The sequence below is a fragment of the Streptomyces sp. NPDC002580 genome (assembly GCF_042889485.1).
GTDB lineage: Bacteria > Actinomycetota > Actinomycetes > Streptomycetales > Streptomycetaceae > Streptomyces.
In genome coordinates this window covers 363,823-547,454 of sequence record NZ_JBIAQZ010000003.1, presented here as the reverse complement: position 1 = coordinate 547,454, position 183,632 = coordinate 363,823, and the positions used below count along the sequence as shown (strand labels likewise).

General features: G+C 71.9%; 160 protein-coding genes, 2 tRNA genes and 6 pseudogenes. 88 read left to right on the top strand and 80 right to left on the bottom strand.

Going from position 1 to position 183,632, the window contains the following annotated elements; genetic code table 11:
* Positions 1 to 464 precede the first annotated feature (464 nt).
* From nhaA to ACFYW7_RS13410, 4 genes are all read left to right on the top strand, one after another.
* Positions 465 to 1,859, top strand: a complete 1,395-nt coding sequence (nhaA, locus tag ACFYW7_RS13425; protein WP_389501344.1) for a Na+/H+ antiporter NhaA — start codon at positions 465 to 467, stop codon at positions 1,857 to 1,859.
* Between the two features lie 43 nt (positions 1,860 to 1,902).
* Positions 1,903 to 2,379, top strand: coding sequence for a phage holin family protein (locus tag ACFYW7_RS13420; protein ID WP_389501659.1), 477 nt, complete (start codon positions 1,903 to 1,905; stop codon positions 2,377 to 2,379).
* Positions 2,376 to 3,326 carry an alpha/beta fold hydrolase gene (locus ACFYW7_RS13415; protein ID WP_389501342.1) on the top strand — a complete coding sequence of 317 codons (951 nt, stop codon included), beginning with the start codon at positions 2,376 to 2,378 and terminating at the stop codon, positions 3,324 to 3,326. Before ACFYW7_RS13420 ends, ACFYW7_RS13415 begins: the two co-directional genes overlap by 4 nt.
* Before the next feature lie 162 nt (positions 3,327 to 3,488).
* Entirely contained in the window at positions 3,489 to 3,668 is a 180-nt protein-coding gene (locus tag ACFYW7_RS13410) for a hypothetical protein (RefSeq protein ID WP_389501340.1), read from the top strand.
* Between the two features lie 15 nt (positions 3,669 to 3,683).
* Here the strand turns inward: ACFYW7_RS13410 and ACFYW7_RS13405 are convergent, their stop codons facing one another.
* The 3 genes from ACFYW7_RS13405 to nth are packed head-to-tail and all read right to left on the bottom strand — an operon-like array spanning position 3,684 to position 6,709.
* Positions 3,684 to 4,883 carry a MarP family serine protease gene (locus ACFYW7_RS13405; RefSeq protein WP_389501338.1) on the bottom strand — a complete coding sequence of 400 codons (1,200 nt, stop codon included), beginning with the start codon at positions 4,881 to 4,883 and terminating at the stop codon, positions 3,684 to 3,686.
* Positions 4,884 to 4,896: 13 nt separating this feature from the next.
* Entirely contained in the window at positions 4,897 to 5,610 is a 714-nt protein-coding gene (locus ACFYW7_RS13400; RefSeq protein WP_389501336.1) for an NUDIX hydrolase, read from the bottom strand.
* 52 nt (positions 5,611 to 5,662) lie between these two features.
* Positions 5,663 to 6,709 (bottom strand): endonuclease III, encoded by a 1,047-nt coding sequence (nth, locus tag ACFYW7_RS13395; RefSeq protein WP_389501334.1) that lies wholly within the window; start codon positions 6,707 to 6,709, stop codon positions 5,663 to 5,665.
* Between the two features lie 398 nt (positions 6,710 to 7,107).
* On the opposite strand from nth, the gene ACFYW7_RS13390 reads away from it, so the two are divergent.
* On the top strand, positions 7,108 to 7,782 hold the full coding sequence (locus ACFYW7_RS13390; RefSeq protein WP_006382668.1) for a Crp/Fnr family transcriptional regulator: 675 nt from the start codon (positions 7,108 to 7,110) through the stop codon (positions 7,780 to 7,782).
* A 276-nt stretch (positions 7,783 to 8,058) separates the two neighbouring features.
* On the opposite strand, the gene ACFYW7_RS13385 is transcribed toward ACFYW7_RS13390, so the two are convergent.
* The 4 genes from ACFYW7_RS13385 to ACFYW7_RS13370 all read right to left on the bottom strand — a co-directional run bounded on the left by ACFYW7_RS13385 (position 8,059) and on the right by ACFYW7_RS13370 (position 10,701).
* Positions 8,059 to 8,889, bottom strand: coding sequence for an MBL fold metallo-hydrolase (locus ACFYW7_RS13385; RefSeq protein ID WP_389501332.1), 831 nt, complete (start codon positions 8,887 to 8,889; stop codon positions 8,059 to 8,061).
* Positions 8,886 to 9,755, bottom strand: coding sequence for an NUDIX hydrolase (locus ACFYW7_RS13380; protein ID WP_389501330.1), 870 nt, complete (start codon positions 9,753 to 9,755; stop codon positions 8,886 to 8,888). The genes ACFYW7_RS13385 and ACFYW7_RS13380 overlap by 4 nt, the downstream gene beginning before the upstream one ends.
* A gap of 317 nt (positions 9,756 to 10,072) precedes the next feature.
* The gene (locus tag ACFYW7_RS13375; protein WP_389501328.1) at positions 10,073 to 10,543 is read right to left on the bottom strand and encodes a RidA family protein; all 471 of its coding nucleotides are present in this window, start codon (positions 10,541 to 10,543) and stop codon (positions 10,073 to 10,075) included.
* Positions 10,540 to 10,701 (bottom strand): DUF4177 domain-containing protein, encoded by a 162-nt coding sequence (locus ACFYW7_RS13370; protein ID WP_143608830.1) that lies wholly within the window; start codon positions 10,699 to 10,701, stop codon positions 10,540 to 10,542. Before ACFYW7_RS13370 ends, ACFYW7_RS13375 begins: the two co-directional genes overlap by 4 nt.
* Before the next feature lie 209 nt (positions 10,702 to 10,910).
* Between ACFYW7_RS13370 and ACFYW7_RS13365 the strand changes: the two genes are divergently transcribed.
* Together ACFYW7_RS13365 and ACFYW7_RS13360 are read left to right on the top strand one after the other, a co-directional pair.
* Positions 10,911 to 11,888: an ArsA family ATPase gene (locus ACFYW7_RS13365; RefSeq protein ID WP_389501326.1), complete on the top strand. Its 978-nt coding sequence runs from the start codon at positions 10,911 to 10,913 to the stop codon at positions 11,886 to 11,888.
* On the top strand, positions 11,885 to 13,273 hold the full coding sequence (locus ACFYW7_RS13360) for an ArsA family ATPase (RefSeq protein WP_389501324.1): 1,389 nt from the start codon (positions 11,885 to 11,887) through the stop codon (positions 13,271 to 13,273). Before ACFYW7_RS13365 ends, ACFYW7_RS13360 begins: the two co-directional genes overlap by 4 nt.
* A 133-nt stretch (positions 13,274 to 13,406) precedes the next feature.
* Here ACFYW7_RS13360 and wblA read toward each other — a convergent pair whose 3' ends face one another.
* Complete coding sequence (gene wblA, locus ACFYW7_RS13355; protein ID WP_028799159.1) at positions 13,407 to 13,745, bottom strand: transcriptional regulator WblA; 339 nt, start codon at positions 13,743 to 13,745, stop codon at positions 13,407 to 13,409.
* A gap of 405 nt (positions 13,746 to 14,150) precedes the next feature.
* Between wblA and ACFYW7_RS13350 the strand changes: the two genes are divergently transcribed.
* Positions 14,151 to 16,442, top strand: a complete 2,292-nt coding sequence (locus ACFYW7_RS13350; RefSeq protein ID WP_389501322.1) for a transglycosylase domain-containing protein — start codon at positions 14,151 to 14,153, stop codon at positions 16,440 to 16,442.
* A gap of 260 nt (positions 16,443 to 16,702) precedes the next feature.
* On the opposite strand, the gene ACFYW7_RS13345 is transcribed toward ACFYW7_RS13350, so the two are convergent.
* The gene (locus ACFYW7_RS13345) at positions 16,703 to 17,167 is read right to left on the bottom strand and encodes a GatB/YqeY domain-containing protein (protein WP_389501320.1); all 465 of its coding nucleotides are present in this window, start codon (positions 17,165 to 17,167) and stop codon (positions 16,703 to 16,705) included.
* A 377-nt stretch (positions 17,168 to 17,544) separates the two neighbouring features.
* Here ACFYW7_RS13345 and ACFYW7_RS13340 point away from each other — a divergent pair, with 377 nt between their 5' ends.
* From ACFYW7_RS13340 to ACFYW7_RS13330, 3 genes are all read left to right on the top strand, one after another.
* On the top strand, positions 17,545 to 18,471 hold the full coding sequence (locus tag ACFYW7_RS13340; protein ID WP_389501318.1) for a metallophosphoesterase: 927 nt from the start codon (positions 17,545 to 17,547) through the stop codon (positions 18,469 to 18,471).
* 419 nt (positions 18,472 to 18,890) lie between these two features.
* The gene (locus tag ACFYW7_RS13335) at positions 18,891 to 19,691 is read left to right on the top strand and encodes a Pr6Pr family membrane protein (RefSeq protein ID WP_389501316.1); all 801 of its coding nucleotides are present in this window, start codon (positions 18,891 to 18,893) and stop codon (positions 19,689 to 19,691) included.
* Between the two features lie 29 nt (positions 19,692 to 19,720).
* A tRNA-Pro gene (locus tag ACFYW7_RS13330) sits at positions 19,721 to 19,794 on the top strand.
* A gap of 457 nt (positions 19,795 to 20,251) precedes the next feature.
* Here ACFYW7_RS13330 and ACFYW7_RS13325 read toward each other — a convergent pair.
* The gene (locus tag ACFYW7_RS13325) at positions 20,252 to 22,528 is read right to left on the bottom strand and encodes an Ig-like domain repeat protein (RefSeq protein ID WP_389501314.1); all 2,277 of its coding nucleotides are present in this window, start codon (positions 22,526 to 22,528) and stop codon (positions 20,252 to 20,254) included.
* 415 nt (positions 22,529 to 22,943) lie between these two features.
* Here ACFYW7_RS13325 and ACFYW7_RS13320 point away from each other — a divergent pair, with 415 nt between their 5' ends.
* The 3 genes from ACFYW7_RS13320 to ACFYW7_RS13310 all read left to right on the top strand — a co-directional run bounded on the left by ACFYW7_RS13320 (position 22,944) and on the right by ACFYW7_RS13310 (position 27,108).
* Complete coding sequence (locus ACFYW7_RS13320) at positions 22,944 to 23,609, top strand: HAD family hydrolase (RefSeq protein WP_389501312.1); 666 nt, start codon at positions 22,944 to 22,946, stop codon at positions 23,607 to 23,609.
* 543 nt (positions 23,610 to 24,152) lie between these two features.
* Complete coding sequence (locus ACFYW7_RS13315; protein WP_389501310.1) at positions 24,153 to 24,692, top strand: hypothetical protein; 540 nt, start codon at positions 24,153 to 24,155, stop codon at positions 24,690 to 24,692.
* 331 nt (positions 24,693 to 25,023) lie between these two features.
* A complete protein-coding gene (locus ACFYW7_RS13310) occupies positions 25,024 to 27,108 on the top strand; it encodes an NAD-binding protein (RefSeq protein WP_389501657.1) in 2,085 nt (694 codons plus the stop codon).
* A gap of 162 nt (positions 27,109 to 27,270) precedes the next feature.
* Here ACFYW7_RS13310 and ACFYW7_RS13305 read toward each other — a convergent pair whose 3' ends face one another.
* Complete coding sequence (locus tag ACFYW7_RS13305; RefSeq protein WP_389501308.1) at positions 27,271 to 29,100, bottom strand: prolyl oligopeptidase family serine peptidase; 1,830 nt, start codon at positions 29,098 to 29,100, stop codon at positions 27,271 to 27,273.
* 207 nt (positions 29,101 to 29,307) lie between these two features.
* On the opposite strand from ACFYW7_RS13305, the gene ACFYW7_RS13300 reads away from it, so the two are divergent.
* On the top strand, positions 29,308 to 29,682 hold the full coding sequence (locus tag ACFYW7_RS13300) for a nuclear transport factor 2 family protein (RefSeq protein ID WP_389501306.1): 375 nt from the start codon (positions 29,308 to 29,310) through the stop codon (positions 29,680 to 29,682).
* A gap of 94 nt (positions 29,683 to 29,776) precedes the next feature.
* Complete coding sequence (locus ACFYW7_RS13295; RefSeq protein WP_389501304.1) at positions 29,777 to 30,598, top strand: SURF1 family protein; 822 nt, start codon at positions 29,777 to 29,779, stop codon at positions 30,596 to 30,598.
* Positions 30,599 to 30,728: 130 nt separating this feature from the next.
* Here ACFYW7_RS13295 and ACFYW7_RS13290 read toward each other — a convergent pair whose 3' ends face one another.
* From ACFYW7_RS13290 to ACFYW7_RS13260, 7 genes are all read right to left on the bottom strand, one after another.
* A complete protein-coding gene (locus ACFYW7_RS13290; RefSeq protein WP_389501302.1) occupies positions 30,729 to 31,937 on the bottom strand; it encodes a hypothetical protein in 1,209 nt (402 codons plus the stop codon).
* Positions 31,938 to 32,023: 86 nt separating this feature from the next.
* Entirely contained in the window at positions 32,024 to 32,599 is a 576-nt protein-coding gene (locus tag ACFYW7_RS13285) for a SigE family RNA polymerase sigma factor (RefSeq protein ID WP_389501300.1), read from the bottom strand.
* Positions 32,600 to 33,151: 552 nt separating this feature from the next.
* Positions 33,152 to 34,213 carry an aspartate-semialdehyde dehydrogenase gene (locus tag ACFYW7_RS13280; protein WP_389501298.1) on the bottom strand — a complete coding sequence of 354 codons (1,062 nt, stop codon included), beginning with the start codon at positions 34,211 to 34,213 and terminating at the stop codon, positions 33,152 to 33,154.
* Positions 34,210 to 35,502, bottom strand: coding sequence for an aspartate kinase (locus ACFYW7_RS13275; RefSeq protein ID WP_389501296.1), 1,293 nt, complete (start codon positions 35,500 to 35,502; stop codon positions 34,210 to 34,212). Before ACFYW7_RS13275 ends, ACFYW7_RS13280 begins: the two co-directional genes overlap by 4 nt.
* A 292-nt stretch (positions 35,503 to 35,794) precedes the next feature.
* Positions 35,795 to 36,454, bottom strand: a complete 660-nt coding sequence (locus tag ACFYW7_RS13270; protein ID WP_389501293.1) for a DUF5063 domain-containing protein — start codon at positions 36,452 to 36,454, stop codon at positions 35,795 to 35,797.
* Positions 36,447 to 37,046, bottom strand: a complete 600-nt coding sequence (recR, locus tag ACFYW7_RS13265; protein WP_389501291.1) for a recombination mediator RecR — start codon at positions 37,044 to 37,046, stop codon at positions 36,447 to 36,449. Before recR ends, ACFYW7_RS13270 begins: the two co-directional genes overlap by 8 nt.
* Positions 37,047 to 37,132: 86 nt before the next feature.
* Positions 37,133 to 37,477 (bottom strand): YbaB/EbfC family nucleoid-associated protein, encoded by a 345-nt coding sequence (locus tag ACFYW7_RS13260; RefSeq protein ID WP_389501655.1) that lies wholly within the window; start codon positions 37,475 to 37,477, stop codon positions 37,133 to 37,135.
* A 299-nt stretch (positions 37,478 to 37,776) separates the two neighbouring features.
* Between ACFYW7_RS13260 and ACFYW7_RS13255 the strand changes: the two genes are divergently transcribed.
* Positions 37,777 to 38,520 (top strand): SLATT domain-containing protein, encoded by a 744-nt coding sequence (locus ACFYW7_RS13255; protein WP_389501289.1) that lies wholly within the window; start codon positions 37,777 to 37,779, stop codon positions 38,518 to 38,520.
* 720 nt (positions 38,521 to 39,240) lie between these two features.
* Here ACFYW7_RS13255 and ACFYW7_RS13250 read toward each other — a convergent pair.
* Positions 39,241 to 41,319 carry a protein kinase gene (locus ACFYW7_RS13250; RefSeq protein ID WP_389501287.1) on the bottom strand — a complete coding sequence of 693 codons (2,079 nt, stop codon included), beginning with the start codon at positions 41,317 to 41,319 and terminating at the stop codon, positions 39,241 to 39,243.
* Between the two features lie 364 nt (positions 41,320 to 41,683).
* Between ACFYW7_RS13250 and ACFYW7_RS13245 the strand changes: the two genes are divergently transcribed.
* The 3 genes from ACFYW7_RS13245 (at position 41,684) to ACFYW7_RS13235 (ending at position 44,846) form a co-directional block, all read left to right on the top strand.
* Entirely contained in the window at positions 41,684 to 43,039 is a 1,356-nt protein-coding gene (locus ACFYW7_RS13245; RefSeq protein ID WP_389501285.1) for an aspartate aminotransferase family protein, read from the top strand.
* A gap of 254 nt (positions 43,040 to 43,293) precedes the next feature.
* Positions 43,294 to 43,989, top strand: coding sequence for a GntR family transcriptional regulator (locus tag ACFYW7_RS13240; protein ID WP_389501283.1), 696 nt, complete (start codon positions 43,294 to 43,296; stop codon positions 43,987 to 43,989).
* A 206-nt stretch (positions 43,990 to 44,195) separates the two neighbouring features.
* A complete protein-coding gene (locus ACFYW7_RS13235; RefSeq protein WP_389501280.1) occupies positions 44,196 to 44,846 on the top strand; it encodes a hypothetical protein in 651 nt (216 codons plus the stop codon).
* Positions 44,847 to 44,897: 51 nt separating this feature from the next.
* Here ACFYW7_RS13235 and ACFYW7_RS13230 read toward each other — a convergent pair whose 3' ends face one another.
* Positions 44,898 to 45,188 carry a hypothetical protein gene (locus tag ACFYW7_RS13230; protein ID WP_389501653.1) on the bottom strand — a complete coding sequence of 97 codons (291 nt, stop codon included), beginning with the start codon at positions 45,186 to 45,188 and terminating at the stop codon, positions 44,898 to 44,900.
* Positions 45,189 to 45,452: 264 nt separating this feature from the next.
* Entirely contained in the window at positions 45,453 to 46,493 is a 1,041-nt protein-coding gene (locus ACFYW7_RS13225) for a LacI family DNA-binding transcriptional regulator (RefSeq protein ID WP_389501278.1), read from the bottom strand.
* Positions 46,494 to 46,856: 363 nt separating this feature from the next.
* Between ACFYW7_RS13225 and ACFYW7_RS13220 the strand changes: the two genes are divergently transcribed.
* The 5 genes from ACFYW7_RS13220 (at position 46,857) to ACFYW7_RS13200 (ending at position 54,002) form a co-directional block, all read left to right on the top strand.
* Positions 46,857 to 48,803: a glycoside hydrolase family 127 protein gene (locus tag ACFYW7_RS13220; protein ID WP_389501276.1), complete on the top strand. Its 1,947-nt coding sequence runs from the start codon at positions 46,857 to 46,859 to the stop codon at positions 48,801 to 48,803.
* Between the two features lie 111 nt (positions 48,804 to 48,914).
* A complete protein-coding gene (locus ACFYW7_RS13215; protein ID WP_389501274.1) occupies positions 48,915 to 50,153 on the top strand; it encodes an extracellular solute-binding protein in 1,239 nt (412 codons plus the stop codon).
* A 175-nt stretch (positions 50,154 to 50,328) separates the two neighbouring features.
* A complete protein-coding gene (locus tag ACFYW7_RS13210) occupies positions 50,329 to 51,357 on the top strand; it encodes a carbohydrate ABC transporter permease (protein WP_389501651.1) in 1,029 nt (342 codons plus the stop codon).
* The gene (locus ACFYW7_RS13205) at positions 51,354 to 52,175 is read left to right on the top strand and encodes a carbohydrate ABC transporter permease (protein WP_389501272.1); all 822 of its coding nucleotides are present in this window, start codon (positions 51,354 to 51,356) and stop codon (positions 52,173 to 52,175) included. Before ACFYW7_RS13210 ends, ACFYW7_RS13205 begins: the two co-directional genes overlap by 4 nt.
* A 42-nt stretch (positions 52,176 to 52,217) precedes the next feature.
* Positions 52,218 to 54,002 carry an RICIN domain-containing protein gene (locus ACFYW7_RS13200; RefSeq protein WP_389501270.1) on the top strand — a complete coding sequence of 595 codons (1,785 nt, stop codon included), beginning with the start codon at positions 52,218 to 52,220 and terminating at the stop codon, positions 54,000 to 54,002.
* A gap of 175 nt (positions 54,003 to 54,177) precedes the next feature.
* On the opposite strand, the gene ACFYW7_RS13195 is transcribed toward ACFYW7_RS13200, so the two are convergent.
* Positions 54,178 to 55,461, bottom strand: a complete 1,284-nt coding sequence (locus tag ACFYW7_RS13195; RefSeq protein WP_389501268.1) for an adenylosuccinate synthase — start codon at positions 55,459 to 55,461, stop codon at positions 54,178 to 54,180.
* A 200-nt stretch (positions 55,462 to 55,661) separates the two neighbouring features.
* On the opposite strand from ACFYW7_RS13195, the gene ACFYW7_RS13190 reads away from it, so the two are divergent.
* Positions 55,662 to 56,516 (top strand): diacylglycerol kinase family protein, encoded by an 855-nt coding sequence (locus ACFYW7_RS13190; protein WP_389501266.1) that lies wholly within the window; start codon positions 55,662 to 55,664, stop codon positions 56,514 to 56,516.
* A 307-nt stretch (positions 56,517 to 56,823) separates the two neighbouring features.
* On the opposite strand, the gene ACFYW7_RS13185 is transcribed toward ACFYW7_RS13190, so the two are convergent.
* Positions 56,824 to 57,321: a GbsR/MarR family transcriptional regulator gene (locus ACFYW7_RS13185; protein WP_389501264.1), complete on the bottom strand. Its 498-nt coding sequence runs from the start codon at positions 57,319 to 57,321 to the stop codon at positions 56,824 to 56,826.
* 102 nt (positions 57,322 to 57,423) lie between these two features.
* Here ACFYW7_RS13185 and ACFYW7_RS13180 point away from each other — a divergent pair, with 102 nt between their 5' ends.
* Positions 57,424 to 58,428, top strand: a complete 1,005-nt coding sequence (locus tag ACFYW7_RS13180) for an ATP-binding cassette domain-containing protein (RefSeq protein ID WP_389501262.1) — start codon at positions 57,424 to 57,426, stop codon at positions 58,426 to 58,428.
* Positions 58,425 to 60,038: an ABC transporter permease gene (locus tag ACFYW7_RS13175; RefSeq protein ID WP_389501261.1), complete on the top strand. Its 1,614-nt coding sequence runs from the start codon at positions 58,425 to 58,427 to the stop codon at positions 60,036 to 60,038. Before ACFYW7_RS13180 ends, ACFYW7_RS13175 begins: the two co-directional genes overlap by 4 nt.
* A 98-nt stretch (positions 60,039 to 60,136) precedes the next feature.
* Here the strand turns inward: ACFYW7_RS13175 and ACFYW7_RS13170 are convergent, their stop codons facing one another.
* The 14 genes from ACFYW7_RS13170 to ACFYW7_RS13105 all read right to left on the bottom strand — a co-directional run bounded on the left by ACFYW7_RS13170 (position 60,137) and on the right by ACFYW7_RS13105 (position 76,151).
* Positions 60,137 to 61,357 (bottom strand): cytochrome P450, encoded by a 1,221-nt coding sequence (locus ACFYW7_RS13170; RefSeq protein ID WP_389501260.1) that lies wholly within the window; start codon positions 61,355 to 61,357, stop codon positions 60,137 to 60,139.
* 157 nt (positions 61,358 to 61,514) lie between these two features.
* Positions 61,515 to 62,198: a response regulator gene (locus tag ACFYW7_RS13165; RefSeq protein WP_389501258.1), complete on the bottom strand. Its 684-nt coding sequence runs from the start codon at positions 62,196 to 62,198 to the stop codon at positions 61,515 to 61,517.
* The gene (locus ACFYW7_RS13160; RefSeq protein WP_389501256.1) at positions 62,195 to 63,556 is read right to left on the bottom strand and encodes a sensor histidine kinase; all 1,362 of its coding nucleotides are present in this window, start codon (positions 63,554 to 63,556) and stop codon (positions 62,195 to 62,197) included. Before ACFYW7_RS13160 ends, ACFYW7_RS13165 begins: the two co-directional genes overlap by 4 nt.
* A 154-nt stretch (positions 63,557 to 63,710) precedes the next feature.
* Complete coding sequence (locus ACFYW7_RS13155) at positions 63,711 to 64,730, bottom strand: alpha/beta hydrolase family protein (RefSeq protein ID WP_389501254.1); 1,020 nt, start codon at positions 64,728 to 64,730, stop codon at positions 63,711 to 63,713.
* Between the two features lie 487 nt (positions 64,731 to 65,217).
* Positions 65,218 to 66,447, bottom strand: a complete 1,230-nt coding sequence (gene kynU / locus ACFYW7_RS13150) for a kynureninase (RefSeq protein ID WP_389501252.1) — start codon at positions 66,445 to 66,447, stop codon at positions 65,218 to 65,220.
* Entirely contained in the window at positions 66,440 to 67,285 is an 846-nt protein-coding gene (locus tag ACFYW7_RS13145) for a tryptophan 2,3-dioxygenase family protein (RefSeq protein ID WP_389501250.1), read from the bottom strand. The genes kynU and ACFYW7_RS13145 overlap by 8 nt, the downstream gene beginning before the upstream one ends.
* 184 nt (positions 67,286 to 67,469) lie before the next feature.
* Positions 67,470 to 67,883 carry a DUF3151 domain-containing protein gene (locus tag ACFYW7_RS13140; RefSeq protein ID WP_389501248.1) on the bottom strand — a complete coding sequence of 138 codons (414 nt, stop codon included), beginning with the start codon at positions 67,881 to 67,883 and terminating at the stop codon, positions 67,470 to 67,472.
* 207 nt (positions 67,884 to 68,090) lie between these two features.
* Positions 68,091 to 69,686: an MFS transporter gene (locus tag ACFYW7_RS13135; protein ID WP_389501246.1), complete on the bottom strand. Its 1,596-nt coding sequence runs from the start codon at positions 69,684 to 69,686 to the stop codon at positions 68,091 to 68,093.
* A gap of 96 nt (positions 69,687 to 69,782) precedes the next feature.
* On the bottom strand, positions 69,783 to 70,805 hold the full coding sequence (gene fbaA, locus ACFYW7_RS13130; protein WP_389501244.1) for a class II fructose-bisphosphate aldolase: 1,023 nt from the start codon (positions 70,803 to 70,805) through the stop codon (positions 69,783 to 69,785).
* A gap of 186 nt (positions 70,806 to 70,991) precedes the next feature.
* The gene (pyrE, locus tag ACFYW7_RS13125; protein ID WP_389501242.1) at positions 70,992 to 71,540 is read right to left on the bottom strand and encodes an orotate phosphoribosyltransferase; all 549 of its coding nucleotides are present in this window, start codon (positions 71,538 to 71,540) and stop codon (positions 70,992 to 70,994) included.
* 10 nt (positions 71,541 to 71,550) lie between these two features.
* Positions 71,551 to 72,345, bottom strand: coding sequence for an aldose 1-epimerase (locus ACFYW7_RS13120; protein WP_389501240.1), 795 nt, complete (start codon positions 72,343 to 72,345; stop codon positions 71,551 to 71,553).
* A 45-nt stretch (positions 72,346 to 72,390) separates the two neighbouring features.
* Positions 72,391 to 73,761, bottom strand: coding sequence for a carbon monoxide dehydrogenase (locus ACFYW7_RS13115; RefSeq protein WP_389501238.1), 1,371 nt, complete (start codon positions 73,759 to 73,761; stop codon positions 72,391 to 72,393).
* Positions 73,762 to 73,828: 67 nt separating this feature from the next.
* Positions 73,829 to 75,478 (bottom strand): polyamine aminopropyltransferase, encoded by a 1,650-nt coding sequence (locus ACFYW7_RS13110; RefSeq protein WP_389501236.1) that lies wholly within the window; start codon positions 75,476 to 75,478, stop codon positions 73,829 to 73,831.
* Between the two features lie 142 nt (positions 75,479 to 75,620).
* Positions 75,621 to 76,151 carry a DUF2617 family protein gene (locus ACFYW7_RS13105; RefSeq protein WP_389501234.1) on the bottom strand — a complete coding sequence of 177 codons (531 nt, stop codon included), beginning with the start codon at positions 76,149 to 76,151 and terminating at the stop codon, positions 75,621 to 75,623.
* 945 nt (positions 76,152 to 77,096) lie between these two features.
* On the opposite strand from ACFYW7_RS13105, the gene ACFYW7_RS13100 reads away from it, so the two are divergent.
* Both ACFYW7_RS13100 and ACFYW7_RS13095 read left to right on the top strand, forming a co-directional pair.
* A complete protein-coding gene (locus ACFYW7_RS13100; RefSeq protein ID WP_389501232.1) occupies positions 77,097 to 77,405 on the top strand; it encodes a YceI family protein in 309 nt (102 codons plus the stop codon).
* A complete protein-coding gene (locus ACFYW7_RS13095) occupies positions 77,366 to 77,455 on the top strand; it encodes a hypothetical protein (protein WP_389501649.1) in 90 nt (29 codons plus the stop codon). Before ACFYW7_RS13100 ends, ACFYW7_RS13095 begins: the two co-directional genes overlap by 40 nt.
* 33 nt (positions 77,456 to 77,488) lie before the next feature.
* Here ACFYW7_RS13095 and ACFYW7_RS13090 read toward each other — a convergent pair whose 3' ends face one another.
* Positions 77,489 to 77,998 (bottom strand): hypothetical protein, encoded by a 510-nt coding sequence (locus ACFYW7_RS13090; protein ID WP_389501230.1) that lies wholly within the window; start codon positions 77,996 to 77,998, stop codon positions 77,489 to 77,491.
* 230 nt (positions 77,999 to 78,228) lie between these two features.
* A complete protein-coding gene (locus ACFYW7_RS13085) occupies positions 78,229 to 78,678 on the bottom strand; it encodes a hypothetical protein (RefSeq protein WP_389501228.1) in 450 nt (149 codons plus the stop codon).
* A gap of 236 nt (positions 78,679 to 78,914) precedes the next feature.
* Here ACFYW7_RS13085 and ACFYW7_RS13080 point away from each other — a divergent pair, with 236 nt between their 5' ends.
* Positions 78,915 to 80,141 (top strand): pyridoxal phosphate-dependent aminotransferase, encoded by a 1,227-nt coding sequence (locus ACFYW7_RS13080; RefSeq protein ID WP_389501226.1) that lies wholly within the window; start codon positions 78,915 to 78,917, stop codon positions 80,139 to 80,141.
* Between the two features lie 272 nt (positions 80,142 to 80,413).
* Here the strand turns inward: ACFYW7_RS13080 and ACFYW7_RS13075 are convergent, their stop codons facing one another.
* The 4 genes from ACFYW7_RS13075 to ACFYW7_RS13060 form a co-directional block, all read right to left on the bottom strand.
* Positions 80,414 to 81,592: a cytochrome P450 gene (locus ACFYW7_RS13075; RefSeq protein WP_389501224.1), complete on the bottom strand. Its 1,179-nt coding sequence runs from the start codon at positions 81,590 to 81,592 to the stop codon at positions 80,414 to 80,416.
* On the bottom strand, positions 81,589 to 82,812 hold the full coding sequence (locus ACFYW7_RS13070) for an MAB_1171c family putative transporter (RefSeq protein WP_389501222.1): 1,224 nt from the start codon (positions 82,810 to 82,812) through the stop codon (positions 81,589 to 81,591). The genes ACFYW7_RS13075 and ACFYW7_RS13070 overlap by 4 nt, the downstream gene beginning before the upstream one ends.
* The gene (locus tag ACFYW7_RS13065; protein ID WP_389501220.1) at positions 82,809 to 83,243 is read right to left on the bottom strand and encodes a regulator component; all 435 of its coding nucleotides are present in this window, start codon (positions 83,241 to 83,243) and stop codon (positions 82,809 to 82,811) included. Before ACFYW7_RS13065 ends, ACFYW7_RS13070 begins: the two co-directional genes overlap by 4 nt.
* A gap of 260 nt (positions 83,244 to 83,503) precedes the next feature.
* Positions 83,504 to 83,959, bottom strand: a complete 456-nt coding sequence (locus ACFYW7_RS13060) for a helix-turn-helix domain-containing protein (protein WP_389501217.1) — start codon at positions 83,957 to 83,959, stop codon at positions 83,504 to 83,506.
* Positions 83,960 to 84,293: 334 nt separating this feature from the next.
* Here ACFYW7_RS13060 and ACFYW7_RS13055 point away from each other — a divergent pair, with 334 nt between their 5' ends.
* Complete coding sequence (locus tag ACFYW7_RS13055) at positions 84,294 to 84,557, top strand: response regulator transcription factor (protein WP_389501213.1); 264 nt, start codon at positions 84,294 to 84,296, stop codon at positions 84,555 to 84,557.
* 55 nt (positions 84,558 to 84,612) lie between these two features.
* Here ACFYW7_RS13055 and ACFYW7_RS13050 read toward each other — a convergent pair whose 3' ends face one another.
* Positions 84,613 to 85,131: a hypothetical protein gene (locus ACFYW7_RS13050; protein ID WP_389501211.1), complete on the bottom strand. Its 519-nt coding sequence runs from the start codon at positions 85,129 to 85,131 to the stop codon at positions 84,613 to 84,615.
* Between the two features lie 21 nt (positions 85,132 to 85,152).
* Positions 85,153 to 86,916, bottom strand: a complete 1,764-nt coding sequence (locus ACFYW7_RS13045; protein ID WP_389501209.1) for an ABC transporter ATP-binding protein — start codon at positions 86,914 to 86,916, stop codon at positions 85,153 to 85,155.
* 262 nt (positions 86,917 to 87,178) lie between these two features.
* Here ACFYW7_RS13045 and lxmA point away from each other — a divergent pair, with 262 nt between their 5' ends.
* The 9 genes from lxmA to lxmJ all read left to right on the top strand — a co-directional run bounded on the left by lxmA (position 87,179) and on the right by lxmJ (position 95,734).
* A complete protein-coding gene (gene lxmA, locus ACFYW7_RS13040) occupies positions 87,179 to 87,394 on the top strand; it encodes a lexapeptide family class V lantibiotic (RefSeq protein ID WP_386592620.1) in 216 nt (71 codons plus the stop codon).
* Positions 87,395 to 87,525: 131 nt separating this feature from the next.
* On the top strand, positions 87,526 to 88,113 hold the full coding sequence (gene lxmD, locus ACFYW7_RS13035) for a peptide terminal cysteine decarboxylase LxmD (RefSeq protein ID WP_389501205.1): 588 nt from the start codon (positions 87,526 to 87,528) through the stop codon (positions 88,111 to 88,113).
* Complete coding sequence (locus ACFYW7_RS13030) at positions 88,110 to 89,078, top strand: hypothetical protein (RefSeq protein WP_389501202.1); 969 nt, start codon at positions 88,110 to 88,112, stop codon at positions 89,076 to 89,078. Before lxmD ends, ACFYW7_RS13030 begins: the two co-directional genes overlap by 4 nt.
* Positions 89,075 to 90,217 (top strand): class V lanthionine synthetase subunit LxmK, encoded by a 1,143-nt coding sequence (lxmK, locus tag ACFYW7_RS13025; RefSeq protein ID WP_389501200.1) that lies wholly within the window; start codon positions 89,075 to 89,077, stop codon positions 90,215 to 90,217. The genes ACFYW7_RS13030 and lxmK overlap by 4 nt, the downstream gene beginning before the upstream one ends.
* A complete protein-coding gene (locus ACFYW7_RS13020; RefSeq protein WP_389501198.1) occupies positions 90,214 to 91,236 on the top strand; it encodes a T3SS effector HopA1 family protein in 1,023 nt (340 codons plus the stop codon). The genes lxmK and ACFYW7_RS13020 overlap by 4 nt, the downstream gene beginning before the upstream one ends.
* A 1-nt stretch (position 91,237) precedes the next feature.
* A complete protein-coding gene (locus ACFYW7_RS13015) occupies positions 91,238 to 92,053 on the top strand; it encodes a class I SAM-dependent methyltransferase (protein ID WP_389501196.1) in 816 nt (271 codons plus the stop codon).
* Positions 92,050 to 93,390, top strand: a complete 1,341-nt coding sequence (locus ACFYW7_RS13010; protein WP_389501194.1) for a M16 family metallopeptidase — start codon at positions 92,050 to 92,052, stop codon at positions 93,388 to 93,390. The genes ACFYW7_RS13015 and ACFYW7_RS13010 overlap by 4 nt, the downstream gene beginning before the upstream one ends.
* Complete coding sequence (locus ACFYW7_RS13005; protein WP_389501192.1) at positions 93,384 to 94,703, top strand: M16 family metallopeptidase; 1,320 nt, start codon at positions 93,384 to 93,386, stop codon at positions 94,701 to 94,703. Before ACFYW7_RS13010 ends, ACFYW7_RS13005 begins: the two co-directional genes overlap by 7 nt.
* Complete coding sequence (gene lxmJ, locus ACFYW7_RS13000; RefSeq protein ID WP_389501647.1) at positions 94,700 to 95,734, top strand: F420-dependent peptide dehydroalanine reductase LxmJ; 1,035 nt, start codon at positions 94,700 to 94,702, stop codon at positions 95,732 to 95,734. Before ACFYW7_RS13005 ends, lxmJ begins: the two co-directional genes overlap by 4 nt.
* Positions 95,735 to 95,937: 203 nt before the next feature.
* Here the strand turns inward: lxmJ and ACFYW7_RS12995 are convergent, their stop codons facing one another.
* The 3 genes from ACFYW7_RS12995 to ACFYW7_RS12985 all read right to left on the bottom strand — a co-directional run bounded on the left by ACFYW7_RS12995 (position 95,938) and on the right by ACFYW7_RS12985 (position 98,121).
* Positions 95,938 to 96,834 (bottom strand): hypothetical protein, encoded by an 897-nt coding sequence (locus ACFYW7_RS12995; protein ID WP_389501190.1) that lies wholly within the window; start codon positions 96,832 to 96,834, stop codon positions 95,938 to 95,940.
* Between the two features lie 278 nt (positions 96,835 to 97,112).
* Positions 97,113 to 97,244, bottom strand: a complete 132-nt coding sequence (locus ACFYW7_RS12990; RefSeq protein WP_389501646.1) for a DUF397 domain-containing protein — start codon at positions 97,242 to 97,244, stop codon at positions 97,113 to 97,115.
* Positions 97,207 to 98,121 (bottom strand): Scr1 family TA system antitoxin-like transcriptional regulator, encoded by a 915-nt coding sequence (locus ACFYW7_RS12985; protein ID WP_389501644.1) that lies wholly within the window; start codon positions 98,119 to 98,121, stop codon positions 97,207 to 97,209. Before ACFYW7_RS12985 ends, ACFYW7_RS12990 begins: the two co-directional genes overlap by 38 nt.
* A gap of 178 nt (positions 98,122 to 98,299) precedes the next feature.
* Between ACFYW7_RS12985 and ACFYW7_RS12980 the strand changes: the two genes are divergently transcribed.
* A complete protein-coding gene (locus tag ACFYW7_RS12980; protein ID WP_389501188.1) occupies positions 98,300 to 98,818 on the top strand; it encodes an ATP-binding protein in 519 nt (172 codons plus the stop codon).
* Positions 98,819 to 99,169: 351 nt separating this feature from the next.
* On the opposite strand, the gene ACFYW7_RS12975 is transcribed toward ACFYW7_RS12980, so the two are convergent.
* Positions 99,170 to 99,706, bottom strand: a complete 537-nt coding sequence (locus ACFYW7_RS12975; RefSeq protein ID WP_389501186.1) for a YbjN domain-containing protein — start codon at positions 99,704 to 99,706, stop codon at positions 99,170 to 99,172.
* 279 nt (positions 99,707 to 99,985) lie between these two features.
* The gene (gene clpB, locus ACFYW7_RS12970) at positions 99,986 to 102,598 is read right to left on the bottom strand and encodes an ATP-dependent chaperone ClpB (protein ID WP_389501184.1); all 2,613 of its coding nucleotides are present in this window, start codon (positions 102,596 to 102,598) and stop codon (positions 99,986 to 99,988) included.
* A 127-nt stretch (positions 102,599 to 102,725) separates the two neighbouring features.
* On the opposite strand from clpB, the gene ACFYW7_RS12965 reads away from it, so the two are divergent.
* On the top strand, positions 102,726 to 103,139 hold the full coding sequence (locus ACFYW7_RS12965; protein ID WP_389501182.1) for a pyridoxamine 5'-phosphate oxidase family protein: 414 nt from the start codon (positions 102,726 to 102,728) through the stop codon (positions 103,137 to 103,139).
* A gap of 257 nt (positions 103,140 to 103,396) precedes the next feature.
* On the opposite strand, the gene ACFYW7_RS12960 is transcribed toward ACFYW7_RS12965, so the two are convergent.
* Both ACFYW7_RS12960 and ACFYW7_RS12955 read right to left on the bottom strand, forming a co-directional pair.
* Positions 103,397 to 103,732 carry a hypothetical protein gene (locus ACFYW7_RS12960; RefSeq protein WP_389501180.1) on the bottom strand — a complete coding sequence of 112 codons (336 nt, stop codon included), beginning with the start codon at positions 103,730 to 103,732 and terminating at the stop codon, positions 103,397 to 103,399.
* A complete protein-coding gene (locus ACFYW7_RS12955) occupies positions 103,729 to 103,941 on the bottom strand; it encodes a hypothetical protein (RefSeq protein ID WP_389501178.1) in 213 nt (70 codons plus the stop codon). Before ACFYW7_RS12955 ends, ACFYW7_RS12960 begins: the two co-directional genes overlap by 4 nt.
* Before the next feature lie 182 nt (positions 103,942 to 104,123).
* Here ACFYW7_RS12955 and ACFYW7_RS12950 point away from each other — a divergent pair, with 182 nt between their 5' ends.
* A complete protein-coding gene (locus tag ACFYW7_RS12950; protein WP_389501176.1) occupies positions 104,124 to 105,116 on the top strand; it encodes a helix-turn-helix transcriptional regulator in 993 nt (330 codons plus the stop codon).
* Positions 105,117 to 105,248: 132 nt separating this feature from the next.
* On the opposite strand, the gene ACFYW7_RS12945 is transcribed toward ACFYW7_RS12950, so the two are convergent.
* The 7 genes from ACFYW7_RS12945 to ACFYW7_RS12915 all read right to left on the bottom strand — a co-directional run bounded on the left by ACFYW7_RS12945 (position 105,249) and on the right by ACFYW7_RS12915 (position 115,110).
* Entirely contained in the window at positions 105,249 to 106,316 is a 1,068-nt protein-coding gene (locus ACFYW7_RS12945; protein WP_389501174.1) for a LuxR C-terminal-related transcriptional regulator, read from the bottom strand.
* Positions 106,317 to 107,199: 883 nt separating this feature from the next.
* Entirely contained in the window at positions 107,200 to 108,321 is a 1,122-nt protein-coding gene (locus ACFYW7_RS12940) for a sugar ABC transporter substrate-binding protein (protein ID WP_389501172.1), read from the bottom strand.
* A 1,344-nt stretch (positions 108,322 to 109,665) separates the two neighbouring features.
* Positions 109,666 to 110,118 carry a heat shock protein transcriptional repressor HspR gene (locus ACFYW7_RS12935; protein WP_389501170.1) on the bottom strand — a complete coding sequence of 151 codons (453 nt, stop codon included), beginning with the start codon at positions 110,116 to 110,118 and terminating at the stop codon, positions 109,666 to 109,668.
* A 7-nt stretch (positions 110,119 to 110,125) separates the two neighbouring features.
* Positions 110,126 to 111,313 (bottom strand): molecular chaperone DnaJ, encoded by a 1,188-nt coding sequence (gene dnaJ, locus ACFYW7_RS12930; protein ID WP_389501168.1) that lies wholly within the window; start codon positions 111,311 to 111,313, stop codon positions 110,126 to 110,128.
* Between the two features lie 33 nt (positions 111,314 to 111,346).
* Positions 111,347 to 112,006 (bottom strand): nucleotide exchange factor GrpE, encoded by a 660-nt coding sequence (grpE, locus tag ACFYW7_RS12925; protein ID WP_389501166.1) that lies wholly within the window; start codon positions 112,004 to 112,006, stop codon positions 111,347 to 111,349.
* Positions 112,003 to 113,847 carry a molecular chaperone DnaK gene (gene dnaK, locus ACFYW7_RS12920; RefSeq protein ID WP_389501164.1) on the bottom strand — a complete coding sequence of 615 codons (1,845 nt, stop codon included), beginning with the start codon at positions 113,845 to 113,847 and terminating at the stop codon, positions 112,003 to 112,005. Before dnaK ends, grpE begins: the two co-directional genes overlap by 4 nt.
* A gap of 147 nt (positions 113,848 to 113,994) precedes the next feature.
* On the bottom strand, positions 113,995 to 115,110 hold the full coding sequence (locus ACFYW7_RS12915) for an MraY family glycosyltransferase (RefSeq protein WP_389501161.1): 1,116 nt from the start codon (positions 115,108 to 115,110) through the stop codon (positions 113,995 to 113,997).
* A gap of 265 nt (positions 115,111 to 115,375) precedes the next feature.
* On the opposite strand from ACFYW7_RS12915, the gene ACFYW7_RS12910 reads away from it, so the two are divergent.
* The 6 genes from ACFYW7_RS12910 to ACFYW7_RS12885 all read left to right on the top strand — a co-directional run bounded on the left by ACFYW7_RS12910 (position 115,376) and on the right by ACFYW7_RS12885 (position 125,351).
* Positions 115,376 to 117,652: a (Fe-S)-binding protein gene (locus ACFYW7_RS12910; RefSeq protein WP_389501159.1), complete on the top strand. Its 2,277-nt coding sequence runs from the start codon at positions 115,376 to 115,378 to the stop codon at positions 117,650 to 117,652.
* 151 nt (positions 117,653 to 117,803) lie between these two features.
* Positions 117,804 to 119,099: an FG-GAP repeat domain-containing protein gene (locus tag ACFYW7_RS12905; RefSeq protein WP_389501157.1), complete on the top strand. Its 1,296-nt coding sequence runs from the start codon at positions 117,804 to 117,806 to the stop codon at positions 119,097 to 119,099.
* A gap of 83 nt (positions 119,100 to 119,182) precedes the next feature.
* Positions 119,183 to 120,655, top strand: coding sequence for an FG-GAP and VCBS repeat-containing protein (locus ACFYW7_RS12900; protein WP_389501155.1), 1,473 nt, complete (start codon positions 119,183 to 119,185; stop codon positions 120,653 to 120,655).
* Between the two features lie 258 nt (positions 120,656 to 120,913).
* The gene (locus ACFYW7_RS12895) at positions 120,914 to 122,407 is read left to right on the top strand and encodes an FG-GAP and VCBS repeat-containing protein (protein ID WP_389501153.1); all 1,494 of its coding nucleotides are present in this window, start codon (positions 120,914 to 120,916) and stop codon (positions 122,405 to 122,407) included.
* Between the two features lie 341 nt (positions 122,408 to 122,748).
* Positions 122,749 to 124,191, top strand: coding sequence for a VCBS repeat-containing protein (locus tag ACFYW7_RS12890; RefSeq protein WP_389501151.1), 1,443 nt, complete (start codon positions 122,749 to 122,751; stop codon positions 124,189 to 124,191).
* 101 nt (positions 124,192 to 124,292) lie between these two features.
* Entirely contained in the window at positions 124,293 to 125,351 is a 1,059-nt protein-coding gene (locus tag ACFYW7_RS12885; protein ID WP_389501149.1) for a YIP1 family protein, read from the top strand.
* Here the strand turns inward: ACFYW7_RS12885 and ACFYW7_RS12880 are convergent.
* From ACFYW7_RS12880 to dcd, 3 genes are all read right to left on the bottom strand, one after another.
* Positions 125,298 to 126,170: a DUF4328 domain-containing protein gene (locus ACFYW7_RS12880; RefSeq protein ID WP_389501147.1), complete on the bottom strand. Its 873-nt coding sequence runs from the start codon at positions 126,168 to 126,170 to the stop codon at positions 125,298 to 125,300. The genes ACFYW7_RS12885 and ACFYW7_RS12880 overlap by 54 nt on opposite strands.
* A gap of 366 nt (positions 126,171 to 126,536) precedes the next feature.
* Positions 126,537 to 127,052: a phosphoribosyltransferase gene (locus ACFYW7_RS12875; RefSeq protein WP_389501145.1), complete on the bottom strand. Its 516-nt coding sequence runs from the start codon at positions 127,050 to 127,052 to the stop codon at positions 126,537 to 126,539.
* A gap of 4 nt (positions 127,053 to 127,056) precedes the next feature.
* Entirely contained in the window at positions 127,057 to 127,632 is a 576-nt protein-coding gene (dcd, locus tag ACFYW7_RS12870; protein WP_362393391.1) for a dCTP deaminase, read from the bottom strand.
* Positions 127,633 to 128,239: 607 nt separating this feature from the next.
* Between dcd and ACFYW7_RS12865 the strand changes: the two genes are divergently transcribed.
* Positions 128,240 to 128,313 (top strand) — tRNA-Gly (locus tag ACFYW7_RS12865).
* 49 nt (positions 128,314 to 128,362) lie between these two features.
* On the opposite strand, the pseudogene ACFYW7_RS12860 reads toward ACFYW7_RS12865, so the two are convergent.
* Positions 128,363 to 129,031 (bottom strand): annotated as a pseudogene (locus tag ACFYW7_RS12860) (site-specific integrase); the annotation flags it as partial.
* A gap of 644 nt (positions 129,032 to 129,675) precedes the next feature.
* Here ACFYW7_RS12860 and ACFYW7_RS12855 point away from each other — a divergent pair.
* Positions 129,676 to 130,440: a hypothetical protein gene (locus tag ACFYW7_RS12855; protein ID WP_389501143.1), complete on the top strand. Its 765-nt coding sequence runs from the start codon at positions 129,676 to 129,678 to the stop codon at positions 130,438 to 130,440.
* Between the two features lie 621 nt (positions 130,441 to 131,061).
* Here the strand turns inward: ACFYW7_RS12855 and ACFYW7_RS12850 are convergent.
* Positions 131,062 to 132,351, bottom strand: coding sequence for a beta-propeller fold lactonase family protein (locus ACFYW7_RS12850; protein WP_389501141.1), 1,290 nt, complete (start codon positions 132,349 to 132,351; stop codon positions 131,062 to 131,064).
* A gap of 372 nt (positions 132,352 to 132,723) precedes the next feature.
* Here ACFYW7_RS12850 and ACFYW7_RS12845 point away from each other — a divergent pair.
* The 4 genes and pseudogenes from ACFYW7_RS12845 to ACFYW7_RS12830 form a co-directional block, all read left to right on the top strand.
* A pseudogene (locus tag ACFYW7_RS12845) lies at positions 132,724 to 132,915 on the top strand (hypothetical protein); the annotation flags it as partial.
* A gap of 131 nt (positions 132,916 to 133,046) precedes the next feature.
* Positions 133,047 to 134,471 (top strand): FG-GAP-like repeat-containing protein, encoded by a 1,425-nt coding sequence (locus ACFYW7_RS12840; RefSeq protein ID WP_389501139.1) that lies wholly within the window; start codon positions 133,047 to 133,049, stop codon positions 134,469 to 134,471.
* A 170-nt stretch (positions 134,472 to 134,641) separates the two neighbouring features.
* Positions 134,642 to 135,112, top strand: a complete 471-nt coding sequence (locus ACFYW7_RS12835) for a hypothetical protein (protein WP_389501137.1) — start codon at positions 134,642 to 134,644, stop codon at positions 135,110 to 135,112.
* Between the two features lie 236 nt (positions 135,113 to 135,348).
* Entirely contained in the window at positions 135,349 to 135,855 is a 507-nt protein-coding gene (locus ACFYW7_RS12830) for a hypothetical protein (RefSeq protein ID WP_389501134.1), read from the top strand.
* Positions 135,856 to 136,191: 336 nt separating this feature from the next.
* Here ACFYW7_RS12830 and ACFYW7_RS12825 read toward each other — a convergent pair whose 3' ends face one another.
* Positions 136,192 to 136,644, bottom strand: a complete 453-nt coding sequence (locus ACFYW7_RS12825) for an SHOCT domain-containing protein (protein WP_389501131.1) — start codon at positions 136,642 to 136,644, stop codon at positions 136,192 to 136,194.
* 197 nt (positions 136,645 to 136,841) lie between these two features.
* Positions 136,842 to 137,492 carry a hypothetical protein gene (locus ACFYW7_RS12820; protein WP_389501129.1) on the bottom strand — a complete coding sequence of 217 codons (651 nt, stop codon included), beginning with the start codon at positions 137,490 to 137,492 and terminating at the stop codon, positions 136,842 to 136,844.
* Between the two features lie 799 nt (positions 137,493 to 138,291).
* Here ACFYW7_RS12820 and ACFYW7_RS12815 point away from each other — a divergent pair.
* The 3 genes from ACFYW7_RS12815 (at position 138,292) to ACFYW7_RS12805 (ending at position 141,014) form a co-directional block, all read left to right on the top strand.
* Positions 138,292 to 138,495, top strand: a complete 204-nt coding sequence (locus tag ACFYW7_RS12815; RefSeq protein WP_362403354.1) for a cold-shock protein — start codon at positions 138,292 to 138,294, stop codon at positions 138,493 to 138,495.
* Between the two features lie 623 nt (positions 138,496 to 139,118).
* Positions 139,119 to 140,612 carry a DEAD/DEAH box helicase gene (locus ACFYW7_RS12810; protein ID WP_389501126.1) on the top strand — a complete coding sequence of 498 codons (1,494 nt, stop codon included), beginning with the start codon at positions 139,119 to 139,121 and terminating at the stop codon, positions 140,610 to 140,612.
* Between the two features lie 87 nt (positions 140,613 to 140,699).
* Positions 140,700 to 141,014, top strand: a complete 315-nt coding sequence (locus ACFYW7_RS12805; protein ID WP_389501124.1) for an SCO5918 family protein — start codon at positions 140,700 to 140,702, stop codon at positions 141,012 to 141,014.
* A 102-nt stretch (positions 141,015 to 141,116) separates the two neighbouring features.
* Here ACFYW7_RS12805 and ACFYW7_RS12800 read toward each other — a convergent pair whose 3' ends face one another.
* Entirely contained in the window at positions 141,117 to 141,494 is a 378-nt protein-coding gene (locus ACFYW7_RS12800) for a hypothetical protein (protein WP_389501122.1), read from the bottom strand.
* Between the two features lie 446 nt (positions 141,495 to 141,940).
* Here ACFYW7_RS12800 and ACFYW7_RS12795 point away from each other — a divergent pair, with 446 nt between their 5' ends.
* The 3 genes from ACFYW7_RS12795 (at position 141,941) to ACFYW7_RS12785 (ending at position 144,371) form a co-directional block, all read left to right on the top strand.
* A complete protein-coding gene (locus ACFYW7_RS12795) occupies positions 141,941 to 142,285 on the top strand; it encodes a MerR family transcriptional regulator (protein ID WP_389501120.1) in 345 nt (114 codons plus the stop codon).
* A gap of 544 nt (positions 142,286 to 142,829) precedes the next feature.
* Positions 142,830 to 143,177, top strand: a complete 348-nt coding sequence (locus ACFYW7_RS12790; RefSeq protein ID WP_389501118.1) for a hypothetical protein — start codon at positions 142,830 to 142,832, stop codon at positions 143,175 to 143,177.
* 150 nt (positions 143,178 to 143,327) lie between these two features.
* On the top strand, positions 143,328 to 144,371 hold the full coding sequence (locus tag ACFYW7_RS12785; RefSeq protein ID WP_389501116.1) for an NAD-dependent epimerase/dehydratase family protein: 1,044 nt from the start codon (positions 143,328 to 143,330) through the stop codon (positions 144,369 to 144,371).
* Between the two features lie 134 nt (positions 144,372 to 144,505).
* Here the strand turns inward: ACFYW7_RS12785 and ACFYW7_RS12780 are convergent, their stop codons facing one another.
* Together ACFYW7_RS12780 and ACFYW7_RS12775 are read right to left on the bottom strand one after the other, a co-directional pair.
* Positions 144,506 to 145,600, bottom strand: coding sequence for a sensor histidine kinase (locus ACFYW7_RS12780; protein WP_389501642.1), 1,095 nt, complete (start codon positions 145,598 to 145,600; stop codon positions 144,506 to 144,508).
* A 14-nt stretch (positions 145,601 to 145,614) separates the two neighbouring features.
* Positions 145,615 to 146,523, bottom strand: coding sequence for a response regulator transcription factor (locus ACFYW7_RS12775; RefSeq protein WP_389501114.1), 909 nt, complete (start codon positions 146,521 to 146,523; stop codon positions 145,615 to 145,617).
* A gap of 103 nt (positions 146,524 to 146,626) precedes the next feature.
* Here ACFYW7_RS12775 and ACFYW7_RS12770 point away from each other — a divergent pair.
* From ACFYW7_RS12770 to ACFYW7_RS12760, 3 genes and pseudogenes are all read left to right on the top strand, one after another.
* A pseudogene (locus ACFYW7_RS12770) lies at positions 146,627 to 147,313 on the top strand (glycosyltransferase family 2 protein); the annotation flags it as partial.
* Between the two features lie 254 nt (positions 147,314 to 147,567).
* Positions 147,568 to 148,173, top strand: a pseudogene (locus ACFYW7_RS12765) (DUF2064 domain-containing protein); the annotation flags it as partial.
* 167 nt (positions 148,174 to 148,340) lie between these two features.
* On the top strand, positions 148,341 to 149,375 hold the full coding sequence (locus ACFYW7_RS12760; protein ID WP_389501112.1) for a class I SAM-dependent methyltransferase: 1,035 nt from the start codon (positions 148,341 to 148,343) through the stop codon (positions 149,373 to 149,375).
* Positions 149,376 to 149,889: 514 nt separating this feature from the next.
* Here the strand turns inward: ACFYW7_RS12760 and ACFYW7_RS12755 are convergent.
* A complete protein-coding gene (locus tag ACFYW7_RS12755; RefSeq protein ID WP_389501110.1) occupies positions 149,890 to 151,251 on the bottom strand; it encodes a molybdopterin-dependent oxidoreductase in 1,362 nt (453 codons plus the stop codon).
* Positions 151,252 to 151,572: 321 nt separating this feature from the next.
* Here ACFYW7_RS12755 and ACFYW7_RS12750 point away from each other — a divergent pair, with 321 nt between their 5' ends.
* Entirely contained in the window at positions 151,573 to 152,922 is a 1,350-nt protein-coding gene (locus ACFYW7_RS12750; protein ID WP_389501108.1) for a hypothetical protein, read from the top strand.
* An 81-nt stretch (positions 152,923 to 153,003) separates the two neighbouring features.
* Here ACFYW7_RS12750 and ACFYW7_RS12745 read toward each other — a convergent pair whose 3' ends face one another.
* A complete protein-coding gene (locus tag ACFYW7_RS12745; RefSeq protein WP_389501106.1) occupies positions 153,004 to 153,819 on the bottom strand; it encodes a hypothetical protein in 816 nt (271 codons plus the stop codon).
* A 275-nt stretch (positions 153,820 to 154,094) separates the two neighbouring features.
* Between ACFYW7_RS12745 and ACFYW7_RS12740 the strand changes: the two genes are divergently transcribed.
* The 5 genes from ACFYW7_RS12740 (at position 154,095) to ACFYW7_RS12720 (ending at position 158,517) form a co-directional block, all read left to right on the top strand.
* Positions 154,095 to 155,567, top strand: coding sequence for an APC family permease (locus ACFYW7_RS12740; protein ID WP_389501103.1), 1,473 nt, complete (start codon positions 154,095 to 154,097; stop codon positions 155,565 to 155,567).
* Positions 155,564 to 156,001: a hypothetical protein gene (locus ACFYW7_RS12735; RefSeq protein ID WP_389501101.1), complete on the top strand. Its 438-nt coding sequence runs from the start codon at positions 155,564 to 155,566 to the stop codon at positions 155,999 to 156,001. The genes ACFYW7_RS12740 and ACFYW7_RS12735 overlap by 4 nt, the downstream gene beginning before the upstream one ends.
* Positions 155,998 to 157,362: a dipeptidase gene (locus ACFYW7_RS12730; protein ID WP_389501099.1), complete on the top strand. Its 1,365-nt coding sequence runs from the start codon at positions 155,998 to 156,000 to the stop codon at positions 157,360 to 157,362. The genes ACFYW7_RS12735 and ACFYW7_RS12730 overlap by 4 nt, the downstream gene beginning before the upstream one ends.
* 58 nt (positions 157,363 to 157,420) lie before the next feature.
* The gene (locus tag ACFYW7_RS12725) at positions 157,421 to 158,011 is read left to right on the top strand and encodes a hypothetical protein (protein WP_389501097.1); all 591 of its coding nucleotides are present in this window, start codon (positions 157,421 to 157,423) and stop codon (positions 158,009 to 158,011) included.
* A 110-nt stretch (positions 158,012 to 158,121) separates the two neighbouring features.
* A complete protein-coding gene (locus ACFYW7_RS12720) occupies positions 158,122 to 158,517 on the top strand; it encodes a molybdopterin-binding protein (protein ID WP_389501095.1) in 396 nt (131 codons plus the stop codon).
* A gap of 116 nt (positions 158,518 to 158,633) precedes the next feature.
* Here the strand turns inward: ACFYW7_RS12720 and ACFYW7_RS12715 are convergent.
* A pseudogene (locus ACFYW7_RS12715) lies at positions 158,634 to 159,109 on the bottom strand (hypothetical protein); the annotation flags it as partial.
* A gap of 219 nt (positions 159,110 to 159,328) precedes the next feature.
* Between ACFYW7_RS12715 and modA the strand changes: the two are divergent.
* From modA to ACFYW7_RS12690, 5 genes are all read left to right on the top strand, one after another.
* On the top strand, positions 159,329 to 160,159 hold the full coding sequence (gene modA, locus ACFYW7_RS12710; protein WP_389501093.1) for a molybdate ABC transporter substrate-binding protein: 831 nt from the start codon (positions 159,329 to 159,331) through the stop codon (positions 160,157 to 160,159).
* A gap of 175 nt (positions 160,160 to 160,334) precedes the next feature.
* Positions 160,335 to 161,216 carry a molybdate ABC transporter permease subunit gene (gene modB, locus ACFYW7_RS12705; protein ID WP_389501091.1) on the top strand — a complete coding sequence of 294 codons (882 nt, stop codon included), beginning with the start codon at positions 160,335 to 160,337 and terminating at the stop codon, positions 161,214 to 161,216.
* 93 nt (positions 161,217 to 161,309) lie between these two features.
* Complete coding sequence (locus tag ACFYW7_RS12700; RefSeq protein ID WP_389501089.1) at positions 161,310 to 162,392, top strand: ABC transporter ATP-binding protein; 1,083 nt, start codon at positions 161,310 to 161,312, stop codon at positions 162,390 to 162,392.
* Positions 162,393 to 162,595: 203 nt separating this feature from the next.
* Positions 162,596 to 163,054, top strand: coding sequence for a cupin domain-containing protein (locus tag ACFYW7_RS12695; protein ID WP_389501087.1), 459 nt, complete (start codon positions 162,596 to 162,598; stop codon positions 163,052 to 163,054).
* Positions 163,055 to 163,236: 182 nt separating this feature from the next.
* Positions 163,237 to 163,656 carry an ATP-binding protein gene (locus ACFYW7_RS12690; RefSeq protein WP_389501085.1) on the top strand — a complete coding sequence of 140 codons (420 nt, stop codon included), beginning with the start codon at positions 163,237 to 163,239 and terminating at the stop codon, positions 163,654 to 163,656.
* A 266-nt stretch (positions 163,657 to 163,922) separates the two neighbouring features.
* On the opposite strand, the gene ACFYW7_RS12685 is transcribed toward ACFYW7_RS12690, so the two are convergent.
* Both ACFYW7_RS12685 and ACFYW7_RS12680 read right to left on the bottom strand, forming a co-directional pair.
* Positions 163,923 to 164,126 carry a cold-shock protein gene (locus ACFYW7_RS12685; RefSeq protein ID WP_020871138.1) on the bottom strand — a complete coding sequence of 68 codons (204 nt, stop codon included), beginning with the start codon at positions 164,124 to 164,126 and terminating at the stop codon, positions 163,923 to 163,925.
* Between the two features lie 281 nt (positions 164,127 to 164,407).
* The gene (locus ACFYW7_RS12680; RefSeq protein WP_389501083.1) at positions 164,408 to 164,722 is read right to left on the bottom strand and encodes a helix-turn-helix domain-containing protein; all 315 of its coding nucleotides are present in this window, start codon (positions 164,720 to 164,722) and stop codon (positions 164,408 to 164,410) included.
* A 197-nt stretch (positions 164,723 to 164,919) separates the two neighbouring features.
* On the opposite strand from ACFYW7_RS12680, the gene ACFYW7_RS12675 reads away from it, so the two are divergent.
* Positions 164,920 to 165,756: a hypothetical protein gene (locus tag ACFYW7_RS12675; protein ID WP_389501081.1), complete on the top strand. Its 837-nt coding sequence runs from the start codon at positions 164,920 to 164,922 to the stop codon at positions 165,754 to 165,756.
* A 220-nt stretch (positions 165,757 to 165,976) separates the two neighbouring features.
* Positions 165,977 to 168,013 (top strand): TerD family protein, encoded by a 2,037-nt coding sequence (locus ACFYW7_RS12670; protein WP_389501079.1) that lies wholly within the window; start codon positions 165,977 to 165,979, stop codon positions 168,011 to 168,013.
* Positions 168,014 to 168,052: 39 nt separating this feature from the next.
* Here the strand turns inward: ACFYW7_RS12670 and ACFYW7_RS12665 are convergent, their stop codons facing one another.
* Both ACFYW7_RS12665 and ACFYW7_RS12660 read right to left on the bottom strand, forming a co-directional pair.
* A complete protein-coding gene (locus tag ACFYW7_RS12665) occupies positions 168,053 to 168,274 on the bottom strand; it encodes a hypothetical protein (RefSeq protein WP_037614735.1) in 222 nt (73 codons plus the stop codon).
* A 550-nt stretch (positions 168,275 to 168,824) separates the two neighbouring features.
* On the bottom strand, positions 168,825 to 169,778 hold the full coding sequence (locus tag ACFYW7_RS12660; RefSeq protein ID WP_389501077.1) for a L,D-transpeptidase: 954 nt from the start codon (positions 169,776 to 169,778) through the stop codon (positions 168,825 to 168,827).
* A gap of 111 nt (positions 169,779 to 169,889) precedes the next feature.
* Between ACFYW7_RS12660 and ACFYW7_RS12655 the strand changes: the two genes are divergently transcribed.
* The 3 genes from ACFYW7_RS12655 to ACFYW7_RS12645 all read left to right on the top strand — a co-directional run bounded on the left by ACFYW7_RS12655 (position 169,890) and on the right by ACFYW7_RS12645 (position 171,543).
* Entirely contained in the window at positions 169,890 to 170,447 is a 558-nt protein-coding gene (locus tag ACFYW7_RS12655; protein ID WP_389501075.1) for a SigE family RNA polymerase sigma factor, read from the top strand.
* Positions 170,437 to 171,144, top strand: coding sequence for a L,D-transpeptidase (locus tag ACFYW7_RS12650; RefSeq protein WP_389501073.1), 708 nt, complete (start codon positions 170,437 to 170,439; stop codon positions 171,142 to 171,144). The genes ACFYW7_RS12655 and ACFYW7_RS12650 overlap by 11 nt, the downstream gene beginning before the upstream one ends.
* A 120-nt stretch (positions 171,145 to 171,264) precedes the next feature.
* On the top strand, positions 171,265 to 171,543 hold the full coding sequence (locus tag ACFYW7_RS12645) for a ribosomal protein L7/L12 (RefSeq protein WP_389501071.1): 279 nt from the start codon (positions 171,265 to 171,267) through the stop codon (positions 171,541 to 171,543).
* Positions 171,544 to 171,736: 193 nt separating this feature from the next.
* Here the strand turns inward: ACFYW7_RS12645 and ACFYW7_RS12640 are convergent, their stop codons facing one another.
* Complete coding sequence (locus ACFYW7_RS12640; RefSeq protein ID WP_389501069.1) at positions 171,737 to 173,080, bottom strand: helix-turn-helix domain-containing protein; 1,344 nt, start codon at positions 173,078 to 173,080, stop codon at positions 171,737 to 171,739.
* 152 nt (positions 173,081 to 173,232) lie between these two features.
* Between ACFYW7_RS12640 and ACFYW7_RS12635 the strand changes: the two genes are divergently transcribed.
* Both ACFYW7_RS12635 and ACFYW7_RS12630 read left to right on the top strand, forming a co-directional pair.
* A complete protein-coding gene (locus ACFYW7_RS12635) occupies positions 173,233 to 173,406 on the top strand; it encodes a hypothetical protein (RefSeq protein WP_389501067.1) in 174 nt (57 codons plus the stop codon).
* A 151-nt stretch (positions 173,407 to 173,557) separates the two neighbouring features.
* Positions 173,558 to 174,805 carry an amidohydrolase gene (locus ACFYW7_RS12630; protein WP_389501066.1) on the top strand — a complete coding sequence of 416 codons (1,248 nt, stop codon included), beginning with the start codon at positions 173,558 to 173,560 and terminating at the stop codon, positions 174,803 to 174,805.
* A gap of 17 nt (positions 174,806 to 174,822) precedes the next feature.
* Here ACFYW7_RS12630 and ACFYW7_RS12625 read toward each other — a convergent pair whose 3' ends face one another.
* Together ACFYW7_RS12625 and ACFYW7_RS12620 are read right to left on the bottom strand one after the other, a co-directional pair.
* On the bottom strand, positions 174,823 to 176,199 hold the full coding sequence (locus ACFYW7_RS12625) for a hypothetical protein (RefSeq protein ID WP_389501063.1): 1,377 nt from the start codon (positions 176,197 to 176,199) through the stop codon (positions 174,823 to 174,825).
* 317 nt (positions 176,200 to 176,516) lie between these two features.
* Complete coding sequence (locus ACFYW7_RS12620) at positions 176,517 to 177,155, bottom strand: NAD(P)-dependent oxidoreductase (RefSeq protein ID WP_389501060.1); 639 nt, start codon at positions 177,153 to 177,155, stop codon at positions 176,517 to 176,519.
* Positions 177,156 to 177,401: 246 nt separating this feature from the next.
* Between ACFYW7_RS12620 and ACFYW7_RS12615 the strand changes: the two genes are divergently transcribed.
* A complete protein-coding gene (locus tag ACFYW7_RS12615) occupies positions 177,402 to 177,836 on the top strand; it encodes a hypothetical protein (RefSeq protein WP_389501058.1) in 435 nt (144 codons plus the stop codon).
* 110 nt (positions 177,837 to 177,946) lie between these two features.
* On the opposite strand, the gene ACFYW7_RS12610 is transcribed toward ACFYW7_RS12615, so the two are convergent.
* Complete coding sequence (locus tag ACFYW7_RS12610) at positions 177,947 to 178,504, bottom strand: SH3 domain-containing protein (RefSeq protein WP_389501055.1); 558 nt, start codon at positions 178,502 to 178,504, stop codon at positions 177,947 to 177,949.
* A 267-nt stretch (positions 178,505 to 178,771) separates the two neighbouring features.
* On the opposite strand from ACFYW7_RS12610, the gene ACFYW7_RS12605 reads away from it, so the two are divergent.
* From ACFYW7_RS12605 to ACFYW7_RS12590, 4 genes and pseudogenes are all read left to right on the top strand, one after another.
* Complete coding sequence (locus ACFYW7_RS12605; RefSeq protein WP_389501052.1) at positions 178,772 to 179,668, top strand: hypothetical protein; 897 nt, start codon at positions 178,772 to 178,774, stop codon at positions 179,666 to 179,668.
* A 143-nt stretch (positions 179,669 to 179,811) separates the two neighbouring features.
* On the top strand, positions 179,812 to 180,822 hold the full coding sequence (locus tag ACFYW7_RS12600) for an endonuclease/exonuclease/phosphatase family protein (RefSeq protein WP_389501049.1): 1,011 nt from the start codon (positions 179,812 to 179,814) through the stop codon (positions 180,820 to 180,822).
* A 37-nt stretch (positions 180,823 to 180,859) separates the two neighbouring features.
* Positions 180,860 to 182,794 (top strand): FUSC family protein, encoded by a 1,935-nt coding sequence (locus ACFYW7_RS12595; protein WP_389501047.1) that lies wholly within the window; start codon positions 180,860 to 180,862, stop codon positions 182,792 to 182,794.
* 289 nt (positions 182,795 to 183,083) lie between these two features.
* Positions 183,084 to 183,632 (top strand): annotated as a pseudogene (locus ACFYW7_RS12590) (Toxic cation resistance protein); the annotation flags it as partial.

Sequence of the window (183,632 nt, the reverse complement as noted above, 5' to 3'; positions counted from 1 at the left end):
CCTGCCCGCCCCCCCCCCCCCCCCCCGGGGGGGGGGGGGGCCCCCCCCCCGCCCCGGGGGGGGGGGGGGGGCCCCCCCCCCCCCGGCCCCCCCCCCCCCCCCCGCCGCTCGCAGAGCCCGCACCGCTCGTACCGCCCGTACCGCTCGTACCGCTCGCGTCTTCCGTACCGCCCCCGCCCCCGGCCCGGCAGAGGCGCACCCTCGCCCTCCGGCACTCCGGTGAAGGCCCGCCCCGTCTCCCCGGAGCCCCCTCCCCCGCATCGCGGCGAACGGTGGGCCGCGCCAAGCTCCCGCCGGAACACCCGATGCCCGTTTTCACCGTAATGTGGAGATCCCGAACCGTCCCGGTCGAAGGTTAGGTACTGTAAGAAAAGCGTCAATGGCGCGACAGGATCGTTCATGGTGTGCCGGGAAGTCTGGTCGGCGAGTGCTTTGCCCTGCCTGCTCGACCGGAGGTCTTCCCCGTGGCCGCGCCCCCTTCCAGCACCCGTAAGTTCTTCGGCCGGATGTCCTTGCCCGAGCGGAACTTCGTCGTGGACGCGCTGCGCGCCGAGACCGTGGGCGGGGTGCTGCTGCTGATCGCGGCGGTCGCGGCACTGATCTGGGCGAACACCCTGCCGGGCAGCTACGAGGCCGTCTCGCACCACCACTTCGGGCCGGCCGCGCTCGGACTCGACCTGTCCGTGGAGCACTGGGCGGCCGACGGGCTGCTCGCCATCTTCTTCTTCGTCGCCGGGATCGAGCTGAAGCGCGAGCTGGTGGCCGGGGATCTGCGGGACCCGAAGGCCGCGATGCTGCCCGTGGTCGCCGCGCTCTGCGGCATGGTCGTTCCCGCCGTCGTCTATGTACTGACCAGCGTGTCCGGCGGCGGCTCACTCGAAGGATGGGCCGTCCCCACGGCCACCGACATCGCCTTCGCCCTCGCCGTACTCGCCGTCATCGGCACATCGTTGCCGTCCGCCCTCCGCGCCTTCCTGCTCACCCTCGCCGTCGTCGACGACCTGTTCGCGATCCTGATCATCGCGGTCTTCTTCACCGACACCATCGACTTCGCCGCGCTCGGCGCGGCCGTCGTGGGCCTCGGCGTCTTCTGGCTGCTGCTGCGCAAGGGCGTGCACGGCTGGTACGTGTACGTCCCGCTCGCGCTGGTCATCTGGGGCCTGATGTACAACAGCGGCATCCACGCCACCATCGCGGGTGTCGCGATGGGCCTGATGCTGCGCTGCCACCCGCACGAAGGCGAGGAACATTCCCCCGGCGAGCACATCGAGCATCTGGTGCGCCCGGTGTCGGCTGGGCTGGCGGTGCCGTTGTTCGCCCTGTTCAGTGCGGGCGTCGCGATCTCCGGCGGTGTGGTCGGCGAGGTGTTCACCCGGCCAGAGACGCTCGGCGTGGTGCTCGGGCTCGTCGTCGGCAAGGCGGTCGGCATCTTCGGCGGTACGTGGCTGACGGCCCGCTTCACCAGGGCCTCGCTCAGTGACGAACTGGAATGGGCCGACGTCGCCGCCGTCGCCACCCTCGCCGGGATCGGCTTCACCGTCTCCCTGCTCATCGGCGAACTCGCCTTCGAGGGCAATCCGAACCTCACCGACGAGATCAAGGCAGCCGTGCTGATCGGCTCGCTCGTCGCGGCCGTGCTCGCCACGGCGTTGCTGAAGATGCGCAACGCCAAGTACCGCGCGCTGTGCGAGGCCGAGGAACTCGACGAGGACCTCGACGGCGTCCCCGACATCTACGAGCAGGACAACCCGGCGTACCACCTGCGCATGGCAGCGATCCACGAACGGAAGGCCGCGGAACACCGCAGGCTTGCCGAACTGGCGGGTGGGGCAAGCGAGGAGAACGACGGTCCGGCATGATCTGACAGGACCGTACAAACACATGCAGAAGACGGAGACCGCGATGAGCGCACCCGACGGCAGCCCGGTCGGCGCCGAACGCAGCATCGGCCAGTTGGTCGCCTCGGCGACGACCGAGATGTCCGCCCTGGTGCACGACGAGATCGCACTCGCCAAGGCGCAGCTCAAGCAGGACGTCAAGCGCGGAGCCGTCAGCGGCGGCGCGTTCTCGGCAGCCGGCGCGGTGCTGATCTTCTCCCTGCCGATGCTCAGCTTCGCCCTCGCGTACGGCATCCGGACCTGGAGCGACTGGAATCTCGCCATCTGCTTCGTGCTGTCGTTCGCGGCGAACGTGCTGGTCGCGGCCGTGCTCGCGCTGATCGGCGTGATCTTCGCGAAGAAGGCCAAGAACAGCAAGGGTCCGCAGAAGGTGGCCGCCTCGGTGAAGGAGACGGCGGGCGTCCTGCAGAACGCCAAGCCGCACCCCCGGCCCGAACCGGTCGAGGACGCCGTCAAGGCTGTGGCACGCTCATCCTCATGACGGACCCCGCCACACCTTCGGCGCAACTCACCTCGGCCGTACGGATCGACCTTCCCGGCGGCCGCAAAGTGCTCCATCGGGACGTGGCCGCGAACGGCGCGCGCTTCCACATCGCCGAGCTCGGCGACGGACCGCTCGTGCTGATGCTGCACGGCTTCCCGCAGTTCTGGTGGACCTGGCGGCACCAGCTCGTCGCCCTCGCCGACGCCGGCTTCCGGGCCGTGGCCATGGACCTGCGCGGCGTCGGGGGCAGCGACCGCACCCCGCGCGGCTACGACCCCGCCAACCTCGCGCTCGACATCACCGGCGTCGTCCGGTCCCTGGGCGAGCCCGACGCGGCGCTGGTCGGGCACGACCTCGGCGGCTACCTGGCGTGGACGGCGGCCGCCATGCGGCCCAAGCTCGTGCGTCGGCTCGCGGTGTCGTCCATGCCGCATCCGCGGCGCTGGCGCTCCGCCATGCTCTCCGACGTCAAGCAGACGGCCGCGGGCTCCTACATCTGGGGATTCCAGCGCCCCTGGATCCCCGAGCGCCAGCTCGTCGCCGACGACGGCGCCCTGGTGGGCCGTCTGGTGCGGGACTGGTCGGGACCCCGGCAGCCGGACGACGACGCCGTGGAGACGTACCGCCGTGCCATGTGCATCCCGTCGACCGCGCACTGCTCCATCGAGCCCTACCGGTGGATGGTGCGGTCCATGGCGCGCCCGGACGGCATCCAGTTCAACCGCCGCATGAAGCGGCCGGTGCGCGTGCCGACGCTGCATCTGCACGGCTCGCTCGATCCGGTGATGCGGACGAGAAGCGCGGCGGGCTCCGGGGAGTACGTCGAAGCGCCGTACCGCTGGCGGCTGTTCGACGGTCTCGGACACTTCCCGCACGAAGAGGATCCGGTCGCTTTCTCCACCGAACTGATCAACTGGCTGAAGGATCCGGAACCCGACCGGTGACACTCCGGTCACCCATGCGTGACCGCCCGAACGCGCCCGGTCGCACACCAGGAACGCGGGCGGTGAACACCCGTTCTTCGAACAGCCAATTGCCTGGCGCATAAGCCAATTGAGGGACCAGGGCGAGGTTATCGACCTTCGGGCAGGGGCAGACGTCGGTGTATGGGCTGGACGCACGACTACAGTGACGTAGCACGCAATCGCCGCTCGGCCACGGGTCTGAGCTCCCATCAGAGGGGCACCCCGCAGCTGACGGGCACGGATCCCCGTGTGGGGATTCCACACATTCTGCGGCGCCGGGCCCGCTGGGTCTCCGTGCGGCTGCGCCATCCACGAGGCTGAGGCCCCGCCCGCCGGTCAGAGCGCGCAGCTGTCGCTGTCCACCTGCTGGTTGGCCGTACGCCCCTTGACGATGTCCTCCCGGACCTCGTCCGCGGTGAGCGCGTAGCCGGTGTCGGGGTCGTCCAGCGACTTCGCGAAGACGACGCCGTACACCTTGCCGTCGGGCGTCAGCAGCGGGCCGCCGGAGTTGCCCTGACGGACCGTCGCGTACAGCGAGTAGACGTCGCGGCGGACCGTCTTGCGGCGGTAGATGTCCGGGCCGCTGGCCGTGATGCGGCCCCTGACGCGCGCGGGCTGGACGTCGTACGAGCCGTTCTGCGGGAACCCCGCGACGATCGCGCTGTCGCTGCTGCTCGCGTCCTTCGTGCTGAACCGCAGCGCGGGTGCCCTCAGGTCCGGTACGTCGAGTACGGCGATGTCGCGCTCCCAGTCGTACAGGACGACCGTGGCGTCGTACTTCTTGCCTTCGCCGCCTATCTGGACGGTGGGCTCGTCGACGCCGCCGACCACGTGCGCGTTGGTCATGACGCGGCGGTCGCTGAAGACGAAGCCGGATCCTTCGAGGACCTTGCCGCAGCTCTGCGCGGTGCCCATGACCTTGACGATGGAGTCCTGCGAGCGGGTGGCGACGGGGCTGCCGGCGAGCGCCGGGTCGGGCGGCTGGACCTCCGTGATGGGCTCGTTGGCGAACGGGCTGAAGACCTGCGGGAAGCCGTTCTGCGCGAGGACCGAGGAGAAGTCGGCGAACCAGGTGTTGGCCTGCGAGGGCAGCGCGCGGGAGACCCCGAGCAGCACCTTGGAGCTGCGGACCTCCTTGCCGAGCGTCGGCAGCGTCGTGCCGGCGAGGGCCGAGCCGATCAGCCAGGCGACGAGCAGCATCGCCAGGACGTTCACCAGGGCGCCGCCGGTCGCGTCCAGGGCTCTGGCCGGTGACCACGTGATGTACCGGCGCAGCTTGTTGCCGAGGTGGGTGGTGAGGGCCTGGCCGACGGAGGCGCAGACGATCACGACGACGACCGCGACGACGGCGGCGGTCGTGCTCACCTTGCTGTCGTCGGTCGCCCAGCCCCAGATGACGGGGAGCAGGTAGACGGCGACGAGCCCACCGCCCAGGAAGCCGGTCACCGACAGGATGCCGACGACGAAGCCCTGGCGATAGCCCACGATCGCGAACCACACAGCGGCGACCAGCAACAAAATGTCCAGCACATTCACGGAGGTCACCTTGTCATGCGCGCCAGTCGAGCGGGACCTGCTTGTCCCGGTCCCACGGGCGCTCCCAGCCGGCGTAGTGAACGATCTTGTCGATGACCCCGGCGGTGAATCCCCAGACCAGGGTCGATTCGACCAGGAATGCCGGGCCTCGGTGACCGCTGGGGTGCACGGTGGTCACGCGGTTGGCGGGGTCCGTGAGATCCGCCACGGGGACGGTGAAGACCCGGGCCGTCTCCCCCGGGTCGACGACGCCGACCGGGGTCGGCCGGCGCCACCATCCGAGGACCGGGGTGACCACGAAGCCGCTCACCGGGATGTACAGCTTGGGGAGCACGCCGAAGATCTGGACGCCGCCCGGATCGAGGCCGGTCTCCTCCTCGGCCTCACGCAGGGCGGCCCGCAGCGGCCCGTCGGTCTTCGGGTCGCCGTCCTCCGGGTCGAGCGCGCCACCGGGGAAGGACGGCTGTCCGGCGTGTGATCTGAGCGTGCCGGCGCGCTCCATGAGCAGCAGCTCGGGGCCGCGTCCGCCCTCGCCGAAGAGGATGAGCACCGCGGACTGACGGCCCGTGCCGTTCTTCGGCGGCAGGAAGCGGCTCAGCTGGAGCGGTTCCACCGTCTCCGCGGCGTGCGCGACCGGGTCCAGCCAGTCGGGCAGACCGTCCTTGCTGATCACCGCCTGTCCGCCCTGCGTGTTGCTCGCGTCCTGTGTGTTGCCTGCGCGCGTCATCGCCGCCCCCGTTCTGCTGTTCCCAACGCCCGCCGGTGCCGTGTTCGTTCCGTCATCCGGTGCCCAGTGGGGGTGCGGGGATGCCGCCCGCGTCGAGATAGGCCTGCGGGGGGTCGAGCCGCTGGCCGGGGAACCCGCCCTTCTCGTACTTCAGGAGCTTCGCCGCCTTCTCGGGGTCGGTCTCGCCCTCCCCGTACGCCGGACAGAGCGGGGCGATGGGGCAGGCGCCGCAGGCGGGCTTGCGGGCGTGGCAGATCCGCCGGCCGTGGAAGATCACGTGGTGCGACAGCATGGTCCAGTCGCTCTTCGGGAAGAGCCCGCCGACGGCCGCCTCGATCTTGTCGGGGTCGGTCTCGCCGGTCCACCGCCAGCGCCGCACGAGCCGCTGGAAATGGGTGTCCACGGTGATTCCGGGCCGCCCGAAGGCATTGCCGAGCACGACGAAGGCGGTCTTGCGGCCCACTCCGGGCAGCTTCACGAGGTCTTCGAGGCGGCCGGGCACCTCGCCCCCGAAGTCGTCCCGGAGCGACCTGGAGAGCCCTATGACCGACTTGGTCTTGGCCCGGAAGAAGCCGGTCGGGCGCAGGATCTCCTCGACCTCCTCCGGGTTGGCCTCCGCGAGGTCTTCGGGGGTGGGGTACTTGGCGAAGAGGGCCGGTGTCGTCTGGTTCACCCGCAGGTCGGTCGTCTGGGCCGACAGGACCGTGGCGACGACCAGCTGGAACGGGTTCCGGAAGTCGAGTTCCGGGTGGGCGTACGGGTACACCTCGGCGAGCTCGCGGTTGATGCGGCGCGCCCGGCGGACGAGGGCGGTGTGCGACTCGTTCCGCGGCGGCTCGGGCGCGGCCTTCCCAGCGACGGCTCCCGCGGGCACGGCCTTCCCGGAGACCCCCTTCGCCGCAACGGCTTTCTTCGCAACGGCCTTCTTGGAGACCGTCTTCTTCGCGACCGTCTTCTTCGCGACCGGCTTCGTCGGTGTCACCTTCTCGGCGTTCTCGGAGCTCATGGCGTTCTTGGCGTTGGTGGCTTTCGCCGCGGCCGTCTTCGCGGGCGTCGCCGCTTCGGCGCTCTGGCGGGCGGTGTTCTTCGCGCTCTTCACGGCAGCCGTCTTCCGTGCCTCTTCGGTTCCGTCTTCGACGAGGTCTTCGCTGCGGTCCTCACCGGCGTCGACCCTGCCGCTTTTGTCGGTTCTTTGGTCCTGCCAGGGGCCTGTTCGCCCACAGCGGAATCACGACGTGCAATCACCTGCCCAGCCCCCTTGGCCTGTGCTCTCACCGGCGTTTTGGACACCCGGCCAGCCTAAAGCCCGGCACCGACATCCGCCCCGGACCCTGAAGATCGGCCCCCAATTGGCCCCCTGCCGCACTCGTTGGGACGCCAGTGCGGCAGACTTGTGACTGATCACACTGTTTGGACCGTCCGGCAAAATGGGGAACACGGTCCCCTGGTACCGAGGGGGAGCAAGATCCCCTGAGCAGGTCGACAAGGAGAGAACTCGTGGACGACGTTCTGCGGCGCGCCCCGCTCTTCGCGGCGCTCGATGACGAGCAGGCCGCGGAGCTCCGCGCCTCCATGAGTGAGGTGACCCTCGCGCGAGGCGACGCCCTCTTCCATGAGGGCGACCCCGGCGACCGCCTCTATGTGGTCACCGAGGGCAAGGTGAAGCTCCACCGCACCTCCCCCGACGGGCGGGAGAACATGCTGGCCGTCCTCGGCCCCGGTGAGCTGATCGGCGAGCTGTCGCTGTTCGACCCGGGTCCGCGCACGGCGACCGCCACCGCGCTCACCGAGGTCAAGCTGCTCGGCCTCGGCCACGGCGACCTCCAGCCGTGGCTGAACGCCCGGCCCGAGGTGGCCGCCGCGCTGCTGCGCGCCGTCGCCCGGCGCCTGCGCAAGACCAACGACCAGATGTCCGACCTGGTCTTCTCCGACGTGCCCGGCCGTGTCGCGCGCGCCCTGCTCGACCTGTCGCGCCGCTTCGGCGTGCAGTCCGAAGAGGGCATCCACGTCGTGCACGACCTGACGCAGGAGGAATTGGCCCAGCTGGTCGGCGCCTCCCGCGAGACCGTCAACAAGGCGCTCGCCGACTTCGCGGGCCGCGGCTGGCTCCGGCTGGAGGCCCGCGCGGTGATCCTCCTGGACGTGGAACGGCTCGCCAAGCGCTCGCGCTGACACTTCCGCGCTACGTCGACGGGGTCCCGCCTTCTCAGGAAGGCGGGACCCCGTCGGCGTAGCGGTCGACGTTGCCGTCGCCGTCCCGATTCCACGGCCGAACCATCCATCCGGCCGTACGGTCCCCGTCCGGTGGGGACGGCCCCCGATGTACCCCGCCGGGGCACCGTGAGCGCCTGGCCACCTGACCGCCTCGGGGAGACCTCACCGGTAGGCCTCCCAGGACCCGGACGTCTCCGGGCACCGGCCCGAAAGCCGTCGCGGCAACGGCCCTTCCTAGATGAGCCCGTGCTCGCTCAGATAGTCCATCTGCGCCCGCACGGACAACTCGGCGGCGGGCCACAGCGACCGGTCCACGTCCGCGTAGACGCGGCTGACGACCTCGTCCGGGGAACTCAGTCCGCTCTCGACGGCCGTCTCGACCTGGGCGAGCCGGTGGGCGCGATGGGCGAGATAGAACTCGACCGCGCCCTGGGCGTCTTCCAGGACGGGCCCGTGCCCGGGCAGGACGGTGTGGACGCCGTCATCGACCGTCAGGGAGCGGAGCCTGCGCAGGGAGTCGAGATAGTCGCCCAGCCTGCCGTCCGGATGGGCCACCACGCTCGTACCGCGCCCCAGGACGGTGTCCCCGGTCAGCACGGCCCGATCGGCCGGGAGATGGAAGCACAGCGAGTCGGCGGTGTGTCCCGGGGTCGGCACGACGCGCAGCTCCAGACCGCCGAGGCCGATCACGTCTCCCGGGGCCAACCCCTCGTCCCCCAGCCGCAGCGCCGGGTCCAGGGCCCGCACCTTGGTCCGCGTCAGTTCGGCGAACCGGGCCGCGCCCTCCGCGTGATCGGGATGGCCGTGCGTGAGCAGGGTCAGCGCGACGCGCTTGCCCGCCTTCTCGGCGGTGGCCAGAACGTTCCGCAGATGTCCGTCGTCCAGGGGTCCCGGGTCGATGACGACCGCGAGCTCCGAGTCCGGCTCGGACACGATCCAGGTGTTCGTGCCGTCCAGGGTCATCGCGGAGGCGTTGGGGGCGAGGACGTTCACCGCGCGCGTGGTGGCCGGGCCGGAGACGACCGCGCCCCTGGGGTGGCCCGGGAGGGCCGCTGCGTCGGTCATGCGGAGGCTCCACCGGCCGGGATGTGCTTGGTGAACTCGTCGTGCCCCGGCCAGGTGAGGACGACCTCGCCGTCCTCGAGACGGGCCTCCGCCAGAACGGGGGCCAGTTCACGCGCGGGCGCGGCGGCGAGGGCGTCGGCGGCCCTCTCGTACGCCACGATCCCGCGCAGGGTCGCGATGGTGGGCGGCATCATCAGCAGCTCGCCCTTGTCGTAGCCGGCCGCCGCGTCGGCGGGGCGGATCCACACCGTGCGGTCGGCCTCCGTGGAGGCGTTGCGCGTGCGCTGGCCCTCCGGGAGGACGGCCACGAAGAACCACGTGTCGTACCGGCGGGACTCGAACTCCGGGGTGATCCAGCGGGCCCAGGCGCCGAGCAGGTCCGAACGGAGGACGAGTCCCCTGCGGTCGAGGAACTCCGCGAACGAGAGGTCCTTGGCGACCAGGGCCGCCCGGTCGGCCTCCCAGTCCTCCCCGGTCGTGTCCCCGACCACGGTGTCCGGACCGGGGCCGGCGAGCAGGACGCCCGCCTCCTCGTACGTCTCCCGTACGGCCGCGCAGACGATGGCCTGGGCGGAGGCCTCGTCCACGCCGAGCCGCTCCGCCCACCACGCGCGCGTGGGCCCCGCCCAGCGGATCTGGTGCTCGTCGTCGCGCGGGTCCACTCCGCCGCCCGGGTACGCGTACGCGCCCCCGGCGAAGGCCATGGAGGCGCGTCTGCGCAGCATGTGCACCACGGGGCCGGTCTCGGTGTCCCTGACCAGCATCACGGTGGCCGCGCGCCGGGGCGTGACCGGCGTCAGCGTGCCCTCGGCGAGTGCCCGAATCCGCTCCGGCCACTCCGCCGGAAACCATTGCCCATTCCCCATGGCCGGAGGCTATCCCGAGCCGGGCGGATGTTCGAGGCCCCGCCACCCGCACAGGCGCCGCTCACCTCCGCCGCCCCACCCCGGACCCCGCTCCTCAAACGCCGGAGGGGCCGGATCCCGCCCCCGGCCGAAGGCTGAGAGGCCGAATCACACCCGCAGCCGGCACCGCACGGAAGGGGCCGTGCCGGTACACCGCAAGCCCGTCGCCACCCACGCCCACACCTCACCCGACGGCGACGGGCGGACGTACCGACACGGCCCCGACCCACAACCCACCGGACCGGCACCAAGCCCCGAACAGCGGACCGCCCGGAGGGCTACGGGTGGGTGAGTTCCACCTGGATCTCGACCTCGACCGGCGCGTCCAGCGGCAGTACGGCCACGCCGACCGCGCTGCGGGCGTGGACGCCCTTGTCGCCCAGCACCGCGCCGAGCAGCTCGCTCGCGCCGTTCAGCACACCCGGCTGCCCGGTGAAGTCGGAGGCCGAGGCCACGAAGCCCACGACCTTCACGACACGCGCGATGCGGTCGAGGTCGCCCACGACCGACTTCACCGCCGCGAGCGCGTTCAGCGCGCACGTACGGGCGAGCGCCTTGGCCTCCTCGGCCGTGACCTCGGCCCCGACCTTCCCGGTGACCGGAAGCTTCCCGTCCACCATCGGAAGCTGCCCGGCGGTGTACACGTACACGCCCGACTGCACGGCGGGCTGGTACGCGGCCAGTGGCGGAACCACGCCCGGAAGCGTCAGTCCGAGTTCGGCGAGCTTCGCCTCGACCGTCCCGCTCATGCGGACCTCTCGCGCTTCAGGTAGGCCACCAGCTGCTCGGGGTTGTTCGGCCCGGGCACGACCTGGACGAGCTCCCAGCCGTCCTCGCCCCAGGTGTCCAGGATCTGCTTCGTGGCGTGGACGAGCAGTGGCACAGTCGCGTATTCCCATTTGGTCATATGGCCGACTGTAGCCGCTGGCGACCACCACTTCCCGCGCCGCTTCCCCCATCGCCGCGCACCCGTGCGCGCGCCCCCTCGCACCGCTCCGGCGACCCGCCCAGGCGCCCCGGGCCGGCCACCGCGGCCGACCCCGTGGCCCCGCCCCGTGCGCACGTTGTCCACAGCCTCCTGCTTACTCCGGCGGCGGACTGGTTAGGCTCGAATACGTGAGCAGGCTCCAGGTCGTCAGTGGCAAGGGTGGTACCGGCAAGACCACGGTGGCCGCCGCCCTCGCGCTCGCCCTCGCGACCGAGGGCAAGCGTGCCCTCCTCGTCGAGGTCGAGGGCAGACAGGGCATCGCGCAGCTCTTCGAGACAGAAGTGCTGCCCTACGAGGAGCGGAAGATCGCCGTCGCTCCGGGCGGCGGGGAGGTGTACGCCCTCGCCATCGATCCCGAACTGGCGCTGCTGGACTACCTCCAGATGTTCTACAAGCTGGGCGGCGCCGGCCGCGCCCTGAAGAAACTCGGCGCGATCGACTTCGCGACCACCATCGCGCCCGGCCTGCGCGACGTGCTCCTCACCGGCAAGGCCTGCGAGGCGGTGCGGCGCAAGGAGAAGAACGGGCGCTTCACGTACGACCACGTGGTGATGGACGCGCCCCCCACGGGCCGGATCACCCGCTTCCTGAACGTCAACGACGAGGTCGCCGGCCTCGCGAAGATCGGCCCGATACACAATCAGGCCCAGGCCGTCATGCGTGTCCTCAAGTCCCCGGAGACGGCGGTGCACCTGGTGACGCTCCTGGAGGAGATGCCCGTGCAGGAGACCGCGGACGGGATCGCGGAGCTGCGGGCCGCGAAGCTTCCCGTGGGCCGGATCATCGTGAACATGGTCCGGCCGGCACTCCTGGACGCCACCGACCTGGCGCTCGTGGAGACGGCTCCCCGTACGGCGATCGCCAAGTCGCTCTCGGCGGCCGGTCTCGGCGGGGCTCGGCGCGGCGGACGCGCCGAGCGGCTGGTGGAGCCGCTCCTCCAGCAGGCCGAGGAGTACGCCGAGCGGCACACCCTGGAGACCGAGCAGCGGAGCGCGCTGGCCGAGCAGGGCCTGCCGCTGCACGAACTGCCGCTGCTCGCCGAGGGCATGGATCTGGCGGGCTTGTACGAACTGGCCGCACAGCTGCGTAAGCAAGGGATGTCATGAGTCTGGACCCCGCTCGCGTCCTCGACCTCGACCCGCTGCTCGACGACCCGAAGACCCGCATCGTCGTGTGCTGCGGCTCGGGCGGCGTCGGCAAGACGACCACGGCCGCGGCCCTGGGGCTGCGTGCCGCGGAGCGCGGCCGCAAGGTGGTCGTGCTCACCATCGACCCCGCGCGCAGGCTGGCGCAGTCCATGGGCATCGACTCCCTCGACAACACTCCGCGCCGGGTGAAGGGCGTCGAGGGGAGCGGCGAACTGCACGCCATGATGCTCGACATGAAGCGCACGTTCGACGAGATCGTCGAAGCGCACGCGGACAGCGAGCGGGCGGCCGTCATCCTCGCCAACCCCTTCTACCAATCGCTCTCGGCGGGCTTCGCGGGCACGCAGGAGTACATGGCGATGGAGAAGCTGGGCCAGTTGCGGGCGCGCGACGAGTGGGACCTGATCGTGGTCGACACACCACCGTCGCGGTCGGCGCTGGACTTCCTGGACGCCCCGAAGCGGCTCGGTTCCTTCCTCGACGGGCGGCTGATCCGGCTGCTGACGGCACCGGCGAAGCTGGGCGGCCGGGCGGGCATGAAGTTCCTGAACGTCGGGATGTCGATCATGACCGGCACCCTCGGCAAACTGCTCGGGGGCCAGCTCCTGAAGGACGTCCAGACGTTCGTCGCGGCCATGGACACCACCTTCGGGGGCTTCCGCACCCGGGCCGACGCCACGTACAAGCTGCTCCAGGCACCGGGCACGGCGTTCCTCGTGGTGGCGGCGCCGGAGCGGGACGCGCTGCGCGAGGCCGCGTACTTCGTGGAGCGGCTCGCCGCGGAGGACATGCCGTTCGCCGGGCTGGTGCTCAACCGGGTGCACGGCAGCGGGGCCGCCGGGCTGTCCGCCGAGCGGGCACTCGCCGCGGCTGAGGATCTCGATTCCGCCGCCGCGGAACCCGCCGGATCAGCGGCCGCAGAAAATCTTGACGACTCCGGCATTGTGGATCAGGGGGGCGGGAAAGCTGGACTTCGTAACTCTCCCGACACGTACGGCAGTTCAGAATCACCGGCTTCCGAGACATCAGCTCCTGACGACGGCTCCCCCGCCGCCACGGACAGGACGGCCGCCCCTGACAGCACGACCGCTACGGACCGGACCGCCGCCACGGACTCCGAGCGGTCCATCGACCAGCTCACCGCAGGACTTCTGAGGCTCCACGCCGAGCGCATGCAGCTGCTCTCCCGCGAGCAGCGCACGCGCGACCGCTTCGCCGCGCGTCACCCCGAGGTGGCGGTGGCCGAAGTGGCCGCGCTGCCCGGTGACGTGCACGATCTGGTAGGTCTGCGGGACATCGGGAACCGACTCGCGGCCCACCGGCCGGAGCTGCCCGAAAGCTGAGTCCGCGGGAGACGCGCCGAGAGGCTCTCACGCCCCCGCCGACCCCTGCCGGCACCGGACGGGCCCGGAGAGGGCCCGGACGAGCCTGAGGGGCCCGGGGGCGACGTCCTCTGCCCCTCGAGGGGCGCACCCCTCACCCCACGGCCGCGTAGCGCTCGTACACCTCTTCCTCGTCGAGAGGCAGCAGGCCCGCGCCGCGTTCGTACTCCGTACGCGCGGTCTCGAGCAGCCGACGCCACGAGGTGACGGTCGGTCGCCGGCGCAGCAACGCACGGCGCTCACGCTCGGTCATGCCACCCCACACGCCGAATTCGACGCGGTTGTCGAGCGCGTCGGCGAGGCACTCCGTGCGGACCGGACATCCGGTACACACCGCCTTCGCCCTGTTCTGCGCTGCTCCTTGAACGAACAGTTCATCCGGATCGGTAGTGCGGCAGGCCGCCTGCGCACTCCAGTCGGTTACCCAGCCCATACCGGCGCCGTCCTCTCCCGAATCGAGGCTCCCCCACGGCGGCAGCGGCATATTCACCGCCGCCAGTTGAGGACGTTACGGAAGGTGGGCACAGCGCAACACCCCCTTCGGGCCCAATCTTGAATGGCCCGAACGGACTATGCGTAAGCGGCAGATCACCCGGGGGAGTGAGCCGAGGACATGCGCGACCATCCCGGCAAACCGGGACAGTTGGGTCGAGTCACAACGGGCACCAGGTGACACACAAGGTTGATTCGGACACACGCTCCACAGGAACGCGGAACCTCCGGAACGATTCGGGGTCGCCGGACGTCTTGATACGTGGCCGCACTGCTGTGACAGTTGAGAGCAGCTTAGGCCAAGGCATATACGCGTGTCCGGCGAATGAGAACGTAGGCTGCCCTCATGCCAAAGAAGCGCTCGGGCGGTGGCCTGTCCCCTACGCAGCAGGCCGCCAAGTTCCTCGGTGTCAGCGTGCTCGCGGGCGCCGTCATGGCCGGACTCGCCCTGCCCGCCGCCGGCGCGCTCGGCCTCGCGGCCAAGGGTTCCGTCCAGGGGTTCGACGACATTCCGGACAATTTGAAGAGTCCGGCACTGAGTCAGCGGACCACGATCCTGGACAGCAAGGGCAGTCAGATCGCGACGGTCTACTCACGTGACCGCACCGTGGTCGACCTCAAGGACATCTCGCCCTTCATGCAGAAGGCGATCGTCGCGATCGAGGACTCGCGCTACTACCAGCACGGCGCGGTCGACCTGAAGGGCATCCTGCGCGCGGTCAACCAGAACGCGCAGAACGGCGGGGTCTCCCAGGGCGCCTCCACGCTGACCCAGCAGCTGGTGAAGAACTACTTCGTGGAAGAGGCCGGCGACGACCCGACGAAGGTCGCGCAGGCCACCCAGCAGACCATCGGCCGCAAGATCCGCGAGCTCAAGTACGCGATCCAGCTGGAAGAGAAGCTGGGCAAGAAGAAGATCCTCGAGAACTACCTGAACATCACGTTCTTCGGGGAGCAGGCCTACGGCGTCGAGGCCGCCGCCCAGCGCTACTTCTCCAAGTCCGCCAAGAAGCTGAACCTCCAGGAGTCGGCGCTGCTCGCCGGCATCGTCCAGTCGCCCAGCCGGTACGACCCGGTCAACGACGAGGAGGAGGCCACCAAGCGCCGCAACACCGTGCTGCAGCGCATGGCCGAGGTGCACGACATCTCCCAGGAGGAAGCGGACGCCGCCAAGGAGACGAAGCTCGGACTGCACGTCCGCAAGCCGAACAACGGCTGCATCACGGCGGCCAAGGGCTCGAGCTTCTTCTGCAAGTACGTGGAGAACGTCTTCCTGACCGACCCGGCGTTCGGCCGGACCAAGGAAGCCCGGGCGAAGATCTGGAACCAGGGCGGCCTGACGATCCGCACGACGCTCGACCCGCAGTCCCAGGCGTCGATCCAGGCCTCGATAAAGGATCACGTCAACAAGTCGGACAAGGTCGCGGCGGCGGCCACCCTGGTCGAACCCGGCACCGGGAAGATCCTCGGGATGGGCCAGTCGAAGCCGTACGGCTACGACAAGAACGAGACCGAGATCAACTACTCGGTCAACCACGGCATGGGCGGCTCGAACTTCGGCTTCCCGACCGGTTCGACGTTCAAGCCGTTCGTGGCCGCGGCCGCGCTGGAGCAGGGCCGGCCGGCGACGCAGGAGTACTCCTCGCCGTACAAGATGCCGTACCCCAGCCCCGTGCAGACCTGCGGCAGCAAGCCCTGGATGAACCGGGCCAACGATCAGGTCCCGAACGAGAGCGAGTCCGAGGTCGGTCCGTACCAGCTGAAGGAGGCGATGGCCAAGTCGGTCAACACCTACTTCGTGCAGATGATCTCCGACATCGGCCTCTGCCCGGTGAAGAACCAGATCGACAAGCTCGGCGTCGTCGAGGGCAGCGGCCAGAAGCTCCCCGAGGTGCCCGCCATCGCCCTGGGCTCCAGGGGCATCTCGCCGCTCACCATGGCCACGGCCTACGCCGCCTTCGCCTCCCGCGGCATGTACTGCACCCCGGTCGCCATCGAGTCGGTCAGCCAGAAGCTCGGCGACCGCGAGAAGTCGCTGGACGTGCCCAAGTCGACCTGCTCGCGGGCCATGTCCGAGACGACCGCCGACACGGTCAACTCCCTGCTGAGCGGCGTGATCGACTCCGGTACGGGCCAGCAGGCCGGTCTCACCGACCGCGCCAACGCCGGTAAGACGGGTACCACCGACGAGCGCAAGAACGCCTGGTTCGTCGGCTACACGCCGAACCTGGCCGGTGCGGTCTGGGTCGGCAGCGCCACCCAGCAGGTCCACATGACCAACATCAACATCGGCGGCGTCTACTACGACAAGGTGTACGGCGGTCAGGTCCCCGGTCCGATCTGGCGGGACGTGATGACGGGCGCCCTCGTGGGCAAGGACTCCCCCTCCTTCAACCTGGTCAACATCCCCGACCCCGTGAAGGAGAAGGACAAGGACAAGGACCGGGACCGAGGCCACGACGACGGGAACAACGGCCGTCACGGTGGCAACGGGAACGGCAACCTGACCAACGGGAACACCATCAGCGGTCTCACCGACGGCGGAGTGGTGGTGCCGACGCCTTCCTTCTCTCTCCCCGGGGGATTCATCCAGGGCAACGACAACAGCGGCGGCGACAACGGCGGCCGGCGCAACTGACCCCCGTCCACGCCCGTACCCGTACACCGGACATCGGCGTGTGAACGCCTGAACGCCCCGTGGACCAGGATCGACTCCTGGTCCACGGGGCGTTCTCCGTAAGGGGGTTCCGCACGACGGTACGTCCCGCGTACGACGGCTCGGCACGGCGCTGCGGCCCCTGCGGGGCCGCGCACAGCATGGCGACCCTGTACGGCCGAAGGTCCGTCGGGCCGGTCCGGCAGAGGGCCTCGGCCCGCTGCCGGTCCGGGCAAGGGGCCTCAGCCCGCGAGCTGCTGCTTCACGGCGGCGGCGACGCGGCCGCCCTCGGCCAGACCGGCCACCTTCGGGTTCACGATCTTCATGACCTGCCCCATGGCGCGCGGCCCCTCGGCACCCGCCGCCTTCGCCTCCTCGACGGCCTGGGCGACGATCCCCTGAAGCTCCTCGTCGGACAGCTGCTTGGGCAGGTACGTGGCGAGCACCTCGCCCTCCGCCCGCTCCCGATCGGCCGACTCGGGGCGCCCGCCCTGCGCGAAGGCCTCGGCGGCCTCACGGCGCTTCTTCGCCTCGCGGGCGATCACCTTCTGCACTTCCTCGTCGGAGAGTTCGCGCTTGGTCTTGCCCGCGACCTCCTCATTGGTGATCGCGGAGAGAGTCAGCCGGAGCGTCGAGGAGCGGAGCTCGTCGCGCCCCTTGATCGCGGCGTTGAGGTCTTCCTTCAACTTCGACTTGAGCGTGGTCATGTCGCCAAGTGTCGCAGGTGCGGTGACACGGACGCCTGTTGATTTCGCCGCGTGCCCCCAGGGCGGCCGGGAAGCGACGCGGTGTCCCCGGGTCCTGGCCGGGTTCGACCGCCACCGCCCCGTCCCGCCTAGGTGTCCAGTACCGGCGGGGGGTGCCCCGGTCGAGCCGCACCTGGACGCGGCCGTGCGTCCCGGCCCTCCCACCGGCAGCACCGGGAGGCCATCGGGCACGACGCACCGGTACGACGCCACCGGGCCGTGGCCGCCACCGGACGCACCCAGTGACGCCGCGGTCCGGGACGCTCGGCCGGGCACCGGTTCTGCCGACCGGGCCCACTCCCTCTCGGTCTCCGGGAACGGTCTGACACGATGGGCGTATGCGCGCGCGATACGGAGTACCCCTGGGAATCACGGCGGTGGGCGCCGCCGGTCTGCTGTACTCGGCGGGGTTCGAGGCCCGTTCCTTCCGCCTCCGGCGGGTGACGGTCCCCGTTCTGCCTCCCGGGATGCGGCCGTTGCGCGTCCTGCAGGTCTCCGACATCCACATGGTGGGCGGACAGCGGAAGAAGCAGCGCTGGCTGCGCTCCCTGGCCGGTCTGCGCCCCGACTTCGTGATCAACACCGGGGACAACCTCTCGGACCCCGAGGGCGTGCCCGAGGTGCTGGACGCGCTCGGCCCCCTGATGGAGTTCCCCGGCGCGTACGTCTTCGGGTCGAACGACTACTACGGCCCCAAACTCCGCAACCCCGCACGGTACTTGTTCGAGAAGGCGCAGGGCCGGCACGGGCTGAACGGCAACAAGCCGGCCGTGGGCGTCATCCACAACCCGTGGGAGGACCTGCGCGACGGCTTCGACACCGCGGGCTGGCTGAACCTCACGAACGCCCGGGGAACTCTGAAGATCGAGGGCTCGGAGATCGAGCTGACCGGTCTCGACGACCCGCACATCAAGCGCGACCGCTACGCCCGCGTCGCCGGCGGCCCGGCCGAGTCCGCCGACTTCTCCATGGGCGTGGTGCACGCCCCGTACCTGCGCACCCTGGACGCCTTCACAGCCGACGGCTACCCCCTGATCCTGGCGGGCCACACGCACGGCGGCCAGCTCTGCCTCCCCTTCTACGGCGCCTTCGTCACCAACTGCGACCTGGACACCGAGCGCGTCAAGGGCCTCTCCACCCATACGACGGAGGGCCGGACGTCGTACATGCACGTCTCGGCGGGCTGCGGCACGAACCGCTACACCCCGGTCCGATTCGCCTGCCCGCCCGAGGCATCCCTGCTGACCCTGGTGGAACGGGCGTAGGAATCCCTCTGGCGCCGACGGCACCGGCTCCCGGCTCGGCTCCCGGAGTGCGCCCCGCCCCGGGAGCGCTGCCGCGTCCCGCAGCGGTACCGGGCGGGCGACGTCCCGCGTGATCACGCGGGCGGGCGACCCTAGCCGTCTCGGGCCGTCTCCGGCAGCCCCGGGCAGTCCCGGCGGTCCAGGGGGCTGCCCTGGCCGGTCCCGGACCCTCCCGGCGGTCCAGAGCTCTCCCAGGCGGGTCCGGCAGTCCCAGGTGATCTTGACGAATACCGGATGGTGAGGGATCCGTCGGCGCGGGTCGACGCCGTTCCGTCGGCAGCCGTGCCATCGGCAACCCGCCCAGAGGCGATCCGCTCAGAGGTAACCCGCCCAGACCTCTCATATCGCCCGAATCACCCGACCCGCTTAGCGTGGGGCCCATGATCACCCCCATGCCAAGGGACATACCCGACCTCCCCGCGATACCGGGTATCCCCTCGTCGATCCACTCCTTCGTCCCCGCGACGGCGGTGGTGGCTCCCACACGCCGCCCGGCCGTGGCGATCTACCGCGTCCTGGTGGCCCTCGCGGCGGCGGCGGGCGTGGCCATCGCCATGAAGCTGGGCGACCCGGCGCGGGCGCTGAGCTACTTCACCATCCAGGTCAACGTGCTCGTCACCGTGGTCTTCGCGGCCTCGGCCCGCAGGGCCTGGTCGGCCCGCAGGCCGCTGCCCGGGGTGCTGACGGGCGGCACGCTGACCTACATCTCGATCGCCGGCCTGGTCCACCACCTGATCCTGGCGAACGCGTCGGCCCCGTTCTCCGTCGCGGGAAGCGCCGGCACGCTCTCCGGCTGGCACGCGGTCGCGAGCCACCTCCTCCACACGGTCACGCCCATCGCCGTGGTCCTCGACTGGCTGCTGCTGACCCGCCCGGTCCCGCTGGCGCTCCGCGACGCGGCGGTATGGCTCCTCTACCCCCTCGTCTACCTCGCCTTCACCGTGGCCCGCGGCGCGATGCTGTCGCCCGGGGCCCCGACGCGCTACCTCTACCCGTTCGCCGATGTGGACCGGCACGGCTACGCGGGCGCCCTCGGCAACGCGGCCATCCTCGGCGTGGCTTTCTGCGTCCTGGCCCTCGTCGTCGTCGTCCTCGACCACGTGCGCCCCGACCCGGTCAGACGCCGCCTCCGACGCTCCGAAAACCTGATTTCGTCTCCGGGCACCAGTGGGCTAAAGTAAACGACGTCGCCGCGAGAGCAGCGGCGAATCGGGGTGTAGCGCAGCTTGGCAGCGCGCTTCGTTCGGGACGAAGAGGTCGTGGGTTCAAATCCCGCCACCCCGACAGCTAAATAGCAGTTCAGAGGGCCCTTACCGGATCGGTAAGGGCCCTCTGGCGTAGCTGCGTGCGCCTCCGCGTGACCGGGGCTCCGGGCCGGGTGCGAAGAGGCGGCCATGGTCACGGCGCCGGTCCGGATCACGTGCCGGATCCGCTTCCGGCAGGCCCTCTCGGGTCCGTCGTACCGCCGCGGGCCGTTTTCGCGGGTGCGGAGCGTGTCGACCTGCGGTCGGGCACCTGCCCGGGCTTTCTGGTGGCTGGGACAGCCGGGGCTCGCGTGTACCCGCGAGTCCCGGCTGTCCCGGCTGTCCCTGATGCCCCGGCTGTCCCTGGTGTCCCTGGTGTCCCTGGTGTCCCTGAGCCTGTTCCAGGCTGCGGCGTGGCTTCCGTCGCGGATGCCTGCCCGGAAGGACCGGCCGACGTGCGGCCGGCTTCACTCCGACAACTGACCTCGGAACACTGGTCAGTTGGTGAAGTAGAGGTACTTCCAGGAGCTGTAGGTGGTGGAGTTGACGTTGTCGCCGGAGGAGTCGTTGATGTAGGCCGACCGGACCCGGACACGGAGGCCCGCCTCGTCGGAGGCGCCGAGGTCGATGACGCTCTTGCCGTCGGTGCCCAGCTCGAAGTACTCCGAGAAGCCGCGGTGCCACTGGCCCTGGACGTAGACATCGACGTCCAGCCGGTGGTTGCGGCCCGGGAAGTAGCTCATCGTGGTGGTGAACAGCGGACCGGTGGTCTTGCGGTACCAGTAGTACGTCGAGGAGTTCGCGCTGACCTTGCCGGTCTTGTAGTACTTCGCCAGCGAGGTGGAGAGGCTCACCTGGGCGTACGCGGTGACCTTGACCGACTTCGGGGCGGTGCGGGCGTCACCGGCGAAGACCGCGGTGACGGTGGTGTCCCGCTTCATGTCCACCACGGCGGAGACGTTTCCGCTGGAGTTGACGGTCGCCTTCTTCACCAGGACGTCGGGCTTGTCCGAGCCGTAGGGGTTGGCCCAGATCTCCACCGTGCGGTTCTTGTAGGTGGTGCCCAGGTGCGCGGTGAAGGTGACGTCCGCGCCGTAGGAGTACACCTTGCCGCTGTTGTTCAGGCTCAGCGTCGTGGCGGTCCGGGAGACGGCCACCGTGTCGGAGCCCGAGGCCGCGGCACGGGTCGTGTCGCCCGCGTAGGAGACGGAGTACTTGACGTCCCCGCCGGCCGACGGGATGTCGGTGAAGGAGAACGTCCCGTCCGCCTTGGTCTTCACCGAGGCCAGTGCCTTGCCGGAGGGCGACTCCAGGTCCGTGCGCTTGACGGTGAGTGCCGTACCGGCCGGCAGCGCGGCGGCGTTGGCGACCTTTCCGGTGACGGTCAGCGACTTGGCACGGGTGGCCGTGGCGGGTGCGCTCACCGTCACCGTGGTCGTGCTGCGGGAGACGGTCACCGTGCTGGTGGCGGACGCCGGAGCGTGGCCCGCGTCGCCCGCGTACGAGACGGTGTACTTCGCGTCGCCCTCGACCGACGGCGCGTCCGTGAACGAGAACGCCCCGTCCTCACCGGTCACCACCGGCGCCAGCTCCTTTCCCGACGGCGACGTCGCGTCGGTACGGGTGACCGACAACGACGTCCCCGCAGGCAGCGCGTCGCCACCGCTGATCTTCCCCGTGACGGTCAACGGCTTCCCCGGAACGCCCGAGGAGGGCGCGCTCACCGTCACCGTGGTGACGGCCTTGAGCGGCGTGTTCAGCGTGTTGAGGTGGTACGTGCTGCCGGTGCCGGTGACCGCGAAGAGGCGGTTGCCGTCCGGCTCCCAGGCCAGGCCGTCCGGAACCAGGGTGCCGGTGTCGGTGTCGGCGAAGTCGTACTTCCGGACCGGCTCCGTGCTGCCGGGCTTGAATATGTAGACGTCCGGCTCGTAGTAGCCGTCGATGCCCGCGGCGACGGTGCCGTCCGCCGCGATGTCGACGGCGTTCGGGTAGGCGTCGGTCGGGTAGCTGCCGACTTCCTTGAGGTCGGTGGTGGACAGCACCTGGTGCTTGTACGGCGAGCCGCTGGCCGTGACGACCTGGTCGCCGTCGGGGGTCACGGCGAGGTCGCGCAGGTTGCTGCCGGCCTCGCCCTGGGCGATGAGCTCGGGTGCGTCGCCGGAGACGTCATAGGTCGCCACGGCGGCGGGGCTGAGGCCGGACACGGCGGCGGCCAGCACGCCGGGCGCGGCCGGGCTGGACGCCAGCCGGGGCGCGTAGTACCAGCGGCTGCTGCTGCCCTGGGCCACGGCGAGGACAGGTTCCGCGCCCGAGAGGTCGAGGGAGCCGATGTTCCCGGACCACCCTTTGCCGTAGCCGAACCACAGCTTCCCGCCGGCGCGGGCGAGGGTCGTCGGGGAATCGGCGGTCTCGGTCGAGTAGCGCGCGGACTCGGTGAGGTCGGCGGTGTCGATGGCCGCGATCTCGTCGGTGCCCGCGACGGCCACGTACAGCGTCTGCGAGTCGGCCGAGAGTTCCAGGCCGTCGGCCTCCGACAGCGAGCCGAACGTCCCGACGACGTTGCCGCTGTAGTCGGTGGCGACGACCTTGTTGCCGGTCCGGTCGCTGACGAAGACGCGCTGGTGCACGCTGTCCACGACGACGTCGGCGACGGAGGTGACGGGCAGGACGGTGTGGCCGTCGGCGTGGGCGGCCGTCGACCCGAGGCCCGTCAGCGCGACGGAACTGAAGAGGACGGCGAGTGCCGTCGCGGTGGAGATTCTGCGGTTGCGCAAGGTGGTTCAAGCCTCCGTGAGCGGGGGGAGAGGCCGCGCGTCAACGGAGGTTGGAGGGCACCGGGCGCGGCATGTTTCGAATGCCTATGACACGGGTGTGACAACGGAGACACCGGAATGGTTGCGCGCCGGAAGTGAAGACTCCGGGGACGGGAGCAGTCCAGGGCCGACCGGGGCTCCTTCCCGGCGATGTGCGTGGCTCGCCGGCCCGTTCGGTGAGGTTCGCCCGCTCGGCGCGCACTTTGTCATCGACCACGGCCGCCTCTCCTGGCACCGCCCGCCGTCGGATCCGCCCTGGGATCCGCCCTGGGATCCGCCGTCGGATCCGCCGTCGGATCCGATCCCCGCGCTCGACAGGTGTCGGCTCCCCGCGGCTTCCCTCGATCGTCCGGCCGGCGCCTGCCATGATCGACGGATGACCAGCGAATCCGCGGAAGCCGTCCGCCCGAAGTACGTCCTGTTCGATGTCGACGGCACGTTGGTGGACGCCGTGAGCAACCAGCGCCAGGTGTGGCGGACATGGGCACGGCGATACGGGCTGGACGCGGACGAGGTCTACCAAGTGGCCCTGCGGACAAGACCGATGGAGACCTTCGCGCAGGTCGCCGCGGAACACGACCCGCACGAATGCCTGGCCCTGCTGCACGAACTGGAGGACGACGACGTCCGGTTCGGCGTCTACTCGGCCTTCGACGGCGCGTCGGCGCTGTTGCACGGTCTGCCGCCGGGGGCCTGGGCGCTGGTGACCTCGAACTACGAGCACCGGGTGCGCGGTCGTTTCCTGCGGACCGGCCTGCCGGTGCCCGACCTGATCGTCGACGCGGCCGCCGTCGAGGAGGGCAAGCCCTCTCCCGTTCCGTACCTGCGTGCCGCCGCCCGGCTCGGCGCCGAGCCGGAGGACTGCCTGGTCGTGGAGGACGCCCCGTCCGGAGTGCGGTCGGGACTGCGGGCCGGGATGACGGTTTGGGGCGTGAACGCCGCCGTCGCGGTGGAGGGCGTGCACCGCCACTTCGAAAGCCTGCGGGACGCGGCCCCGCACATCCTCTCCTTCGCCTCAGGAGCAGGCACCGGCACCGCGTAGGCCGAGCGCCGCGCAATCCGAGGGCCGCGTAGTCCGAGCGGTGCTCAAGCCGGGTGCCACGCGAGCCTGGACCTCGTACGCGTAGACCTCGTACGCGTAGACCCCGGGCGCCCGGACCTCGGGCGCCCGGAGCCCCGTACGCCCGGCGCCGCTCCTGGTGAAGCCCTTCGACGAGCCGTTCCGGTGTCCCTGGAAGGCATCCCAGGGACACCCTGTTTCCGCAGGTCACCTGGGGTGGGACGGTTCCACCTTTGCAGGTTGGGCGGTATCCGTTGCCGTGGATCCAGGACGTCCTCGAAGCTCTGGGTGTCGGACCGGCCGAGGCGGAACCACCGCCCCTGGAGCGACGGCTTCGACACCCACCCCGCGGCTGCGCATCGGGACACCCATGCGTCCGAGCACCCGAGCACCCGTCGGATCAGGCGGTCGGGCCCGCGTCCTCGGATCGGACGCGGACGGGGTGGCGACGAGTCGGCGGGCGCATCCGGCGGAAGGCCGGAACCGGCCGAGGCAACCACATACGGAACCAGAAGAGGAACTGACATGAGCAAGCAGACTTCCGCACGCCGTCGTCCGGGCCGCCGGGCGGCCATCGCCGCCGGCCTCGTCCTGGCCGTCGGACTCGGCGTCTCGACGCAGGTATCGGCGCAGGCCGCCGTCCGTGTCCCCGCGAAGATCTCCACGGCGAAGGTGTCGGCCGCCGCGTCCCGTTCGGTCACCGGCACGCCCGGCCAGGTCGTGACCCGGGTCTCCGACTTCTACGGGGCGTACATCGACGCCAAGGGCGACTACGAGGACCCGGACGCCACGCTGGCCGCGGCGCTCCGCAAGCACTACCTGACCCCCGACTTCGCCCAGCGGCTGGCCGCCTGGGAGGGGGAGAACGGGGTGGACGGCGTCCTGCGTGCCCAGAACGTCCCGGCGCGGTGGACGGTGACGGACAACGGCGCGGTGGGCAACAGCCACGAGGTCGTCGTGACGCTGACCTTCGGCAGTGGCGAGACGGCGCAGAAGACCAAGCTCTTCGTGCTGGTGGAGAAGTACAACCGCATCGTCGACATCGAGACGACGAGCGCCCGCTGACGGCGGAGCCGCTCCCTCCTGTCCGTCCCGTCCATCCGCTCCGTCCCGGGCGAGGACGGGCGGGCGTACTCGGACATGCCGATCGCCCGTGGCGACCAGCCGTGGCAGGCGGCCGAGTGCGCGGGGCCCGACCTCGGCACGGTCGGGCCCCGCGCACTCCGCGTACTCCCCCGGCGGCGGCCGCGTGTCTCTCCCGCGTGGTCGCCGAGTCGGGCGAACGCTCCTGAGGTTCCCCGGCCTCCCCACTGGAACCACCCGCACCCGTGCGGCAGTCTTTCCGCTCGTGGGGAATCTTCCGTCTCAGAGTGCGGCGAACTACTCGGGCGCACACATGGTGGTGGCCGGGGACGACGCCCTGGCGCATCGGCTGGCCGCCGAGTTGCGCGGGGTGTACGGCGAGCGGGTGACCCTCGTGGTACCGCCCGCGCAGCACGGCGTACGGCCACCGGTCGTCGGGCGAACGCGGTCCAACACCCTGTTCGACCGGGTCTCCGCGGCCGTCAACCGGGCTTCCGGGAACGGCAACGGCGGCGGTAGCGGCACCGGAAACGGGGGCGCGAGTGGGGAGTCCGGGGGCGTCCGGACGGGCGAACCTCCCGGTACGGAACGGGTGGTCGAGGCCATCGAGCTCACCGAGAACACCCTCGCCCACGCGGGCGTCGAGCGGGCCGCCGCGCTCGCGCTCGTGTACGACGACGACGAGACCAACATCCGTGCCGCCCTCACCGCCCGGCGGCTCAACCCACGGATCCGGCTGGTCCTGCGGCTCTACAACCGGCGCCTCGGACAGCACATCGAGGCCCTCCTCGACCAGGCTTCGGCCCTGGCCACCGCAGCCGGGGCCTCCGGTACCGCTGGGACCGCTGGGACCGCCGACAGTGCGCTCGGTCCCGGGGCCGGGGCCGGAGCCGGTTCCCGGACCGGTTCACCGGACGACGGCGGGGCGGCCGCCGGAGCCACCGCGGCCGCCGCCTCGCGGGCCGGCGGGGGTGTCGAGGCCTTCGACGCGTCCACCACCGTCCTGTCCGACGCCGACACCGCCGCGCCCGCGCTGGCCGCGACCGCCGTGGCCGGTACCAGCAAGGTCGTCCAGACCGACGGGCTGATGCTGCGCGCCGTGGAACGGCCGCCGCCCGGCCCCGGCGAGGTCGCCGATCCGGGGCTGTGCACCCTGGCGTTGCTGTCCGCGACGACCAACGACCCTGCGGGTGCCGACGGTTCGGAGAGCAGCGGGGCGCAAGGGCCTCAACTGCTGCCCGACGAAAGGGCGGTGGCGGCCGCCACCGGCCGCGGCACCGTCGTGCTGGAGAACGTGTCGTACACCGGCCCGGAACTGTCCGCAGGGCGGGGCGTGGTCCCGTGGTTCGGTTCCCTGCTGTCGCGGCGGCTGCGCTGGTCGTTCGCGGGGCTCGTCGCGTGCGTGGTCGGGCTCGCCGTGGCGTCGGTGGTGGTCACCAAGGAGCCACCGCTCCAGGCGACGTACCTGACGCTGCTCGATCTCTTCGCCATCAACGACCCGGCCATCGGTGAGCCGCTCGGGCGGCAGATCCTCCAACTCTGTTCCGGTGTGGTCGGGTTGCTGCTGCTGCCGGTGCTGCTGGCGGCCGTGCTGGAGGCGCTCGGCACCTTCCGCAGCGGGTCCGCGCTGCGGAAGCCGCCGCGCGGACTGTCCGGGCACGTCGTGCTGCTCGGGGTCGGCAAGATCGGTACCCGGGTACTGGCGCGGCTGCGGGAGCTGCGCATTCCCGTGGTGTGCGTCGAGGCCGATCCCCAGGCCCGGGGGCTGGCGCTGGCCCGGCGGCTGCGGGTGCCGGTGGTACTCGGGGACGTGACGCAGGAAGGTGTGCTGGAGGCCGCCAAGATCCATCGGGCGCACGCGCTGCTGGCGCTGACCAGCGTGGACACGATGAATCTCGAGGCCGTGCTGTACGCGCGGACCCTGCAGCCGGACCTGCGGGTCGTCCTGCGGCTGTACGACGACGACTTCGCGACCGCGGTGTACCGCACCCTGCGGGCCGCGCACCCCGACGCCCTCACCCGGAGCCGCAGCGTGTCCCATCTGGCCGCGCCCGCGTTCGCCGGGGCGATGATGGGCCGGCAGATCCTCGGGGCGATTCCCGTCGAGCGGCGGGTCCTGCTGTTCGCCGCGGTGGACGTGGGCGGGCATCCGCAGCTGGAGGGCCGCACGGTGGGAGAGGCGTTCCGGGCGGGGGCCTGGCGGGTGCTCGCGCTGGACACGGCGGCTCCCGGGGAACGCCGGGCGGCCCCGGCGGCCGGTTCGCGCGGTCCCGGACTGGTCTGGGACCTGCCCGCCACATACGTGCTGCGATCCGAGGACCGCGTGGTGCTCGCCGCGACCCGACGGGGGCTCGCGGAGCTGCTGGGCCGACGGCCCCGACAACGGACGGGAGCGTAGCCGGACGGCGGGGTGCGGGAGTTCGGCCCGCCCGACCCCGGCCCGACCCGACCCCGGCCCGACCCGGCCCGGACCATCCCGGCCCGGGCCCTTCACACCTCGGGGAAACGCGCGATGCCGTGGGAGGGGCTTCCGGTCACCTCCCACGGCCTCGCGGCGGCGTCACTTCCCCAGGTGTCGTTCCGCGAAGTCCAGTTCCAGGCGGACCTGCTTGATGCGTTCGTCGACCACCAGGGAGCCGTGGCCGGCGTCGTAGCGGTAGACCTCGTGGACGGCTTCGCGGGCGGCGAGGCGGTGTACGTAGTTGTCGATCTGGCGGATGGGGCAGCGCGGGTCGTTGACACCGGCCGAGATGTACACGGGCGCCTTGACCGCGTCGACGTAGGTCAGCGGGGAGGACGCCTCGAAGCGCTCGGGGACCTCTTCCGGGGTGCCGCCGAGGAGCGTCCGGTCCATGGCCTTCAGCGCCTCCATCTCGTCGTGGTACGCCGTGACGTAGTCCGCGACCGGGACGGCCGCGATGCCCAGCGCCCACGCGTCGGGCCGGGTGCCGAGGCCGAGGAGCGTGAGGTACCCGCCCCAGGAACCGCCGGTCAGGATCAGCCGGTCGGGGTCGGCCAGGCCGGACGTGACCGCCCACTCGCGGACCGCCTCGATGTCCTCCAGCTCGATGAGCCCGACGCGGTGCTTGAGCGCGTCGGTCCAGGCACGGCCGTAGCCCGTGGAACCCCGGTAGTTGACCCGGACCACCGCGTAGCCGTGGTCGACCCAGGCCGCCGGGCCCGCCGCGAACGAGTCGCTGTCGTGCCAGGTCGGGCCGCCGTGGATGTCGAAGACGGTGGGCAGCGGACCGGTGGCGCCCGCCGGCCTCTGGACCAGGGCGTGGATGCGGCCACCGGGTCCCTCGACCCAGACGTCCTCCACGGGGACCGATGCCGGGGACTTCACGCCGGGCGGGTCCAGGACGGTCGCGCCGGTCGTCGAGCGGACCACCGACGGCTCGGCCGCCGACGACCACAGGTACTCCACCGTCCCGTCCGGGCGGGCCGTGGCCCCGGAGACCGTGCCGGGCGGGGTCGGGACCTCGGACAGTTCGCCGGAGGCGAGGTCGTAGCGCCACAGTTCGCTGCGCGCCTCGAAGCTGTGGGCGACGAGGAGGGCCGACCCGTCCGGATACCACTCGGCGGCCACGTCACCGGGCAGGTCGAGGCGCAGGTCCGTCTGCTCTCCGGTCGTCACCTCCCACACCAGGGGCTCCCAGCGGCCGCGGCGCTGGTGCCCGATGAGGAGCCGGCCGTCGCCGTCGACGGGGGCGAAGCCCAGCACCTCAAGGCCCAGCTCGACCGTGCCGCCCTCGGTGTCGTCGAGCTCGGCGACCGTCGACCCGTCCGGGCGCAGCACCCGCAGCGCCGAGTGCATCGCGTCGCCGTGCTCGGTGTGCTCGACGGCGATCAGGGAGCCGTCGTGGGAGAGGTCGCCGACCCCCGCGGACTCGCGGTGCCGGTAGATCTCGACCGGGGCCTCGCCGGCGCGGGCCACGTGGATCGTCGATCCGTCGTCGTCCGTCGAGCGGCCCACGACGGCCGTACGCCCGTCACGGCCGATGGCCAGGCCCGCGGAGTAGGAGGGTTCGAGGCCGGGGACCGCCGGCGCGTCGACGTCTCCCTCGACCAGGGCGGCGTCGAACGGGCGGCGCCGCCAGACGCCGAACTCGTCGCCGTCCTTGTCGTCGAACCACCAAATCCACTCGCCGTCGGGCGAGAGCAGCCCGTCCGTCGTGCCGTTCGCCCGGTGGGTGACCTGGCGCTGCTCGCCCGTCGTCCGGTCCCACGCGTACAGCTCGTACGTCCCTGTCGCGTTCGAGACGAACAGGGAGCGGTGCGGGGCGTCCTCCGCCCAGTCCGGCAGCGACACCCGCGGTGCCCGGAAGCGCTTCTCCCAGTCGGGCATGTCGGCCTGCTGCTGCTCGGTGGACCTGGTGCTCTCAGTCATGGCCCCATAGTGCCTGGCCCGACCGGCCCGTGCCGACGAGGTCCCCCGGCCTGTGGACGAACTCCCGTCCCGACGCCCTCGGCCGTCCGTCCGCCGAGACCGCGCGGCCGGCCGACGCGTCCGCGCAGCGAGCCGGTTCCGGGCTCGCGGTGAGGGCGTGTGCGCAGGTCAGGGGCGATGTCAGTGCCGGGGTGCAGACTTTTTCGCATGACTGATCTGCGCAAGACCGTCGAAAGGTACTGGGCCGCCGCCAACGCCCGGGAGTGGGGCGCGTTCGCGGACCTGCTCGCCGATGACGTCGTCTACACCCTGCCGCAGACCCGGGAGCGCATCAGCGGCAGGGAGCGGTACGTGGAGTTCAACCGTGAGTATCCGGGCGACTGGCAGGTCCGGATCGAGCGGGTGACGGCCGAGCCCGGTCAGGCCGTCAGCTGGACCCTCTTCTCCATGGGTCTGGAGAAGATGCACGCGATCACGTTCTTCACGGCGGACGCGGAGGGCCGCATCGCCACGGTGACCGACTTCTGGCCCGAACCCTACGAGCCCCCGGCGGGGCGGGAGCACCTGGCCGAGCGCTATTGAACCGGCCCTCGCCGGCCGGCTCAGGCCCGTGGGACCGGAGTCCTTGGGGGACCCACGGCCGAGTCCCGCGGGTCGGCCCCGTACCGTGGACGGCGTGTACCGGTTCCTGCTGACGCCCCGCTGGTGGGGGATCAACGTCTTCGTCCTGTTGGCCATCCCCTTCTGCGTGTTCATGGGGTCGTGGCAGTTGGGGCGCTTCGAGGACCGGGTGCAGGACCACCGGACGGCGGACAAGGCCGCTTCGACCGCCGGGACGGACGCGGCCCGGCCGCTCGCCGAGATGCTGCCCGTGACCACGGAGACGTCCGGCGAGCAGACCACCGCGAAGGGCCGGTACGGCGAGCAGCTCCTCGTGCCCGGCCGTGAACTGGACGGCAGGCGCGGGTACTACGTGCTGACGTTCCTGCGGGTCGACGGCGGCAAGGCGCTGCCCGTGGTCAGGGGCTGGCTGCCCGGTGAGGCCGACCCGGCGAAGGCCCCGGCCGCCCCGGCCGGCGAGGTCACCGTCACGGGTGCGCTCCAGGCGTCCGAGAGTCCCGGATCGAACGGTGTCAGCTCGGCCGGCGGACTCCCCGCGGGCCAGACCGCCGCGATCAGCTCCGCGTCGCTGGTGAACCTCGTGCCGTACGCCCCGTACGACGCGTGGATCACGCTCACCCGGGCCGACGCCGGGATGAAGGCGGTGCCTCCGACCGCGCCGCAGAACACGGGCCTGGACCTCAAGGCGTTCCAGAACCTCGGCTACACCGGCGAGTGGTTCGTCTTCGCGGGCTTCGTGGTCTTCATGTGGTTCCGGCTGCTGCGCCGCGAGGTGGAGTTCGCCCGTGACGCCGAACTGGGGCTGTTCCCGGACCTCTCCGAGCAGCGGTCCGAGGACGACACCACCACCACGGCGACCCCGTCCCCCACCGTCTGACACCGAGGTCCGACGCCGGCGCCCGACACCACGGCCGGGGCCGGCCCGGGAGAACCGGGCGGCCGTCGGCGTGAGCCCCGTATCCCCGTCGGCGCGCACCCGTCGTCGGTCCACGCGCCGCGCACGGCCGTCAGGACGCCAGGATTCCCGTGTGGTAGACGGTGCCCGCGCAGGCGTCGGGCACGGTCACCGACGCGGACGCGCCGCCCGTGGCCGCCGTGCTGGAGATGACCACGCTGCCCGGCTGTACCCCGTCCGTGCGGAGGAGCTGGGTCGCCACGGAACTGCCGCCGCCCGTCTCGCCGGCGGTTCCGCCGGTGTCGGTGGCACCCTCCGTGGGGGTCGGGTCCGGCGTGGGCTCCACGGTGGGACACGTAGCCGAGGGCACCCAGGCGAACTTCACCACGTACGAGGTACCGGGCTGGAGCACCAGCGAGGTGACCTCCGCGGACGGGTCGGGCAGCCCGGCGGCCGCGTCACCCGCCACATGCGTCGCCACACCGATCCTGCCGGCGTCCGCCGCGCCCTGGGCGAGCGTGCCGACGGTGCCGGCTCCGGTGACCGTACAGACGGTGGTGGAGACGTTCGAGACGGTGAAGGAGCCGTAGACCGTGCCGGTGGAGTCCGGGCCCGCGGCCGCGCCGGACGCGCCGCCGAGCTGGGCCGACGTGCAGGCGGTGGCCGCCGGGGCCGAGGCCGAGGGACCGGCGCCGCCGGTGGCGGCCCCGCTCGCGCCCGTGTCCTTGCCGCCCGATGAATGCTTCTTGCCGTCCTCGCCCTGGCCCTTGGACGTGCCGTTGGAGTCGCCCGCGTTCTTGCCGCCGCCGTTCGCCTTGCCCTCGTTCTCGCCGCCCTGGACATCCGTTTGGTTGGCCGCGTTGGACGGGTTGGCGTTCGCCCCGGAGGAGTTCGAGACGTGGACGAACGCCGGGATCGCCATGCCGACGAAGAGGGCCGCCGCGGCCATGCCGACCACGGCCTGCCGCTTGCGCGCCCGCCGGGCCGGTACCGCGCGGCGCAGATGGTCCAGGGTGCCGTCGGTCGGTTCGATCTCCTCCACGGCCTGCTGCAGCAGTCGGCGCAGCGCCAGTTCGTCGGAACCGAGGCCGTCGAGTCCCGGTCCGCCCAGACCCAGGATGTCGGGGCGTACGTCGGAACCGGGGCCTTCGGGTCCCGGCTGGTCCGTGCCCAGGGTGTCGGGGTGTTCGTCGGAACCGGGGCGTCCGGGTCCCGGTCCGTCCGTGCCAAGGGTCTCGGGGTGTTCGTCGGAACCGAGGCCTTCGGGTCCCGGTCCGTCCGTGCCCTGTGTGTCGGGCTGTTCGTCGGGGCCGTGGTTCACAGTTCCGTTCCCAGCTTGCGATCGCTTGTGCTCGTTTTCCGAGCGCCCCTCGTCCTCGGGGCGCTGTCGGTCGTCGTCGTGCGCACTCATGCCGTGGCCCCCATGGCGACGCGGAGGGCGGCGATGCCGCGCGATCCGTACGCCTTCACGGAGCCCAGGGAGACACCGAGCGTCTCGGCGACCTGAGCCTCGGTCATGTCCGCGAAGTAGCGCAGGACGAGGACCTCACGCTGGCGGCGCTGGAGTCCCTTCATCGCCTTGATCAGCGCGTCGCGCTCCAACTGGTCGTACGCGCCTTCCTCGGCGCTCGCCATGTCGGGCATCGGCTTCGAGAGCAGCTTGAGGCCGATGATGCGGCGGCGCAGGGCCGAGCGCGAAAGATTGACGACCGTCTGCCGCAGGTAGGCGAGCGTCTTCTCCGGGTCCCGGACGCGTTTGCGCGCCGAGTGCACCCGGATGAACGCCTCCTGGACGACGTCCTCGCAGGAGGCGGTGTCGTCGAGCAGGAGCGCCGCGAGACCGAGGAGCGAGCGGTAGTGCGCCCGGTAGGTCTCGGTGAGATGGTCGACGGTCGTACCCGCCGCCAGACTGTCCTCGGCGCCGTCACGCTGGTTCGGGATGCGGGCGGGCCGCGCTGCGGGCATGGGCGCGATCACCGGCATGCCACTGAGCGCGCCGGAGCCGCGGAGTCGGCGGGGTGGACGCAGGGCCCTGCCCCTTGTCTGTACCGCGGTGAATTCGAGTACCTCTGCCACGCCAGTTGGACACACATCCCCCCGGCAGGGTTGTACGCGGCAGCCATCGCATTCGCTCCGGGTGTCGCATTGGCCGGAATCCCGCCCCTCGGAACGCCGCCCGGACGGCCCACCGGTGCGCCGCCCAGCACGCGCGACGGTGCGCTAAATGCCCTCATGCGTAACAGCTCTTCCCCTATGCCCAATGCTCTGCCGCCCCCTGGAGCCCCTGAATGGCGACCGCAAAGACGCTCCCGACCGCCCGCGCGGTTGCGGAGGACCGGAAGCAAAATTTTCGGACGGCCAGGCGGGATCGTTCAAGTGGTCCGGACCATTAGATTGATCACTGGACCGACACGGATCCTACAAACCGACGGCCGAAAAGGCATCGGGGTTTCGGCGGGAGGACGCCCCGGGCGCAGATCCTGTCGACGGCGCGCGCTTTCGGAGAACCGGACCGCGGGCGGTCCGGGACCCGTCCTAGCCGGTCCCGGTGAGCTCCGCCGCCACCAGCTCCGCGATCTGGGCGGTGTTCAGGGCCGCGCCCTTGCGCAGGTTGTCCCCGCAGACGAACAGTTCGAGGGCCGTCGGATCGTCCAGCGCCCGACGGACCCGGCCCACCCAGGTCGGGTCGGTGCCCACCACGTCCGCGGGCGTGGGGAACTCGCCGGCGGCCGGGTTGTCGAAGAGCACGACGCCGGGCGCGGTGGCCAGGATCTCCCGTGCCGCGTCGACGGTGACCTCGTCCTGGAAGCGGGCGTGCACGGTCAGGGAGTGCGTGGTGACCACGGGAACCCTGACGCAGGTCACCGCGACCTTCAGCCGGGGCAGCCCGAGGATCTTGCGCGTCTCGTCGCGGACCTTCATCTCCTCCGAGGACCAGCCGTCCTCGGCGAGCGACCCGGCCCACGGCACCACGTTCAGGGCGACCGGCTCCGGGAACGGGCCCGTGTCGTCGCCCACCGCCCGGCGTACGTCACCGGGGCCGGTCCCCAGCTCCGTACCGGCGACCAGGGACATCTGCCGGCGCAGGGTGTCGACGCCCGCCCGGCCCGCGCCGCTGACGGCCTGGTAGGAGGAGACGACGAGTTCGCGCAGCCCGAACTCGGCGTGCAGCGCGCCGAGCGCCACGATCATGGACAGGGTCGTGCAGTTCGGGTTGGCGACGATCCCGCGCGGTCGCACCCGCGCGGCGTGCGGATTGACCTCGGGGACGACGAGGGGCACTTCCGGGTCCATCCGGAAGGCTCCGGAGTTGTCGACGACGACCGCGCCCTTGGCGGCGGCGATCGGCGCCCATCGCGCGGCCACCTCGTCCGGTACGTCGAACATGACGACGTCGGCCCCGTCGAGGACCTCCTCCGACAGGGCCAGCACCTCGACCTCCACACCGCGCACGGCCAGCTTGCGGCCGGCCGAGCGCGGCGAGGCGATCAGACGGATCTCGCCCCAGATGTCCGCGTGCTGGGACAGGATCTGGAGCATGACCGAGCCGACGGCCCCGGTCGCTCCCACGACCGCGAGCGTCGGACGTCCGGTCATCGCCCGGTGCCTCCGTAGACGACGGCCTCGTCGCTGTCGGAGTCGAGCCCGAAGGCGCTGTGCACGGCGCGCACGGCGTCGTTCACGTCATCGGCGCGGGTGACGACGGAGATGCGGATCTCGGACGTCGAGATCAGCTCGATGTTGACCCCGGCGTCGGTGAGCGCCTCGAAGAAGCCGGCCGTGACACCCGGGTTCGTCTTCATGCCGGCGCCGACGAGCGAGATCTTGCCGATCTGGTCGTCGTAGCGCAGCGACTCGAAGCCGATCACGCCCTTCGCCTTCTCCAGGGCGTCGATGGCCTTGCGGCCCTCGGTCTTCGGGAGGGTGAAGGAGATGTCCGTCAGGCCCGTGGTCGCCGCCGACACGTTCTGCACGATCATGTCGATGTTGATCTCGGCGTCGGCGATGGCGCGGAAGATCGAGGCGGCCTCGCCCGGCTTGTCCGGGACACCGACGACCGTGACCTTGGCCTCGGAGGTGTCGTGCGCGACACCGGAAATGAGAGCCTGCTCCACCTTCTGGTCCCCTTGCTGCTGTGTCTTCTGCACGAGTGGTGCGCTGCTGACCCAGGTGCCCTGAAGTCCGCTGAAGGACGAGCGCACGTGGATCGGGATGTTGTAACGGCGGGCGTATTCCACGCAGCGGTGGAGCAGCACCTTCGAGCCGGAGGCGGCGAGCTCCAGCATGTCCTCGAAGGCGATCCAGTCGATCTTCTTCGCCTTCTTCACCACGCGCGGGTCGGCGGTGAACACGCCGTCCACGTCGGTGTAGATCTCGCACACCTCGGCCTCGAGCGCCGCGGCCAGCGCGACGGCCGTGGTGTCGGACCCGCCGCGCCCCAGCGTGGTGATGTCCTTCTTGTCCTGCGAGACGCCCTGGAACCCGGCGACGATGGCGATGTTGCCCTCGTCGAGCGCCGTACGGATACGGCCCGGGGTGACGTCGATGATCCGCGCTTTGTTGTGGACCGAGTCGGTGATGACCCCTGCCTGGCTGCCGGTGAAGCTCTGCGCGCTGTGGCCCAGGTTCTTGATCGCCATCGCCAGCAGGGCCATGGAGATCCGCTCTCCGGCGGTCAGCAGCATGTCGAACTCTCGCCCGCTGGGCATCGGAGATACCTGCTCGGCGAGATCGATCAGCTCGTCCGTCGTGTCGCCCATCGCGGAAACGACGACGACCACTTGGTGGCCGTTCTTCTTCGCTTCCACGATTCGCTTGGCGACGCGCTTGATGCCCTCGGCATCGGCTACGGAGGAACCTCCGTACTTCTGCACGACAAGGCCCACGTGCGCTCCTCGCTCAATCCGTCTCTGCACCGCACAACTGCGGTCGGCTCAGTCTAACGAGCGGCCGGATTTCCCTTCCGGGGTATCGCATCGTGAGATGTCCCGCTCACGACGTGATCACCCGGGCTGTCAGGTGGTCAGGGACATCCGGCCGCTCCGAGACGGCACCTGCCCGTGCCGGGGCCCCGGCACTCCGAAAGTGCCCCGAGTCACACCCGGGGATCCGGCCGATCGCACACAAGAGCGGGGCGGGGCGCGGCGATCGCGCCGCGCCCCGCCGGAGCAGGCCCGGTTACTTGACCGTCCGCAGGCCCAGCGGCCCGGCGATCTCCTCGACCATCACCTTGCCGGCCTCTTCCGCGAGGGCCTCCTCGCCGAGGTCCTGGTCGGTGTCCAGGCCGTCGAGCTCCTCCAGGGGCTGGTTCAGCCGGACGTGGGCCACCACGGACTGCAGGGCGCGCAGGGTCGCGGAGGCCGTGGAGCCCCAGTTGGAGAAGTAGGAGAACTGCCACCACCACAGGGCCTCCGTGGTGCGGCCCGCGCGGTAGTGGGCCATGCCGTGGCGCAGGTCGGCCATGACGTCGGCCAGGTCGTCGGAGATACGGGCCGGGACCGGGGCCTTGCGCGGCTCGTAGGGGTCGAAGACCTCGGAGTAGACGTCGATCGGCTCCAGCATCGCCGCGAGACGTTCGCGGAGTTCGTCCACGTCGGCTTCCGGGCCCAGGTCCGGCTCGTAGCGCTCGTCGGGGACGATGTCCTCGTGCGCGCCGAGACGGCCGCCGGCCAGGAGGAGCTGGGAGACCTCCAGGAGGAGGAAGGGCACGGCCGAGTCCGGCTCGTCGCCCTTGGCCACCTCGGTGACGGCGACCAGGAAACTCTCTACCTGGTCGGCGATCTGGACCACGAAGTCGTCGGGGTCCGGGCTGGTCGCGTGCAGCGTGGCGTCAGACATCTAGAAGTCGTCTCCCCTCGAAGGCGCGGCCGAGCGTGACCTCGTCCGCGTATTCCAGGTCGCCACCCACCGGGAGGCCGCTGGCCAGGCGGGTGACCTTGAGGCCCATGGGCTTGATCATGCGGGCGAGATACGTGGCCGTGGCCTCGCCCTCCAGGTTCGGGTCGGTGGCCAGGATGAGCTCGGTGACCGCGCCGTCGGCGAGGCGGGCCAGGAGTTCCCTTATCCGCAGGTCGTCCGGGCCGACGCCCTCGATCGGGCTGATCGCCCCGCCGAGCACGTGGTACTTGCCCCGGAACTCACGCGTCCGCTCGACCGCGATGACGTCCTTCGGCTCCTCCACCACGCAGATCACCGTGAGGTCGCGGCGCGGGTCGCGGCAGATGTTGCACAGCTCTTCCTGTGCGACGTTGCCGCAGGTCGCGCAGAAGCGGACCTTCGCCTTGACCTCCATGAGGGTCTGCGCGAGCCGGCGGACGTCCGTCGGCTCCGCCTGCAGGATGTGGAAGGCGATCCGCTGCGCGCTCTTGGGACCGACGCCGGGGAGCCGCCCCAGTTCGTCGATGAGGTCCTGAACTACGCCTTCGTACAACGGATCGCCTTTCCGAGTGCCCTGGTACCGCCTGGTTACGTCCTACGTTTCTTGCCTGTGCGTACGGTAGTTGGCCGCCACCGGTCTTAGAAAGGCAGACCGGGGATGCCGCCGCCGCCGCCGAGCCCCTCGGTGAGCGGGCCGAGCGTCCGCTGCTGGAGCGCCTGCGCGTTCTCGTTGGCCGCCTGGACGGCCGCGACGATCAGGTCGGCGAGCGTCTCGGTGTCCTCGGGGTCGACCGCCTTCGGGTCGATCACCAGGCCGCGGAGCTCTCCGGAACCCGTCACGGTCGCCTTCACCAGGCCGCCGCCCGACTGGCCCCCGACCTCCGTCCGCGCGAGTTCCTCCTGCGCGTTCGCCAGCGACTCCTGCATCTTCTGGGCCTGCTGCAGCAACTGCTGCATGTTGGGCTGGCCACCACCGGGAATCACGATCAGCTCCTGGTTTCGAGTACGGCTGTCCGGACCGTTTTTCCTGTCCAGCATGAGCCTACGTGGTTGACGGGCCCGTCGCCCAAGCACTCTTTCGAGTGATGCTGTAGCGACGCCTATACCTGATCAAGACCCTCTTGCAGGCGGAAAAGCGGGGAAACCCGGCCCATCGCCACCCATTGGGCGGTAGGAAGGGGGCGGCGCATTCGCACCACGCGTCACTTGACGTCACACAGCGTTCGTTCCATGACCATCGTCCGTCGTCGTCACCGTCGCCGTCGTCAACTAGGGAGTGCCGGGTGAGCCAGCCGGAGATGCAGCCCGAGGGGCCGCCCCAGGACGGGCGGAGCGAGGGTGCGGCGGGGCCCCGGCCGGGCGACCTGACCGGCCGGGCCTTCCCGCTCGGAGACTGGGGGGAGCCCGCCGAGCGGCTCCACGAGCTGTACCGCTGGGTGGAGCAGGGGGCGCTCGACACGGCGGCCTGGTACCTGTCCGACCGCATGTGGAAGCGGTGGGGGGCCCGTCTGCTGCGGTGCGGTTCCGCGCTGGGAGCCGTCTCCGGGGCGGCGCTGCCGCTGCTCGACCTCACCGGGTCGGTGACCGGGGTGGCTCCGTGGGGATATCTGGCGCTGCTGCTCGCCGTCGCCTGTGTCGCCGTCGACCGGTTCTTCGGTGTGACCTCCGGGTGGATAAGGGACGTGGCCACCGCGCAGGCCGTACAGCGGCGCCTTCAGGCACTTCAGTTCGACTGGGCGTCGGAGAGCGTGCGCGAGGTGCTGGGACCCGCGGACGGCACGGCCAGCGAGGCGGCCGACCGGTGCCTGGGAGTGCTGCGGAGGTTCTCGGAGGACGTCACGGAGCTGGTGCGCACCGAGACGGCGGACTGGATGGTGGAGTTCCGTACGGGGCCGGCTCCGCTGGGCATCCAGTCCTCGTCGGCCGGAGCCCCCCGGGCCGACGGGCCCCCCTTGAACGGACGCGCCCCGCTGCCGCCGGGAGCCCGCCCGAACATGCCCCGCCAGCGCCCCCCGGAGCCCCGCTGACGGTCCCGGCCCACCGGCCCGGGACTCACCCCCCCGCCTCACACCGGCGCGGAGACACACCCGCCCTCACACCCGCCCGCGCACCCCTCTCTCCCACCCGGGCCGATTCCCATGACGGCTCCCGGACCAGCCGGTCACCTCCTGCGCTCGGGTGGCTCCGGGGCGTCCCCCGGCTCCGCAGGTCTTCGGCCCGGCCGCCGTCCCGCAGGGCAGACGGCCGTGGGCGCGGATGACGTCCTGGCCGCCGCCCAGGCGGATGCGGGTGAGGAAACTGGAGGCGAGGAAGCCTTGGACGGCGAGCCGTAGGTGTGGGCGTACTCGATCTCGCGGTACGGGGAGTCCGGGGCGCCGTGCTCCAGGTCCTCGACGGAGGCGGAGGTGGCCGTCGAGGCCGATCCGGCGCAGCCCCTGGTGACCGCCCGCGCTGTTGAGCTCGCTGCAGCCGATCCTCTTGTGGCGCGGCGCCCTCCGCTCGTACCGGACCATCGCGGCGGAGGCGACGACACCGATGCCGGCGGTTCCCACGGCCACGACGTTCTCTGCGCTCAGCCACTCCCCTGCGAGCCGCTCCCCGAGCCCTGCGGTGCGGTCACCGTACGACTCCGGCCGAAAACAACCCACATACGCCAGGTGAACTTCAACGCCCTTGGAAGACAAGGCTGTTGGCGCCCCCTCAGGGGCGCCCGGCCCGCGGCCGGGACCGCGGGCCCGGTGGCCGCCTCAGCCGCCCTTCGTGTACGTCAGCGCCTCGCCCGAGTCGGTGTTCACCCGGCGCAGCCGGCCGTCCGACAGCAGGGTGACCTCGGAGGCGGCGCCCGGGGAACAGGAGCTCGCCGGTTCGCCGGAGGTGACCTGGGAGGGGCCTATCTCCAGCGGTCCGTCCGCCCCGGGGGCCTCCGTCAGCGCGGCCTCGAAGACGCAGTGGTAGGTGCCGCTGCCGGCCGGACCGTCCGCGGTGAGCGTGAGCACGGTCTCACCGACGTCGCCCTGCTCGATGGTCAGCCGACGGGTGTTGTGGCCGGTGGCGTTGTCGATGGCGGAGTCCCAGGTGCCGAGGAACGCCTCCGGGACGGTGCCGTCCCGGACCGTCCCGGTGCCCGGTGACCCGGAACCCTCGGACGGCTCCCGCGAGGCGCTCCGCTCCGGCGTCCCGGAGGCGGGCGCGGACGCCTTGGGATCGTCCTGGCCGCCGTCCGCGCCGCCCTTCAGCAGCGCATACACGCTGCCGCCCGCGCCGAGCGCGACGACCAGCGCCACGACGACGAGGAGAGCGGTGGACTGGCCGCTCCTGCGCGGGGGTTCGGGTGCCGACAGGGCGACCGCGGGACCGTACGGAGGGGTCTGGCCGTGCGGCGGGGTGGTGCCGCCGGGTCCGTACGGGTGGGCGGCGGCGCCCGGTCCGTACGGGGGCGTCGAGCCGTACGCCGGAGGCTGGGGCGCGCCCCAGCCGGCCTGCGGGTAGCCGGCCTGCGGGTAGCCGTACGCGGGGTGCGCCGGGCCCTGCCCGGCGGACTGCGGGTGCTGCTGCGGGTAGCCGTACACGGGATGCGGGCCGGCCGGTGCCGCCGGCGGAGGCGTCCCGCCCGCGCCCGCGACGAAGGTGGGCGGATGGTTCGCGGTGCCGGGCCGCCCGGGCGGCGGCGGGGTGCCCGCGCCCTCCTCGGCCGGCGCGGGCGCGTGCTCGGGGGAGGCATCGCCGGACGCCTCGGGCGTCGACGAGGAGGCGGAGGGCGTCGAGGAGGCGGCGGAGGCCGAGCCGGCGGACGCGGACGACGGCGGCTTGGAGAGGTCCGGGGCGGGGACCTGCGGCGCGGGCCCCGGCGGCAGGGCGGGCACGGCCCGTCCCGGGCCGGCGTCCCGTGGCTGTGCCGGTCCGTCGTCGGGGTTCTCCGTGTCGAGCAACCGCACCGCGTGGCGCCCGAGTTGGGCCACCAGAGCGCTGGGCAGCCACGGATCGAGGGTGCGCCCGTCCGCGACGGTCTCCCCGGCGCCGGTGCGCTCCAGGATCTCGTCGAGGCTCGGCCGGGCGTCGGCGTCCTTGCGCAGACAGTCCCGCACGAGGTCGGCGAGGCCCTCGGGCACCCCCGTCAGGTCGGGCTCCTCCTGGACGATGCGGAACATCATGGCGTGCACACCGCTGTTGGCCGCCCCGAATGGAAGGGCGCCGGTGGCGGCGTACGACAGGATCGAGCCCAGGCAGAAGACGTCGCACGCGGGCGTGACGCGGTCGCCGCGCACCTGCTCGGGTGCCATGAACCCGGGCGATCCGACGAGCGCCCCGGTGTGGGTCAGGCCGCCGTCGGTCACCGTCTCCAGGGCGCGGGCGATGCCGAAGTCGATGACGCGGGGGCCGTCGATGGTGACGAGGACGTTGGAGGGCTTGAGGTCGCGGTGGATGAGGCCCGCGGAGTGGATGTCCTGAAGGGCGTGCGCGAGACCCGCGGCGAGGATGCGCACCGACCGCTCGGGCAGGGCGCCGTGGTCGCGCCCCACGACGGCCTGGAGCGAGGGCCCCGCGACATAGCCGGTGGCCACCCACGGGATCCCGGCCTCGGTGTCAGCGTCCAGGACGGGCGCGGTCCAGAGCCCGCCGACCCGGCGCGCGGCCTGCACCTCCTGGCGGAAGCGGGCCCGGAACTCCTCCTGCTCGGCGAGCTCCTCGCGGACCAGCTTGACGGCGACGGTACGTCCCCGGTCGGAACGCGCGAGATAGACATGGCCCATCCCGCCGGCCCCCAGCCGCGCCAGCAGTCGGTACGCCCCGATCTGCTGCGGATCCCCTGCCCACAGCTTCTCCATGGCAGCACCCACCCCCCGTATGTCTGCAACAGACCGAGGATAGTGCGCCCCACCAAGAGGCGTACGGGGCGGTCTCCACGGTTCCGTCACGGCTGGTGCCGGTTTCGTAACAGGTGCGGCGTTCTCCCCCGGACGCCGGCGTCCGGGCGGGCACACGGACGCGACGGACCCGTGAGCCGGACCGGACGGGGCGCCCCCGTGAGCCCGCCCGGACGGGGCGCCCCCGTGGGTCCGCCCGGACGGGACGGAGACGGGACGGACCGCCGAGTACCCCGGCCAAGCCCGACAGACTGTCGCGGAAAGCCCCCGACCGCAGACAGGACGCCGATACCGCCCCCGGTCCGTGGACATTTACGCTCGCCGCATGACCCCTCAGCCCAACCCCCAGGCCGGCGCCGCCGTGAAGGCCGCGGACCGCGCGCACGTGTTCCACTCCTGGTCCGCGCAGGAACTCATCGACCCGCTCGCCGTGGCCGGCGCGGAGGGGTCCTACTTCTGGGACTACGAAGGCAAGCGGTATCTGGACTTCACCAGCGGGCTCGTCTTCACCAACATCGGGTACCAGCACCCGAAGGTCGTCGCCGCGATCCAGGAGCAGGCCGCGACGCTGACCACGTTCGCGCCGGCCTTCGCCGTGGAGGCGCGCTCGGAGGCGGCCCGGCTGATCGCCGAGCGCACCCCGGGCGACCTGGACAAGATCTTCTTCACGAACGGCGGCGCGGAGGCCGTCGAGAACGCCGTCCGGATGGCCCGGCTGCACACCGGCCGTCCGAAGGTCCTCTCCGCCTACCGTTCGTACCACGGGGCCACCTCCACCGCGATCAACCTCACCGGTGACCCGCGGCGCTGGCCGAACGACATGGGGGCGGCCGGGGTCGTCCGCTTCTGGGCGCCCTTCCTGTACCGCAGCCCCTTCCACTCCGACAGTGAGCGGCAGGAGTGCGAGCGCGCGCTCCAGCACCTGGAGGACACGATCGCCTTCGAGGGCCCGGCGACCATAGCCGCGCTCATCCTGGAGACGATCCCCGGCACCGCGGGGATCATGACTCCGCCGCCCGGCTACCTCACCGGGGTGCGGGAGATCTGCGACCGGTACGGGATCGTCCTCGTCCTGGACGAGGTCATGGCCGGGTTCGGCCGGACCGGCAAGTGGTTCGCCGCGGACCACTACGAGGTGACGCCGGACCTGATGACCTTCGCCAAGGGCGTGAACTCCGGCTACGTGCCGCTGGGCGGGGTGGCGATCTCCGCCGCCATCGCCGAGACCTTCGCCAAGCGGCCCTACCCGGGCGGGCTCACCTACTCCGGGCACCCGCTGGCCTGCGCCGCCGCGGTCGCGACGATCAACGTCATGGAGGAGGAGGGGATCGTCGACCAGGCCGCGTCCATCGGCGAGACCGTCCTCGGACCGGGCCTGCGCGAGCTGGCCGAGCGCCACCCGAGCGTCGGCGAGGTGCGCGGCACCGGCGTCTTCTGGGCGCTGGAGCTGGTGAAGGACCGGGAGACCCGGGAGCCGCTGGTGCCGTACAACGCGGCGGGCGAGGCGAACGCGCCGATGGCCGCGTTCGGGGCGGCCGCCAAGGCGCGCGGCCTGTGGCCCTTCATCAACATGAACCGCACCCACGTCGTGCCGCCGTGCAACATCACCGAGGCCGAGGCCAAGGAGGGGCTGGCGGCCCTGGACGAGGCGCTGTCGGTGGCGGACGAGCACACGGTGTGAGCCCCTGAGGGCTCCCCGCACGGCTGCCGCCCCCACGGGAGCCGCCCGTACCGCGACCGCCCGCGCGGTTCCCCGTGCTCCCTCCGGGGTGCCGGGGAACCTTCGCGGAGCCCGACGGCCGCACGGGTTCGTCGCCCCTTCCAGGGCCGGGAGATCCGCCCCCCGGACCCCCCACCGCGTAAGGTGGCCTGCTCCACGGGATACGCGCGTGGACACCCGCACCCACCCATGCGACGGGGAGTGAGACCACCACCATGGCCGGCACCGGCGGCACTGGCGCCGTAACCCGCAGCACGCTGCGGCAGCAGATCGCGGACGCGCTCCGTGACGAGGTGCTCGGGGGCCGTCTCCGGCCGGGCCAGGAGTTCACGGTGAAGGAGATCGCCGAGCAGTACGGCGTCTCCGCCACCCCCGTCCGCGAGGCCCTGGTCGACCTGTCGGCCCAGGGCCTCCTGGACGCGGACCAGCACCGCGGCTTCCGCGTGCACGAGTACTCCGCCGCCGACTACCGCGGCATGATCGAGGCGCGCAGCCTGATCACGGAGGGCATGTTCCAGAACCTGGTGGCCACCGGCATGCCGCAGGCCGACGACCCCCGTGCCCTCGCCGCCCTCGCGGGCGTCCGGCGGCGCGGCGAGGAGGCCCAGCGCGCGGCCACCGCCGGGGACCTGAACATCCTCATCGGCTACGACCTCCGCTACTGGCGCGAGCTCAGCAACCTGTTCGGCAACACCTACCTCGCCGACTTCCTGCACCGGATGCGGGTCCAGTCCTGGGTGTGCACGGTCCAGCACCTGCGTCATGTCTCCGACCTCAGGGGCCAGCTGTGGTCCGGCCACACCGAACTCGTGGACGCCCTCGCCCGCCGCGACCCCGACACGGCCCGGGCGATCGTGGCGGCGTACAACGAGCACGCGCTCGCCCTCCTCGAGCGCCTCGAAGCGACCTGAGACCCCTGCCGGGGCACGGATCACCCCGTCCCGGGTTTGCGGACCCGTCCTTTGGGCGATCGGAGGACGGGGGCACGGCCCCCGAGCGGCGGGCGAACTCCGGCCCACCCGGGCGGCTACTTGCGTACCGGCCTCTTCACAAGTCCGCCACGCGCACTACGCTGCCCTGACCACCCTGCACCCCAAGGAGCAAGAGGAGCCGTCTGTTGGCCTGTGACCTGTGGCTGGTCCCGCTCGTCGACGTGCTGTGCCATACCCCCGACAACCCCTTCGCCGAGGAACTCGCGCTCTACGACAAGGTGCTCGCCGAGGCCGGACTCCCACCGGTGCCGGTGTACGCGTACATGCCCGGACTCTCGGGTGACGTCGCCCCGGTCGCGGGCTTCGACTACGACGCGCTGCACTTCCTGCGCCGCGCGTACCTGCTCCAGATGTGCGGGCTCGCGGTGACGCCGGTCGACGAACTCGGCGGCGACTACGAACAGCTGCTGGAGATGTTCGAGACGAACGCGCAGCAGTCGCACCTGGTCTGGCACTACGACCACGCGGGCGCGTACGTACCGGTCGAGTTCCCGCATCCGCTGGCCAACGACGAACTCCTCACGGGCGGCGGCCCCCTGGGCTCGTCCCAGGTCCTGCTGCGCGAACTCGAGTTCGTGGCCCCCTCGATCGGCATCGACCCGGCCAACCCCCCGGCGCCGCCCCTGCCCCCGAGCGTCCCCACGGAGCTGGAGGAGCCCGCCGCTCCCGCCCCGTACGACGCGAGCCCCTTCGCCCGCGAGCGTCACGTCTGGCTGGGCCTGCACGCCGCGGCGACGCGGAGTCTCGCCCAGGGCTCGATGATCGTCTTCAGCTGAACGACGTCCCGGTGCGGGGCCGGCCCTGTGCGGCCCCGCACCGGACGACCGTCAGCCCAGCTGGGCGAGGCCCTTCTGAAGGTCTTCGGGGTTCATGACGGGAGAGACCTCGATCTTCGCCCCGAGGTTCAGGAAGAGCGGCTCGGCGATCACGGGCAGTCGGCTGCTGTCCTGGAGGTCGAACACCAGGTAGCAGGTCCGGTCGCCGCCGCTGGTCGTGAAGTAGGCCGCCTCCGGCTTGAGCCGCTCCATCGTCTCCTGCATCAGCTGCTGGAGCTTCCCGCCGCGGATGACCTCGTTGGTCTTCTCGGTGTCCATGGTCGCCTTGAGCATCACGCGCATCGCACTCACCGTCTCCTCCGGTCGACGCACGCACAAAGATCCAAACGTGCCGTTTCAGGCTGAACCTCTCACCATCCACGGCCCCGCTCCGACACCCGCGCCACAGGACGCGGCGCCGGACCCGCCACCCCCGGCCCGCCACCGGCGCACGAACGGCCGGACCGCCGGTCGAGGCCGCCGAGGCGGCGAGGCAGCCGGCCCCGCTGCTCCCGACAGCCGATCCCCCGACCCGCATCCCGCATCCCACCCGGCGGCATCCCGCGATCAACTGGACTCGCGCACCACCAGCCTGCACGGAACCGTGTGGACACCCCCCGGTCCCGGGGCGGTGTCCTGGCCGGCCTCGGCGTCGATGGCCTCCAGCAGGCGCAGTGCGGCGATCCGGCCGATCTCCGTGAGGTCCATGTCGACGGTCGTGAGCGGCGGACGGCAGGCCAGCGCCATGGTGTCCCAGTTGTCGTAGCCGACGACCGCGATGTCGCCGGGGACGTCGACCCCCCGCTCGCGCAGCGCGTCGGCGACCCCTCGGGCGATCTGGTCGTTGCCGCAGAAGAAGGCGTCGGTGTCCGGTGCCGTGCGCAGCACCGCGTCGGCGGCCCGTCGCCCCCACGCCTCGCTCCACTCGCCGAAGTGCACGCGTCCGGTGGCCAGGCGCAACGAGGAGCGCTCCAGGTGCTCGGCCGCGTGCCGGGCGCGGTCCCGGGCGGCCGCGTGGTGCTCCGGGCCCGTGACGTGCGCGATCCGGGTCCGGCCCGCGGCCAGCAGGTGCTCCACCGCGAGCCGGGCGCCGCCGCGGTCGTCCGAGACGACGGAGGAGTCGGCCGGGTCGGTGGACGGGGAGAGCGCGTACACGATGGGGATCGGGTCGATGCCGGTGAGCGGCGGGCGCGGGTCCGTACGCCGGCCGGTGACGATGATGCCGTCCACCCTGCGGTCCATCAGGTTGCGCAGATGGTGCTGCTCACGGATCGCGTCACCCCGGGTGTCGCACAGCAGCACGGAGATCTTCCCGGCGCCGAGCGCGTCCTCCGCGCCGAGCAGGACGGGGGTGGAGAAGCGGCCGATGCCGTCCGTCGTCATCAGGCCGACCGTCCAGCTGCGCCCGGTGTGCAGGCTCTGCGCGTGCTGGTTGGGCCGGAAGCCGAGCGACTCCACGGCGTCGAGAACCCGCTGCCGGGTCTCGGGCCGCATCCGCCCGCCGCCGTTCAGCGCCTTCGACGCCGTCCCCACACTGACCCCCGCGAGGGCGGCGACGTCGGCGAGCCTGGCCCGGGCGGCGGAGGGCGTGCGGGGAGCAGAGGTCACGAGCAATCCTTTTCCTTCGCGTCGACCGGAACGTCCTTGTCCCTCGCCGACGACATCAGCGACCCCATCGTGCCAGCGGCCAGAGGTACGGGCCAGGGGCCGGGCGAGGGAGAAAATATTGCGGCACGCCCCTTGACCCCCTTCCCCCGGCTCCCCTCTACTTTCCGGCAGGAAAACGGTTGCTCAAACGAGTTCCCGAGCAGCCCGCCGTACCCGTACCTCGACCGGGACCGGGAGCCCCGCCGCACCCGAGCCCCCGCCGTACGACCACGCCCTCCGCCCTCTCCCTCACCGCGCCCCGCCGCCCTCGTTCCCGAACAAGTGACGACCCGCCGAACACGTCCCGACGAGAACCGGAGAACCATGCCCCGCACCCGCTCCGCCGGCCTCCCCGGCACGGGCCCCGTCCGACCCACCGCCGGTGCCCGCACCGCGTTGCGCCCCGCGCCCGTCACCCTCGGCGGCGGCTTCTGGCACACCCGCCGTGAGGTCAACGCGCGGACCTCCATCCCCCAGGGCCCCGGCCTGCTGGAGTCGGCCGGCAACCTGCACAACCTGCGGCTGGCGGCCGGCACGGCCGAGGGTTCGTTCCAGGGGGCCTATCCCTTCCTCGACACCGACGTCTACAAGTGGCTGGAGGCGGCCGCCTGGCAGCTGGCCCGGGAGCCCGCGGGCCCCCTGGCGGCCGAGGTGGACCGGATCGTCGCCCTGGTGGCCGCCGCCCAGCAGCCGGACGGCTACCTCAACACCTGGTTCCAGCTCCGCGGGAACGGCGAGCGCTACCAGGACCTGCGCTGGGGCCACGAGCTGTACTGCGCGGGCCACCTCATCCAGGCGGCCGTGGCCCATCACCGCACCACCGGCCGCCCCGAACTCCTCGACGTGGCCCGCCGTTTCGCCGACCAGGTCGACTCGGTCTTCGGCACCCCCGGCAGCGGGAAGCCGCTGGACGGCATCGACGGCCACCCGGAGATCGAGACCGCCCTGGTGGAGCTCTACCGGGAGACCGGCGAAAGCCGCTATCTCGACCTGGCCGGCTACTTCGTCGACCGGCACGGCCACGGCCTGCTCGGCGGCGAGGCCTACTGCCAGGACCGGGTCCCGCTGCGCGAGGCGACCACGGTGGAGGGCCACGCCGTACGGCAGTTGTACCTGCTGGCAGCGGCGGCGGACCTGGCGTCCGAGACCGCCGAGACCGGACTCCGGGCCGCGGCGGAACGCGTGTGGCGGGCCATGGTGGCCACCAAGACCCACCTCACCGGCGGGCTCGGCGCCCACCACGACGAGGAGGACTTCGGCGACCCCTACGAACTCCCCAACGAGCGCGCCTACTGCGAGACCTGCGCCGCGATCGCCTCCGTCCAGTGGAGCTGGCGCATGGCCCTGCTCACCGGCGGGGCCCGCTACTCCGACCTGGTCGAACGCACCCTGTACAACGGCTTCCTGGCCGGTGTCTCGCTGGACGGCGAGCGCTGGCTGTACGTCAACCCGCTCCAGGTCCGCGACGGCCACACCGACCCGGGCGGCGACCAGTCGGCCCGCCGCACCCGCTGGTTCCGCTGCGCCTGCTGCCCGCCCAACGTCATGCGGCTGCTGGCCTCCCTGGAGCACTACCTCGCGTCCACCGGCCCGGACGGCCTCCAGATCCACCAGTACGTCACCGGCGAGTACCGCGCCGACCTGGGCGGCGCCCCCGTCCTCGTCCGCGCCGAGACGGACTACCCCTGGCACGGCACGATCGCCCTGACCGTGGAGCGGACTCCCGGCACCCCGTGGACCCTCTCCCTCCGCGTCCCCCAGTGGTGCGGCTCCTTCCGCGTCCACGACGGCGAGCGGACCTACGACGGCACGGACACGCCCGTCGAGGACGGCTGGCTGCGCCTGGAACGGACCTGGGCCCCGGGCGACCGGGTCATCCTCGAACTCGCCCTGGACGCCCGGCTCACCGCCGCCGACCCGCGGGTGGACGCCGTGCGCGGCTGCGCGGCGATCGAACGCGGACCGCTCGTGTACTGCCTGGAGCAGGCCGACCACCCGGGCGGCGGCCTGGACGACCTCGTCCTCGACACCGCCCGCCCGCTCGCCGTCAAGCAGCGCCCCGACCTGCTCGGCGGCGTCACCACCGTGCTGGCCGCCGGTCACCGCCGCGCCCTCCCCACGGACGGCTCCTGGTGGCCCTACCGCCCCACCACTCCCACGACTCCTCCCACCGAGCCGCCCGGCGACCCCGTCGAACTCACCGCGATCCCCTACTACGCCTGGGCCAACCGCGAGGACGGCGCCATGCGCGTCTGGCTCCCCACCACCTGATTCCGCCCCCCTTCCCCAGCCCCTCTGTCGTCCCCTCCCCCAGCCCCGCCCCTCCCCCCACTCCTCCGCACGCCTCTCCGCACGTCCCTCTCCCGACAACGAGGTCACCCCGTGAGAAGCACCCGCCGCACCCTGACCGCCGCCATAGCCAGCGCCTGCGCCCTCGCCACCGTCACCGCGTGCGGCGGCGGCTCCGGCTCCTCCTCGTCCGGCAAGTCCTCGACGTACACCTTCTGGGACCCCTACCCGCAGTTCGACGCCTCCTCCGACTGGGGCAAGCGCGTCACGACGTGCGGCACCGAGGCCGGGGTCGAGCTCAAGCGCACCGCGTACGACACCACGGACCTGGGGAACAAGGCGCTGCTCGCCGCCCAGCAGGGCAACGCGCCCGACGTGATGATGGTCGACAACCCGGTCGTCTCCACCCTCGTGGAGGCGGGCATCCTCACGAGGACCGACGACCTCGGCCTCGACACGGCCTCGATCCAGAAGAACATCATCGGCGCGGGAACCCTCGAAGGCGCCGCCTACGGCGTCCCCATCGGCGCCAACACCCTCGCCCTCTACTACAACAAGGACGTGCTCACCGCCGCGCACGTGGACCCGGCCGCCGTCAAGGACTGGCCGTCCCTGACGGCGGCCCTCAAGAAGATCAAGGCGGCGGGCAAGAAGGGCATCACCTTCTCGGCCATCAACACCGAGGAGGGCAGCTTCCAGTTCCTGCCGTGGTTCTGGGGAGCGGGCGGCGACCTCACCCACCTGGACTCCGCCAAGGGCGTGGCCGCCCTCACCCTGTGGAAGCAGTGGGTCGACGCGGGCTACGCCCCCAAGGACGTACTGAACAACACGCAGACCACCAGCTGGCAGGAGTTCGCCACCGGGGAGTACGCGTTCGGCGAGAACGGCACCTGGCAGCTCGCCAACGCCGAGAAGGCCGGATTCCCGTACGGGATCATCAACATCCCCGCGCAGAACGGTGGTTCGGCGCCGGTGCCCACGGGCGGGGAGTTCGTCACCGTCCCCGTGCAGAAGGACACCGGCCGCTACGACACCAGCAAGAAGATCGTCGCCTGTCTGACCAGCGACAAGAACATCCTGGCGAGCGACACCACGCTGACCTACGTGGCACCCAGCACCGAGGTGCAGGCCCGGCAGGTCACCGCGAATCCGAAGCTCAAGCCGTGGGTGGAGGCGGTGGCGGCGGCGCGCGGCCGCACCAGTGACGGCCTCGGCACCAAGTACCCGACCATCTCCCAGCCGATGTGGACCGCCGTCCAGGCGGCCCTCTCCGGCGCCAAGTCCCCCACCGCCGCCCTGTCCGACGCCCAGACCGCGGCGTCCAAGGGGTAACCCCGGACGGGGCGTCGCCTTTCTTCGCCCCCGCCGCCCCGTACCCCGCTCCTAGAACGCCGGAGGGGCTGAACTTTCCCGCAGCCGGGATCCGGCGGAAGGGGCCGTGTCGGTACATCGCAAGCCCGTCGCCACCGACGCCCACACCTCACCCGACGGCGACGGCGACGGGCGGATGTACCGACACGGCCCCGACCCACCACCCACCGGACCGAACCGACACCACCCACCGAACCGACACCACCCCGCGGCCCGACACCACCCCGCGAACGCCAGCGCGAGCGAACCCGCACGCGGTCACCCCAGGAGCCCCATGCTCACTCACGATCGCCGAAGCCGGCTGACGGCGCTGGCCTTCCTCACCCCGCTGGTCGCCTACCTCGCCGCCTTCTACGCCTACCCGCTCTACCGCAACCTCGACCTGAGCCTGCGCGACTACACCGTCCGGTCCTTCGTCGCGGGCGACGCCCCCTTCTCCGGCTGGGACAACTTCTCCAGCGTCCTGAACGACCCGACCTTCGCCCCGGCGATGCGGCACACCATGGTCTTCACCTTCGTGTCCATCGCCGTCCAGTACGCCGCCGGCCTCGCCCTGGCCGTGTTCTTCAACCACCACTTCCGGCTGGCCCCCACCCTGCGGGCCCTGTTCCTCGTCCCGTGGCTGCTGCCGCTGATCGTGTCGGCGTCGACCTGGTCCTGGATGTTCAACAGCGAGTCCGGCGTGGTGAATCACGCCCTGCACCTGGCCGGCGTAGCCCCCGCCGGCTGGCTCACCTCACCGCACTGGGCCCTGACCTCGGTCATCATCGCCAACATCTGGATCGGCATCCCCTTCAACCTGGTGATCCTGCACAGCGGCCTCCAGAACATCCCCACCGAGCTGTACGAGGCCGCCGCCCTGGACGGGGCGAACGCCTGGCAGCAGTTCCGCCGCATCACGTTCCCGCTGCTGCGCCCGGTCTCGGCGATCACGCTCCTGCTCGGCCTCGTCTACACCCTCAAGGTCTTCGACCTGATCTGGATCATGACGAAGGGCGGCCCCGGCGACTCCTCGTCCACCCTGGCCACCTGGTCCTACCAGCTCGGATTCGGCACCCTGCTGCCCAAGTTCGGCCCCGGCGCCGCCGTCGGCGACATCCTCATCGTCATCGCCCTCGCCTTCGGACTGCTGCACATCCGCGTACAGAGGAGGCAGGAAGCGTGAAGTCCCGCACGGGCAAGCGCCGTTACACCGCGATCGGGATCATCCTCACCGCGCTCATGCTCTTCCCGGTCTACTGGATGCTGAACGTGTCCCTCACCCCGCAGCGGAACATGCGCAAGAGCCCGCCCGACCTGTTCCCGCTGCACCCCACGTTCGAGGGCTACCGGGCCGTCCTGAACGACCAGTTGCCCTACCTCGGCACGAGCCTGCTCATCGGCCTCGGCACCGTCGCCCTCACCCTGGTCCTCGCCGCCCCCGCGGGCTACTCCCTCGCCAAGCTGCGCCCGCCCGGAGCCGGACCGCTCGGTCTCGCGCTCCTGGTCGCCCAGATGATCCCGGGCATCGTCATGGCGATGGGCTTCTACGGGTTCTTCCTGGACCTCGGACTGCTCAACTCCTGGTGGGGCCTGATCGTCGCGGACTCCACCATCGCCGTGCCGTTCGGCGTCATGATCTTCGCCGCCTTCATGTCGGGCATCCCCGGCGAACTCATCTCCGCGGCCCGCGTCGACGGCGCCGGCACCTGGCGGATCTTCCGGTCGGTCGTCCTTCCGGTGAGCCGCAACGCGATCGTCACGGTCTCGCTGTTCGCCTTCCTGTGGGCCTGGTCCGACTTCGTCTTCGCCAACACCCTCGACGGCGGCGGCGACATGCGGCCCATCACCCTCGGCATCTACCACTACATCGGCAACAACAACCAGGAATGGAACGCGATCATGGCCACCGCCGTCGTCGCGTCGGTCCCCGCGACCGTCCTGCTCGTCCTCGCCCAGCGCTACGTGGCCGCGGGCGTGACGGCAGGCGCGGTAAAGGACTGAGCCCCATCCCCATCCCCATCCCCATCCCCAGGAGGCTCCGCCATGACCCGCACGAGCCGCACAAGACGACGCCCCACCCCCCTGGACCAGTTACCCCGCCGAGCCCGCGCACTGCCCGCCCTGGTGGCCGCGGCGCTGGCCACCACCGCCCTGCTCACCGCGCCCCCCGCCGAGGCGGCCCCCACCACGGCCACCACCCTGGTCGTCGACGCCGGCCAGACGCTCCGGTCCGTGACCCATGTGGCGACCGGCAGCCTGTACGGCCTCGCCGACGCGAGCACGCCGGCCGACAGCCTGGTCACCCCGCTCAAGCCGAACACCTTCGTGCAGATGGCCCCGGGCGGTTCGCAGCTCCCCAACGGCGAACCCGCGCCCGGGGGCGACGCGTTGATCGTGGCGTCCAAGGCCGCACGGGCCGGCGCGGGGATCGTCGTACGCATGCCGGACTGGTACCCGAACTTCCCCTACAAGTGGGTGAGCTGGAACAACTGGCTGGCGGCCGTGGACAGTCAGATCGCGTCCGTGAAGTCGTCCTCCGCCGGCAACATCCGCGCCTACGAGCTGTGGAACGAACCCGACTGGACCTGGGACACCGCGAACGCCGGCACGTTCGAGGCGGGTTGGACGCGCACCTACAAGGAGGTCCGCGCCAAGGACGCCGCCACGCCGATCCAGGGACCGAGCCATTCGGCCTGGAACCAGGGCTGGATGAGCACGTTCCTCACCGCCGCCAAGGCCGCGGGCACCGTCCCCGACGTCATCGCCTGGCACGAACTCCAGGGCTCCCGGGACATCGCGGCGCACGTCGCGGCCTACCGCTCGCTGGAGAGCGGCCTGGGCATCAGCCCCCGTCCGATCTCCATCGAGGAGTACGCGGCGCCCGCCGAGATGGGCGTGCCGGGCGCGCTCGTGGGATACGTCGCCAAGTTCGAGCGGACGGGCGTCCGTGACGCCGAACTCGCCTTCTGGAACCACTACGGCACCCTCGGCGACACCCTCACCGACACCGGCGGATCGCCCAACGGCTCGTACTGGCTCTACAAGTGGTACGGCGACATGTCCGGCTCGATGGTTCCCACCACGCCCCCGTCCCAGACGGGCATCGACGGAGCGGCGTCCCGCACCGGGGACGGCCGGCAGATCAGCGTCGTCTTCGGCGGCGGCACCGGTTCGACGGCCGTCACCGTCAAGGGCCTCGGCTCACTGTCGGCCTTCGGCTCCACGGCGCACGCGAAGCTGGAGTACACGCCGTCCAGGGGCCGCACCACGGCCGTGGCGGCCCCGTACACGATCTCGGAGGCCGACTACCCGGTCACGAACGGGTCCGTCACCGTGCCCGTGGCCATGAACGCCTCGGACGGCTACCACCTGGTCGTCACCCCCACCGGCGGCTCCACCTCGCTCGCCGGGACCTACCAGGTCGGCAACAGGAACAGCGGCCTCGCGCTGGACACCCGGAACGCGGGCACGGCCCAGGGCACCACGGTCGTCCAGGCGGCCTCCACCACCGGCACCAGCCAGTCGTGGACCCTCTCCTCCGCCGGTTCGGGCCTCTACAAGATCACCAACAAGGCGAGCGGCCTGCTGCTCGGCATCACGAACGCGAGCACGGCCGCCGGCGGAACCGCTCTGATCTGGGGCGACAACGGCACCGCCGACCACCTCTGGCAGCTCGTCCCGGCCGGTGACGGCTACTACAAGATCGCCAACTACAACAGCGGTCTGCTGCTCGGCGTGAACGGCATGAGCACCTCCACCGGCGCCCAGGTCCTCCAATGGGACGACAACGGCACCGCCGACCACCTGTGGAGACTGACCTCCCGCTGAGGCCCGCTCCCCAGGTACGGGTACGCCCCCGGATGTCGGCCGGGGGCGCACTCGTGGAAAAGGAACCGCGGGGCATGACGCTCCGCGTCGGAGCCCGACAGGGACAGGCTCCAGGACCGGCCCCAGGACCGGCCCGTCACCAGAACCGGCCCCGGAACAGGCCCCAAGACCGTTCCTAGACGAACGAGTTGATCTCGATCGTCTCGTCACGGCCCGGACCGACGCCGATCGCGGAGATCGGCGCGCCCGACATCTCCTCCAGCGCCTTCACGTAGTCCCGCGCGTTCTTCGGGAGGTCCTCGAAGGTCTTCGCCTTGGTGATGTCCTCGGACCAGCCGGGGAGGTTCTCGTAGATCGGCTTCGCGTGGTGGAAGTCGGTCTGGGAGTACGGGAGTTCCTCGACGCGCTTGCCGTCGATCTCGTACGCCACGCAGACCGGGATCTCCTCCCAGCCGGTCAGGACGTCCAGCTTGGTGAGGAAGAAGTCGGTCAGACCGTTCACGCGGGTCGCGTAACGGGCGATGACCGCGTCGAACCAGCCACAGCGCCGGTCACGGCCGGTCGTCACACCGCGCTCGCCGCCGATGCGCCGCAGCGCGTCGCCGTCCGCGTCGAAGAGCTCGGTCGGGAACGGACCCGAACCGACGCGCGTGGTGTACGCCTTGAGGATGCCGATGACCCGGCTGATCTTCGTCGGGCCGACTCCGGCACCCGTGCAGGCGCCGCCCGCGGTCGGGTTGGACGACGTCACGAACGGATACGTGCCGTGGTCGATGTCCAGCAGCGTGCCCTGGCCGCCCTCGAAGAGCACGACCTTGTCCTGCTCCAGCGCCTGGTTGAGGATCAGGACGGTGTCCGCAACGTACGGCTTGAGCCGGTCCGCGTAGCTCAGCAGCTCCTCGACGACCTGGCCCGCCTCGATGGCGCGACGGTTGTAGAGCTTGGTGAGCAGCTGGTTCTTGACCTCGAGAGCCGCTTCGACCTTCTGGGTGAGGATCGACTCGTCGTAGAGGTCCTGGATGCGGATACCCACGCGGTTGATCTTGTCCGCGTATGTCGGACCGATCCCGCGTCCGGTGGTCCCGATCTTCCGCTTTCCGAGGAAGCGTTCCGTCACCTTGTCGACAGTGACGTTGTAAGGCGTGATGATATGAGCGTTTCCGCTGATCAGCAGCTTGGAGGTGTCGACGCCGCGCTCGTTCAGTCCGTTCAGCTCGGAGAACAGGACGGACGGGTCGACGACGACCCCGTTGCCGATCACCGGAGTGCACTCCGGCGTGAGGATTCCGGAAGGGAGGAGGTGGAGGGCATATTTCTGATCGCCCACGACTACCGTATGGCCGGCGTTGTTGCCGCCCTGGTAGCGCACCACATAATCCACGGATCCACCGAGCAGGTCGGTGGCCTTTCCCTTGCCTTCGTCACCCCACTGAGCACCGAGCAGCACAAGTGCGGGCACAGGCGTACACCCCTTCCGGGCGGGGCATGTCCAAGGTCGGGGACGTACGCGGCCGATTCTGACCACTGCTGCGTACGCCGGCGACCACTATTGGCCGCGACCGTCGGACCGGATGCCCCGGAATAGACGAAGCCCCTGGCGCAAAGGCGCAAGGGGCTCTTGCACAAAGATGCTACCCGAGGAAGCGAGGCAGGACCGAGGTGGCGGCTTCCGACCAGCTTCTGGTGGTCATCGACCCGGTCGCCCGACGGACGGACGGCGAGTCTGTACGGATCGCGAAAGACGTGCTCAGCGCGGGTGCGGCGACCAAGGTGTGCCTCCCGGAGGGGCCCGAGGAATTCGCCCGCGCGCTGATCCGCCGGGGTGCGCGCCGACCGGTCGTGATCGGTGACGACGGCACTCTGCTGCGGGCGGTGTCCCTGCTGCACCGGCGGCGGGAACTGGCCGCGTGCGCCCTGTCCTTCGTCCCCGTCGGAGGCGCTCAGACGCTGTCACATTCGCTCGGGGTGCCGCTGGGGGCCGTCGCGGCGGCCAGGGCGGTCCTCGACGGGGCCGAACGAAGACTCGACCTGCTCGTGGACGACAGCGACGGCGTGGTGCTCGGCGCGCTGCGCATCCCCTCGCTGCCGGCCCGGCCGCCCGCCCCGGTGGGCGCGGGAGCACCCGGGGAGGCCGGTCCGCACCCCTGGCTCCGCACCTGCCAGTCGCTGGTGCGAACGCTCGCCTCCCGGCCGTCCCGGCTCGCCCCCGGGCTCGGACCCGCGCCTTCGCGGCTGCGGATCGAGGTCGACGGGGTGTGCGTGGTGGATCTGGACCAGCCGGTGGAGACCATGTCCGTGACGCCCGGCGGGTCGGGGACCGGGGCCGAGATCGAGGTCCACGCGGTGACCTCGGGAGCCGAGGCCTCGCTCCTGCACCTGGTGGGCCACCGGGTCACCGTCTCCGGCGCGGACTTCCGCTACGGGGCGGACTCCGTGGTGAGCGGCCCGGTGAGGACCCGGACCTGGACGCTCCGGGAGGCCGCGTGGGGACTGACACTGCCCACGACCCGGTGACAGGCCGACGAGCCGACGGGCGACGGCGGCGCCCGAGGCGGGACGAGGCGAAGCGGGAGGAGGCGAGGCCGGGCGAAGCGGGACACCCCGTCCCGAAACCGGCCGACCCCGCACCGCCCCCGCCCTGGCCGCGGGCGTCGACGCACCGGGCCGACCCGCCGGGACACGGCCCACCCGTTCCCGACCGCAAACCGACTCTCCCGCGCGTTCGACGGCCGACGCGGGCCCGCCCACGCGCGCTCGACGACCGGTACGTGCCCGCCCGCCCGCGCCGTACGGGTCCGGGGCGCCCGTCAGCCGCCCCTTGTCACGCGTCGCCGAACAACGCGTCCCGGTGCGCGCGCCAGCGTTCCATCATCGCGGCGATCTCGCCGTCGACGAACTCGAAGAACGCGAGGGTCTCGGAGAGTCGGCGCCCCGCAGGGGTGGCGGAACCGAGGGAGTCGACGCCGACGCGCAGCGCGGCTTCCCAGCGCTTGAGCACGGCGTCGCGTCGGGTCAGCGCCTCGTACCACTGGTTGCTGTGCACGCGGTACCGCTCGCGCCGTGAGCCGGGTTCGCGCTCGCGCGCGACCATGTGCTGCTGGGCGAGGTAGCGCACCGCGCCGGAGACGGCCGCCGGGCTGACCTGGAGCTGCTCGCCGAGTTCGGCTGAGGTCAGGGCGCCGGAGTCGGAGGACAGCAGCGCGGCGAAGACCCGGGCCGGCATCCGCTGCATCCCTGCCTCGACGAGCTGTGCCGCGAAGCCCTCGACGAACTGGGAGACCGCCTCGGGGTCCCGCTCCGCCGCGATCGGTTCCGCCATCTGTCGATCATCTCCCCGCTCGCGCATCACCGTCGAGTGTAGCCAGGGTTTATACGTTTCCTTAACTTCACAAATTTCTGAAGGAAGCGTACGTTCTGCATCATGACGAAGGCAATCAGCGTCGCCGGACTGCACAAGTCGTTCGGCCGCACGCACGCGCTGGACGGGCTCGATCTGGAGGTCGAGGCCGGTGAGGTGCACGGCTTCCTCGGCCCCAACGGCTCCGGGAAGTCCACCACCATCCGGGTCCTGCTCGGCCTGCTGCGCGCGGACGCCGGCACGGCGCGGATGCTGGACATGGACCCCTGGGCGGACGCGGTCGAACTGCACCGCAGGGTCGCCTACGTCCCCGGGGACGTGACCCTGTGGCGCAACCTCTCCGGCGGTGAGGTCATCGACCTCTACGGACGGCTGCACGACGGGGGCCGCACCCGGCGCGGCGGACCGGGCGGCGGGCGGACCGGCGGCCTCGACCCCGCGCGGCGCGCCGACCTGATCGAGCGCTTCGAGCTCGACCCCACCAAGAAGGGGCGCACCTACTCGAAGGGCAACCGGCAGAAGGTCGCCCTCGTCGCCGCCTTCGCCTCCGACGTCGACGTCCTGATCCTGGACGAACCGACCTCGGGCCTCGACCCGCTGATGGAAGAGGTCTTCCAGAAGTGTGTCCGGGAGGAGCGCGACCGGGGCCGCACCATCCTGCTGTCCTCGCACATCCTGAGCGAGGTCGAGGAGCTCTGCGACCGCGTCAGCATCATCCGCAAGGGCCGGACCGTCGAGAGCGGCTCCCTCGCCGAACTGCGCCACCTCACCCGTACCAGCGTCACCGCCGAACTCACCGGACCCCCGAACGGGCTGGCGTCGCTGCCCGGCGTCCACGACCTCGAGGTGCGGGACACCGGGGACCGGCCGGACGGCGTCCGGTGCCGGGTCGTGCTCCACGTGGAGACCGACCGGCTGAACGCCGTCCTGCGGTCGCTGACCGACTCCGGCGTACGGTCGCTGACCTCGACCCCGCCGACCCTGGAGGAGCTGTTCCTGCGGCACTACCAGGAGGAGACCGGGGCCGCGGACGCCCCGACGGGTTCCGAAGGCGCGGTCGCGCGATGACCGCCACGACCGCGGGCACCTTCGCCGCACGCGCCGGCGGCTCCCGGCCCCTGGCCGGTACCGGCACCCTGCTGCGGTTCGCGCTGCGCCGCGACCGCGTGACGATGCCGGTGTGGATCGCCGTGAACGCCCTGCTGGTGCTCTCCCTGCCGGCCTCGCTGAAGACCGTCTACGGCACCCCCGCCGAACGCGCCGACCTGGCACGGCAGATGCTCACCAACAGCTCCCTGCGCGCCACCTACGGACCGGTGTTCGGTGACTCGCTCGGCGCGCTCACCGCCTGGCGCATCGGCGGCTACGCCGGGGTCCTCGCCGCGATCATGAGCCTGATCGTCGTCGTACGGCACACCCGGGACGAGGAGGAGAGCGGACGCCAGGAACTCGTCTCCGCCGCGATGGTCGGGCGCCGGGCACCGCTGACCGCCGCCCTGCTCGCGGCGTTCGTCGCCGACGGCGTCCTCGCCCTCCTCGTCGCGATCGGCCTCGCCGGACAGGGCGCCGCCGGAGCCCTGGCGCTGGGGCTCGCGATCGGCGCGACCGGGATGGTCTTCGCGACGATGGCGGCGATCGTCGCCCAGCTGACGGAGAGCGCGCGGCTCGCCAAGGGGCTGACGGGCGGGCTCATCGGTGCCGCGTTCGTCCTCAGGGCGGCGGGCGACTCCGCGACCGACGACGGCTCGTCGGTGCTGACCTGGCTCTCCCCGGTGGGCTGGCTGGAGAACGTCCGCGCCTTCGCGGACGAACGCTGGTGGGTCCTGGCGCTGTTCGCCGCGGCGATCGCCGTGCAGGGCGCCGTGGCCTACACGCTCGCCGGGCGGCGTGACGTCGGCATGAGTTTCCTGCCCACCCGGCCCGGGCCCGCGACCGGCCGCCTCGGCACGGCCGGGGCGCTGGCCTGGCGGCTGCAACGCGGCGCGGTGCTCGGCTGGAGCCTCGGCTTCCTCGCCGCGGGCGCCGCGTTCGGCGGGATCACCAAGGGGGCCGCCGACCTGGTCGGCACCAACGCCAAGACCCGCGAGATCATCGAGCGGATGGGCGGGCAGGCCGGGATCACCGACGCGTTCCTCGCCGCCATGGTGAACATGCTGGGCATGGTCGCCGCCCTCTACATCGTCGCCTCCGTGCTGCGGCTGCACGGCGAGGAGACCTCGCAGCGCGCCGAACCGCTGCTCGCCGCCGCCGTGGGCCGGCTGCGCTGGGCGGGCGGACACCTCGTCGTCGCCTTCGGCGGCACGGTCCTCATCATGCTGCTCGGCGGACTCGGCCTCGGTCTCGGCTACGGCTCCGAGGCCGGCGCCGTCCTCGGCGCCTGCCTCGTCCAGGTCCCGGCGATCTGGACCCTGGGCGGTGTCGCCGTCCTGCTCCACGGCCTCTCGCCCCGGCTTGCCCCCGGCGCCTGGGCCGTGGCGGGCCTCGCCCTCCTCCTCGGCTGGATCGGCCCGGCCCTGGACATCCCGCAGACCGTCATGGACCTCTCCCCCTTCGGCCACCTGCCGAAGCTGCCCGGCGGCACCATGGCCTGGACACCGGTCCTCGTCCTCACCGCGATCGCCGCGGCCCTGACGACGGCGGGACTGGCGTCCCTGCGCCGGCGCGACCTGGCCACGTGAAAAGCGGCCCACCGGGGCGAGGCGGGAGTCCGCCGGACCCCGGCGGGGCGTGGCCGAGGCCACGCCGCCGGACGGGCGGCGGTGCGCGGTGACGGCTGTCAGACCTCCACCGACAGTCCCTCCAGTCCGCGGATCACGAAGTTCGGGCTGCGGACCGGCTCCTTCGCCAGTGCGAGGCCGGGAGCCCTGGTCAGGAGCGCGCTCATGGACGACGCCAGTTCGAGCCGGGCCAGCGGGGCGCCGATGCAGTAGTGGATGCCCGCGCTGAAGGAGATGTGCGGGTTCTCCGTCCGGGACAGGTCCAGCGTCCCCGGGTCCGCGAACACCTCGGCGTCCCGGTTCGCGGAACCGAAGAGCAGCGCGACCTCCGCCCCGCGGGGGACCGTCGTACCGCCGATCTCGATGTCGTCGAGCACCCAGCGCTCGAACAACTGGAGCGGGGTGTCGTAGCGCATCAGCTCCTCCACCGCCGTGGGGATCAGCGAGTGGTCCGCCCGCAGCGCCGCGAGCTGCCCGGGATGCCGGAACAGCGTCCACCAGCCGGTCACCGTCGAGTTGACGGTCGCCTCGTGCCCCGCGTTCAGCAGGAGCACGCACGTGGAGATCATCTCCTGCTCGGTGAGCCGGTCCCCCTCGTCGTGCGCCGCGATGAGCCCCGAGATCAGGTCGTCGCCCGGCTCCTTGCGGCGGTCCTCGATCAGAGCGCGCAGGTACTCGGTGAACTCCACCGACGCCCGCACCGCCTTCCGGGCCGCCTCCTCGGAGGGGTTCAGCTCGTACATCCCGCAGATGTCCGCGGACCAGGGCCGCAGCGGCGCCCGTTCGGACTCCGGGACGCCCAGCATCTCCGCGATCACGGACACCGGCAGCGGCTCCGCCACGTCGGCCAGCAGGTCACCGCCGCCCGCCTCGACCAGCCGGTCGACCAGCTCGCCCGCCAGCCCCTCCACGTACGGCTTCAGCCGCTCCACCGTGCGCGGGGTGAACGCCTTCGACACCAGCCGCCGGATGCGGGTGTGGTCCGGGGGCTCCAGATCGAGCATCCCGTGGTCGTTGAGCACGTGGAACGGCTCGTGCTCCGGCGGCGGTGCCGTCCGTCCGAAGTCCTCGTGCGTGAACCGGTGCTGGTACGTCCGGCCCAGCCGGCGGTCCCGCAGCAGCGCCGACACGTCCGCGTGGTGCGGCACCAGCCACTGGTTCGTCGGCTCGTAGTAGTGCACCCGGCCCCGCGCCCGCAGTTCCTCGTACGCCGGGTACGGGTCCGCCACGAACGCCGGGTCCCACGGGTCGAAGGCCCGTGAACTCTCCAAAGCTGCCATGAACGGACGCTAGCCCGGCCCACCCCCCGCTGACCAGGGCCGCCCCGGCCGGTGACCGCCGTGCCCCCGCCCTGTCACCCCGCCGCGCCCCGCGCCCCACCGCCGCTTCGGCACCACCCGCCGCGCGCCCTCGCCCGCGCCCGGCCGGCGTACACCGTCACCTCGGTACGACCAGCCGTGCCTCGTAAGCGAACACGGCCGCCTGGGTCCGGTCCCGCAGTCCCAGCTTCACCAGGATGCGGCTGACGTGCGTCTTGATCGTCGACTCCGCCACGACGAGCCGCCCGGCGATCTCCGCGTTCGACAGCCCCTGCGCGATCAGCACCAGCACCTCCGTCTCGCGGTCGGTCAGATCCCCGAACGCCGCGTGCGCCGTCACCGACAGCCGGGGCTCGTCCGCGAGCTTGGAGAACTCCGTGATCAGCCGCTTGGTGACCGAGGGGGCGAGCAGCGCCTCCCCGGCCGACACCACCCGCACCGCGTCGGCGAGCTGACGGGCCGAGGCGTCCTTGAGCAGGAAGCCCGAGGCCCCCGCCCGCAGCGCCTGGTACACGTACTCGTCGAGATCGAACGTCGTCAGCACCAGCACCTTCGCCGCGCCGTCGGCGGCGACGATCTCCCGGGTCGCCTCGATCCCGTTCATCTCCGGCATGCGGATGTCCATCAGGACGACGTCCGGGGACAGCTCACGGACCCGTTCGACCGCCTCCCTGCCGTTGACCGCCTCGCCGACCACCTCGATGTCCGGCATCGCGCCGAGCAGCACGGAGAAGCCCTCGCGGACCATCATCTGGTCGTCGGCGATCAGCACGCGGATCGCACGGCTCGTGCCGCCCGTCATCCGGTCCCCTCCCCCGACGGCACCGGCAGGAACACCGCCACCTCGTACCCTCCGTCGTCCGTGACGGCCGCTGTCATCTCGCCGTCCAGCATCGTGACCCGCTCCCGCATACCCGTGATGCCGTGCCCCGCGCCGTGCGTGGACTTCTCCAGGGTCGTCGCCGACGCGGGACCGTTGACGATCCGCAGGCCGAGCCCGCCGAGGACGTACCCGATCTCGACGCGGGCCGAGGCGCCCGGCGCGTGCCGCAGGGTGTTGCTGAGGGCCTCCTGGACGATCCGGTACGCCGACAGCTCGACGCCCTGCGGAAGCTCGCGCACCGCCCCGGTGACCGCCTTCTCCACGGTCAGACCCGCGTCCCGCACATTGGCGAGGAGCGCGTCCAGGTCGGCCAGGGTGGGCTGCGGCGCGTCCGGGGCCTCGTAGTCCTCGGCCCTGACCACGCCCAGCACCCGGCGCAGTTCGGTCAGTGCCGCCACCGCGTTCTCCCGGATCGTGACGAAGGCCTGCTCCAGCTCCGGGGGCGGGTTCTCCACCCGGTAGGGCGCCGCCTCCGCCTGGATGGCGACCACCGACATGTGGTGCGCCACCACGTCGTGCAGCTCGCGGGCGATCGTCGTGCGCTCCTCGAGCAGCGTGCGCCGGGAACGCTCCTGCGCCGTCTCCGACTGGTGCGCCGTGACCTCCTGCTCGGCCTCCCTGCGGATGTTCAGGACCGTGACGACGAGGAGGACCAGCGCGGCGACGAAGAGGAGCGGGAAGGAGTTGACGCTGTAGTAGCCCCCGCCGAAGACCGTGACGACGAGCAGGCTGTACGCCGCGGTCAGCAGCCACATCCACGCCGCGACACGGGGGCGGGAGCGCAGGGCCACGACCGTCATGACCGTGACGTGGGCTATGAAGGTGCCGGGCGGCCAGGGCCAGTCGCCCCAGGCGTCGACGAAGATCGCGACGACCGGGGCCGCCCAGATCGAGAACCAGAAGGCGCCGATCGGCCGCACCAGGGTCGCCAGGACCGGGAGCAGGGCGAGGAGCCCGCAGAGCAGCGAAGCGACCGAGTCGTCCCCGGGGCCGCGGACGGCACTGTAGCCCGCGGCCATCGCCAGCAGTCCGGCCGCCGCCACCACCGCGTGCGGGGTCCAGGCCGCGTACCTGCGGAGGGTTCCGGGCAGGCGGCGGGTCACCGGGCCGTCCGTGCGCATGCGGGGCAGGGGGCGGTAGGCGAAGGCGTCATGGAACATGTCCTGGCGCAGGCCGCGCAGGGCGTCCGCGGCGAGGCGGTACTCCGGACTGCGGGGTGTGGCCCCGGCGCCGCCGGGGGGCGGGACTGTCGTCCGCGTCTGGGTCTTCTCGGTCACGTTCAGAACGGTAGAGCCGGGCGGGGCGCGCGGTCGTCACCTGCGAGGAGGGTCCTCACGGGTCCCTCTCAGGTACTACGGGGACGACCCGGGGCGCTCGGTGACGACCGGTGACCGGGACGTCGCGCCGCCCGGTCACCCGGCTCAGCGGGCCTCACCAGGCCAGTTGGGCGATCTCCTCCGCCACCACCGCGCAGGCGTCGGCGGCCGGATCGATCAGCGGGAAGTGGCCGACGTCCTCCAGGAGCGTCAGACCGACCACCTCGCCCGCCTTGGCCGCCGCGTCCGCGTACGACTCGGCGACCGCCTGCGGGACGACGATGTCGGTGCGGCCCTGGACGAGCGTGGTGGCGATGCCGGTGGGGAGCAGCAGCGCCGGGTCGGCGTACGGCAGCCGTTCCGCGAACGTGGCCTCTCCGCCCAGGAACTGGCGGGAGGCGCCGCCGCAGACACCGAGTTCCTCGGCGACCCGGAGGTCCGCGATCGGGGCGAGGGCGACGACACCGCGCAGCGGTGCGGGACCGTCGGTGTGCCAGGGCGCGTCGGCGGGCAGGAGATGCCGGGCCGCGGCCCACAGGGCCAGGTGACCGCCCGCCGAGTGGCCGGTGACCACCGTGCGCCGGGGGTCGGCCTGCGGGAGCGCCACGCGCAGCAGCGCGGGCAGCGCGTCGAGCGCGGCCGCCACGTCGTCGAAGGTGTCGGGCCACCGGCCGGCGACCGGGCCGGCCGTCGGAGCGGCGCCCCCGGATCCGGAGTCCGCGGGGCCGCCCTGCGCGGGGATCGTGGACCCGGCCCGCGCGGGGGTCGTCGCCTCGCCGCGGCGGTACTCGACGTTCGCGACGGCGAAACCGCGGCGGGCCAGGAAGCCGGCGAAGGGGGTGACGTGCCGACGGTCGTACGGGGCGCGCCAGGCGCCCCCGTGCAGGACGACCACGAGGGGGATGGGGACCGCCGGGTCGGGATCGCGCGGGGCGTAGAAGTCGATCACCTGGTCCGGGTGATCTCCGTACGCCATGGTGACGTCCGGGTCCACGGCCGGATGCGAGAACGCGGACGCCTCTTCCGCGGCGTCACGCGCGGCGGCGGCCTCCCGCCCGGCGTCGTCGCCCTGCGCACCGGCGCCGTGGCGTGCCTCGGCGTCCACACCGGCCCGGGATGCGGCGTCGTCCTGCATGCTCCAACCTCTCAGCGGTGAAACGGATTTGTCGGACCAGGGAACAATTCGGCCGTTGTCGGGGACGCTATCAGGCCGGTGACGCGCGCCTGGACCGGGCCGTCACGCTCGGTGAGGGGAACGGACCGCCGCCGCGGGTGCCACGGGGAGCCCGGGAGCCCTCGTCGCCACCGGTCGGACCCCGGCCGCCGGGAGCCGTTCCCCGGTGCGGGCCGCCCGGTCGCACCGGAGCCCGCGACGGACCCCGGACGCACCCGGACGCGCCGGTCGACACCTGGCCCGCGCTTGGTCGGCACCCCGCCAGCACCGGACGAGGGTCCCGGGAACAGGCGGGGACGGGGAACGAGGAGCCGGGCAGGGCCGGGGAGAAGGGAACGGGCGGGGCCGGGGGGAAACAGGGACGGGCGGGGCCGGAAGGGATTCACCTTCCGGCCCCGCCCGTCCCGTCACACGGATCCGCGCCCCCGTACCGGGGGCTCCTCGTTCCTCAGCCGCCGACGGGACCGGCCTGCTCCTGGCCCAGCGTCTCCGCCAGCACCCGGGCCGCCCGCTCGGTGTCCGCGAAACCGACGTACAGCGGGGTGAAGCCGAAGCGGAGGATGTCCGGGTTGCGGAAGTCGCCGACCACGCCCCGGTCGATCAGACGCTCCATCACCACGCCGGCGTCCGCGCAGCGCAGGGCCACCTGGCTGCCCCGTTCCGCGTGCGCGGAGGGGGTGACGGACTCGACCCGCCCGTCGGGGACGTACGCCGAGACACACTCCAGGAAGAAGTCGGTCAGGGCGAGCGACTTGGCGCGGACGCTCTCGATCGAGACGCCGTCCCACACCTCCAGCGCCGCTTCCAGCGCCAGCATCGAGAGGATGTCCGGCGTCCCGACACGCCCCCGCAGCGCGCCCTGCGCGGGAGCGTACGCCTGGCTCATGCCGAACGGGTCGGCGTGCGAGTTCCAGCCGGGCAGCGGGGAGTCGAAACGGTCCTGCAGACCGGCGCGGACGTACAGGTACGCGGGCGAACCCGGGCCGCCGTTCAGGTACTTGTAGGTGCACCCGACCGCCAGATCCACCCCGTGCTCGTCGAGACCGACCGGCAGGGCGCCCGCGCTGTGGCACAGGTCCCACACCGCCAGCGCGCCCGCGGAACGGATCGCGGACGTCAGGGACGGCAGGTCGAAGCGCCGGCCCGTGCGGTAGTCGACGTGGTTGAGCAGCACGGCCGCCGTGCGCGGACCGACCCGCGAGGGCACCTCGTCCGGATCGACCGGACGCAGCTCGCAGCCCGTCAGGCGTGCCGCGGACGCCGCTATGTACCCGTCCGTCGGGAAGGTCGCCGCGTCGACGAGGATCTCGTCCCGGCCCTCGCCCGCCAGCCGCACGGCGCCCACCAGCGCCTTGAAGACGTTCACGCTGGTCGAGTCGCCGACCACGATCTGGCCCGGCGCCGCGCCGACCAGCGGGGCGATCAGGTCGCCGATCCGCTCGGGCGCGGTCCACCACCCGCTCTCCGTCCAGGAGCGGATGCGCAGTTCGCCCCACTGCCGGCGCACCACGTCCTCGACCCGGCCGGGGACCGAGACCGGCAGCGCGCCGAGCGAGTTCCCGTCCAGGTAGACCACGTCGTCGAGCACGAACTGCTTGCGCAGCCCGGCGAGTTCGTCGGCCGCGTCCAGTTCCGCGGCCCGCGCGCCCAGCGCCGCCACCGGACCTCGCTCAGACATAGGACCTCGCCGTCCACAGCTCGGGGAACACGTTCTTCTGCGCGCGCTTCTCCAGCCAGGCCACCCCGGCGGAGCCGCCCGTGCCGGTCTTGGAGCCCATCGCCCGCCGGGTGGCGACGAGATGGTCGTTGCGCCAGCGCCACACCAGCTCGGCGACGTCCGTCAGCGCCTCGCCGAGCCGCGCGAGCTCGTCGGTGTCGTCGCCGGCGTACAGGGCCGTCCACGCGGCCTCGACCTCGGGCACCGGCTCGTAGCGCTGCGACACGTCACGCTCCAGCACGGCGGCCGGGATCGCGTGCCCGCGCCGCGCCAGCAGCCGCAGCGTCTCGTCGTAGAGGCTCGGCTCGTGCAGCGCCTTCTCCAGCTCGGCGTACACCCGCGTCGCGCCCCGGTGCGGGACGAGCATGGACGCCGACTTCTCGCCGAGCAGGAACTCCATGCGGCGGTACATCGCGGACTGGAAGCCGGAGCCCTCGCCGAGGGCCGAACGGTAGGCGTTGAACTGCCCGGGGGTGAGCTGCCCGAGGGGACGCCAGGAGGCGTTGAGCGCCTCCAACTCCCGTACGGACCGCTTCAGCGCGGCCACCGCGACGGGGATGTCGTCCGAACGCAGCGCCTTGGCCGCCGTCTCCCACTCGTGGACGATGACCGTGAACCACAGCTCCATGACCTGGGTCGTGACCAGGAAGACCATCTCTCCGGGGTCGTCGGAGAGGGTGTGCTGGAGGTGGGTGAGCACGTCCGCCTGTACGTAGTCCTCGTACGGGGTCGTGCCCTGGAAGTCGAGATGCGGAGTCTCGGGCTCCTGAGCCTTCGTGGGCTGAGCCTGGTGGGACATCGCTGTCTCCTGCTATGTGCTCCGGGTAGCGGTCCGCCCCTGCCGTTTTCGACACGGGGGCCCCGGTCCCCACCGGGCATCCAACACAATCGTCCCCCGAAACCGCAAGGCCCGCCTGGTCACACCAGGCGGACCCACCGCACGGCCCCCGAGAACCGGCCACTCCCAGGAACCGTGCCAGGACCTAGCCCAGGGTCTGGGCGGCCGTCTGCGAGGAGTCCTTGAGGAACTGGCTGCAGCGCTCGTACTCCTCCTGCTCGCCGATCGCCCCCGCAGCACGGGCGAGGCCGTGCAGGGCGCGCAGGAAGCCGCGGTTCGGCTCGTGCTCCCAGGGCACCGGGCCGTGGCCCTTCCAGCCGCTGCGGCGCAGGGCGTCCAGACCGCGGTGGTAGCCGGTACGGGCGTAGGCGTACGACTCGACGACACTGCCCCGCTCGAACGCCTCGTCGGCGAGCTGCGCCCAGGCGAGCGAGGAGGTGGGGTACTTGGCGGCGACGTCGGCCGGGGCCGTGCCGTTCGCGAGGAGCTCGCGCGGCTCCGGGTCGTCGGGGAGGTGGGTCGGGGGCGGTCCCCCGAGCAGGTCCTTGTGAATCGTCATGGGTTCCAGTCTGCTGCATCCGCGGTCGGCGACCGCCGCCCGGATCCCCGAACCCGGCGCGCCCGGGCGTCACCACCATCCCAGCCCCGGCCCACGACGACCACCCGGGACCTCTCCGGGGGGCGGCACGGTACGGGACCTGTCGCACCCACGACTCCCCGGGTCCCGGCCCATCACGACCGCCCCAGGACCCCGGGGGCGGCACGGTCAGGAAGCCGGATCGGCGCCGGAACCCCCGGCGCTCCCGGAACCCCCGGCACCCGCCGCCCCCAGGGCTCCCCGGGTCGCGCGCTCGGGCTCCAGCGGGGGTGCCGTCAGGGAACCGTGCCTGCGGCACTCGGGGCGCAGGCAGCCGGGCGCCGGACGGCGCACGGTCGCGAAGGCCAGCACCGCGCCGATCACCAGGACGCCCGCGCACAGCGGCATCGCCCGCCGGAAGGCCGCGTCGAAGGCGTCCGCCGAGCGGTACGCCTCCGGTCCCATCCCGGTGAGCAGCGGCAGCGCGGCCACGGCGACGAGCCCGGCCGCCCGGGCCGCCGCGTTGTTGATGCCGCTGGCCAGGCCCGCCCGCGCGATGTCCACGGAAGCCAGGACGGTGGCGGTCAGCGGGGCGACCAGGGTGACCATGCCGAGGCCCATCACCAGCAGCGCGGGCAGCACGTCGGCGACGTACGAGGCGTCCTCGCCCACCCGCAGCATCAGGAGCATGCCCGCCGCGCACAGCAGCGGCCCGACCGTCAGCGGAACGCGCGGGCCGATGCGCTGGGCGAGCTCGCCGGAGCGGGCGGAGAAGAGCAGCATCAGGATCGTGGTCGGCAGCAGGGCCGTACCGGCCTGGAGCGCGGAGTAGCCGGCCACGACCTGGAGCTGGAGCGTGGTCAGGAAGAAGAAGCCGCCGAAGGCCGCGTAGACACACAGGGTCACCAGGTTGACGGCCGTGAACTGGCGCGAGGAGAAGATGTCCGGCGGCATCATCGGATCGGGCCGCCGCTTCTCGACGTACACGAAGGCCACCCCCGTCGCCGCCCCCGCGACGGCCGCCACCCACACGAGCGGGGAACCGCTCGGGGCCTCGATCAGGGCGTAGGTGACCAGGGCGAGCGACAGCGCGCCGAGGACGGCGCCCAGCACGTCGAAGCCGTGGTGCTCCTCGCCCTCCGCGCGCCCGGAACCGCGCGGACGGAAGGCGGCGCCCCCGGACTCCGGGACGTGCCGCAGCGCGATCGGTGCGCAGACCAGCGCGACGGGGATGTTCAGCAGGAAGACCCAGCGCCAGCCGGGCCCGTCCACCAGCCAGCCGCCCAGGAACGGCCCGACGGCCGCCCCGACGCCCCCGAAGCCCGACCACAGGCCGACGGCCCGGGCCCGGTCGTCGGGGTGGAAGGAGGCCTGGATGATCGCCAGCGACCCCGGGGTGAGCAGGGCCCCGCCGACGCCCTGGAGGACCCGGGCCGCGATGAGCACGCCCACGTTCGGCGCGAGCCCGCACAGCAGGGAGGCCGCGGCGAACCACACGACGCCGATGACGAAGATCCGCCGCCGCCCGAAGCGGTCCCCGAGCGAGCCGCCGAGCAGGATCAGCCCGGCCAGCGACAGCATGTAGCCGTTCACGGTCCACTGGAGGGCGGCGAGGCTCGCGTCCAGGTCACGGCCGATGGTCGGCAGCGCCACGTTGACGACCGTCGAGTCCAGCAGGGCCATGCTGGAGCCGAGGACGGTGGTCAGCAGGATCCACTTCCCGGTCCGGGAGCCGATCCGTACCGCGGGTCCGGCGTCCGAGGCTTCTCTCGCGGGCACGGCCATACCTCGGAGCATACGGAAGGGCCCGGCACCTTGGCGGGTGCCGGGCCCTTCCGGAAGAACGGCCGACGGGTGATCGTCCGGACGATCGCCCGACGACTACTTGAGGCGGGTGCCCGTGGAACGCAGGGCGGCGCACGCCTCGGTCACGCGCTGGGCCATGCCGGCCTCGGCGAGCTTGCCCCAGGTGCGCGGGTCGTACTTCGACTTGGTGCCGACCTCGCCGTCGACCTTCAGGACCGCGTCGTAGTTGCGGAACATGTGGTCCACGACGGGGCGGGTGAAGGCGTACTGGGTGTCGGTGTCGAGGTTCATCTTCACGACGCCGTTCTCCAGCGCGGTGGCGATCTCCTCGGCGGTGGAGCCGGAGCCGCCGTGGAAGACGAAGTCGAACGGGCTCGCCTTGCCGTACTTGGCGGCGACACCCTCCTGGAGGTCCTTGAGCAGCTCGGGACGCAGGACGACGTTGCCCGGCTTGTAGACGCCGTGCACGTTGCCGAAGGACGCGGCGAGCAGGTAGCGGCCCTTGTCGCCCAGGCCCAGGGCCTCGGCGGTGCGCAGCGCGTCGTCGACGGTCGTGTACAGCTCGTCGTTGATCTCGTGGCTGACGCCGTCCTCCTCGCCACCGGTCGGGGTGATCTCGACCTCGAGGATGATCTTCGCGGCGACGGCCTTGGCGAGCAGCTCCTGGCCGATGGCCAGGTTGTCGGCGAGGGTCTCGGCGGAGCCGTCCCACATGTGCGACTGGAACAGCGGGTTCAGGCCCTTGGCGACGCGCTCGACGGAGATGTCGAGCAGCGGACGTACGTAGCCGTCCAGCTTGTCCTTGGGACAGTGGTCCGTGTGCAGCGCGACCGTGACGTCGTACTTCGCGGCGACGATGTGCGCGAACTCGGCGAGCGCGACGGCGCCGGTCACCATGTCCTTGTTGTGCTGACCGCCCAGGAACTCCGCACCACCGGTGGAGATCTGGATGATGCCGTCGCTCTCGGCCTCCGCGAAGCCGCGCAGCGCAGCGTGCAGGGTCTGGGACGAGGTCACGTTGATGGCCGGGTAGGCGAACTTGCCTGCCTTCGCCCGGTCGAGCATCTCGTTGTAGACCTCGGGGGTTGCGATGGGCATCTGTCCGCTCCTTGTATGTGCGGGTCTGCGTACTGCTGCTGCGGTACGACGGGACTGGTGCTTATGGCCCTGACCTAGGGGGGCGACATCATCGTCGGCCCCATCCTTCCAGACATCGCCGGATGCTCCAGACCCCCATCCGGCATGCGGGACCCGGCCGTCGGGCGGGGTCCCGCGGGAGTTTCGTCAGTCGAGTCCCAACTCGCCCTTGGAGTAGGCGAAGAGGTACGGAACACCGGCGCCGGCCTCGATCTTCTCGGCGGCACCGGTCGCCCGGTCGACGATCGTGGCGACGCCGACGACCTCGGCCCCGGCCTCCCGGACGGCCTGGACGGCCTCCAGCGGGGAGCCGCCCGTCGTCGAGGTGTCCTCGACGACGAGGACGCGCCGGCCCTTGATCTCGGGACCCTCGACCCGGCGCTGAAGACCGTGCGCCTTGGCGGCCTTGCGGACCACGAACGAGTCGAGCCTGCGCCCGCGCGCGGCGGCGGCGTGCAGCATCGCCGTACCGACCGGGTCGGCGCCCATGGTCAGGCCGCCGACCGCGTCGAAGTCCAGGTCGGCGGTGAGGTCGAGGAGGACCTGTCCGACGAGCGGGGCGGCCTCGCCGTCCAGGGTGATCCGGCGCAGGTCCACGTAATAGTCGCCCTCGAGACCCGAGGAGAGGGTCACCTTGCCGTGCACCACGGCCTTGTCCTTGATCTGCTGCAGCAGCTCGCCACGTACGTCGCTCATGACCGCCAGCTTAGAGCCGCCGCCAGCTCCAGGTCATGGAGGCTTCGAGCGGCTCGATGGGTGTGACCAGGCGGGGGTGCGTGTTGAGCCCGTTCGGCGGACCGGTCTGCGGCTCCACGCACACGGCCGCCTCCTGCTCGTCGTAGACGACGACCCACTCCTCGCGGCTGCCGACCTTCAGTTCGAGGCGCCCCGGCCAGGTGAGCGTGACGTCGACGCCGCCCGGCGTGCCGAAGCAGTCGTCCCAGGGGCCGGGCGCCGGGTCGATCCGGCGGCCGGTGGGCAGGTGGTCGTCGCCGCGCTCCTCCTGCCAGGCGGGCGCGAAATCGACGCGGACGTCCTCGCCGCCGTCCCCCAGGTTCCTGTTGAACCAGGGGTGCCAGCCGACCTGGGCCGGGAACGAGTCCGCGTACGTCTCCACGGACATGCCGAGCGTCAGGCCGTCCTCGGTGAGGGTGAACGCCTGGGTGACGCGGGCCGGGTGCGGCCAGGGCTCGACCAGGTCGTACGTGATCACGGCTTCGTCCGTGGTGGCGTGGGCCGTCCGCCAGGCGCCGTCGCGGGCGGTTCCGTGGATGGCGTGCGGCGGGGAGTTGAGCGGCATCTGCCGGACGACGGCGCCGTCGAGGAACCGGCCTTCGCGGATCCGCCCGACCCACGGAGCCATCGGGAAGCACCCGAACTTCGCGCCCTGCCGCAGCAGTTCGACGCCGCCGACCCGCAGACTCCCGACCCGTCCGCCGTTGCCCGGCGTCACGGTCACCTCCGCGTCACCCGCGGTCAGCGTGATGTCTTTGTTACTCACGGAGTTGACCCTACTGGGGCGGGGGCGCCGGGCGGCTTCCCGCCCTCACCGGCGTTTGCGCAGCGCCCTCGTCACGGCGATCGCCGAGGCCAGTGCCAGGGCCGCCGCGGGGGCCGCCCAGCGGAGGGTGGCGCGGGCGGCGGTGGCCTCCGGGGGCGGGACCGGGGCGTATCGGCCACGCGGTGGGGCGTGGTCCACCTCCTCCGCGCTGCGCCCGATCATCGTGCGCCGTGCGTGCGCGGCCTCGGCCATCGGATCCTCGCTTCCCGGTTCCCGGTCGTCCGCCACGAACTCCTCCGCCGTCGCCCCGTCGAACTCGCCGTCCCCGGCCACCGCCCCGAGCGAACCGGGCGGCACCTCCTCCTCGAAGACGGAGGGCGTCCCGGCCTCACGCCCGGCCCCCGACTCGCCTTCGGACCCACTCCCGACCTCGGCCCCGCCTTCCACCTCGGCCTCGGACCCGGTCTCGGACCCGGCTCCGGAGTCGGGCCCCGCCTCGGCCCCGCCTTCCCGCTCGCGCTCGGCCTCCACCTCGGCGCCGGCCCCGGACTTGGACCCGGCCTCGACCTCGGCCTCGGAATCCGGCTCGGCCTCGCCTTCCGGCTTGAGCTCGGATGCCGCCTCGGCTCCGGCCCCAGAGGCGGACTCGGACTCGACCCCGGGCTCGGACCGGGCCACGGCTTCGGGCCCGGCCCCGGTGCCGGATTCCGGCGTGGGCGCCGCCCCAGGGCTGGACGGCTCGGCTCCGGACCGGGCCTCCGGGCCGGACTCGGCTCCGGCTCCCGGCCCCGCCGCCCGCTCGGTCCCGTCCTCGGAGGGGGAAGCGGCCACCGGCGTCGAACCGGCGGCGGACGGGGAAGCGGCCGGGGTCGCGAGTGCCGCCGCCAGTGACTCGCCGAAGCGGTTCAGGAGGCGCCGTCCGGCCGAGGACACGGCGTCGTGCGGGAGTTCGGCCACGCGCCCGTCGCCGGAGGCCGTGCCGCCGAAGGCGAGGGTCGTACCGCCCTCGGCGGAAAGGAGCCGCAGGGTCAGCGCCAGCTTCACGGCACCCGCGCCGCGCACCTCCGTGGCGTCGCCCTCGACGGCGTACGACCCGTCGTCCTGGGCGGTGACGCGGAACGCGCCGCGATAGGTGATCGTGTGACCGGCGACGCGGACCTTCAGCCGTCCGGCGATCCGCTCGCCCCCCACGCCGTGCCCACCGTGCTCGCCCTGTTCGCCGTCGGCGCGGACCGGTGTCCTTCCGGCGTCCCGCCCGGCCCCGGAGGCGAACGGCGTGCCCGGGTCCGCCGTGTCGCCGGGGACGGCCGACGCGTCCTGCTGGAGACCCGGGATCGCGCGGGCGATCCGGACGGGATCGGCCAGCGCCTCGCTCAGCCGCCCGGCCGGAAACGGAACGAACACCTCATGCTCCATGTCAGCCGAGCCTACCCAGCACCGCCCGGGCCGCACCCGCGTATCGCCGGATTCCCGCACCCGGGCCTCAGCCGGAGTACCGCGGATGCACCAGCGTGGAGGGCGGAAGGGCGTGGGGCACCCGACCGCGGGCGGCGGCGCGCGCGTCCGCGGCCAGGGCCGCCTGGGTGAGGGTGCCGAGCCGGGGGCAGGACGCGGCCAGCCGCAGGGGTCCGGGTGTGCGGGAGGCCAGGAGGAAACCCCAGTCGCCGCGGGAACCCGCCCCACCGCCGGGGGTGCGGTCGGGACCGGACGGGAAACCGGGGTCCCGGCTGACGACCCGGTAGGGCCTGGTGAACAGGCCCGCCGCGCGGATCGTGGAGTCGACCGTCCAGAAGGTCCGCCGCCGGGCGCCCAGCGGACCGGCGTGCACCACGAGCCGCCCGCCGGGGGCGAGGACGCGGAGCGCGAGGCCGTAGAACTCCTGCGAGTACAGCTTGGTGCTCGCGGTGATCCCGGGGTCGGGGAGGTCGGAGATGACGACGTCGTACGTCGACCGGTCCGCGCGCAGCCGGCTGAAGGCGTCCGCCGTCACCTCGCGCACCCGCGGGTCGTCGTACACATGGCCGTTGAGGGCGGAGAGCGCGGCGTCGTGGCGTGCCAGCCGGACGATGTCCGCGTCGAGTTCGACGACGTCGACCTCGCGGACCCCGGAGTGGCGCAGCACCTCCCGGGCGGCGAGTCCGTCACCGCCGCCGAGGATCAGCACGCGCGCGTGCGGTCCGTTCATCGCGGGGTGGACGAGCGCCTCGTGGTAGCGGCGCTCGTCGCGGCCGCTGAACCGCGGCCGGCCGTCGAGGAAGAGGTGGAGCGGACGGCCGCGGGTGCCTCCCGTGAGAACGGTCTCCTGGACTCCGCTGCGGAGCGCGACGCGTACGTCCGCCCCGTACAGGGCCTGCCGCGCGGCCCGTTCGAAGTCGTCGACCAGCACCGCGGCCGAGGCGAGGAGGCCGAGGACGAGGAGGTTGACGACGAGCAGGACCCAGCGGGCGCGCCGGGTGAGGTCCTTGCGGAAGAGGCCGAGCACGAGGGCTCCGCCCGCGATCACGTTCACCGTCCCGGTGAGCAGCGCGCCCGTCAGCTGGCCGAGCAGGGGCAGCAGCAGGAAGGGGAAGGCGAGGCCGCCGACGAGGGCGCCCACGTAGTCCGCCGCGAACAGGTCCGCGACGGCGCCGCCGGGGTCCTGGCGGCGGATGCGCTGTATCAGCTCCATGAGCAGGGGGACCTCGGCGCCGATGAGCAGGCCGATGGTGAGCGAGAAGGCCACCAGCAGCCAGCGGGGTCCGTCCGCCCACGGACCGCCCCAGCCGCCGGTCCAGGCGAACATCGCGTACAGGACCATCGCACTGCATCCGCCGACCAGGGCGAGCACCGCCTCGACCGCCCCGAAGCCGGCGGCGGCGTGCGGGCGGAGCCGCTTCGCGGCGAGGGAGCCGACGCCCATGGCGAAGACCATGACGGACAGCACGACGGATGCCTGGGTGACCGAGTCGCCGATCAAGTACGAGGCCAGGGAGATGAGTTCGAGTTCGTACACGAGTCCGCACGCGGCACAGACGAACACTCCCGCCAGGACGAGGAACCTGGCGAGACCCGGGCGGACCGGCAGCCGCGCCTGGCCCTGGACGCCCCAGGGCGGCGGCGCGCCGGGAGGTGCTGGCGCGTGCGGTTCGATCACGCTGCGAACGCTACGTCACGGTGCCACCACGTCTCGTCACCCACACGTGTGGAAACCGTTGCGCTTTATGGCACACGGAGCTGACCTGGACATCTTCCCGGCCCACGGCGGGCGGACCCCCGCGCCGGCGGACGCCGTGCCGTCAGACGGCTGACGCGCTGAGGACGTCGGCGCGCACGCCGACCCGCGTACGCGTCGCGACCAACTGGCCGTCCTGCGGGTACGCGTGCCACGTACGCCAATGGACCTGGCCCTCGTGGCGCTGGGCGAGCATCGCGGTGAAGGCGTGCGGGCTGCCGGGGAAGACGCCCGCGAGCCCGTGGGGGTGGTCGGAGACCAGGGCCAGCAACTCCTGGGCCCGGCCCGCGAAGGAGCCGGGCGAGAGGATCTCGACGCGCGCCGCGAACTCGTACTCCCAGTCGTCGAACCGCTTCGCGACGCCGAGCGGCAGCGGTGTGCTGCTGCCGGGGATGCACGCGACGGTCTCCGAACAACTGCCCCGTTCCTCGTCCAGGAGGACCTGATGGGATGCGCCTAGCAGTCTCAACTGCAGTTTCGCCCCGGCCAGTTCGAGTTCGAGGGTGGCGAGGGCCGGTAGCGGTTCGCGGCCCAGGGCCCAGGCGAGATCGGCCGCGCGCGTGTCGGTGTACGAGGTGTTCAGGGTCGTGAGCATGGGTCGGCTCCGCTAGCACGCAAAGGTGAGGTGGGGTTCCGGCGCACCCGGTCAGCACCGGGGGAACGGCCCGGCCAGCCCGGCCGGAGGGCATCCGAAGGACGCGTCCGGGATAGGACCATCCGATGGATTTCCGAGGCCTGTGGGCCCAGGGCTGCTTCGGTGACTTACCAGGGCCGCTTTGGTGGTTTAGAGGGAATCATGAACTGTGGTGCCGCCACAGCGTTTTTACCCAACTTCGTAGGGTTTCCATCCCCCCGAGGGCTTCACAGCTCAACTGTTCAACTACGGCGCGCGCCCCGGGCGTGGACGTGCCCGTCGGCAGTCGTCGGCCGACGGGCACGTCCGTGCGCCGGATGCCTCCGGCCAGGGAGCTCAGCTGCCCCGTGTCAGCTGCCTCCGCCGCATCCGCCCCCGCCGCACGAGGACCCGCCTCCGCAGGACGAACCTCCGCACGACGAGTTACCCCCGCAGGAGTGACCCCCGTGGTGCCCGCCTGACGAACCTCCGGACGAACCGCAGGACTGGGCGCCGCCGACCCCCGCGCCACCGGCCCACCAGCTGCCGCCGTCGCCGGCGGAACCGCCGAGCTTCCTCCGGGCCCTCATGGCTGCCCTCACGATCACTACGAGCAGGACGACTCCCAGGATGATGCCGACGATGACCATGGCTTCACCCTCCTTCCGTTCCCCCGAAGCGGCCCCCCGTGGACCGTGCTTCTCGATTCCGCTCTCGCGTGACAGGGGGATGCCCTCACGCCTCACGGCCCAAAGCAGAGTTGAGGAAGTTCAGAGGGTTCGGTCGGGGGATCGGCCCCTGACCTGCACAGAAGCGCAGCTCAGGGGCCACCCGCGGGCAACCGGGCCGCCTGCGGCCGTGACCTTCCCGGTCAGGCGGGGCGAACGCGGCTTGGCCCACGGCAAGGTGACCACTGAGGCCAGGAGCGTGGACACCCGCAACGCCGATCGCGACAAGCGTCTGCGCAGCAACGACTTCCTCGACATGGACGAGTACCCGCAGATCACGTTCGTCTCCACGGCCGTCCACCGCAGCGGCGACAGCGGTTTCGACGTCACCGGAGACCTCACCGTCAAGGACGTCACCAAGCAGGTGACCATCCCCTTCGGCTACAGGGGCACCGCCACCGACCCCTCGGCAACGTTCGCGTCGGACTCGAAGGCTCGCTCACCATCAACCGCAAGGACTACGGCGTCATCTGGAACGCCGCGCTCGAGACCGGCGGCGTCCTGGTGAGCGAGAAGATCCAGCTGGAGTTCGAGATCTCCGCCGTCGAGGACTCCTGACGCCGGGCACCGGACGGACGGGGATCTCCGGCGTCAACGCCAGGTCGGCACGCCGGCTCCGGGGGGCGGAACGGGGACCCAGTCGCCGCCGCGGTGCGCCAGCCACCACTGTCCGATGACGTGGAACTTCGCTTCGAAGTCGCGATCCCCTTGGAGGAACCCGGTCATCGGCGCCCGGAGCTTGGTGCGGCGGCCGTCGGCCTGGTACAGCGCGACGAACCGGGTGCCCATGACCTGCTCGACGCGGACACTCTGCACGGACGCCCACGGGATGGTGCGGCGGCGGAGGTTACGCACCAGGGCGGCCGAGGGCGTCAACGTGACCCCGAAGGGGGACGTCGCCGCGAGCACCGTCACCAGGAGCACCAACCCGACCCACGCGACGAAGAACCACGGACCGAACGCCCTCCGGCCGGCGGGGTTGAGGACGTTGACCCCCAGGCTCAGGACCGCGGGGATCACGGGCATCAACCGCTGCCCGGCACTGAGACGGAAACGGATCTCCTCCTGTGCGGGGAACCCGCCCGCCTGGACCTTCGCCATGCCCACCCCATCTCTCCCGGCCACACATGGCCGGTACACGCATGATCGCGGGGGCAGCATGACATACGGTCACGGCATGGCCGGCGGCACCCGGCACTTCGGGCGCCCGGCGCCCGGCACGGCGGGTCGGACCGACCTGCACACCAGCCGCCGTGCGAGCGGCCGGGCCGGATCCCGGGTGCGCCCGGACGGGCCGCCGACCGCCGGGGTCGGACGGCCCCGCACGTCGCTTACGCGTGGCCCTGGTAGGCGATGCTGCACCACTCTCCGGTGCCCTTGACCGCGCAGACCTGGATGAAGACCTCGGTGCCCTCGTCCAGGTCGCCGGTGTCCCAGCCGCTCGTGTAGGGGTACGACATTCCACGCGTGGTCGCGTAACGACCCGTCGTCGGGTCGACCATGCGCGCCAGGATGCCGAACCCGTCGGGGGCCTGGTCCTTCACCCGGAACGCGTCGCCCGGGTCGCCGTCCCGGGGATCACCGCGCCACTCCATGGTGCCCGCGAGGTCCCCGCGGTAGTAGACCTTGACGTCGAAGCTCCCGTCGGAGGACACCCCGCTCTTCGAGAACGTGAAGTCGACCGCCGCAGCCTCGGTCGCTCCGATCGTGAGGGAGGTTCCGAGGACGAGCGCACTGGTCGCCAGGAACGTCCCGACGCGGGCTCGGGTCTTCTGATGCATCAAGCTCCTTCAAGTGTGTTGAGAACAGGCTGAGTTGATCAAGGATCATGACCCTGCGAGTCGGTGCGGTCAACTCCTTCACGAGAGGCGTCCCGTCGGTTGCCCGCACTTTCGGCCAAATGTCGGCGGCGACGTCCACCGACCCCTCCGGGACCGGGCACGGGCCGCCCGCGGATGGTCCGAAAGGGCTGTCCGAGGGGGCCGTGGGTTGAGGAACTCCGGGGCCCGGGCGGAGGATGACCGGCATGACCTCCAGCGCGCGCCCCCTCCTGAACCGCCGGCTCGCCGAGTTCGGGACGACGATCTTCGCCGAGATGTCCGCCCTCGCGACGAGTACCGGTTCGATCAACCTCGGCCAGGGTTTCCCGGACACGGACGGTCCCGACGAGATCCGGGAGGCGGCCGTACGCGCGCTGCGGGACGGACGCGGCAACCAGTACCCGCCGGGCCCCGGCGTCCCCGAGCTGCGCACCGCGATCGCGGAGCACCAGCGGCGCCGCTACGGCCTGTCGTACGACCCCGACACCGAGGTCCTGGTGACGGCGGGCGCCACCGAGGCCATCGCCGCCGCGCTGCTCGCGCTGCTGGAGCCCGGTGACGAGGTGATCGCGCTGGAGCCGTACTACGACTCGTACGCGGCCTGCATCGCCATGGCGGGCGGCACACGGGTGCCCGTGACGCTGCGCCCCGACGAGGGCACGGCCGAGGGCGCTCCCGACGGAACCGCCCACCGGCGCTTCCGGCTCGATCTCGACGAGCTGCGCGACGCGGTCACCGACCGGACCCGGCTGCTGCTGGTCAACACCCCGCACAATCCGACCGGCACCGTCCTCACCCGCGCGGAGCTGACGGAGATCGCGCGGATCGCCGTCGAGCGGGATCTGCTCGTGGTGACGGACGAGGTCTACGAGCACCTCGTCTTCGACGACGCCGAGCACGTGCCGCTGGCCACCCTGCCCGGGATGCGCGAGCGGACGGTCACCATCGGCAGCGCGGGCAAGACGTTCTCGTTCACCGGCTGGAAGGTGGGCTGGGTGACCAGTACCCAGGAGCTCGTGACCGCCGTCCGGACAGCCAAGCAGTACCTGACCTACGTCAGCGCGGGCCCCTTCCAGTACGCGATCGCCGAAGCTCTCCGCCTGCCGGACTCGTACTTCGACAGCTTCCGCGCCGACTTCCGGCGCAAGCGCGACCTGCTCGGCGACGGTCTGCACGCAGCCGGGTTCAAGGTCTACCAGCCCCAGGGCACGTACTTCATCACCACCGACATCACCCCCATCGGCGAGAAGGACGCCTACGCCTTCTGCCGCGCCCTCCCCGAACGCTGCGGCGTCGTCGCCATCCCCAACTCCGTGTTCTACGACGATCCCGACGCCGGCCGCAGCCAGGTCCGCTTCGCTTTCTGCAAGAAGGACGACGTTCTCCACGAGGCCGCCGACCGCCTGCAACGCCTGGCCTCCTGATCTCGTGCGATGAACGTCACGTGGCGCCGGACGTCCGTCCGCTTCGGGACGGGCAGTGGCTCGATCCCAGCTCCGTCCACGACACGGCCCGTCCCGTCCCGAAGCGACCGGGTGGGAGGCCGTGCCGGTCGCGGCCGTGCTCGGGGCCGACGCGGCAGGGAAGTCAATCGTCATCGACGCCTACCGGTTCATGCAGCTTCGCCCGGCCTCGGATCACGGACAGCGCGCTGTCCGTGATCCGAGGCCGGGCGAGGCTTCCAGCGCCCTCGTCGTCACAGGGTGAGCGGCAGCGATGTGAGCCCGCGCATCAACCGCGTGTGCCGCCACTCCAGTTCCTCGGCGGGAACTGCCAGTCGAAGGTCGGGGAAGCGGAGCGTGACCGCCCGGAGTGCGAGTTCGGCCTCTGCTCGCGCGAGGGGGGCTCCCAGGCATCTGTGGATTCCGTGGCCGAAGGCCAGGTGACCGGTGGCACCGCGGGTGAGATCGAGCTGGTCCGGCTCGGGGAATCGGTCAGGGTCGCGGTTGGCGGCGCCGGGAGCGATGAGGACCGGGACGCCTTCGGGGATCTCGGTCCCGCCGAGTGTGAGCGCTTCGGTGCTGTAGCGGAACGTGGCGATCCCGACAGGCGAGTCGAAGCGCAGCAACTCGTCCAGGGCACTCCCCAGCAGCTGCGGCTCGGCCCTCAACCGAGCGAGTGACTCCGGGTGCTGCAGAAGAGCCAAGGCCGCGTTGCCAATAAAGTTGGTGGTGGTCTCATGGCCGGCCACGAGCAGGAGGACGGCGAGCGATACGAGTTCCTCCTCGGTCAGCCGGTCCTGGCCGTCGCGTACGGCGATGAGGTCGTCGAGCAGACTCTCGCCGGGCGAGCTGCGTCTGGAGGCGACCAGGTCGGTCATGTAACCGGCGACGGCGTGTGAGGCGGCGTCGATCCGCTGGGGATCTCCGGCGGCGAACAGCTCGTTCGACCACGTACGCACGAGCTGGCGGTCGGATTCGGGTACCCCCAGCATCTCGCAGATGACGGTGACCGGCAGCGGTACCGCGAGGCTCGCGACGAGGTCCACCGGTCCGTGATCCGGCCAGGCGTCGAGCAGGTCGTCGATCAACCCGGCGATGTACGGGCGCAACCGCGCGACGGCCCCGGTGGTGAACGCCTTCGTCACCAGAGACCGCAGCCGTGCGTGGCGCGGGGGGTCGGTGGCAAGCATGTTCTGGGAGACGGCCGGATGGAGGTCGCGCTGCGACGGCCGGCCGGCGAAGAACCGCATGGTGTTCTTCGAAAGCCGAGGATCGGTGAATGCCTCCCGGGCCTCTGCGTAGCCCGTGACCAGGTAGCTGTAGCGCCCTCCTGAACCGGTGGGCACCTTCTGAACCGGGGCTGCTTTTCGCAGCCGGGCGTAGGTCGGGTAGGGATCGGCGAAGAACCGCGGGTCCTGCAACGGGTCCGTCACGCTTGCGAGTCCAATCCTGCGGGCGCCAGTTCGGCTGTGACGGTGCGCGTGATCTCGCTCTGTGCGTAGGCGTGGGCGACGAGGAGCAGCCACTCGGTCTCGGCGCGGAGGTTGCCCGCCCGGCAGGCGGCATCGGGGGCCGGCGGTGCGGCTTCCGTCTGCGGTTCGCTCCCGGTCTTCTTCGCCTGTACGGCGGCTCGCAGGATCGCGGCCTCCACGATCGCGTCTCCTTCCGGGGTGCCTGCCAGGCCGCGTGCGGCGACGGCCCGCTCGGCGTTCTCCTGGACTCGCGGAGAACGGTGAGGGCGAAGGGCGAGGCCACCGTCGTTGATCTCGATCACCCGACGGTGGAGGAAGAAGTCGGAGTCGTCCGCGTGCTCCTGATCGTGGAACTCAGCCGAGGCCAGGACGACTTCGGGTGCCGCGCCGGCGATGTCCTCCCAGAGGGGGGCGAGCGCGGCGAACGACCGCGACTCCCATCGACGGCGCAGGAACTGGCTGAACGGCCAGACGACCGCCGGGAGCGTAAGCCCCAGGGTGATGAGGAGTACGGCCAGGGCCGGCGCTGTCACGCTGAACACGCAGCGGACCGGACTGACGGGCGTGGAGCACCGGACGCCGTGCGGGAGGAGGCCCAGTTCGAGCCCGATGGATACCAGGCCGAACACCTTGTACGCGGCATACAGCAGTGCGAAGAGGCAGCCGACGGCGGTGATGCGCAGTCCGATCCGCTGGCTCTTGCGCCGTGAGTGGTTGGACTGTTTCCAGGTCTGCTTGCAGAAGTCCTTCGCGGTGACACCCAGATACGTGATGTAGATCAGCACGTAGAGCGCGTGCAGCTGGGGCGAATCGTCGTTCATCCGGCCGGCGGCGAACAGTACTGCCATGCCGGCGACCGAGATCCCGAGGTAGAGCACACGCAGACGGATGCTTCGTCCGGCCTCGTCGGGCTCCAGATCGAGCTGGAGCATGAACGCCAGGACTGAGGTCGCGGCGGCCAGCGTGAACGAGTTGCTGAGCAGGCGACCGACGCCGGGGACGACGCTCTCGACGGCGTTCTCCACCAACGACACGTACGAGGCGAAAGCCAGGGCGAAGGACACCAGCAGCGCGGCCATGGCCCAGGTGCCGGTCGGTCTGTGGCCGCCTCGCCCACGGACCCAGTAACCGGCGGCGAGGAGAAGCACTATGGCCACGCCCGCGAACAACAGGTCGATCATCGGGGCCGACGACCCTTCCTGGCGGGTTCGGCGAACAGTGCCTCCCAGCGCTCGGCGCCCTTCTCGGGCTCGCTGGGGGGCAGTTCACGTCCGCGGTAGATGTGCTGTCTGATAACGGTGGCCATCATCTCGGCCTCGCGCTCGTCGTCCGTGGAATAGCTCGTGCGTCCGTTCATCCGCTGGACGAGGGTGGGGTTGAAGCCGATGGCGTGGAAAGCGTCGGCGTCCAGTTCCAGACTGCCGGGATGGTCACAGATGATGTGACTGACCTCGTGCGCGAGTATGTGGTTCTGGTGCAGGGCGGACGTTCCCTCCTCGTAGAAGAGGAGGTCGGCGTCGGGAGTCTCCAGGCGGATTCCGCACGGCGCGTCGATCGCGCCGAGCGTGTTCAGGGGCCTGAGGACGATCGGACGACCGCGTTTCTCCGCCACGGCATCACAAAGATCCCGAGTGTTGAAGCGGTGGGGAAGCTGAAGGACCTCTAAGCGCTTTTCGCACTCGCTGCGGAGCCGCTCAAGGTCCACGACCGGTCCTGACGTTTCTTGGGTCTGGCCCCCTGTGGGCGTAACCCCCGTATGGCCGACGGGTGTTCCGGAAGACCCGGCGCCGAACCGCTCGAAAGCTTAGGCGAATCGCCGGGCCGGTCCAAAAGGATCTTGATCCTCCCGTCGTTCGCCGGACAAGAGAGCCGCTAGTCGTCCAGGTTGAGGGCGTTCGAAGTGGTTTCTCCCGGGAGCCCCTCCAGTTTCCGGGCCTGCTCGATCACCGCTGTCACCATCTGGAGGGTCTCTGCGCTCAGGCCGTTGGCGCGCAGGGCAACGGTGCGAACGCCCCGGTCCCGCATGGCGGCGAGGACGGCAATCTCCGCCCGGGTGCGATGGGCGGCCTCCTCGTCGACGAAGTAGCCGGCGGGCACGCCGAAGAAGTCGGCGAGAGCCTTGATGGTGTGCATCGTGGGATTTTTCTTGACGCCGGTGCGCAGTTGCTGGATGGCGCTCGCGGTGAGCCCCTTGCCCTGGCCTCCCGATGCCTCCCGGATGCCCTCGGCGACCTCGGCGTACGTGAAGGGTCCGCGGCTCTCCGGGTGGACCTCTTTGAACAGATAGTCCAGCAACTGCGCGAAGGTGCGCGCCTCGTCGTCTGTCACGTCCGGTACGTCCTTGTCATGGTCGTCACTGTGTCCACTCTGGTGTGTCAAGAGCGGGGAACTCGGTGGCCTCTGACCAACTCTAGTTGACGATCGCCTGCAACCAGGGTGTACGTTCTTGAGGTGGCTACTCACACCAGAGTGTTCCTCTGCTGGTCAAGTGCCTCTGGTGCCCTGGGTGGAGTGACCAAACACCCAGGCAGGTGGCCGGGTTCCACGGGGGTGGGCCCGGCCACCTTGAAGAGACCATCCGGACCAGAGAGTGTTCTGGCCGAGGAGCAGTGAGAACGAGTTCCATGACGTGAGTCATGGGCTTCCGATGGGGGAAGGTATTTTGAAGACGGCGACCGAACGACACCTGCTGGATTTCTCCGTACTCACGGACCGTGAGGTAGAGGTGCTCCTGTTGCTGGCATCGGGGGAGCAGAACCGCCGGCTGGCCCGGCACCTCGGTATAGCGGAGCGCACGGTCCGAGCGCACACCGCCAACATCGTGCGCAAACTCCGCCTCAAGTCGAGATTCGAGGCCGCGATCGTCTCCCATCTCCACGCGGACGACATCAAGGGCCTCCAGGTCGCGTCCCGCAGCGCCGCCTGATGACCAGGAAGTCCCCACCGGATCAAGGACGGTGGGGACTTCTTCGTGTACGGGGCTAGGGGAGCGCGGCGCTCACACCGTCGACGATCATCATCCACATGGGCTGACCGCCCGTGCCGAAGGCCGAGGCCAGGGCGTATCCGACCGAGGCGTCCGCCGGCCTGACCTCCGCGTCCTCCTTCCACTCGGCGACGACCATCTCGTCACCGCTGGAGATGAAGTCCCCTATGTGCGTGCCGTCGCGGGTCAGCCGACTGCTGGGAACGGAGTCGGGGACCAGGCGGTACCTCGCCCCGTCGTACTCCACGTCCACCCGGTACGAACGCCTGGTCAGACCGCCCTTGGCCGGCCTGAGGGCGACCTCCGCGCCGTCGATCGTCATGGTGAGGTGGGCCGGGTCACGGCTGCCGATGGCGGTCTGCTGGTCCACCTTCGACTCGAGGTCGCGCTCCAGGGTCACGCGAGGAATCCCCTCGCCTTCGACCTCCAGGCGGTCCTGGCCGTCCTGGCGGACGGTGATCTCGCCGAAGAGCGTGTCCTCGATGGGCTTGGCGGTGGGTGGCGTGTCGTTCATGGGGTGATTCCTTCAGTGTGGTCAGAACTGATGTGGCAACTCTGCCAGTTGAGTCGCGGCCAGCTCGCGGTAGAGATCGTTCCGTTCCAGCAGTTCCGGGTGCGGACCGTGGTCGTGCACCCGGCCGCCGTCGAAGAGGATCAGCTGGTCGGCGGAGATGACGGTGGAGAGCCGGTGCGCGATCAGCAGCACCGTGCAGTTCTCGGCGGCCTGCTCGACGGTCTTGCGCAGGGCGACCTCGCTGAGGCCGTCCAGATGTGCCGTGACCTCGTCCAGCAGCAGTACCTGCGGTTCGCGGAGCAACGCCCGGGCAATGGCCAGTCGTTGCCGCTCGCCACCGGAGAGGGCGAGACCACGTGAACCCACTTCGGTGTCGAGTCCGTCCGGGAGTCCCGCGACGAATCCGTCGAGAAGGGTCTTGCGCAGGACCTCGGCGACAGCCTCGTCGGTGGCGTCCGGCGCCGAGTAGAGGAGATTCTCGCGAAGGGTGCCCGCGAGCATCGGGGAGTCCTGCTCGACGTAGGCGATACGGCGTCGGAGTTCGGCCCGGCTGAGGGAGCGGATGTCGGTCCCGTCGAGACGGATGCTCCCGCCGTCCAGGTCGTAGAAGCGCTGGATCAGAGAGAACACCGTGGTCTTTCCCGATCCGGAGGAACCGACGATCGCGGTGACGGCGCCGGACGGCGCGGTGAAACTGACCCCCTTCAGGGTGGGCGTGCGGCCCTGATAAGCGAACTCCAGGTCCTCGACGACGACGTGCGGCGGTGGCCCGGAGGGGTGGGACGCCGTCCCGTCCACGTCGTCCTCGGTCTTCATACGGCGGACCTCCTCGATGCGGGCGAGTGCGCCGAGGCCCTGCTGGAGCGCGGTGGTGCCGCCGACCAGGGACAGGATGGGGCCGCCGAGGTTGAACAGATAGAGCAGGAACCCGATCAGGGCGGCGAGGTCCAGCGCGCCCGTGGCGACCAGCGCCCCACCGAAGCCGATGACGGCGAGGAACGACGCCTGGACGATCAGCCCGGAGAGCACCGCGATCAGCGCGTGGTAGCGGGCACCCACCAGGCCGGCGTGGTAGGCCTGTTCGGCAGCGGCGGTGGCACGTTCGGTCTCCTTGGCCTCGCCTCCATTGGCCTTGACCGTGCGGGCGGCGCCGAGTGAGCGGTCCAGGGCGGCGCCGATCGCGCCGACGGACTCCTGGGACTGGGTGGTGACCCGGCGGATTCGCGGCATGACCATGCCCATCGCGACGCCGATGACCAGCAGCACGCCCGAGGTGATGCCGAGCAGCGGGAGGCTGGTGACGCCCATCAGCACGATGGTGGCCAGCAGATGGATCGAGCCGTCGACCAGCTGGATGAGCCCGCCGGTCGCGGCGTGCTGCACCAGGGTGCTGTCCGATGTCACGCGGGTGGTCAGCCCACCCGGTTCGGTGCGGTCCATCTCGCTGGTGTGCAGCCGGATCAGGCGGGCGATGAGTCCGCGGCGTACGTGAAGGACCACGCGCTCGGCAGTTCGCTGGCTCAGCCATGCCTGCCCCCACATGAGGGCTATGGACAGGACGAGCAGGCCGACCAGCAGGAGGAGTTCGTCGCGCAGGCTGCTGTTGGTCATCAGTTTCGTCAGGACCGACTGGATGACCATGGGCTGGGCGAGGCCCGCGGCGCTGCCGAGCAGCGTCAGCAGAAGCACCAGCAGAAGAACACCGCGATGCGGCCGCGCATACGAGAGCAGCGCGCGCAGCGCGGGCCGCTCGGCCGGAAGCTGCTCTGCGTCAGAAGTTTTCACACACGTATTTCTAACCCCTCTCACGCGCGGGCGAAATTGGCGTTTGCGGCAATGCCGCAGCGGGCGTGAGGGGGCGGCGCATTGCTCGAAGCGGCATTGCCGGTTGCGGAGTTGGCGGTTGCGGAGTTGACGGTTCGCGCAATGCCACAAGTGCCAATAGTGCGGGCGCCCGGCGTGGAGTCACTATCGATCTGTCCGCAGCGGACACCGGCCGCCTGCCCGGCGGGTCCGGAAATCATGTACGAGCCGAAGGAACTTTCCCATGCAGAACGTCAGCGAGAAGGATCTGTTCGACGGCTACACCGCCTACACCTCGGCGGAGGAGCTCGGCCTGCACGACGGCAAGGAAGCCGGCCCGGCGTTCAGCCCCACCGTCCCGTGGGCGATCCGGGCCACGATCATCACCGCCCGCTCCTCGCAGGCGTGCGCCGCCGCCCTCGGCTCGCTCGCCGCGAGGACCGTCGAGCACAAGTGCTGATCACACCGTGAGCGCGGGGCCGGCCGGCGCGAGGGCGCGCGAGCGCCAGGTCGCCGACCGGCCCCCGGCGAGGGCGTCCGAGCCCGGTCTCTCGTCCGTCTTGCACAGAACAACGCCTGAGAGGAGGAGCCATGGATGTTCCGGACGCCGGATTCCGGCGCGTACTCATTGTGGGGACCGGGGCGCTCGGGGTGGCGTTCCTCCCTTTCTGGGTCAACTGGCTGAAGAATTCCTTCCCCGAGATGGAGAAGCGCTTCGCGCTGACCCGGTCCGCCCGCCGGTTCGTGTCGGCGGACGCGATCGCCGTACTCTCCGGAAAAGAAGTCTTCATCGACGACTGGAGCGAGTTCTCCGGAGTCGACGTACCTCATGTCGAGCTGGCCCGATGGGCAGATCTCGTTCTGGTTCACCCGGCCACGCTGCATTTCGTGAGCCGGTACGCCCTCGGCATCACCGACACCCCTCTGCTGCTCGCCCTCCAGTCCACCGACGCCCTCGTGGGCGTCGCCCCCTCCCTGCCGCCCGCGGCTCACAGAAGTCCGGTCGTACAAAGGCACTTGGACGTACTGCGGTCCCGTCCGGGGGTGGTGATCGCCCCGACGATTCCCGCCGTCAGCGCGAGCACCGGCGAGGTGGAGGACGGCGGCTCCGCGCCGCTCAACGAGCTGTACGACCTCTGCGTCGCCCACGCCGCCCGCAGGAAGCAGGAGAAGCCATGACGTCCGGCATCCGGCCGACCACGTCTCCGGCCGACCTGGACGGCCTCGACCTGGTGGCCGAGTACGGGACCGGACTGCAGACCACCCGGGTGCACCGTGCGCAGGACGGCGGGTTCCTCTGGTGGCATCGGCCCGGCGCGCAGCGCACGGGCCCGCTCACCGCACCCGCCGCGCACCTGGTCCCGTACCTCCCGGCGGAGACCGGTGCCGCTCTGCTGGCCGTCCCGGAGCGGGTCGGTGACGGCCTCCTCCACCGGGCCGCCGGGGCTGCCTCCGCCGCCGCCTGGCTGAGGGACTTCCGCCCGTCGGCCCGTGGTCTCGTGTCCCACTCGCTCGCCTCGGCGGCCCGTGCCCTGCGCGTGCTGCACCGGGTCCCCGTACCGGATGACGTCCCGCTCGGCACGCCGCCGGGACTGACGAGGCTGCGTGACTGGGCGTACGGGACAAGTGAGCTGAAGGACCGGACCCTGGCCGTATGGGGCGAGGAGCGGATGGCCCGGCTGCTCGGCTGGACCACGGACCTCGGTCCCACGTCGGACGCCGCAGGCACCGGGCGGGCCCGGTCGCTGGTCCACGGGTGGGCCTCGGTCGGCGCGCTGATACCGCCCCTGAGCCGGGGCAGGGTAGCGCTGCTGACCGGGGAGGACCTCGCCGCGGGGCGGCCGGAGCTGGATCTGGGCTGGGCACTCGGCGATCTCGTCGAACTGGCCTGGGCGGCGCGTGCCGTGGCGCCACCGCACGACTGCACGGATCTGCAGCGGGTGCTGCTGGACGCCTATGGTCCCGGCCCGGATCCGGTGCTGGTCGGACGCTCCGTCGTCCTCCGTGTCGTCACCCACATGCAGGACTTCGCCACCTACCGGGGGTGGGACGACGAACTGCTCGACTACATCGCCTTGACCGCCGAGTTGATCGACGAGGAGGGCCGCAGCGCGGTCCCCCGGGGAGCCCAGGGAGTGTCATGACCGTCACGGCCTCGACCGTGCAGCCGGCGCTGCAGCGGTATCGGCCCACCGAACTCGACACCGCTCCCGAGGTGAACGAGCTGCTGGAACGGCTCGGTCTCGGCCGGTTCCTACCGGACGGCCTCACCGCGTTCGGCGGGCGCAACGACAACTGGGCGGGTACGACGGTGAGCGGCGACCAGGTCTTCGTGAAGACCGTCGCCCGCGCGCCCGACGGCACCAGCCCCGAACTCGACCGCACGCTGGCGTACGAGGAACTCGCCGGACGGCTTCCCGTGGACTCCCCGCTTCGCTCCCCCGCCCATCTCGGCACCCACCGCGCGGCCGCGATCAGCGCCTACCGGCTGCTGCCCGGTGCCCGTTCCGGCTCCGAGGTCGCCCTGGACGGCGACTTCGACGACGCGCTGTGCCGCGAGGCGGGCCGAGCCGTCGCCACCCTGCACGGGCTGGACGCGAACGGCGCGGAAATCGACGCCGGGGAGGCACCGCTGCCGCCGCTGGGCTGGCTGGAGGCGTTCCCGTGGAGCGCGCTCCAGGAGCGCAGCATGGCGCAGATCGCCGCCTGGAAGCTGGTCCAGGACGACGCCGAGGTCGTCGCCGCGTTGCACCTGCTGCGCGACCGGGAGCGGGCCGCGCCACGTACCCCTGCCCACTGCGACCTGCGCTTCGACCAGTTCATCCACCACGAGGGAACGCTCTACCTCTGCGACTGGGAGGAGTTCAGGATCGCCGACCCGGCGCGCGACGTCGGCGCCTTCATCGGTGAATGGCTCTTCCAGGCGACCTACTCCGTCTTCGCTCCGACCGGTGCCCCAAACGCGCCCACCCTCGGCTTCGACCTCACCCACGAGGAGATCATCGAGCGCGGCTCGGCCGGTCTGCGCCGCCACATTCCGCGCGTCGCCGCCTTCTGGCAGGGCTATCTCGAACGCCGGGACCCCGACGCCGGGCTGACCGAGCGGGCCGTCGGCTTCGCGGGCTGGCACATGTACGACCGGCTGATCGCCACGGCCCAGGCCCACGCCACCCTCAACCCCGTCGCGCGCGCGGCGGCCGGCATCGGACGCGTCCTCCTGCTCAACCCGTCCGCAGCCGTCGCCACGCTGCGGCTCGAAGCGCATTCCGGGAGCTCCCGATGACCGTCACCGACGTCGCCGACACGCTGGTTCTCGCCCCGCGGCTGACGGCCGCCCTCGACCTGGTCTCCGTACGGGACAACGCCCTCCAGGCCACCGTCAACGGGCGCGAGCTCACTGCTGACAGCCCTCGTGACCTGCGCGGACGCCTCACCAACGCGTTGTACGAGGAATTCCACGCCGGGAACGGCGCGCAGCGGCGGGACCCCGGCACCGCTCCCCGGCGCAGTCTGCGTGACGCGAGCCTCGATGAGCGACTGGCGGCGGGCGTCCCGCACGCCTGGACACCCGTCCGAGGCCGGCTGATCGAGGTGCTGAGACGCCCCGGCGGCGACCAGCTCGTCGTGCGGCTACCGGACATCACGGCTCGTGTCCCCGCCGACCGGCTCCTCACCTCTGGAGCGGCGCCCCGGCCCGGGGACATCGTGGAACTGGCGATGGAGGCGACCCGGCCCGCCCTGTCTCCCGGTTTCTTCTACGTCATGGGGTCGCGCCCGCTGCCCCGCCCTGCCGGGGCCATCCGCAGGCTCTTTCTGCACGCCCTCGACGGGGACGGCGCGGCGACGCTGTGGGCGGCCGTGCTGGCGGCCCTGGAGCGGGTCGGGGCGCTGTACCACGCGAAGGCCCTGTCCGACCCGGACGACTTCCCGCGCCGGGACGGCCTGGTCGTCTATCTGCACGGCGACCACGAGCCGGGCGAGCGCGCCGTGGTGGAGGCGGTTCGGGGTTTGTCCGGGACGGGCGCGGACTGCTCGCTGTTCACCGAGCGGCTCGCGCCCGGCGTCGCCGCCGCGTGGGACCCGCAGGACCCGCGGTCGGGCCGGAGCGGCATGAGCTTCGGGCAGCACCGCAGCTTCGCGCTGGCCACAGCCCTGGTCGACCACGCGTCGGCGGGTGGCGGCGGGTCGTGGGCGGAGTCGCCGAAGAGGCCGCTGGAGGAGCACATCGCGCGGGAATTCCGGGCGGCGGGAATCGACCCGCTGCACCCCGAGAACAACATCTCCACAACGGAGGGGAACTGACATGACCGAGACGACGGCGGAGACGCCCGCGGCCCCCGAGGCCGGGACCACCGCGTCCGCGGGCGGTTTCGGCGCGGCCGTCACGACGGCGTACAGCGACGCCCTCGCGGAGGTGTACGACGACATCTACCCCAGCACCCCCGACCTCGTCGACATCGGTGAGTTCCTGCTGACCCTCACCGAGCCCGGCGCGAGCGTCCTGGAACTCGGCGTGGGAACCGGGCGGGTGGCCCTGCCCCTCGCCGACCAGGGCTTCCGGGTCCATGGCGTGGAAACCTCCGAGGGCATGCTCGCCCGTCTCGCCGAGAAGGACCCGGAAGGCAGGATCACCCCCGTACACGGTGACCTCACCGGCCTCGACCTGGGGCGGACCTTCGACGTGGTGCTGGCGCCCTTCAACGTGCTGTGCTGCGCGATGACGATCGACGAGCAGATCGCGCTGGTGCACGCGGTGGCCCGGCACACGTCGGCGGACGGCCATGTGGTGATCGAGACATTTGATCCGAGCGACTATCACGTACAGCGGAAGGACGAGATCACGACGCGCCCGATCGGCACCCGCGGCGCCATGATCGAGTCGGTGGGCGTGCTCCCCGCGTCGCAGAACATGATGCTGCACAGCACCCTCTTCCTGGACGGTGACGCCCCCAGGTCCGCGACCACGGTGATGCGTTACCTGTGGCCGAGCGAACTGGACCTGCTGGCCGCGATCGCCCGCCTGGAGCTGGTCGGCCGCTACGCCGGCTGGCGGGAGCAGCCCTTCGACGGCGGTGACAGCCGCAAGATGTGCGTCTCCGTCTTCCGGCCACTGGCATGAGTCCGTACGCCGGCCGGCTGCCGAACGGCCTCGGGCTCCTGGTGGAACCCCTGCCCGACCACGGACGCGGTCTCGCCTCGATCGCGATGACGGTGGCGGTGGGCGGCGACGACGACCCCACGGGGCAGCACGGCATGGCCCATCTGGTCGAGCACCTGATGTTCCCGAGGGCGGGCGAGGACGATGCCCGGGACGGCCACGTCGCCCGGGTCGAGGGCGCGGGCGGCGTCTGCAACGCGGAGACGCACCGTGACCACACCGTCTTCCACACCACCGTTCCGGCGGGGATGCTCCCGGATGTCCTGGAGTGGGAGGCGCGGCGGCTGCTCACCCTCGCGCCCACGGAGGCGGTGATCCGTACGGAGACAGATGTGATCGCCGAGGAGATTCGCGGCGCGTCGGCCGGTGGCCGCGTCTGGGGCACGGCTCTGGAGACCCTCCACCCCGGCAGCCGTGACAGCTTCGGCACGCCGGCGGACCTGGCCGCTGTCACGGCCGCCGACGCGACGGCCTTCTTCCGTCGCCACTACCGGGCGGGCGCGATGGTGCTGTCGGTGGCCGGGGACGTGGACGCGGACCAGGTGGCGGCTTCGGTGGACGTGCTCTTCGCGGGGCTGCCGGCGGGCGGGGCGCCGACTGCCGGCGGCCGCCGCGCCGAGCTTGGTCCTGGTTTCGACTCCGGCTCCGATCCCGGTCTCGACCCCGGCCCCGCTATCGGCCACGGCCTCATGCCCGGCCGTGTCCCTGAGCGTGCCACCGCCCCCGCGGTCCTCCGCACGGCCCCACTGCCCTCCCCCGTCAGCGGCGTCGCCCTCGGACACCCCCTGCCCGACCCGGTTTCCGGGCGGAACGCCTACCTGGCCCAGGTCGTGCTGGCCGAGGAACTCAGCCGGAGCCTGCTGCCGCGGCTCACCCGACGCGACTCCCGCCTCACCTCCGCCCGGATCACCTGCGGTTACCACGGGCAGTGGCTCGGGTCCGCCGCACCTGACCTGGCGCTCGTGCTGCTGGGGCGGGCTCCCCGGGTCACCGTCGCAGAGGCGGTCGACGCCTGGCTGGAGGTCCTGCGCGAGGTGGCAGAACGCCCGACGAGCGCGGACGAGCACCGACGGGCGGTCAACGCGCTGCTACTGGCCTGCCACCGCAACGCCGACTCGCTCACCTCCCGCGCCATCACGCATGCCCGTACGGCACTGTTCTTCCCGGGCAGCGGCGGTCTTGCCGCACTTCCCGGCGACCTGGCCCGGGTGACCCCTGACGAGGTGTCCGACGCCGCCCGCGCACTGCTGTCCGGGCCCTGCTCCGTGACCGAACTCGGAGGAGGGACCCGGTGCTGAAAAGTTCGGCGAACCGGAAGACCACCGACACGACCCTCGGCAACGGTCTGCGGGTCGTCGTCGTCCAGGCGCCGGGCGCGCCGCTCGCCGAGCTGCGGCTGGTTCTTCCGTACGCCCGTACCGCGCCGCACCTCTCCACCGCCCAGGAACTGCTCGCCGCCTGCCTCGGCACCGGCACCGCAACCGGCGGCAGCACAGGCGGCGGATCCGGCACCGGCGGCAGCACCCGGCAGGAGATCGCCGACCGGGCCGCCGACCTGGGCGCCGAGCTGAGCACCGTCGTCACCGCCGAGTCGCTGATCATGGCGACGAGCGTGCTGTCCGCCGGGCTGCCCGGCGCGTTGGAACTCCTCGCCGACCTGCTGTTGCGCCCGGCTTACCGGGAGCCCGAACTCGCGCTCGCCCAGCGGCGTACGGCGGCCGCCCCCCGTGTCCCGGGCGCCCGGCAGCGGCTGCGGCGGGCTCTGCTGAGCCGTGCCTTCGGCAACCACCCGCTCATGGATCCGCCTGCAGAGCCGACCGCCCCACGCACCGGCGACCTGTACGACCTGCACGCGCGGGCCGTGGTGCCGGGCGGCGCGGTGCTCCTGGTCATGGCGAGGGACGAACCGGACGAGGTCACGGCCCTGGTTCATGAGCGGCTGGAGGGCTGGGCGGGCGGCCCGTCCGGGCTGGTCCTGCCGCCCTTCGCACGCCGCGAGCCGCTTCCCGGCCGGATCGCGCTCCCCTGCGGGACCACGCCTCCCGGCTCGGGCCAGGCTCTCGTACTCACCGCGGGCCCCGCCGTACCTGCCACCGACCCCGGTCACGCCCCGCTGCACCTCGCCCAGTTGGTCCTCGGCGGGTACGCGTCCTCGCTGCTGGCCCGGCGTGTCCGGGACCGGCACGGGCTCGCGTACGCGGTATCCGCGGCGATCCGGGGGAACCGGGCGGGCAGCTGGCTGGAGATCGAGTGCGCCGGGGCGCCCGGCACTGCGGGCCGGATCGCCGAAGAGATCACCGACTGCCTGCGGGAACTCTCCGGAGACGGCCCTGCCCCCCGGGAGGTCGACCGGGCCCGCGCCTACGCGACCGGGTTCACGCGGTTCGCGCTCGCCACACGGACCGAGGAGGCGAGCGCGCTGGCCGGCTTCGCGGCCGCCGGGCTGCCTCTGGACTGGCTGCAGTTCTACCGCGACACCCTGACCGAGGTGACGTACGCGCACGTCGCCGACGCCGCCGCTCGCTTCCTCGATCCGTCCAAAGCCCTGATCGCGACCCTCGACGAAGAAGAAGTCGCAGAAGATGAAGAAAGCGACCGGTGGCCCCAGTGATCGCGACATGCCCGGCCGATCCCGTCCCGCAGGACCCCGCGGTCCTCTACCCCCTCCAGCCCGACCACCCCGAACTGGTCGCCCCTTTCGCCGCCCTCGTCCAGCGCACCGGCGCCCGCAGGCTGTGGCTGTGCCAGTCCTTCAAGGCCGAGACCCACCAGGTCCTGGCGCACCTCGCGGGCATGGGCCACAACGTCCCGGTCGGCACCAGCGTGACGCTGCTGCCGCTGCGCCACCCCTACGAGGCCGCGCTCCAGGCGCGCTCCCTCGCCCTCATCACCGGCGAGCCGGTCGTGGCGGGCTTCGGCATCGGCAACCCGGACTTCGTGGCGGGCTTGACCGGTAGCCCGTACGACAGCCCCCGTACCGCCGTCCGTGACTACCTCTCCTCCGTACGCTCCCTGCTCGACGGCGAGACGGTCGGCCACGACGGCCCCTACCACCGACTGCACGGTGGGCTCCTGCCGTTGGACCATGGACGGGTCGAGGTCGGCGCGGGGGTGCTGCGCCCCGGCATGGCGCGCACGGCAGGGCAGGTGGCGGATGTGGCCATCACCTGGATGACCCCGCCGGCGTACATCGCGGGGACACTGCGGCCCGCCCTGGACAGGGGCGCGCAGGGGCGCGGCGTCCGTCCGAGGATCGCCACCGCCGTCCATGTCGCGGTCGCACGTCCCGGCAGGGATCCCCGTCGCCTCGCCCTGGCCGCGACGGGCGAACACCTCAAGGCGCCGCACTACGCCGACATGCTGCGCAGGGCCGGTGTCGCCGTGGACCCGCACGACCCGGCCGGGTCGGTCGGTGCGCTGCTGGCCGAACAGGTCGTCGTCACCGGCACCCCGGAGGAGATCGCCGAGGCGCTCGACGGCTATCGCCGCGCCGGGGTGGACGAGGTGATGCTCAACCCCTCGGGCGTACTGCTGACGGAAGGCGTGCACGCGGCGGCCACCGATCTGGAGGAGATCATCGCCGCTTGCCGCGCCGCCCACGGCAGGATCCTGCCGCGCCCACGGCGGCAAGCTGCGGCCTGATCGCCTTCAGGGAGCCTGTCCCGGCCGGGTGGCTGAGAGGTGCGGACAGAGCCTGCCGTTTCCATCCTTCGACAACCCGGGCAACGGCAGTTGGAGATCTCCGCCCGCTCACTCGGTCTGCCTGCGTCCCGGATCGGCGAGGTGGTGGAGAAGGCGGCTTCCCGGCTCAGGGCACTGGCCGGGTAAGCACTCCGCGTCGCGTCTCAGGCGGCAGCGGGGAGTCGTCCCCCGGGCCGTCTGCACCCACGGCAGCGCCCGGGGCCGGAAGCCCGGAACGCCCGCTCACAGCCGTCGCAGGTCTGGAAGGGCAGCACGGCCGGTCGCTGTGCGATCGGCGCGGCGGGAAGCGGGGGCGGCGCGGGCAGGGGCGTCTCCCGGAGGCGGAAGGCGAGGATGCCCGCCGGGCGGGTCAGGAAAGAGTCGGGGAGCCGTGCGGTCAGCAGTGCGGTGACCTGGGCGGACTCGACACCGGCCGCGAGCCACCGGGCGACGGCCGGCGCGAGACGCACGGCTTCCCGCTCGGACAGGACGAGGCGCGGATCGACGTGGCGGAGCGAGGCCAGTACGGCGACGGCCCGGGGGTCGGCGTCGGAGAGTGACGCCGTTTCCCGCGCCTGTTCCCGGACGGGGGCGGGCGCCGCCTCGGCGGTGGCCGTCGGCGGGGGCGCGGCTTCCGCTGCCTCGGCCGCGGACGGTTTCCGCTGCCGGGGTGGTCTCGGCGGCTCGGGAGGCCCGTCCGGCTCCGGGGTGCCGCGGGGGATGTCGTAGAAGTACGTCCGGGTCCGGACCTGCCCGGTGGGCGTCCGCTCGCGTCGACGCTCCAGGTGTCCGGCCGCCTCCAGCTCCCTGAGCGCCCGCGAGATCAGGATCTCGCCCTCGCTGAAGTGCTCGCACAGGGCGGCGATGGTGACGGAGGAACCGTCGGGCATCGAGGAGATGTACGCCGCGACGCCGACCGTGACCGCGCTGCCGCGTCGCTGGGCAAGGGCGTTGGAGAGCACGGTGAAGTCGGCCGTGAGGCGGGTGCGTACGTGGATCACGCCGGAGGTCGGAGCTCCGGCGTCGGCGCGCAGGCGCGCGTTAGACTGCGGGTCAGCCATCGGGAAGGTGCTACTTCCTAGTTGGTCAGGCCCTCGTTCGGGATTGCCGTCCCGGCCGGGGGCCGTACTTTTTCGGTTGTCGCGGCGAACGTAACGGTCCGCATCCCGCCCCTGCAAGCCGGTCACTCGGACGAGTGACACGGGCTTCCTGGCGGGGAGGGTGGGTGGGCGGGGAGTTCTTTCCCCCGGTTCTTTCAGGAGGTCAGCGGCCCGCCGGACCCTCGCGGACAAGGGCCCGGTGAGCCCGGAAGACGGACGGCGGCCAGGACCCGGCCGCCTCAGGGACGGTGGCGCCCGTCCTTCAACTCGCCCATGAAGGCGGCCCAGGCGGCGGCTTCGAAGCACAGCGCCGGACCGTACGGGACCTTGCTGTCACGGACGGGCACGACGCCGGGGAGCCCTTCGGCCACCTCCACGCAGTTGCCGCCTTCCTGATTGCTGTAACTGCTCTTGCGCCACGCGGCGGCGCTCAGATCGGGACGGGGCATTCGCTTCACGGTTGTAGCCCTCCATCGCGGATCGGATCATGTCGAGCGACATGAGCGGGGGCAGGGCGTTCGCCCGTAGCCGATCGTAGGTCACCATGAAGCGCCTGACCTCGGCCGGATCCTCGACGAGTTGGCCGTAGTGCGCGCCCTCCGTGTAGGCGACTTCGGAGCTGTCCGGCAGTGTCAGCACCGTCAGGGAACCGCCCATCGCGTCGTGCTCGCCCTGGTCGAACGGCAGCACTTGGACGGTGACTTGGCGCTTCGCTGCCGTATGGAGCAGCAGTTCCAACTGCGCTCGCATCACGTCGCGCCCGCCGATCGGACGCTTGAGGACCGCCTCGTCGAGCACCACCCACAGCTCCGGCCGGTCGGGCAGACCGAGCCGCTCCTGCCGCGCCATTCGGACGGTGAGCCGTTCTTCCAACTGCTCGTCACCGCTGAGCGTCAGGCCGACGCTCAGAACGGCTCTCGCGTACTCCTTGGTCTGCAACAGGCCGGGCACCACGTGCGCCGCGTACTCACGGATGGACACGGCCCGCTCCGAGTACGCGATGAACGCCCGCGACCAGTCCGGAAACGCCTCCCGGTACACGTACGGCCACAACTCGACCAGCAGATCGTCGGCGCCGAGGGCCGCGTCCAGCGCACGCGCCAGCTCCAGCGTGGGCTTCGCTCCGGACGCCCGCTCGATCTGGGTGATCCGCGTGCTCACCACGTGCGTCCTGTCGCCGAGTTCGGCCTGGGTCAGTCCGGCCGCCGTACGGAGCCTGCGCACCCGTGCGCCGAAGAGCGCCGCCATCGACGCGCTGGGGTCAATTCCGTTGGCCAAAGCGTCACTTCCGTTCCTTACGGACTGAAAAGTAAGGCTGCGTCACCTGTCGAGCGTAGGGCGACCGGCCGACTCTTGAGTACGGAACGTGACGACTCGCGTACGTCACGGAATATCGCCGGGCTCGACAGACAAGGACGGACAGGCCGTGCGGACAGGAACGACCACCCCGGAGGACGGGCCGCGACGGAGCACCGCGCCCCTCGCGGCGAAACCCGTGGCCCTCACCGCCAGAACATGCGGACCCCCCTCCTTCTCGGAGCAGTTCGCCTCCTCGCCGCGAGGTGCGCGGCTCGCCCGCCGTCTCGCCGTCCGGCGCATGGAGGAATGGGGCTACCCGCCGGTGTCGGACGTGTCGTGCGCGGTCGCCCTCGTCGTCGGCGAACTCGCGGCGAACGCCGTGCAGCACGGCCGGGTCCCCGGACGCGGCTTCGGGCTCCGGCTCACCCTCGACGTGGCCGCGGGCCTGGCTCGCATCGAGGTCGCGGACGCCGTCTCCGCGAAGCGGCCGCCCCCGGACCCGCCGTCGCCGGACCTCGGGAGCGAGTCCGGCCGAGGACTGATCCTGGTGGAGGTGCTGGCCGTGCGCTGGGGCTCGGCGCCTCGCCACCCCGTAGGGAAGACGGTATGGGCGGAGGTATCCATGGGCGGGCCGGAAGAGACCTGAGGGATCTGTGGGGTCTGCGGGCGGGCACCCCTGTCGCGCTCGCGGGACCGACCGGGCCGAACGGCTTCACGGCGGCCGCCGCGGTCCTCGCGACGGCGGCGCACACGGTCCGGCGGAGTGGCGGTCCGGCGGAATGGCGGAATGGCGGAATGGCGGAATGGCGGAATGTTCTCCACAGGCTGTGGACAGGTGTCGCGCTCGCACCGCTCGGCCGGCTCGCACCCCGGGACGAACGGCGAGAGCCCGCCCATGGCACCCGACCTTGATGGTCGGCGCCCTGGCCGGGCTCTCATCCGATTACGGCGCATCACGAGGAGCGGCGCCGCGAGCGGCGCCGTCGCGAGGACGGACCTACTCCTCGCCGTCGCCCTCTTCGGGCTTCTCCGCCTCGTTGATCTCCTGCTCGAGGCCGAGCTGCTCGACGAGCCACTTGTCGAACTCGATGGCGGCGCGCACCCAGCTGACCGTGGAGGACACGAAGTGCTCCAGGCTGACGCCGGTGCCGATCAGCATCTGCGCCTCGCCGATCAGGCGGACGGTGCCGTCGTCATGGGTGTGGCTGTAGACCTTGGGCCACAGGGTGCGGCGGTTCCAGTCGTCGATCGACTCGAGGAGCGCGGGCTTCTCCTCGAGCTGGTGCGGCCGGTCGTAGAACGTCCGGACCGAGAAGACCTGCTGGTCACCCTCGCCGCGGAACATGAAGTACGTACGGAATTCCTCCCACGGCGCCGCGAGGTCACCCTCGTCGTCGACGACGTACTTCAGCTCCATCTGTTCCAGGAGCTGCTTCACGAGGTCCTGATCCGGGACCACGGGGCCCGCGGGGCCGCCGGACTGCGGCTCGGGCTGGCCCCCGAAGTTCGGAATCGAGGACGGGTCGATGCTCACCGTGTATTTCCCTTCGTACGGATTCTGCCATCCTCCCCCATGCGGGGCGGGGAGTGACAACCCCTGGCGGGGCCTGTCCGCCGGGGGCCGGCAGGATCCGGTCACGTTCAGGCATCGGCCCAGGTGGGAGCGGTCCGAATCGGACACTCCGGAAGTCGCCCGGACAGCGGTGACATGAACATTCATCGTCGGACCGGGCGGACGGGAGCGGGTCGGACCGGGTACGCGGAGAGGCCCGCGACGGACGTGCCGCGGGCCCCTGCCGGATATCGGTGCCGGTTACAACGTCTTGCCCGTGGCCGGGCCCACGATCAGCCCGTCGCCGAAGGTGTCCACGCGGACCGTGTCGCCGTCCTTGACCTCGCCCGCCAGGATCTCCTTGGCCAGCCGGTCGCCGATGGCCGTCTGGACCAGGCGCCGCAGCGGGCGCGCTCCGTACGCCGGGTCGTTGCCCTCCGCGGCGAGCCAGGCCAGGGCCGCGTCGCTGACCTCCAGGGTGAGCCGGCGCTCGGCGAGCCGCTTGGCCAGACGGTCGATCTGGAGCCTGGCGATGCGCTCCAGCTCCCGCTGGTCGAGCGCGGAGAAGACCACGAGGTCGTCCAGCCGGTTCAGGAACTCCGGCTTGAACGATGCCCGGACGACCTCCAGGACCTTCTCCTTCCGGTCCTCCTCGGAACTGAGCGGATCGACGAGACTCTGCCCGCTCAGGAACTGGCTGCCCAGGTTCGAGGTGAGGATCAGGATGGTGTTGCGGAAGTCGACGGTCCGCCCCTGGCCGTCCGTCAGCCGCCCGTCGTCCAGCACCTGGAGCAGGACGTCGAAGACCTCGGGGTGCGCCTTCTCCACCTCGTCGAGCAGGATCACGCTGTACGGGCGCCGGCGCACGGCCTCGGTGAGCTGGCCGCCCTCCTCGTAGCCGATGTACCCGGGCGGCGCTCCGACCAGCCGGGCCACGCTGTGCTTCTCGCCGTACTCCGACATGTCGATGCGGACCATCGCCCGCTCGTCGTCGAAGAGGAAGTCCGCGAGCGCCTTGGCGAGTTCCGTCTTGCCGACACCCGTCGGACCGAGGAACAGGAAGGAGCCGGTGGGCCGGTCCGGGTCGGCGATTCCGGCACGGGTACGGCGCACCGCGTCCGACACCGCGCCCACCGCCTCGGTCTGGCCGATCAGGCGGCGGCCCAACTCCTCCTCCATACGCAGGAGTTTCTGCGTCTCACCCTCCAGAAGACGGCCGGCGGGGATGCCGGTCCAGGATCCGACGACGTCCGCGATGTCGTCGGGGCCGACCTCCTCCTTCACCATGGTGCCCTTGCCGGCCTCCTGCTCGGCCTCCGAGGCGACCTCCAAGTCCCTCTCCAGGGTGGGGATCTCTCCGTAGAGCAGCTTGGAGGCGGTGTCGAAGTCCCCGTCCCGCTGCGCCCGTTCGGCCTGGCCGCGCAGCTCGTCGAGCTTCTCCTTCAGCTCACCGACCCGGTTGAGGGACTGCTTCTCCTTCTCCCAGCGGGCGGTGAGTCCGCGCAGCTCCTCCTCCTTGTCGGCGAGGTCGCGGCGCAGCCGCTCCAGGCGCTCCAGGCTGGCGGCGTCCGTCTCCCTGCCGATCGCCAGCTCCTCCATCTTCAGCCGGTCGACGACCCGCTGGAGCTCGTCGATCTCCACCGGGGAGGAGTCGATCTCCATGCGCAGCCGTGAGGCCGCCTCGTCGACGAGGTCGATGGCCTTGTCGGGGAGGAAACGGGAGGTGATGTAGCGGTCGGACAGGGCCGCGGCGGCCACCAGCGCCGAGTCGGCGATCTGGACCTTGTGGTGGGCCTCGTAGCGGCCCTTGAGGCCGCGCAGGATGGCGATGGTGTCCTCGACGGTCGGCTCGGCGACCAGTACCTGCTGGAACCGCCGCTCCAGCGCCGCGTCCTTCTCGATCCGCTCGCGGTACTCGTCGAGGGTGGTGGCGCCGACCATCCGCAGCTCCCCGCGGGCGAGCATGGGCTTGAGCATGTTCCCGGCGTCCATGGCGGAGTCGCCGCCCGCGCCGGCCCCGACGACGGTGTGCAGCTCGTCGATGAAGGTGATGATCTGCCCGTCGGAGTCCTTGATCTCCGCGAGCACGGTCTTCAGGCGCTCCTCGAACTCGCCCCGGTACTTCGCGCCGGCGACCATCGCGCCCAGGTCGAGCGAGACGAGCCGCTTGTTCCTGAGGGACTCGGGTACGTCGCCCTTCACGATCCGCTGGGCGAGCCCCTCGACGACGGCCGTCTTGCCGACGCCGGGCTCACCGATGAGGACGGGGTTGTTCTTCGTGCGGCGGGACAGGACCTGCACCACCCGGCGGATCTCGTGGTCCCGGCCGATGACGGGGTCGAGTCTGCCCTCACGCGCCGCGGCGGTGAAGTCCGTGCCGAACTTTTCGAGCGCCTTGTACTGGCCCTCGGGATCCGCGGTCGTCACCCGGCGCCCTCCCCGTGTCTTCTGGAACGCGTCCAGCAGCTTCTTCGCACTGGCGCCCTGCTGGGAGAGTACGTCGGCGGCCGTCCCGCCCTTCGCGGCGATGCCGATGAGCAGGTGCTCGGTGGAGATGAACTCGTCGCCCAGCTCCTTGGCGCGCTCGGCGGCGTCGGCGATGACCGCGAGCGTCTCGCGGTTCGGCTGCGGGGGCGCGACGGTGGAGCCGGTCACACTGGGCAGGCCGGCGAGTACGCGCTCGGCGCCGGAGCGCACGGCGGCCTGATCGGCGTCCACGGCCGCCAGCAGGTCGATGAGGTTCTCGTTGTCCTGCCCCTCCAGCAGAGCGAGCAGCAGGTGGGCGGGGGTGAGGTCCGGATTCCCCTGCTTCACGGCACTGTTGCTGGCCGCGTTGATCGCGTCCCGACTCCTGTTGGTCAGCTCGGCGTCCACGTTCGCGTCCTCCTCTGGTGTCCCTGGCCGTTCCCTGACCCGGCCAACGTCCATAAAGTTGAGTCTATTCCACTCAAGGTGGGAGCGGGGGAGAATCCGGCACCCATGAGGCGTAGATTCGGGCCCCATGGCTTCCTATCCGGTGGACCCGCGGCAGCCTGACGCCGCCTACCTGAGCTTCTGGCGTGAACGCCACCTGTGCACGCTGACGACGTTGCGACCCGACGGCAGCCCGCACGTGGTGCCCGTCGGTGTCACATACGACCCCGAGGCCGGTCTCGCTCGGGTCATCACCAACAAGTCGAGCGCGAAGGTGGGCCACGTGCTCGCCGCGGGCCCGGACGGGGCGCGCGTGGCGGTCTGCCAGGTGGACGGCGGACGCTGGGCGACCCTGGAGGGGCGGGCCCGGGTGTCCGCGGACCCGGCACGGGTCGCGGAGGCGGTGCGGCGCTACGCCGAGCGCTACGAGCGCGTGCCGGCGCCGAATCCGTCCCGCGTGGTGATCGAGATCGAACTCACGTCGGCGATGGGACGCGGATGAGGCCACGAACGAGGTCCCGCACGGGACCGGCGGGCCCCCGGACGGCACGGGCCGGAGGGGTGGGCGGCCGCGGGGCGGCCCGCGGGACGGGCCCGTTACGGCGGACCGGCGCCGGGCGGCCGCCCGCGGCCTCGGGCGTCACCGGCCGGAACCCTGATATTTCCCGGAGAACTGCAGCGGCGTCACCGTGTTCAGGTCACGGTGACGCCGCTGCGGGGGGAAGTACCTGCGCGATCTACTACGACGGGGGAATCGCGTCAGGCACTGCGGGGGGTGGCTGCGATGGTCTGGATGTCCGGCACGTCCGGTCCGGTCTGCCGGTGGTCACGCTGGTCGAGATTCACGAAGATCATTCCGTACCTGATGGCACACCGCACCGGCTGCGGCGCCCCCCGAGGCCGTCGCAGACACCGGTAGGCCCGCACGTCCTCGTCGTCGTCGCGGGTGACGACGACGGGCTCGCCGAACACGGTCACCATCAGCGAGTCACCGCTGTAGGGGATGGCGGTGGCCAGGTCGATGAAGTGCCAGCCGGATCGGTAGGCGGTGGCCATTTCTCGGCGGAAGGAACGGTCGTCGGGAGGGATGGTCATGCTTCTGCGCTCGCGGAGATGATCGTCCAGCCGCTGTCCAACGGGGCCGGCGCCGCCTGCACCGCGTTCCAGCCGCTGTCCGCCTCGACATCGGTCCAGCCGCTGTCCGGTGGGGACGCCTTCACGCTGGTCCAACCGCTGTCCAGGGCCGTCCGCTTCAGGGTGCCCCCGGCATCAAGACCCGGGCCCCCGAAAGCGCCGGCCGCCACAGCGACAGAGAAGACTGCGGCAAGCACTGAACCAAGCAATCTCGCTCGCATAGTCGGCTTCGTCCTCACTTGATGGAATCTTCTCCCCCGTCGTCACAAGACGATGGCTCATTCAGGCACGTCAATGCCACAGCAGCGATGCATCATGTTCCTGCACGTTCAGGACCCTGGGGGGTGGAGATTTGACCACAAACAACTCACAACCGACACATCCCCACGCTGTCACCACGTTGTGTGACGAAGGAGCACGCCTTTACGCCAGTGCACTGCACTCCGGCCGCATCACCCGGGTCGAGGTGGAGACAGCCCCTTGCCTCTTGGAGTTCGCGCTGCTCCATCCCGATCCCGACGACGAGAAGTGGCTGCGGCCGGTTCCGCCGTCCGTCGCCCTCGCGCAACGCCTGCAACCCCTGGAACGGGAGATCCAGGAGCGCCGCCGGCTGGCGATCGAACTGACCGACTCCTTCGACCCGTTCATCGCGATCAGCACGCAGGGCGAGGCGAGCATCCACGCGATCACCGTGCTGGAGGGATTCGACCGGATCAACGCGGCGCTCAATTCGGCCACCGCCGAGTGTCACACGGAGATGCTGACGATCCAGCCGGGCGGCGGCCGCCCCGCCGACGCCCTGATGCAGGCGCTGGAACGCGACCGGCCGCTCACCGACCGCGGGGTGCGCATCCGCACGCTGTACCAGCACACCGCCAGGCACAGCCAGGGAACACTGGCCTACGTGGAGCGCATATCGGGGGGCAGGATCCAGGTCCGCACCCTGGAGGAGCTCATCGAGCGGCTGATCGTCGTCGACCGGACCGTCGCCTTCATCCCGGCCAGCGACGACCGGCGGGTAGCCCTCGAACTCCGCCACCCCGGACTGGTGTTGTACCTGAGCAAGGTCTTCGAGCAACTCTGGCAGCGCGCGGTCCCGCTCACCGAGGACGTCCCGAACGACGTCGGCCCGAACGGCATCACCGGCGTGCAGCGTTCCATAGCCAAGCTGCTCATCGAGGGGTACGTCGACGAGGCCATAGCCCGCCGCCTGGGCATGAACGTCCGCACCTGCCGTGCCCACATCGCCAAACTGGCCTCCACCCTCGGCAGTGGGAGCCGCGCCCAACTCGGCTTCCTGATAGCCCAGTCGGGACTCCTGAACCAACCCGAGGCGGGAGAGTGACCCGGCCCCTCGTCGCCACTCCGGGCCCCGCTCCCCCGGAAGCCCAGCCGGAACCCCGGCCGACGGCCCTCCCGGGGCCCGGCCGCCGGCTCCCCCTCGCGGCGAGGGCAGGGGCCGCCCGGTCCCGCCGCCTCAACGACCGGTCGGGGAACCCCTGTCGGGCACGCCAGGGGCGCCGGGAACGGCCTCGGGGACGACACCGAGGGTCTCGAGCCCCGGAGAGCGCTGCGGCCCGTCCAGCCCCGCCTGAGCGATCCGTACGCCCAACTGCGTCCGGCTCGCGGCGCCCAGCGTCTCCGACAGCCGGGCGATGTGCGCCCGGCACGTCCGCACGCTGATCCCCAGCCGTTCCGCGACGACCGCGTCCTGATGGCCCTCGGCCAGCAGCGCCGCGATGGACCGCTCCCGGTGGGTGATGCCCTCGATGCCCGTCGAGGGGAGCGGAGAGGTCAGCGGGATGGCCAGCCGCCACAGCCGCTCGAAGACCGTCACCAGGTAGTCCACCAGCGCCGGGTGCCGCAGCTCCAGCGCGATCGTCCGGTCCGGGTTCGCGGGGATGAAGGCGACCTTGCGGTCGAAGAGGATGAGCCGTTCGACGACCTCGTCGAGCGTGCGGGCCTCGGCCGCCTCGCCCATCAACTCCATGTAGTTCAGCAGGCCTTGGCCGTGCCGGGCGACATGCGTGTACAGATCGCGCATGCGCACCCCGCGACGGCGCATCTCCAGGGCCCGGTGCAGGCCCTCCACGAGTTCGTCCTCGCGCCGGATGCCGCCCGGCTGCACCGTCAGCACCTCGCTGGTGCACTCCGAGGTCGCCTTGTCCATGGCGGCGTGGATCCGCGGCAGCCCGTCGAGAACCCGGATCGCCACTCCCTCGGCCGGCGCCCGCACCCGTCCGCCGAGTTCCGCGTACCACTCGAAGGCCGACACCGCGTCGCCCACCCGCGCCTGGCTCGCGCTGACTTCCTCGTACACACCCCGCAGAAGTCGCGTCATGACCTCCTGGGGCGAGGTCGGCACCAGCCAGCCCATGTCGTCGGGATCGGGGTGCAGCAGCGCCAGGTCCACCAGGCAGGGAACCGCCTCGGCGTCCGCGCGGGGCACCCGGCCGCGCCGCACGGCCCGGGAGTACACCCGGTCGCCGGCCTCGCACAGTCGGTCAGCGCCGTGCGGATGCCCGTCCGTCCCGTGCCCGGCCATCTCCCACCCCTGGCTCCAGCTCCAACCCCTGGCGTGAGCCCCGCGTCAGGGCGTCCTCCGCAGCGCAACTATGCGCGGACGCGTCCGGCATCGCAACACGCTGCACCGCCGCCGGGCGTCCGTTCGCCCCGCCGCGTCACCATAAATACCGACCTCCGCCGAGCCCGCCGCAACAAGCTGAAGGGGGTCCCTCACACACCTCTCACACATCCCGGGAACGCGGCACCCGCGTCGCGCGGGCGGGGTGCGAGCGGCAGGGGATCCGGGGGATCGCGGAGGCGGGTCGCGGAGTCCGTCCCGCGCCCGGTCGCGCAGTGAGCAGCAGAGACGCCCCGAGGAGCCCGGGCCGCACATCGGACCGCCGGGGAGGGGCCGGTAAGCGCCGGGACGTACGGGAGCGCCGTGGAGGGCGGCAGGCGCCAGGAAGGACGGGTGAACGCCGTGGAGGCCTCGGTGGGCGCCGGCAGCGAGGACGAGCGGCGTAGAGGGCGGTGCGCGGCGTACGGGCCTTCGGGACCGAGTACGGGCCGCACGGGCCGTCGAGCCGGGTTCGGGCCGCACGGGACCTGGAAGCCAGGCGCGGGTCGCACGGACCGTCGAGGCCGGGCGCGGGCCGGGCCGTGGAGGTCAGGTGCGGGCCGGGTCGAGGAGGCGGGCGGGCCGCGCGGGCGGAACCGTCACCCGGCGCCTCGGAAGGGCTTTCCCCGCCGCCCGTCACAACGGCGAGGACCCCGTGCCCGCGGGCCGGTCGGCGGGTGCCGGAGCGGACCCCGGGCGACGTACACGCTGACGCGCGCACCCCGCCCAGGACCGGAACCCGTGGTGCCGGCCGTGCCCACCGCCCCGCCTCGGGCGGTTCGGCGGGCACCCGGCCCGAGTGGGCCTACTTGAGACCGATGGCGTTGCAGGCCGACTTGTACGGCGCCGTGCAGATCTGCTGGACGGTGTAGATGCTGTCCTGGATCACCGTGTCCTCGATGTTCTCCGCGGTGAGGTCCACCACGGGCACGAGCTGCGCCGGGATGTTCTTGTCCGTGGGACTGTCGACCTTGTCGCGGGTCAGGGCGTCGAACTCGATCGAACGGCCCTGGACCCTCGCGACCGCCATCTCGGCGGCGGCGCTGGCCTCCTGCGGGTACGACTTGTACACGCTCATGTACTGGTCGCCCTTGATGATCCGCTGGACGGCGATCAGCTCGGCGTCCTGGCCGGTCACCGGCGGAACCTTGCTGACACCGGCGGCCTTGAAGACGTCGATGACGGCGCCCGCGATGCCGTCGTTCGCGGCGTAGACACCGGCGATGTTGCTGAGGCCGACCTCCTGGATGGACTTCTCCATGTTGGCCTTGGCGTTGACCGGGTTCCAGTCCTTGGTGTCCCACCTCTTGGCGAGGACCACCTTGTCCTCGAGCTCGGTCAGGGCACCGGCCTTGAACTGCTTCGCGTTCGGGTCGGTCAGCGAGCCGTTCATCATGATGATCTTCTTCGAGGCCGCGCCGGCGCCCAGCGCGCCGACCAGGGCCTTGCCCTGGACCTCGCCGACCAGCTCGTTGTCGAAGGAGATGTACGCGTCGATCGGGCCCTGGGCCAGGCGGTCGTACGCGATGACGGGGATGCCGGCGTCCTTGGCCGCGCGCACGCCCTTCGCGATCGTCACCGAGTCCACCGCGTCCACCAGGATCACGTCGACCTTGTCGTCCACCAGCTGCTGCATCTGCCGCAGCTGCTTCGCCGCGTCCTGCTCGGCGTTGTAGTAGGCGACCTCGCCCTTCTTCTCGGTGAGCTTCGTCACCGTGTCCTTGATGATCTTGTAGTCAAACTTCTCGTAACGGGTGTTTTCCTTCTCAGGAAGCAGCAGGCCGACCGTGATGTCGTTGCCCTTGGTGGCGCTTGCCGTGGCGTCGCTCTCTCCGAACCCCATGCCGCAGCCGGCGAGGGAGAGGGCCGAAGCGGAGGCCGCCAGAGATATGACGGTACGGCGGAGACCAGTGTTACGAGTGTTCACATCAGGTGCCTTCCGGGCGAGGTTGCAGCATTGCGACCCAGGTGGCTGAAAGCCAACGCGGCGATCACCTCAGCGTCAAGGAGTAACCACTTAACGAGATGGCAACGGCGTTTCGTGTTCCACAAGTGAACACGACGGGAAGAGACTACGCCCAACCGTCGAGAAATCCCCTCAGCTTCATCTTCCGTCTTCCACCCGTACAGCCAACTCCCGTGCTCACGGCTCATGATCGTCAGCGGCATTTTACCGATCGTTGACCATCGGGCGGCCCGGAGGAGCGCGGGAACAGAGCCGTCGACGCGATGCGGAGCTGTCCCGCGCCCCGCGTCCACCGCCGTGGACGACCCCCTCTCGACGGCCCGCGCGGCCGACGCCACAGTGACGAACCGCACATCACCCCCCCATAAGCGGCAGCCTCGCGCGAACACCCTGTTTGCGGGCGTACCGGGGAAGACGCCCCGGGGCCGGCGGGAACCGGAACGAGAGCCCCGACGGAATGCGGACCCGCCGGACGGCATCGGATGGCGTCGGGAAACGAACGCGAACCGCTCCTCGCCGACTCCGTGAGAACACCTCGACCACTCGACCTGAAACACCCCTTTCCGCCATTCTCTCCATAAAGCACATTCCGCACATCGAATTCACCAACCGGACAGAATAGACAAACGCCGCCTTCGGGTATGAAGCATCCGTCTCCCCCGTCACCGACAGGATCAAGCCACTTCGTCTACGGGGCTTTCGGTGATGTCCGGCTCCGACACCCGCGCGACCGAACTCGCCCGGTAGCCGAACAAGGCGCCACTCCCCGGGGACAACCGGTCTTACGGCGCCCAGAAGACGGCACGGCCCGGGCAGGACCGCTCACGACGAAGGCCGGCTCGGACACGGGCACCGCCCTCCCCGCGACCGTCGCGACCTGCTCCGACGAGGTCCGGGTCGACGACAGGGCGGACGGTGTGCGGCGCGGGCGGCGCGGCGGGCGGACAGGGACGTCACCGCGCTCCACGGAACCCGGCCCGCGGCACCCCGGGCGCAGGCGGACGGCCCGCCTCGGCGCTCGGCTCCGCGCGGTGCAGGAACGCGTCCCGACCGGGACGGCCGCGACCCCCTCGCGCGACGGCGGACGCGGCGGTGGAATCCGGCCACGGCGGCGTGGAACGCGCGCGCCACGAGACGAAGGAAGGAAGAAGGGGAAGCGGGGAGGAGGGTGCGAGGCCGCGCCCCGCGCACGGCCCCAGAGCATCCGGGCCCGGCCCGGCTCCGCCCCGGGCATGCCGAAGGGGCCCGGCGGTTCGGACGAACCGCCGGGCCCCTTCGGGCCGTTCACGTACTGCTCGGGCCGTACTACTCGGGCTGGCGCTTGGGACGCCACACCACCAGCGCGCTGGTCTGCTGGACCTCCTGGTACGGGACCAGGTCGCGTCGGTAGGAGGCGTGCACGGCGGCCTCGCGCTGCCGCATGGCGGCGGCGGCCCCGTCGAGGGCCGACTCCATCTCCGCGACACGGGACTGGAGCGCGGCCACCTGGTTCTCCAGCTCGATGATGCGCTTGATGCCGGCGAGGTTGATGCCCTCGTCCTGCGACAGCTGCTGGACGGTGCGCAGCAGCTCGATGTCACGGGCCGAGTAGCGACGGCCCCGGCCGGCCGTGCGGTCGGGGGAGACCAGGCCGAGCCGGTCGTACTGACGCAGGGTCTGCGGGTGCAACCCGGAGAGCTGGGCCGCCACCGAGATGACGTAGACCGGTGTCTCCTCGGTCAGTTCGTACGGGTTGCGCCGACGACCGGACGTGTCCATGGCTCCGTCATGCTCCCTTCGCGGCCTGGAACAGCTCCGCCCGCGGATCCTCACCCGCGGTCGCCTCGCGATACGCCTCCAGCGCGTCACGAGCCTTGTCGGACAGGTCCTCGGGCACCGCCACCTCGACGGTGACGAGCAGGTCGCCCCGCGTGCCGTCCTTGCGGACCGCGCCCCTGCCCCGGGCGCGCATGGTGCGTCCGTTGGGAGTGCCCGGCGGCAGCTTCAGCGTCACCGAGGGCCCGCCCAGCGTCGGCACCTTCACCTCGCCGCCCAGCGCCGCCTCCACGAAGGTGACGGGCACGGTGACGGTGAGGTTGTCGTCCTTGCGGCCGAAGACCGGGTGGGCGTCCACGTGGACCGTGACGTACAGGTCGCCGGCCGGACCGCCCCGCTCACCCGGCGCGCCCTTGCCCCGCAGCCGGATCCGCTGGTTGTCGCTGACGCCCGCCGGAATGCGGACCTGCATGGTGCGGGACGACTTGGCCCGGCCGCTGCCCTTGCACTCCATGCAGGGGTGCTCGGCGATCAGGCCGCGGCCCTTGCAGTCCGGGCAGGGGTCCGTCAGCGAGAACCCGCCGCCGGAGCCCCGGGCCACCTGTCCGGTGCCGACGCAGGTCGGGCACACGCGCGGTGTGCCGTTCTTGTCGCCGGTGCCCGTGCAGGCCTTGCAGGGCGCCTGGGAGGTCATGCGCAGCGGAACGGTCGCGCCGTCCACCGCCTCCGTGAAGGACAGCGTGACCTCGGTGTCGATGTCCTGGCCGCGCCGGGGCTGCGTCCGCGGGCCCGCGGGCCCGCCGCTGCGGTTGAACAGGCCCCCGAAGACGTCGCCTATGCCGCCGCCGAAGCCGCCGGCTCCTCCCGCTCCCTGTCCCTGGGGGCCGCCTCCGAAGAGGTCACCCAGGTCGAAGTTGAAGTTGCCGCCGCCCGCGCCGGGACCGGGCCGGAAGCCACCGTTGCCGAAGAGGGCGCGTGCCTCGTCGTACTCCTTGCGCTTCTTGGAGTCGCCGAGCACGTCGTTCGCCTCGGAGATCTCCTTGAAGCGCTCCTCGGCCTTGACGTTGCCCTTGTTGGCGTCCGGGTGGAACTCGCGGGCGAGCTTCCGGTACGCCTTCTTGATCTCGGCCTCGGTGGCGTCCTTCGGGACGCCGAGGACCTTGTAGAAGTCCTTCTCGATGAAGTCCTTGGTGCTCATCCCCGACGTCCCTCCTCCCTCGTCCGTTCAAGCTCAGCCCTCGTCCGGGCCACCGCTCTCCTTGTCATCGGCCGTCTCGGCCGATTCCTCGGCCTTGACCGGCGGCGCCCCGGGCTGCGGCTCGGCGACGGCCACCCGCGCGGGGCGGATGGTGCGCTCGCCGAAGCGATACCCCGGCTGCAGAATCGCCACGCACGTCGTCTCGGTGACGTCCGGCGCGTACGAGTGCATCAGGGCCTCGTGGATCGTCGGGTCGAAGGGCTCGCCCTCCTTGCCGAACTGCTGGAGCCCCATCTTCGCCGCGACGGTCTCGAGCGACTCGGCGACGGACTTGAATCCGCCGACGAGCTCGCCGTGGTCACGCGCGCGGCCGATGTCGTCGAGCACGGGCAGGAGCTCGGTCAGGAGGCTCGCGACGGCGACCTCCCTGACCGCGATCCGGTCGCGCTCGACCCGGCGGCGGTAGTTCTGGAACTCGGCCTGGAGCCGCTGGAGGTCCGCGGTGCGCTCGGCGAGTGCCATGCGCGCCTGGTCCAGCTGGGCCGTCAGGCCGACCAACTGTGCTGCTGCGTCCCCGTCCGGGGCCGCCGCCCCCTCCGCAGAGGGGGTGGCGGACTGCGGCTCGGCGTCGTCAGAGGTGGCGCCGGAAGGGACGTCGGGCTGCTCTTCGAAGCCCGGGGTCTCCTCCGTCACGCGGCACCGTCCCGGCGGTCCTCGTCGACGATCTCCGCGTCGACGACGTCGTCGTCGCCCTTCGGGGCCTCGGCGCCGGGGGCGTCGCCGCCACCGGCCTGGGCGGCCTGGGCGTCGGCGTACATGGCCTGGCCGAGCTTCTGCGAGACCGCGGCGACCTTCTCGGTGGCGGTGCGGATCTCGGCGGCGTCCTCGCCCTTGAGCGCGGCCTTCAGCTCCTCGACGGACGCCTCGACCTCGGTCTTGACGTCACCGGGGACCTTGTCCTCGTTGTCCTTGAGGAACTTCTCCGTCTGGTAGACGAGCTGCTCGCCCTGGTTGCGGGTCTCGGCGGCCTCGCGGCGGGCGTGGTCCTCGTCCGCGTACTTCTCGGCCTCCTGGCGCATCCGGTCGACCTCGTCGCGCGGCAGCGAGGAGCCGCCGGTGACGGTCATCTTCTGCTCCTTGCCCGTGCCGAGGTCCTTCGCGGTCACGTGCATGATGCCGTTGGCGTCGATGTCGAAGGCGACCTCGATCTGCGGGACACCACGCGGGGCCGGCGGCAGACCGGTCAGCTCGAACATCCCGAGCTTCTTGTTGTACGCCGCGATCTCGCGCTCGCCCTGGTAGACCTGGATCTGGACGGACGGCTGGTTGTCCTCGGCCGTCGTGAAGATCTCGGAGCGCTTGGTCGGGATCGTGGTGTTGCGCTCGATGAGCTTGGTCATGATCCCTCCCTTGGTCTCGATACCGAGGGACAGCGGGGTCACGTCGAGGAGCAGGACGTCCTTGACCTCACCCTTGAGGACACCGGCCTGGAGGGCGGCGCCGATGGCGACGACCTCGTCCGGGTTCACGCCCTTGTTGGCCTCGTTGCCGCCGGTCAGCTCCTTGACGAGCTCGGCGACGGCGGGCATACGGGTGGAGCCACCGACGAGAACGACGTGGTCGATCTCGGACAGCTGGATGCCGGCGTCCTTGATGACGTTGTGGAACGGCGTCTTGCAACGCTCCAGAAGGTCGGCCGTCAGCTGCTGGAACTGGGCGCGCGTGAGCTTCTCGTCCAGGTGCAGCGGGCCCTCGGCGGAAGCCGTGATGTAGGGCAGGTTGATCGAGGTCTCGGTGGACGAGGACAGCTCGATCTTGGCCTTCTCCGCGGCTTCGCGCAGACGCTGGAGGGCCATCTTGTCCTTGGCGAGGTCCACACCGTGACCGGAGCGGAACTGCTGGACCAGGTAGTCCATGACCCGCTGGTCCCAGTCGTCACCACCGAGGTGGTTGTCACCGTTGGTGGCCTTCACCTCGACGACGCCGTCGCCGATCTCCAGGAGGGACACGTCGAAGGTGCCGCCACCGAGGTCGAAGACGAGGATCGTCTGGTCGTCCTTGTCGAGGCCGTAAGCGAGCGCCGCCGCGGTGGGCTCGTTGACGATACGAAGGACGTTGAGGCCGGCGATCTCGCCGGCTTCCTTCGTCGCCTGACGCTCGGAGTCGTTGAAGTACGCCGGGACGGTGATGACCGCGTCGGCCACCTTCTCGCCCAGGTACGCCTCGGCGTCGCGCTTCAGCTTCTGCAGGATGAAGGCGCTCATCTGCTGCGGGTTGAAGCTCTTGCCGTCGAGCTCGATCTTCCAGTCCGTGCCCATGTGACGCTTCACCGAACGGATGGTCCGGTCCACGTTCGTGACCGCCTGGCGCTTGGCGACCTCGCCGACGAGCACCTCACCGTTCTTCGCGAAGGCGACGACGGACGGCGTGGTCCTGGCGCCCTCGGCGTTGGTGATGACGGTGGGCTCGCCGCCCTCCAGAACGCTGACGACTGAGTTAGTCGTGCCCAGGTCGATGCCGACCGCACGTGCCATTTCGATTCCTCCAGCAATGACTTGAGTGGAACGGACTCAAGTGTGCACGACGTCCGCCTCCCGGTCAACAGACCTGAGTCATGGGGGCTCAACTCTTATCCGTTCCTTACGCGCAGGTAGCCTCTGGCCTGCACTTTTCTCTCAGAGTCAGTGCACCCTCACGGCGTCCGGAGCCGCCGGACGAGGCCGCCCCGGCCGGTACGAGGCTCTGGGGACAGGCCCCCCGGGAGCTGGGATCGCATGCGGAGGGGACCGGCGGGGACGGGGGCCCGGACGAACGGCCGCCGCGACGGCGACCAGCAGCACGGCACCGGCCGGCCACCAGGCGGCCCCCGCCCCCAGCCACCCCAGATCGATGGAGAGCCCGACCAGCGCACCCGCGAAGGCGGCGATCCCCGTCACGACCATGACCCCCTGCCGGGTCAGTCCCGCCCGCCGCAGCCGGTGCACCAGATGGTCCGGAGCCGACCGCAGCAGCGGCCGCCCCGCCCGCCGCCGCGACACGAGGACCAGGACGGCGTCGGCGCTGACCACGGCCGTCAGCGCGAACCCGGCACCGAACCCGGGCCCGGCGGACCCCTCGGCGTGCACCAGCACCACCGCCGAGGCCAGCACGAACCCGGCGAACAGCGACCCGCACCGCCCCGGCGCGATCCGGGCCGGCGGCCAGCCGTGCATGAGGAAGCCGGTGAGGGCGGCGGCCAGCACGCTGAGCAGCGCCGCGAGCCCGTCCATGAACTCGGCGGCCGCGCACCCGCTGAGCGCGAAGGCGGTGATGGCGGCGACGGTCCCCATCACCCCGTCGGCGTGATCGAGCGAGCGGAAGGCGTGGGTCACCAGGACGATCCAGACGACGGCCAGCACACCTCCCGGCACCCCCAGTTCGCCGTAGGGCACGGTCAGCGCGGCGGCACCGGCGACGACGGCCACCCGCACCACCGGCGGCACCGGCAGCAGGTCGGCGGTCAGGCCGAGCAGGGCGACCACGATCCCGGCGAGCAGCAGGCGCCCGGCCTCCGGCCCGAGCGGGGCGGCCCCGGTCCAGTCGCCGACCCAGCCGACGCAGGCCGTCCCGACCACCACGGCGACACCGCCGAGCACCGGAGCGGGCCGCCCCCTGCCCGGCGCCCGCGGTCTCGCCCGGCGGGAGGGAAGCCCCGTCCCGTCGATCACGCCGAGGCGCAGGGAGAAGGACCGCAGCAGCGCGGCGAGCGCGGCGGCGAGGAGCAGAGCGGCCGCGGCGGCCGCGATTCCGTACAGCACATCGCTAATTTAGGGGTAGTTGTCACAGTATTGTGCGAATAACACGATCAGCTTTACGTGTCCTGTCGCCCCGGGGCGAAACAGGCCTTCTGCCCGCGTTCGGCGCCGCCGGTCAGGCTTCCCTCAGCGACGCAGATCACCGCACCTCTGGCTACAGTGCGGCGAAAGAAGTGGGTAGTCTCAGACGGACTGCATAAGTTACCGCTTAGTAATCACTTCGAGGTCGCCCTCGAAGCAACACCTCGCAGGCCCGAGGAGCCCCCGAATGCAACTCGCCGCGATCATTGTGTCGCTGGTCCTGACCGTGGTCGGCGTCGCGCTTCTCGCACGCGCCATCGGCCAGTTCGTCCGCTACTTCAAGTTGGGACAGCCCGTCCCCGCCGGGAGCCGGACCGACAACCCCTACCAGCGCAGCGTGACGCTGGTCCGGGAGTTCCTCGGCCACACCCGGATGAACCGGTGGGGCATCGTGGGCTTCGCCCACTGGTTCGTCGCCATCGGCTTCCTGACGCTGCCGCCGACCCTGGCCCAGGCCTTCGGGCAGCTCTTCCAGGCCGACTGGACGCTGCCCGTCGTCGGAGACTTCCTGCCGCTCGAGATGTACACCGAGTTCATCGGTGTCATGACCATCCTCGGCATCCTCGTCCTGATGGCGATCCGGCTGCTGAGCCTGCCCTCGCGCCCCGGCCGCAAGTCCCGCTTCGCGGGCTCGAAGTCCGGCCAGGCGTACTTCGTCGAGTACGTCATCCTCACCATCGGCCTCGCCATCTACACGCTGCGCGGCCTCGAGGGCGCGATCCACCACGTGGAGGGCTACGAGGCCGCGTACTTCGCCTCGTACCCGCTGGTCCTGGCCTTCAAGGGCCTGAGCGTCGGCACACTGCAGAACCTGATCTACCTGGTCGCGATGATCAAGATCAGCGTCTCGTTCATCTGGATGATCGTGGTCTCGCTGAACACGAACATGGGCGTGGCCTGGCACCGGTTCCTGGGCTTCCCGAACATCTGGTTCAAGCGCGAGGCGAACGGCGGGACGGCCCTCGGCGCGCTCCAGCCGATGACCTCGGGCGGCAAGGCCATCGACTTCACCGACCCCGGTGACGACGACGTCTTCGGTGTCTCCCAGGTCGAGCAGTTCTCCTGGAAGGGCCTGCTCGACTTCTCCACCTGCACCGAGTGCGGCCGCTGCCAGTCGCAGTGCCCCGCCTGGAACACCGGCAAGCCGCTCTCCCCGAAGCTCCTGATCATGTCCCTGCGCGACCACGCGCACGCCAAGGCCCCGTACCTGCTGGCCGGCGGCGGCAAGGACATGGAGGGCGCGGAGAAGGCGACCGAGGAGCAGCTCAAGGACGTCCCGGCGGCGGCCCTCGCCGAGGCCGAGCGCCCCCTGATCGGCACCCTCGAAGAGAACGGCGTCATCGACCCGGACGTCCTGTGGTCCTGCACCACCTGCGGCGCCTGCGTCGAGCAGTGCCCGGTCGACATCGAGCACATCGACCACATCGTCGACATGCGCCGCTACCAGGTGATGATCGAGAGCGCGTTCCCGTCCGAGGCGGGCACGATGCTCAAGAACCTGGAGAAGAAGGGCAACCCCTGGGGTCTGGCCAAGAAGCAGCGCCTCGAGTGGACCAAGGAGGTCGACTTCGAGATCCCCGTCGTCGGCCGCGACATCGAGGACCTGACCGAGGTCGAGTACCTCTACTGGGTCGGCTGCGCCGGCGCCCTGGAGGACCGCGCGAAGAAGACCACCAAGGCCTTCGCGGAGCTCCTGCACATGGCGGGCGTCAAGTTCGCGATCATGGGCGGCGACGAGAAGTGCACCGGTGACTCCGCCCGCCGTCTCGGCAACGAGCCCCTGTTCCAGGAGCTCGGCATGGAGAACGTCGCCGCGCTGAACATGGCGTTCGGCGAGGACGACGAGGACGAGTCGACCAAGAAGCCGAAGACGGCGAAGAAGATCGTCGCCACCTGCCCGCACTGCCTCAACACGATCGGCAACGAGTACCCGCAGCTCGGCGGCGACTACGAGGTCATCCACCACACCCAGCTGCTCCAGCACCTCATCGACGAGGGCAAGCTGCTCCCGGTGACCCCGGTCGAGGGTCTGATCACGTACCACGACCCCTGCTACCTGGGCCGCCACAACAAGATCTACACGCCTCCGCGCGAGATCATGTCCGCCGTCCCGGGCCTGCGCCAGCAGGAGATGCACCGCCACAAGGAACGCGGCTTCTGCTGCGGCGCCGGCGGCGCGCGCATGTGGATGGAGGAGCGGATCGGCAAGCGCATCAACAACGAGCGTGTCGACGAGGCCCTGTCGCTCAACCCGGACATCGTCTCCACCGCCTGCCCGTTCTGCCTCGTCATGCTGACCGACTCGGTCAACGGCAAGAAGAACGACGGCCAGGCCAAGGAGTCCGTCCAGGTCGTCGACGTCGCCCAGCTGCTCCTGGAGTCCGTCAGGACCCCGGTCGAGGAGGAGCCCCCGGCGGGCGCCGCCGAGTCCGAGAACGAGCCGGAGCCGGAACCCGTCAAGTAGCGGCTCCGAACCGCCTTCCGGCACCGGCCCACCGGCCTGTTCCGATCGGTACGACCGACACCCCCGCGCTCTCCGGAGTGCGGGGGTGTCGCCGTAACTCGAACGCGTGCATCATTACCCAGTCGTTTCAACGGGGCTGACGAGGTGAGCGGTGCGCGGGCGAACACGTGGGACACATACGGCGACGGCTCTCGGCTGCGCCCTCCTCCTCGCCGCCTGCGGCCCCGCCGGCGGCCCCGGAGCCCCCCGCCAGAAACCCGTGCGGGCCGCCGCCGCCCCCGCCCTGCTGCCGGTCCCGCACGGCGACGGCAGCAGGGTCGCCGACGACTTCAACGGCGACGGACACCGCGACCTGGTCATCGACGACCTGGTGAAGGAACAGAGCCACGCCGACGACGCGGGCATCGGGATCGTCTACGGCGGCGCCCACGGACTCACGCCCGGAACGCGGCAGCTGCTCACCCCGAAGAAGCAGGCCGCCGCCACCGGGGGGCGGCTCCCGGCCCTCTTCGACGCGGAGGCGAGCTGCGACCTGGACAAGGACGGCTTCACGGACCTCGTCGTGTCGACCGACCCGCCCTACGACGGCCAGGGGCAGCCACCGGTCCCGCTCCAGATCCTCTTCGGCTCCCCCGACGGCCTGACCGGCAGGGCGGTCCGGCTCGTCATCCCCGCGCGGGCGCGTCTCGGCAACGACTGGCCCGACCAGCCGGTCTGCGGCGACTTCGACGGCGACGGCGCGCAGGACCTCGTCGTGCACGCCACCGACGGTGAACTGAGCTATCTCCGCGGCCCGTTCGGCCGCAAGGGCACCCCGCGCGCCGCGGGGAGGCCGCTCGCCTCCCCTGGCAACGTGCCGACCGGTCCCGCCGCCGACGTGAACCGCGACGGCTACGACGACCTCCTCGTCCGTACGTCCGCGGACGGCTCCGCGGGCTCCGCCGTCGTCCTCGGCGGCCCGGCGGGCCCCACCCGCACCGGGGCCACCCTGCCGGCCGGCCTCGACGCGGCCCTCGGCCGCTTCGGCCGGGGCAAGGCGCTCGACGCGGCGGTCGGCTCGATGGGCGGAACATCCCTGCGCTACGACCTCCCCGGCGCCGCCCGCGGGAGCGTCGACACCCCGGGGTCGATCCTCGACGCCGGGGACTTCGACGGGGACGGCCTGAGCGAACTCGTCTCCAGCGGAACGAAGTTGCGCGTCCTCCCGGGCCGTACGACCGGACTGTCCGCGACCGGCACGGTGACCGTGAAGGCGCCCGCCCAGGGCACCACCCGCGTCCTGGCCGTCGCCGACTTCACGGGGGACGGCCGGGCGGACCTGGTCGTCCGGACGTACCGGGGCGAGACCGAGGACACGGTGGCGCTGTTCCCGGGCGAGAAGGACGGGCCGGTGGCCACCACGCCCGACCTCACCTTCTCCACCGCCGCGTTCCTGTCGAAGCCCTGACCAGGAAAGTCGTCCCGAAGCCCCTGGTCCCGTCCGGCACCCGCAAGCCCCCCGGTACCCGTAAACCCCTCCCGGAGCCCGCCATGCGTACGCACCGCCGACCGGCCGCCGTCCTGGCGTGCGCCCTGCTGCTCGCGATCCCGGGGTGCGACGCGAACGGGCCCTTTGTCGGCGACCGCTCCTCCCGCCCGCCGACAACGAGACCCGCCGCCGGAAAACCCTCCGATCACCCCGCCCCCGGTGACTTCAACGGCGACGGCTACGACGACTTCGTGGACGTCGTGGAGTCGAAGTCCAAGGACGGCGAGAAGTACGCGGCGCACCTGGTCGTGGTCTACGGATCGCGCTCGGGCCTCGACACCGGCACGGCACAGCGGACCTCGGCCGGCACCGGGCAGTACGCGAGGTTCATGTCGCCGCCCCTGCGCGCCGACCTGGACGGCGACGGTTTCACGGACCTGGTCGGCAGCCGCGGCACGGACGGGATCGCACGCGAGACCTTCGCGCTGTTCGGCGGCGCGCGCGGGCTGAGCACCGCCCGCCGGCTCGATCTGCCCGACAGCTTCCGTCCACTGGCCGCCGCCGACTTCGACGGCGACGGCTCCGTGGACCTGCTCGACGGCGGCCACAGCGGCTCGGCCGACCCCGGCGCCACCGAGATGAGCGGCGGCCTGCTCCTGTACGGCCCCTTCGACCGCAAGGGGGCACCGAGCCGACAGGCCGTGCTCGACCTCAACCAGCACGGCTACGCCACGCCCGCCTCGGCCACCACCGGCGACTTCGACGGCGACGGCCGGGCCGAAGTGGTGTTCACCTACTCCTTCGACGCCGAGGAGGACGAGAGCGCGCCCTCCGACCTGCACACGATCGGCGTGTACGAGGGCGGCGAGCAGGGGCTGGTGCGGAACACCCGTCAGGAGGGGGACATCGCAGACCTGACGGCGACCTTCGACGGCCCGAGAATCCCGGCCACCGGGGACGCGGACGGAGACGGCCTCTCCGACCTGCTCGCGCCCACCCAGCTCCCCGTGGCCCCGGCGGACATGCCCGGCGCGGGCGGCGCCCTGACCATCCTGTACGGGGCGAAGTCCGGCCTGGACACGGGCCGCGAGCGGACCGTGATCGGCGGCATGGGCACCGCCGACCGGCGCCGCATCGACTTCGGCTCGTCGCCCTCCGTCGGCGACGTCGACGCCGACGGGACACCGGACGTCGTCGTGAACACCCCCGACTTCCGGCGCCACGACGGCAAGGTGACGCTGCTGCCCGGCCGGGCGGACGGGACGCAGTCACTCGACGGCGAGCAGGTGACCGACGCGGAGACCGACGGCCTGCCCGGCACCCCGAATCCGTACCACTGGAATGCTTTCGGCCACCGTCCCCCGCTGCTCGACGTCGACGGCGACGGCCACGCGGACGCGGTCGTCTTCGCGCCGCTGTACGAGAAGCGGAAGGGCGCGTATCTGGTGCTGCGCGGCACGGACGACGGGTTCGCCCCCAGGAAGACCCGGCTCTTCACCCCGGACGACCTCGGCGTCCCGCTGCGGCTGCCATAGGGCCTGAAGCAGCGCGCGGAGCAGCGCACCCACGCACGGAACTCCACGCGTGGCACCCCACGCACCCCACGCGCCTCGCGAACCCCGACTTGCGCAAAAGTTCCTCGAATACATGTACAACCCTCAAGCACCTTCACCGGTCTCCTGTTCGGCGACCACCTCGCCAAGCCCGGTGCAACTCCAGGTGAACACGGGTGGTACGCAACCCATTGACTCTGGGCGCTCCAAGCGTCCCCGCATGCCGCAGGAGATTTCCGCATGCACAAGCGTCACCCGCACCACATGCGACTCGCCCTCGCGACGGCCACGGCGGCCGCGCTGACGGGCGGTCTGCTCACCTTCGCCACCGTGACCGCGACGGCCGCCGACTCCACGGCGGTCCCGCAGGCCGACTTCAACGGCGACGGCATCGGCGACGTCGCCACCTCGGCGCACGGCGCCTACGTCAGCGGCCACAAGCAGGCCGGCCAGATCGTCGCCCTCTACGGCAGCGCCACCGGCGTCTCGTCCGCCAAGCGCTCCACGATCAGCCAGAACACCAGCGGCGTCCCGGGCACCGCCGAGGCCGGCGACGCCTTCGGCGCGGAGACGGCGTACGCCGACTTCAACAACGACGGCTACGACGACCTCGCCGTCGCCTCCCCGGGGGAGAAGGTGGGCACCGACACCAACGGCGGCGGCCTCGCCATCCTCTGGGGCTCATCGAGCGGCCTCACCGGCAAGGGCATCACCGTCGCGGACCCGGCCGCCTCCACGCACGACTACTGGGGCAAGAACCTGGCCGCCGGCGACTTCGACGGCGACGGCAGGGCCGACCTGGCCGTCGGCAGCTCGACGAGCACGATCTACGTCTACAAGGGCGGCTTCAGCACGTCCGGCACGTCCGGCGGCCGTACGACGATCAAGCCCCCGATCCAGTCCGGCACCAACGACTACCCGTACGGCCCGCTCAAGCTGACCGCGGGTGACGTGAACGGCGACGGCAGGACCGACCTGATCGTCGACGGGTTCGAGAACGAGACGGACTACGGCTGGAACACGAACTACTTCGTGCCCGGCTCGGCGAGCGGCCTGAAGGTGGCCTCCGCCCAGAAGCTCAAGCCCGGCACGGTCACCGGGATCGGTGACATCAACGGCGACGGCTACGGCGACATCGTCAGCGGCGCCGGCTGGGACTCCACCGACGACGACGGCACGCCCGTCCCGGAGTCCGCCGACGGCGGCAAGGTGAACATCACCTTCGGCTCCGCGTCCGGCCCGGCCGGCACGACCGGGATCACCCAGAACACCGGCAACGTCCCCGGCACCTCGGAGAAGGGCGACACCTTCGGCTGGGACCTGGACCTGGGCGACGTCAACGGTGACGGCTTCCAGGACCTGGTCGTCTCCGCCCCCTTCGAGGACATCTCCGGCGTCGCCGAGACCGGTCTGGTCACCGTCCTGTACGGCTCCGCGTCCGGCGTCAACGTCTCCTCCGGCGCGCAGTCCTTCGCGCAGAGCACGGCCGGCGTCCCGGGCACCGACGAGAAGGGCGACCGGTTCGGCATCGACGCCAAGCTCGACGACGTCACCGGCGACGGCAAGGCCGACCTCCTCGTGGGCTCCTACGAGAACGACGCCAACGGCTCGGTCACCTACCTGCCCTCCAACGGCAGCGTGATCACCACGTCCGGCTCCCGCTCCCTCGCGCCGAGCGCCTCGGGCCTCGCGACGACGGGCTACCCGCAGTTCGGCGCCCTCTTCGCCGACTAGGCCGGGGCCTCACGGACCGGTTCGGGTCCCCGGCCCGCCAGGACGCCGCCTCGCGGCCGGTCCTGGCAGCCGATGATCCTGGCGCCCGGTCGGCCACGGTCCCGCCCGTCGTCACGGCGTACGCGGTCCTGGGGGCGCCGGAAGATCCGACCGACCGCCCCGCCCTCCCGTCCCACCCCGCCGGGCCCGTGCACACGGGCCCGGCGGTCCCGCGTCCACCGACCGGCCGAAGCCCCGCCGTACGCCCCGCGCCCTCCTCCTGGCCGCGGCTCTGAACGGCCGGCCCGCGACCACGTCCGCCCGGCCCGTCCCCGTACGGGCCGTCCGAGAAGGAACCCCGCATGCGCAAGCGCAGCCCGGCGGTCCTCGCCGCCACCCTCCTGGCGGCAGGACTCACCCCGCTCGTCCTGGCCTCCCCGGCGTCCTCGGCGGTCGCCAAGCAGTACGACGACTTCAACGGCGACGGGTACCGCGACCTCGTGGTCGGTGCCCCCGACGCCACCGTCTCGGGGAAGGCGGGAGCGGGCGCGGTGGCCGTCCTCTACGGCTCGGCGGCAGGCCCCGGGAAGGCCGGGCGGCAGCTGATCTCGCAGAACACCGCGGGGGTCGAGGGCGCCGCGGAGGCGGACGACGCCTTCGGCACCTCCGTGGCCTCCGCCGACCTCGACGCCGACGGTTACGCCGATCTGCTCGTCGGCGCGCCCTACGAGGACGTTCCCGGCGCCCGTACGCGCGGCAGCGTCACCGTGGTGTGGGGCGGCGCGCAGGGCCTGCGGAACAGCGCCGTCCTCCCAGCCCCTAGCCCGTACGAGGACGGAGACACCGGCGGTTGCTCCTACGGCACCGGAGTCTCGGCGGCCAATCCGGAGGCCGCCCCCGGCAAGCCCGTGGTTTCGGTGGCGGGCTGGTGCGCCGGCGTGCGGCTGACGGGCCCGTTCACCCGGAGCGGGAAGCCGGCCGGTACCTCCTTGAGCACGTACACCCCGTCACTCGACGACGTCGCCCTCGGCGATCTCCGCGGCACCGGACACCCCGACGACATCGCCGTCAGCGTGGGCCTGTCCGACCACCCGGCGGGCGCCGTGTACATCAACGCCTCCTGGCCCGCCGACCCCCTGCCCACGGACGGCGACAACGTGGCCGTCGGCGACGTCGACGGTGACGGCTACGGCGACCTGGTCGTCGGGGACCCCGGCGACACCGTCATCGACGGCACCCCGCAGGAAGGCACCGGCCACAAGGGCGGGCAGATCGCCGTCTGGCGGGGCGGGCCGGACGGCATCAGCACCGCCGCCGAGCCGATCCTGATCCACCAGGACACCCCTGGCGTACCGGGTGCGGCCGAGAGCGACGATTCCTTCGGCGCGGACGTGAGTGTCGCGGACGTCGACGGCGACGGGTGCGGAGACATCGCGGTCGGCGTACCCGGTGAGGACCTCGGCTCCCTCCGGGACGCCGGGGCGGTGATCGTCGTCCCCGGCCGGGCAGGCGGTCCCACGGGCGCCGGTTCCATCAGCGTCGGCCAGGACTCCGCCGGTGTGCCCGGAACCGCCGAACGGGGCGACGGCTTCGGCGCCACCGTGCGCCTCGCCGACCTCACCAAGGACGGCAGGCCCGACCTCGTGGTCGGCGCGTCCGGCGAGAACAACCGGACCGGCGGCATCTGGGTGTTCAAGGGTTCCGCCACCGGACCGGCCCCGAAGGGCTCGTACAGCGTCATGGGCACCGCCGTGGGACTCCCCTCGGAGCACTTCACCAACTGGTCCTCCGTACTGGCACCTTGATCGTTCCGGTCTCCCGGGCGGGGAGCCGTCTCCGGCGGGTTCGTCCCGCCCGGGCCTCCCCGCCGAACCCGTACGGGGCGGACTCGCTTCTCCCGTAGGGGATGTCACAGCTCGGCACCGATGCCGGGCCCGTTGCCCCGGGCCCGGCACGTCACTCTTCGGGACCAGGTACGTTCGATAACGTGGCTGGATTCAGGATCGGACGCGGCGGCCGGGACAACCGTGCCCCGCAAGCGCGAGGGCAACAACAACCGCCGTACGGGCAGGCCCCTCGGGGACGCGGACAGCAGTCCCCCCAGGGAGGCGGGCAACAGCCGTACGGCTACCCGCAGGCGCCGTCGCAGCCGCAGTACGGGGGACAGCCGCCGTACGGCGGAGCGCAGGGCGGCGGACAGCCGTACCGCGGTGGACAGCAGGGCGGCTGGCCCCAGTCCGGCGGACACGGGCACGGCGGCGGACACGGCGAGCCGGAGTACTTCGGCGACGGCCACCCGCAGCAGGGCCCGGACCCGTACGCGGCGAACAGCCCCGGGCACACCCAGGCCTTCTCGATCGATGACGACCCGTACACCCAGGGCGAGCTCTACGGCCCGGGCGCGACGGCGGCCGCGCCGGTGGGACCCCGGCTGCACTGGAAGGACCTGCTCAAGGGCATCGTGACCGCCCCGAACCGGACCTTCCTCCAGATGCGGGACTACACGATGTGGGCCCCGGCCCTGATCGTGACCTTCCTCTACGGCCTGCTGGCGGTCTTCGGGTTCGACGGCGCCCGCGAGGACGCCATCGGCGCGACCCTCTCGAACGCCATCCCGATCGTCCTGACGACCGCGGTCGCCATCGTCCTCAGCACGTTCGTCCTGGGCGTGGTCACCCACACGCTGGCCCGCCAGCTCGGCGGCAACGGCGCCTGGCAGCCCACGGTCGGCCTCTCCATGCTGATCATGTCGATCACGGACACCCCGCGCCTGCTCGTCGCCATGTTCTTCGGCGGCGACGCGTCGTTCGTCAAGATCCTCGGCTGGGCCACCTGGGTGGCCGCGGGCGCCCTGCTGACCCTGATGGTCGGCAAGTCCCACGACCTTCCCTGGCCGAAGGCCCTCGCCGCGTCAGCCATTCAGCTGATCGCCATCCTGTCGATCATCAAGCTCGGCACGTTCTAGCTTCCTGAGCGGTTCCGGGGCGGGCGGCTTTCGGGCCCCCACCCCCGCACACACACCCTGAGAGGGGCTTCCGGCAACACGCCGGGAGCCCCTCTCGTCCGTGCGGCCGACGCCGTGGGCGCCGAGGGTGCCGTGGGCGCCACCGGTGCCGTCGCCGGCCTGCGCAGCCGATTCGGTCGGATCCGCCGGTGCGGTCGGACCGGCCGGTTCGGCCGGTTCGGCCGGTTCAGCCGGTTCAGCCGGTTCAGCCGGTTCAGCCGGTTCGGCCCGCTCCAGTCTGTGAAGGAGCTGCCGGACGACGACGATCGTCAGCACGGCCGCACAGACGTACAGACCGTCGCCGACCATGATGTGCCGCAGGGCTCGACGAGCCTGGCTCGCGGTGGCCGCCTCCTCCAGATCCCCGGGGGCGTCGCTGTACGCGTTCGCCGCGACGAGGACGGACAGCCACCATGCCGTGAGCAGGGGATGTCCGCGACGGTGACGCCGCGCCACCGGCCCGCCGGCCGCCCACAGGTCGTTGACGAACATCTTGGGTATGACGAACTGCCCCAGCGGAATCACCCAGCCGAAGACCAGCCACGCCCGGTGCCGACGCTGCCCCCGGGGCCAGAGCACGTCCGCGCGATCGCGCATGCCGGCGAGCCAGACGCTGAACTGGAACAGGGCCACGATGAGCAGCCCCGTCCGCCAGCCCGTCAGGTTTCCGAGATACATGTCGGCCGCGACCCGTGAACTGTCGCCGGACGCTCCTGGCACCAGCGGTCCCGCCAGGAGCCGGTACTTGTGCCACGCCGCCAGCCCGGCCGCGACCGTCACCAGCGCGAAGGCGGCGAGCGCGAAACAGGCGAACCGGGCCTGTCCACGCGGCAGCCTGACCGCTCCCGTCATGTCCCACCTCCTGGCGGCCGCCCGGTCCGGACTTCCCGCAGGTCGGCAGCGGATCCTAGCTCCCGGGGAAGCGACTGACACAGCCTCAGGCCACCCGGCCGAGCGCCCGCGGTGACGGACATCGACGGACGGCACCGCCCGGCGCGAACAGCGGCGGCCGACACCGGCAACCCGGCGGACGACCGCCGGAAGCACCGGGCCGCCGGCCGGTCGGCCCATGGCTGACGCCCCGCGTGAGCCCAGAACGCGGGAATCCCCGGCCGCCGGGGCCGGGGATTCTCGCGGAGCGGCAGGTCAGAGGGCTTCCTTGTTCTCCTTGGACGCCTCTCCGGACTTGTGGACCGGCGGCAGGACGCTCCAAGGGAAGTTGATCCATTCGTCGGTGCGCTTCCAGACGTACTCGCACTTCACCAGCGAGTGGGCCTTCTCGTAGATCACCGCGCTGCGGACCTCGGCGACCTCGCCGACGCAGAAGTCGTGCACGAGCTTGAGCGTCCTGCCCGTGTCGGCGACGTCGTCGGTGATCAGGACCTTCTTGTCGGAGAAGTCGATCGCGTTGGGGACGGGCGCGAGCATGACCGGCATCTCCAGCGTCGTCCCCACCCCCGTATAGAACTCGACGTTCACGAGATGGATGTTCTTGCAGTCGAGGGCGTAGGCGAGCCCTCCCGCGACGAAGACGCCGCCCCGGGCGATGGAGAGCACGATGTCGGGCTGGTAGCCGTCGTCGGCGATGGCCTGGGCGAGTTCGCGTACGGCGACGCCGAACCCTTCGTAGCTGAGGTTCTCGCGCACGGGGGACAAGCTCATCGCCTCAGACCTGGGTGCGGTGGAAGTTCAGGAAGGACCGCGAGGCGGTCGGGCCGCGCTGACCCTGGTAGCGGGAGCCGTACCGGTCGCTGCCGTACGGGAACTCGGCCGGCGAACTGAGCCGGAACATGCACAGCTGGCCGATCTTCATGCCCGGCCACAGCTTGATCGGCAGCGTCGCGAGGTTGGACAGCTCAAGGGTGACGTGCCCGGAGAACCCGGGGTCGATGAACCCGGCGGTGGAGTGGGTGACCAGCCCCAGCCGTCCCAGGGAACTCTTGCCCTCGAGCCGCGAGGCGAGGTCGTCGGGCAGCGAGATGACCTCGTAGGTACTGGCGAGGACGAACTCTCCGGGGTGGAGGATGAACGGCTCGTCACCCTCGGGCTCGACGAGCCGCGTGAGGTCCGCCTGCTCGACCGCGGGATCGATGTGGGGGTAGCGGTGATTCTCGAACACCCGGAAAAAGCGGTCGAGGCGCACGTCGATGCTCGACGGCTGCACCATGGATTCGTCGTAGGGATCGATCCGGACCCGCCCGGCGTCGATCTCGGCCCGGATGTCCTTGTCTGAGAGAAGCACGCCCTGAGGATACGCAAGGGGCGCGGGGCCACCACAATCGTGACGGCACCGCGCGCCCGTACCTCTCGCTCACTCCTGCCGCGCCACCACTACGACGCTCCCGCTTCCCCACCACTGGTCCGGCGCCCGTACTGCTGCGCCCCTACTACTGCGTCACTGCCCCGCCAAGGCCCCTCCAGGGCCACCGACACCGGTGCCGGCACCGGCACCACACTGCGGAGCCGGGCGCAGCGCGGACACCGGAGCAGCCGGCCGGGGCCGAGCCGCTCGGCCCGCTGCATCGGGAACGAAGCGGTGCTGAACACGTGCCCCTCGGCACAACGGACGACGGTGCGCTCCATCAGTCCCAGAGTCCCTTCCCCAAGAGCCGCGCCAGGGTGATGCCCTGACAATGAAAGCCACATTACGGGATGAAAGGGACGGCTCTCCAGGCGGCACTCCGGCCTCGCCCGGACCCACTTCAACGCCGCCACCGTACGCCCCAACTCCGGCCTCCCGCAGCCGCGTCCGCCCTCCGAAACGCGGGCGGCCCCCACGGCTTCGGCGCCGATAGTCGGGCATGAGGTACAGTGAGCGAGCATTCGACACCGGCCAACCGGCGTCTTGCGCGGGTGTAGTTTAGTGGTAGAACATCAGCTTCCCAAGCTGAGAGTGCGAGTTCGATTCTCGTCACCCGCTCCATGACAGAGGCCCAGGTCATCGACCCGGGCCTTCTTGCTGTCCTCAGTGATCACTCGCCGCGTGCCAGTTCCGTGCCAGAACGGTGTTCGTCCGGATCATCGGTGTTCTCCACTGGCGCGTCCTCTACTGGCACGGCAGCAGCTTCCTGCACTTCCTGGCGCGCCCTGCGGACGGTCGCGTCGGGTCCGGCGGCAACTTCCTGCTGTCGATCGTCGTCGGAGTACTGATAGATCAGCGCTGCCCTCTCCGAGGACTGCCCTGCCCGCACCATCGTGTCCTTGAGCGTCGCACCGGAGCGCGTGGACAGGGTGTGACCCGTGTGGCGGAGATCGTAGAACCGGAAGCCCTCGGGCATGCCGACCAGCTCACGTGCTCTCCTCCACTTCTTGCCGAAGGTGCTGCGCCGGAAGGGAGCCCCCTTCTCCCCGACGAAGATCAGACCGTCCGGCCCCTCCTCGGCGTACGACTCCAGATGCCAGCGCAGCTCTCGGTGGAGGAACGCAGGCAGGACGACCGTCCGAGTGCTCGCCGCGGACTTGGTCTCGCCCTGTACTCGACGTCCGTTCATCCGCTCCGGCTCGGCGAGGCGAACGCGAATGCGCAGAGCGTCAAGCCCCGGCTGCGCTCCGCTCCGCCGGGCGCGCTCTCGGCTCCACTGCGGGCGCCGCTCCTGCCTTCGGCCCGCTCCGCCCGCGCTGCGCCGACGGGCGCCCACAGCGGGTAGGGCCGGGGTCATGGGCTGATGACCTCTGAACGGACAGCGGTCAGAACATGCCTCCGGCGGGGGCGCTCAGGCTCCGAGATGGAGGGGGCGCCGTTCGCGAGTGCCGGCCGAGTGTGGCGTGCGCGGGGTGCTCCCGTCCCGTCCGCCGTCGACCCAGGCAGAGCCGAGCAGTCGCGGCCCAGGGCGTCAAGGTCGTTCGTCCGGTAGGGCGTTCCACCTTGACGCCCTGAACCACGCCCGCTCCACGGTGTGTGGGTCGACGGCAGACGGGGTGGGAGCCAGGGCGAGTGGTGGGTGTGGGATGTGAACCCACGGTGACTCGCGCCGCGATGGTTTTCAAGACCGTCGCGATCTCGGGCGCCTTACCTCCTTGACCTGCGAGGTGACCCTCAGGACGCCTCCGCAAGCCGCCCGCGGCCCATGCACTGCTCACCGAGGAGGGATCCCTCCACCGTGAGCCTCCTGGCGGCCGCCCGGATCCCGGGCACCGCACCGCCCCCTCCGCCTCGCGGGAAGTGGGGATCGCCTGATGCCCCATTGTGATTCGCGGGTGTACAACCCCGTGCGGATGCTGACTGTCTGTAAGTCGCTGGAGGGATGAGCCTTCGGTGCCTTTCCGCAAGGAGATTGGGGATCAGGTGGGGAAGCAGATCTGGAGAGCCGTCGTAGCCGGTGGTGCGGTGGCGGTGTTCACGGCCGTGGCCGCGGCACCGGCCGGGGCGGCCGAGGGTGGGGTCTCCTTCACCCGTGTCCAGGTGAACGGCGGCAAGCCGATCGTGATCGGGGTGTCGAACGAGGTCGCGGTGCCCGCCTCCTTCCGGATGGCGACCACGCACAAGTGGAAGTGGCCGGCGGTGTTCCTTTACCGCAGTGGTTCGGGTGATCGGCTGTGGCACGCCATCGAGACGAGCGACTGCAACAAGGTGAGCTCGGGCGTCTGCGACTTCAACGAGACGATGTACTTCGACCCGAGCGTGTGGGACATGCACAACAGCGAGGCCGGGGCCTGGAAGGTCGGGGCCGAGGTGCGCTTCGAGGGCGACGGTAGCGACTTCGATGACAAGGGTCTGACGGTCTACGTCAAGCGCAACTCCCGCCTGACCGTCAACGCCTCGCCCGAACCGGTGTCCAAGGACAAGACCATCACCGTGACCGGAAAGGTCACGCGGGCCAACTGGGAGACCAGGAAGTACGCCTCCTACGGAGGCCGCCAGGTGAGCCTGCAGTTCAAGCCTGCCGGCACCGCCTCCTACACCACGGTGAAGAAGGTGTACGCGAACGGCTCGGGTGATCTCAGGACGACTGTGAAGGCCTCCAAGACAGGTGCATGGCGCTGGGTGTACTACGGCAACACCACCACCGGGCTGTCGACTTCGGCCGGGGACAACGTCGTGGTGAAGTGATGCCCGCGGTGCCGGCGGGCTGGTGGGGGCCGAGCCGGCGGTAACGGCTGCGACGGTAAAGGCGTCGGGTCCGCCGCGACCGTGGCGGACCCGACGCCTTGCGCCGGTCGATCGCAAGCGAAGAGGTCGTGCCAGACCCGTGCCAGATCGTGCGGGGAACACCGGGGAACCAACTGGCCTCACACCAGGCGCCGATACCGCTCAGCAGCAGGTCAGCCTCGGAGCAAGCTCCAGATGCCCTCAGCTTCCCAAGCCGAGAGTGCGAGTTCGATTCTCGTCACCCGCTCCATGGATAAGGCCCAGGTCACAGACCCGGGCCTTTTTGCTGCCCACCGCGCTCACCCTCCGCGTGCCTCACCACCAAGGGGAGGTATGGCGTGTTGGTCGTCAAAGAATCGGCAGCCAGATTGCCGATGGGCGCCGGCCCAAGAGAACGTGCGGGTCAGCGCGAGTCCGGCCGTTCAGACAAGTGAGTCACGTAGCGCGGTCTGACCGGTGGTCCGGTTGGGTGCGAAGGGTCGGCTGAGGCTTGGGGCGGCGGGCCGTGGTGTGGGGTTGCGCGGTCACTGGGTGCCCCGGCGTCGGTGGTCCGAGGGTGGGCGGCCGGCGCCGGGGCGTTCGTCATGCCGGTGTGCAGTTACCGGGGGCCGGGACGGTGGCCGTGGTTGGCCGGTCGTGGCCTGGCTTTCCGTGACCCGGCTTGCCGTGGTCGGGCTTCCCGTGACCCGGCTTGCCGTGGCCTGGGCAGGGCACGGCCCCGATCGCCACCCCGAACGGGAGGTCGCCGACGGGGATGGTGGCGACGACGGTGTTCGTGTTCGTCTTGATCACGGACACCGTGTCGGCGTTGGCGTTGGTGACGTAGGCGCGGGTGCCGTTCGGCGACACCGCCACCTCTCGAGGCGCATCGCCGACGGGGATGGTGGCGACGACCGTGTTCGTCGCCGTCTTGATCACGGACACCGTGTCGGCGTCGGCGTTGACGACGTAGGCGCGGGTGCCGTTCGGCGACACCGCCACCCCCTGGGGCGCATCGCCGACGGGGATGGTGGCGACGACCGTGTTCGTGTTCGTCTTGATCACGGACACCGTGTCGGCGTTGAAGTTGGTGACGTAGGCGCGGGTGCCGTTCGGCGACACCGCCACCCCGAACGGGAAGGCGCCGACGGGGACGGTGGCCACGACCGTGTTCGTGTTCGTCTTGATCACGGACACCGTGCCGGCGTCGGAATTGGTGACGTAGGCGCGGGTGCCGTTCGGCGACACCGCCACCCCGATGGGAGCATCGCCGACGGGGATGGTGGCGACGACCGTGTTCGTCGCCGTTTTGATCACGGACACCGTGTCGGCACTGAAGTTGGTGACGTAGGCGCGGGTGCCGTCCGGCGACACCGCCACCCCCAGGGGCTCAAGGCCGACGGGAACGGTGGCGACGACCGTGTCGGTCGCGGTGTTGATCACGGACACCGTGTCATCGGCGCGGTTGGTCACGTAGGCGCGGGTGCCGTTCGGCGACACCGCCACTTCCCACGGCGCAGCGCCGACGGGAACCGTGACCGCCACCGTGTTCGTCGCCCTGTTGATCACCGACACCGTGTTGGCGTTGAAGTTGGTGACGTAGGCGTAGGTGCCGGGCGGCACGGCCTGGGCGGGCTGCGGGGCCACCATGGGCAGGGCCAGGCCGGCCACTACGACGAGACCTGCCACCAGCGCCCGCAGCAACCCGTCCCACCACGAGCGACGCACTCGAAGATCAGGCGGCGCCGACGACGGGAGGGTCCCCTGCACGCCGACCCCCCTCACTGTTTGACAGATGGTCACAGCAATCCTCTCGACCGAACTGACGGAATGTGACACATTATGACAGTTCGTCATATTCGGTACGGCGGAGACGCGCGACCGCTCGACCACGGGTCGAGGCGGTCGCCTGGACGTTCGTGCGCCCCACCGAGACCGCACCCGATCGGATGCCGCGACCGAACCGGAGGATCCGGGGCACGGAGGCAGGCGACTGGACCCGGGCACGGTGAGCACGACGGGCCGGAGGGGCACCCTCCGCCGACAATCACTCGACAGAAGGACCGCTCAGGAATTCGTCGATCCGGCGCAGGGCGGTGCACCCACGACGCTTACGCACACGCCGTACGCCGTACGTGCCCGACGATCCCTCGAACACCCGTAAGGCACGTACGAAAAGGGCCGCTTGCCCTGCATGCCTGCCGCCTCGCCGGCACCCGAGATGACGACAGCGGCGCGGTAGGGGTACGGCGAGGCATACGCACGCTTGGCCTCAACCTCATCGGATACGTCATCGTCGGCCTGTTCTTCGCCACCTGGGCCGTCGCGCTCGCCGTCTGGAAGTTCGGACGCATCGAGGAGAAGTGGTCGGCCGACCTGCGTACGGCTGACCAGCCCGCCGACCGAGTAGACACACACGCGCGCCTGCACGGTCGACCGACCCGCCATCGTGGCTGACCGCCGTCGACCGAGGCCAGGGAACCCGGGCACATCGGACAGGTCGCGCGGATATAGCTGCCCTGTGCAACCTTTCAGTCGCTCGGGCTGTCTACGACACCGCCCGGCACTGCTCCAAGGAGAACACTGTCATGCCCCTGCCCTTCCGCACCGTTGTCGCCGCCGCGACCGTCACCGCGTTGACCGGTGGCCTGTTCACCGCCGTCACCGTGACACCGGCGTCCGCCGCTCCCGCCAAGTACGCCGACGACTTCAATGGCGACGGCCACCGGGACCTCGCGATCGGCGCGCCGTACAAGTCCGTCAACGGCGCCTCCGCGGCAGGTGCTCTGGTCGTGTCCCTCGGGTCGGCCACCGGACTGACCACGAAGAAGATCACCCTCACCCAGAGTTCCGCGGGGGTGCCGGGATCACCGGAGGAGGGCGACCACTTCGGCATGTCGATCGCCGGCGGAGACCTGGACTCGGACGGCTACGCGGACCTGGTCGTGGGCGCCGACGGTGAGGATGTGGGCGCCTACGAGGGCCAGGGCAGCGTGACCATCCTCTGGGGCGGCCCCAAGCCGTTCACCAGCAGCACCACGACCACGGTGGGCAACCCGCACCAGTGGCAGAGCCACGGCCTGGACGTGGCCGTGGGCGATTTCACCGGTGACAGCGCCGCGGACCTCGCCGTGATCGAGCCGGACGCGGTCGTCGTGTACAAGGGCGGCCACTCCCGGGTGAGCCTGCCGGCCCCCGCCTACACCATGACGGTCCCGGGTGCCCAACTCCTCAACTGGGAAGCAGCCGTCGGCGACGTCAACGGGGACGGCAAGGACGACCTGGCCGTGACCGGCGATCCCGGCACCGGACGCCCGGGCACCGACATCTACACAGGGCAGGAAGGCCGTCCGAACCGGATACAGCGCGTGGACGACGGCGGCACCGCGGTCGCCCTCGGCGACATCAACGGCGACGGCTTCGACGACATGGCCACCTCCCTCACCTGGCCCGACAACTACTACGTCGACGACCCCAGCAACGGCTCCGGTTACGTGACCGTCCGGTACGGCAGCCAGACGGGCTTCGGCAGCCCGGTGACCCTGCACCAGGACAGCACCGGGGTTCCCGGCGCCGACGAGGACGGCGACGGCTGGGGATCCTCGGTCGCGATCGGCGACATCACCGGCGACGGCAAGGCCGAACTGGTCGTCGGCGCCAACGGCGAATGGCTCGGCAAGCTGAAGAACGCCGGCGACGTGACCGTGTTCCGCGGCTCCGCCTCCGGTGTCTCGCATTCCGGAGTCGTGCGCATCTCCCAGGACACCGCCGGTGTTCCGGGCGTCGCCGAGACCGACGACCTCTTCGGCGCCCAGGTCCGGATCGCCGACTACAACAACAACGGCAAGGCGGACCTGGCGGTGACCGCCTCCTTCGAGAACGACCGCAGCGGAGGCCTGTGGACCCTCCCGGGCACTTCGTCCGGCCTCACCGGTTCCGGTTCCAAGTCCCTCAGCTCCGCCGCCTTCGGCCTCGCGAGCGGATCACGGTTCGGGGAGTCGCTGCTCGACTAGCCCGGGCGCACGCCTCCGACCGGGCCCGGACCGATGGGCTCCGAGCGATCCCGGACCGACCGGTGACTCTCCTGCGGGCGGGCAACGGTCGGACGACGGGGAGGACTTGGAGCCCACGACCTCCGACAACGCGGTGATCTCACGGTTGCCCGTGTGGCACGATCCCTGCCGTGGAGTGGACGACGCTGGTCGGGACAGGGCTCGGGGCCGTGCTGGGCGTGGGGGCCACCTTGGTGGGCGAGCACGTGCGTTGGCGGCGCACCACCAGGGACAACAGGCTTCAGGATCGCCGGAATCTGTACGTGGACTGCCTCGTCTCCCTCCGGAGGGCGCACGAGGCCATGCGGCTGGCGGCCGACGAGGACCATACGAGCCCGCAGGCGAGGGCTGCCAAGATCCGGCAGCTGTTCCAGACGTCGGGATGCGACGAGGCACGAGAACGGCTGATCCTCACGGCGACGGACACGGTGATATCGGCGATCGACGCGTCGTACCACTCGCTGCGGGAGGTGCGCGAGATACTCGCGTCCGGCTGTTCGCTGGCGTCGGCGAGCTATCAGACGGCGAGGCAGGCCCACGGAGACGCGACCCGAGCCGCCCGGGTCGTCCTTCGGAACGAGCTGGCCTCGCTGGACGTCTGATCCGGCTGTCGACTCCCGTCGTCCTGGCTGTAGTTGTGGGGTCGTCCTGGCTGTAGTTGTGGGGCCGCCATGCGCGCGGGGTCGGCCCGCAGCTCACAGCCCGCGGCCGAAGTCGCCGTGCGGACCCGCGGGTTGCAGTCCGGGCAGGGGGCAGTGGCGGAGAGGGACGCGGTGCGGGCCAGGGCCCGAGGGGCCACGTCCGGGACCGGCCGGAACCACCACGGGGAGACCACCACATGACCGCTCGTCGCAGAACCCGGATCCGGCTCCTCGGCCCCGTCCTGGCTCCCGCCCTGCTGCTCACCGCCTGCACCGCGGCCCACGACTCCGGGACCCGCCCCGAGGCTTCCGCTTCCGCCTCCCCGTCCGCTCACCCGTCCTCCGCCGCCCGGGGCACGGCGGATCAGGACGAGGCGAGGCTCACGGCACGGGTCCGGACGGCGCTCGACGCCGGCACCGGCCACGGCTCGATGATCGAGTCGGGGACGGAACGGGTGGCCGACGGGATCCACACCCGACCGACTCTGGACACGGGGACGGCCTACCGGCTCACCGTGGTGTGCGCCGGCGAGGGAGAGGCCGAGATCGTGTTCACCCCGCGCGGCGCGGGTTCCGCGGAGCCCCTCCCCTGTGACGGCTCCGCCGTCCTCGAGCGATTCACAGCGACGGATCCGCTCCGTGTCGACGTCCGCGGAAGGCCCGACGCGACAGGCGTGCTCGCCTGGCGGATCGACAAGGCCTGACCGCGTCGACCGTCCGGCCGCGATCCGGCCGCGATCCGGCCGCGATCCGGCCGGGTCCAGCCGTTCGCCCCGCCCGACAGGTGTCCCGAGCGTGGGCGCCCGAGCGGATCTCGAATTCCATGGCGTCCCTCCGCGGACATCCCTCCGCGCCCGGGAGTCCGAGGGGTCCGTTCCTCCTCACCCGAGGCACGAGGAACCCCCAGGTCGACGGCCTGGGGGTTCCCGTTGCCCGGATCGACGGGCGGGGCTCGCCTTCAGCGGAGCGGCGCGGGCCGCAGTGGGGCGACTTCGTGGTCACCCCGCCACCCCGCCACCGCGACCACTTTCGGCCGGTGCTCAGCTGCGGTGGGGGGCGGGGGTCGCGGAGGCGCTGTCCGCGGGGCGGCCGCCGCTCAGGACCAGGTGCTTCGCCCGCTGGAACTCCTCCTCCGTGATGTCACCACGGGTGCGCAGCTCGGAGAGCTTGGCGATCTCGTCAGCGCTGCTGGCCCGGCTGCCACCCGCCGTCTCACGGACGTAGGAGTCGAACGCCTGCTTCTGCTCGATCGCCTGCGACATGTCTCGGCGGCCCATGTCCTTGCCGCGGGCGATCAGGTAGACGAAGACGCCGAGGAACGGCAGCACGATCACGAACACGAGCCAGCCCGCTTTGCCCCAGCCGCCCAACGAGTCGTCCCGGAAGATGTCGAAGACGATCTTGAAGAGCAGGAAGAACCACATGACCCAGAGGAACAGCCAGAGCATGGTCCAGAAGACGCCGAGCAGGGGGTAGTCGTATGCGAGGTACATCCACGTGTCCCTTCGTCCGCTTCCGGGCTTCCGACCGGATGACGTCCGTCCACACTGCCCGAGCCGGGGACGGGCGACCTCACCCGATATGGGTGAGATTGCCCCGGCCGTGACTGCACCCCCGACGCCCGGCCGGGTGCGTGCTGGACTCCGGAACCCCTGGAAGCCTCCGGCGGGCACGGGGGCTGCCGGGGCGATCAGTGCTCGACGGAGCAGTTCCCCCAGGCGGCGGCCAGGCTGCGGGGAATCGCCGGGACGTCCGCGCAACCGCGCGGCGATACGGGGAGGTCGTCGCTCCCGACGAAGTCCCAGCCGGAGCCGGAGCTGCGGAAGTACTTGGTGACGCTGCCCGCGTCCTGCATGCCCACGAGCTCCTCCATCGTGGCGCCCTCGAAGGGCTGGAAGCGGGTGGCGGCGTAACGGACGGTTCCGCACTGGCCGTAGAAGAAGCTGTGCGGCGCGGGCTCGATGTGCGCGTAGTGGACGACGCGCTGCTGGTACGCCCGGGTCACGGCGGCCTTCACCTCATCGCCGACGTCCAGGTTCCGGCAGCCGGCGACGGGCGTGACCGGGTGGCCGGTCGGCGCGGAAGCGGGTTTCGTGACCCGTTCCGACGCGCTCGAGACAGGCTTCGGCGTGGACGTGGACGCGGGCGTGGCGTCGGACGGGGTCACGGAACCCGACGAAGGCTCCGTGACCGTGGCCGGGGCGTCGACCCGTGGTGCGGCCTCGGCGGAGGCGCCCGCGGCGGGGGTGGCGGCGGAACCGGTGTCCTCGTCCTGGCACCCCGTCAACAGCATGATTCCGCCTGCCAGCGCTATCACCGACGTACGTCTGAGACCGGGCATGACCCCATCCTTCTCCTCGACCGACGAAGTCACCGGTCACGGCCTGCGTGACCAGGACATACGACCGTCAGGTGCCCGGCCGCGAGCTTCTGCCCCACAGGACAGCACAGGTCCGCCCGGCGGTTGCGGAAAGCGGTGCGCGGGCCGATCTCGATTCCGCATACGCACCCGACCGACCCCCTGCCCCACCACCCCACCGACTCACTGCGACACCGCCCTCCGGCCTTCCGGCTCCCCAACTCCCCGACCCTCCAGCCCTCCAGCCCTCCAGCCCTCCAGCCCTCCAGCCCTCCAGCCCTCCAGCCCTCCAGCCGATCGTCCGCTTCCTCCCCATGGCCGGCGACCAGCGGGCACAATGGGCGGCCGGCCTGCAGGCGGGGCTGCCGTGACGGCGACCCGGCGCGAGGCGGGCCGATCCGGGGCGGGCCCCGATCTCGACATCCGACGCGGATTCGATTTTCGTCACATTTTCCGAACTCCGGCACCAGATGCCCCGGCAGAAACGCTGCGACCCGGGCGGGTCAATATCTGTGGCGGCCACGTAAGAAATCGACGTCAGGCGCGGTGAGGATTTCTTGATCGACAGGCGGGTGAACTTTGCTGACGCGCACAATCGATCGTGCCGTGCTACTGTCGATAGCAGTTGCAGTTGTGGTTCCCAAAAACTTGTGAGCTTCCACCCTGCCCCGCAGGGTGGAGTTCTTTTGTATAACCGGTCATTTTCCGGCGGGGTAATCATCACGGCGACGCGAGGTCCGTGCAGTGCGGATCGCGAACACCGTCCCGAAGGAGAATTGACATGGCTACTGGCACCGTGAAGTGGTTCAACGCGGAAAAGGGCTTCGGCTTCATCGAGCAGGACGGCGGCGGCGCCGACGTCTTCGCCCACTACTCGAACATCGCGAGCTCCGGCTTCCGTGAGCTCCAGGAGGGCCAGAAGGTCTCGTTCGACATCGCCCAGGGCCAGAAGGGCCCGACGGCGGAGAACATCGTTTCCGTCTGACACCTGCATGCACGGCGCAGCTGGGGCCCGCACCTTGGGGTGCGGGCCCCAGCTCGCCGCGTTTCGGGCACGGCGCAGACGTCCCGGTAATCCGCGGTGAGTTCGACCCGCGACCGCGCTTCCGGGGTTTCAGGATCACTTCCGGCCCGTTCTTGGCCTCCTGCCTCCTGCCGCCTGCCCGCTGCCATCGCCACACTCCCGGTCCGTGCCCGGCTCACGCCTGGTCCGCACCCGGGTGGCCTCTGATCCGCGCCCGGCCCACACCAGGTCCGTGCCGATCCGAGCCCGGCCCGCTCCGGGTCCGCGGCACGCCCGTTCCCGGTGCCGCTCCCGAGTGATGTCCGTAGTGCCGTCCGTGCCACCGCTCCTGATTCCCGCTCACCGCTCGGTCCGGGGTCGTCCACGGCCGTTTTCCGCTTCACCCCGCTCGAACCGCATCACCCCCTTTGTCTTTCCCATTCATCTTTTCCGGGATGTCGACGTTCTTCGGAACGACATCCCGTGAGAATTCTGCACCGGTCCGATTCGGTGCCGAATTTCATTCGGCTCGTTCTCGCGATTCTCTGCGCCGTTCATCGGCTGCGGGAATTCCTTGATACGCGCCCGGTCAAGGAAGGTTCCGCATGAACCGCACACGTTCGAACGATCGTTTTCCCCGTACCCGGACCGAGGGCGGCGGCGCCAAGAGGGGCGGCACCCGCTTCGGCGCCTCCTCCGGCCGTTCCGGCGCCCCCAGCCGGTCGAAGAGCTACGGCCGCCAACAGACCTCTCCGCAGGGTGAGTTCGCACTGCCCGTGACGGTCACCCCGGCCCTGCCGCCCGCGCAGGAGTTCGCCGACCTCGCCCTGCCGGCTCCGCTGCTGGCGGCGCTCGGTCACGAAGGCGTGTCCGTCCCCTTCCCGATCCAGGGGGCGACGCTGCCGAACTCCCTCGCGGGGCGTGACGTGCTCGGCCGGGGCCGCACCGGCTCGGGCAAGACCCTGGCCTTCGGCCTCGCCCTGCTGGCCCGCACCGCCGGACAGCGCGCCGAGCCCCGCCAGCCGCTGGCCCTGATCCTCGTGCCCACGCGCGAGCTGGCCCAGCAGGTCACCGACGCGCTCACTCCGTACGCCCGCTCCGTGAAGCTGCGCCTGGCCACCGTCGTCGGCGGCATGTCGATCGGCCGGCAGGCCGGTGCCCTGCGCGGCGGGGCCGAGGTCGTCGTCGCGACGCCGGGCCGTCTCAAGGACCTCATCGAGCGGGGCGACTGCCGGCTGAACCAGGTCGCGATCACCGTCCTGGACGAGGCCGACCAGATGGCCGACATGGGCTTCATGCCCCAGGTCACCGCGCTGCTCGACCAGGTCCGCCCCGAGGGCCAGCGGATGCTCTTCTCCGCCACCCTGGACCGCAACGTCGACCTGCTGGTCCGCCGCTACCTCACCGACCCGGTCGTCCACTCCGTCGACCCGTCCGCGGGCGCCGTCACCACGATGGAACACCACGTCCTGCACGTCCACGCGGCGGACAAGAGCCGGACGACCACCGAGATCGCGGCGCGCGACGGCCGGGTGATCATGTTCCTGGACACCAAGCACGCGGTGGACCGGCTGACCGAGCACCTGCTGAACAGCGGTGTCCGTGCCGCTTCCCTGCACGGCGGCAAGTCCCAGCCGCAGCGCACCCGGACCCTCGCGCAGTTCAAGACCGGGCACGTGACGGTCCTGGTGGCGACGAACGTCGCGGCCCGCGGCATCCACGTCGACAACCTCGACCTCGTCGTCAACGTCGACCCGCCGACCGACCACAAGGACTACCTCCACCGCGGCGGCCGCACCGCCCGCGCCGGAGAGTCCGGCAGCGTCGTCACCCTGGTCACCCCCAACCAGCGACGCGACATGACCCGGCTGATGATCGCCGCCGGCATCACCCCGCAGACCAGCCAAGTTCGTTCCGGCGAAGCGGAGTTGAGCCGTATCACCGGCGCCCAGGCCCCCTCGGGCGTGCCGGTCGTGATCCGCGCGCCGGTGACGGAGCGTCCGCGTCGCGGCGCCTCCGCCTCCTCCCGGGGCCGCCGCGGCCGCTCCGGCCAGGGCCGGCCCAGCGGTACCTCCGCGCACCGCACCGCCCAGCAGTAGTCGTAGTCCGTGACGGCAGCGCCCCGGTCCGCCGACCGGGCGCCGCCGTATCCGCTCGGCCCGTTCTCCCGTCACCTGTGAGGCATCATGCGCTGTGTCATCGCCCGCTTCCCGTTCGACCTCTCCAAGAGCGGGGTGCTGGACTCGATGAAGGGCATCAAGCCCGAGCCGATCACGGGCGAGTCCGTGATCATCGGCCGCGTCCACTACCCCGTCAAGCAGGTGGGCGAGGTCATCACCCGCCAGGACCGCCGCGACTTCACCAGCGGTGAAGTCACCCGCGCCATGGCCCGCCTCGGCTTCACCTGCCGCACCCCGGAAGCGGTCGCGCCGCCGGTCGCGCTCAGCCCGCTCCAGAACGCGTCCGCCCTGCTCGGCAGCCCCACCCCGCTCGAGAGCTGAGGGCAGCAGCCGACACCAGGACACCAGGACACCACGAGGGTCCCGCCGACACAGGTCGGCGGGGCCCTCGTCGCGTCCCGCCGGCCGCGGCGGGACGTCTGCTCACTGATCGGAGTAGCGGAAGTCGCCCACGGTCCAGGCGCTGACGTCCTCGATCGCGACGCGGTACATGCCGCCGGTCTCGGGAATGCCGACGTTGCCCTGAAGGATGCGGGCGAGATGGAAGTGCAGATGAGTCGGCGCCGCACCGGCACGGCCGGTCCGGCCCGCCTTGTCGACCGGGGCGAAGACCTCGGAGAACGGACCGAGCCGGTCCGAGTCCTTCAGGACCTCCGACACCCGCTCCCGCCACACGGCCTCGGGAGCCAGCCGGCCGGTGATCACGGCACCGCCGACGATCACGGTCAACGACATCTGAGTGCTGAGGCCGGTCTCCACCATGGCGGTGATGTCGACGAGCAGCTCGTCAGGGTTCGACATGAGACCCGAGTCTATTTCAGCGGCCCCGCCCGACGCCGCGCGCCGCAGAATTTCTACGCCCTGAGCAGCGCGAAATCTGCCTTTGTCACAGTAGACATCACTCGAGGACGTGATTAGGCTTTCTCGTAGAGACATCGTCGGACCGGCGGAGTTCGATACCGCCCCGACAAGTGTTCGATCCCGAGGAAGGACGGAGGAAGCGAGACGCCATCAGGATCGCCCGGCCCGGGGCGCGTCCCCGGACCCGGGTGCCGCATGAACCCGGAATGGAAGGTGGTTCCCGGTCACGCCTCCACGATCCCCGCTCACCCGCCCGTCACCCGGGCCCGGCAGCGGAAACAGACGGTCGGCTCCGCAGTAGAGCCGGCAGATGGTGTTCAATTTCCTTCGGGGCCCTGGTGCCGTACGGCAGCAGGGCCCCTCGACGCGTGCCACAACGAGGTGAAATGACAGCGGACACACCACTCAGTGGTCGTCTCGACGACGACGACTACCCCGCGTACACGATGGGCAGGGCGGCCGAGATGCTCGGCACCACGCCGGGATTCCTCCGAGCCATCGGCGAGGCCCGCCTGATCACTCCGCTCCGCTCGGAGGGCGGGCACCGGCGCTACTCCCGCTACCAGCTGAGGATCGCCGCCCGCGCGCGCGAGCTCGTCGACAGGGGAACCCCGATCGATGCGGCCTGCCGCATCGTCATCCTCGAGGACCAGCTCGAGGACGCCCAGCGCATCAACGCCGAGTACCGGCGCGCCGCCCAGAAGGCTCCGGAGGGATCCAACGCCGGCTGACCGGAGACGCGACACCGGACGGACCGGCCCGAGGCCGGTCGGACCGTGTCGGCCCGTGTCGATCCCTCACGGTCGAGCGGAATCGCCCCACCCGCTCCCGGCGGTCCCTGCTCCCCCGGTCCTCTTCACCCCGGCCCCCTCATCCCGGACCCGCCGGGCCCGCCTCCGAGCCCCCTTCCCGAGCCCCCTTCCCGAGCCCTCTTCCCGAGCTGCCGGTCGGCAGGCGCGTTCGGCACGCGCCGCCGACGCTCCCGGCCGGCGCACGCGGTCGTGCGCGCCCGCGGACGGCGGCGGGGCCGCGTTGACACAGGGGGGCACCCGGCGTTGACTGACAGCCCGGTGTACAGCCCGTGCCTCCGGTGACCGTGACGGCCGTGATCACCGCGGCGAACCCCTTCCGGAACGCCCGGCCGATTATCACCACCCGATCGTCGGCAGTCGGCCGTCGGCAGCCGGTCGTCACCACGCGATCGTCACCGTCCGGTCGTCGCCACTCGCTCGCCTCCGCGCCTGCCCCGTACGACGTACAGGAAGTGGCCTTTCGATGATGTACGACCAGACACGCGCCCAGCAGCCCCCGGACAGGCAGCCCGGTTCCGCCGGGCGTCGTACGCCGGGCCCGGAGCCGCTGCTCGGGCCGGACGAGCGGGCCGCGCTCACCCAGCGGCTCCACCACGCCCTCAACACCTTCGCGCACAGCCCGCGCGAGGCGCTGGAAGAGGCCGAGAGCGCGTTCGACGAGGCCGCGGCCCAGCTCATGAGCGCCCTCACCGAACGGCGGAGCGCCCTCCACGAGGGCTGGCACGGCCAGGATCCCGCCACGGATTCCGACGAGCTCCGGCACGCGCTGCGGCAGTACCGCGAGATCACCCAGCGACTGCTGCGCATGTAGTACGCGCCGCGCCCCCGCCGCCCGGCCCCGGACTGCCCGGCCCCGGACCGGCCGGAACCCGGCCGGTCCCGCCGGACCGGTTCTTACGGTGCCGTGACGTGGGGGCGCGGTGCTGCCGTCTCACGGGCCGGCGGTCCTAGCGTTCCTGTCATGCGTGTACTGGTCACCGGCGGAGCCGGTTTCATCGGAGGTCATGTCGTCACGGCGCTGCGCGCGCGGGGGCATGAGGCGGTCGTGTTCGACCTGCGGGACGGACTCGACGTGCGCGACGCCGAGTCCGTCGCGGACGCGCTGAGGGGCGTGGACGCGGTGTGCCATCAGGCCGCGATGGTGGGCCTCGGCGTCGGGTTCGCCGACGCGGTCGCCTACGTGTCGCGCAACGACCTCGGTACGGCCGTGCTGCTCGCCGCGATGGCGGACGCGCGGATTCGACGGCTGGTGCTGGCCGGTTCGATGGTCGTGTACGGGGAGGGCCGGTACGTGTGCGGGCGGCACGGGGTGGTGCGGCCCGGACCGCGCGCGGTCGCCGACCTGGACGCGGGCCGCTTCGAACCCCGGTGCCCGTCCTGCGGCGAGGAGTTGGCACCCGGCCTGGTGGACGAGGAAGCGCCCGCCGACCCGCGCAACGTGTACGCGACGACCAAACTGGCCCAGGAGCATCTCGCGGCGGCCTGGGCCCGGTCCACGGACGGCACCGCGGTGTCCTTGCGCTACCACAACGTCTACGGCCCCGGCATGCCCCGCGACACCCCGTACGCGGGCGTCGCCTCGTTCTTCCGGTCCGCGCTGGCCCGCGGTGAGGCCCCGCGCGTCTTCGAGGACGGCGGACAGCGGCGGGACTTCGTCCACGTGACGGATGTGGCGGCAGCCAACGTGGCCGCGCTGGAGGCGAGTTCACGGCACGGTGCCCTCGCCGTCTACAACACCGGCAGCGGCGAGCCCCGTACGGTCGGCGAGATGGCGCGGGCGCTGGCGGACGCGTACGGCGGGCCCGGGCCGGTCGTGACCGGGGAGTACCGGCTGGGCGACGTACGGCACATCACCGCGGACTCGGCCCGGCTGCGGGCCGAGCTGGGATGGCGGGCGGAGACCGGATTCGCCGAGGGGATGCGGGAGTTCGCGGCGGCCCCGCTGCGCAGCGAGGGGGACGCGCGGCTACCCGGGAGTCCCTGCGCCCCGCCGGTGCGCGCGTAACGCGTCCGGGAACGGACGGCGGGCGGCCGCCGCCTCCGGGAACGGACGGTGCGCGCGTCCCGGAACGGCCGGTGCGCGCGTGCGCGTCCGGGAGCGGACACCCCGGTCGCCCCGGTCGCTCGGACGGGCGTCCCTCACCCGCTCACCATGGGGAGGGTGACCTCGAACCGGCAGCCGCCGGGGACGTTGTGGACGGCGGCCCGGCCCCGGTGGGCCTCGACGATGCCGCGGACGATGGCGAGGCCGAGGCCCGCTCCGGCGGGCGGGGTACGGGCGTGGGTGCCGCGCCAGCCGGTGTCGAAGACCCGCGCGAGATCCTCCTCGGGGATGCCTCCGCAGCCGTCGGTGACGGACAGGACGACACCCGTGCCCGAGCGTTCGGCGGCGACCGCGACCGTGCCGTCGGCGGGCGTACGGCGGATCGCGTTGACGAGGAGGTTGCCGAGCACGCGGCTCATCTCCTTGCCGTCCACCTCGACCGGCACCTGCTCGATCCGGGCGCCGACCAGACGTACGCCGTGCTCGCGGGCCAACGGGTCCGCGCCCGCGAGGGCGTCGCCGACGAGGTCGTACACGGAGACCCGGGAGGGGGACAGCGCGAGGGCGCCCGCGTGGATCCGGGAGAGTTCGAAGAGGTCGCCGACCATGGCGTTGAGGCGCTCGACCTCCGTACGGATCTGGCGCAGGTAGCGGTCCGGATCCGCCGCCACGCCGTCCTCCAGCGCCTCGGACATCGCCCGCAGGCCGGCGAGCGGGGTGCGCAGGTCGTGCGAGATCCAGGCGACGAGCTCACGGCGCGAGCTCTCCAGGGCGCGTTCACGGTCGCGGGACTCGGCGAGCTTGCGACTGGTGGCCGCCAACTCGCGGCTCAGCGCGGAGAGTTCGGCGGTCGACGGGCCCGTCGGGGCCGCGAAGTCGCCACCGTCGCCGAAGGACCGGGCGGCGAGGGTCAGCGCCCTGCTCCCGGCCACGACCCAGCGGCCCAGCAGGAGCGCGGTGGCCAGGGAGACGACGGCCGCCATGGCGGCGACCGTCGTGACCACGCTGAGGTCGTGCGGGGACAGGAACATCGCCCACGCCACCGCCAGCGTGCCCGCGAGCATCGCGCCGACGGCCACGGCGGCGACGACCGCGACCGAGGCGGTGAGCGAGCGGCGCCGGAGCAGCCGGAGCGCGCCGGCCCCGAGCAGTCCGGCCGCGGCCGCCCCGAGGAAGGCGAACAGGGCCATGACCAGTATGTCGTTCACGCGCGGGCCTCCCCTTCGGTCGCCGGGTGAACCGGTCCGGCAGCCGAACGGGACGGTCCGGCCGCCCGTTCCGCTGCCGCTTCGACCGGCGGTTCGGCCGCCGGTTCGGGCGGCGTCCCGGTGTCGTCGAAGCGGTAGCCCACCCCCCACACCGTCCGGATCAGCCGGGGCCGCGCCGGGTCGTCCTCGACCTTCCCGCGGAGCCGCCGGACATGGACGGTCACCGTGGACAGGTCGCCGAAGTCCCAGCCCCACACCTCGCGCATCAGGTCCTCGCGGGCGTACGCCCGGCCGGGGTGCCGCAGGAAGAAGGCGAGGAGGTCGAACTCGCGCAGGGTGAGGGCGAGATCGGCCCCGTTCTTCGAGGCGCGGCGGGCCGACGGGTCGACGGCGAGACCGGCGGCGTACAGGGGGCGCTCGACGGCCGTCGGCCGGGTCCGGCGTAGGACCGACTCGACGCGCAGGACCAGTTCGCGGGGGCTGAACGGCTTGGTGACGTAGTCGTCGGCCCCGACCTCCAGGCCGAGGATCCGGTCGTCCTCGTCGCCCCGCGCGGTGAGCATGATGACCGGCACCGGCCCCTGGGCGCGCAGCCGGCGGCACACCTCCAGACCGTCCATGCCCGGCAGCATCAGGTCGAGGACCACCAGGCCGGGCCGGTGCGCGGCGGCCCGGGCGAGCGCGGCGGGACCGTCCGCCGCGCGGTCGACGAGGTAACCGGCGCGGTCGAGATACCCGGAGACGACCTCGGCGACGGTCGGGTCGTCGTCCACGACGAGGACCCGGGTGCGCTCGGCGCGAGGCGGCGCGGCGGTCCTCGCGAGCGGGCTCGCGGCCGGTCCCGGGACTCCGCTCCCGCCCGGAGCGGGTCCGGCACCACCTGGGGATTCGTGCGGCTGATCCATGGGGCCAGCGTCCCACCCGGTCCCCTCCGGTGCGGCGGACCGGGGCGGACGTCCGAGTTTCGTAAGGACATGAAGTCCGGTATATCCCTTTCGCGTTCGTAAGGTGAAGCCCGTGACGACCTTTCCCGTCCCGGACCCGGACGTCGACGTGGTCCTGCCCTGCCTGAACGAGGCCGGCGCCCTGCCCTGGGTGCTCTCCCGGATCCCGCCCGGCTGGCGCGCGCTGGTCGTGGACAACGGTTCCACCGACGGCTCCGCGGAGCTGGCCCGCGGGCTCGGCGCGACCGTGGTGCGCGAGGAGCGCCGCGGGTTCGGCGCCGCCTGCCACGCCGGGCTGACCGCCGCGACCGCGGACTTCGTCTGCTTCTGCGACTGCGACGGTTCCCTCGACCCGGCCCTGCTCATGCCGTTCGTCGACGAGGTCCGGGCGGGCGGGGCCGACCTCGTGCTCGGGCGGCGCCGGCCGAGCGGACGCGGCGCCTGGCCCGCGCACGCTCGCGTCGGCAACCTCGCGCTGGCCCGGATGCTCCGGCGCCGGACCGGCCTGCGCCTGCACGACCTCGGCCCGCTGCGCGCGGCCCGCCGCGAGGCGCTGCTCGGCCTCGGGCTCACCGACCGGCGCAGCGGATATCCGCTCCAGATGGTGGTCCGCGCCGCCGACGAGGGCTGGCGGGTCGTCGAGCACGACGTGCCGTATCTGCCGCGTACCGGCGTCTCCAAGGTCACCGGCACCTGGCTCGGCACCTGGCAGGCGGTACGGGACATGCGCCGCGTCCTGGCCGAACCACCCGCGCCCACCGGCACCGACCCCCACGACCGGCCTCCCGCCCAGACCCCGAACCGAACCTCGACCCGGACCCGGACCTCCACCCAAGCCCCGCACCCGACCCCGGCCCAGGACCCGTCCGGAACCTCCACCCAGACCCCGGACCGGCCCCCGGCCCAGGACCCGGGTCCGCGCCCGGAACCGACACCGCCCTCACCCCCGACGCAGACACCGCCCCCGACACCGGCCCTCGCGCCGACCCGCGAAGGAATCGCCCCATGAGCGTCACCCTCCTCGTCATCGCCAAGGAACCGCGGCCCGGGCGCGTGAAGACCCGGCTCACCCCGCCGTTCACTCCCCGGGAAGCGGCTTCGCTCGCCGAGGCGGCCCTGGTGGACACGCTGCGGACGGTGGCGGCGACACCCGCGCGGCGCCGGGTCCTCGTCCTCGACGGGGCGCCCGGCCCCTGGCTCCCGGCCGGTTTCGACGTCGTACGGCAATGCCCCGGCACGCTGGACGAGCGGCTCGCCGCGGCGTTCGCGGGCTGCGACGGGCCCGCGCTGCTCATCGGCATGGACACACCCCAGGTGACCCCCGCCCTCCTGACAGTGGACTTCGCGGACTGCGACGCGTACTTCGGGCCCGCCGAGGACGGCGGTTTCTGGGCGCTGGGGCTCGCCGAACCCGACCCGGAACTCCTGCGCGGGGTACCGATGTCGACGCCCACGACCGGTGCCGCGCAACGAGGGCGCCTGGCCAGGGCGGGGCTGCGGATACGGGAGCTGCCCCGGCTGCGGGACGTCGACACGGCCGTGGACGCCGAGGCGGTCGCGGCGATGGCGCCCGGGGGACGCTTCGCCGCGGAGCTGGCCCGGCTCGGAGCACCGGCGGGAGCGGCGGGGCCGTCGCCCGGTCGGGCCGCAGGGCCGGTGCCGGGTCCGGCGGCCCGGCAGACCTCGGGATTCGTCGCCGGGCTCGAAGCCGTTCGCGCCTCCCGGCGCCCCGCCGCACCCGGCACCGGCCCGGTCGCGGGGCACCTGGGCGGCGGGCGATGAGGGGCACCCGCGGGACGGCGCCCCGGGAAACGGCCGGTGCACGGGATTCCGTGCCCGCCGGGGCGACCGGGGCGGTGAGCGGGGCGGGGGCGGGCACCGGGGCCGGGAGTGCGGCGGTGGCGCCGTTCGGGCGGGGCGCGCGCTCCTGGTCCGCCGATCCCTACGCGGACGCGCTGGGCGCCGGCCGGGGGCCGTTGTTCCTGCGGCGGACGGACGGCTGGCTGCTCCCGCTGGAGGTGGAGCGCTGGTGCGCCCGCGCCGACGCGGTGGACCTGCGGGTGCTGGCGCGCTGCGAGGGCGCCGTGCTCGACGTGGGGTGCGGGCCGGGACGGCTGGTGGCGGAACTCGCCGCGCGCGGACGGCCCGCGCTCGGCATCGACGTCAGCGAGGCCGCGGTCGCCCGCACCGTGCGGCTCGGCGGGCAGGCGCTGCACCGGTCGGTCTTCGAGCCGCTCCCCGGCGAGGGCCGCTGGGGCACCGCCCTCCTCGTCGACGGCAACATCGGCATCGGCGGCGACCCGGCCGCCCTGCTGCGCCGCACGGCCCAACTCCTCGCCCCCGGCGGCCTGCTGATCGCGGAGACCGTGGCGGGCGCGGACGTCGACGAACGCGTCGACGTCCGCATCGTCCGGGCCGCGCACCCCGACGACCCCGGCGTGCCGGAACCCGGAGCCGAGGCCGCAACCAGAGGGGACGCCGAGGGAGAGAGCGGGGGAGGGGAAAGGGGGGCAGGGAGCGCGGGCGAGGACGGGCGCGGGGACCGGGAGCCGGCCGCCGACCGGGCCGCCTTCCCGTGGGCCCGGCTCGGCACCCCGGCCCTGCTCCGGTACGCGGCGCGTGCCGGATGGCGCCCGGAAGCTCAGTGGGCGGCGGGCGGCCGTTCCTTCGTGGCCCTGCGCAACGGGCCGGAGCGGGACGCCCGCGGCGACCGCAGGACGAGCACCAGCGCGGACCCGGCGAACAGCGCCGCCGTGATCAGCAGCCAGCGGGCCAGGAAGTCGTCGCCCGGCAACCCGGTGGCCGACCGGTAGCGGTCGGCCACCTGCCCGCTGATCAGCGGGAACCACACCAGGAGCAGCAGACCGGAGAGGGCCGCCGGAACCCGGACGTACATCGTCCGGTCCCGGTGTCCGACCGCGTCCAGCGCCACCGCCACGGCCCGGTCCGCACCGGCGTACAGCGGCACCAGCACCAGATCGTGCAGCACCGCCGCGCCGACGAACCAGAGCGCCACCCCGAACCAGTCGTCCGTCAGCAGCCGCACCGCCGCGTAGGCGGCTACCGCGAACGAGCAAGCCAGCAGCAGGAGTTGGAAGGGGCTGCCGATCAGGTCCCGGCCGGAGCGCCGACGCGTCGCCGACCGCCGCAGATCGGCCGGACCCTCGCCGGCCCGCCCTCGCGTCCCGGCCGGCTCTCGCCCGCCGGACCGCCCCGGCGTCTCAGCCTGCTCCGGCCCGTCGGACCGCCCTCGCCCATCAGGCCGCCCTCGCCCGCCGGACCGCTCTCGCTCGTCGGACCGCCGTCGCATCCCGCGTGGTCGTCGCATCACAGATCTCCGAACGTCATCCGGGCCACCCACTTGGTGTTCAGCACGCCGGGCGCGGCCGGGACGATGACCCGCGCCGGGTAGCCGTGGTCGGGGGTCAGCGGCTCGCCGTTGACGAACAGGGCGAGCAGGGAACGCGGATCGCGCACCTGGTTGTCGCGCAGGGCGGCCACCCGGAACGCCCCGTGCCGCTGCAACGACTCGACGAGCACAGCGGGGGCGGCGTCCTCCTCGTACCCGACGAGCCCCGCCAGGTCCCGCAGCCGCACCCCTCGCCACCACTGGTCGGACGTCGACCAGCCCTCGACGCAGGCGATGGGCAACGCGGCGCTGTACAGCGGGAGTCCCCGGAGTTCGGTGCGGCTCAGCCGGACCGTGCGCCCCTTGCCCGTGACGGCCAGGCGCCAGGCCTCCTCGCTCGTCTCCGCCGCGGTGACACCACGGGACGCGGCCGTCTTGTTGATCTGGAACCCGGCGGGCCCGGAACCCGGTTCGGCGCCGCCGTGCGAGGTCAGCAGCGCCGTCTCGCGCAGCGGTCCGTCGAAACTCCGGCCCGCGCTGGTGGCGACCAGGAGCAGCGATCCGCCTCCCACGAATCCGAGCGCCCCGCGCCGCGAGACGGTGGGCGGCAGCGGGTCGGGGGACACCAACCCGTCCTCGGGACAAGGAGGTTCCCCGGAACCGGGCGGCGCGCCCGTCCCGCCCTCCGGGGGACCGGCCTCCCCCCGCGGACCATCGGCCCGCCCCTGCTGCGCGCCCGGGCCCCCGCTCACGCCCGGATCCCCGCTCGGGCCCGCCCCGCGGACCTGGCGCAGGTTGCGCAGGGCCGTCGGCACCCGCAGCGCCGCGTGCGTCACGAACGCCGCGATGAACACCCAGGCTCCGTAGAAGTGCAGCGTGTAGAAGGAGCCGGGGAAGAGGTAGTCGAGCTGGATGTTGAGCACCCCGGTGGTGAACTCGAAGAGGGCGCCCCCGACCAGCAGCAGCAACGAGAGCCGCTCCAGGGCGTGCGCGAGCGAGCGGGCCGGCGGCAGCGCGAACAGTTTCGGCACGACCGACCACAGCTTCGCGAGCAGGACGGGGATCAGCGCGAGGCCGAGCGTGACGTGGACACCTTGGGTGAGCCGGTACAGCCAGGGCGGATCGGTCGGCCAGGAGAACAGGTAGAAGCCGAGGAGACCCTTGTCGGGGGTCTTGTCGTTCACCGGCGAGAGGTTCGGGTTGTAGGCGGCGTACGACAGCAGCCCGGTCACGAACAGCGCCGTGATCCCGACGAGCAGCACCACGCCGAGCACGGAGGTGAACCAGGGGCCGCGCAGCGGGCTGCGCCAGAAGGCGGGTGTGAAGGGAGACCGTGGCATGCCCCCGACCGTAGGCCGGGGGCACTCTCCGAACGGGTTCTCAAACCATGACGAAACTCTGACGTCCACCTCAGTGGCGGCACCCGCCGGAACACCCCGGCCTAACGTGCGGGTGTGAACCGCGACCTCCCCCGCGATCTGCCTCGCGACCACCCCGGCTCCACCCCCCGGCCTCCGGCCCCGGCCCCTGCCCCGGCCCCGGCCCCGGCCTCGCCTCCTCCCCCTCTTCCTCCCGCCTCCGCTGCTGCTCCTGCCGCTGCCGCCTCCGCCAGTCCTGCACCTGACCCTGCACCTGCACCTGCACCTGACCTCTCCCGCTCGGTGTCGGCCGACCGCCCCCGGGACATCCGCCGCGACCTGGTCGCGGCCCTGGCCGCCGCGCTGCTCGTCCTGACGGCGGTGGTCGTCGGCTACCTCGTCGAGCACCGCTACGGCACCCTGTTCGTCAGCGCCGCGCCGCTGTACGGGCGCTGGGGCCCGCACGCCGGTCCCGGTACGGCGGCCGCGATCACCGTGGCGGTCGCCGTGGTGGCCTACGGGCCGCTCGTCGCCGCCCGGCTGCCCTGGCGATGGCTGCTGTTCGCGGGGTGGGGCACGGCGGCGTCGTGGACGTTCTCCCTGGCGCTGGTCGACGGCTGGGAGCGGGGCGTGGCCCGGCGTCTCACGACGCGGTACGAATACCTCCAGGTCATCTCCCCGGTCGACCGCTTCCACGACATTCCCGCGGCCCTGCGGGACTTCACCCACCACATCCTGATCCACTCCCCCGACCACTGGCCCGCGCACATCGCCGGTCATCCGCCGGCGGCCACCCTCACCTTCGTCCTCCTCGACCGGATCGGTCTGGGCGGCGGTGCCTGGGCGGGCGTCTGGTGCGTCACCGTCGGGGCGACGGCGTCGGTGGCGGTGCTCGTCACCGTGCGCGCGCTGGCCGGGGAGAGCCTCGCCCGACGCGCCGCGCCCTTCCTCGTCCTCGCCCCGGCGGCCGTCTGGATGGGCACGTCCGCGGACGGCTACTTCGCGGCCGTCGCGGCCTGGGCCGTCGCGCTGCTCGCCCTCGCGGTCACGGGGCGCCGGCCGCGCACGACGGGCCTCGCCTCCGGCCTCCTCCTCGGTCTCACCGCGTATCTCTCGTACGGGCTGACCCTGATCTCCGTGATCGCCGGCGTGGTCCTGCTGCTCGGCTCCCGCCCCAAGCTCCGCCCCCTCCCCCACGTGCTGGCCGGACTCACCGTCGTGCCGCTGGTGTTCACCCTCCTCGGCTTCAACTGGTGGGAGGCGTACCGCCTGTTGGTCACCCGCTACTACGAAGGAGCGGGAGGCGTCCGGCCGTACGCCTACTGGGTGTGGGCGAATCTCGCCTGCACCGTGCTCATCGTGGGACCGGCGACCGTGGCGGGGCTGCGCCGGGCGGGCGGCGCGGCCGTGCGGGTGAGGACGCTCGTGCAGCCGCCGGCTCCCCGGCTGGCCCTGCTCGTCACCGGCGCCCTGCTCGCGCTGCTCGTCGCCGACCTCTCCGGCATGAGCAAGGCGGAGACCGAGCGGATCTGGCTGCCGTTCGCGATGTGGCTGCTCCCGGCGGCGGCGTTCCTCCCCCGGCCCCGCGCCTGGCTCGCCGCCCAGGCCGGCCTGGCCCTGCTCCTCAACCACCTCGTGCTGACGGGCTGGTGAGGGCGGACCACACCGAGCACACGGACGGCCCCCCGCTCCGGTGGAGCGGGGGGCCGTCGACGCCGGGGTGCCCGGGTCAGGTCACTTCACGTCGACGAAGTCGAGTGCCGAGGTGGCCGTGCCCGTCGTGGACGAGCCGCCGTAGCTCCAGCGCCAGTACCCGTCGCTGTTCGCCGTGGCCGTGGTCTTCAGCGCTCCGGTGGAGCTGGACGTCACCGTCTTCACGGTGGAGTACGTGGAGCCGCCCTTGGGACGGAACTGGAGCTTCACCGACGCCCCGGCGTGGCCGACGTAACGGTGCTTCACCCAGTCCGCCCGCGTGAGGCTGCCCGTGACCGTGAGCGTCCTGCCCTTGGACACCGGCTCCGGGGAGGCGTTCACGGTGGCCTTCGCCCAGCGCCTGACCGGGACACCGCCGGATGCCGTCCTGTACTCCTCGGCCTTCAGCGCCCCGCTGGACTTGAACAGGCGCAGCGCCAGACCGATCTTCCAGCTCGTGGCGTCACCGTTCGAGTCGAGGTCGTAGCGCGGGTCGACGGTGAGCTCGCCGACGCAGTGCGCCTTCTGCGCACTGTCCTCGTAACACGTGTAACCGCCCATGTAGAGGCCACCGTCGTCGGCGCCCGCGGCCGCGGTGGTGCCGTGGTAGAGGTAGGGCTCGGCCTCCCAGTCGAACGGATCGGCCGTCGTGTAGCCGGACGGCAGCGTGACGTTGAAGGTGACCGAGGGGGTCTTCTCGTCGGACGTGCCGACCACGATCGGCAGGCCCTTGTTGACGACCACGTTCGACACGGTGATGCCGGTGCTCGCGGCCTGCGCCTGCGGGGCCGTGAGGACGGAGAGCGCCACCGCCCCCGCGATGGCCGCCGCCGCACCGGTTCGTCTGCCAGGGTTCATGCGCACCTCTTCGTCAGCCGTCCACCAGGGAGAACCGCCGCGGAACGCACGTGCGTTCGGACGGCGGGTGGAAGGACGCTATCAAGTACATGATCATGGCCGCGCAGGGACTCCGGGCACGGAAGACCCCGCCCCGCCCGCGGGGCGCACGGCGGGCGGGAGCCGGATCCCGGGCCGGGAGCCCCTCACTCGAACGGATCACCCACCGCGCACCCCCGTTCACCCGGCCGGAGGCTTGGCCCATCTCTTTCGACCCATGAACAGGGAGGGGTCCGATGAGCTCGATGGACATGCCGGCGGACGCACCACGGGAGACCGCGCGGGCCACCACACGCGCCGCGGTCCCCTCGGCGCCCCGGCTCACCTGGCTGACGCTGGCGCTGATGACGACGGCGTCGGTGGCGAGCCTGCGGGCCGCTCCCACCATGGCCGTCTACGGACTGGCCTGCGTGTTCCTCTACCTGGTGCCGGCGATCGTGTTCCTGCTGCCCACCGCCCTGGTCTCCGCGGAACTGGCGTCCGGCTGGAACGGCGGCGTCTACAACTGGGTGAGCCAGGGACTGTCCAAGCCCCTCGGTTTCCTCGCGGTGTGGTGCCAGTTCGCGATGACGATCTTCTACTACCCGAGCCTGCTGGCCTTCGTGGCGAGCACCATCGCGTACATCATCGACCCGGCCCTCGCCTCCAGCGGCCTCTACACCGCGATCGTGATCATGGTTCTGTACTGGACCGGCGTGTGGGTCTCCTCCCGGGGCACCAAGGCGCTGGCGGGACTGTCCAGCTGGGGTCTGGTCATCGGCACCCTCGTCCCCGGCACGATCCTCGTCGTGCTCGGCATGGTCTTCCTGGCCCAGGGCAACCCCTCGGCCGCGCCCATGACGGCCAGCCATCTGCTGCCGCAGTGGACGGGCCTGGCCAGCCTCGTGCTGATCGTCAACAACTTCCTCTCGTACTCCGGCATGGAGATGAACGCCGTCCACGTGTCGTCGCTGAAGAACCCGGGGAAGGAATACCCGAAGTCGATGTTCCTGGCGACGGGCCTGGTGCTGTTGATCTTCATCCTGCCCGCGCTGGCCATCAGCTGGGTGGTGCCCGCCGACCAGACCAGCCTCACCGCCGGAGTCATGCAGGCGTTCGAGGCGTTCTTCGGGTACTTCCACATCGGCTGGATGACCCCGATCGCGGCGGTCATGCTGATCTCCGCGTCGCTCGCCGGCATGCTGACCTGGCTCGCCGGACCGTCCAAGGGCCTGCTGGAGATCTCCCGCAGCGAGGGGTACCTGCCGCCGTACCTCCAGCGGTTGAACCGCTTCGGCGTCCAGCAGAACATCCTGGTGACCCAGGGCGTCGTGACCACGGTGATCGCCCTGGGCTACGCGTTCATCCCGAACGTGTCCAACGTCTACTGGGTCTTCTCGACGATCACCACGCAGGTGTACCTCATCGTCTACCTGCTGATGTTCGTCGCGGCGATCCGGCTGCGGAAGCTCCAGCCCGACCATCCGCGCGGCTACCGCGCCCCCGCCCTCCGCCTGATCTGCGTCGTCGGTTTCCTGGCCTCCTCGGCGGCCATGATCATCGGCTTCGTGCCGCCCTCGCAGTTCGGCGGCGGCAGTGTGGTCGTGTACGTCTGCATCATCGGCGCCGGTCTCGGCATCCTCGGCCTGCTGATCCCGTGGGCCTTCCTGAAGTTCAGGAAGCCGAGCTGGCAGACGGAGGCCGCGCGCGAGGAGGAGGCGACGTCATGAGCCCCACCCGGTTCGCATCCGAGCACAGGTGGATCTACTACGGCGCGATCCTCCTCCTGCTCGCGCTCGTCGTGATCGGACTCGTGCGCTACACGAGCATCTCGAGGAACAACGAGGCCGCGACGAAGGCCAACCAACTCGCCGACGCCGCCGAGGAGGCCGGCTTCCGCCGCCCCAACACCGCCGTGATCGAAAGCGCCCTGGGCACCGACGGCGGCGTGGTCTGCGAGAACCCCGCCAGCGCCCTCAAGTCGGCCCTCTGGAAGATCAACGTGTCCAACGGGGCGGCGTTCGTGGGCCAGCGGCCCGTCATCGGAGACGGCCGGACGCTCCGCGCGGAGGCCGCGATCCTGGAGATCTACTGCCCGGAGAAGCTGGACGACTTCAAGGGCAGGATCGACGACCTGAAGCTCGACGACACGGTGAGGCGGTGACCGTGTCCGAACTCGCCGAGAAGGTCGCCGGCCTGATGGGGCGCGCCAAGGCGGACCTGGCCGAGCTGGTCGCCATCCCGTCCGTCGCGGACCCGCGCCAGTACCCGCCCGAGGAGTGTCACCGGGCCGCGCAATGGGTGGCCGACGCCTTCACCGCGGCGGGGCTGCACGACGTGCACCTCGCCGAGACGCCCGACGGGAGCCACGCCGTCATCGGCCACCGCCCGCCGCCGCCCGGCGCCCCCACCGTACTGCTGTACTGCCACTACGACGTGCAGCCGCCGCTCGACGACGACGCCTGGACCACCCCGCCCTTCACCCTCACCGAACGCGACGGCCGCTGGTACGGGCGCGGCACCGCGGACTGCAAGGGCAACATCGTGATGCACCTGACCGCCCTGCGGGCGCTCGGCGACGACATCCCGGTCGGCCTGAAGTTCGTCGCCGAGGGATCGGAGGAGCAGGGCACGGGCGGTCTGGAGAGCTACGTGGCCCAGCACCCGGAGCAGTTCCTCGCCGACGCGCTGCTGGTGTGCGACACCGGCAACGCCGAGGTCGGCACGGGCACCGCCACCGTCACGCTGCGCGGCCTCGCCAATGTCGTCGTCACCGTCGAGACGCTCACGGGCGAGGTGCACTCCGGCATGTTCGGCGGCCCCGCCCCCGACGCCCTCGCCGCGCTGATCCAGATGCTCGCCGGCCTGCGCGACCCGGACACCGGCGCCACCCACGTCGACGGCCTGGACTGCGAGGGCCGTTGGGAGGGCGCCGGCTACGACGAGGAGCGGTTCCGCGCGGACGCCGGAGTGCTGGACGGCGTCCGGCTCACCGGCACCGGCACGGTCGCCGACCGGCTGTGGGCCCGGCCCGCCGTCACCGTGCTCGGCGTCGACTGCCCCCCGGTGGTCGGCTCCGCCGCCGCCGTACCGCCCACCGCACGGGCCCGGGTGAGCCTGCGCGTCCCGCCCGGCACAAACCCGGGGGCGGCCCGCGCGGCCCTCACCCGGCACCTCACCGAGTCCGCCCCTTGGGGAGCGCGGGTCACCGTCGAGGACGAGAGCGGCGGCGCGCCCTTCCGCGCGGCCACCGACGGCCCCGCCTACGGCGCGCTGGGCCGCGCCATGGAGGAGGTCTACGGCAAGCCCATGGCCTTCCTCGGCCAGGGCGGCTCCATCCCGCTGTGCAACGTCCTCGCCGAGACCTACCCCCGCGCCGAGATCATCCTCATGGGCGTGGAGGAACCCCGCTGCCTCATCCACGCCCCCAACGAGAGCGTCGATCCGACCGAGATCGAGCACATGGCCCACGTCGAGGCGCTCTTCCTCCGCGCCTACGCGGCCGCCGGGAGCCGCGGCCGCTGAACGTATCCGCCGGGCCGCGCGTCGCCGTACCGTACGGACGGCGGACGGGGAGGGCTCGATGAGCAGGCGAAGCAGGATCAGGAGGACGGCCGGGGCCGTGGCGGCGAGTGCCGCGGCCCTCGTGGCGGTCCAGGGGTCGAGCGCCGGCGCGGCGGACGAGGACGGCCGGGCCGCGAAGCGCACGACCGTGTGCGCCGGCACCCGGCCGGCGGACGGCCCGGCCGATCCGGGACTTCCGACGTCCCGGGTACCGGGCTACGCCGACAAGTGGGGCGAGACGCGCTACCGGAGCGTCTACACCGGTCTGACGATCGACGAGGAAACGAGGACCGTGGACGTGTACCGCATTCCCTCCGCGGCGTTCGACGCGGACATCTGCGCCCAGGCGGAGAAGGGCGTACGGGTGCGGTTCCACGACACCGACGTCACGCATCACCGGCTGATGGCCCTGGTCGACCGGGTCGGCGACGACATGGGCCGCTGGGACGGCACGTTCGACCTGCGCGAGGTGGGCCCGGACCCCAGGGGCTTCGTGTTCTTCGGAGTCGACGACCCGGCGACGGCCGATCTCGTCCTCAAGAAGGACCTCGGGAAGTTCTGGGCGAAGCACATCAGGGTGGAGTACGCGGCGCAGGCGTCGCTCCTCTGATCCGGGCCGGTACCGGCCCGCGCCGCGCGCACTTCGCCCTGCTCACCACGGCCGCCGCCGCGCCGGGTCCGGCTTGCGGGTGCCGGGGCGGGCTGCCTATGGTCGCGCGTATGCAGTCGTACACCATCGGCCAGGCCGCCCGGCTCCTCGGGGTGAGCCCCGACACCGCCCGGCGCTGGGCCGATGCCGGGCGGGTGGCCACGCACCGGGACGAGGGCGGGCGGCGGCTCATCGACGGACGCGATCTCGCCGCGTTCTCCGTGGAGTTGGCCGGAGCCGGCGGCGAGGAGGGCATCACCTCCTCCACGTCCGTCCGCAACGCCTTCCCCGGCATCGTCACCGCCGTCAAACTCGGCGACGTCGCGGCCCAGGTGGAGATCCAGGCCGGACCGCACCGGCTGGTCTCCCTGCTGACCCGGGAGGCCGTCGAGGAACTGGGCCTGGAGGTCGGCGTGGAGGCCACGGCCAGGGTCAAGTCCACCAACGTGCACATCGACCGCGCCTGAGCGGCGGCGGCCGGGCCCGAAGGACAGTCGCCGGGAACCCGGGCCCCCGCCCGACGGACGCCCGCGCCAGACCTGCCGGGCGGGGACGGACAGGGCCGGCCAGGACCCGGGTACGGCCAGGACGGGTAACGGCCGTCCACACGGATGGCGTTGACGCCGCTGATGTGCCGGGCCCCGCACCGGTCCCGCGGAAGGACCGGCCGCGGTCCCGCCCTGTCCGGCGGAGTGCCGTCGATGCCGACCGCGAGCAGCACCGGGGCGTCCGCGAAGCCGGGGTCGATCTCGGCCCAGGTGAGCAGCGCGTGATGACCGTCCGCGCTCGCCCCCCGATCAGGAAACGCAGCCGGTCCATGCGGCGGACCGGATCGAAGGCGGGCCCGGAGTCCAGCAGGACGTCGTGCAGCAGCGCTCCCTCGAACTCGTGCCGCTGTACGGCGTCGGCGGCGCACTCGGAGGTGGCCTGGACCCGGTGCCGGGGCCGGCCGGACAGGTCGGGCACGGTCAGCCGGGCCGGCCGGGCGAGGTCACCGGTCAGGACGAGCTCCGCGAGCGGCGGAGCCGGTGGCGTCGGCCGGGACAGGGACTGGCCCACTGGGCGGCACCTCCCGGAACACCGTCACCCGGCCGACGACCCCGTATAAACGCACATGCGCACGCCTGAGGCCCACATCCACAGCTCATGCGATGCAACAGGGGACTTTCGGGCCGCACATGCGGAAGTATGATCGGCGTCAGCAGGAGGAGAGCTCACGTCTGAAGAGCACGACGGAACTTCAGCGAGCACCAGAGTTTTTTAGGGAGTGGACCCGTGATGACCCGATCCGCGCGCCGGACCCGCCGGACCCTGCAGGTGGCCGGTGCCGCCGCGCTGCTGGCCCTCAGCGCCTGCTCCTCCTCCGACGACGCCTCCGACTCCTCGGCCACGTCGAAGTCGTCGGGCTCCGCGTCCTCTTCGAAGCTCTCCGGCACGGTGACCGTCTTCGCCGCCGCCTCCCTCAAGGAGAGCTTCACGACCCTCGGCAAGGACTTCGAGAAGGCGCACCCGGGCACGAAGGTCACCTTCAACTTCGCCGGCAGCGACGCCCTCGCGGCGAGCATCACGAGCGGCGCCCCGGCCGACGTCTTCGCCTCCGCCAGCCCGAAGACCATGGCGATCGTGACGGACGCGAAGGACAACGCCGCCGAGCCGGCCACCTTCGTCCGCAACCAGTTGGAGATCGCCACCCTGCCCGGCAACCCGGACAAGGTCGACTCCCTGAAGGACCTCACCGACCCCGACCTGAAGGTCGTCCTGTGCGACAAGACGGTGCCATGCGGTGCCGCCGCCCAGAAGTCGCTGGACGCGAGCGACCTGAAGCTCACCCCGGTCTCCTACGAGGAGGACGTCAAGAGCGCCCTGACCAAGGTGGTGCTCAAGGAGGCGGACGCGGCGGTCGTGTACAAGACCGACGTGAAGGCCGCGGGGGACAAAGTGGAGGGCGTGGAGTTCCCCGAGTCGGCCGACGCCATCAACGACTACCCGATCGCCCTGCTCAAGGACTCGCACAACGCCGACGCGGCCAAGGCGTTCATCGAGCTGGTGCGGTCCCCCGAGGGCCGGCAGGTGCTGACCGGGGCCGGATTCCTCCAGCCCACCTCCTGACCCGGCTCCCGCCGTCCGGCGCCGGCGTCGGCCCTCCCGGTTCCCGGTGGCCCGCGCCACCCCCGGCGGGCACCTCGCGCCGCACGCCTCGTCCCGCGTACCGCGTGTCGGCCGTACGGTGGAACCGCACCGAAGCCGATGCCCCGAACCCGCCTCCCGAAGCCATGAGTGATCGATGACCGCGCTCGACAAGTCCGACTCCCCGGCCGACACCCTGACGGGTGGGCCGCGGCGCGGGCTCGGCCGGTGGCGCGGCGGGGCGGGCGGCCGGGTGCGGCGCGGGGCACCGCTTCCCCTCCTGCTGCCGGCCCTCGTCGGGCTCGTCTTCCTGCTCCTGCCCCTGGTCGCACTGCTCGTCCGGGCGCCCTGGCGCAGCCTTCCGGAACAGCTGGGCAAGCCCGAGGTCTGGCAGGCCCTGCGGCTGTCCCTGTTCTCGGCCACGACGGCCACCGCGGTGTGCCTCGTGCTCGGTGTGCCGCTCGCCTGGCTGCTGGCGCGTACCGACTTCCCCGGCCGCGGACTCGTGCGGGCGCTGGTCACACTGCCGCTCGTCCTGCCTCCGGTGGTGGGCGGTGTGGCGCTGCTGCTGGCCCTCGGCCGCAACGGCGTCGCCGGGAAGCTGCTCGACTCGTGGTTCGGGATCACGCTGCCCTTCACCACGGCCGGAGTGGTCGTGGCCGAGGCCTTCGTCGCGATGCCCTTCCTGGTGATCAGCGTGGAGGGCACCCTGCGGGCGGCCGACCCGCGCTACGAGGAGGCCGCCATGACCCTCGGCGCCTCCCGCTTCACCGCGTTCCGCCGGGTCACCCTGCCCCTCATCGCACCGGGCATCGCCGCCGGTTCCGTGCTGGCCTGGGCTCGCGCGCTCGGCGAGTTCGGCGCGACGATCACCTTCGCGGGCAACTTCCCGGGCCGCACCCAGACCATGCCGCTGGCCGTCTACCTGGCCCTGCAGAGCGACCCCGACGCCGCGATCGCCCTGAGCCTCGTCCTGCTCGCGGTGTCGATCGCGGTCCTCGCCGGGCTGCGGGACCGCTGGATGAAGGCGGCGTCATGACGAACTCCCCCACGAGGGCGAACACGACGACGGCCGGCCGGCCGCGGACGGGCACCACGACCGACGACCGCACGAGGGTGAGGTGATCGCGTCGTGACGGACACGCCCCGGGCGGCCACCGCCCCGGCGCCGGACGAGGGCCTCGACGCCCGCCTCGTCGTCCGGCGCGGCTCGTTCCACCTCGACGTCGAGCTCGCCGCCGCCCCCGGTGACGTCGTCGCGCTGCTCGGTCCGAACGGCGCCGGCAAGACCACCGCGCTGCGCGCGCTCGCCGGACTCACCCCGTTGTCGGAGGGCGGCCGACTGCGGCTGGACGGCGCCTCCCTGGACCGCACACCGCCCGAGTCCCGCCCGATCGGCGTGGTCTTCCAGGACTACCTGCTCTTCCCCCACCTGACCGCGCTCGACAACGTCGCGTTCGGGCCGCGCTGTCAGGGCGCGTCCAGGGCGGAGGCCCGGAAGCGGGCCGCCGCGTGGCTGGAGCGCATGGGCCTCGCCGAGCACGCCGGGGCCAGACCGCGCCGGCTGTCCGGCGGACAGGCACAGCGGGTCGCCGTCGCCCGCGCCCTCGCCACCCGTCCCCGGCTGCTGCTGCTCGACGAACCCCTCGCCGCGCTGGACGCCCGCACCCGGCTCGACGTGCGCGCCCAACTCCGGCGCCATCTGGCCGACTTCGAGGCGGTCGCCGTCCTCGTGACACACGACCCGCTGGACGCGATGGTGCTGGCCGACCGGCTCGTGGTCGTCGAGCACGGCCGGGTCGTCCAGGAGGGCGGCCCGTCGGACATCGCCCGCCGGCCGCGCACCGACTACATCGCCCGGCTGGTCGGCCTCAACCTCTACCGGGGCGAGGCCGAGGGCCACACCGTACGGCTGGAGGCGGGCCCGGCGATCACCACGACCGAACTCCTCGACGGCCCCGCGTTCGTGGCGTTCCCGCCGAGCGCCGTGACGCTGCACCGCGACCGCCCCACCGGCTCCAGCGCCCGCAACCTGTGGCAGTGCCGGGTGGACGGCCTGGAGACCCACGGCGACCAGATCCGCGCGGGTCTCACCGGCGAACTGCCGCTCGCCGCCGACCTGACGACCGTCGCGGCGGCGGAACTCGACCTGCGTCCGGGCGCGGTCGTCTGGGCGACGGTGAAGGCGGCCCAGACACACGCCTATCCGGCGTAGAGAAGGCGTTCGGCGCTACCCGCGGCACGCCGGCGGACCACCGCGACCCCCGTTCCGATATCGGCCACCCGTACTTCCGTGCGGGAAATCGGACCGGTCGGCTCTCCGCACGGGGACGCCGTGGACCGGAGCCCTTTCAAGCATTCGCGCGTGTCCACCGGGAGTTGGTTGAGTCACCGCCGACCGCGTGATAGAGGCAATGGGTGACCTCTCCTGATACCGGGATTCCGGAACTGGCCGCCGCCCTGAACATGCAACCCCACCCGGAGGGCGGCTGGTTCGTCGAGACCTGGACCGCGCCACAGGCCTTCCGCCCCGACGGCTACCCCGGCCCCCGCGCCGCCGCCTCCGCCATCTACTTCTTCCTCGCCCCCGGTGACACCTCCGCCTGGCACACCGTCCGCTCCGACGAACTCTGGCTGTGGCATCGCGGCGGCCCCCTCGACGTCCTGCTGGGCGGTGACGGAAACACGCCCCAGTCCACCCCGAAGGTCGTCCGTCTGGGCCCTCGCGTCGAGGCCGGAGAACGCCCCCAGGCGCTGGTCCCCGGCGGTGTCTGGCAGGCCGCCCGCCCGGCCGGCGACCAGGAGGTTCTGGTCAGCTGCGTCGTGGCGCCGGGCTTCGACTACGACGACTTCCACCTGCTGGACCCGGGGCGCTGAACCGGTCCGCGCGGACCCCGTGGCGGCTTTGTGACGTAGGTCGTTGGTTGCGGATCCTCCGGGAGGGGCATCACCCGAGGGCAGGACCGACCGCGCACCGTGACGCGCGGGGTCCCGGCCGACGGGGACGGAGCCGACGGCCGGGTACTGATCGTCCTGGAGGGGGAAGAGAGGTGTCAGTCATGCGTGCGCACCAGCGCACCGTCCGGCCGACCGCCCGCGTGGAGTACACACTGCCGCGTACGGCCGTCTCGGCGGGCAGGGCCCGCAAGCTGACGACGGCGTTCCTCACCCGGCCACGGCCCCGGCTGGCTTCGCCGACCGCCGACCAGGTGGACGACGCCACGCTGATCGCCTCCGAACTGGTGGCCAACGCCGTACGGCACGGCCGCAGCGGTTGCAGGCTGCGTCTGCAACTGGGGCACGGGCACGTGACGGTCGAGGTCCGCGACGACAGCCCCGGACGGCCGCTGGTCGGCGTCCTGGACACGGAGTCGGAGAGCGGCCGGGGTCTGGCGATGGTCCAGGAGCTCGCCCACAGCCTCGAGGTCGTCAGCACGAGTCTCGGCGGCAAGACCGTCCGCGCCGTCCTGGCGGTGTGACGGACCCACGTCATCGGCGGGGCGGCGCTCGGACGGCGGCCGCCGTCGGTGTCGCCGTCGACAGGGATGACCCGTCGCTCGATTCGGCGCGTCGCGTGCGGCGCGACGTGACACGACGCGGTCCAACGTCTACGTCGAGTTTGGTGCCGGCCAAAGCGGGTATGGCGCGCCGAAGAAATGTTCATCGGCATTTCAATGACCGCAAAAAGACGGGTGGCCGGGGTCAGCACCGTACGGTGCTGACCCCGGCCACCCGGTGTCCCGGACTAGGCGGGGACGATGTTCTCCGCCTGCGGGCCCTTCTGGCCCTGCGTGACGTCGAAGGTCACCTTCTGGCCTTCCTGGAGCTCACGGAAGCCAGAGGTGGCGATGTTCGAGTAGTGAGCGAAGACGTCGGCGCCGCCGCCATCCTGCTCGATGAAGCCGAAGCCCTTTTCCGCGTTGAACCACTTCACGGTGCCAGTAGCCATGTCAAATCTCCTTCGGGGCAAAGCTCGAAGGCCCACACTGTGTGGACCTGCGTCGCCGCAATGATTGCCCCACCCGGAATGCACCGGAAAAACTCTGGGAACCACAACTGCAACTGAAATCGACAGTAGCACGATACGAGCCCCGAAGGGGGCGCACTATCTCACCTCGGCGTGGGGAATAACAAAACCTCGCGGGCCCGGGTATCAAATTCTGTATCGGCCGAAGCAGATATCCCGGACGGGCGCGGAAGCCGTCCCGGCGGGCCCCCGGCCGGCCCGGCTCAGGCGTCCTGCGACGCGGACCCGCGCAGTTCGGCGTTGATCCGCAGGGCCTCGTCGAGACAGTCCTCCAGCGTGACGATGCGGCAGGCGGCCTCCACGGGCGTGCCCTGGCCGACGAGGTCCCGGGCGCGGGCCGCGACCCGCAGCTGGTTGCGCGAGTAACGGCGGTGGCCGCCCTCGGAGCGCAGCGGCGTGATCAGCCCCGCCTCCCCGAGGGCCCGCAGGAACGCGGGGGTGGCGCCGATCAGCTCGGCGGCGCGGCCCATCGTGTAGGCGGGGTACTCGTCGTCGTCGAACCGGTCGGCTGGGCTCATGGTGCTTCCCTGGGGCGCGTGCATCACCTTCCACTTTGGCAGATCCCGGTCCGGAACCGGCCGGGAGCACCCTCGCCGGGTGACCGCGTCCGGGTGCCGCGGTCACCCGGACGGCCCGGTGCGCTGGTGGGAGGCCCTGGCCGGTGGTGGCGTTGCAGGACACGCCGCTACCTCGGGACCGCCTCGGAGGCCTTCGCATGAACCGTCCGTCCTGTCTCCTCGCATCCGCCCTGACCGCGGGGATGCTCCTCTCGACGGCTGCCTGCGCGGGCGGCGACGGCTCCGGCTCCGGCTCCGGGCGGACGGACGCCTCCGCGTCCCCCGTCTCCGCCTCTCCCGTCGCCGAGGAGCCCCGCGCCGCGTCGTCCTCCCCCTCCTCCGTCCGCACGCTCACCGAGGCCGAGGCGCACGCGGCGCTGATCACCAACTCCGACCTGGGTTCGCAGTGGACCGAGTCGAAGGGCGCGGCGGCCTGGCGGGACGCGCTGCTGAAGAGCACGGTCGACCCCGCGGACTTCATCACCGACAAGGCGAACGCCACCCAGTGCCAGAAGCTGCTGGACGGCCTGTACAGCGAGGACCTGCTGGGCGATCCGCGGGGCGCGAGTGCCGTCACCGGCTTCGACGACAGCGACAACGACGCCCAGCTGCGCTACGAGGTCGGCGCCTACGGGCAGAAGGCGCTGGACGCCCAGCTGAAGTGGCTGAAGACGCTGCCGGACACGTGCGACCAGTTCACGGCCGTCACCGGCAAGGGCGACCGGCAGACGGTCCAGGTCATCTCCACGGACCTGCCCGACGCGGGGGACGCCCGTCAGGGGCTCCGGGTGACGATGACCGGTGAGCTGGAGGGCGACCCCGAGACCCTGACGCTCGACTTCGCCGCCGCGCGGGTCGGCGACAGCGCCCTGTCCCTCACCAACGGCGGCCTCGACGGCACCGAGCACGACTCCACCAGGCAGGCGGTCGAGGCGGGCGCCAAGCGCCTTCAGGACGTACTGGCGGGGAAGTCGCCCGCTCCGACCCAGGGCTGAGCACCGGGCCCGGACGGGTCGCGGCCGCTCCCGGCGCACGGCAGCGGCGGCCCGTCCGGGTCCGGGAGCAAGGGGGACGAACCACCGCCGGTGGTACCGGGCAGGGATATATGGTTCCCCCAGATGCGCCGAGAGTGTCGGGCGCGTCACACACAGCAAGGAAAACGGGCCGCTGCGGGACGCTCGCACGGCTGTGCATCCGGGGGGCCTCGTGCACGAGATGATCAAAGGTGCCAACGTCGGTCTGTCGTCGTTGAGCACGGACGTCGGTCCGGTGATGGTGAGCCTGGGCTGGAGCAGCCCGACGGGAGAGGGCGACGCGGACGTCTCCGTCCTGTTGCTGACCCGCCACGGGAAGGTCCGCGGCGACACGGACTTCTACTTCTACAACAACCCCGTCGCCCCGGACGGGAGCGTGCAGCTCCTGGGCAAGACTCCCACCGCCGAGGGCGACGAGGACCGCATCACCTTCGACCTGACCGCCGTTCCCGCGGAGATCGAACGGATCGTCGTGGCGGCCAGCCGTTACCGGTCCGCCCGCTTCTCCGAGCTCGACGACCTGCGGCTGACCCTCGCGGACACCTCGGGCGACGGCATGCTGCGCTACCGCGTCGGGGACGCCGGGGCGGTCGGGGCCCTGCTGTTCGGCGAGTTCTACCGGCGGGCCGGCGAGTGGCGGTTCCGCGCGATCGGACAGGGCTACGCCTCCGGTCTCGCCGGTCTGGCCACCGATTTCGGCGTCGACATCGACGACTCGGCGGAGGCCGAACCGGAGGAACCGGCCGAGACTCCGGCGCCGGGTACGGCCGAGGACCCGGCCGGGGGCCGGATCGAGCCGGCGGCGGGGTCGCCGGGCATGGCGCCCGTCGCGAAGCCGCTGGTCACCGAGGCTCCCGCGGCCGTCCCGGCCCAGCCCGCCGCACGCCCCAGCACGGCCAGGAAGAAGGTCACGCTGCCCAAGGTGGCCAGGAAGTCCCTCGCCGAGAACGACGGCTGGCGCACGGCCCGGCTCTTCCCCGCCTCGGCGCTGAAGAGCGACCGCGAACGGGAGACCCGGGCGACCTCCGTCCTGCTGTCGGTGATGGCCCAGGTTCCGGAGTTCGGCCGCCGGCTGACCGCGGGCTTCGGCGCCCCGGCCGGGCGCATGGAGACGTTCACCGAGGTCACGCTGCCCAACGGGAACGCGCCCCGGCGCCCGGACGGCGTCATCCGCGTCGAGCGGGCGGGCAAACTGTGGACCGCGCTCGTGGAGACCAAGACGAACGGCAACCCCCTCAAGCAGGACCAGGTGCAGGCCTACGCCGACATCGCCGCCCGCCGCGGTTACGAGGCCGTCATCACCCTGTCCAACGACGTCGAGCTGGAGGGCAGCCGGATCGTCCAGGTCAAGACGGACGGCCGGCGCAAGAACAAGGTGGCGCTACGGCACCTGTCCTGGGCCGAGGTGGCCCACCAGGCGCAGATGCTGATCCGCCACGAGGGCGTGGCGCACGCCTCGCACGCCTGGCTGCTCCAGGAGCTCCTGCACTACCTCCAGCACGAGAACTCCGGATGCCACGGATTCCAGAACATGGGCCCGGCCTGGGTGCCCGTGCGCAACGGGATCGACGACGAGACCCTGTGCCAGGGCGACGCCCGGGCCGTGGACGTCGTGGAGAGCTGGGAGCGGCTCGTGCGGCAGGTGTGCCTGCGGCTGGGCGGCGAACTGGGTGAGAAGGTGCTGCCCGTCCAGCGGGCCCGACGCGGCACGGATCCCCGGGACCGGCGTACCGCCCTCGCGGACCGGCTGTGCCTGGACGGCAGGCTGGAGGCGGAGCTGCGCATCGAGGGCACGCCCGGTGTCCTCGCGCTCTGCGCGGACCTGCGCACGGGCAAGCTGCGGACGTCCATCGAGATCCCGGTGCCCGAGCAGGGCCAGCCGCTCACCTGGGCCAAGCGCCTGGTGCGGCAGCTCGACGAGGCGCCGGCCGATCTGCACGTGGAGACCCTCGTCGACGGCGAGACGGGCGGGCCGCGCGGCACACTGGAGCGCTTGCGCCCCGAACCGGCGGACATCCTGCCCAGGAACGGCGCCCGGATCACCGGCTTCCGGCTGTCCCTCTTCCGGGGTATGGGCAACACCCGGGGCAACGCCGAATCAGGCTTCATCCGCAGCGTCGACGACTCCGTCGACCGTTTCCACACTCAGGTGGTGGCCGGGCTGGCCCGCCGCGCACCGCGGCCCCGGCAACCTGTGGTGGGGGCTGCCGCGGGCTGAGGTGGCGGGCCGGGATGCTGGTGCTTCAGTGCGTGCGCGTCAGAGCCGGTCCATCCGGGTGTAGGGGCTCAGGACGCGGACCTGGCGGGCGCCGAAGTCGACGAGCATCGCGATGCCCTCTTCGACGCCGACGATCGTGCCCAGGCCGTACTGGTCGTGGGAGACGCGGTCTCCGAGGCTGAATTCCTTGGCCACGGGGACGACGGGCGCGGCGAAGGGGCTGGTGGGCAGGTGGCGCCGGGGCGCGGAGGATTTACTCATCGTGTTGCCAGTATGAGCCCTATTCCGGCGGGCGGTAGGGCTTGATGGTCTCGATCCCGCTCCGACTCGGCCACCCGGACCGCTCCGCGGCTCGGCGGGCCGGGACCCCGGCCGGGGTCCCGGCCCGGTCGGCCTCGCGTTCTCTGAGGTCAGCCGTCGCGATGGCCGTCCCTCCATCGTCCGGGCTCGCAAAAACGTCCACCGGGCGGGCATGTCGTGGACCGGACAGATCGTTTCGACGGGCCCCGGAGCCGCCCGGACGCGGCGGACCGGGGGCGTGTGAGGGGGGCGTGCGAGGGGGCGGGCGGAGGGGCGGGGAAGCGGCGGACGGGCGGTGCCGGCCCACCAGGAGTTCGCGCCGCTGAAACAGACTCCGGGTGCACGGGGCGCCGGCCCTCACCGGCCCCCCGATGTCGGCCCGGGGCCCTGACCCGGCCACCCTCCGACGGGATCCGGCCGGTTCAGGACGCGTGGCGCGCTCGGTGGCCCCGGCACCGCCCGCGCCGCGCCGCCCACGGAGTCGTACGCCGTGGCTCTCCGGGGACGCGCGTCAGTCGAGCGCGCTCGTCTCGCGCCACTGGTCCCAGTCCAGGTTCCAGTCGCCGTAGCCGTTGCCGACGGCGACCGTCTCCCGGGATCCGACGACCTTGACGACGTCGCCGGGGATGACCTCGTCGAAGAACCTCTTGGCGGTGCCGTCGGTGGCGAGTCCCACGCAGCCGTGCGTGACGTTCTGTCGCCCGCCGTAGGTGTTCGCCCTCGGGTTCTGGTGGAGGTAGGTGCCCGAGGTGGTGAGGTGGACGGCGTAGTAGTAATAGTCCGCGTACGCGTCGCCGAGGCCGACGCTCTTCGAGTCCATGAAGACCTTGGTCGCCTTGTCGGAGACGACCATCGTGCCGTTCCAGGTGTCCAGGCCCGGGGCGCCCGCGGTGATCGGCACCCGGCGCGACGAACCCGCCTTCTCAACCGTCATGACATGTGTACGCACATCCACCGTGGCGACGAGGGAGCGGCCCACCGTGAAATGCCTGATCGTGCCGGCCCCGGCCCGGACGGTGACCACCGTGCCGGGCTTCCAGTACACGCGCGGCCGGAAGTCGACGCGCTGCCCGTCGAGGAGGTTCCTGTCCTTGACCCACCCCCAGGACCCCTCGACATCGGCGGTGACCTTCAACTCCTTTTCCACAGCCGCTCGTTCGGACACGGGTATCGGACGCTCGAAGGTGACCGACACCGGCATGCCGACCCCCACGGTCTGCCCCTCGGTGATGTTGATCCGCACGCCGGCAAGGGACTTGGGCGGTGTGGCGGAAGGCTTGGGAGCCGCCTCGGACGGCCGGGAGGTCTCGGCGGCGGCCGCCCCGGCGTCCCGCCCCGCGCCCGCGTCCGTGCCACCGCCCGAAAGTGCCTGTGCCGAACAGCCGGTGAGCGCGAGCGCGCAGACCGCCGCGGCGGTCCAGGCGCGGGTGAACCGGCGTCGGCCGCTTCTGCGTCCTGTGGTCATGGTGATCCCCCTGTGGTGTGTTTCGATGTGCGGCGTGCGGGACCTGTACGCACGGCAGGGACGGCAGGGTTGCACCCGGCCGGAAGGACTTCGGAGAATCCGGCGGGGGGCATGACCGAGGACGAGTTCGACACGTTCTACGCCACCGCGTTCCCCCGACTGACCGGCCAGCTCTACGCGTTCACCGGGGATCACGGCGAGGCGCAGGACGTCGTCCAGGAGGCGTTCGTCCGCGCGTGGGACCGGCGGGCGGACTTCCTCGCCGACGGGGCGCCCGAGGCGTGGATACGGACCGTCGCGATGCGGCTCGCGGTGAGCCGCTGGCGGCGGGCGCGCCGCTGGCTGGAGCTGGTGCGCCGCACCCCGCCGCCCGAGCACACCCCGGGTCCCGGGCCCGAGCGCGCCGCGCTGGTCGCCGCGCTGCGGACGCTGCCCGAGGCGCAGCGGATGGCGATCGTTCTGCACCATCTGTGCGACTTGAGTGTCGAGCGGGTAGCCTCCGAGACCGGCGCTCCCGTCGGCACGGTCAAGGCCCGGCTGTCCCGGGGCCGCGCGGCGCTGGCACGGGCGCTCTCGGAGGATTCGGCGGACTCGGCCGGCTCCGCGCGTCCGACGGACCCGGCGGGCCCGCCGGGCAGGGGAAAGAGGGAGGACGACCGTGTCCGATGAACTCGTCTCCGAACTGCGCGAGTTGGCCGCGGGCGGCGAGAAGCCGCCGGCCCTGACCGGTGCGGAGATCCGCGGCCGGGCGGTACGCCGCCGGCGCCGCAGGCGTACGGCCACGGCGGCGGCCGGGGCTTCCGTCGCGGCGGCACTCGCCCTGGTCGCCGCGGTGAACCTGGGCGGCGCGGACCGGAAGCCGCCCCCGGCCGCGAGCCCCACCGCCGTCCCGGCCCCGACCCGGCCGGCGGCGGACGTGACGGTCGACCTGTCCCGGCACGTGCTCTCGGCCGCCGGGCGCCGACTGCCGCTCTCCTCCGGGACGTCGAAGAAGCCCACGCCGACCGGCCGGATGACGGTGACCGTCAAGAACGCCGTCGCCAGGATCTCGGGCGCGACCGTCGGCTTCCCCGACGCCTACGACTTCAAGGTCCCCTGGTATCTCGAACTCACGGCCGCCGACGGCACCCGCAGCTTCATCGCCGGCATGACGTACAACGACAAGGCCCCGGGCTCCTACGACATCACCAGCGGCTGGATCGGCCTGCGCCCGAAGGACGCCGAGTGGCTCTACCGGCAAGTCCCGGTGGGCGCCGTGATCGACATCGAGGATCCGGGCCGTACGCCGTCACCGACCCCGACAGCTGCGGACCGGGACACGGCGACGGCGAGCTCGGGAGCGGGTTCGGGAGCTTCGGCGCGCTGAGGCCCGTCGGTGAGCGGATCTCTCGCCCTCCGCACCCCCGACCAGCGTGAACAGGCCATTCTCGTAGGCCGGTTGTGCCCTCGTAGGCGCGTCGGGCGGGCCGCCCTATGATCGGTGACCATGGAAATAACGGGTGTATTCGTCCTCGCCGCGCTCATGATCGCGAGCTTCGCCGCGCTGGAGAGCAGACTGGGCCGCACCGACCGCAGGGTCGCCCGCGTCGAACGTCAACTCGACCTGATCCTGGACCACCTGGGCGTCCGCGAGGATCCCCAGCACCTTCCCCAGGTCACCGCGCTCCTGCGCGAGGGCAAGAAGATCCAGGCGATCAAGGCCTACCGCGAGGCCACGGGCGCGGACCTGAAGGAGGCGAAGGACGCGGTGGACCGCATGGGCTGACCCGTCCGGCGCCCCGCACCCGCCGCCCCCCGGGCCTGGCACCGGCACCGGCATCCAGCACTCGGCACCTGACACCCTGGATGACCGGCCGGACCCGGAACGCCCGGACCCGGAACGCCCGGACCGGGACACGAGCCCGGGACACACCCTCCGCCCGCTCCGCCGACGGGGCGGAGCGTCCAGCACGCCGGTCTCAGAGGGGCGGTTGCGCCGGGGCCGGGCCCAGGGTCGTCGTGCCCGGGGCGGTGCGGTGGCCGAGGCCCGTGCGATAGGCGTCGAGGGCCGCCTCCACGCGGCCCGTGCGCCGCAGCAGGTCACCCAGCAGCCGGCACAGATCCGCCAGGTCACCGGCCGCCCCCGCCCGCTCCAGCAGGCTCATCGCCCGGACGTAGTGCTCCTCCGCCGTCTCGGTGTCCCGGGCGTCCTCCGCGATGATGCCGAGCAGCCGGTGCGCGGCGGCCGAGTGGATGGCGCCCCGCTCGGAGTGCAGATCGCCGAGCACCTGACGCAGCAGGACGGCCGCCTCGTCGGACTTGCCGCGCCGGTGCAGCACATCGGCCAGTTCCACCGCGACCTGGCTGGTGTAGAGCGCGGCCCGCTTGGCGGAGAGCATGGTCTGCGCCTCGCGCAACTCGCTCTCCGCACGCTCCAGTTCGCCGTTCTGGGCGTAGAGGTATCCGCGCATCCAGTGACAGTTGGCCAGCTCGGTGCGGATCTGGAGCTGCCGGTAGAGCTCGGCGGCCTTGGCGAGGGAGACGTCGGCCTCGGCGATCCTTCCCTCGGCGATCATCGTCCGGGCGACCGACCGGTGCATCCGCGCCACCAGGGCCGGGTCGCCGACCTGTGGCGCGAGGGCGAGCGCCAACTCGGCCGCCTGGGCGGCTCGGGCGTGCGCGCCCATGTCCATGTAAGGCGCGATGACGCCCGTATAGAGGAGGAGCAGCGCGTCGGGGTCGTGCAGGCCCGTCCGGTTCAGCTCGTCGAGGGTGGACTCGAACAGGTAGCAGGCGTAACGGAGTTCACCGGCGAGGTAGTGCGCGACCGCCCGGCCGCGCACGGCGGGCACCCGCTGCGGCAGCGGCGCGTCCCCCAGCCGCTGCTCGGCCTCCTCGAAGCGCCGCTGCGCCGTCTCCAGGTCCCCCATGTCCAACGCGCACTCGCCCAGCCCCAGGAGGGCCGACGCCTGCTCGGCGACCAGCCCGAGCGCCTCGGCCTCCACGAGCAGCGCGTCGTAGACACCGACGGCCGCCTCGGCCTCTCCGGTGGCGAGCGTGCGCTGCGCGTCGGTCATCCGCAGCCGCAGGTCGGTGGCGAGGTGGGCGGGCCGCCCGGTCGCCAGCTCCTCGTACGCGACCCCGAGCCGGCCGGCGATGTGCCGCAGCGCGAGTTCGGAGGCCCGCACCCGCCCGGCCTCGAGGGTGGAGATGTATGCAGGTGTGTAGGCGGGTTCCGCCAACTGCTTCTGCGTCAGCCCGCGTTCGGTTCGCAGTTGCTGCACTCTGCGCCCGATGATCTCCGGGTCGTCCCGCTCCGCCATGGGTTAAGCATGCCATTAAGCCGAGTTAACTCCGGCATGAAGCCGACTCTTGCCCAACTCCCCTTGGCCCCCTTGCGAGGTGAGGACGGAAACCTCTACGTTAAGCGGCGGATTAAGCCTGCTTAATACGCCGCTGTTGTTGCGAGGTCACCGTGCTCCGACGTATTTCCGCGCGCTACTCCAGAGGGTTTCTCGCCGCTGTCATCGCGGTCACCGCGCTGGTCACGGCGGCGAACATGGGCCCGGCGAGAGCGACCGACGCGGGCCCCGCCGTCCACACCACCCCGAGGACGGCGCAGCACCAGGACGGCTCCGCGGGCGAGTGACCCGACCCCGCCGGCCCGCGGCCGAGAGCCCCACCTCCAGGGCCCTCACCAGGGGTTGTCCGAGGTCCGGCGACGACGGACCGCCCCGCCGGGGCCGTGCGACCGCCCCGAATCCCCCTTACGACGGACACGTGCCCCCTACGCTGACCCCGTGACCTCTGCCGCAGCACGCACCGCGCTGGACCTCACCGCCGACCTTCCGGTCCCGGGCCTGGAGGACTTCTACCGGGACCTGCACCGGCATCCGGAACTGTCGCTGGACGAGCACCGCACGGCCGCCGCCCTCGCCGGCCGGCTGCGCGGCGCCGGGTACGACACGACCGAGGGCGTGGGCGGCACGGGCGTCGTGGGCGTCCTGCGGAACGGCGACGGACCCACCGTCCTGCTGCGCGCCGACATGGACGCGCTGCCCGTCACCGAGGAGACCGGGCTGCCGTACGCCTCGGCGACCGACGGAGTCATGCACGCCTGCGGTCACGACCTGCACGTCACCTGGCTGACCGGTGCCGCCGAGGCGCTCGCCGCCGGGCGCGACACCTGGTCCGGCACGCTGGTGCTGGTCGGACAGCCCGCCGAGGAGACGGGCGAGGGCGCCGCCCGGATGATCACGGACGGACTCCACGAACGCTTCCCGCGGCCCGGCGTCCTGCTCGCCCAGCACGCGGCACCCGGCCCCGCCGGGCTGTACGCGCACTCCCCGGGCCTGATCATGTCCGCCTCGACGGACATCGACATCGTCGTGCACGGGCGGGGCGGGCACGGTTCGCGGCCCGAGGCGACCGTCGACCCGGTGGTGACGGCGGCGTACATCGTGACGCGGCTCCAGACGGTGGTCAGCCGGGAGATCGCGGCCCGGGACCCCGCCGTGCTGACGGTGGGGCGGATCGAGGCCGGCACCCGGCACAACATCATCCCGTCCGAGGCCCGGATCTCCCTGAACCTGCGCACCCAGTCACCGGACGTGCGGGAACGGATGATCGCCGCCGTGCGGCGCGTGGCGGCGGGCGAGTGCGCGGCGGCCGGCTGCCCGGCCGAGCCCTCGGTCACGGTCGGCAACGACTTCCCGGTCACCGTCAACGACGCCGAGACCGACCGGCGGATCGCCGCCGTGCACGGCGAGGTCTTCGGCGCCGGGACGGTCCTCGACCCCGGTCCCGCCATGGGCAGCGAGGACTTCCCGCGGCTCGCGGCCGGCGGGATCCCGTACTCCTACTGGTTCGTGACCAGCACCCCGGCCGACGTCTGGAACGCGGCCCCCGGCGGCGACGACCTCATGACCCGGCTCTCCGCCGTCCCCAGCAACCACAGTCCGCACTTCGCCCCCGACCTGTCCACGGTCGCGCCGGGCGTACGGACCCTGGTGTCGGCGGCGCTGGCCTCCCTGTCGATCGACGGCTGAGTCCTCGGAGCCCCGCCTCAGGGCTGCGTCTGCAACTGGCGCAGCTGCTGCCGGACGTGGTCCAGCGCGCCCTCCCGGCGTCCGGGCACGCTCCGCCTCAACCGGGCCAGTTCCGAGCCGAGTTCGCGGGCCCGCGCCGGATCGTCGACGAGCCCCCACTGGTGGTGCGCGTGGTCCACGGCCGACTCGACCTCCAGGGTGTCCGGGGCCTGCCCCGCGTCCAGCCGGGCCGCCGCGACCGCCAGCCAGGTACGGCAGCTGCGTTCCGGGTCCCCGGCGAGCATCGCGAGATCCGCCCGTACCTCCGTCCAGTGCAGCACCTGCTCGGACCCGGGCCCGAACGCGCTCAGCGCCTCTGCCTCCCGGCGCCCGGCCAACGCGACGGCCTCCCCGTGCCGGCCGTCCCGGACGGCGGCGGTGATCTCCTCGTGCGGATCGACGGACGGTGAGGTCCCGTTCCGAGGCGCCTGCCCCGGGAGGGTGACGGGCATCTGCCGTGGCGGGGCGGGCCGTTGGGACTCCGCGAGAACGGTCGGCCCGACGGCGGGCGGTTCGACCGGGAGGACCGGCACCGGTGGCTCCGGTGGCGGGGCCGTGGGCGGCAGGGAACCGTCCGCCGCCGACGGGCCGTACGGACCGGCCCCCGGCGAGGGGAACGGAACGGACGGCGGGGCCCCCGGGGCCGGCGGGGGAGCTGTCACGGTCGTGAATCCCGGGGCCGGTGGCCACGGCCGACCGGCCCAGAACGGCCCCTGGCCGGGCGCCAGCACCAGCTCCGTGACCCCCGGCCGGGTGGACTCCTCGCCCGAGGTCCTCGTCAGTGCCTGCTCGTGGAGCTGGAGGAGGTCAGGACGGTGGCCGCTGCGGAGAAGGGTCGCGACGGCTCTCATGTACGTCGGCTGAGCCACCGTGCGCCGGGGCGGCGGCGGGGCGACGCGACCGTACAGGGCGGTCGCCGGACCGGCCGTGAGGGGACGCGCGGCCAGGTGGGTCCAGGTGTCCGCGTCCGCGTGCAGGTCGACGAACACGCTCGTCGACCCCGGTGGACGCAGCCGGAGTTCCTCCGTGACCCAGTGCCAGGGGAAGGCCGTGTAACGGACGGTCGCCGGGGTGGTGCGGGCCAGCGCGAGGTGCGGAAGCCGCTGGCGCCGGTCCAGTTGGAGCTGCCCGGTCACGAACATCGTCAGCGGCCCCGGTGCCGTCGCCGCGGCGCGCAGCCGGGTCAGCACGGCCTGCGGATCCAACGGGTCGGCCAGCTCCACGACGTTGGCGGTCTCGGTGCCCGAGAGCACCGAGGGGGCGACGGCCGCGAGCACGGGGAGCACCGAGGCCGCGTCCACCAGACACCCCTTGCCCACCGGCGAGGCCGCGAGAAGCAGCACGGTTCCGGGCACAGGTTCCCTCCCCCATCGATCAGATACGTCAGCACCGTAACCGCTGCGCGTGCAAAGGGGGACGCGAAAGCCGTTCGTCCCGTCGCCGTCGAGCGACGCGACGGCGACGGGAGGGAGAGACGCCGGCTACGGGAGGAGGCGGCTGCCGGGCGGCCCGCGCCCGCACGTCCAAGGCGGTCCCCACCGTCGGACGGCGCCCGCCCGTCAGGGGGACGGACGCCGTCCGGCGGCAGGGACCGCCGACGCGTCCGCGGGCGGCCGCCTCGCCGTGTCGGCGGCCTTCCCGCGATCTCGGTGCGCGACCGCTTCCCGTGCCCTCAGTACGCGACCGACATCCGGCCGTGCGGGTGAATGGGCATCTCCAGCTGGTCGACGAAGGCCATCGCGTAGTCCTCGGCGCTGATCCGGCTCTCGCCGCCCGCGTCGGTCAGCATGCGGTCGCCGCCGATCCTGAATTCGCCGGTCCGTTCGCCGGGACCGATCTCGGCGGCGGGCGAGATGTAGGTCCAGTCGAGGTCGTCGACGTCGGCCCGGTAGAAGGCGAGCGCGTCACGGTGGGCCAGCGCCTCGGGCAGATAGACCTCGGGGAAGTCGGGCTGGTCACAGGCGGCCTGACCGGGCGCGACCTCCAGGGTGCCCGCGCCGCCGACGACCACGAGCCGCCGCACCCCGGCCGTCCGGACACCGTCCACCAGGGACTCGTTCAGGGCGAGGAAGGGACCTCGGGGATCCGAAACGTCCCGGGGCGGAACACAGGCCGACCCGACCGCGTCGGCGCCGGCCGCCAACTCGGCGACCTTCGCCGGGTCCGAGGCGTCCGCCGCCACCGCGGCGATGCCGGGGACCGGGGACTGCCCGGAGCGGCTGACCGCGACGACCTGGTGTCCCCGGGCCGTCGCCTCCGTGGCGATACGGCTGCCGACCATGCCAGTGGCACCGAAGAGTACGAGCTTCATGCGCCTCAGCGAAGCACGCGACCATGATCACCGCATCCCGGCGGAGCGGACGCCCGACCTCCCGGCCGCCGGCCGGGAGGTCGGGCGTCCCCACTCACCGGCTCCCCTCCGGCGGCCGCCGGAAACCGGAGAGACCCCCGGTGGAAGAGCTCGCCACGGCCCTCGGCGACCCTCCCGTCCCGACTTGCCAGCGGCTCCGGCGAGGTGTGACCTGGAAGGCGGGGGCGAGCAGAGAGGAGTCCTCCCATGGCTCAAGCCGCACCCTTGTCAGGGACACCGACCACGTCCGGCTCCACCGACGTCTTCGGGCCGGAAATCCACACGATCGCGAAGTGGGCGGTACCCGTGGGCGGCGGGCTGGTCTACGGCTACTGGGCCGCCGCCATCAACCGAAGCGGCGGTGCCATCACCGGCTGGAACTGGCTGTTCGGCTTCGCGTGCGCCATCGCGTTCGCGGCGGCCTACATCGGCGTCCGCGCGCTGGCGCCGATGATGCGGCGCGAACTGCACGCGTTGGTGTGGGCCGCTTTCGCGGGCTGCGCGTTCGGTTTCCTGTACAGCCAGACCGGCGAGACCGTCCTGCGGTCCGTGTTCATGTCCCTGCCGGTCGCCGTGGGCGTGTTCGCGGTGGCCTTCTACCGCTACTACACGCACGAGAACGCGGAGGGAAAGGCGAGTTGATGTCGTCCCGCGCCGTTCAGGCGTCGTAGGAACACCGACGTCGTCCGGCATACGGCGCACGAGGCCCCGGCTGACCGCCGGGGCCTCGCGCGTCTCCCTCACTCACCTGCTCACCTGCCACCTGGGACCCAGTCCCAGGAGTTCGAGGAGGACACGGACACGGTCCAGCTCCAGGAACTGGAGACGCTGAAGGTCCAGCCGGAGCCGGTCGAGCTCCAGCCCGGGTCGTCGCGCAGGTTCCGTTCGCCGTCGTCCCAGTGGGCGTTGTGCCAGACGCCGTCCTTGTCGCCGGGACACGGGTCCGAGCACGTCGGCACCCACTGGCCGCCGGTGTCCACGAAGGCGGCGCTGGCCCAGGCGTGGGCGCCGACGAGCCAGTACCAGGTCGTGTCGCCGGAGACGCTCTGTCCGGTCACCGAGCACTCGACGCGGTCCTGACTCCCCGACGGGAGCGAGCCGACGACGGGCGAGTTCGTACTGGGCTGAAGCCGCAGGTTCATTTCTCCACGGGAGACGACGGTGCCCCGGACGGAGCCGCCGGAATCGCCACCGCTGCCGGTGTGCGCCGACGGAGCCGCCGCCATGGAGGTACCGGCGGCCGCGACGGTGAGTACACCGCCGCTGAGCAGGGCCGCGGCCAGAGTCCGCAGGGCCGGGGTGGTGCGCATATCGGCCTCCTTTTCCCCAGATCCAGGTAACACCCGTTCGGGTGACGGCTCCACCCGAGCGAGTGGAGGCCTTGCGGCGACTGGGATGCACACGGGGGACCACCGGGGACTCACGGCGACCCACGGGCCCGCACGACGGCCAACGGCGGGGGACGGCACCGGGCGAAGACGGGCGGAACCGCGTCGGTTCCCCGTTCGGCTTGTCGTCTGCGCCCATTTGCAGTCAACCCGCTCGCGAACGGCCCCCGGCAGGCCTTGCCTGAAGACGTGTCCCCTCGTGTCCGCAGAGCCCTGTCGGCCGTGCTGATCGTCCTCGCCTGCCTGCTCGCGCCGCTCGGCGCGCTGTCGACCTGGGCGCTGTACGGGCTCGGCGACTCCGCGCGCTACGAGGCCACCATGGCGCCGCTCGCCGCCGACGCCGACGTCCGGGACGCGATCGCGGCAGGCGTCACCGACGGCATCCTGCGCGAGGTCCACGTACGGCCGAGACTCCAGGGGCCGGTGAACCACTTCGTCCGGGACGCGGTGCTCTCGTTCACCGAGACCGAGGCGTACCGCGCTGCGTGGGAGGCCGCCAACATGGCCGCGCACGACGCCGTGATGGAGGCGCTGCGCGAGGACCGCGAAGGCGCGGTGACCGTCGACCTCGCGCCTGTCGCCGAGCGGGTCAAGCGCCGACTCACCGACGACCACATGCCGTTGGCCGACCGCATCCCCGTCGAGCACACCGAGGTCACCGTGCTCGAGGCCGAGGACCTGGCCCGGCTCCGGAAGGGGTTCCACGTGCTCGAAGTCGCCGGGTTCTGGCTGCCGGTGGCGTCCGTCGCCTTCGCTGCGGCCGGGATCGTCGTCGCCCTGTGCCGTCGCCGGGCGATCCTCGCGACGGGCCTCGGCACCGCGCTGGGCGCCACGCTGCTCGGCCTCGCGATCGCCGTGGGACGCAGGCTCACGCTCGACGACCTGCCGCCCGACGTGTCCCGCACGGCCGCGGGCGCCGTGTACGACGCGCTCACCGAGACCCTCCGGCTCGTCTGCTGGCTGCTCCTGACCATGGGCCTGACGGTGACCCTGGCCGCCGTGCTCGCCGGTGCCTACGCGCGCCGACGGGCGGCCGGCCCTCCCCGGCAGACCCCCGCGGAACCTCCGGCACAAGTCCGCGCCTGAACCGGTCCGGCGTCCGCGCCCGCCCCGGCCGGCCTCCGACACCCGAACCGGCTCAGCCCCCGCACCGGGCAACTCCCCACCGCCGCACGCCGTCTTCGAGGGAGAATCCGGACACCCCACGCGGACGAGCGGAAGGCGGACAGTTGGACACTGCGGAGGCCGAGCGGACGGGCCCGGAGGGACCGGCGTACCGGGAGCGACGGGCCGGCCGGACCCTCGCGCTCAGGACGGCCGCCCTGCTGCTGGCGGGGGTCAGCGTCGTCGTGGTGTGCCGGGCCGCCGACACCGACGGCATCACCCCCGTACCGCAACTGCTCGCGTTCCTCCCGTGGTTGCTCGCACCGACCGGACTCGCCCTGCTGCTGGCCCTGTTCGCGCGATGGCGGACGGGTCTGGTGTGGGGCGTCGCCCTCCTGGGCTGCGTCGCCTGGTTCACCGAGCCCTACGGCAGGGCCGCGGACCCCGCCGGCGGGCCGGTCGCCGAACTCCGCGTCATGACCTCCAACGTGGAGTTCGGGCGGGGCACCGACTCCCTCATCGACGCCATGCGACAGCGCCGGCCCGACATCCTGTTCGTGGAGGAGTGCGAGTACGGCTGCTCGCGGGCCCTGCGGGACGCCTTCGGAGGCAGCGGGGGCGTGTACCCGTACCGGGAGGCGGTCGAGGGGGCCGGGTCCGACGGTTCCGTCGTCATGAGCCGGTTCCCGCTGAAGGGCTCCGCCGGTGTGCGCGGGACCATGGGCATGCCCGGCGCCGTCGCCGACGTGCGCGGCCACGCCGTACGGGTGCAGCTCGCCCATCCGATGCCCCCGCTCCCGGGCCAACTCGACGTCTGGCGACGCGAACTGGGCGAACTGCGCGACTACGCGGCGGCGTCCCGTGAACCCACCGTCCTCGCCGGGGACTTCAACGCCTCGCAGGACCACGCGGCCTTCCGCCGCCTCCTCGACACCGGGCTGCGCGACGGCGCACGGCTGGCCGGCTCCCCGCGGACCCCGAGCTGGCCGGCCGGGACCACACCGGAGTTCGGCGCGCAGATCGACCACGTCCTGGTCTCCCCGGACTTCTCCGCCGCACGGGCCGCCTTCCTGCGGATCGACGGCAGCGACCACCGCGCCCTCGTCGTCGACCTCACCCTCCACCGGCGGGGCTGAACCGGGAGCCACTCGCCGGAAACGCCATACTCGGTGCATGCCCCGCGAGTTCCCCATCGGCCTCACCCCGCCCGACTGGCTGGTCAGGAACCTCCAACCGCAGCGGGCACCCGTCAACCGGGCCGCCGCCGCGCGCGCCGCCGTCGCCCTCGCGCTCCCGCTCGCCGTCGGCCTCGCCCACGACCGGCCCGCCTACGGCGCCCTCGCCTCCATGGGCGCCCTGTCCGGAGTCATCAGCGACACCGCGGACGCGTACCGCATGCGGATCTTCAACATCGCCTTCCCGCAGCTGTTCGGCGCGATCGGCGTCACGATCGGGGCCCTGGTGTACGGGCACGGCTGGGCCGCCGTCGTCGCGGTGACCACGGTCGCCCTGGTCTCCGGGATGATCTCGTCGATCGGCGCGGTCGCCTCCGTCACCGGCCTGGTCCTCCTCCTCAACTGCGTGATCGGCGCCGGACTCCCCCTGCCCGGCGCCTGGTGGCTCGCCCCGCTGCTGATGTCGGGCGGCGGACTCCTCGTCCTCGCGCTGACCCTGCTCGCCTGGCCGCTGCGCTCGGGGGTGCCGGAGCGGTCCTCCGTCGCGAGCACCTACCGGACGGTCGCCGACCTGCTCGCCGCGAGCGGCACCGACGCGTACGAGGACCTCCGCCTCGCCGTCACCGGCTCCCTCAACCAGTCCTACGACCTCGTCCTCGCCCGGCGCGCCTTCCACCACGGCCGCAGTCCGGACCTCGTCCGGCTGCTCGCCCAGCTGAACGCCGTCACCCCCGTCGTCGAGGCCGCCCCCGCGGCCCACCAGCGGGGCGAGCCGCTGCCCGCCGAGATCCCCGCCGCGCTGCGCCGTCTCGCCGAGGCCGTCGAGACCGGCGGCACCGGCCCGAGCGACCTGCGGCTGCCGGTCCCGGCCGACGAGACCGCGCGCGCCGTCGACCACGCGCTGCGGCACGCCGCCGACGTCGTGGCGGACCGGTCCCCCGACCCGCGCGCCCTCGACGACCGGCTCGGCAGGCCCGCCACGCTCGGCGTCCGCGCCGCCCGCGCCACCCGGAACGTCCTGCTGTCCGGAGCCTCCTGGCGCTACGGCACCCGCCTCGCCCTGTGCATCGGTCTCGGCCAGGTCCTGGTCTCGACCGTCGTGGTTCCGCGCTCCTACTGGGTCGCGCTCACCATCACCTTCGTCATGAAGCCCGACTACGGCTCCGTCTTCTCCCGGGCGCTGCTGCGCGCGCTGGGCACGGTCGCCGGCCTGGTGGTCGCGGCGGCCGTCCTGACGGTGGTGCCGCGCGGCTGGTGGGACGTGCCCGTGATCATGCTGCTCGGCGCGCTCATCCCGGCCCTGACCCCGCGCGGCTACGGCTATCAGACGGCCGCCATCACCCCGGTGATCCTCCTGCTGTCCGACACCCTCAACCACGAGGGCACCGGGCTCATCGTGCCCCGCCTCGTCGACTCCCTCGTCGGCTGCGCGATCGCCCTGGTGGCCGGGTACCTCCTGTGGCCGGAGAGCTGGCACGCCCGGGTAGGCGACCGGCTCGCGGACGCGGTCGCGGACACCGCCCGCTACGTCGAGCTGGCCTTCGGGGACGCCGCCGAGCCCGCGGCCCGCGCCCGCAGCCGACGCCGCCTGTACCGCGACCTGTCCTCCGTCCGTACGGAGTTCCAGCGCGCCCTGACCGAACCGCCGCCGAACGGGCGCCGGGCCGCCGCCTGGATGCCGCTCGTCGTCGCCGTCGAGCGGATCGTGGACACGACGACCGCCGCCCGGGTCCGTGTCAGACAGGGCGCGCCCGAACCGTCCGGCGCCGAGATCACCGGCATCGCGCGCCAGTTGCGGGAACTGTCCGAGGGACTGCGCGCCTCGGACGTCCTCGTCGCCGTCCGCACCGACTTCGCCGGCCCCTCGGGCAGCGTGCTCGAACCGGTGCGGCAGGAGGTCGCGGCGGCGCGGGCGATCGCCTCACCGCACTGACCGGGCCCCGTGCGGACCACCGTCCCGCGCGTCACGGGAGCGGCCGCGCTTTACCCTCCCCTTGCCATCCGTTCACAAGAACGTGACTTCGGGGGAAGCCCGGGACGTAACGCCCCTGTCCGACAAATCCGTGCGTCCGGATAGCGAACCCATGTGCGGGACAAGGGGGTTGACGAGCCCACCATCCGGTGTGCCGCCCCTGCCGAAGATCACCATCTATGGCCGCTAACCTTACGTGTCCGTCCTGGCCAGGGATTGACGGGATCAACTCACGCGAAGGGTTGCGCACATGGGCATTCTCACTCTCCTGCGGAATGCGATCGGCCGCTCACGCAAGGGTCGTGACGCCGACGCGGCGACCTCGCGAGAGACCACGGCGACCGCGACGGTTCCGGCTCCCGCCGCGGAGCCGACACTCACCCCGGAGGCCGAGCCGGCCTCCACCCCGGCGCCGGAGGCCGAGACGAAGATCCCGGCTCCCGCGTCCGAGTCCGAGCCCTCCGTGGTCGACGAACTGGTGTCGGCCGCCTTCGACAACGTGACCGTGCCGAAGCAGAGCACGCCCTCCACCCCGGCGGAGCCCTCCACCCCGGAGCCCACCCCCGAGACGGAGGCTGCCGCCGAGCCCGAGCCGATCACCCAGCCCGAGGCCGAGGCCGAGCCCGCCGCGGAGGCGGAGCCGGTCGCCGAGCCTGAGCCCGAGGCCGCCGCCGAGCCCGCCGCGGAGGCGGAGCCGGTCGCCGAGACCGAGCCCGAGGCCGCCGCCGAACCCGCCGCCGAGGCGGAGCCGGTCGTCGAGCCCGAGGCCGAGGCGGAACCCGTCGCCGAGGTCGAGCCG

Excerpts from the sequence above, each read along its gene's own strand:
- ACFYW7_RS12815 (WP_362403354.1), top strand. The coding sequence starts at position 138,292 with ATGGCTACTGGCACCGTGAAGTGGTTCAACGCGGAAAAGGGCTTCGGC.
- ACFYW7_RS13315 (WP_389501310.1), top strand. The coding sequence starts at position 24,153 with ATGAGCAAGCAGACTTCCGCACGCCGTCGTCCGGGCCGCCGGGCGGCC.
- ACFYW7_RS12840 (WP_389501139.1), top strand. The coding sequence starts at position 133,047 with ATGCCCCTGCCCTTCCGCACCGTTGTCGCCGCCGCGACCGTCACCGCG.
- ACFYW7_RS12800 (WP_389501122.1), bottom strand. The coding sequence starts at position 141,494 with ATGTCGAACCCTGACGAGCTGCTCGTCGACATCACCGCCATGGTGGAG.
- ACFYW7_RS12780 (WP_389501642.1), bottom strand. The coding sequence starts at position 145,600 with ATGGCCCTGTTCGCCTTCCTCGGGGCGGCCGCGGCCGGACTGCTCGGG.
- lxmD (WP_389501205.1), top strand. The coding sequence starts at position 87,526 with ATGGATGTTCCGGACGCCGGATTCCGGCGCGTACTCATTGTGGGGACC.
- ACFYW7_RS12595 (WP_389501047.1), top strand. The coding sequence starts at position 180,860 with ATGCCCCGCGAGTTCCCCATCGGCCTCACCCCGCCCGACTGGCTGGTC.
- ACFYW7_RS12775 (WP_389501114.1), bottom strand. The coding sequence starts at position 146,523 with ATGGATCAGCCGCACGAATCCCCAGGTGGTGCCGGACCCGCTCCGGGC.
- ACFYW7_RS12690 (WP_389501085.1), top strand. The coding sequence starts at position 163,237 with ATGCGTGCGCACCAGCGCACCGTCCGGCCGACCGCCCGCGTGGAGTAC.
- ACFYW7_RS12965 (WP_389501182.1), top strand. The coding sequence starts at position 102,726 with ATGGCTTCCTATCCGGTGGACCCGCGGCAGCCTGACGCCGCCTACCTG.
- ACFYW7_RS12945 (WP_389501174.1), bottom strand. The coding sequence starts at position 106,316 with ATGGCCGGGCACGGGACGGACGGGCATCCGCACGGCGCTGACCGACTG.
- dnaJ (WP_389501168.1), bottom strand. The coding sequence starts at position 111,313 with ATGAGCACCAAGGACTTCATCGAGAAGGACTTCTACAAGGTCCTCGGC.
- ACFYW7_RS12655 (WP_389501075.1), top strand. The coding sequence starts at position 169,890 with ATGACCGAGGACGAGTTCGACACGTTCTACGCCACCGCGTTCCCCCGA.
- ACFYW7_RS13185 (WP_389501264.1), bottom strand. The coding sequence starts at position 57,321 with ATGGCGGAACCGATCGCGGCGGAGCGGGACCCCGAGGCGGTCTCCCAG.
- ACFYW7_RS13020 (WP_389501198.1), top strand. The coding sequence starts at position 90,214 with ATGACCGTCACCGACGTCGCCGACACGCTGGTTCTCGCCCCGCGGCTG.
- ACFYW7_RS12910 (WP_389501159.1), top strand. The coding sequence starts at position 115,376 with ATGCAACTCGCCGCGATCATTGTGTCGCTGGTCCTGACCGTGGTCGGC.
- ACFYW7_RS12805 (WP_389501124.1), top strand. The coding sequence starts at position 140,700 with ATGCGCTGTGTCATCGCCCGCTTCCCGTTCGACCTCTCCAAGAGCGGG.
- lxmA (WP_386592620.1), top strand. The coding sequence starts at position 87,179 with ATGCAGAACGTCAGCGAGAAGGATCTGTTCGACGGCTACACCGCCTAC.
- kynU (WP_389501252.1), bottom strand. The coding sequence starts at position 66,447 with ATGTCTGAGCGAGGTCCGGTGGCGGCGCTGGGCGCGCGGGCCGCGGAA.
- ACFYW7_RS12660 (WP_389501077.1), bottom strand. The coding sequence starts at position 169,778 with ATGACCACAGGACGCAGAAGCGGCCGACGCCGGTTCACCCGCGCCTGG.
- ACFYW7_RS12895 (WP_389501153.1), top strand. The coding sequence starts at position 120,914 with ATGCACAAGCGTCACCCGCACCACATGCGACTCGCCCTCGCGACGGCC.
- ACFYW7_RS13345 (WP_389501320.1), bottom strand. The coding sequence starts at position 17,167 with ATGACCACGCTCAAGTCGAAGTTGAAGGAAGACCTCAACGCCGCGATC.
- ACFYW7_RS12665 (WP_037614735.1), bottom strand. The coding sequence starts at position 168,274 with ATGAGTAAATCCTCCGCGCCCCGGCGCCACCTGCCCACCAGCCCCTTC.
- ACFYW7_RS12725 (WP_389501097.1), top strand. The coding sequence starts at position 157,421 with ATGAGCAGGCGAAGCAGGATCAGGAGGACGGCCGGGGCCGTGGCGGCG.
- ACFYW7_RS13105 (WP_389501234.1), bottom strand. The coding sequence starts at position 76,151 with ATGCTCACGACCCTGAACACCTCGTACACCGACACGCGCGCGGCCGAT.
- ACFYW7_RS13360 (WP_389501324.1), top strand. The coding sequence starts at position 11,885 with ATGAGTCTGGACCCCGCTCGCGTCCTCGACCTCGACCCGCTGCTCGAC.
- ACFYW7_RS13410 (WP_389501340.1), top strand. The coding sequence starts at position 3,489 with ATGGGCTGGACGCACGACTACAGTGACGTAGCACGCAATCGCCGCTCG.
- ACFYW7_RS12670 (WP_389501079.1), top strand. The coding sequence starts at position 165,977 with ATGATCAAAGGTGCCAACGTCGGTCTGTCGTCGTTGAGCACGGACGTC.
- ACFYW7_RS13380 (WP_389501330.1), bottom strand. The coding sequence starts at position 9,755 with ATGGGGAATGGGCAATGGTTTCCGGCGGAGTGGCCGGAGCGGATTCGG.
- ACFYW7_RS13135 (WP_389501246.1), bottom strand. The coding sequence starts at position 69,686 with ATGGCCGTGCCCGCGAGAGAAGCCTCGGACGCCGGACCCGCGGTACGG.
- ACFYW7_RS12760 (WP_389501112.1), top strand. The coding sequence starts at position 148,341 with ATGAGGGGCACCCGCGGGACGGCGCCCCGGGAAACGGCCGGTGCACGG.
- fbaA (WP_389501244.1), bottom strand. The coding sequence starts at position 70,805 with ATGCCCATCGCAACCCCCGAGGTCTACAACGAGATGCTCGACCGGGCG.
- ACFYW7_RS13010 (WP_389501194.1), top strand. The coding sequence starts at position 92,050 with ATGAGTCCGTACGCCGGCCGGCTGCCGAACGGCCTCGGGCTCCTGGTG.
- ACFYW7_RS12740 (WP_389501103.1), top strand. The coding sequence starts at position 154,095 with ATGAGCTCGATGGACATGCCGGCGGACGCACCACGGGAGACCGCGCGG.
- ACFYW7_RS12610 (WP_389501055.1), bottom strand. The coding sequence starts at position 178,504 with ATGCGCACCACCCCGGCCCTGCGGACTCTGGCCGCGGCCCTGCTCAGC.
- ACFYW7_RS12745 (WP_389501106.1), bottom strand. The coding sequence starts at position 153,819 with ATGAACCCTGGCAGACGAACCGGTGCGGCGGCGGCCATCGCGGGGGCG.
- ACFYW7_RS13050 (WP_389501211.1), bottom strand. The coding sequence starts at position 85,131 with ATGAACGACACGCCACCCACCGCCAAGCCCATCGAGGACACGCTCTTC.
- ACFYW7_RS12820 (WP_389501129.1), bottom strand. The coding sequence starts at position 137,492 with ATGCCCGGTCTCAGACGTACGTCGGTGATAGCGCTGGCAGGCGGAATC.
- ACFYW7_RS12755 (WP_389501110.1), bottom strand. The coding sequence starts at position 151,251 with ATGCCACGGTCTCCCTTCACACCCGCCTTCTGGCGCAGCCCGCTGCGC.
- ACFYW7_RS12685 (WP_020871138.1), bottom strand. The coding sequence starts at position 164,126 with ATGGCTACTGGCACCGTGAAGTGGTTCAACGCGGAAAAGGGCTTCGGC.
- ACFYW7_RS13280 (WP_389501298.1), bottom strand. The coding sequence starts at position 34,213 with ATGACCGGACGTCCGACGCTCGCGGTCGTGGGAGCGACCGGGGCCGTC.
- ACFYW7_RS12960 (WP_389501180.1), bottom strand. The coding sequence starts at position 103,732 with ATGACCATCCCTCCCGACGACCGTTCCTTCCGCCGAGAAATGGCCACC.
- pyrE (WP_389501242.1), bottom strand. The coding sequence starts at position 71,540 with ATGAGCGACGTACGTGGCGAGCTGCTGCAGCAGATCAAGGACAAGGCC.
- ACFYW7_RS13090 (WP_389501230.1), bottom strand. The coding sequence starts at position 77,998 with ATGGCGAAGGTCCAGGCGGGCGGGTTCCCCGCACAGGAGGAGATCCGT.
- ACFYW7_RS13145 (WP_389501250.1), bottom strand. The coding sequence starts at position 67,285 with ATGTCCCACCAGGCTCAGCCCACGAAGGCTCAGGAGCCCGAGACTCCG.
- ACFYW7_RS13310 (WP_389501657.1), top strand. The coding sequence starts at position 25,024 with ATGGTGGTGGCCGGGGACGACGCCCTGGCGCATCGGCTGGCCGCCGAG.
- ACFYW7_RS13180 (WP_389501262.1), top strand. The coding sequence starts at position 57,424 with ATGACGAAGGCAATCAGCGTCGCCGGACTGCACAAGTCGTTCGGCCGC.
- ACFYW7_RS12795 (WP_389501120.1), top strand. The coding sequence starts at position 141,941 with ATGACAGCGGACACACCACTCAGTGGTCGTCTCGACGACGACGACTAC.
- ACFYW7_RS13070 (WP_389501222.1), bottom strand. The coding sequence starts at position 82,812 with ATGATCGACCTGTTGTTCGCGGGCGTGGCCATAGTGCTTCTCCTCGCC.
- ACFYW7_RS13250 (WP_389501287.1), bottom strand. The coding sequence starts at position 41,319 with ATGGAGAAGCTGTGGGCAGGGGATCCGCAGCAGATCGGGGCGTACCGA.
- ACFYW7_RS13400 (WP_389501336.1), bottom strand. The coding sequence starts at position 5,610 with ATGACGCGCGCAGGCAACACACAGGACGCGAGCAACACGCAGGGCGGA.
- ACFYW7_RS13385 (WP_389501332.1), bottom strand. The coding sequence starts at position 8,889 with ATGACCGACGCAGCGGCCCTCCCGGGCCACCCCAGGGGCGCGGTCGTC.
- ACFYW7_RS12735 (WP_389501101.1), top strand. The coding sequence starts at position 155,564 with ATGAGCCCCACCCGGTTCGCATCCGAGCACAGGTGGATCTACTACGGC.
- ACFYW7_RS13165 (WP_389501258.1), bottom strand. The coding sequence starts at position 62,198 with ATGACGGGCGGCACGAGCCGTGCGATCCGCGTGCTGATCGCCGACGAC.
- ACFYW7_RS12935 (WP_389501170.1), bottom strand. The coding sequence starts at position 110,118 with ATGGACACGTCCGGTCGTCGGCGCAACCCGTACGAACTGACCGAGGAG.
- ACFYW7_RS12785 (WP_389501116.1), top strand. The coding sequence starts at position 143,328 with ATGCGTGTACTGGTCACCGGCGGAGCCGGTTTCATCGGAGGTCATGTC.
- ACFYW7_RS13085 (WP_389501228.1), bottom strand. The coding sequence starts at position 78,678 with ATGCATCAGAAGACCCGAGCCCGCGTCGGGACGTTCCTGGCGACCAGT.
- ACFYW7_RS12640 (WP_389501069.1), bottom strand. The coding sequence starts at position 173,080 with ATGGCGGAGCGGGACGACCCGGAGATCATCGGGCGCAGAGTGCAGCAA.
- ACFYW7_RS12825 (WP_389501131.1), bottom strand. The coding sequence starts at position 136,644 with ATGTACCTCGCATACGACTACCCCCTGCTCGGCGTCTTCTGGACCATG.
- ACFYW7_RS13415 (WP_389501342.1), top strand. The coding sequence starts at position 2,376 with ATGACGGACCCCGCCACACCTTCGGCGCAACTCACCTCGGCCGTACGG.
- ACFYW7_RS13080 (WP_389501226.1), top strand. The coding sequence starts at position 78,915 with ATGACCGGCATGACCTCCAGCGCGCGCCCCCTCCTGAACCGCCGGCTC.
- ACFYW7_RS13170 (WP_389501260.1), bottom strand. The coding sequence starts at position 61,357 with ATGGCAGCTTTGGAGAGTTCACGGGCCTTCGACCCGTGGGACCCGGCG.
- ACFYW7_RS13340 (WP_389501318.1), top strand. The coding sequence starts at position 17,545 with ATGCGCGCGCGATACGGAGTACCCCTGGGAATCACGGCGGTGGGCGCC.
- ACFYW7_RS13320 (WP_389501312.1), top strand. The coding sequence starts at position 22,944 with ATGACCAGCGAATCCGCGGAAGCCGTCCGCCCGAAGTACGTCCTGTTC.
- ACFYW7_RS13230 (WP_389501653.1), bottom strand. The coding sequence starts at position 45,188 with ATGCGCGTGATGCTCAAGGCGACCATGGACACCGAGAAGACCAACGAG.
- ACFYW7_RS13140 (WP_389501248.1), bottom strand. The coding sequence starts at position 67,883 with ATGACGATTCACAAGGACCTGCTCGGGGGACCGCCCCCGACCCACCTC.
- ACFYW7_RS12810 (WP_389501126.1), top strand. The coding sequence starts at position 139,119 with ATGAACCGCACACGTTCGAACGATCGTTTTCCCCGTACCCGGACCGAG.
- ACFYW7_RS12885 (WP_389501149.1), top strand. The coding sequence starts at position 124,293 with ATGTCACAGCTCGGCACCGATGCCGGGCCCGTTGCCCCGGGCCCGGCA.
- modB (WP_389501091.1), top strand. The coding sequence starts at position 160,335 with ATGACCGCGCTCGACAAGTCCGACTCCCCGGCCGACACCCTGACGGGT.
- ACFYW7_RS13420 (WP_389501659.1), top strand. The coding sequence starts at position 1,903 with ATGAGCGCACCCGACGGCAGCCCGGTCGGCGCCGAACGCAGCATCGGC.
- ACFYW7_RS13210 (WP_389501651.1), top strand. The coding sequence starts at position 50,329 with ATGTACCGACACGGCCCCGACCCACCACCCACCGGACCGAACCGACAC.
- ACFYW7_RS13335 (WP_389501316.1), top strand. The coding sequence starts at position 18,891 with ATGATCACCCCCATGCCAAGGGACATACCCGACCTCCCCGCGATACCG.
- ACFYW7_RS12680 (WP_389501083.1), bottom strand. The coding sequence starts at position 164,722 with ATGAGCCCAGCCGACCGGTTCGACGACGACGAGTACCCCGCCTACACG.
- dnaK (WP_389501164.1), bottom strand. The coding sequence starts at position 113,847 with ATGGCACGTGCGGTCGGCATCGACCTGGGCACGACTAACTCAGTCGTC.
- ACFYW7_RS12875 (WP_389501145.1), bottom strand. The coding sequence starts at position 127,052 with ATGAGCTTGTCCCCCGTGCGCGAGAACCTCAGCTACGAAGGGTTCGGC.
- modA (WP_389501093.1), top strand. The coding sequence starts at position 159,329 with ATGACCCGATCCGCGCGCCGGACCCGCCGGACCCTGCAGGTGGCCGGT.
- ACFYW7_RS13155 (WP_389501254.1), bottom strand. The coding sequence starts at position 64,730 with ATGCAGGACGACGCCGCATCCCGGGCCGGTGTGGACGCCGAGGCACGC.
- ACFYW7_RS13240 (WP_389501283.1), top strand. The coding sequence starts at position 43,294 with ATGGCCGGCACCGGCGGCACTGGCGCCGTAACCCGCAGCACGCTGCGG.
- ACFYW7_RS12675 (WP_389501081.1), top strand. The coding sequence starts at position 164,920 with ATGAACCGTCCGTCCTGTCTCCTCGCATCCGCCCTGACCGCGGGGATG.
- ACFYW7_RS12830 (WP_389501134.1), top strand. The coding sequence starts at position 135,349 with ATGACCGCTCGTCGCAGAACCCGGATCCGGCTCCTCGGCCCCGTCCTG.
- ACFYW7_RS13015 (WP_389501196.1), top strand. The coding sequence starts at position 91,238 with ATGACCGAGACGACGGCGGAGACGCCCGCGGCCCCCGAGGCCGGGACC.
- ACFYW7_RS12615 (WP_389501058.1), top strand. The coding sequence starts at position 177,402 with ATGGCTCAAGCCGCACCCTTGTCAGGGACACCGACCACGTCCGGCTCC.
- lxmK (WP_389501200.1), top strand. The coding sequence starts at position 89,075 with ATGACCGTCACGGCCTCGACCGTGCAGCCGGCGCTGCAGCGGTATCGG.
- wblA (WP_028799159.1), bottom strand. The coding sequence starts at position 13,745 with ATGGGCTGGGTAACCGACTGGAGTGCGCAGGCGGCCTGCCGCACTACC.
- ACFYW7_RS12900 (WP_389501155.1), top strand. The coding sequence starts at position 119,183 with ATGCGTACGCACCGCCGACCGGCCGCCGTCCTGGCGTGCGCCCTGCTG.
- ACFYW7_RS12790 (WP_389501118.1), top strand. The coding sequence starts at position 142,830 with ATGATGTACGACCAGACACGCGCCCAGCAGCCCCCGGACAGGCAGCCC.
- ACFYW7_RS13270 (WP_389501293.1), bottom strand. The coding sequence starts at position 36,454 with ATGTCTGACGCCACGCTGCACGCGACCAGCCCGGACCCCGACGACTTC.
- ACFYW7_RS13350 (WP_389501322.1), top strand. The coding sequence starts at position 14,151 with ATGCCAAAGAAGCGCTCGGGCGGTGGCCTGTCCCCTACGCAGCAGGCC.
- ACFYW7_RS12995 (WP_389501190.1), bottom strand. The coding sequence starts at position 96,834 with ATGGCTGACCCGCAGTCTAACGCGCGCCTGCGCGCCGACGCCGGAGCT.
- ACFYW7_RS13115 (WP_389501238.1), bottom strand. The coding sequence starts at position 73,761 with ATGGAGCATGAGGTGTTCGTTCCGTTTCCGGCCGGGCGGCTGAGCGAG.
- ACFYW7_RS12985 (WP_389501644.1), bottom strand. The coding sequence starts at position 98,121 with ATGGCGGCGCTCTTCGGCGCACGGGTGCGCAGGCTCCGTACGGCGGCC.
- ACFYW7_RS13030 (WP_389501202.1), top strand. The coding sequence starts at position 88,110 with ATGACGTCCGGCATCCGGCCGACCACGTCTCCGGCCGACCTGGACGGC.
- ACFYW7_RS12620 (WP_389501060.1), bottom strand. The coding sequence starts at position 177,155 with ATGAAGCTCGTACTCTTCGGTGCCACTGGCATGGTCGGCAGCCGTATC.
- ACFYW7_RS13220 (WP_389501276.1), top strand. The coding sequence starts at position 46,857 with ATGCCCCGCACCCGCTCCGCCGGCCTCCCCGGCACGGGCCCCGTCCGA.
- ACFYW7_RS13375 (WP_389501328.1), bottom strand. The coding sequence starts at position 10,543 with ATGAGCGGGACGGTCGAGGCGAAGCTCGCCGAACTCGGACTGACGCTT.
- ACFYW7_RS12720 (WP_389501095.1), top strand. The coding sequence starts at position 158,122 with ATGCAGTCGTACACCATCGGCCAGGCCGCCCGGCTCCTCGGGGTGAGC.
- ACFYW7_RS13175 (WP_389501261.1), top strand. The coding sequence starts at position 58,425 with ATGACCGCCACGACCGCGGGCACCTTCGCCGCACGCGCCGGCGGCTCC.
- ACFYW7_RS13285 (WP_389501300.1), bottom strand. The coding sequence starts at position 32,599 with ATGCCGGTGATCGCGCCCATGCCCGCAGCGCGGCCCGCCCGCATCCCG.
- ACFYW7_RS13305 (WP_389501308.1), bottom strand. The coding sequence starts at position 29,100 with ATGACTGAGAGCACCAGGTCCACCGAGCAGCAGCAGGCCGACATGCCC.
- ACFYW7_RS13200 (WP_389501270.1), top strand. The coding sequence starts at position 52,218 with ATGACCCGCACGAGCCGCACAAGACGACGCCCCACCCCCCTGGACCAG.
- ACFYW7_RS13370 (WP_143608830.1), bottom strand. The coding sequence starts at position 10,701 with ATGACCAAATGGGAATACGCGACTGTGCCACTGCTCGTCCACGCCACG.
- ACFYW7_RS13245 (WP_389501285.1), top strand. The coding sequence starts at position 41,684 with ATGACCCCTCAGCCCAACCCCCAGGCCGGCGCCGCCGTGAAGGCCGCG.
- ACFYW7_RS13300 (WP_389501306.1), top strand. The coding sequence starts at position 29,308 with ATGACTGATCTGCGCAAGACCGTCGAAAGGTACTGGGCCGCCGCCAAC.
- ACFYW7_RS12645 (WP_389501071.1), top strand. The coding sequence starts at position 171,265 with ATGGAAATAACGGGTGTATTCGTCCTCGCCGCGCTCATGATCGCGAGC.
- ACFYW7_RS12890 (WP_389501151.1), top strand. The coding sequence starts at position 122,749 with ATGCGCAAGCGCAGCCCGGCGGTCCTCGCCGCCACCCTCCTGGCGGCA.